The sequence below is a fragment of the Nocardia wallacei genome, from assembly GCF_014466955.1.
GTDB lineage: Bacteria > Actinomycetota > Actinomycetes > Mycobacteriales > Mycobacteriaceae > Nocardia > Nocardia wallacei.
In genome coordinates, this window is record NZ_AP023396.1 from 1301277 (window position 1) to 1528349 (window position 227073).

Consider the following 227073-nt stretch of genomic DNA (forward strand, 5'->3'; position numbering starts at 1 on the left):
CCCGCGGTGCGGTTGCGCGCCATCACCGACGCCGGGCGGCTGTCGGTGCCGTTCACCACCGGCATCCTGGTGGGCATCGGCGAGACGCTGCGCGAGCGCGCCGAGTCCATCATGGCGATTCGCAAGCAGCACAAGGCGTTCGGGCACATCCAGGAAGTGATCGTGCAGAACTTCCGGGCCAAGGACGACACCGCGATGCGCGAGGTTCCCGATGCCGACATCGAGGAGTTCCGCGCGGCGGTCGCGGTGTCGCGGCTGGTGCTGCCGCCGGACGTGGCGGTGCAGGCCCCGCCGAACCTGGTGTCGCAGCAGGAATGCCAGGCGCTGATCGACGCCGGTATCGACGACTGGGGCGGCGTGTCGCCGGTGACGCCCGACCACGTGAATCCCGAACGGCCCTGGCCGAACCTGGACACCCTGGCCGAGATCACCGAGGCGGCGGGATACCGGCTCGCCGAGCGCACCTCCGCCCATCCGCGTTATGTGCGGGCCGGAAACCCGTGGGTCGATCCGCGCATCGGCGCGCACGTCGCCGCGCTCTCCGACCCGGAGACCGGGCTGGCGAAGCCCGACGCGATCCCGCAGGGCCTGCCCTGGCAGGAGCCGGACGAGTCGTGGGAGTCCACCGGGCGCGTGGACCTGAACACCGCCATCGACACCGACGGCCGGAACACCGACGCGCGCAGTGACTCCGGGCTCGGCGACGAGGTGGTCGGCGCGTTCGGTGACTGGGAGACCATTCGCGAGCAGGTCCGGGAGCTGGCCGTGGCCGCGCCCGAGCGGTTCGACGCCGACGTACTGGCCGCGCTGCGGGCCGCCGAGCGCGATCCGGCCGGGCTGACCGACGACCAGTACCTGGCGCTGGCGACCGCCGACGGCGCCGAACTGGACGCCATCGCCGCGCTGGCCGATCAGCTGCGCCGCGACACCGTGGGCGACGACGTCACCTACATCGTCAACCGCAACATCAACTTCACCAACATCTGCTACACCGGCTGCCGCTTCTGCGCGTTCGCCCAGCGCAAGGGTGACGCCGACGCGTTCTCGCTGTCCGCGGAGGAGGTCGCCGATCGAGCCTGGGAGGCTTACGTCGAGGGCGCCACCGAGGTCTGTATGCAGGGCGGCATCGACCCGGATCTGCCGGTCACCGGGTACGCCGATCTGGTGCGGGCGGTGAAGAAGCGGGTGCCGTCGATGCATGTGCACGCGTTCAGCCCGATGGAGGTGGCCAACGGCGTCGCCCGCAGCGGGCAGAGCATCCACGACTGGCTGTCGGCGCTGAAAGAGGCTGGGCTGGACACGATTCCGGGCACCGCCGCGGAGATCCTGGACGACGAGGTGCGCTGGGTGCTCACCAAGGGCAAGCTGCCCACCTCGGCCTGGATCGAAGTCGTCACCACCGCGCACAAACTCGGCATCCGCTCCAGCTCGACCATGATGTACGGGCACGTCGACAGCCCGAAGCACTGGGTCGGGCATCTGCGGGTGCTGCGCGGGATCCAGGACGAGACAGGCGGTTTCACCGAATTCGTGCTGCTGCCCTTCGTGCACCAGAGCGCCCCGCTGTATCTGGCCGGGGCCTCCCGCCCCGGCCCGACCATCCGCGACAACCGCGCCGCCCACGCCCTGGCCCGCATCATGCTGCACGGCCGCATCGACAATATCCAGACCAGTTGGGTCAAACTGGGCACCAAGGGCACTCAGGTCATGCTCAACAGCGGCGCCAACGACCTCGGCGGCACCCTGATGGAGGAAACCATCTCGCGCATGGCCGGCTCCCAGCACGGCTCGGCGAAAACCGTCGCCGAACTCACCGACATCGCCACCGGCATCGGCCGCCCCGCCCGCGAACGCACCACCCTCTACGGCAAACCCCCGCACCGCGCCCCCGCACTCTCCCTTCCGGTGGGGTGAGGCCGACTACGATCGGGTCGTGACCGTGAGTTGGCAGAAGGCCCAACAGGAACCCGTGACATGGGAGGCGTTCCTGGACATCGACGAGGACTTCCGGCGTGAACTGGAAATCGTCGACGGGTATGTGGTGCCCCGGGAACAGCGCGGTCGCGATCACCAGAAGGTGGGCACCCGCCTCTCGCTGGCACTGGAACGCGCCGCGGTGGACGAGATGCGCGGCAGCGACGGGTCGTGCTACGAGACCAACACCGAGGTCGATGTGTTGCTGTGGGAGGTGCCGCCGACCGCCCGCAAACCCGACGCGGTGCTGCATCGATGCCTGCCCGACTACGAGCAGTTGGGCGCGGAGCACTGTCTTGTCGTCGCCGAGGTGCTGTCCACCTGGTCCGAGCGCCGAGACCGGGTACACAAGATGGGCGACTACGCGGACGCCGGTATTCCGCATTACTGGCTGGTGAGCTTCGACAAGGTCGGAGCCCTGACGATCGAACGCTATGCGCTGTCCGACCGGAAGGGGCCGTACACCCACATCGGCACCTCGCATCGAGATATGGGCCCGGTGGCGGTGTCCGTGTCGGATCCTTTTCCGCTGCAGTTGCTTTGGGCCGACCTGGAGGTCGGCCCAAAGCTGTAGGGCTCATACGAGAGCGGAGCGCCGGTCGCGGCGGAGCAGGTGGAGGGCGAGGGTTGCGCCTGCGAGGGTGAGGGCGGCGGCGAGGAGGGGGAGGGTGCGTAGGCCCGGGCCTTCGGCGATGGTCCAGCCGCCGAGGCGGCCTGCTATGGCCGCGGCTACCTGGTAGCCGGAGGCGTTGAGGGCGACGCCGAGGGTGGGGGCCGCGGCGGCGGCGCCGATGACGCGGGTCTGCATGCCGGGGATGACGGCGAAAGCCAGTGTGCCCAGGACGAATACCAGGACGGCGGCCGCCGCGGGGCTTTCGCCGGCCGCCCAGAACAGCACGAGGGCGGCGGCCAGGGCGGTGAGCAGTCCGGTCAGGGCGGGCAGCAGCGCGCGGTCGGCCAGCCAGCCGCCGAACTGGTTGCCGACGACCGCTCCCGCGCCGTAGACCAGCAGCAGTACGGGGACGGCGGCCGCGCCGAAGCCCGCGACCTCGGTGAGCAGCGGCGCGATGTAGGTGAACACCGCGACCACGCCGAGGCTGCCCAGCGCGGTCAGGGCGATGCCGAGCAGCAGCTCCCGATCGGCCAGCACCCGCAGTTCACCGAAGACCGAACCCGTTGCGGCCGGGGGCAATTCGGTGACGAACCGCAGCACCATCAGCAAACCCAGCGCGGCGCAGGTCGCGACCACGGCGAAGGTGGCCCGCCAGCCCAGGTGCTGCCCGATCAGGGTGCCGATCGGCGTGCCGAGCACCAGACCCAGGTTCATCCCGAGCGCGACCCGCGCGATCGCCGAGGCCGCCTTGCCCTCGGGCGCGTTGCGCACCGCCGTGGCGATCGCGACCGCGAAGAAGGTGGCCACGATCAATCCCGCCGCGAACCGGGTGACGACCAGCACCGGATAGTTCGGCGCCACCGCCGAACCGAGATTCGCCAGCACCGCGAAGCCCACCAGCCCCGGCACCAGGCGCCGCCGCGGGACCCACGCGGTCAGCACCGTGAGCACCGGTCCGCCCACGATCATGCCCAGCGCATAGGCCGTCACCAGCAGGCCCGCCGAGGACACGGGGACCGTGAGGTCGCCCGCCACGTCGGGCAGGATCCCGGCGATCGCGAATTCACCGGTCGTGAGGCCGAAGACGACCAGCATCAGAGACAGCAAGGGGAGTCGCATCACCACTCCAAGTAGTTACAGCTCGAATAATTCGAACTATAACTATCACAGCTCGAATGATCCTGGCTACACTCGTGTCATGACCCGGCCGGAGACCACGCCGAAACCGCCCGTGGACACCGAGATCGATCGCGACGTGTGCCGGCTGGTGCACTCGTTCACCCGGCGCCTCGATGTCCATGTCCGGCGCGTCGCCGAGCAACTCGGGCTGACCCCGTCGCAGGTCATCGCCCTGCGCGAGCTGTCGGAACCGATCACCGCCCGGGAGTTGGCCGTCCGAATGACGTGCGAGCCCTCGAATGCCACCTTCGTGCTCGATAGGCTGGAGGCGCAGGGACTCGTCGAGCGCAAACCGCACCCCAGCGACCGGCGCGCCAAGCGGATCGAGCTGACCTCCGCCGGGCACGACAGCCGCGCGGCCGTGCTCGCCAGGCTCGGGACGGGATCACCGCTGACCTCGCTCACCGAGGAGCAGCAGCGGGAATTGCGCGAACTGCTGCGGATGTTGGTATCGGCGGTGGAAACCGATCCGGCCGAACAGGATTCGTGATCGGAGCGGCAGTGCTCCCACCAGGGGCGCTCCGGGCGCCGCGGCGACGCGGTACGCCTCGAAGTTAGGCAAGGCTGACCAGTAGTAATGTAGGAGCGCCGGGATACTGTTGCGCGGGCGGAAGTATCCCCGCATGGCAAGGACCCAGACTAGGAGAGCGGCAGTGCCGTACATCATCGCTGAACCGTGCGTTGACGTGAAGGACAAGGCGTGCATCGAGGAATGCCCCGTGGACTGCATCTACGAGGGCAACCGCATGCTGTACATCCATCCCGACGAGTGCGTGGACTGTGGTGCGTGTGAGCCGGTGTGCCCGGTCGAGGCCATCTTCTACGAGGACGACACCCCGGACCAGTGGACCGGATACGTCAACGCCAACGTCGACTTCTTCGACGATCTGGGTTCACCCGGCGGCGCGACGAAGGTCGGCAAGGTCGACTACGATCCGCCGTTCATCAAGGAACTGCCGCCGATGGCGAGCGAGTAGCAGGCATTGTTCGAGCGTGGCCGGGTCAGTGCGCTGCTACCCGATTTTCCTTGGGACACCATCGCTTCCGCGAAGGCGCGGGCGGCGGCCCACCCCGACGGCATCGTCGACCTGTCGGTGGGCACGCCGGTCGATCCGGTCGATTCGCTGATCCGGGCGGCGCTGGCCGCGGTGGCGGACGTGCCCGGCTACCCGACCACACACGGCACTCCCCAATTGCGCGCCGCGGCGGTCGACGCGCTGAAGCGGCGGTTCGGTATCACCGGGGTGGCGCCGGATGCCGTGCTGCCCGCGATCGGCACCAAGGAGTTGATCGCGGGGCTGCCGCGGCTGCTCGGCTTGGGCGCCGCCGATCTGGTGGTGATTCCCGAGGTGGCGTACCCGACCTACGAGGTCGGCGCGCTGCTGGCGGGCACCCGCATCCTGCGTGCCGACGGGCTGACCCGGCTGGGTCCGGAGTCGCCGGCGCTGATCTTCCTGAATTCGCCGTCCAATCCGACCGGCCGGGTGCTGGGAGTCGAGCACCTGCGCAAGGTGGTGAATTTCGCCCGCGAGCGCGGCGCGGTCGTCGCATCCGACGAGTGCTACCTGGGCCTGGCCTGGGACGAGCGCGCGGTGTCGATCCTCGATCCCGAGGTCTGCGACGGCGACCACACCGGTCTGCTGGCGATCCACTCGCTGTCGAAGACATCGAATCTGGCCAGCTATCGGGCCGGATTCGTGACCGGCGATCCGGCGCTGGTCCGCGAGTTGCTCGAGGTACGCAAGCACGCCGGGATGATGGTGCCGTTCCCGGTGCAGTCCGCCATGACCGCCGCGCTCGGTGACGACGCGCACGAGGCCCGGCAGCGGGAGCTGTACCGCGCTCGCCGCGAGGTGTTGCGAAAAGCGTTGCAGCAGGCCGATTTCCGGATCGATCACTCACAGGCGGGCCTGTACCTGTGGTCCACCCGCGGCGAGAACTGCCGCACCACTCTGGACTGGCTGGCCGAGCGCGGCATCCTCGCGGCCCCCGGCGACTTCTACGGGCCCACCGGTACCGAACATGTCCGCATCGCCCTGACCGCCACCGACGAACGCATCGCCGCCGCCGCGCGACGCCTGACCGACTGAGGCCGTTCTCAGTCGCCCCGGACCGCGTGGACGAGGTGGACCAGCGGGTAGGGCCGACCTTCGGAGTCGGTCTCGGAGCGCCCGGTCACGACGAAGCCGTGGTGCAGATAGAAGCCGAGGGCCTGCGGGTTCTGCTCGTTGACATCGACGGTCAGGGACGGATAGCGGTCGAGGGCCGCGCGCAGCAGTGCCGACCCGACGCCGCTGCCGCGGTGTGCGTCATCGATGAACAGCATCTCGAGCTGGCCCGCTGCCAGTCCGGAGAAGCCGACGATCCCGCCGCCGCGGGTGGCGACCGTGAGTTCGACCGCGGGGAAGTAGTCGTCGGCCAGGTGCTGCTCGATGTCGGCGAAATCCTCCGGCGTCAGGAAGTCGTGGGTGGTCAGGACGGCGCTGCGCCAGACGTTCACCAACCTCGGGAACTCGGCGGGGCCCGCGCACGGTCGCAGCTCGATCTCGTCGCTCACGCAACGGATGGTAAGGGTTGCGGTCGAGCCGCCGCTCACACCAGCGGCATGCCCAGCCGGCGGCGCAGGCGCATGTCCGCGAGATAGGTGTTCAACGGGGCCGCGCGGATCACCGCGGGCAGGCGCGTCCACACCGCCGAGATCGCCTTCAGCACCAGGCGGAACCGGCGCTCGTCGCGGGCGGTCCAGGTCATGCCCATCTCGTCGCGCAGGTGCTGGGGTAGCAGGGCGGTCACGGTGAAGCGGTGGAAGCGGCCGAACACCACCGGCACCGGCCGCGGCGTCATGCGCAGATCGATCAGGTCGTCGAAGTAGCGGCGCACCGGCTCGTCGATGGTGCGCTGGGCCAGGTTCTCCTCCCAGTACCGGAAGAAGGCGGCCCGATCGGCGGGCCACATCTCCGGGCGCATCTGCAACGTGGTGCCCAGCCGGGCGCTGTAACGGTAGAACTCTTCCGCCAGTCCGGGTTCCATCGGTCCGCGCATGCGGGTGTAGAGGTCGTCGACGCCCCAGTACAGGCACGCCGCCACCCACAGCTGCAGCTTCGGGTCGAAGGCGTTGTACTTCACCGGCGCGCCCGGCTTCGAGTGCACCGGCCGGTGCGAGCCGTTGACCGCATCCCGATACGCCGCGCGGTCCGCGTCGGTGCCCATCCAGGCGACGGCGAGGTAAGTGAGGGTGGTGCGCAGCCGCTTGAGCGGGTGCAGCGTGACCTTGCCGCTGTCGACGGTGCTCTCCAGCACGCCGTAGCCCACCGGCGGGTGGCTGAGCTGCATGATCACGTTCGCGGCGCCACCGAGGAAGGCGGCGACGCCGTCGATGTGGTCGCGGACGGTTTCCGGGGTCAGGGTCGATTCCGGGCGGTCCGGCTCGTGGCCGGTGTCACGCAGGGCGGCGGTCATCGTCGACACGTCTCCTAGATCTCGCTTCGCGCCCGGTGGGCGCGAGAAATGTGAGAAACTTAGGTTCTCACCTTCTCATCGAGTTGGCGGGGTGTCAATGTGCGATGATTTCACTGTCATCGTGGCGAGCGGGAAGGGGAAGTCATGGCCAAGCTGGCCAAACTGCTGCCGCTGGTGCGTGGGGCGGGTACCGACGGCAACCAGGCCCAAGTGCTCGACGCGGCACTGCTGGCCTTTCTCGACTTCGGCATCAAGCGGACCAGCATGGTGGAGGTGGCCCGGCGCGGCGGGCTCTCGCTGGCCACACTGTATCGCCGTTTCGCGGGCAAATCCGACCTGATCCAGGCGGTCGGCCTGCGGCAGGCGCGGCAGTTCATCGACCGGGTGGACGCGGCCGTGCAGCAGCAGATCGACCGCGACGCCAGCGCCGAGGATCAGATCGTGGAGCTGTTCGTGGCCTTCCTCGACGGCCTGCGCGGCAACCGGCTGCTCGATCGGCTGCTGAAGACCGAGCCGGAGATCGTGCTGCCGTATCTGACCGTGCAGGGCGGCCCGGTGATCGAATTGGGCCGCGACTACCTGGCCGAGTTCATCGCCCGGCTGCAGGCGGAAGGCAAACTGCCGCAGTACGACCCGCAGCCGCTGGCCGAGATGATCGCGCGCACCTCACTGTCGATGGCGCTGACGCCGCAGACGGTCATTCCGCTGGACGACGACGCGGCGCTGCGCCGATTCGCCCGCGAGCACGTGGTGCCGGGCTTCCGCATCCCCTAGACCAAGGGCCGCCCGAGCCGCCGGCGGATGCGCAGGTCCAGCAGGAACGCGCTGATGGGGAACACCTTGACCGGCGTGGGCAGGCGCGCCTCCACCGCGCCGACGGTGCGCAACAGCCGGGCCAGTCGCCGCTCGTCGTGCTCGCTCCACTCCATGCCCATCTGTGCGCGCAGGTGCGGTGGCAGCAGACCGGCGACGACGAAGCGGTGAAACCGCCCGAACGCCAACTGGATCGGGCGCGGGAACATCTTCAGATCGATCAGGTCCTGGAAGTAGTCGCGCACGGGCGGGTCGATGGTCGTCCGCGCGAGATTCGCCGCCCAGTACCGGTCGAACGCGGCCCGGTCGGGCGGCCACAGCTCCGGCGGCATCTGCAAGGTCGTCCCGAGCCGGGCGGCGTGCCGGTAGAAGGCGTCCGCCTCGGCGTCGGGCGTCGGGCCGTGCATCCGTTCGTGCAGATCGCGGGCGCCCCAGTAGAGACATGCCGCCACCCACAGCTGCAGGCGCGGATCGAAGGCGTTGTACTTCACCGGACTGCTCGCGGTGGAACGCACCGGGCGGTGCGAGCGGTTGACGGCGTCGCGGTAGGCGGCGCGCTCGTCGTCGCTGCCCAGCAGGGCCACCGCCAGATAGGTGAGCGTCGTGCGGGTGCGCTTGATCGGGTGCACGAAGATCTTGCCGCTGTCGACGGTGCTCTCCATGACGCCGTACCCGACCGGCGGCGTGCTGAGCTGCATGATGACATTGGCCGCGGCGCCGAAGAAGGCTGCGGAACCGTCCAGGTGCCGGGTGATGTCGAAGCCGCGGTCCGGCGCCGGGTCGGGCGTCGTCGCGCGAAGCGGGCTGGTCATCGTCGACCCCGTTCTTCGTGAGAAGGATGTATATCAACGCTCTCACCCACTCACGGCTGTGTCAACCGTCACAGGCGAAGATCCACGCGCCGACCGGGGCGGGTGCGGCATTGGTAGGTTTGGCGCGTGTCGTATGGGTCGTTGCCGCTGTTGAGGTCGCTGGATCCGGCCGCCGTGGCCGCCGGGGCCGATATTCCCGATGCCGTCACCATCGACGGGACCACGCTGTCGCGCAGCGATCTGATCGGCGCGGCCACCTCGGTGGCGGAGCGGATCGCCGGTGTGGACCGGGTGGCGATACTGGCCCGCCCGACCGTGTCGACCGTGCTCGCGGTGGTCGGCTGCCTGATCGCCGGGGTGACCGCGGTGCCGGTGCCGCCGGACTCGGGTGCGGCCGAACTCGAGCACATCCTCACCGATTCGGGTGCGCGGGCGTGGCTGGGCGAGGCGCCGGAGGGCGCCGAGCTGCCGGTGGTTCCGGTGCGGCGGCACGCGCGGTCGTGGCACCGGTATCCCGAACCAGGCCCGGACACAACGGCTTTCGTGCTCTACACCTCCGGGACCACGGGTGCGCCCAAGGGGGTGATGCTCGGCCGGGCCGCCATCGCCGCGGGGCTGGACGCGCTGGCCGAGTCCTGGGCGTGGACCTCGAAAGACACTCTGGTGCACGGACTTCCGCTGTTCCACGTGCACGGCCTGATCCTCGGCGTACTCGGCCCGTTACGCATCGGCAGCCCGCTGGTGCACACCGGTAGGCCGACTCCGGCGGCGTACGCGGCGGCGCAGGGCAGCCTGTACTTCGGAGTGCCCACGGTGTGGTCACGCATCGTCGAAGAGCCTGCGGCCGCACGGGAATTGGCCAACGCCCGGCTGCTGGTTTCCGGTAGCGCACCGCTGCCGGTGCCGGTGTTCGAGCGGCTGCGCGAGCTGACCGGCCGGGCCCCGGTCGAGCGATACGGCATGAGCGAGACCATGATCACGCTGTCCACCCGCGCCGACGGGGAACGCCGGCCGGGATGGGTGGGCACCCCGGTGGCCGGAGTCCAGACCCGGCTGCGAGACGAGGCGGGCGCGGCCGTGCCGCACGACGGCGAGAGCATCGGCGGCCTGCAGGTGCGCGGCCCGATGCTGTTCGACGGCTACCTGAACCGGCCCGAGGCCACCGCCGCCTGCTGGACCGACGACGGCTGGTTCGTCACCGGCGACGTGGCCGCCATCGACGCCGAGGGGTTCCACCGCATCGTCGGGCGCGAGTCGGTCGACCTGATCAAGTCCGGCGGTTATCGCATCGGCGCCGGGGAGATCGAGACCTGCCTGCTCGGGCACGCCGCCGTCGCCGAGGTCGCGGTGATCGGGGTGCCGGACGCGGACCTCGGGCAGCGCATCGTCGCGTTCGTCGTCGCGCGCGACGGGGCGCGGCCCGACGAGCGGGAGCTGATCGACCATGTGGCCCAGCAGCTCTCGGCTCACAAGCGGCCGCGGGAGGTGCGGCTGGTGGCGGCACTTCCGCGCAATGCCATGGGCAAGGTGCAGAAGAAACTGCTGGGCTGACGCGGGCCCGAATACTCGATTGACCTCGACCGCGCTCGAGGTTGTACGGTCGGCGCATGATCGCAACGCTGTCGCCCGCCCAGATCGACTACCTGCGCAGCCAGCGCCTGGGGCGGCTCGCCACGATCCGCCCCGACGGGTCGCCGCAGAACAATCCGGTCGGCTTCCGCTACAACGAGGCCCTCGGCACCATCGATATCGCGGGCCGCGACATGGGCGCCTCGCAGAAGTTCCGCAACCTCGCCAAGGAGGAACGGGTGGCGTTCGTCGTCGACGACATCGCCTCGGTGCAACCCTGGGAGGTGCGGTGCCTCGAAATCCGTGGCACCGCACAGGCTCTGCGCGATGTCGACACCTACCTGGCGGGCGCGTCGCGCGAGCTGATCCGGATCACTCCCGAGCGCGTGCTGGCCTTCGGTATCGAATAGTCAGTTCGCGTGCAGCACGGCGTTGAGTTCGATGCCGGTGCCCTGGCGTGCCACCACCTCGACCGTGCCGGTCAGCGAGTTGCGGCGGAACAGCAGATTGGACTGCCCGGACAGTTCCAGCGCCTTGACCGTCCGGCCGTCGGGCAGCGCCACCTTGCTGCCGGCGGTGAGGTAGAGCCCGGCCTCCACGACGCTGTCGTCGCCGAGTGAGATGCCCAGGCCGGCATTGGCGCCGAGCAGGCAGCGCTCGCCGATCGAGATGACCTCCTTGCCGCCGCCGGACAGGGTGCCCATGATCGAGGCGCCGCCGCCGATGTCGGAGCCGTTGCCGACCACCACGCCCGCGGAGATGCGGCCCTCCACCATCGAGGCGCCCAGCGTCCCGGCGTTGAAGTTCACGAAGCCCTCGTGCATGACGGTGGTGCCCTCGGCCAGATGCGCGCCCAGGCGCACCCGGTCGGCCTCGGCGATGCGGACGCCGCTGGGCAGCACGTAGTCGACCATGCGGGGGAACTTGTCCACCCCGTACACCGTGACCGGCCCGCGGGCGCGCAGCTTGGCGCGCACCAGTTCGAACTCCTCGATCGCGCAGGGGCCGTGGTTGGTCCACACCACGTTCGCGAGCAGGCCGAACTGGCCCTCGAGGCTCAGGCCGTGCGGCCGGACCAGCCGGTGCGAGAGCAGGTGCAGCCGCAGGTACACGTCGTGGGTGTCGGCGGGGGCCGCGGCCAGGTCGGCGATGGTGGTGCGCACCGCGACCACGTCCACGCGGCGGGCCTCGTCGAACCCGACCAGTTCGGCGAACCGGGTGTATTCGGGATCGGCCGCGCTCAGCTTCGTGGTGCCCGTCTCGGCGAACTCCCCGAGTTCGGGATACGGAAACCAGGTGTCGAGAACGGTGCCGTTCACGGTCACCGTGGCGAGGCCGACTGCGGATGCTCCCTGTGTACTCACGCAGCCGAGTGTATTAGCGCGCCACTAGGGTGAGTGGAGTGACCATCGACCTGCGCGCCGACCCCATCACCCTCGCCGCGGCCCTCGTCGACATGCCGAGCGTGTCGCGCGACGAGGCCGCGATCGCCGACACCGTGACCTGGGCGCTCCGCGAGCAGACCACCGGCTTCCAGGTGCTGCGCCACGGCAACACCGTGCTGGCCCGCACCGATCGGGGGCTGCCACACCGGGTGATCCTGGCCGGGCACCTCGACACCGTCCCGATCGCCGGGAATGTGCCGGGCCGGTTCGAGGTCGAGAACGGCGAGCAGGTGCTGTACGGGTGCGGCAGCGTCGACATGAAGTCCGGCGACGCGGTGTTCCTGCACCTGGCCGCCACCGTCGCCGATCCGGTGTGCGACCTGACGCTGATCTTCTACGACTGCGAGGAGATCGCCGCCGAGTTCAACGGCCTCGGCCGCATCGAGCGCGAACTGCCGCACTGGCTGGACGGCGACCTGGCGATCCTGGGCGAGCCCTCGGCGGGCTGGATCGAGGCGGGCTGCCAGGGCACGCTGCGGGCCCGGCTCACGACGTCGGGTATCCGGGCGCATTCGGCGCGAGCCTGGCTGGGGGACAACGCGATTCACCACCTGGCGCCGATTCTCGAACGCCTGCGCGACTATCGGGCGCGCGAGGTCGACATCGACGGCTGCGTCTACCGCGAGGGCCTGTCCGCGGTCCGCGTCGACGGCGGCGTGGCGGGCAACGTGGTCCCCGACGAGGCCGAGGTGGTGGTGAATTTCCGCTTCGCGCCGGATCGTTCGCTGGACGAGGCGACCGAGCATGTGCGGCAACTGTTCTCGGGCCTGGACATCGGTTTCGAACGCACCGACGGCGCTCCCGGCGCCCTGCCCGGCCTGTCCGCTCCCGCCGCGAAGAACCTGGTGGAACGGGTGCACGCGCACGGCGGTGGCGGAGTTCGCGCCAAGTACGGCTGGACCGACGTGTCCCGCTTCGCCGCCCGCGGCATCCCCGCGGTGAATTTCGGCCCCGGCGACCCGAATCTGGCTCACAAGATCGACGAGCGCGTCCCCACCACCCAGATCACCAACGTCACCCAGATCCTGCGCACCTATCTGACGGGCAGGAGCTGACCGAGCGGTCCCGCTACCCTTGGCGGCATGTCCACCGACTCGGAGCCAGTGTCCGCCCGATCGCAGAAGTCGGCGCCGAAGTTTCGCGGGCCGATAATGTTGCGCCGCGATCGCAAAGAGGAGAGCGGGACCACCGATCAGCATTTGCTGGACGGTCGCGGCCCGACCGACTGGGTGCATACCGACCCGTGGCGGGTGCTGCGCATCCAGAGCGAGTTCGTGGAGGGTTTCGGTGCGCTCGCCGAGATCCCCAGGGCGGTAGCGGTATTCGGCTCCGCCCGCACCCAGCCGGATACGCCCGAGTACCAGGCCGCCCGCGCGATCGGCAGTGCGCTCGCCGACGCGGGCTTCGCGGTGATCACCGGCGGCGGCCCGGGCGTGATGGAGGCGGCCAACCGCGGCGCGTCGGAGGCGGGCGGGTTCTCGGTGGGGCTGGGTATCGAGCTGCCGATGGAGCAGGGCCTCAACGACTGGGTGGATCTGGGCATCAACTTCCGCTACTTCTTCGCCCGCAAGACCATGTTCGTGAAGTACTCGCAGGCGTTCATCTGCCTGCCCGGCGGCTTCGGCACCCTGGACGAATTGTTCGAGGCGCTGACGCTGGTGCAGACGCACAAGATCACCCGGTTCCCGATCGTGCTGTTCGGCACGCGCTATTGGGGTGGGCTGGTCGACTGGCTGCGCGATTCGCTGGGCGGGTCGGGCAAGATCTCGCCCGGTGATCTGGGTCTGCTGCACGTCACCGACAGTGTGGAGGAAGTAGTGGAGATCGTGCTGGCCGCGGCGCGCAGCCGCGCCGAGCAGGTGCTGGGAACGGAGGACCAGTGGTGAGCGACGGACCCTACGCGGTGTGCGTGTACTGCTCGGCCAGTGCCGCGGACCCGGCGCAGTTGCGGCTGGCCGCCCAGGTCGGCACCGAGATCGCCCGGCGCGGTTGGCAATTGGTGTCCGGCGGCGGGCACGTGTCGATGATGGGCGCGGTCGCCACCGCGGCCCGCGCCGGGGGCGCCCGCACCATCGGCGTGATCCCCAAGCAGCTGGTGCATCTCGAGGTCGCCGATGTCGACGCCGACGAACTGGTCGTCACCGACACCATGCGGGAACGCAAGCAGATCATGGAGGACCGCGCCGACGCCTTCCTGACCCTGCCCGGCGGGATCGGCACGCTGGAAGAGTTCTTCGAGGCCTGGACCGGCGGTTACCTGGGCCTGCACGACAAGCCGCTGGTGGTGCTCGACCCGCACGGCCACTACCGCGGGCTGTTCGAATGGCTCGACGGCATCCGCGACGCCGGTTTCGTCGGAAAGGCCGCCCTGGATCGGATTACCGTGTCGGCGGACCTGACGGCCGCGTTCGACGCGCTGACGACATCGCTTCCGGAGGAACAGTGACGGACACCCAGACCGACGTCACCCTGCTCGATATCGCCCGCCGCCTGCCCGGGATGGCCCTCGACGCGCTCGGCATGATCCGCGGCGCGCTCGGCATGCTGGTCCGGCCGGACGACAAGGCGTCGGTCGGGCTGCACTTCCAGCGCGCCGCGCGCCGGAATCCGTTGCGCACCTTCGTCCGTTTCGAGGGCCGCGAATATTCGTATCTCGATGCCAACGCCGAGGTCAATCGATACGCGAGCGTGCTGACCGAGCGCGGGGTGCGGCGCGGCGACGTGGTCGGGGTGCTGATGACCAACCGGCCGGAGACGCTGTTCGTGGTGCTGGCCACGGTGAAGCTGGGCGCGACGGTCGGCCTGCTGAACCACAATCAGCGCGAACAGGTGCTGGCGCACAGCTTCGGACTGCTGGACAGCGTGGTGAACGTGATCGGGGAGGAGTGCCGCGACGCGCTGGACTCGCTGCCCGAACCGCCCGGCAACCTGCTGTACACCGAGGAGCTGGCGGAACTGGCCCGTTCGGCCGACGCCACCGACCCGCCGGTGTGTGCCGATGTCCGCGCCCGCGAGAAGGCATTTCTGATCTTCACCTCCGGCACGACCGGGCTGCCCAAGGCCAGCGTCATGACGCATCTGCGGTGGACCAAGAGCATGGCCGGGCTCGGCGGCCTCGGCATCCGGCTGCGCGGTGACGACACCATGTACTGCTGCCTGCCGCTGTATCACAACAACGCGCTGACGGTGGCCCTCGGCGCGGTGCTGGGTGCGCGCGCGACCTTCGCCATCGGCCGCAAGTTCTCGGCGTCGGCGTTCTGGAACGAGGTGATCGCCAACCGGGCCACCGCGTTCATCTATATCGGCGAGCTGTGCCGCTATCTGCTCAACCAGCCCGAGCAGCCGGCCGAGCGGGAGCACGCGCTGCGGCTGGCGGTCGGCAACGGGCTGCGCCCGGAGCTGTGGGACGAGTTCCGCGACCGGTTCCGGATCAAGCGCATCGTCGAGTTCTATGCCTCGAGCGAGGGGAACACCGCCTTCATCAACGCTTTCGGCGTCGATCGCACGGCGGGCTTCGGGCCGCTGCCGTACGCGGTGGTCGAATTCGACGACGAGACCGGGAAGGCCAAGAGGTTCGAGGACGGCCGGTTGCGCCGGGTGCGGCCGGGCGGGACGGGACTGCTGCTGTCCAAGGTAACCAGCCGGTCGCCGTTCGACGGTTACACCGACGCGTCGGCCACCGAGTCGAAGCTGGTGCGCGACGCCTTCCAGCCCGGCGATGCCTGGTTCGACACCGGCGATCTGGTGCGCGATCAGCGTTGGCGCCACATCGCTTTCGCCGACCGCCTCGGCGACACGTTCCGCTGGAAGGGCGAGAACGTGGCGACAACCGAGGTGGAGGGCGCTTTCGACGGTATCGAGCAGGTCACCCAGGCCGTGGTCTACGGCGTCGACGTGCCGGGCGCCGACGGCAAGGCGGGCATGGCCGCGGTGACGCTGCGGTCCGATGCGGAACTCGACGGCCCGGCGCTGGCCGCGCACCTGTACGAGCGGCTGCCCGGCTACGCGGTGCCGCTGTTCGTACGCGTCGTGGCCGAGCTGGAGACCACCTCGACGTTCAAGAGCCGCAAGGTCGAATTGCGCAAACAGGGCTACACCCCCGACGCGGCGAGCACCCTCTACGTGCTGTCCGGCCGGGCCGAAGGCTACGTCCCCTATTACGACGGCTACGCCGACGAGGTGGCCGCGGGGCGCAAACCCGCGTAGACGCGGGAGGTTTGCGAGGTCGGTGCGACAGCGGTCGGTACAGTCGAGGGCATGAGTTCGACGCCGCCGTTGCCCACCTTGTGCGGGAAACCGGTGGCGACGGACCGGGCGCTGGTGATGGCGATCGTGAATCGCACGCCGGACTCCTTCTACGACCGCGGCGCCACCTTCACCGACGAGGCCGCCATGGCGGCGGTGGCACGCGCGGTCGACGAGGGCGCCGACCTGGTCGACATCGGCGGAGTGAAGGCCGGTCCCGGCGACGAGGTGGACGCGGCGGCCGAGGCGCGGCGGGTGGTGCCGTTCGTGGCGGCCATCCGCGATCGCTATCCCGATCTGCTGATCAGCATCGACACCTGGCGCGCCGAGGTCGCGCGGGCGGCGGTGGCCGAGGGCGCCGATCTGATCAACGACACGTGGGCGGGCGCGGACCCGGATCTGGTCACGGTGGCCGCGGAACTGGGCGCCGGGATCGTGTGCAGCCACACCGGCGGCGCGCGGCCGCGGACCCGGCCGCATCGGGTGCGCTACGCCGACGTGGTCGGCGAGGTCACCGACACGTTGGTACGGTCCGCCGAAAATGCTGCGGCGGCCGGGGTGGACCGAAGCTCGATTTTGATCGATCCGACCCATGATTTCGGCAAGAACACTTATCACGGTCTCGCACTGTTGCGGGCGTCGGACGTTCTTGTAAACACCGGATGGCCGGTCTTGATGGCGCTGAGCAACAAGGATTTCATCGGAGAGACTCTTGGTGTCGGCCTGTCCGAGCGATTGGAGGGCACATTGGCAGCGACCGCGTGGGCGGCGGCGGCCGGCGCCCGGGTCTTCCGCGTCCACGAGGTCGCCGCGACCCGGCGGGTGGTGGACATGATCGCGGCAATCCAGGGCATCCGGCCCCCGGCACGAACTCTGCGAGGTCTGGTATGACGACCAACCCCGAATTGGTTATCGAATCCGACGGCACAACGGACTGGGCACTCACCAACACGTGGGACAGCCCGGAGTGGACGGTCGACGAACTGGTCGCCGCCAAGCACGGGCGCACCGTCTCGGTGGTGTTACCCGCACTGAACGAGGAGCGCACCGTCGCCGACGTGGTCGCCAGCATCCGGCCACTGGTCGGCACGCTGGTCGACGAACTGGTGGTGCTGGACTCCGGCTCCACCGACGCCACCGCCGAGCGGGCCCGCGCCGCGGGCGCCCGCGTGGTGTCGCGCGAACAGGCGGTACCGGAACTGGATCCGGTACCCGGCAAGGGCGAGGTGCTGTGGCGTTCGCTGGCCGCCACCAGCGGCGATCTGATCGCCTTCGTCGATTCGGACCTGATCGATCCCGATCCCGCATTCGTGCCCCGGCTGCTCGGTCCGCTGCTGATGGTCGACGGCATGCATCTGGTCAAGGCCTACTATCGCCGCCCGCTGCGCCACGGCGACTCGGTCGACCACAACGGCGGCGGCCGGGTGACCGAGCTGGTGGCGCGCCCGCTGCTGTCGGCGCTGCGGCCCGATCTGTGCCAGGTGCTGCAGCCGTTGGGCGGGGAGTACGCGGGCACCCGGGAACTGCTCACCGCCGTGCCGTTCGCCCCGGGCTACGGCGTCGAAATCGGCCTGCTGCTCGACACCTACGACCTGCTGGGCCTGTCGGCCATCGGCCAGGTGAACCTCGGCGTGCGCACGCATCGCAACCGCCCGCTGTCGGATCTGGGCGTCATGAGCCGCCAGATCCTGGGAACCGTCCTGCGCCGCAGCGGTATTCGTGACTCGGGCGCCGCGCTGACCCAATTCCCGTTGGTAGGAGGCGAATTCACGGCCCTGTCCACCGAAGTATCTCTCGCCGATCGCCCCCCGATGAACACCCTCCGCCCGGCCGAGGTAGCCGCCTGAAAAATCGCAGGCGGCATGCATTTGCCCGTGCCCAGCGTCGGTCGGGCGACATGCATTCTGCCCGTGCCCGGCGTGGTGTCGGTCGGGCCGCGTGCATTCTGCCCGTGCCCGGTGTCGGTTGGGCGGCGTGCATGCTGCCTGCGCTCGGTGGGGGTTCCCGGGTAGAGGTCGGGAAGTATTGGGGGGTTTTACCTTTCGTGTCGGTAGATGGGCGTGAGCAGGTCGGCTTCGAGTGGCTCGCCGGTGTTGCGGTCGTAGCGGACGCCGACCACCGCGGAGAAGGGATGCAGTCCCGCGCGTTCGTGCAGGGTGGCCAGGCGGGTGGCGAGCAGGCGGATGGCTCCCAGCGAGCCGGGCGGGTGCAGCCCGTCGACCACCAGCACGGTGCCGCGGCCGTCGGGGCGGGGGAGGCGGGCCAGATACGCGATGTCGTAGGGTTCGGTGCCGCCCGGCCGGTACACCCGGCGGGCGGCGCGATCCTCGATGCCGCGGCGCACCCGCCCCGCCCGCGCCACCGTGCGGCGCAACCGGGGATCCGCCGCGGCCAGGTAGCGCAGGCTCGGGGACAGTTCGGGACCGCCGAGCACGATCAGTCCGTCGCGGTCGAGGTCCAGCGGGCGCCCGGGCAGGAAACGCTCCACGTTCGCGGCGAATCCCAACTCCCGCAACAACTCCACCAGGCGATGCGGGGCTGCGGCGTCGGGCGCGCCCACCAGCGGCGCGGCGCGCGTCGTGCTGCGCACGTCCGGGGTCAGGATGGTCAGCGGGCCGTGCCCGAAGAACAAGCCCTCCGGCACCGGGCCCTGCGTGCTGACCTGATGGATCCGGGCACGTGAAAGTCCCGCCGCGGCACCGATTCTGGCGAAGGTCCAGCCTTCGGCATGCAGTTCGCGGATGACGGCTCGCCGAATCCTGGTGAGCTCGTTGATGGTCTGCTGGGCCTGGGCGACCCCATCGGTGGCAGCTTTGAGGCGCTCGACCTTGTCCTCGATCGCGAACACCCGTGCCACCTCGTCGGCCGACATGTGCGCAGTCTAGATAGCTCGACAGCGGGATGTGTCTAGTCCCGTTGACGAAAACGCTCCGGCCTGCACCGGAATTGCGGGCAAAAGTTCCGATCGGGAATACCTGCTGACCAGAATCGTCCGTGGTAGCCACGGCAATTCGATTGCCTCGCTAGGTCGCATCGAAATCGATCGGCGGCTTCTCGTTGCGCGCCAGCGGTTTCGGCGGCTCGGGTGCGGAATATGTCGCGGGCGGCGAATAATCCGAGCCGTTGGGCATACTGGACGGTTTGTCGAACCTGCCGGTGAACAACGAATCATCGCCGTCCAGCAGGTGTTTGGTCACCGCCGCCCGCGGCGTCATGCCGCGGAACTGCTCCAGCGGCCGCCGGAGCTCATTGAGGTCCTGCAGCGGTTTGCGGATCTCGTCGAACTCCGGGCCCAGCTCGCTGCGCAGCTGACTGGTGGCCCCGCTGGCGTAGTCGCGCACCTGCCGCAGGCTCTGCGCGGTCCAGCGGATCGCCCCCGGCAGCCGCTCCGGCCCGAGGATCACCAAGGCGGCGACCACCAGGATCACCATCTCGGCCCATCCGATATCGAACATACGACCAGGCTACTAAGGCTGCTTGGGAGCGTTCTCGTCGGATTCCAGCGTGACCGGCACGTCGACCTGACGGCCGTCGCGGATCACCTGGAAGGTCACTGTCTCACCGATCCGGCGCGACTGCACGGCCACGGTCAGCTCCGCGGGCTCGGTCACCTCGCGGCCCGCGACCCGCACGATCACGTCACCCTCGACGATCCCGGCCTTGGCGGCGGGGCCGCCGCTCGACACGTCGGCGACCGCCGCGCCACTCATGGCGTCGTTCTCCACGGTCTTCTGCCGGGCGGTGACGCCCAGCCACGGGTGGGCCACCTTGCCGTCGCGGATGAGCGTCTGGGCGATGCGCTGCACCAGATCCACCGGGATGGCGAAGCCCAGGCCGACCGAACCGCCGCTCTCGCTGCGAATGGCGGTATTGATGCCGATCAACCGTCCCTCGCTGTCGACCAGCGCGCCACCGGAGTTGCCGTGATTGATCGCGGCGTCGGTCTGCACGGCGTCGAAGGCGCCGGCGGTGTCGTCACCGGGCTCGGTGGGTTCGGCCATCGGCCGGTTCAGAGCACTGACGATGCCGGAGGTGACCGTCTTGGTCAGGCCCAGCGGCGAACCGATCGCGAGCACGTCGTCACCCACCTGGACATCCTCGGATTTGCCCAATCGGGCCACCGTCAGATTCTTGACATCGACCTTGAGCACCGCGAGGTCGGTCTTGGGGTCGCGGCCGACGATGCGGGCCGGGGCCTTGGTGCCGTCGGAGAAGGTGACCTGGATCTTGCCGCGGCCCGACTTGTCCAGCCCGACCATCGAGACCACGTGATTGTTGGTGACGATGTAACCCGCGCCGTCGATGACCACACCCGAGCCGAGCGCGCCGTTCTCGCCCACCGTCTCGCGGATCTGCACCACCGCGGGCAGCACCGCGTCGGCCACCTTCGCGACCTGGCCGTGCGGCTTGTCCGAGGACTCCTCCTGCTGGAGGGCGATCTTGCGTGAGGTGAGCGCCGAGGCCGAATCGCCGGTGAACCGGCCGATCAGGCCGCCGACCAGGCCGATCGCCAGGGCGATGACCGCGAGGGTCGCGAGCGCGGCGGGCGCGACCTTCTTGCCGAACAGCACCTCGCGGGCGGTGAGCCGAGTGGCGGGCGGCAGCGGCGCCTCGCGCGGGGTACCGATGGCGGGCGCGCCCAGCCGGGCCGCGGCCTCGGGATCACGCCAGGGGTCGGCCGGTCCGGCGACCGGGCTCTCGTCGCGTGTCGCGTCCGGGTCGCGCTGCAGCAGTTCGTCGGACCCCTCGGGACGGCCGAACGCCTCGGCCAGTACCGCGTCGGGCGGCCGGTTCACCAGTTCGGGGCCGTCGTGGCGGGCCGCGCCGACGGCGCCGGGCTGGTGCGCGGAGAAGGAACCGGTCTGCCCGTCGGGGCGGCGGAACGCGCGCGCGGTGTGCTTATCGATGTCGGGCCGGTAGACCGGCCGCGGCCCCAGCACGGGCGCGTCCGGCGGCCTCAGGTTCCCCCGTTCGGCCGCCGAATCCGACACAGCGTCTGTCGGCGACGCGCCGGGCTGTTCGGGCTGTGATCCGGTGTTCGTCGATTCGGTGGTCACGTGTGGAACTCTACTTGCGCCACCATCCGGTCCACCGCCTGCTCTCCGAAGAGAATTCGCGATCGGTGGAGACGAAGCGGAACGAATCCGCCCGCAGCCCTAGAAAACTCGCCCCCCGGGTCATCTCGTCCATGTGGTCGGAGAGATTTGCCAGGGGAATGCGGCTCAGGGTGTCGTGCAAATTCCCCGGCGCGGCGATCTGCCGTTGCGCGGCTTGCCGCAGGGCGATGCGCGCCTGTTGCTGGGAATCGACTTCGGCCGCGCACTCGGGGCATTTGGCGAGATGCTCGGCGGCGCGCAGATATGCGTTCATCCGGAGTTCGCCGTCGACGTAGGCGGCGATGGCCTCGCTCGCCAAATGTTCGGTCGGAGCGAATCGATGCGGACGGCCGGTTGCGGCGTCCTCGCCACTCATACGTGCACTCACCCTTCCGACGGACGAACTGCTGGCGCCGGGCGCCGCTCACCGCGGCAGTGGATCACCCGACCTTCTCGTCAGCGGCGAACCGCTGCTGAGATCCATTATGCGCAAGGTACTCCCGCAGTGCCTGGCGTCCACGGTGGATCCGGCTGCGCACAGTGCCCAGTTTGACGCCGAGCGTAGCGCCGATCTCCTCGTAGGACAGTCCCTCGATATCGCACAGCACCACGGCGGCGCGGAATTCCGGAGCCAGCGAATCCAGGGCGGACTGCAGGTCGGGATCGAGGTTGGCGTCGTGGTAGACCTGCTCGGGGTCGGGGCCCTCGGAGGGCACCCGGTCGTAGTCGTCGGGCAGCGCCTCCATCCGGATCCGATTGCGGCGGCGCACCATGTCCAGGAACAGGTTGGTCGTGATGCGGTGCAGCCAGCCCTCGAAGGTGCCGGGCTGGTAGTTCGACAGCGAGCGGAAGACCCGGATGAACGTCTCCTGGGTCAGGTCCTCGGCGTCCTGCGGGTCACCGGTCAGGCGGTAGGCCAGGCGGTACACCCGGTCGGCGTGCTCGCGGACCAGTTCGTCCCAGGTGGGCATCATGGCTCGGTCGCCGGTGGCGTCGAAGGCCGCGGTGCCGGTCAGCGGATCGATGTCGGCCTCGGTGTCGGGCGTCGCGACGTCGTCGGGCAGCAGGGCGTCGGACGGCACGGGGTTGCCGCTGTCCGCCGCGGGCAGTAGGAATTCGGCCGAGTCGCCGGTGTTCGGCAGCCTCGACGGGGGGAGAGTGGCGTGCTCACGCGCCGCATCGACCATGTGGATGGGGTTACCTCCTACTCGGGACCGTGTCCGGCGCTGCGACGGCGAGGTCCCCCCACCTGTCGCGTACCGGGTATAACCGAGGACGGGTGTCAGGTTGTTCCCGGGCGCCGTCCTACGGTCGGTCGGCCTTTGCGTTGTCCTCACTCTGTCGAATCCCGATGTGCCGGTGGTGTGGGGAGGCTGAGGGACACCTGAGAAAATCGCGGGTCGCACGCCGTCCCGCCGCCTCGTAGGTCGCGACGTTCGGCGGGGTTCGCCGTTAGCCTCATACCTGTGAGCCTCATACCCGCGGCAGCGACCGCGCAGCGCAACCTCGCCTACGTGGAGGAATCCGTCGCCGAGGACGAGATTCTGCTGGCCGCGCGGGAGCGGGCTACCGAACTGGGGGCGCTGCCGGTGCCGCCCTCGGTGGGTGCGCTGCTGAGTATGTACGCCCAGATGCTGGGCGCGCGGGCGGTGGTCGAGGTGGGGACCGGCGCCGGGATCAGCGGGCTGTGGCTGCTCGACGGCATGCGCGAGGACGGCACGCTGACCACCATCGACTCCGAGCCCGAACATCAGCGGGCCGCGCGCGACGCCTTCCGCACCGCCGACATCCCGCCCGCGCGGACCCGGCTGATCAACGGCCGCGCCCTGGATGTGCTGCCACGGCTCGCCGACGGCGCTTACGACCTGGTCTTCATCGATGCCGCGCCGCTCGAGCACCCGCAGTACGTCGAGCAGGGCGTTCGATTGTTACGCGAGGGCGGGGCGATCCTGCTGCACAACGCGCTGCTCGGCGGCCGGGTGCCCGATACCGCCCAGCGCGACCCGGCGACCCAGGCGGTGCGCGCGGCCACCCGAGCCGTCGCCGAGGATCCGGAACTCACCAGCGTGCTCATTCCCGTCGGCGACGGATTGCTCTGCGCCTCACGGGGTTAGCGGCCCGGACGTGCGGGTTGATCGGATCATCCGACCATTCGTCTGCCGCCTCCGACCTGCGTCGATAACGCTCGAAAATCGTTGTGGAGCGAGGTCTTGCGTGCCGATTGAACGAGTGTTTAGTATATTGAACATGTGTTTAAGGGAGCAGCCGTACCGGAAGGATCCGCCTCGGATCTGAGCACTCGCGCCCGTATCCGGGATGCCGCCATCGCCGTCTTCGGCGAGGAGGGGTTCGGGGTCGGAGTTCGGGCGATCGCCAAGGCCGCGGGAGTGTCCCCGGGGCTCGTCAACCACCATTTCGGTTCCAAGGACGGGCTGCGGGAAGCGTGCGACGAACACGTTCGTTCGATCATTCGATCGGCGAAGACGGAGTACGTGCAGCACCCCACGCCGAACGCGACGCTGCAGGCGCTCGCGGAAATCGAGGAGTACGCGCCCTACATCGCCTACCTGATGCGGAGCTTTCAGGCCGGGGGGCCGCTGATGGCCACGATGTTCGAGCAGATGGTCGCCGATGTCGAGTCCTATCTCGTCGTCGGGATCGAGGCCGGGACCTTGCGTGCACCACTCGACCTGCGGGCGACGGCCCGCTTTCTGGCAACCCAGAACGGTGGCGGGTTCTTCTTCTTCCTGCAGCTGTACGCCGCCAGACACGACGGCAAGCTCGACTACCGAAAAGCGCTGCGCGAGTACGCCGACCAGATGATGCTGCCGGCGGTCGAAGTCAATACACATGGTCTTTTCACCGATTCGTCGCTGCTGGACACCCTGCTCGCCGATCGGTGAACCACACTCGTCTCTCGAGGAGATTCGATGTCATCGGCAATCGTCGTCCGGGATCTGCACAAGCATTTCGGACAGGTACACGCACTCGACGGGCTCGATCTGCAGGTCGCCGAGGGTGAGGTACACGGCTTCCTCGGCCCCAACGGCGCGGGCAAGTCCACCACCATCCGCATTCTGCTGGGGATCCTGGCCCGCACCTCCGGCGAGGCGCGGGTGCTGGGCCGGGACCCGTGGGCCGACGCGGTCGGCCTGCATCACGAAATCGCTTATGTGCCGGGCGATGTCACGCTCTGGCCGTCGCTGTCCGGCGGCGAGACCATAGATCTGCTGGCCCGCATGCGCGGCGGCCTCGACCCCGACCGCCGCGCCGAACTGATCGAGCGGTTCGAGCTGGACCCGCGCAAGAAGGCCCGCACCTACTCCAAGGGCAATCGGCAGAAGGTCGCCCTGGTGTCGGCGTTCTCCTCCAACGCCAACCTGTTGATGCTCGACGAGCCCACCTCGGGCCTGGATCCGTTGATGGAGCAGGTCTTCCGGGAATGCGTCCGCGAGGCCACCGAGCGCGGGGTGACCGTGCTGCTGTCCAGCCACATCCTGTCGGAGGTGGAAACGCTCTGCGAGCGGGTCACCATCATCCGCTCCGGGCGCACGGTGGAAAGCGGCACCCTGGCCGAGCTGCGGCACCTCAGCCGCACCTCGATCACCGCCGAAATGCTCGGTGATCCAGGCGATCTCGGCAACATTCCGGGCGTCGAGGACGTCAGCATCGAGGAGCACACACTGCGCTGCCAGGTCGACAGCGAGCATCTGGGCGAGCTGATCCGGGTGCTCGGCGACGCGGGCGTGCGCAGCCTGGTCAGCCAGCCGCCGACCCTGGAAGAGCTGTTCCTGCGCCACTATTCGCTCGACGGCGACGCCCCGGCCGCGTCCGGCGCGGCGGCCCACCGGTACGCGGAGGCGACGAAATGACCACCGCCACCATCTCCCGACCGCAGTACGGATTCGCCGAATCCGACCGTGGCGCTTCGGATTTCACCGGCACCATGCAGCTGTTGCGGCTGTACCTGCGGCGCGACCGGATCGTGCTGCCGCTGTGGGTGATCCTGCTGTCGCTGCCGCTGGGCAGCACGTACATCAAGAGCACCGAATCGGTGTACTCCACGCCGGAGCAGCTGGCAAATTTCGCGCGCACGGTCCTGTCCAGTCCGGCGCAGCTGGCCATGTACGGCCCGATCTACAACACCGGCTCCGCGGCGGCGGCCGGGTTGTGGAAGGCCGGAATGTTCTTCACGCTCATCGGGATCGCGACGATCCTGACGGTCATCCGGCACACCCGCGCCGAGGAGGAGACCGGACGCGGTGAGCTGCTGGCGTCCACCCAGGTCGGGCGGTACGCGAGCCTGACCGCCGCGCTGATCGTGGCCTGCGGTGGTGCGATCGCCGCCGGTCTGATCGCGGCCCTCAGCATCATGGGGGCCGGGGTGGCCGGGGCGGACGCGCTGGCGTTCGGGCTGGCGCTGGCGGGGTCGGGGCTGGTTTTCGCCGCCGTCGCCGCGGTGACCGCGCAGCTCAGTGCCAACGCCCGCACCACCCGCGGGTTCGCCTTCGTGGTACTGGCCGTGACCTATACGCTGCGGGCCATCGGTGACGCCCGCGCCGGGGACGGGCCCACCAGCCCGCTGGTCTGGCTGTCACCGCAGGGCTGGTCGATCCAGGTGCGGGCGCTCGCGGGCAACCACTGGCCGATCCTGCTGTTGCACGTGGCGGCCACGGTCGCGCTGATCGCGGTGGCGTACGTGCTGCTGCGGCGCCGCGACCTCGGCGCCGGGCTGATCGCCGAGCGGCTCGGGGCACCGGCCGCCGGGCCCGGGCTGGCCGGTCCGTTCGGTCTGGCGTGGCGGCTGCAACGCGGCACGCTGCTGGCGTGGACCATCGGTCTGGCGCTGTACGGGCTGGTCATCGGCAGTGTGGTGCACGGCATCGGGGACGAGCTGGGCACCAGCGACGCGGTCAACGACATCATCGGACGGCTCGGCGGCGGTGCCGCGCTGGAGGACGCGTTCCTCACCACGGGCTACACCATGCTCGGGATGGCGGCGTCCGCGTACGCTATCTCGGCGGCGCTGCGGCTGCACTCGGAGGAGACCGCGCAGCACACCGAGACGGTGCTCACCGGCGCCGTCGCCCGGACCCGCTGGGCCGCATCGCATGTGGTGTACGCCCTGCTCGGACCGGTTGTGGTGCTGGTGGTTTCGGGCGTGATCGGCGGTCTCACCTACGGTGCCGCGGCCGGCGACGTCGGCGAGAAGTTGCCGCGGGTGCTGGGCGCGGCGCTGGTCCAGATCCCGGCGGTGTGGGTGTTCGTGGGCGCCGCGGTCCTGTTGTTCGGGCTGCTGCCGCGCTGGGCGCCGGTGGCGTGGGGAGTGTTCACCGCCGGTGTGGCGCTGTTCTTCCTCGGCTCCATCTCCGGTATGCCGCAATGGGTTCTGGACCTCACGCCCTACAGCCATCTGCCCAAGCTGCCGGGCGGTGAGTTCGCGGCGGCCCCGGTGGTGATCCTGCTGGTGCTCGCGGCCGTGCTGCTCACGACGGGCCTCGTCGCCTTCCGGCGTCGCGACCTGCGCTGAACTACGGTCTCCCCGAACGCCTCTCGGTGCGCCGAGGGGCGTTCGGTGCGTCCGGGCCGGATTGATCCACCGCCGACCGGGTATCGCCGATATGATTGAGAGAGCAAGTGTTTCGCTACCGGTGGAGGCGTGGGTGGTTTTCCAACGCGCAGTGCTGATCGAAGTCGCGCCACGCAGCTGGCTGGTGCTGGCCGTGGTGATGCTGGGCTTCTTCGTCTTCATCGCCCTGCTTGTGCTGCTGCTGGTCACCGGGAGCGATTACAACGATCCGACCAAACAACCGCCGATCACCCACGGCCCGTGCGATCCGTTCTGCACGGCCACCCCCGCGCCCGCGGTCCCGCGCTAGACCCACACGCCCTTGCCGACGGTCACCACGCCCCCGTTGCTGACGGCGAACCGTTCCCGATCGCGTTCGAGGTCGACCCCGATGATCTCGCCCTCGCCGACCATCACGTTCTTGTCCAGGATCGCCCGCCGCACCACCGCGCCGCGGCCCACCCGCACGCCCGGCATCAGCACACTGCCCTCCACGGTCGCCCCGTCCTCGACGAACACGTTCGACGACAGCACCGAATTGCGCACCGTGGCCGCCGACAGAATGCTGCCCGCCCCGACGATCGACTCCTGCGCCAGCCCGCCCTGCGCGAATTTGGCGGGCGGCAGGTTCTCGGCGGCGCCGCGAATCGGCCAGTGCTTGTTGTAGAGATTGAAGATCGGGTGCACCGACACCAGATCCATGTGCGCGTCGTAGAACGCGTCGATGGTTCCCACGTCGCGCCAGTAGCCGCGGTCGCGATCGGTGGATCCGGGCACGTCGTTGCGCGCGAAGTCGTACACGCCCGCCTCGCCCGCGGCCACCAGCGACGGGATGATGTCGCCGCCCATGTCGTGGTCGGAATCGGCGTTGTCGGCGTCGGCGCGGATGGCGTCGACGAGCACCTTGGTGCTGAACACGTAGTTGCCCATCGAGGCGAAGGTGACGTTCGGGTCGTCGGGGGTGCCCGGCGGATGCACCGGCTTCTCCAGGAACTGGGTGATCCGGCCGGACTCGTCGGAATCGATACAGCCGAACGCCCCCGCCTCGCTGCGCGGCACCCGGATCCCGGCCACCGTCACGCCCGCGCCGGTGTCGATGTGGTGGGCCACCATCTGCTCCGGATCCATCCGGTATACGTGGTCGGCGCCGAACACCACGATGTAGTCCGGGTCCTCGTCGTAGATCAGGTTCAGCGACTGCATGATCGCATCGGCGCTGCCGGTGTACCAGCGCGGGCCCAGGCGTTGCTGGGCCGGGACCGGGGTGATGTATTCACCGCCGAACCCCGACAGCCGCCAGGTCTGCGAGATGTGCCGGTCCAGCGAGTGCGACTTGTACTGGGTGAGCACGCACAACCGCAGGAAACCGGCGTTGACCAGGTTGGACAGGACGAAGTCGATGAGCCGGTACGCGCCCCCGAACGGGACCGCGGGTTTGGCGCGGTCCTTGGTGAGCGGGAAGAGTCGCTTGCCCTCACCGCCGGCGAGCACGATTCCGAGTACGTGCGGCTGGCTCCTCACAGGGCCCAACTTACCGCCGCCGGGTCCGCGGAGTGGTCAGCACGCAGGTGAACGATTAGGTTGGACCGGTGAGTTTCGGCCCGGAGGGCGGACGCGAGCCGACCGAATCGCGCGAGCGGAATCGGTTGCAGGTCGCGATGCTGACTCGTGAATTTCCGCCGGAGGTGTACGGCGGGGCGGGGGTGCACGTCACCCACCTGGTACCGCGGTTGCGACGGTTGTGCGAGGTCACCGTGCACTGCATGGGTGTGTCGCGCGCGGACGCCGTGGTGCACCAGCCGGATCCGATGCTGTACGCGGCCAATTCGGCGCTGCAGATGATGTCGGCGCAGCTGCGCATGGCCGATGCGGTCGGCGGGGTGGACGTGGTGCATTCGCACACCTGGTACACCGGGCTGGCCGGGCATCTGGCCGCCACGCTGTACGGCATCCCGCACGTGCTGACCGCGCATTCGCTGGAACCGCGGCGGCCGTGGAAGGCCGAGCAGCTGGGCGGCGGGTACCGGTTGTCGTCGTGGTCGGAGCGCAATGCGATGGAGTACGCCGACGCGGTCATCGCGGTGAGCGCGGGCATGCGCCGCGATGTGCTGGACGCCTATCCGACCATCGATCCCGAGCGGGTTCACGTGGTGCACAACGGGATCGACGCGCAGGCGTGGTGTCCCGGTGGGCCGATCGACGGCGCCCGGGACGTGCTGGCCGAGCTCGGGGTGCGCACCGACGCGCCGATCGTCGCGTTCGTCGGCCGCATCACCCGGCAGAAGGGCGTGTCGCATCTGCTGGCCGCCGCGCGGGAATTCGATCCGGACATCCAGCTGGTGCTGTGCGCGGGAGCGCCCGACACGCCGCAACTGGAGGCCGAGGTGTCGGCGGCGGTGGCGGAGCTGTCTCGTCGCCGCGGCGGCGTGTTCTGGGTGCGGGAGATGCTGCCCACCGAACAGGTGCGCCAGATCCTGGCCGCCGCGACGGTATTCGTGTGCCCGTCGGTATACGAGCCCCTCGGCATCGTCAATCTGGAGGCCATGGCCTGCGGCACCGCCGTGGTCGCCTCGGACGTCGGCGGCATCCCGGAAGTAGTCGCCGACGGCACCACCGGTCGCCTGGTCCACTACGACGGCGAGGCCCCCGGCGATTTCGAATCCCACCTGACCCGAGCCGTCAACGCCATAGCGGGCGACCCCCTCACCGCCGCCTCCCTGGGCGCCGCCGGCCGCGCCCGAGCCATAGCCGAATTCGACTGGTCCCAGGTAGCCGAACGCACCGTCCACCTCTACGACAAAATCCGCAAGTCCTGACCCCGGCCGTACGCGCCAGGGCGCATACGGACGGGGAATGGGACGCACCGCAACTTCTTCGGCGCGCGGCCACCTGCATGGCTTCACGAGCAGCGCCGCAACTTTCTTTGGCATGTGGCCCCAACTATTCCCCGACCGTACGCGCCCTGGCGCGTACGGTCGGGGGCATGAACCGTGCTGCTGTGGAGGCTTGGGTGGAACGGTATGAGCGCGTTTGGCGGACGCCCGGGACTGCGGAACTGGGTAACCTCTTCGCCCCCGGTGCGAGATATCTGCCGTCGCCGTGGGCTACCCCCATTACCGATCCCGCTGAGCTGGCGCGATTCTGGGAGCAAGCCCGAGATAGCGCGGACGAGCCGTTCACCATGACATCGTCGGTGGTGGCCCTCGACGGTGATACCGCGGTCGTCCGCGTGGAGGTCGAGTACGCGCGGGCGGATCCGGCGCGCTGGCGGGATCTGTGGGTGCTGCGGTTCGGGCCCGACGGCCGGTGTACGTGGTTCGAGGAGTGGCCGTTCGCGCCCGAGCAGGCCGACGGGCACTAACGCGGGCGGTACGTCGACACCGTCACCGAGGCGGTTACCTCCACGATCTCCGGCAGCGCCGCGATCCGCTCGGCGCGCCGCGCGGCGGCGTGATGCGCGGAGGGGCCCATGCCCACCACGTTCGTGACATCGGCGTGGCCGAGCCGCATCGGAAACTCCACCACTCGTTCGGCCAGCCGGTCGAAGCGGCCGGACAGTGCCCCGGCCAGGCGCTCGTCCTTGGCCGCGTCCACGCCCACCATGTCCAGCGGGGCGATCAGCTCGGACAGATGCCGCGGCGTCGGCGTCACCACGACGAACATGCCGCCGGGCGCCAGCACCCGGGCCACCTCGTCCGGATTACGCGGCGCGAACACCGACAGCACCCGGCTCAGCGCGCCGTCGCGCACCGGCAGCCCACGCCAGGCGTCGGCCAGCACCGAGGCGGCACGCGGATGCGCCCGCGCCGCGCGCCGGGCCGCGAACTTGGACACGTCCATCGCGATGCCGTGTGCGCCGGGCGCGGCGTCCAGCGCCGCGGCCAGGTAGTAGCCGGTTCCCGCGCCGATCTCGAGCATCGAGCGCACCGGGGAGCCGGAGGTGAGTGCCGCCGTCGCGGCGTCGGCGATCGGAGTGAAATGCCGGGCGCGCTGGAAGGCCGCGCGCGCGTCCAGCATGTCGGCGGTATCGCCCGTCATCTTCGTCGACGCACCGGTCAGCAGGCTGACGTAGCCCTGACGGGCCAGATCGAAGGCGTGTCCGCGGGCACAGGACAGCGAGCGGTCGCGCACGGTCATGCCCGCTCCGCATTCGGGGCAGGCCAGTAACCGCGCGATCGCGGCGAGCGGCGTGTCGGTGTCCGCCCGCGCCGGAGTCACCGGCATTGATCGAACGAGCGGTTAACTGGTGACTTCGGTGAGCTCTTTGCCGAGGGCCGCGGCCTCTTCCGGCGTGAGCTCGACGACCAGACGCCCGCCACCCTCGAGTGGAACCCGCATGACGATTCCACGCCCTTCCTTGGTTGCCTCGAGGGGACCGTCCCCGGTGCGGGGCTTCATGGCCGCCATCCTCTGCTCCCTCCAGATCCGCGCGGTCTGCTGCGCACTTTCTTGGAACTCGTGTTGTCACCAACCGGTAGCCCACGCGCACGGCTACGCCGCGCCCGAGGGGCCACACCACGACTATTCTTCCTCATCACGGAAGTGGGCGGGTACCTGAGTTCGAAAACCGACCGCCGTGGCGCGTGTTCAACCGCGCACCTCGACCCAGCAATCGGCCACATGATCGTTCACCATTCCGGTCGCCTGCATCATCGCGTAAGCCGTCGTCGGACCGACGAAACGGAATCCGCGTCGCTTGAGTTCCTTTGCGAGAGCAATCGATTCGGGTGTGACGGCGGGCACGTCGGAGAGCCGCCGCGGGCGCGGCCGGGGCGCGGGCGCGAACGACCAGAGCAACTCGTCCAGCCCCGGCGAGAGATCTTCGGCAACCCTCGCGTTGGCGATGCAGGCCTCGATCTTGGCGCGATTGCGCACTATGCCGGGGTCGGACAGCAGTCGCTCGGCGTCGGCCGGAGTGAACCGGGCCACCCGGTCGATGGCGAAGTCCGCGAAGGCGGCGCGGAACGCGGGGCGCTTGCGCAGGATGGTGATCCACGACAGCCCCGACTGGAACGCCTCCAGGCACATCCGCTCGAACAGCGCGTCGTCACCGTGCAGCGGCTGTCCCCACTCCTGGTCGTGATAGTCCCGATAGAGCTGGGACGACTCCGCCCACCCGCACCGCGCCTTGCCGTCGGACACCACCTCGATCGATGCGGCGCTCACTGCGAATCCCGCCGCTCGCCCTGATCGGTGCCCTGCTGCCCCGGCGGTTGCACCTGCGGCACCGGACCACCCGGCCCGGCGTGATCATCGCCGCCACGGGCCAGTCCCGGCACCGACACCTGCCACGGCGGAGCCGCGCCCTGATCAGCGGTGGCCGGGGCGGCCCAGCCCGCGGCCGGATTCGCCGGCTCGATCCCGGAAACCACCCCGGAGGCGGCGGACGTGGCCGGTCCGCCGGGCGTTGTGCTTTCCGGGCTCGCGGGCGGGTCGTGCCGCGGGGCCGGATTCGCGGGGCCGGGCGCGGCCGTCTCGGGGCCGGGGCGGTGGGTCGGCTGGGTGGAGGATTCCCAGGCGGTGGGCGGGCTGGTGAAGGGACTGGAGTAGGCGGTGGGGTCGGTGTGGCCGTTGGGCGCAGACGCGGCGGACGAGCCGAATCCCCATGCCCGCGGCGTCCGGTCCGGATGGATGGGTTGTTCGAAGCCGGGTGGCGCGGCCGGGTACGACCCGGTGCGCGGGTGTGCGGCCGGTCGGTCGCCGCGGGCCGCGGCCAGCTGGGCCTCCAGCTCGTCGATGCGGGCGGCGAGGCGGGTGAGCGCCCAGTCCACCTCGCCGGCCTTGTAGCCGCGGAACACCTGCTGGAAGCGCAGCGCACGCACATCGCCGCCGCTGATGGCCGCGACCGGCAGCACCGTCGCCGTGGTGCCCTCGGGCAGCGGGCCCAGTTCCTCCCCGCGGCCGAACACGGCGCTCGCGACCAGGAACAGCAGCGCGGCCACCAGACCGACGATCAGCACGTACAACAGCAGCGTGAGCATACGGACGAGGATATGTGGCACCCGTGACAGGTTCGACGCCCCCGACGATGTTCGCCGCACCCGCGCGCCGGTCCGCTTCCCCTCGACCGGACCGGCGCACGCGAAACACCAACCCGCCGTTCACCTTTCCCCGGTGCGGCGGAAACAGTAGGCCGCCGCCGCGAGATACTGCCGGCAGCTGCCGCCGTGCCCGGCATGCACGGCGAGGATGAATCGGGCCCGGTCGTAGGTGAGGTCGGCCGGCTCGTGGGCGCAGTCGCGGCTGTCCATCAGCCACCGGTCCCGGACGTCCGAGGGCGGTGCGTGCATCGTGGTACCTCCAGCAGGTGTGCGGGTGCACCCGGCGCCGCGAAAACCGTGGGTCTCAGGATCGCCGCCCTCGGTTTTGTCGTCGAATTGCGAAGGATTTATCGCATCGGCACCGGGTGCGCCTTCAACTTTCGCTGTATTCGGTGCGTTACGAAATCGCGCAGCGTTGGCATTGGTGTTGGCTTACTGTTGGCACACGGGTGCGAAACAGGGAGTTAACAATGGTGTTGGGTCGTCCCTGGACCGGATTCGAGGCTGTCGCGCTGCAGGAGGCGACTCGAAAATCGGTGCGGGAGTTTGCCGCTCACCTCGGGGTGGAGATGACCACGGTGGCCAATTGGCGTTCCGGGCTGAGCGCGGTCACGCCGCGGCCGCTCACCCAGGAGCTGCTGGACACGCTGCTGGTACAGGTCGGCGCCGAGGTGCGGGAGCGGTTCGAGCAGATTCTGGCCGAAGGCGAGCAAGCCCTCGGTTCGCGCCGGATGCCCGCGCGCCGCGCCGCGGTGTCGGTGGGCGCGGTGGCCGCGGCCGGATCCGATGTGGCTCTGATGTCGCGGATCGACGACGCCCGGCTGGTGATCGACCGGACGCTGGCCGCGGGCACCGTCGGCCCGGCCATGGTGGAGCTGATGGAGGAGCGCGCCGCCGGGCGGATGCTCGCCTACACCCGCACCGCGCCGTCGGCCGTGCTGTCCACGGTGCTGCCGGATCTGCTGGAGGTGCAGTCGATTTCGGCGCAGCGCCAGCCCGCGGCCATCCAGGCGAGGCTGTCGGAGATCACCGCGGTGCTGGGCCTGCTGATCGCCGACGCGCTGATGAAGCTCGGCCAGATCGAGCGCGCCGACTACTGGTACGGCACCGCCCGCCTCGCCGCCGACGACACCGGCAACCGCAGGCTGCGGGCCAGGGTGCGCGCCCAGCACGCGATGCTGCCCTACTACTACGGCAGCCCCGAGCAGGCGGTGCTGCTGGCCCGCGCGGCCCAGGCGCAGCTCCCCGAGACCGCCGACGACGCGACCGCCCTGGCCGCGGCGGCGGAGGCCCGCGCCTTGGCCCGCCTGGGCGACGCCGACGGCGCCGAGCAGGCCCTGAACCGGGCCCGGCGGCAGATCGACGAACTCGGCGCCGCGGTGACCGACGAGGCGTTCCGGTTCAGCGAAAAGCGCTTGCTGCTCTATCAATCCGGCACGCTGACGAATCTGGGCCGCACCGCCGCGGCGCGGCGCGCGCAGGAGCGGGGCCTGCAGCTGTACCGGAACAGCCCGGGTGTGGTGGTGGATCCGGCGCTGCTCGAACTCGACGCCGCCGTCTGCCACGCCCTCGACGGTGCCGTCGACGAGGCCTGCGCACTGGCCGTCCGGGTGCTGACCACCCTCCCGCCCGAACACCGGACCACCATCGTGACGACCCGCGCGGCCGCCGTGGTGGACGCGATCCCCGAGCCGGGCCGCGGCCGCCGGGTGGTCGACGAGCTGCGCCGGTTGGTCGCGGCCGGCGCGGGAGCCGCGCCGTGACCACCGCGGCGGCGACCGGCCGCCGTCCCGCCACCGAGTTCACCGCGCAGCGCACCCGCTGGATTCTCGAAAAGGCCTGTCACGGTAGCGGTTTCGACCCGACCGCGGCCGAGCTGATGCGTCATCACACCAACGCCGTGTACCGGCTGGCGAGCGAGCCGGTGGTGGTGAAGATCGACCGGCCGTGCGGTGCGGGCGCGCCCGTCGATGTGGTGGCGCTGGTGCGCTGGCTCCGCACCCGCGACGTCCCGGCGGTGCCGTTGGCGGGGGTGGCGCAGCCGGTCGAGATCGACGGGTGCGCGGTCACGTTCTGGCGGTATCTGCCGCAGCACCGCGACATCGTCGCCGCCGATCTGGCCGGACCGCTGGCGCGGCTGCACGGCCTGCGCACCCGCCCCGCGCAGTGGCTGCCGACCCGCCACCTCACCGACACCTTCCACCGCATCGCCCGCGCCATCGACGCCAACACCATCCTGCCGCCCAGCGACCGCCGCCTGCTGCGCGCCGAACGAAACCGGCTGGCCGCCCGCCACGACAAGATCGTCTACGCGCTGGCCCAGGGCCTCATCCACGGCGACGCGCACCATCGGAACACGCTGTGGGACAACGCCTCCGAGCGCGGCGTGCTCTGCGACTGGGAGAGCGTGGCGATCGGCCAGCCCGAATGGGATCTGGTAACCATCGAGGTGCACTGCCGCCGCTTCGCCCACCACCCCGGCGAATACGACGGCTTCTGCCGCGACTACGGCTTCGACATCCGCGACTGGTCCGGGTTCAGCTGGCTGCGTGATCTCCGCGAACTCCGCATGATCACCACCAACGCCTACAAGTCCGCGCCCGGTTCCGCGAGCGCTCGGGAAGTGTTGCGCCGCATCGACGGCCTGCGCCACGGCATTCCGCTGACCTGGAACATCCTCTGAGATCCGCCGAACCGTCGCGCGGTCCGCGCGGCCGGTTCGGCCACTGCGCCCGGTCGGCGGTGCGACCGCGGGTCCCTACGCCGCAGCGGAGGACATGCCCGGACGAGAGATCCCGCTGGGCGACGCCGACAGCTGGCTCTACAGGTGGCGAGTCGTATCGATGCCCAGCGACATGCCCGCCAAGCCGCGGCGGCGGACCGCGAGTTTGTCGGCGATGTCGTTGAGCACCTGGGCCGCGGCGTCGCCGGGATCGCGCAGCACGATCGGCGTGCCCTCGTCGCCCGCCTCGCGCAGTTCCTGGGTGATCGGGATCTGGCCCAGCAGCGGCACATCGGCGCCGACCGCGCGGGAGAGCCGATCGGCGACGGACTGCCCGCCGCCCGAGCCGTACAGCTCCATCCGCGAGCCGTCGGGCAGATCCAGCCACGACATGTTCTCCACCACACCGGCGATGCGCTGCCGGGTCTGCAGGGCGATCGCGCCCGCCCGCTCGGCCACCTCGGCGGCGGCCGCCTGCGGGGTGGTGACGACCAGGATCTCGGCATTCGGAATCAGCTGGGCGATCGAGATGGCGACATCGCCGGTGCCCGGCGGCAGATCCAGCAGCAGGATGTCCAGGTCGCCCCAGAACACGTCGGCGAGGAACTGCTGCAGCGCCCGGTGCAGCATCGGGCCGCGCCACACCACGGGCGTATTGCCCTGGGTGAACATCGCGATCGAGATGACCTTCACGTCGTGCGCGACCGGCGGCATGATCATCCGCTCCACCTGGGTCGGACGCTGGTCGGTGCCGAGCATGCGCGGCACGGAGTGGCCGTAGATGTCGGCGTCGAGCACGCCCACCGACAGCCCGCGCGCGGCCATGGCCGCCGCCAGGTTCACCGTCACGCTGGACTTGCCGACGCCGCCCTTACCGGAGGCCACCGCGTACACCCGGGTCAGCGAGCCGGGCTGGGCGAACGGGATCACCGGCTCGGCCGAATCGCCGCGCAGCTTCTTGCGCAGTTCGGTGCGCTGCTCGTCGTTCATCACGTCGAGGTCGACGGAGATGCCGCCGACCCCGGGAACGTCGGCGACCGCCTTCGTCACCGACTCGGTCAGCGTGGTGCGCAGGGGGCAGGCCGCCGTCGTCAGATAGATCTCGACGTGGACGCTGCTGTCGGCGCCGACCGCGACGCTCTTCACCATGCCCAGCTCGGTGATCGGTTTGCGGATCTCCGGGTCGTTCACTTTCGCGAGGGCGCCCCGCACATCCGATTCCGTAACCACTGGCATACTGCCGAGTCTAGCGGCGGCTAGATCCGGGGCAGTTGCCCGGCGTGCGGCGCGACGCCGGTGCGGTAGGCGACCTCCCACGCCATCACGTTCGCCACGTAGGCCATCGAGTTGTTGTAGCGCATGATGGCCCGCGACTGCTGGGACAGGTCGTTCATGTCCAGCCCGCGGTCGCAGAGGTACTTGCCCGCGGTGAGCGCGGCGTCGAACAGGTCCTGCGGATCGGAGATGCCGTCGCCGTCGCCGTCGGCCGCGTACTTGCGCCAGGTTTCCGGGAGGAACTGCATCGGACCGACCGCGCGGGTGTAGGACGACATGCCGCCGTCGAGTTCGCCGTCGGTCGCGCGCACGACCTGGTTGCCGCCGAGGCTGCCGTCGAGCACCGGGCCGTAGATCGGGTCGAGCGGGTAGCCCTTGGCGTCGGCCTTGCCGTAGGCGTGGTGCGACTCCACCTGGCCGATGCCCGCGAGCAGCGACCACGGCATGTGGCAGTTCGGATTCTCCTGCGCCAGTAGGCGTTCGGCGTTCTGATACGCCGACTGCGCGATACCGGGCAGGCCCAGCGGCCCTGCCGGAAGCGCGGCCGGTACCCGGCCGTCCGGCTGCGCAACGGTTTTCACCACCGGCGGCCCCGGATGCTTGGCGGCCCGCAGCACGCCCTCGGTGTCGGGTACCACCGCCTCGGCCTCGGCGGTCTGCGCGGCGTCCGGATCCTGTTGCAGCGCGGACAAAGTCGCGTGCTCGGCGGTGTTGACCTCCGCCGCCGACGCCGCGCTCACGGCGACGACCCCTGCGGGGACGAGTCCGGTCAGTGCGATAACGGATCCGCGGCCAACATTTCTAGCCGGCTGTTTGCGGTGACGTCCCACGGTGCGGTGGCCCTCCAATGCTCGCTGTGAGCTTTTCGTGACACAACGAGATCAGGTTACCGCATCCGAGACCTTTTCGTTACTGCTTCGTGACCGTCTTTCTGTTTCGGTGGCCGAACAGGGGTTAAGGCGCCGGGGCGGGCAGCGGGATCACGATGCCGAAGGGCAGGGTGATGCCCGGCGCGGGCGGCGGCACCGGGGCCGCCTGCGGTGCCGGGGCCGCCTGCTCGGCCGGGGCGGATTCCGGTGTGAGGGCGGGGTTTTCGGCCTGCGGCTGCTCGGGTGCGGCGGCCTCCGGCGCGGGCGGCGCGGGGTGCGGCGCATTCGGCTGCCCGGGCGCCGGGGGAGTCTGCGCCGGGGGACTCTGCGGTGTCACGCATCCCGCCGGGGCGTTCGGATCAGGCGGTGTGGCGCCCGGAACCGGGGCCTGAGCCTCGGCGGGCATGCCCGGCGCCCATTGCTGCCGGGCCTGGTCGGCCGGCTGCATGGGCTCGGGCATCGGCGCCGGGATGGCCGTGGCGGGGTCGCACGGCTTGGGTGGCGGTGGCGGGCAGAAGATTCCGCACGGGATGGGTGGCAGCCCCGGGATGTTGATCATCACCTGGGTCTGCTGCGGCTGGGTCTGCGGGCGGACCTGCACCTGGCTCGGCGGCTGGACCGTGGTGGCCGCCGTCTCCGGCGGCGGCGCGGGCGTGGCGGGGAAGGTGTGGTTGACCGCGACCATGTCCGGACCGGTCGGCGCCCGCATGGCGCCGGGCGGGACGAGATCGGGGGAGATGTTCACCTGTGTCGGCGCGCCGCCGGTCTTGTAGGCGTTGGACCAGCTCAGCACGTTGGCGGCATAGGAAAGCGAGTTGTTGTAGCGCAGCACCGAGCGCAGTTCCTGCTGCGGGTCCCGCAGATCCAGCCCGCCCGAGCAGAGGTACTTGGCCGCGGCGAGCGTGGCGTCGAAGACGTTGTTCGGGTCCGCCACGCCGTCGCCGTTGCCGTCGGACGAGTAGTGGGTCCAGGTGCCGGGCAGGAACTGCATGGGGCCGACGGCCCGCACGTAGCCGCCGTCGGAGGCCTTGATGATCTCGTTACCGGGCAGCGTGCCGTCCAACGCGGGCCCGTAGATGGCCCCGACGGTGGTGCCCGCCGCGTCGGTGTGCCCGTTGCGGGCGTGCCCGGACTCGATGCGGCCGATGCCCGCCAGCAGGTGCCAGCTCAAACCGCAACCGGGCGCCGAGGACTGCATCGCCAGTTCGGCGTTGCGGTAGGCGGCGAGCACGATCTCCGGAATGCCCAGGGCCCCACCACCCGGCAGGGCGATGTCGCGCAGCGGCACGGTACCGGCGAAGGGCGCGGTGGGCGTGGTCATCGCGCGCAGCTTGCGCGGCGGCTCGGGCGCGGCGGGCACCAGCCCGGCCGTTTGATCGGCCGGGGCGCTCTGTGGATCCGTGGCCGAGGTCGCGGCCGCGAGCTGCGCGTCCGGCGACTTGGGCGCGCTGGTGCGGACCGGCGTGTACGCCGTCGATCCCGACGCCATCAAACCCGCCACCACCAGCGCCGACACGGTAATCGGACCAGATATTCGCATCGGCACACCAATCCCCTCGTAGCCATTCGGTGACCGCCCCGCTACTGTCTGGGCCAGTCACTTCCCGCAACGTGATCCAGGTTACCCGGCGGTCAGCTCGTTGTTGTCGTTATTTGCGGTCAGTTGCCGTCAATTTGTGGCGAAATAGGTACCCGGCTCCTCTTTCGATCGGTACTCTTCCGTGATTTGTCGGCCGGAACAGAATCTTCGTCGTTCCATGGTGAGTTCACCTCGAGGCGCGCCAGGGTGTCCTTGATGTCCTCGAGTTCCCGGCGCAGATAGTCCCGGGTGGCCACCTCGCCGACGGCGATTCGCAGTGCCGCCAGCTCCCGGGCCAGGAACTCGGTGTCGGCCTTGGTCTGCGCGGCGCGGGCGCGGTCCTCCTCGAGTGCGACCCGATCCCGGTTGTCCTGGCGGTTCTGCGCCAGCAGGATCAGCGGCGCGGCGTAGGCGGCCTGGGTGGAGAAGGCCAGATTCAGCAGGATGAACGGGTACGGGTCCCAGCGCAGCCGCACCGCGGACACGTTGAGGATCACCCACACGATCACGATGACGGTCTGCAGCACCAGATATCGCCCGGTGCCCAGGAAGCGGGCGATCCGCTCGCTGGTGCGGGCCATCGCCTCGGCATCGAAATCGAATCGGAACCGGTTCTCCACCGGTGTCTCCAGCCGGCCACGCGGCTTGTCGCTGCGCTCGGTCATGACCGCTCTCCTTCGATCGCCATCGTCCCCGCGGCGTGCTCCTCGTCCTGTTCGCGCCAGTCCTCGGGCAGCAGATGATCCAGGACGTCATCGACGGTGACCGCGCCCAGCAGATGGCTCTCCTCGTCCAGCACCGGTCCGCACACCAGGTTGTAGGTGGCGAAGTAGCGGGTCACCGCGTTGAGCGGGGTGTCGGAGCCCAGGCACGCCAGGTCCTTGTCCACCAGGCCGCCGACCAGGCTCGCGGGCGGCTCGCGCAGCAACTGCTGGATGTGCACGCAGCCCAGGTAGCGGCCGGTCGGGGTGGCGGTCGGCGGGCGCACCACGAACACCATCGACGCCAGCGCGGGGGTCAGATCCGGATCGCGCACGCGGGCCAGCGCTTCGGCGACGGTGGCGGCGGGCGTCAGCACCACCGGTGCGGGCGTCATCAGGCCGCCCGCGGTGTAGGGGGAGTACTCGAGCAGGCGGCGCACCGGTTCGGATTCCTGCGGATCCATCAGTGCCAGCAGGGCTTCGGCCTCTCCGGTCGGCAGCTCGCCGAGCAGGTCGGCGGCGTCGTCGGGGTCCATCGCCTCGATCACGTCGGCGGCGCGTTCCACACCGAGCTGCTTGACCACCTCGAGCTGATCGGTCTCGGGCAACTCCTGGACCACGTCGGCGAGCCGCTCGTCGTCGAGGGCCCGGGCCAGCTCGATCCGGCGCTTCTTCGGCAACTCCCGCATCATGTGCGCGACGTCGGCCGCGCGCAGGCCCTCGTACTGCTCCAGCAGCGCGGTCACGCTCTGACCCGGCATGTTCAACTCCTGCTGGGTCAGGCCGCGCACGTCGGACCAGTCGACGACGTGCACCGTGCGCCGCCGACCCAGGCGCCGATGGCCGCGCACCGCCACCCGGGACACCAGCCAGTCGCGGGTGCGGGTCTGCTCGATGCCGAGATCGACCACGAACACGTCCACGTCCCGCAGCTCCGGGCGGTCCGGGTCGTCCACGCGCACCCGCGAGTCGAGAATCTGTGCCAGCGCGAGCATTTCGCTGGGCCGTTGCTCGAACCGGCGCAGGCTCACGGTGCCGGTGTTGAGGTTCACCGAGCCCGGCTCGATCGCGGTCACCCGCAGCATCGGCACGAAAATCCGCTTCCGCGTAGGCAGTTCCACCGCCATGCCCAGTACGCGCGGCTGCTGCCGGTCGTAGCGGATGGAGATCACCACGTCGCGGACGCGGCCGATAGACTCCCCGTCCGGACCCAGCACCACCAGCCCCGCCAGCCGGGCGGCGAAAACCTTGGTAGCTGCCATAGTGCAAGGCTATGTGGTGCAGCGCCGGAAGTACGAACCGCAGGAGCCGCGCATGTCAACTCGCCGAACCGGCCTCGCCCCCGCCCGACGCTCGGTGCTCGCCGTTCCCGGCAGCAATCCGAAGATGATCGAGAAGGCCAAGGGCCTGCCGGCCGACGAGATCTTCCTCGATCTCGAGGACGCGGTGGCGCCGGCGGCCAAGGCGACGGCCCGGGCGAATATCGTCGCGGCGCTGAACGAACCCGGTTGGGGCGAGCAGATCCGGGTGGTCCGGGTCAACGACTGGACCACCCAGTGGACCTACGCCGACGTGATCTCGGTGGTCGACGGCGCGGGCGCGGAACTGGATGCGATCCTGCTGCCCAAGGTGATCGACGCGGGTCAGGTGCGGGCGCTGGATCTGTTGCTGACCCAGCTGGAGAAGTCGGGCGGACTCGAGGTCGGCCGGATCGTGATCGAGCCGCAGATCGAGAATGCCCAGGGGCTGCGCAACATCGACGAGATCGCCACCGCCAGCCCGCGGGTGCAGACGCTGGTGTTCGGCCCGGCCGACTTCATGGCCAGCATCAATATGCGCACGCTGGTGGTGGGCGAGCAGCCCGAGGGCTACGACACCGGCGACGCCTACCACCACATCCTGATGACCATCCTGCTCACCGCCCGCGCGCACGGCCTGCAGGCCATCGACGGCCCGTACCTGCAGGTCCGCGACCCGGAGGGTTTCCGCCGGGCCGCGAACCGCACGGCCGCACTGGGTTTCGACGGCAAGTGGGTACTGCATCCGAGCCAGATCGAGCCCGCCAACGAGATCTTCTCCCCGCGCCAGGCCGATTACGACCGCGCCGAGGAGATCCTGGACGCCTACGCCTTCCACACCTCGGTCGAGGGCGGCGCGCGCGGCGCGGCCATGCTGGGCGAGGAGATGATCGACGAGGCGAGCGCGAAGATGGCGCAGGTGATCGCGGGCAAGGGGCGTGCGGCGGGGATGCGGCGCACCACCCGGTTCGTGCCCCCGGCTCCGGCCGACTGATCGGCCCGGGGCACATCACGAGCCGGATCACACCCGGTAAGGCCGCCGCCCCGGCGTGACCCTCGTCGCGTCTGGTCCGGACACGCGGGCCGGAAAGTGCCTTGCGGGCGCGAGTTGTCCCCGGACCTAGCATGATGGGTGATATGACCAATCCGTTGGGGAACGCGAATCGCAACCGGCCGGGTCTGCCGACGCCGCCGTCGGGCTGGCCGGTCGGGTCGTACCCGACCTACGCCGAGGCGCAGCGGGCGGTCGACTACCTGGCCGACAACCAGTTCCCGGTGGAGAACGTGACCATCGTGGGTGTGGACCTGATGCAGGTCGAGCGGGTGCTGTACCGGCTGACCTGGGGCAAGGTCATCGGCGGCGGCATGGTCTCCGGCGCCTGGCTGGGCCTTTTCCTGGGTCTGCTGCTGAGCCTTTTCACCACCGGCGGGGCGATCGGCCCGCTGGTGGTCGGCCTGGTCGGCGGCGTCATCTTCGGTGTCATCTCGACCTCGATCCCGTACGCCGCCACCCGCGGGCAGCGCGATTTCGCCTCCACCATGCAGTTGGTGGCCGGGCGCTACGACGTGCTGTGCGAGCCCAAGGCCGCCGAGCAGGCCCGCGACATGCTGGCCAAGCTGGCCCTGTAGTCGATGGATGTTCTCGGCGAGGTCCGAGCCGCCGCGCTCGGGCATTTCGGTGTGTCCGCGGCCGATTCGGCCTCGGTGACGTTCCTCGGGCTGGAGCCGATCGAGATCCTGCGCATCCCCGACGGGGAGTTGGTGCATTACGTGACTCTCGGCGGCGCGCGTCATCCGATGACCGATCCCACTGCCACGCTGGCCGATCCGGAGCGTGGGCCGCGCGCGGAACTGGTGCTGACGCTGCGCGGCGGCGTGGGCGGTCAGGCGGGGTTGACCAGGGGCCTCGGCATTCTCGTCGCCTCGCCCGCGGTGGAGGGCGTGGTGCTGCAACCGGACGCGCTGCTGGATCTCGGCGAACCGCTCTGGCACAACGCGCCGTTCACCGCGGCGCTGCTCGACGCGGCGGACCTGCCGGAGGTGCCGCTGCCCGAACCCGCCGAGCCTGTGCGGTTCCTGTCGGTCACGCCGATCACCGCCACCGAGGCGGCCTGGGTGCGAGTACGCGGGGCGAGCGCACTGCGAGACGCCTGGGCGGAAGCGGGAATCGACGTGCACGATCCGGGCCGGGGTGCGGCAAGCCTGTAGGACAGCGCTACAGGCAGTGGTTGCGGCGCGGGAGTGCGTACAGGCAGCGGTTGCGGCGCGAGGTGTTACAACCCGTGGTTGTGGCGGGTGCGCTATAGCCGGTGGTTGTGGCGGGTGTGCTGCAAGTGGTGGTTGTGGCGGGTGCGCTGCAGGCGGTGGTTGTGGCGGGTGCGCTGCAGGCGGTGGTTGTGGCGGGTGCGCTGCAGGCGGTGGTTGTGGCGGGTGCGCTGCAGGCGGTGTTGTGGCGGGCGTGCTGTAGGTAGTGGTTGCGGTGGCGGAGTGCGCGCAGGGAGTGGTTGCGCTATAGCCAGTGGTTGCGGCGGAAGGTGTAGAAGAGGCCGCCGCAGACGCTCAGGATGATGAGCCAGACCATCGGGTAGCCCAGGATCCAGTGGAGTTCTGGCATGTGGTCGAAATTCATGCCGTAGATTCCGGCGACCATCGTCGGCACCGCCGCTATCGCGACCCAGGCGGAGATCTTGCGCATGTCGGTGTTCTGCTGCACGCTCACCTTCGCCAGCACGGCGTTGATCAGCGCGCTCAGCATCTCGTCGAAGTCGCTGATGCGTTCGGCGGCGGCGGTGTGGTGGTCGGCCACGTCGCGCAGGTAGCGCCGAATCTCCTTGGGCAGTGGCAGATCCGTGCTGCGCGAGAGCATCTGCAGCGGCAGCGCCAGCGGATTGACCGCCCGCCGCAGCTCGACCACCTCGCGCTTGAGCTGATAGACGGCCTCGGTGGTGAGCCGGCTGCGCGGCGTGAAGACCTCCTCCTCCATCTCCTCGACGTCGTCCTCGATCTCCTGGGTGACCGACAGGTAGGAGTCCACGACGTGATCGGCGATGGCGTGCAGCACGGCGCCGGGCCCGAGCGCCAGCCGCTCCGGATTGTCCTCCAGATCCTGGCGCACCCCGTGCAGTCCGGTGTGTTCGCCGTGCCGCACCGTGATGACGAATTCCTGGCCCATGAAGATCATGATCTCGCCGGTCTCGACGATCTCGCTGACCGCGTGCAGATCGTGCTCGACGTACTTCACCGTGCGCAGCACCAGGAACAGCACGTCGTCGTAGCGCTCCAGCTTGGGGCGCTGGCGGGCGTGCACGGCATCCTCGGCCGCCAGCTCGTGCAGGCCGAAAGTCTTTGCCACATCGTCCATTTGCGTCTCGTCCGGCGCGTGCAACCCGACCCAGACGAACCCGGCGCCGCGCTCGCGGACCTCCGCGAGCGCCTCGGCGTGGGTGAACCGGCCCGGCAGCCGACGACCCTCCACATAGACCGCGCAGTCGATGATCGCGCGTGCGGTGGGGACCGGAATGCGGTGCGGCGGCTCTGCGGTTCGCCCGCGCCCGCGAAACGACGGCAGCGGCGGAATCTGCGGCATTGGGTGGATGCTACGCACGCTGATGGTCGAGGCCACACCACGGTTCGGCAAGATGGACAGGGTGCGCATCGACCTGCATACCCATTCCACGGCCTCCGACGGCACGGACACCCCGGCCGAACTGGTCCGCAAGGCCGCCGCGGCGGGACTCGACGTGGTCGCCCTCACCGACCACGACACCACCTCCGGCTGGGCCACGGCCGCCGACGCGCTGCCGCCCGGCCTGACCCTGGTGCGGGGCATGGAGATGTCGTGTGTGGGGCCGGGCGAGGACGGTTGGCCGGTGCCGGTGCATCTGCTGGCCTACCTGTTCGATCCGGCCGACGCCGCGTTCGCCCGCGAACGTGAGCGGCTGCGGGGCGAGCGCGCGGAACGGGTTCGCACCATGGCCGAGCGGATGGCCGCCGACGGTCTCCCGGTCGACCCGGACGAGGTCCTCGCCGCGGCGGGCCCGTCCGCCGGTCGCCCGCACCTGGCGCGCGCCCTGGTCGCAGGCGGCGTGGTGCCGACGGTGGACGCCGCCTTCGTGGATCTGCTGGCGCCGCGTGGCCGCTACTACGTCGAGAAGGCCGACACCCCGCTGCGTCGCGCGGTCGAGATGGTCGCCGCCGCAGGCGGAGTCACCGTGGTCGCGCACGCCCGGGCCCGCACGCGCGGGCGGCTGCTGGCCCTCGACGAGATTCGTGAGCTGGCCGCGCTCGGGCTGGGCGGGCTCGAGGTCGACCATCCCGACCATCACGACGCCGACCGGGCCGTGCTGGGTGAACTGGCCGCCGAGCTGAACCTGATCACCACCGGGTCGTCGGACTACCACGGTGCCGACAAGACCATCCGGCTCGGCGAATTCACCACGGCGCCACAGCATTTCGAGACGCTGGTGGAGAAGGCGTCCGGGGTGCCGGTGATCGCGGCATGAGCGGGCTCGGCGGAGGCGGCGGCGAGGTTCGCCGATGAAGGTGCTGCGCGCGGTCAGCGGCGTCGTCGCCGGTGGCCTGGTGATGCTGACCCTGGTGCTGTTCGGCGCCGCGTTCATGGGTGACCGGCGCGGGTTCCCGGGGCCCGGCACGGAGATGCTGGCCTGGCATATCGGGCTGGCGCTGATGGCCGTGGCCGCGCAGATTTTCGCCGACCGGAGTCGCGGTTTCGTGGCCTTTTTCGGGTCGGTGGTTGTTTTTGTGGCGGCAGGTTACCTATTGGTTACACAATGGTGGAATTAGGCTGATCCCAACGGTTGCGGTCGAATGAATTGTGACCGAACATTTTTCTTTGTGACTGAAATGTCGGTCGATGTGCTGGTGCTGGGTGGTGGGCCCGCCGGAGTATGGGCCGCGCTGGCCGCCGCACAGGCCGGCGCCCGGGTGGCGGTGGTCGACAAGGGTCGTTGCGGCAGCAGCGGCCCGACCGCGAAAGGTGCTGCCGCACTGTGGTATATCCCGCCCGGCCCCGCCCGTGCGGAGGCGGTGCGACGCAGCTACCGGCACGGCGGTCGCCTGGGCGATCCGGAATGGATGGATCGGGTGCTGGCGGAGACCTACCACCGGGTCGATCAGCTGGTGCGCTGGGGATATCGATTTCCGGTCGACCGGGTGGGACGGCCTGCCCGAATCTGCCTGAACGGCGCGACATATCTCGGCCGAATGCGGCGCGGTCTGCTCGCGGCGGGAGTACGCGTTCTCGACCACCACCCCGCCCTGCAATTACTCATCGATTCCGACGGCACGGTGTCCGGTGCGTGCGGGGTGCGGCCGCACGACGAATTCGACGAGTGGACGGTCCGCGCCGGTGCGGTGGTGCTGGCGACCGGCGGCTGCGCCTTCCTGTCCGGCGGCGCGGGCAGCGACGTGGACACCGGTGACGGTCTGCTGATGGGTGCGGAGGTCGGCGCGGAACTGTCGGGCATGGAGTTCTCCAACGCCTACGCCCTCACCCCGGTGGGCGATATCCGCCCGGCCCTGCACTTCGCCACCCTGTACGACGAATCCGGCACACCGCTCGGCGGCGCCGGGCTCGGCTCGCGGGCCGCGGCGTTCGCCGCCCTCGCCGACGGCCGCCGGGTGTATGCCGCGCTGGACGAGATTCCCGGCCCGCTGCGTAAACAACTGGCTCGCACGCCGTGGTTCACCGCCCGGGGCGGCGATCCGGTGCGGGTGCCGCTGCGCGCTGTCCTGGAGGGCACGGTACGCGGCACCGGCGGCCTGCAGCTTGCCGGATTCGACTGTGCCACAACGGTTCCCGGGCTGTACGGGGCGGGTGACGTGACCACGCGCGAGCCTGTGACGGGCGCGGTCGGCGGCTTCGGCGGTCAGGGTGGGGCCTGGGCGATGTCGTCGGGGGCGTGGGCCGGCGCGGGTGCGGCGCGGTTCGCGTTCGCGCGCGGACGGCCGGGCCGCGCCCGCCCGGCGCCCGGTGCGGGCCTGAACGCCACGGCCGGTATCGATCCGCGGGCTGTCGTGGGTCTGGTGCAGGAGCACACGCTGCCGTTGCGGCGCAGTTACTGGCGCAGCGCGGGCAGCCTGCGCGACAGCATCGCCGAACTCGACGGCATGTGGCCGGTGACGGAGGTCGATCTCGGCGGCCGCGGCCCGCAGCGGCTGCGCGCCCGGCAGGCGGCGGCGTTGCTGGCGGTGGCGCGGTGGACCAAATACAGTGCGCTCGCCCGCCCCGAGTCGCGCGGAATGCACCGGCGCACCGACCACCCGGACGAGGCCGGTGACTGGCGGGTCCGGTTGCGGGCCGGCGGGGTGGCGTCGGTCTGGGTGCGGCCGGAGCAGTGCGATCCGGGGACGGCCCCGCACCGGGATCTCACTCCGGCGTAACGACCTCACACCCGGTCGGCTCCGAGTGGTGCGACAGCTCACCCGCTCCGGCCGTCGAGCTGCGAGTTTCCGCTTACCCAGGGGTAATTCGAGGCCGCTACCCTCGGTAGATGGCAGCACTCGTCGCACAGCGATTTGGCAAGTCCGGGCTCCGGCTGGCAGAATGTTGCGGATTCCCGGCCGACGCCACCGCCCGGCCCGGGACGGTTGGTGAGTTTCGGTTCGTGACGCACGGCTCCGAATCGCGGATCACCCCACTGTATTGCCCGGACCCACCCGTCCGGTTCTCGCTCGACATATCTGTGCGGCGACCAGCGGACCGAATGCCGTCATGCCCCGCGTGACTTGCCGCGTCGTAGCTACCGCGCGGTATCGAACCGACCGCCGCGAGCGGGCGCAGCGAACCCGTGAGTAACCCGAAAAACCACTGATCCCGATACCCGGCGGTAACCGTCAGCCGGGGTAGCCACCACCGAGCAGGAGTGAGATCGTGTCACCCGTGACTGACGCACCGAACGCCGCCACGGCGAGCCGTGAGAATGATGCGGCCAGCCTGTCCGCCATTACGCACGAAGAAATTTTCGCGGGCCATCTCGGGGGCAAGCTCTCGGTGGAACTGGCCGCCCCGCTGGACACCCAGCGCGATCTCTCGATCGCCTACACCCCCGGCGTCGCGCAGGTCAGCCGTGCCATCGCCAAGGACGAGCAGCTGGCCAAGCGTTACACCTGGACCGATCGGCTGGTCGTGGTCGTCTCCGACGGCACCGCCGTGCTCGGCCTGGGCGACATCGGCCCGCGCGCGTCGCTGCCGGTGATGGAGGGCAAGGCCGCGCTGTTCAAGAAGTTCGCCGGTCTGGACTCGATCCCGCTGGTGCTCGACACCAAGGACGTCGACGAGATCGTGGAGACGCTGATCCGGCTGCGTCCGAGTTTCGGCGCGGTGAACCTCGAGGACATCTCCGCGCCGCGCTGCTTCGAGATCGAGCGCCGGGTCGTCGAGGCGCTGGACTGCCCGGTGATGCACGACGACCAGCACGGCACCGCGATCGTGGTGCTGGCCGCGCTCAACGGCGCCGCCAAGGTGCTGGGCCGTGACATCTCGGGAATGAAGGTCGTGGTGTCGGGCGCCGGTGCGGCCGGTGTCGCGTGCACCAACATCCTGCTGGCGGCGGGCGTGTCCGACATCGTGGTGCTGGACTCGCGCGGCATCGTCGGCCGCGACCGCTCCGACCTGAACGCCGTGAAGGCCGAGCTGGCCGAGCGGACCAACCCGCGCGGGCTCTCCGGTGGCGCCGCCGAGGCGATGGCCGGGGCCGACGTGTTCCTGGGTCTGTCGGCGGGCACCATCGCCGAGGATCTGATCGCGTCGATGTCCCCGGAGTCGGTCGTGTTCGCGATGTCCAACCCGGACCCGGAGATCCACCCGGAGGTCGCGCACAAGTACGCCGCCGTCGTGGCCACCGGCCGCAGCGACTTCCCGAACCAGATCAACAACGTGCTCGCCTTCCCCGGTGTCTTCAAGGGCGCGCTGGACGCGGGCGCCCGGCGCATCACCGAGGGCATGAAGGTGGCCGCGGCCAACGCGATCTTCAACGTGGTGGCCGACGAGCTGGCTCCCGACAAGATCATCCCGAGCCCGCTCGACCCGCGCGTCGCCCCGGCGGTCGCCGAGGCCGTCGCCGCCACCGCACGCGCGGAGGGCGTTGCGTAACAAGCTGTTTCGCTGACGAAGGCGCCCGGCCACCGCGGCCGGGCGCCTCTCGTTTCGCGGCGATCGGCGCTGGTTTCCACCACGCTGCTGGATCGGCGAAGCTCCGACTACGATTCGACTTCGGACGGCCACCTGCCGGTCGTCCGCGGTGTCAGCCGTGTCGTTCTTATCAACTATCGGGAGTGGGTGTCGCCGGATGGTGTTGGCCGCATCGGTGCGGATGTCGGCGCGCGCGGTGGTCGCGGTCCTGGCCGCCACGCTGGTTGTCTCCTGTTCGGACGGCGATTCCGGGGCGGCGATCACGGTCGGCGCCGGGAATTCCGCCCAGTCCGAACTGATCGCCGAGATCTACGCCGGGGCGCTGGCCCGCGGTGGCACGCCGACCGCCACCCGCACCCGGCTCGGGCAGCGGGGCGACTATCTGGCCGCGCTCGACGCCGGCACGGTGCAACTGGTCGGCGACGACAGCGGGGACCTGCTGAGCGCCCTGGACGCGGGGTCGCGGGCGCGGTGGCCCGACAAGCTCGCCGCGGCCGCCGCCACCACCACGCCCGCGCCCGGCGCGAAACCCGTTCCCGACGTGTCGGACGCGGTCAGCCGCGCGCTGCCCGAGGGCCTGGCGGTGTCGGATATCGCCGACGGCACCGATCTGCGCCCGTCCTTCGTGTTCGCGCCCGCGCCCGCCCAGCAGTTCCCGGACTCGCTGGCGGACCTGGCCCCGCACTGTGGCGAGCTGACCGTCGGCATCGCCACCGGCAGCGAACTGGATCCGCTGCGCCGTTCGCCGGACCCGCGCCACGACGTCCTCGACCCGCTGCACGCCGTCTACGGCTGCGACATCACCCACCACACGGTCTATCCGAGCGACTCCGAACTCCGGAAAGCGTTGCGGGACGGACAGATTCAGGCCGGTGTGCTGACCGCCCCGGTGACCCTGCTGCCCGGCGGGGCCGGTGAGCTGGTGCCGATCGCCGATCCCGACTACGCCTTCCGCGCCCGGAGCGTCATCCCGCTGTTTCGCAAGGGCGCGCTGAGCGGGCGCCAGATCAAGCAGCTCAATCGGGTGGCGGGCGAACTCACCACCGCTGACCTGGCAACGGACAGTCTGACCGAGATGGTGCGCCGCATCCGTGACGACCATGCGGTGCCGCGCGAGCTGGCCCGCGCCTGGCTGGACGCCCACGACATCTGATCCGGGTGCGCCCGGGCCCCGGTGCCGAGGCGCCGCGGTGGGCCGGGCGTAAAGTCGGGGAGAGATCGCCGACCATCCGGGGGTCCGCATGATCTTGGTAGTTGTACTGGGAGTGCTGGCCGCGTTCCTGTTCGCGACGGCCGGGTTCCTGCAGCAGCGAGCGGCCCGCGAGGTAGTGGCGGAACAGCCGCGAGCCGCGCGGGTCCCGGGCCTGACGATGTTGATGCGCCGCCTGTTGCGGAGCCGGACCTGGCTGCGAGGCTGGCTGACGAATCTGGCCGGCTTCCTCACCCAGGCCGCGGCGCTGCAGGTGGGCTCGGTCGCCGCCGTGCAGCCCCTGATGTCGACGCAGTTGCTGTTCGCGGTGCCGCTGGAGGCGGCCGGGCGGCAGCGGCGCCCGCTGCCCCGGGACCTGCTCTACGCGCTGCTGGTGTGCGTGGGGCTGGCGGTGCTGTTCAGCGTGGAGGGCGCCGCGCCGCTGTCGGGCGATCCGGAACGGTCCCGGGTGCTGCTGGCGACGGTCTCGGCGGCCGGACTGGTCGCGCTGCTCGCCGCGGTCAGCACCCGCTGTTCGATCCGCGTCGCGGCCAACCTGGTCGCCGTCGCCGCGGGCATCTGTTTCGCGATGAGCGCGGTGTTCATGAAGCTCACGACCGACGACCTGCTGCACCGCGGAGTTCCGGCAACCGCGGTGGACTGGCCGGGATATCTGCTGGCCCTGTCCACGCTGAGTGGCCTGCTGCTGGAACAGGCCGCCTTCGCCGCGGGCCCGCTGCCCTGGGCGATCGCGGCGATGAGCGTCACCAACCCCGTGACCAGCTACATCGTCGGCATCCTGGCCTTCCGGGTGACGATCCCGCTGGAGCCGGGCGCGCTGGCCGGTATCGCGGTCGCCGGTGCGCTGATGGCATGGGGGATCGCCGGACTCGCGCATTCCCCGCTGGCGCAGGCGTTCTACGACAACACCGAGGCAGCCCCGGACGACGAATACGCGCTGCGCGCCGACGGCGGCGGCTCCCCGACCAGTGCGGAACCCGGCGACGGTGGTCGCTGAAATCGCGACGCGCCGAGACAGCGGCGGCCGAGTATTCGTGACGGGCATCGAACCGCGGTCTCGAGCCCGTGTGGGCGGCGAGCGTGGCGCGGCGGCGGAATTCGAGCGCCACTTGCCGATAATTAGCCTGCCGAAAGATCTTAACGAGCCGTGTCACCTGTGTTATTACGGTTGACGTGGGCAATCCATCGCGGCCCGTCCTGTGGCGGGACATCGCGGTCGGGCTCGCCGTGTTCGGGCTGTATCTGCTGGTCGATACGCTGCACAGCCCGCAGCGGCGAGTCGCGGCCGATCGGCACGCGCGCTCGCTGTTCGATTTCGAACGGTGGCTGCACCTGGATGTGGAACTCTCGCTGAATCGGTGGCTGGCCGCGCACGAGGGGCTCGCCACCATCGCGAACTACGAATACGCCTTCACCTACATCGTCACCGCGTTCGTATTGCTGTTCTGGATGTATTTCCGCAGACCCGCCGACTACCCCCGGGCCCGCGACTCGTTTCTGTTGTTGAATGTGCTCGCCATCGCCTGTTTCGCGGTCTATCCGGTGACGCCGCCGCGGCTGCTGCCGGACCTGGGTTTCGTGGACACCGTTGTCACGGGCGGCACCTGGGGTTCGTGGGGGACGCCGCTGGTGGACGGCAGCAATCAGCTGGCTGCGGTGCCGTCGCTGCACGTCGGGTGGGCGCTGTGGGTGAGCGTGGTGCTGGCGCGGATCGCGAGCGGGCTGGTCGTGCAGCTGCTGAGCGCGCTGCACGTGCTGATCACCGTGTACGTCATCGTCGCCACGGCGAACCATTTCGTGGTCGATGCCGTTATCGCCGCCGCGTTCGTGGCGGCGAGCATCGTGGCGGTCGATCGCTGGTATGCCCGCCCGCCGGTGGTGCCGCCCGCCGACGCCTTCTTCCTGCACATCGAGGACGCCGGGTTGCCGCAGCAGGTCGGCGGCATGGTGGTGCTGCGCCCCCGCCCGGACGGCGGACCGCGAGTCGAGGAGATCCGGGCGCTGGTCCGGGGCGAACTCGGCCAGCTGCCGCGTTTCCGACAGCGGTTGCGGCTCGCCGGTCGCTTCCGCCGCGCCCGCTGGGTGGATTCGGATATCGACTGGGACTGGCACGTCACCGAGCGGGTCATCGAGGCCGGGGTGTCGTCGACCGTCGACGGCACGCCGTGGATCGCGGATATCGCCCGGCTGGTCACCGAACTGGCGGCCGTGCCGCTGCCGCGCGATCGCCCGCTGTGGCGGCTGGTACTGGTGCGGGACCGGACGGTCGGCGTGGTGGGTGTCGTGCTGCTGCTGCATCACACCGTCGCGGACGGGGTCGGGACGGTGGTGCAGGCGCTGCATCTGCTGCGGCCCCGGGTCGATCTGACCGTCGGAGACCGGCGCGGGCCCGGCCGGGCCGCGACCGCGGTGGCGACGGCGACCGGATTCGCTCAGCTCGCGACGGACGCGCGTCCCGCCGGACGGTTGCCCGCCGGGTCCACGCACCGCACCTTCGCGGTGGTCGGGCTGGACCTGGAAACCGTTCGGGCGGTTGCGCGCTCGCGGCGGGCGCGGGTCACCGACGTGCTGCTCACCGTCATGGTCTGTGGCTTGCAGCGGATGCGGCCGGACTGGGCCGGTCCGCTGCGGGACCGGCTGCGGGTGGCGGTGCCGCTGATGGTCCGCGAGCCGTCGTCGGCGGCCGAGGGCAACCTCACCGCCGCCGTCATGACCGACGTGCCGTTCGCGCCCACCGCTCCCGCCGATCTGCTGGAGGAGATCCGGGCGCGCAGTTCCCGCCTGCACAGCGGAACCCGGGCGCTCGCTTCGCATTTCGTCATGGGCACCGGACTGCGCCTGCTGCCGGAACCGGTGGTCGGCTGGTTCGCCCGGAACGTGTACGGCGGTGGGTTCTTTCACGCCATCGTGTCGAATATGGCCGGGCCCGAGGGCGATATGACCTTCGCGGGCCTGCCGATCGCCCAGGTCTTCCCGATCCTGCCACCGGCCCCGGGCGTGCCGCTGGTGGCGGGCGTGCTGAGCTGGCACGGGGTGCTGGGAATCGGCGTGTCGGCCGATCCGGCGCTGCTGGATCCGGAGCGGTTCGCCGCCGAGTTGCCCAGGGTGCTGGCCGAATTGGACACGCCCGCCGTGGTCGCCGATCCGCGCCCGCCGGTACCTTCCGGCGAGTAGTCTGAGCCGACTGAATTCCCATTGCCGCCCTGCTGACGGCACTGTCGGCGTATCGTGCTGGGGACCGGTCCGGGTACGAGTACGAGAGCTGAACACACCGGCGACACGCGGCGGTCCGTGGCGTCGATGTGCCCAATTCTGGTGCTACCCGCGCGGCGGGCTTAATGTTGAAGTCTCGCTGTCACTTTCGGAGCCGCCATGCCACCCCTCGGTCATCCCCAGACCTCGCTGTCCCGACGCGTCCGCCGCCTTCGCGGGCCGGGCCGCATCCTGCTGCTGATCAGCGCGTTGCTGCTGGCGGCGGCCACCGTGGCGGCACCCGCCAATGCCGCCGGCCAGGTGCGGATCTATCCGGGCATGGCCATCCGGACAACGGGCCAGGTGTGCTCGGTCGGGCTGCTCGGTCATATCGGCGACACCAAGTACGCGATCACGGCGGGCCACTGCTTCGAGTCCGGGGCGCAGGTGCGCGACGAGGACGGCCGCCGCATCGGGGCCTACGAGCATGGCGTCCCCGACGGCGATGTGGACAACCTCGGCTTCGCCATGGTGCGGCTGGCCGACAATGTCGTCGTCTCGGCCAAGACCGACGAGATCGCGATCTCCGCGGTCGACAGCGATCCGGCGGTGGGCCAGCGGGTGTGCAAGGAGGGCACGCGCACCGGAACCACCTGCGGCGTCATCAGCAGTATCGCCGACACCCACATGCGCACCTCCTTCACCGTCGACCACGGCGATTCCGGCGGCATCGTCTACAGCCCGGTCAGCTACGGCATGGGCCTGTTCGTCGGCATCGTGGTCGGCACGGGCGCCGACTTCACCCTCGTGCAGCCGGCCGTGCGCCTCGGTGAGCTCATCCGGCAGCGCGGCCCGCACGGCTCGGACGACTTCCGCTGGTACGTCGCCGCCAGATGATCAGGGGCGCAACGCCTCGGTCAACAGCGGATTGAGCGCCAGCGCCGGTAGCGATTCGACCAGCATGTCGATCAGCTGGTCGCGGGTGATGGTGGCGTCGCGCAACCAGCTCAGCGTCGTCTCCTCCACGAAGGCGACCCAGCCGCGTACCGCCAGCCGCAGCCGCGGCTGATCCGGATCCTCGATCGGGATGGGCGCCTCGGCGAGGATGCGATCGACGATGGCGCCGCGCGTCTGGTCTACCAGGGCCATCAGCTCCGGGCTGGAGCTGGCCGGGCCGCGCAGCAGCGCCAGGTACGAGGTGCGGTTCTCGCTGACGTAGTCGACGTAGCGCTGCACCGCGTCGCGCAGCATGTCGAACAGCGGCAGGCCGGGATCGGGGGCGGTGCGCGACAGCAGTTCGGCGTTGGCGCGGTGCGCGATCGCGAGATGGAAGTCCTGCTTGGACGGAAAGTAGTGGAACAGCAGGCCGCGGGAGATTCCGGCCTGCTCGGCGATATCGCCGATGGCGATGTCTTCGAGAGCGCGGTCGCCGAGCATCTTCACACCCAGCGCGATCAGCTGCTCCCGGCGCTCATCCGGGCTCAGTCGTACCCGCTTGCCGTTCTCACCAGGACCTCTGTTCACGGCACCATCCTACTGAACGTGAGTCAATACTGTTGACTCCTGCTCAATAACCGCTTAGGCTCGGGTACATGAGTCGCAAGGTTACAGACAAAGGCGTCGACCGGACCGCCCGTCATGTACACGTTCTGATCGTCGGCAGCGGGTTCTCGGGTCTGGGCTTGGCGATCCGGCTCAGCCAGCAGGGTCGCGACGACTACCTGGTGATCGAGCGCGGCAGCGATGTCGGCGGCACCTGGCGTGACAACACCTATCCGGGTGCGGCCTGCGATGTGCCGTCGCAGCTGTACTCGTACTCCTTCGCGCTGAATCCGGAGTGGTCGCGCTCGTTCTCCAAGCAGCCGGAGATCCAGCGCTACATCCGCGGCGTGGCGGACCGCTACGGCGTGCGCGACAAGCACGTCTTCGACTGCGACATGACCGGCGCTCGTTGGAACGACGCCGAGGCGCACTGGGAGGTGCAGACCTCCAAGGGCGCCTTCACCGCCGACATCCTGGTCTCGGCGGTCGGTGCGCTGTGCGAGCCGAACCTGCCGGATATCAAGGGCATCAACGACTTCCAGGGCACGATCTTCCATTCCGCGCGCTGGGACCACGACGCCGACCTGACCGGCAAGCGGGTCGCGGTGATCGGCACCGGCGCCTCGGCGATCCAGATCGTGCCCGCCATCGCGCCGCAGGTCGCCCACCTCGACGTCTACCAGCGCACCGCGCCGTGGCTGCTGCCGCGCATCGACCGCCCGTACACGCTGCCCGAGCGTCTGGCGTTCAAACACATTCCGGGCGTGCAGAAGCTGTCGCGGGCGGCCATCTACGCCGCGCGCGAGACCCAGGTCGTGGGCCTGGCCAAGTTCCCGCCCGCGATGCGGGTGCTGGAGGCGATCGCGCGGGCCAAGCTGGCCTACGAGGTTCGCGACCCGGAGCTGCGCCGCAAGGTCACCCCGAACTTCCGGATCGGCTGCAAGCGCATGCTGATCTCCAACGAGTACTACCCGGCGCTGGGCCGCGACAATGTCGACCTGGTCACCGACGGCATCCAGGAGATCCGCGCGGGTTCGATCGTCACCACCGACGGCACCGAGCGCGAGATCGACGCCCTGGTCGTGGCGACCGGCTTCCACGTCACCGATTCGCCCGCCTACGAGGTCGTCGCCGGTCGCGACGGCCGCACGCTCGCCGAGGTTTTCGACACCTCCGGCCAGCAGGGGTACAAGGGCGCGGCGATCGCGAACTTCCCCAACATGTTCTTCCTGCTCGGCCCGAACGTGGGCCTGGGCCACACCTCGATGGTGTACATGATCGAGTCGCAGATCACCTACGTCGCCGACGCGATCGCCACCGTCGACCGGCTCGGCCTGCGCACCGTCGAGGTCCGAAAAGACGTGCAGGACAAGTTCAATCGGGAGCTGCAGGGCAAGCTGGTCGGCAGCGTCTGGAACACCGGCGGCTGCGCCAGCTGGTATCTGGACAAGCACGGCAACAACACCACGCTCTGGCCGGATTTCACCTTCCGCTTCCGTAAACTGCTGGAAAAGTTCGACGTGTCGGCCTACGACACGTCCAGGAATGCCGACGGGGCCGCTCGGTCCGATCTGAAAGTGGTGGCAGCACAGTGAGCAACGACGCTTACTTCCGGGGCAAGGTTTGTGTGATCACGGGCGCGGGGTCGGGCATCGGCCGCGCTCTGGCCGAGAATCTGGCCCGGCGCGGCGCGAAACTCGCGCTGTCCGATATCGATAACGACGGGCTCGCCGAAACCGTGCGGCGGTGCGAGGCTCTGGGCGCGCAGGTGAAGTCCGACCGGCTCAACGTCGCCGAGCGCGAAGCCGTGCTGCTGTACGCCGACGAGGTGAACAAGCACTTCGGCGTCGTGCATCAGGTCTACAACAACGCCGGCATCGCCTTCCACGGCGAGGTGGCCGACTCCCAGTTCAAGGACATCGAGCGCATCATGGATGTCGATTTCTGGGGAGTCGTCAACGGCACCAAGGCATTCCTGCCGCTGTTGATCGAGTCGGGCGAGGGGCACGTCGTGAACGTGTCCAGCCTGTTCGGCCTGATCGCGGTGCCGGGCCAGAGTGCTTACAACGCGGCGAAATTCGCGGTGCGCGGCTTCACCGAGTCGCTGCGGCAGGAGATGCTGGCGCGGCGCCATCCGGTCAAGGTCACCTGCGTGCACCCCGGCGGCATCAAGACCGCGGTGGCGCGCAACGCGACCTACGCCGAGGGCATCGACGCCAAGCAGTTCGCCTCGTTCTTCGACAAGAAGCTGGCGATGCACTCCCCGGAAATGGCCGCGCAGACCATCACCGAGGGAGTACGCAAGGGCCACGGCCGGGTGCTGATCGGCTGGGAGGCCAAGGCGCTGGACCTGTTCGTGCGCACCACCGGTTCGTATTACCAGCGCATCGCGAACCTGGTGAACAGCCGGTTCCTGCCCTGATCGCATGAAAGTTCCTGCCATGCCCGCTGTTTCGCTGCCGCTGCCGGTCGCCCGCGCGATGCTGCACCCGATCTTCCGGTACTCCATGCACCACCGCCTGCCCTGGCAGTTGCAGCGGGCGCTGCTGGATGCCGGGTCGGTCCTGCAGGTGCTGCCCGGCGGCACCCGCGTGCACCGGACGACTCTGGGCGGACGTCCGACCGAGCGGGTCACCGTCACGACGAACGAGACCACCGGCGGCGCGGCGCCCGCCGCCGACGCGCGTCCGGTCGCGGTGCTGTACCTGCACGGCGGCGGCTATACCGTCGGCTCACCGGCGACCCACCGTTCGCTGGTGGCGCACCTGGCGCGGGACCTGCGGTGCCCGGTCTACGTACCGGAGTACCGGCTGGCGCCCGAACATCCGTACCCGGCCGCCCTCGATGATGCCGAGGCCGCCTTCCTGGAGTTGGTGGCGTCCGGACTGCGGCCGGAAGACATTGCGGTATCCGGAGATTCGGCCGGTGGCGGACTGTCGCTGGCGCTCGCGCTGCGGCTGCGCGACGAGCACGGCATCGCCCCCGCGGCGCTCGGCCTGATCGCGCCGTGGGCCGACCCCAACCAGCTCCCCGACCGAGCGCGGGATCTGGTCATCAACAAGGCGTGGTCGCGCGCCTGCGCCGCCGCCTACCTGGGCGACGGCGACGGTCTCGATCCCGGCTACGCGCCGCTGTTCGGCGACCTGCGCGGCCTGCCGCCGACCTACATCCAGGTCGACGCGGGCGAACTGCTGCACGAGCAGTGCGTGCGGCTGGTGGCGGTGCTGGAGCGGGTGGGCGTGCCGACCCGGTTCAGCGTCACCCGCGGGCTGTGGCACGTCGCGCAGTTGCAGGCCTCGCTGGTCGGACCCGCGGCGGCGGCGACGCGCGAGTTGGCCGGTTTCCTCGGCGAATCGCTGCGAGCAGCGCAAACACGGTCCATAGGATAGAACTCGGGCGGTCTACCGGCCCGCGTGCACGCGGCTGGGAGGTGGGCGGGTGCGGCCGTCCCGAGTGGCGTAAATTACCGGTGAGTTAACCACGTGGAAGGGCACCGATGCGAGAGTTCGAGGTCCCGGCGACCTACACCATCCCCGAGGACGCCAACATGTCCGACGGCGCGTTCCGGCATGCCGAACGCACACCGGGTCTGGTGGTGTTCAACCGGCCCGACGGCCAGGGCGGGTGGACCGATGTCACCGCGGCCGAGTTCGCCGAGACCGTCACGGCGGTGGCGAAGGGCCTGGTCGCGGCCGGGGTCGAGCTGGGCGACCGTGTCGGCATCCTGGCCTCCACGCAGTACGAGTGGGTCGTGCTGGACTTCGCCATCTGGGCCGCCGGTGGCTGCACCGTCGCCATCTACGACAGCTCCTCGGCCGAGCAGGCCCGCTGGATCCTGGAGGATTCGGCGACCAAGCTGCTCGTGGTCGAGCAGGCCGCGCATCGCGCCACCATCGCCGAGATCGAGTCCGGTCTGCCGGAGCTGCGCGAGGTGCTGCAGCTCGACGAGGGCGCGATCGAGACCCTGATCGCCCGCGGCAAGGACCTCGAGGACCAGGTCGTGCACGACCGGCGCGCGCAGGTCAAGGCCGCCTCCCCGGCGACGCTGATCTACACCTCGGGCACCACCGGCCGCCCCAAGGGCGTCATGCTCTCGCACGCGAACCTCTATGCCGAGTCGGCCGCCGACCGCTCGGCGATGCGGGAATTCCTGCGGCCGGGCCACCGCTCGCTGCTGTTCCTGCCGCTGGCGCACGTGTTCGCCCGCGCGGTGGCGCTGGCCGCGTTCGACGCCGGGGTCACCGTCGCGCACACCGCCGACTGGTCGACGCTGGTCGAGCAGTTCGGCCGGTACAAGCCCGACTTCATCCTGTCGGTGCCGCGCGTGTTCGAGAAGGTGTTCAACGGCGCCAAGCAGAAGGCGCACGACGGCGGCAAGGGCAAGATCTTCGACGCCGCCGCCGAGACGGCGATCGCCTACAGCGAGGCGCAGGAGAAGGGCGGCGCGGGGCTGGGCCTCAAGCTCAAGCACGCGATCTTCGACAAGCTGGTGTACGGCAAGCTGCGCGAGGCAATGGGCGGGCGCTGCACGAACGCGGTGTCCGGCGGCGGCCCGCTGGGCGCGCGGCTCGGGCACTTCTTCCGCGGCGCGGGCGTCATCATCTACGAGGGCTACGGCCTCACCGAGAGCACCGCGGCGGTGTCGGTGAACACCCCCGGCCACATCCGCATCGGTTCGGTCGGCCGCCCGCTGCCCGGCCACGCGGCCAAGATCGCCGAGGACGGCGAGCTGCTGCTGCGCGGACCGGTCGTCTTCGGCGGCTACTGGAACAACCCGACCGCGACCGAGGACGCCTTCGCCGACGGCTGGTTCAAGACCGGTGACCTGGGCGCGCTGGACGCCGACGGCTTCATCACCATCACCGGCCGCAAGAAGGAGATCATCGTCACCGCCGGCGGCAAGAACGTCTCCCCGGCCCTGCTGGAGGATTCGCTGCGCGCGCATCCGCTGATCAGTCAGGTGATGGTGGTCGGTGACGGCAAGCCGTTCATCGCGGCGCTGGTCACCCTCGATCCCGAGGCGCTGCCGGGCTGGAAGGAGCGCAAGGGCCTGCCCGCCGATCTGCCGGTCGAGAAGCTGATCGAATTGCCGGAGCTGAAGGCCGATGTGGACGCCGCGGTCGCCGACACCAACAAGCTGGTGTCGCATGCCGAGCAGATCAAGAAGGTCCGCATCCTGCCGGTCGACTGGACGCAGGAGACCGGTGAGCTCACCCCGAAGATGTCGCTCAAGCGGGCCGTGGTCATGAAGAACTACGCGGCCGATGTGGAGGCGATCTACAACGGCTGAGCCGATGAATTCGTATGGTGGCCGTCGTCCTACCTGGGACGGCGGCCACTGCCGTCGGTCCGGCCACGTTCTCATCCGAGGAGGCATCCCGTGACGGCTGTGAATCCCTATCTGATCTTCAACGGCAACGCCGAGGAGGCGTTCACCTTCTACCAGTCCGTGCTGGGCGGTGAGCTGCAGCTCATCCGATTCAGCGAGATGGGCGACGGCGGCAATCTGCCCGACGAGGCGAAGAATCTCATCGCCCACGCCGCCCTGCCGCTGCGCGGCACCGACCACCTGCTGATGGCCTCGGATGCTCCGCCGGGAGAGACCGTCAACACCGCCAACCCGGGTTACGCGGTCTCGCTCGAGGTGGACAGCCGCGAGGAGGCCGAGCGCATCTTCCGGGAACTGTCGGCGGGCGGCGAGGTGACCATGCCGATCGGCAAGACGGAGTGGGCCGAGGTGTTCGGCATGGCGACCGACAAGTTCGCCGTGCCGTGGATGGTCGGCTACACCGGCAGCGCCCAGAGCTGAGGAAGGACCGGGTTCAGCGTCGGCCGACCGACGTCGGCAGGCGATCCAGGAACCCGGCCGTCAGCGCGGCGATCTCGGCCGCGTGGGTTTCCAGGGCGAAGTGCCCGGTGTCGAACACATGGAGTTCGGCGCCGGGCACATCGGCCAGGTAGGCGTGCGCGCCGGGTTCGGGGAAGAACGGATCGTTGGCGCCCCAGGTGATCAGGGTCGGGGGCCTGTGTTCGCGCAGCCACGCCTGCCAGCGCGGATAGCGGGCCAGATTGGATTTGTAGTCGAAGGCCAGTGCCACCTGGGCCGCCTGCCGGCCGGGCAGGTCGAGGAAATACTGGTCCAGCAGCCAGGATTCGGGGGACAGCTGGGTCGGGTCGGGGACTCCGGTCTCGTACTGGCTCCGGGTGCCGGACAGGGTGAGTAGCTCGCGGATGGTCTGCTCGGCGCCCTCCTGTTCGGGGCGCAGGGCAGTGAATTCCCTTGCGGCGTCGGATAATCCGGACTCGTAGGCGTTGCCGTTCTGCACGATCAGACCGGCGATCCACTCGGGGTGCCGCTCGGCCAGCCGGAACCCGACCGGGGCGCCGAAATCGAAGACGTACATGGCGAATCGCGTCAGCCCGAGCCGCTGCACGAAGCCCGCGGTGATATCGGCGAGACGGTCGAAGGTGTAGGTGAAATCCGCTGGGGCCGTGGTGTTTCCGAAGCCGGGGTAGTCCGGGGCGAGCAGCCGGTACCGGTCGCCGAGGGCGTCGATCAGGCGGCGGAACTGATGTGACGCGGAGGGAAAACCGTGCAGCAGCAACAGGGTGGGGGCATCGGGGCGAGTCGGCACGGACTCGCGGTAGAAGACGTCCACGCCCTCGACGTCGATGTGGCGGTGGTGGACCTGTGGCAGCCCCATGAGTGCACACCCTTTCCTTCGAAGCGGATGTGTCAGTTTTTCATCCCACGGGCCAACAGCTGCGCGCAGCTCGATTCAGCCGACCGGGCCTTGCGCCAGCTCCACCTTGGCGGTCTGACTCCCTCCGGTGGCATCGATCCAGGTGAGGTTTACGTTGTCGCCGGGGTGGTGCTTGTCCATGGTCGCGATCAGGGCATTGGCCGAGTCGATGCGGTCGCCGTCGATCGCGGTGATCACGGCGCCGGGCACCAGCCCGAGCTCGTCGGCCGGGCCGCCGCGGACGATATTGCGGACCAGGGCGCCGGTACCGTTCGCATCGCTGACCGTGAGGCCGAGGAAGGCCGTCGGGCCGATGTGGACGGTGCCGGAGGCGGTTCCGGCCCGGATCTGCTCGGCGATGGCCCGGGCCTTGTTGATCGGGATGGCGAAGCCCTGGCCGCCGCCCGCGCCGAGCCGGAAGCCCTGCGAGGCCGCGGTATTGACCCCCACGACCGCACCCGAACTGTTCACCAGGGGCCCGCCGGAATCGCCGGGCTGGATATTCGCCGCGACCTGGATCAGGCCGGTCAACTGCTCGGAGCTGCCCGAGGATTCGTCGCTGGCGGTGATGGAGCGGTTCAGCGCGGTCACCGTGCCGCCCGCCGCGGTCGGGCTGCCCGTGCCGCCGGCATTTCCGACGCCGACGATCTCGTCGCCCACCGCGACCTTGTCGGAATCGCCGAGCGGGGCCGTGGGCAAACCGGAGGCGCCGGACAGCCGCAGCACGGCCAGATCGTTCGTGCGGTCGTAGCCGACCACCGAGGCGGCGTAGGTCCGGCCGTTGGCGAGGCTGGTCACCTCGATGGCGGTCGCGCCCTCGACCACGTGGTTGTTGGTCAGCACGTCGCCGTCGGAGGTGAGCACGATCCCGGTGCCGGCACCGCCCCCGCCCTGCAGGCCGAGCTGGGTGTTCACCGTGACGATGCCCGGGACCACCCGCTGCGCGGCCTCGCCGAGATCGGCCTTGCTCTGCGCATCGAGAGCCTGCATGACCTCGCCCGACTGGACGGGCGGCACGGTCTGGGCGTGCTGGGACGTTTCGAAGCGCGCGGCGACGAGCCCGACGGCGACGGCCAGCACCAGCACGAGGGCGGCCACGACGGTGAAGTTCAGCCCGTGCCGCCGGGGCGGCCGCGGCGGTTCGTACGGACCGTAGGGCTGCTGTGGCCAATGGCCCTGGTTGGGATGCAAGGTCATCACGTCCTCGTATGGTCAATGCCTCTGTGTCCATTAAGCGCGCGATTCCTGAGAGTCCGCTGGGTTGTCGCCGTGGAACGGCCGACGTGCGCGACCTCACGCCCGGTATACCCGTTCCCGAGGTTCTGACGAATGTGTGACGTCGCGGCCCACGGCCCGCTTTCCGGGGGTTCGGCCGGGGGAGACCGCAGTACGCTCGCGCTATGACCGGATCTGGACTACGGGCGGCCGGCGGCGTGGTGGCCGCCGGGCTGGCGCTGGGCGTCGCGGAGCTGGTGTCGGCGGCGATCGATCCGGGCAGCGCGCCCCTGGCGGCGCTCGGCTCGACGGTCGTGGACCACACGCCCGATCGGGTCCGCGAATGGGCGATCGACACCTTCGGCACCAACGACAAGCTGGTGCTGTTCGTGTCGATGGGAGTGGTCGCGGCGGTGGTGGCGGCACTCGCCGGGCGGCTGGAGCGGACCGACCGTCCGATCGGCTCCGCCCTGTTCGCCCTCTTCGGGTTGGTGTCCGTGCTCGCCGCGGTCGGCCGTCCGGCTGCCACCTGGACCTGGAGTCTGCCCACGCTGGTCGGGGTGGTGCTGGGAATCATGGTGCTGCGCTGGACTATTCACCGTTGCGAGGACGCCGGGTGCGGTCGCGAGGAGTCGCCGCCCCCCGGTGACAGTGCGGGCGTGGGAGCGAGTGGGCGGACTACGGCCCGGCCGTCTGAATCGACTTCGACGGATGCGGAGGGTGCGGCGGAGTGGATCCACGTTCCTTCGCGAGGTGCGGAAAAGGCCACGGAGGCAACGCGTTTCGGTGGGGCGGGGATGGACCGCAGGCAGGTGGTGCGCGGTATCGTCGGTGCGGGGGTGCTCGCGGGGGCGGCGGGGCTGGCCGGGCGTGTGCTGGGGGCTCGGGCGCACAGTGTTTCGGGGGAGCGGGCGGCGGTGGAGTTGCCTGTGCCGCAGGTGGCCGGGCCGCCGATCGATCCGGCCGCGGATCTGCCGATTCCGGGGATCACGCCGTATCTCACCCCCAACAGCGACTTCTATCGGATCGATACCGCGCTGGTGGTACCGCAGGTCAGCACGGAGACCTGGTCGCTGCGGATTCACGGCATGGTGGAGCGCGAAATCCGGTTGAGCTACAGCGATCTCGCGCGGCGCACGCCGGTCGAACGACTGGTGACGCTGGCGTGTGTGTCGAATCCGGTGGGTGGCGACCTGATCGGCAACGCCCGCTGGCTCGGCTACCGCCTCGACGAACTACTGGCCGAGGCGCGCCCGCATCCCGACGCCGATATGGTGCTCTCCCGCAGCGTCGACGGCTTCACCGCGGGCAGCCCGCTCGCCGCGCTCACCGACGGCCGCGACGCCCTGCTCGCCGTCGGCATGAACGGCGAACCGCTGCCTGTGCGGCACGGCTACCCTGCCCGGCTGGTGGTCCCCGGCCTCTACGGCTACGTATCCGCCACCAAGTGGGTCACCGAACTGGAGATCACGAGATTCGATCGCGCCCAGGCCTATTGGACCAAACGCGGCTGGTCGGCCCAGGGCCCGATCAAGACCGGCACCCGCATCGACACACCCCGCGCGGGCGCCCGGCTCCCCGCGGGCCGAATCCCCGTAGCCGGTGTCGCCTGGGCCCAACACCGCGGCATCACCGCCGTCGAAGTCCGAATAGACGACGGCCCTTGGCAACCCGCGCGCCTCGCCGCAGAACCCTCCATCGACACCTGGCGCCAATGGACCTACGACTGGCAAGCCACCCCCGGCCCCCACACCCTCCGAGCCCGCGCCACCGACGGCACCGGCACGGTCCAAACCTCCGACATCCGCGACGTCATCCCCGACGGAGCCACCGGCCACCCAACCGTCTCGCTCCGGGTGACCTGACCTGGTCGGCCTATGCTTGTACGGACCTCCGGACCGAGCCGGAATCTGTGATGCGAGGAGCGCACATGTCCGAAGTTTTCGACTGGGCGCGGGAAGAGAACCTGCAACCAGCACCGATCACGTTGGATATCTGGCGCAAACTCCCAGAGGACTTCTGCCGTCTGGTGGAAGTTGTCAACGGCGAAGCGGTGCGTGCCGAATCGCCGAACCGGCCGCATCAGAAGGCGGCACGTCGTCTCGCCGACATGATCGAGACAGCGGCGGAGGCTCATATGGCTCGCTACAACGACGGTTGCCTGGACGTTGACACCGACTTCGATGTAGTGCTGTGGGAGTTGCCGCGGGTGACGATCCGACGGCCGGATGTCGCGTTGTTCCGATGCGCTCCTGCCGAGTTGCGGCCGCTTCCCGCGTCGATGATCGAATTGGTGATCGAGATCGTCTCGCCCGGGACCGAGCGCGTCGACATCACCGAAAAACTCGCGGAGTACGCGCAGGCGGGCATTCCGTGGTACTGGATCGTCTGGATCGCCGACAACCGTGTGGTCTCGATCGACACGCACGTCCTCGATCATGTAGTGCGGCAATACCGTCCGCACGGGAAGCTGGTGCCGGCCGAGGGCGAGACGGTGATCGACATTCCGGTCGAGATTCGAATCGAATGGAGTCGGCTCGACGGGCTCGCACGCTGAGCGTGTGGTCGCGGTCCCCGCTGTGGAGTCCGTTGGGCAACCGCGTCGACCCGATGCGAGCGCACCGGGCCGACGCGGCGAATTTCAGTGGCCGATGTCGGCGGGAACCTTGGGGTCCTCCGGGGTGTTCTGGTTCGACTTGGCGCCGATGAACAGGGCGGAGGCGGCTACGCCGATGAGGAGGATGCAGGCGGGGAGGATCATGGACTGGCCCAGGGCGGTGCTGAACTTGTCGAGGATGAACTCCGGGAGTTTGCCCATGGCGGAACCGGCGCCCTCGGCGGCGGGGGCGTCGCCGAGGCCCTGGGCGGTCATGCGGGCCGAGACCAGGGCGCTGATCGCGGCGCTGCCGAGCACCGAACCCACCTGGCGGGTGGTGTTGTAGACGCCCGCGCCCGCCCCGGCCTGATGGACCGGCAGGTTGCGGGTGGCGGTGGAGGCCAGCGGCGCCCAGATGCACGAGTTGGACAGGCCGGCGACCGCGGCGACCACCAGGAACAGCGGGATGGAGCTGTCGGGCTTCATCAGTGCGGCGAAACCGAACACCGAGGCGGCGAACAGGGCGAAGCCGATGGTCGGCAGAATGCGCGGCGGCATCCGGTCGGACACCTTGCCGATGAACGGCGCGGTGAACCCGGTGACGATCGCCATCGGCGCGAACACCAGCGCCGAGCGGGTCGGCGAGAATTCCCGCACCGCCTCCAGATAGAAGTACGACGGCACCATCAGAGCGGTGACCGCGGCGCCCATGGCCGCGATGGCCACGCTGGACAGCGCGAAATTGCGGTCGCGGAACAGGCTCATCGGCACCAGCGGCTCGCCCTTGTTGCGCGCCTGGTTGACCACGAACAGCCCCAGCACCACCAGCCCGGCGACGATCATCGTCCAGATCCAGGCGTTCCAGTCGTGCGCGTTGCCCTCCTGAATGCCGAAGACCAGCAAGAACATTCCGGCTCCGCTGAGCACCACGCCCACCAGGTCGAACTTGTGCTCGTGCGTATCCAGCGACGGCACCAGCCAGACGGCCAGGGCGAAGGCGATGATGCCGATCGGTACGTTGATGTAGAAGATCCAGTTCCAGCCCTGCCAGTCGACGAGCACGCCGCCCAGGATCGGTCCCACGAGCGTGGCCAGCCCGGCGACGCCGCCCCACAGGCCCATGGCCGCGCCGCGCTTGTCCGGCGGGAAGGTGCGGGTGATGACGGCCATGGTCTGCGGCGTCATCAATGCCGCGCCCAGGCCCTGCACCGCCCGCGCCGCGATGAGCATCTCGACGCTGGTGGACACGGCACACCACAGCGAGGCGGCGGTGAATACGGCCAGGCCGATCAGGTAGATGTTCTTGGGGCCGTAGCGGTCGCCGAGGCGGCCCGTCACCAGCAGCGGCACCGCGTAGGTGAGCAGGTAGGCGCTGGTCACCCAGATGACCTTGGTGATGTCGGTGTGCAGGTCGATCATGATCGCCGGATTGGCCACCGCGACGATGGTCATATCCAGCAGGATCATGAAGAAGCCGACCACCAGCGCGTACAGCGCCGGCCACGGATTGCGTTGAGTGGTCATGATTTCGGTCCTGTTCCAGGAAGTCGAAGAGGGTGATTCTCGCGTCAGGCGGGGGTGCCGCCACCGCGCAACTCGGCCAGCACGTCGTCGGTGACGGCGGCGCCCCAGCCGTGGCCGAGGTGGCCCGTGTCGGTGGGTGCGGCCACCCGCACGCCGTCGGCGGTGAATTCGTCCCAGGTCAGCGCGCCCGACTCGAGGTCGATCGCGAAGCGGCGCAGCCACGCCAGTTCGGCGTCGAGCTGCCCGCGTAGGTATTCGATCACCATCCAGTAGCGCCGGGGCACCTGGTGGATGGTGAGCCAGTCGTGCAGGGCGTCGATCTCGGTGAGGTCGTTGTCGAGCCAGCCGATGCGTTCGCGCACCAGCGCGAGCACCTGGTCCTTGGGAAGGTTGTGCGCCTCGGACATGGCCAGCGGAAAGATCGGGTACTCGCGGATGGGCCGGCGGATGAGGTCGGCGATCCGGGTACGCAGCGCGGCGGTGCCGGACTCGGAGATCCGGTACGTGGTGCGTTCGGGCCGGTTGCCCGCCCGATCCGTGCCCTCGGCGTGCACGAGTCCTTGCTCGGCCAGCCGCGCCACCGTGTGATACAGGGAGCCGGGGCGGATCTTGAGCAGATAGTCCTCCCGGCGCTGCAGCAGCAGTTGATACATCTCGTACGGGTGCATCGGCCGTTCCTCCAGCAGCGCGAGCACCGCCATCGCCAACGGCGTCAGCGCCGCACCCGGCTGCTTCGTCATCGTGGAACTCCCTCCGTGCCAAATATTCCACGCCGAATATACGGTGCGGAACTCGAGCTGAACAAGAGTCCATGATCACGGTCACAGCGACCGGAGGTCGTATATGACGAACGCCGGGCCGAAACCGCTTCGGTAGGAAGCGAATTCGACCCGGCGTACGGTGCGGATGAACTTACGCGGTCGGCGTGAACGCCTCGGCGATGATCTCGGCCTGCTCGACGGCGTGCACCTTGCTCGAACCCGAGGACGGGGCCGACATGGCGCGGCGCGAGATCCGGCGCAAGCGGCCGAACCGCTCGGGCAGGAACTCCGGCAGGTTCAGGCCGAAGAACGGCCAGGCGCCCTGGTTGGCCGGCTCCTCCTGGACCCACGCCAGGTCGGTGGCGTTCGGGTAGGTCGCCAGCTTCTCGTTGAGCCGATAGGACGGGATCGGGTACAGCTGCTCGATCCGGACGATCGCCACATCGTCGCGGTTCTTCTTGGCCTTCTCCGCGACCAGCTCGTAGTAGAGCTTGCCGGAGGTCAGCAGGATCCGCTTGACCTTGGCGCGGTCGCCGTCGCCGCTCTCATAGGTCGGCTCCTCGAGCACCGAGCGGAACTTGGCGTCGGTGAAGTCCTCGATATTGGAGACCACGGCCTTGTTGCGCAGCATCGACTTCGGGGTGAAGACGATCAGCGGCCGCCGGATGCCGTCGAGCACGTGCCGGCGCAGCAGGTGGAAGTAGTTCGACGGCGTGGACGGCACCGCCACCGTCATCGAACCCTCCGCGCACAGCTGCAGGAACCGCTCGATGCGGCCCGAGGTGTGGTCGGGACCCTGGCCCTCGTGACCGTGCGGCAGCAGCAGCACGACCTCCGAGAGCTGACCCCACTTGGCCTCACCGGAGGAGATGAACTCGTCGATGATCGACTGCGCGCCGTTGACGAAGTCACCGAACTGCGCCTCCCAGAGCACCAGCGCGTCCGGGTTGCCCAGCGAATAGCCGTATTCGAAACCGACAGCGGCGAATTCGCTCAGCGCCGAGTCGTGCACCGCGAACCAGCCGGGGTTGGTGCTGCCGATGTTGTGCAGCGGCGTGTACTCCGCGCCGGTCTTGCGGTCGATGACCACCGAATGCCGCTGGGTGAACGTGCCGCGGCGGGAGTCCTGACCGGTCAGGCGCACCGCGCGGCCCTCGTCGATCAGCGTGCCGAAGGCCAGCAGCTCGGCGAAGGCCCAGTCCACCTTGCCCTCGTAGGCCATCTCGCGGCGGCGGTCCAGCACCGGCTTGACGCGCGGGTGCACGCTGAAGCCCTCGGGCACATTGATGAAGGCGTCGCCGATGCGCTGCAGCACCGACTTGTCCACAGCCGTGACGACGGTGCCGGGAACGGTCTGCTCCTCCTCGACCGACTCGCTCGGTTCCGGCGTGTACTTCTCCAGCTCCCGGACCTCGTTGAAGACCCGCTCCAACTGACCCTGGTAATCGCGCAGGGCGTCTTCGGCTTCCTTCATCGAGATGTCACCGCGGCCGATCAGCGACTCGGTGTAGGACTTGCGGACGCTGCGCTTGGTGTCGATGACGTCGTACATGTACGGCTGGGTCATCGACGGGTCGTCGCCCTCGTTGTGACCGCGACGCCGGTAGCAGATCAGGTCGATCACGACGTCCTTGTGGAACCGCTCGCGGAAGTCGGTGGCCAGCCGCGCGACCCAGGTGCATGCCTCCGGGTCGTCGCCGTTCACGTGGAACACCGGCGCGCCGATGAATTTCGCGATGTCGGTGGAGTATTCGGTGGAGCGGCTGTTCTCCGGCGCGGTGGTGAAACCGATCTGGTTGTTCACCACGATGTGCACGGTGCCGCCGACGCGGTAGCCGCGCAGGCCCGACAGGTTCAGCGTCTCGGCGACCACACCCTGCCCGGCGAAGGCCGCGTCACCGTGCAGCATCAGCGGCACGACGGAGAAGGTGCGTGCCTCCTCGCCCTTGGTGACCAGGTCCTCCTTGGTGAGCAGGTCCTGCTTGGCGCGGACCAGGCCCTCCAGCACCGGGTCGACGGCCTCGAGGTGCGACGGGTTGGCGGTCAGCGACACCTCGATGTCGTTGTCGCCGAACATCTGGATGTAGGTGCCGTGCGCGCCGAGGTGGTACTTCACGTCGCCCGAGCCGTGCGTGGCGGCCGGGTTCATGTTGCCCTCGAACTCGGTGAAGATCTGCGAGTACGGCTTGCCGACGATGTTGGCCAGCACGTTCAGCCGGCCGCGGTGCGGCATGCCGATGACGACCTCGTCGAGCCCGTGCTCGGCGCACTGGTCGATGACGGCGTCCATCATCGGAATGACCGACTCGGCGCCCTCCAGCGAGAAGCGCTTCTGGCCGACGTACTTGGTCTGCAGGAAGGTCTCGAATGCCTCCGCGGCGTTCAACCGGCTCAGAATGTACTTCTGTTGCGCGACAGTCGGTTTCGCGTGCTTCTGTTCGACCCGCTCCTGCAGCCACTGCAGCTGCTCGGGATCGAGGATGTGGGTGTACTCCACGCCGACGTGGCGGCAGTACGCGTCGCGCAGCAGCGACAGCACGTCGCGCAGCTTCATCCGCTCCTTGCCGTGGAAGCCCGCGACGTTGAATTCGCGATCGAGGTCCCACAGGGTCAGGCCGTGCTGGGTGACGTCGAGGTCGGGATGGCTGCGGAACTTGTCCTTGACCAGGCGCAGCGGGTCGGTGTCGGCCATCAGGTGGCCGCGGTTGCGGTAGGCGGCGATGAGCTCCTGGACGCGGACGCTCTTGTCGACGCCGCGCTCCTTGATGTCCTTGCGCCAGCGCACCGGCTCGTAGGGCACGCCCATGCCGTGGAAGATCTCGTCGTAGAACTCGTCGGAGATCAGCAGCTGGTGGATGGTGCGCAGGAAGTCGCCGGACTCCGCGCCCTGGATGATGCGGTGGTCGTAGGTGGAGGTCAGCGTCATCAGCTTGCCGATGCCGATCTCGGCCAGCTGCTGGTCGCTCATGCCCTGGAACTCGGCCGGGTACTCCATCGCGCCCGCGCCGATGATCGCGCCCTGGCCCGGCATCAGCCGCGGCACCGAGTGATTGGTGCCGATGGTGCCCGGGTTGGTCAGCGAGATGGTGACGCCGGAGAAGTCCTCGGCGGTCAGCTTGCCGTCGCGCGCGCGCCGGACGATGTCCTCGTAGGCGGTGTGGAACTGCGCGAAGGTCATGCTCTCGCAGTTCTTGATGGCCGCGACGACCAGCGTCCGGTTGCCGTTCTTGCCGGGCAGGTCGATGGCCAGGCCCAGATTGGTATGCGCGGGGGTGACCGCGTTCGGCTTCCCGTCGATCTCGGCGAAGTGCCGGTTCATGTTCGGGAAGGCCTTGACCGCCTGCACGATGGCGTAGCCGAGCAGGTGGGTGAAGGAGATCTTGCCGCCGCGGGTGCGGGCCAGGTGATTGTTGATCACCAGGCGGTTGTCGATCATCAGCTTCGCGGGGATGGCGCGGACGCTGGTCGCGGTCGGGATGGTCAGCGACGACGACATGTTCTTGACGATGGCCGCGGCCGGGCCGCGCAGCACCTTCGACTCGTCGCTGGACTCGGTGGCCTTCGGGGCGCCGGTGGTCGGCGCGGCGTTGGAGGCCGGCGCCGGGGTGGTCTGGGGGGCCCGCGCCTGCGGCGGGGCCGCGGCCGAGGAGGACGCCGCGTTCACCTTCGGAGCGGGCGAGGCGGCGGCGGGTGCGGCGGGGGCCGCGGGTGCGGCAGCCGGAGCCGTGACGGGTGCGGCGGCGGGCGCGGGTGCGGCGTTGTTGGTCGGGGCGGCGGGCGTGGGAGCAACGTCAACACCCACCCGACCCGAGCTGTTGGTGTCACCCGTCGACTCCGGTGTGTAGTCGGCCAGGAACTCGTGCCAGCTCTCGTCGACCGACGACGGGTCTTGCTTGTACTTCTGGTACATCTCGTCGACTAGCCACTGGTTCTGTCCGAACTGGGATGTTGAGCTGCTCACAGCAGGTGTTCGCCTCATTTCGTTCTTCGCGCTGCGACGTTTGTGACGTGCTCGGCACGGGTAATCGGCGTGCTACGCGCCGATGCGCCCTTTCTGAGGATAGGCCCAGCCCGGGCGGCGCGCCCCAGGGTGGTCTCCGCGGTTCCTTCGAGTTGTGCAAATCTTTCGCTTGCGTTCCCGATCCGCGTGCCGCGAGGCGTCATCCGACTGCCGGACAGAACCAGCCTCATATGTGTGACGACTCGTCCACGGGTGAGAATATTCCTTCCTCGGTCCGTGCCGCCGACCACAGCCGGGAATAGATTCCGCCGGCCGCGACGAGTTCGGCGTGCGTGCCGATCTCGGCGATCCGGCCGCGGTCCACGACGGCGATGCGGTCGGCCCGCGCGGCGGTGGCCAGGCGGTGTGCGACGATCACCGCGGTGCGGCTGTGCGCGGTGCCGGCGCGGGCCAGCGAACGGCCGGCAGCCAGCACCTTCTCCTCGCTGTCCGGGTCGAGCACGGCGGTGGCCTCGTCCAGCAGCAGCAGGTCCGGGTCGACCAGCTCGGCCCGGGCCAGCGCGATCAGCTGGCGCTGCCCGGCCGACAAGCCGCGGCCGCCCTCGCCGACCGGTTGCCGCATGCCCGCCGGAAGGGTGGCGATCATGTCCAGCGCGCCGACGGCCGCGGCGGCGCGTTCGATCTGCGCGGGGGTGGCGGAGGGTTGCCCGAACGCAATGTTGCCGGCAACGTCGCCGGTGAACAGGTGAGCCTCCTGCGGCACCGTGCCGAGCCGGGACCGGTAGTCGGCGAGGCGGTAGTCGCGGATGTCCGTGCCGTCGACGAGGATGTGTCCGGCGGGCTCGGGTGCGGCGGGCTCGCGCGGTAGATCATAAAGGCGCGCAAGGAGTTTCACGATGGTGGACTTTCCTGCGCCGGTCTCGCCGACCAGGGCGAGGGTGGTGCCCGCCGGGATGCGGATCGAAACACCGTCCAGCGCGGGCGTTTTGGCGTCCGGGTAGCGGAAGTGGACGTCGGCGAAGCGGACCTCGCCGCGCAACCGGCCCGGGACCGCGACGGCGCCGGGCGCGTCGGGGGCGATCGAGGACGGCGTGCGCAGCAGCGCCTCGATCCGGCGCAGCCCGACCCGCGCCTGCTGGTAGCCGTCGAACACCTGCGACAGCTGCATGACCGGGCTGAACAACAGGCTCAGATACAGCACGAAGGCGACCAGGGTGCCCGCGGTGGTGGTGCCGTGCGCGACCTCGCGCGCCCCGGCGTAGACCACCGCCGCCTGCGCCAGATCGGCCCACGCGATCACGAAGCCGAAGTACAGCGCGATCGCTCGCTGGGCCCGCATCCGGGCGCGGCGGTAGGCGTCGGAGTAGTCGGTGAACCGCCGGGCCGCATGGGGTTCGTGCCGGTAGGCCTGGATGGCCCGCAGTCCGGCGACGTTCTCCTGGAAGTCGGCGTTGACCGTGGCCACCCGCTCGCGTGCGGCCGAGTAGGCGGCCGCCGACACCCGGCGGAACACCAGCGTCGCGCCGATCAGCGGGGGCAGTGTGGCGAAGACGACGACGGCCAGCCCGGTATCGATGAGCAGCAGCGCGAGCGCGATGCCACCGGCGGTGCCGATGCTGATCAGCGCGGTGCCCAGCCCGGTCTGCAGGAACGTCGACAGCGCGTCGATGTCGGTGGTCATCCGGGTCATGATGCGGCCGGACAGCTCGCGCTCGTAGTAGTCGAGTCCCAGCCGTTGCAGGTGCGCGTAACTGCGCACCCGCAACCCGTAGAGCACCCGCTCCCCGCCGCGCGCCGACAGCAGCGTCCCGGCCGCCTCGTCCAGCCAGCTCAGCAGCACCAGCACCGCCCCGGCCACCGCCGCGATCGCCAGCACCCGCCCACTCCCCGCGGCCACACCGTCATCGAGCGCATAGCGCGTCAGTGCCGGAAACGCCACGCCCACAGCGGCATCCGCACCCAGCAGCACCACCACCGCCAGCAGCAGCCACCGCACCGGCCGCAACAGCCGCGCCAGGCGGAACTCCGGGTCCGGCCGCTCCAGGGTCCGCTCGTCCATATCGGGCGCCTCGCTCGCGGCAGGCAGCCGCGCGAGGTCGGCTCGAATCTCCGGCGGGATATCCGCGTCCGGCGTGGTGACCACCGCACTCGGGTCCGTACGCGCAGCGGGCATTCGAGTGCCGGACGCGGACGTTGCGGCGATCCGGTCCTCCCGGTGCGGCGATCGCTCGGTCGGCGTATCGGCACCGACCGGGTGTGTCGGCGTGGCCGGGGATGCGAGTTCGGCCGCTGTGGTCCTGGTCGCGGCGGGTGCCGGGGTGGGCGTATCGCGCTCACCGGCAGCGGAAAGTGTTGGAAGGGAAGGGTTTTCGTGGTGGCCCTCGGGGGTGGGCCAGAGGTCTGCGGTGGGCTGGTCGGGGGTGGGGAGGCGGATTATGCGGTCGGCGTGGGCGAGGGTGGATTCGCGGTGGGCCAGGATGATGGTGGTGCGGGTGTGGTCGCGGGGGAGGCTCGCGTAGATGGCGGCCTCGGTGACGGCGTCGACGGCGGAGGTGGCGTCGTCGAGGACGAGGATGCGCGGCTCGGTGAGCAGGACGCGGGCCAGGGCCAGCCGCTGGCGCTGGCCGCCCGACAGGGTCAGGCCGCGCTCACCGACCAGGGTGTCGTAACCGTCGGGCAGTTCGCCGATGAACTTGTCGGCGGCGGCCAGTTCCGCGGCGCGGCGGATTTCCTCCCGCGTGGCGTCGGGGCGGCCCAGGGCGATATTGGCGGCCACGGTGTCGGAGAACAGGAACGGCTCGTCGAACACGACGCCCACCGCCGCCCGCAGGTCTTCCGCCCGCAGCTCGGCGATGTCGACCACCGCCGCGGCGCCGTTCCCGGCTGGGACGGCTCCTGCTCCTCCGGTCTCGTCGCCGGTGGCCGTGCGCGGCGCCTCGCTCGCGGTGCCGGGCGCGCCGGTATCGTCCGTCGGCCCCGCGCTGCGCAGCAGGATGCGACCGGAATCGGGGGTGAACAGGCGGGGGAGCAGCAGGGCCAGCGTGGACTTGCCGGAGCCGGCGGGGCCGATGACGGCCACCGTCTCGCCCGGGCGCACCGACAGGTCGAACTCGCGCAGCACCGGCCGGTCGGGCTCGAATCCGAAAGTGACCGAACGCATCTCGACGCCGAGCGGCCCCGAGGGCAGCGGCTTCGGATCGGGCGGATCGATCTCGGCGGGGGCGGCGTCGATGACCTGGTAGACCCGTTCGGCCGCGGCGCGGGTCAGCTGCGCCATGACGATCACGTTCGACACGATGCGGGTGCTGGAGGCGAGCATGGTCACGTAGGCGGCGAAGGCGAGGAACGTGCCGACCCCGATATCGCCGCGCAGCGCCAGCGTCCCGCCCAGCGCGATCACCACGACCATGCCGATCTGTGGAATCGCGGCGACGGTCGGGGCGAAGCGGGAGTCGATGCGGGCCGCCCGCATGCGTTCGGCGTACAACCGCCGGCCGTGGCCCTCGAGCAGGCGCACCATCCGCGACTCCTGCCCGAAACCCTTCACCACGCGCACCCCGGTGACGGTCTCCTCGACGTGCTGGGCGAGATCGGCGGCGCGCTGCTGCGCCGACCACGTCGCCGCGTGCAGCAGCGGCCGCGTCCGGTACACCACCAGGCCGAGCGCCGGCACCGTCAGCAACGCGACCACCGCCAGCAGCGGCGACAGCACCAGCATGACCGTGGCGGCCAGTACGAAGATGAGCAGCGAGGCCGCCGACAGCGGAGCCATCGCCAGCAAGCCCTGTACCAGTTGCAGATCGGTGATCGACCGCGACACCACCTGTCCGGTGCGCAGCCGGTCCTGGCCGGGCCCGTCGTAGCGGTGCAGGGCCGTGAGCAACCGCACCCGCAGGGCGTGCTGCACGTTCAACGCGAGCTGCCCGGCCAGCCAGCGCCGCCCGTACGCCGTGGCGAACCGGGCCAGCGCCAGCCCCACCAGCACCATCGCGATCGCGCCGATCGCGTCCAGGTCGCCCTCCCGGGCCCGATCCAGCGCCTGCTTGGCGACCAGCGGCGCCGCCGTCTCCGCCACCGCCCCGGCCACGATCGCGGCGATCACCCCCGACAGCAGCCGCGGATACGCGCGACACGCGGCCCACAACCGGCGGATCCAGCCGGGTCGGCCTCGCGTCGTCGTTTCGGCGTCGGTCATGTCGAGTCGACGTTACCGACGCCGACCGACAACCGCCCCGGCCCGGAGCACGCCGGGATGGCGAGCAGCGGCGCGGCCGAGGTCACCACGGCCGGAGCGCCGCTCACGACCGCGCGGGCGGTGGCGCGGGCGAGTACCCGAAAGGTGCCGCGGTCACCATGGCCGGGGTGCCGTCCACGACCACGCGGGCGGTGGCGCGGGCGAGTACCCGAAAGGTGCCGCGGTGACCATGGCCGGGGCGCCGCTCACGACCACGGGGGCGGTGGCGCGGACGGGCATCCGACAGGCGGGGTAGTCGAGGCACGGGCGGGCGGGATCAGATTTCGCGGGTGCGCAGGTACCACCAGGCGGAGCTGCTCGCGGCGGCTGCCCAGAGGACCAGGATCACCAGGCCCGCGGCGCTAGGGGGGAGGAAGGGACTCGTGGGAAAGGAGCCGACCGCCACCGTGCTGATGGTCGCGGAGCCGGGAAGCAGCACCGCGACGCCCGGGATGCCGATGCCTTGCAGCACCAGCCACAACAGCGGCTCGACGATGAGGAGCCACCCGGCGAGCACGGCCACCGCCGGAACCACCGCACGCAACAGCAGCCCGAGGCCCGCGCCGATCACCCCCCAGCAGACGGCCGCGAGCAGGCCGCCGCCGAACACCTCCGCCAGCCGCGACCCGAACTCGGCCTCGTCGCGTCCGAACGCCAGCAGGCCGAGCGCCGCGCCGACCTCCGCGGCCAGCGCCAGCAGCAGCGAATAACCCGCTGTCACAGCCATTTTCGCGCCGAACAGCAGATCGCGGTCGGGGGTGAACAGCGCGGTCAGCGACATGCCGCTGTGCCGATATTCACCGCCGGCCGCGATCGCGGCGGACACCGCCGCCGCACCGAGCGCGACGACCGAGCCCAGGTAGACACCGATGGTCGCGGTCCCCGTCGCCAACTCCTGCTTCTCCTGCGGGCCGCTGCCCATGATCGCCGTGACGGCGGTGGCGACGAAACCGACCGCGCCGCACAGCGCGAGCAGCGTCCAGTGCGCCCGCAAGGTGCTGATCTTGCGGATCTCGGCGGTGGCGGCCCGGCTCACTTCCGGGGGCACGGTCAGGATCATCGTGGCATCCCGTAGGGCATCGCAGGGACGGGTGGAATCGGAGCGGAGCTGCGGGTGAGCGCGGCGAGCACCCGATCCGGGTGCACGGGTTCGGCGATCAGCTCGGTCAACTGCACCCGGGCGCTCGTCGCGGCGGCCTCGATCTCGGTCCGGGACGCCTCCGCGACCGCCAACCGGCCGTCCGAACGCATCACCGTATCGGTGAAACCGTGCGCGGCCAGCGTCGTGGCCAGCGCGATCGGACTCGACGCGCCCACCACCAGCCGATCGGGATGACTGCGCCGCAACCGGCGCGGACTGCCCTGATACACCACCGCACCACCGCCGAGCACGATCAACTGGTCGGCCACCGGCAGCACGGCGGCCAGGCTCTGCGCGGTCAGCAGCGTGGCGCCACCGCGGCGGGCGTGTCCGCGCAGATAGTCCGACAGCCAGCCGCGTTCGCCCGCGTCGAGACCGGCGAACGGATCGTCGAGCACCAGCAGCGCCGGGTCGCCCAGCAGCGCGATCGCCAGCGCCAGCCGGGTTTGCACCCCCACCGGCAGCGCCCGCACCCGCTGCTCGGCGACCGACTCCAGAGCGGTCAGCGCCAGCAGCGCGTCGACCTGCTCGTCGGAAACACCCGCGGCAGCGGCGAACACCCGCAGCTGGCCGCGCACCGACCGGGCCGGATGCAGCCCGCGCGGCTGCAGCATCGCCCCGACCGCGCGCGTCCGCGCACTCTGCCCCGGCCCGCCGATCGCGGCGGTACCCGAGGTCGGCGGCAGCAGCCCCAGCAGCATGCGCACGATCGTGGACTTACCCGCACCCGGCGGGCCCACCAGCGCCGCCGTGCTCCCCGACGGCACGGTGAAACTCACCTCCCGCACCGCGTTCACGCCCTCGAACCGCCTGCTCAGCCCCGTCGCCGCGAAGGCAAACGGTCGCGCCGCGCTCATTGCTGCCCGGTGGTGTCGTTGCCCAGCGCGGGCAGCGGATCGGCGTCGATGACCACCGGTCCGGGCCAGCTCCGCGGCGCGGGACCGAAAGCCTTGCGGGCGTTGGCGATCATGCTCTTGCCGAGTGCGCGGTTACCGAAACCGCCCACGGCTGCGCCGATTCCGGCGGGCAGCACCTTGCCGAACATGAGCGCGCTGCGCTTGGCGATGAACTGCACCACGAACCGCTTCATCAGCGAATCGTTCATATTGCGGACACCCGGAATCTGGTTGGCCAGCAACGACCCCCAGTTCTTCGCCGAGCGGCCGACGCTCTTCTCGACGATCTCCATGCCGCTCTCGCCGAGCACCACCGCCAGTACCAGCGCACGGCGGCGCTCCTTGTCCTCGGGCGCGATGCCGTGCACCGCCGCCACCGCGAGGGTGAACACCGCCGACGCCTCCAGGAAGAACGTCGTCTCCGCGCTCATGGCCGCCAGCGAGGCGATCGTACCGACGCCCGGCACGGCGGCCGTGGCGCCGACCGCGGTGCCGCTGCCCGTCACCGTCGTCAGATAGATCCGCTCCAGCCGCTGGATGATCTGCTCGGGGCTCTCATCCGGATGCGAGCGCCGGAACCGGTCGACGTACTTGGCGACCGCGGGAGCCTGCAATTGCGCCCCGTTGTCGAGCAGTGCCTTCACCGCCTTCTCCGCACCGCCCTTGAACATCTCTACGCTCCTGTTGTCTCTGGCGCCGCCTTCGGCGTCGCCGGGTTTTCGGCTGTGTTCGTTGGCCGCGGCTTCGCCACGGCGGGTTTTCGGCGCCCTGTGGCTCGGTTTTCGGGTGCCGCTGCTTGCTCCTTCGTCGCTTGCGCAGCGGCACCCGAAAACCGAGCCGCGCCGAAAACCGTGGTGGTCGGGTTTTCTTGTTGGTACGGCGCCGGAAACCTTGGTGGGTTGTTCTCTTGTGGTGTACCCCATTGATAGTGCATCAACGGGGGGTTTGCGACGTGGTCGGTGTTGTGGGCGGGGAAACGAAATCGCGGGTGGCGGGTTGCGGGGAGGGGCTTAGGGTGGGGGTGTGAGTGGTGTCTCCGAGGGTGCCGGGGGGCTGCCGGATCCGCGGCTGCGGGCATTCGTTCGCGGGTACGAGGGGTATCTGCTGCGTGGGTTCGAGGCGGGGACGCATGTGGGGATGCCCGGTACCGATCTCACCGTCATCATCACCATCGACGAGCCGATCGACATCTCCGTCTCGCCGGAGCCGGGGCAGGGGCCGGGGAGCTGGGAGGCCATCGCCAGCGGTCTGACCGTGCGGCCCTGCACCATCGCGCACAACGGGTTTCAGCACGGCATCCAGTTGTCGGTGACGCCGCTGGGGGCTCGGGCGCTGCTGGGTGCGCCGGTCGCCGAGCTCGGGTCCTGGGTGATCGATCTGGGTGATCTGCTCGGTGCGGACGCGCGGGAGTTGCGGGAGCGGGTGTCGGCTACTCCGGACTGGGGCGAGCGGTTCGCGATTCTGGACGAGGTGCTGCTGCGGCGGGCCGCGGACACCGCCATCGACGCGCATCTCGGGCGTGCCTGGCAATTGCTCACGGCTCGCGGCGGCCGGGCTCGGGTTGCCGACGTGGCCGGCGAGATCGGCTGGAGCCGAAGGTATCTGGCGAATCGGTTCGCCGCCGAATTCGGGATCACACCGAAGGACGCCGCGCGTCTGGCCCGGTTCCAGGCCTCGCACCGGCTGCTGCGATCGCTCGCCCACGACTCGGCCGCGCCGTCGGCGTATCGGCTGCACCGCTCGATCGGTGAGGTCGCCGCGACGGTCGGCTACTACGACCAGGCGCACATGGCGCGGGAGTGGCGCGAACTGGCGGGCATGCCGCCGTCGGCCTGGCTGGCCGCCGAGCAGTTCCCATTCGTCCAAGACTCCGACACCGGGGCGCTGCAAGACTCGCAGACATGAGCGAGACGACAGCAAACGGAACCAGCACACGCACGGCGCTGTGGCCGTGCCTGACCTACCGCGACGCCCCCGCGGCGATGGACTTCCTGCAGCAGGCCTTCGGCTTCGAGGAAACGGCCCGCTACGGCGACGGCGACGTGGTCGAACACGCCGAGATGCGACTGCCCGGTGGCGGCGGCATCATGCTCGGCAGCGCACGGCCCGACTCGGCGCTGGAGCAGCTCCCGCCCGGCACCGGCGCGGTCTACGTGGTCATCGACAACCCGGACGAGTTGTTCGCGCGGGCCACCGCCGCCGGCGCCACCGTCACCCAGGAACTGCGCGACGAGGACTACGGATCCCGCGGCTTCACCTGCCGCGACCCCGAGGGCGTGTTCTGGAGCTTCGGCACCTACGCCGGAACTCAGGCAGGCGTGTGATCGGCCGGAACACGTTCGGCCGCCCGCGGTGGCGGAGGCGGAGTGCCGTCGCCGAACGGGCGGCCCCCCAGCTCCTCCCGGCCGTGCGGGGTGAGCCAGTTCGACAGATCCGGGCCCTTCGGGACGATCCGGGTCGGATTGATGTCGGCGTGCACGATGTAATAGTGCTGCTTGATCTGGGTGAAGTCGACGGTGTCACCGAACCCGGGGGTCTGGAACAGGTCGCGGGCGTACGCCCACAGCACCGGTAGCTCGGTCAATTTGTTGCGGTTGCACTTGAAGTGCCCGTGATAGACGGCATCGAAGCGCACCAGCGTCGTGAACAGCCGCACGTCGGCCTCGGTGATGGTGTCGCTCACCAGGTAGCGCTGGGTCGCCAGGCGCTCGGACAGCCAGTCCAGCGCGGTGAAAAGCCGGTCGTAGGCGGCGTCGTAGGCGTCCTGCGCCCCGGCGAAACCGCAGCGGTAGACGCCGTTGTTGACCTCGGTGTACACCCGCCGGTTGACGGTGTCGATCTCCTCGCGCAGCGCCTCGGGGTACAGCTGCGGCGCGCCCGGCCGGTGGTACCGCGTCCACTCGGTGGAGAAGTCGAGCGTCAGCTGCGCGTAGTCGTTGGTGACGACCTGGCCGGTCGGGACGTCGACCAGTGCCGGGACGGTGATCCCGCGCGGGTAGTCGGGCACCCGCGCGAAGTACGCGTCCTGCAGGAAATGGATGCCCAGCACCGGATCCACGCCGCCCGGATCGAGGTCGAAGGTCCAGCTGCGCTTGTCGTGCGTCGGTCCGCACAATCCCAGGGAGAGCACGTCTTCCAGCCCGAGTAACCGGCGCACGATGATCGTCCGGTTGGCCCACGGGCAGGCCCGCGCGGCGATCAGACGGTACCGGCCGGGCTCGACCGGGTACCCGTCGCGGCCGTCGGCGGTGACGCGGGTGGTGATGTAGTTCGTGTCCCGCTTGAACTCGCCGGGCTCGATGTAGGTGGCATTCTCCGAGGGCGTGGCACTCACCCGACCAGTCTCGCAGATTGATCTCGGGCCCGGCGTCGCCGCGCGGCGCCCACGGCTGTTCCACTCGGCGGCACGGCCCGGATAGATTCGGCCGATGAGCGATTCGAAACCCACCCGCCTGGACCTCGTCGAGACCGACAAGGGCGCGCAGCTGGCCGTACTGACCATCGACAGCCCGCCGCTGAACCTCTTCGACCGGGCGATGCTGGATTCGCTGGCCGCCGACCTCGCCGAGCTGAGTGCCCGGCCGCCGCGCGCGGTGCTGCTGCGCGCGGAGGGCAAGGTGGTCTCGGGCGGAGTGGACGTCAAGGTCTTCGACGGGCTCTCGGTGGAGGCGGGCGCCGAGCTGTGGCGGTCGCTGTTCGAGCGGATCATCCATCCGCTGGAGGCGCTGCCGTGCCCGGTCGTGTTCGCCGCGCACGGACTGACCCTGACCGCCGCCTTCGAGATCGCCCTGGCGTGCGACATCATCCTGGCCGGGTCGAAGGCCAAGTTCGGTCTGGTGGAAACCGTGGTCGGACTGACGCCCTCGATGGGCGGCCCGCAGCGGCTGGCCGAGCGGGCCGGTTCGGGCCGCGCGCGGGAACTGGTCATGACCGGCGACCTGTACGGCGCGGGCGAACTGGCCGAGTGGGGCGTGGTCAACGCCGTGCACGAGGACGTCGACACCGCGGCCCGCGCCCTGGCGGCCCGGCTCGCCGACGGCCCCACCCGCGCGCACGCGGCGACCAAGCGGATCGTGGCGGCGTGGCGTTCCGGCGGTGTGGCGCACGCGGATTCGGTGACGCCGGAGGTGTCGGGCGACTTGTTCGCCACCGCGGATCTGCGTGGCGCGGTACGCAGCTTCCTGGAGGTCGGGCCGGGCAAGGCGACCTACACCGGACAGTGATCCGGGAACCGACTGGGACACGTTTGCCGACTATCCGCCCGAGTTTGTGATCTGAGTCATATAGTCACAGATGCCAGCCGGATCGAGGCGTCGGAGGGACCCATGGCGCAGTTGTTGGTCGAATACCCGCAGTCGCGAAACACGGGGTTCGACAACCCCCTTGCGCGCGGCGCCGACGGCGTGCTGCGCTACGGAAACCTGAACCCCGCGCTCACCGAGCTGCTGGATGTGCAGGTGCACGCCTTCTCCGGGCGGGAGGCGGTCGTCGAGATCGGCGGCCCGCGGCTGACCTATCGGCAGCTGTGGCACTCCGCGTCACGGATCGCGGGGGGTTTGCAGGAGCACGGAATCGGCTACGGCGACCGGGTAGCGGTGCGGATGCCGGTGGGGGCGCGCTGGGTTCAGGCATTCCTCGGCGCGCTGCTGTCCGGGGCGGTGCCGGTGCTGGTGCACGACGGCCTGTCCGAGGACGCCGCCGCCCGCGTCCTGTCCGACAGCCGAGCGGATTTCGTGCTGGGCGGCGGCACGGGCGCGGAACTGCCCGACGGCGCGGCGTTCATCGACGACGGCGCCTCGCTGAGCGAGCTGGCGCTGCTGTGCTACACCAGCGGCGCGGTCGCGCACGAGGATCCGGCCCTGCCCCGCGGGGTGGAGCTGACCAACGAGAACCTGCTGTCGGCGGTCCGGTCGATGGTGGGCGCGCTGGATCTGCCCACCGACGGCCTGCGCAATCTGGTGCTGCTGCCGCTCGCACACGCCAGCGGCTGCGTCGATCAGCTGCTGCCGACGTTCGCCGTCGGCGGCACGGTGGTGCTCGTCCCGGACCCGGCGCTGGTCGCGGAAACCATTGTGGCCGAACGCATCGACACGGTGGCGGCGACGCCGCGCATCTTCGCCGGGCTGCTGCCCGAGCTGGCCGGATTGCGGGCCGAGGGGGTGCGGCAGGTGTGCAATGCCGGGCATCGCACCGAACTGGCGGCGACCGATCCAGGCACCTCGGAGGTGGTGGCCGCCGCGCTGCGCGAGGTCTTCCCGCTCGCCCGGCAGTGGTCGGTGTGGGGCGCGACCGAAACCAGCGGCATCGGCTTGGCTTTCGCCGACGAGGGCGCGGCGCTCCCGGCCGACCTGCTCGGATTCGCCTTCGGCGGTACGGAATTGGCGCTGTGGGGGCCGCATGCGGCGGCCGGTCACGGCGAATTGCTCTGTCGTGGCCCGAATGTCACCCCTCGCTACTGGGACGACCCGGAGACCACCGAATCCCGTTTCACCGGTTCGTGGTTCCACACCGGCAACGAAGTGGATATCGACGAGCGCGGTCTGGTGCACCGCGCGGGATAGCCGCCTATTCGAGCAGGCGGTCGCGCAGGCGGTTGCGGAGGTCGGCGGTGAACCCGATCGCGGTCAGATAGCCCTCGAGGTCGCCGTACAGCCGGTGCATCGAATCCGTGCCCTCCGCGAGGTATTCGGGGGAGACGCCGAGCACGTCGAGCGGAAGTGTCACGCGCCCACCCGAATTCAGTTCGACATCGGCGCGCAGCGCGTCCACGGCGTCGTTGCTCAGCAGGTAGTCGTCGAGCAGATCGGTCTCGGCGACGCCGACCGCGCGCAACAGCGTCGCGATGGCCCAGCCGGTGCGGTCCTTGCCCGCCGCGCAGTGCACCAGCACCGCGCCGTCGTCGCGGACCAGTGAGCGCGCGATCGAGACGATGGCCACCCCCGCCTCCGGCATCGCCGGGAAGGACCGGTAGACCTGCAGCATCTCCTGCCAGGGCTCGTCGTGCACCACCTCGTGCGGCGGCTGCTCGCCGATGCGGGAATCGAACGGCGTGTGCTCGAGGCGCACTCCAGCGGGCAGCAGGTCGGCGCCCAGGTGGCCGATCTCCTCGGGCCCGCGCAGGTCGTGGACGGTGGACACGCCGAGTTCGAGCAGCGTGGCGTGCCCGTCGGCGTCGACCCGGCTCAGCTGCGCCGACCGCAGCAGCGCGCCGGAGCGGACGCGTGCGCCGCTGTCGGTGCGAAGCCCGCCGACGTCGCGGTAGTTGAAGGTGCCGGAGACGAGGAAATGATCGGGGCGCGCGATGGTCACATGTCCAGGCTATCGGCGGACCGGTAGCGCGCGGGTGTCGTTCACCGATCGAAACGGCGAACCCGGTACCGGCGGACCGCACTGTGTGATCTGCCACAGCCGAGCGGCACTGCGGGTCGCGAACGCGTAGAGTCTTGTCGGTTACGGGTAGTGATCCCGGCGGATATCGATATCCACTGGATCGCGCCGCGATCCCGGATGGGTAACAAAACATTCTTTCAGTCTGGAAACACCCAACGAACCTGGTCTTCGTCCCCGAAAACCCTCTACCATTGATGAATGTTGATACGGGTCGACCGGGCTGGTATCCGGTGCGATCAATGCGGATCCGCAGCCCGTTGTGAGCGAGCCGCGCAGGCGAGGTGCGCGCGTTCTTTCGCCCGAGGGAGTCGTTGTTGAACGCTAGTGGAGAAATTATCGAGGTGCGGCCACATCCGACCGTCGAGGAGGCGGTCGACAAGGCCGCCGACGCCATCGATTGCACCGGCACGCGGGCATTGCGAGTCCTGCTGCATGCCGGGGTCAGCGTGCTGTGGCCGGCCATCAAGGCCGCGCCGCACAAGCAGATCCGCACCTACGAGTCGACCATCGCGGCACTGCGCCGCCGCTGGGCCAACCGCAACGAGCCCGTGGCGGACCCCGCGGTCGCGGCACTGTTCCGGGATCTCGACGCCGAGGTCGGGGCCTTCCTGCGGCTGTGCGCCGAGCGGTCGAACACCGAATGGCTGGAGCCGGTCGAGGCGATCGCGGCTTACTCGGTGGCCGTGATGCAGGGCACGGTGCTGCGCTGGCTGGCCGACTGCGACGACGAGACGACGTTGGTCGTGCTGGACGACCTGGTCTCGAGCCTGTCCACCAAGGCCGTCGACCGCTGATCGGCGCCCGCCGGAACGTCGTGACATCCAACAAGTTGGACAGTTGACCAGTAACGCGGTTACGTGATTGAGTGTGAGGGGTGACAGCCTCGTCGCCGATCCCCGGCCTGCAGTCCGCCACCGCGGACCTGGACCCGCCGCTGGCCGCCCTCGATCTGGCCACCCTGCGCGCCAATGCCGCGGACCTCGCCCGCCGCGCTCGCGGCGTACCCATCCGGGTGGCGAGCAAGTCGGTGCGCTGCCGCGCGGTGCTGGAAGAGGTGCTGGGCCCGGAGCTGACCGCGGCCGGTGGATTCGTGGGCATCATGGCCTACTCGCTGCGCGAGGCCGTCTGGCTGGCGCGCCGGGGCGCTCGCGACATCCTGCTCGGCTATCCGAGCGTGGACCGTGCCGCATTGGCCGAACTGGGCGACGACGAGACGCTGCGCGAGGCGATCACGCTGATGGTCGACGATCCGGCCCAGCTCGAGCTGATCGCGGCGGCCGTGGGCAGTGCGCGGGTGTCGCCGCGGGTGTGCCTCGACGTGGACGCGTCGCTGCGCATCGGCCCGGTGCATCTGGGTGTGCGCCGCTCGCCGATCCGCACGCCCGAGCAGGCTGCGCAGCTGGCCCGCAGCGCGACCGAGCGCGGCTTCCGCGTGGTCGGCGTGATGACCTACGAGGCGCAGATCGCGGGACTGCCCGACACCAACCCGGCCGTGCGGCTGGTGAAGCGCGCCTCGGCCGCCGAGATCGGCAAGCGCCGCCGGCGGGTGCTCGACGCGGTGCGGTCGGTGGTGGGCGAGCTGGAGATCGTCAACAGCGGCGGCAGCGGGTCGATCGAGGTGAGTGTCGCCGATTCCGAGATCACGGAGGTGACCGCGGGCTCCGGGCTGTACGTTCCGACGCTGTTCGACGGCTACCGTGCCTTCACGCCGCGCCCGGCGCTGTACTTCGCGCTGCCGGTGCTGCGTCATCCGGCCCCGGGCCTCGCGACCGTCTTCGCCGGTGGCTACATCGCCTCCGGCCCGGCGGGGAGATCGCGGGTGCCGAAACCGGTGTGGCCCAGCGGATTGCGGCTCGTCGGGACCGAAGGCGCCGGTGAGGTGCAGACGCCGCTGACCGGCGCGCGGGGGTTGGCGATCGGGGACCGGGTCTGGTTCCGGCACGCCAAGGCGGGCGAGTTGTGCGAGCGTTTCGACAGCATCCAGATCGTCGACAGCGACGGCGCCCGGACCACCGTACCGACCTATCGCGGCGAGGGCAGGAACTTCGGATAACGCGGCGACGCGGGCATTCCGGCGCGGCTAGGGCGACACCAGCTCCAGGAAGGCCGCGAGGTCGGTGAGCTGTTCCCGGGTCTCGGGAAGGTATTCGGTCAGCAACGGCGAGTGCACGACGAGCGCGCTCCACAGCGCCCGCGACACCACCGTGGTGAGCCAGTGCCGCGACAGCAGGGTCTCGATCCCGTGCGGGGCCTCGGCGGGGGAGGAACTGGTCATCGACACCAGCACCACCGCCGCCTCCCGGCCCGCGAACCGTTCCGCGGTGCCGACCAGCACATCCTCGATTCGGGCGCGCGAGAGCAGGGTTCGGATGCGTGCGGCCTGCGCGTGGTACGGCGTGACGACCAGGATGTCGTGCGGATGCAGCCGTCGTGTCACCGCGCCCTGCCGCCACGGCAGCCCGAGCAGACCGCGCACCCGCCGCACGATCTCGCGCGCCTCCTCCGCGGATTCGGTGCCGTTGCCGTGATGTTCGACCGGGATCGACCGCACACCCGGCGGCACACCGTCCAGATCCCGTGCCAGCGTGACGGTTTCGGTGGAACGCAGGCGGCCGCCGTAGCGCAGCCGGGACACCGGCTCGCACAGTCGCGGATGCATCCGCCAGGTGCGGTCCAGGAAGTAGCCGAATTCCGGTGGCAGCGTGGGGCCCTCGCCGACCAGCCGGCCCAGCGCCGACTCGTGCACCGGTTCGGGGTGGGCGCCGTGCGTCGGCAGCGGCGCGGGATCGCCGAGCAGCAGCAGATTTCGGGCCGACGCGGCCGCAGCGACCGCGTCGGCCAGCGGGAGGTGACCCGCGTCGGCCACCACCAGCAGGTCGAGACCTCCGGGGGCGACTCGGTCGGCGTCGGCGAAATCGCTGGGCAGCCCGCCGATCACGCAGCCGTTGACGGCGTTGTCGAGGAAGCGCGGGTAGCGGTCCGGGGCGATGGACAGCCATTCCGGGGCCACCGCGCGCGCGTCGGACTTGGCCACCAGCTCGGGGAGCACGCCGACCCGGACCAGCCCGTCGAGCACCTCCTCGACCGCCCAATGCGATTGCGCGACAACGCCGACCCGCCATTTGTAACGGGTGACGAGGCGCTCGATCACCCGGGCCGCGGTATCGGTCTTGCCGGTGCCCGAGGGGCCCTGCACGGCCACGTAGGAGTCGTCGAGGTCGAGGACGGCGGCGGTGACGGCGGCGGCGTGGTCGCCGAACACCTCGGGCAGGGCGGCGGCGGTGCGCAGCCGCGGCGGCCGGCGCAGCAGCAGGTCGAACGCGGCCGTCGCGGGAATCTCCGGAAGCGTCATCAACAGGTGGTGGGCGGCGAATTCCAGTGCCGCCTCGATGTTCTCGTCGCGGCCGGGCAGACCGGGGACGATCGCGACCGGCAGGTCGTCGTACGGAGCGCAGCCCTCGGGCAGCAGTTCCTCGACGCGCACGGTGTCGTCGAAATTGTCGTCCAGTGCGCAACCGAGCACGGTGGCCGCGGCGGTGGCCCGCCGTCCCGGCACGGCGCGCATACCCGGCACAGGGTGGTCGTAGAGGGTGCGCACGGCCGTCCCGGGCGGTGGCGCGCTGCCGGTGCCCAGGCGGCCGGTGAGCTTCAGGTAGCGCCGCATGGGACCGTGACCGGTGCTGTGCCACTTGGTGTCGACCGAACCCCAGTCGGCGACGAGAACGCCCGGGGTGTCGGCCCATTCGGCGATCGGGCGATGCAACCGGTCGGTGTGCGCCCAGTGCAGCGGCTGCCGTTCGCGGCGGCGGTAGCCCAGTGCGGCGGCCATCAGCCCGGCGGCTTGCTGTGCGGGCGTGCGGCTTCCCGCCGGGTCGGGCGCGCCGTCGGACGCCGCCGTCTCGGCGCGGCCCGCTCCGGCCATGCCCTCGAACGCGAATTCGCGCAGCGCCGCCTCCACCGCTGCGGGCGCCTCGGCCGGTGTCTCGCGCGGGGCGGGTGCGGGGCGAATGTCGTTCTCGGCGGCCATCTCCCGTAGGCGGTCGCGCAGCCGGGCGATGCGGGCACACTCCGATTCCGGGTCGCCGCAGGCGGATTCGCTGCCCAGCAGGCCGCCCAGATTCGCCAGATCGTAGGACCGCTCGCCGACGACCAGCGCCGACCGCACGATCGGATACAGGTCGACCAGCGCGCCGAGCAGATCGTCGGATATCTCCTCGTCGGCCCCGCAGCGCGCGCACAGCTCCGCCAGCAGCGGGCGGGCCGGTGAGCGGTAGTGGTAGATGCGCAGTTCGGGATGGCGCTGCTGGCGGTCGGCCAGGAATTCCAGCAGGGCGGCCGGATCGTCGTGCAGGCCGAAGGCGTGGAACAGGATCGCCGCGGCCTCCTCGCTCTCCTCGGGCGGACGCGCGGGCAGCACTCCGACGCCCACGACGGTGGCCGGAGTGCCCGCCAGCGAGAGGAAGACATCGCCCGGCGAGGGCACCGGCAGTGCGGCGAGCGCGGCCGCGTTCGTCAGGACGTGGACCGGGTTTCCGGTGCGCTCACTGCGCACCTGCGTCTCGGCCTGGCGGCGCAGCGCCGCGAACGTCTGGGTGGCGACCCTGGTCACGGCGGCGTCGGACTGCACCAGCCGGTCCACCGTCGTGATACCGGCGTCGCGCAGCTGGGCCCGCACGGTCGGCCGCATCCCGGCCACCAGCAGCAGGTCGCGGCCGGTGACCAGCTCCGTGGTGCACGCGGTGCAGCGTCCGCACGCCAGGTACCGGCGGTCGCCCCACTGCACCGGCAGCAGTTCGTTCTGCTTGGCGTCGAGCACGGCCGCGAGGCGTCGCCGCCGCGCGGTGTACACCCGGGCCGCGTCGGCCAGCGGGTACTGCGCCACCGAGCCGTCCGGGTGCCGCACGCGCAGTGCGGGGTCGACCCGGAAGCCCATGTGGCCCAGCATTTCCGCGCACGCGGCCAGCTCGAGCAGGGTCGCGATCGGAGCCTCGGCGCGCGCGGAGCCGTGGAGGGTGTAGCGGGCCGGTGCGAGCGGGAGCTCGGGATCGGGTTCCGGTGCAGCGTGGTGATCGGCGGGGAATTCGGCTGAGTCGTCGTCCGAACGGATCAGCGCGTCACCGTCGATGAACTGGTCCGGGTCGTCGTCGGACCACTCCGCGGGTAGTTCCGGCATCCGCCGCACCACGCTCGCGCGGTTCTCCTCGTCGGTATCGCCGCGCAGCAGAGTCGCGCAGCGGGCGGCGAACGTGCCGTCGAAGAACACGCCCCCGGCGATCGCGTCCGCTCCGTCGCGCAGGGCGGCGGCCGTCCGCTCGTGCGCCCGGCGCAGCGCCGCGACGGTCTCGGCCGCGGTGCCCGCCTCGGGCGCATCGACACCGGCCATGGCGAGTCCGGGCAGGTCGACGACCTCCACCGGTGCCACCAGACCCAGTTCGGCATCGAGCGCGCGCAGCAGCGCGAACTCGCAGTGCGCCGCCGCCACCAGGTCACCGGTGCTGCACACGACACGATCACCGACCAGAATCAATCGCGGCCCTCCTGCGCCTCGGACACCCGCACCCGGCCGTCGCGTTCTTGTGTGCCGAGTCGCGACTCAGCGTAATCAGTCGAGGTAGAACGGCGTGGCGTGAGGGGGGCGTGTCGTCGTATGGTCTGGGCGGGGGCGCGGGAGGAAGGACATCGGAGTGCAGACCGGCCAGCCGAGCCGAACCGCGTTGAGCGCCGCGTGGTATCGCGCCGAACACCAAGAACTCGACGGCGGACGTATCTTCCGCGATCCACTGGCGCGTGCGATGGTGGGCGACGGCGCGGGTCCGGTCGCGGAATACCTGCCCACGGACACACACGAGCGTATGCGCGGCTTCCTCGCGGCCCGTTCGCGTTTCGCCGAGGACGCCCTGGCGGAGGCGGTCGCGGCCGGAACCGGTCAGGTGGTGATCCTCGGCGCCGGTCTGGACACCTTCGCCTACCGCAACCCCTTTCCCGCCGTGCGGGTGTTCGAGGTCGATCATCCCGATACGCAGGCATGGAAACGAGAACGGCTGGCGCGCGCCGATATCCGGATCCCCGCCTCGGTCACCTACGTTCCGGTCGACTTCGAACACGACCGCTCGGACACCGCGCTGTACGCGGCCGGTCTGGACCCGGCACGGCGGGTTTTCGTGATCTGGCTGGGCGTGACGGTCTATCTGACGCTGGCCGCGATCGAACAGACCCTCGCGCAGCTCGCCCGCATGGCCCCGGGCAGCCGGGTCGTCTTCGACTACGGCGCGCCGATGTCCGCGCCGAGTCCGGAGGTGCGGGCGTTGGTCGAGGAGCGCATGCGCAGGCTCGCGGCCATCGGGGAGAGCTGGATCAGCTTCTTCACACCGGGAGAGATCGAGCGGCTGCTCGCCGATCACGGACTGGAGGTGGAGGAGGACGTGCTCGCCGCCGACCTCTCGCTGCGCTACCTGGGCCTGGAGGCGACCAGCGGAGCGGGGCCGCATCTGGTCCGTGCGCGGGTGCCGGGCTGACGCGGAAGGGATTGCGGGATGCCCTTTTTCGACGGAGCCCGGGGCCGTCTGCACTATCGGCGCTGGGTGGTGGAGCGGCCGCGGGCGGTGCTCGCGCTGCTGCCGGGCACCGGTCAGCACAGCGGTCACTACCACCGCTTCGCCCGGGGTCTGGCCGCCGCATCGATCGAGGCGTGGGCGCTCGATGTGCCGGGCCAGGGTCTGAGCGAGGGTGATCCGCGCGCGCCCGGCACCCCCGCCGAACTGGCCCCCGACGCGCACGCGTTCGTCACGCTGGTGCGCTCCGGCCGTCCCGGGACCCCGCTGATCCTGGCCGGTCACTCGCTCGGCGCGGCCACCGCGCTGACCGCGCTGCCGGACTGCGCCGGTCTCGTCCTCAGCGGGACCCCGCGCCGGGCGATCGAATCCGGCCCGGTGTTGCCGCCGAGTTTGCCGGTCCTGTTGCTGCACGGCGCGGACGATCGCCGTGCCCCTATCGATCCGATTCGGGACTGGACGAGGCGGGCGCAATCGGTAGGGTTGCGGTTGCGCGAGTATGCCGATGCCGGGCACGATCTGCTGCACGAACCGGTGCAGACACGAGTCACCGCCGACATCGTGGAGTGGATCCAGGGCGTCGTCGCGGAACCGGTGCGCCCGTGATGTGAGCACGAGAAAGGGGGACCGGTGCGATCGCAAGAACCGGGGGACCTGCGTAGTGATGTCGCGGCCCTGACCCAGGCGGTCGACGACGGTCGACTGTGGATCGACGGCGTGCTCGTCGCCGAGGGCGTGCACGAGCGCTGCGCCCGACGTTACGAACAACTCGCCGACCAGGTGGAGCAACAGATCCGGACGCTGCGCGCGGCCGCGTCGCTGCCCGGATTCGGCGGCTTCGAATCGGGCAACGCGCTGCGCCGCGGCTTCGAGGACAAGGCGGCGCAGGGCGCGGAAAAGCTCCAGGAGTACGCCGACGCCGCCCGGCAGCTGGCGCAGGCGCTGCGCGCGGCCGCCGCTGCCTATACCGACGGCGACGCGGAGATGTCCGCGGTCATCGGTCGCGTCGGCGCGGAGACGGTGGGGGTGGGCCATGCGTAGTCTCAGCGGAAATCAGGCCGCCGCACCGGATCCCGACTACTCGCCGACGGTCGAGGTCTTCGACCAGATGCGCTACGACGAGATCTATCGCGGTGTGCTGCAGATGAATCCGGAGGTGCTGACCGCCGGTCGGCAGGCCTGGCAGAACGCGGCCGCCGGGGTCGGTGACGCGGTCGCGCAGGCGCACGCGGAGATTCGCGGCGCCATCGCCGACGGCTGGCGCGGCAGCGCCGCCCAGCAGGCCGCCGCCGCGATGCAGGCGTTCGAGCAGCTCGGGCAGCACGTGGCCGATGTGATGTCGGCGGTCGCGCAACGGCTCGGGCAGGCCAACGACGCCGCCGAGACGCTGCGCGGTGCGGTGTCGCGGCCGGTGGACGTGGGCGCGGATCTGGAAGCGGCACTGCTGGATCCGAAGCGCGCCACGCTCAACGTCGCCGCCCAGAAGCAGGCCGAGGGCGTGCGCCAGGACGTGGTCCGGGTGATGGACACGGTGTACGCGGGCGCGTTCGTGCCGACCGGCAACGGCGTGCCGGGGTTCCCGCAGGGCGGCATGTACCCCGCGCCCGAAGCGCCCGCGCCCGGTCCCGGCGTCGAGAGCGGTCCGGATGCGACCGATTCGCTCGGCGGTCCGGACGCGGTTGCCACCGGTGGCCCGAATGCGACTGCGCCACAGGCGGCCGACGGCGAGCAGCCGACCGAATCCGAACCAGGCTCCGGTGCGCCGGCCGAGCCGGGTGACCACGCCGTGACTCCGGCCGCGGCCGCGCCCCTCGCACCCGCCGCGGCGACGGCGCCCGCCGCCGCGGCCGCCACCGAGCCCGCGGTGGCACCGGCGTCCGACCGTCCGGCGACGGCTCCGGCGAGCGTCGCGAACACCGTTGCGCCGCAACAGGTCTCGGCCCCGTCCGCCGCGGCTGCGCTCGCGCCGGGCCAGGTTCCGGTGGCGCCGCGCCGGGCCGCCGGGGCGGCGACCAGGGCGCAGAACTCCGACGATCAGCGCAAGCGCGAGGAGCAGGAGCAGCGCCACGAACCGACCTCCGACGCCGTGGGTGGAATGGGCGCCGGTGTGGTCGGCGGTCTCGCGGGCAGCGCGCTGGCCGCCGGTGACGCCGTCCGCTCCGGAACGGGTGTCCCGGTGCCCCCCAAGCGTTCCCAGTACGACGAGGACGACGACGAGGAGTACTACGATTTCGACGAACCGACCTACCTGGAGCCGGCCGAGCCCGGCACCGAGCTGGTAGGTCAGCTCGATCCGACCACGCCGCCGGTGGTCGGCGAATGGGCCGAGGACTACTGACGCCCGGATGAACGAGATCTCGACGACCGCGGCGGGCCGCCGCCGGTGAGATGGACCCTCACCCCGGACCAGTTCGCGCTGGCCTGGGAGCGGACCGACGGCGACCGGATCCCGTATCCGCTGGCGGTGCGGCTGTCCGCCCGTGACAGTGCCGAACGCGCCGCCCAGTTGCCCGCCCTGCGCGAGTGGTGCGACAACACGCTGGACCCGGATCTGGCGGCGGCCCTGCGGGTGCTGTCGCACCCGGCGATCCAGGTGGAGGTGCTCGGCGAGCACGGCCCGCCCGGACAGGTGCAGCCGGTGCGCGTGCTCGGCGCGGTCGCCGGGCAGGTCACGGTGGTCGCCGCGCAGCGCGCCGGAGCCACCCCCGACCGCGGCGGCGACGTCCGGCTGTTCGTCGGAACCCCGAAAGTCCTTGCGGCGCGCGTGGTCTCGGTGCTGCCGGAGAATTCCCCCGGTACCGGGCCGCGGCATACCGCACCCCTGGACCGGGTGCGGGAGGACAGCCGGGATCTCGTGACGGTGCCGGTCGCGGGGCCCACGATCTCGGCGCGGATGCGGCGGCTGCTCCGGCAACCCCGCGACGGTATCGGCCAGATCGTCGTCTCGGCCCGCCGCGCCGACGAGACCATGCGCCCCCTCGGCGTACTCTGCTGGATCGATGTCGCCGGCGACGGCCGCTACACGGTGCGCACCCGCGCCGAGGTCGATATCGTCCCGGTGAACGCCGAGGCATTCGCGGCTCAGCTCCGCCCCTTGATCGCCGCGGCGGAACGATTGGTCGCCGAGCCCGTCGACTGGTGAGCGGTCAGGGAACGCCCGACCGGATGATGTCGATCACCTCGTCGTCGCTGAGTTGATGGAAATCCTCGTAGGCGCCACCGACGCCGCCGAGCACACGGGGCACCAGGGGACAGACGGTGTCGTCGGCGAGCTTGCCGACTCGGTGCAGGGCCTCGGGCGAGGAGACGGGTACCGCCACCGTGATCCGGCGGGGCTCGAGCAGGCGGATGATGCGGCACGCCACCGCGACGGTGGCGCCGGTGGCCATGCCGTCGTCGACGATCACCACCGTACGGTCGCGCGGTGCGACCGGCGGTGCGTGTGCGCGCAGAATCCGTTGGCGCCGTTGCAGTTCCGCGCGCTCCAGGTCCTCGGTCTCGGCCAGCTGGGCCGGTGTCACCTCGGTGTGATCGACCACGTCCTGGTTCAGGACCCGCAGCCCGCCCTCGCCGATCGCGCCCATCGCCAGCTCGGGCTGCCACGGCACGCCCAGTTTGCGCACCAGCAGAATGTCGAGATCGCCGCCGATCACCGCGCGCACCGCGGCCGCGACCGGCACCCCGCCGCGCGGCAGTCCGAGCACCAGCGGGTCCGACGCCCGCAGGTGCAGTAGCGACTCACCCAGCGCGCGACCGGCGGTGGCGCGATCCGGATAGATCATGGCGCACCCAGTCTAGCCGTTCGCCCTGGTCGCTACCCGGGCTCGACGGTGAACCGGCGCAGCGACAGGCTCGGATTCGTGGCTCGGACCTGCTCGAGGTGCGCGAGATCGACTCGGGCGGTGGCGATTCCGGATGTCTCGCCGAGTTCGGCCAGCAACGTGCCCGCCGGGTCCACGATCATCGACGCACCCGCACCGCGCGGCCCGGCCTGATCGGCGGCGGCGACGTAGACGGTGTTCTCGATCGCGCGGGCGCGCAGCAGCGTCGTCCACTGGTCGACCTTGGCCGGGCCCGGAATCCATTGCGCCGCAAGCAGCAACACGTGCGCCCCGGCCGCGGCGACGCGTCGGCAGCCCTCGGGGAAACGCAGGTCGAAACAGGTCTGCAGCCCGAACACCACGCCGTCGACGGTGAAGACCGCCGGATCGGTGATCTCGCCCGGCAGCACCACCTCCGACTCCCGGAAGCCGAAGGCGTCGTACAGATGCACCTTGCGGTACACAGCCGCGAACTCCGCGTCCGGGCCCGCCGCGACGAGCGTGTTGTAGATGTGCTCGGCCGCCCCGCCGCCTGGCGCCTCCGCCACCCCCGCCACCAGGTGCACGCCGAATTCCGCGGCCAGCCCGCGCAAGCTGTCGACCCACGGCCCGGTGATCGGTTCCGCGGCGTCGATCACCCGCCGGTCCAGCCGGGTCACCGCGAACATCGAGTACTCCGGCGCGACCACGACCCGCGCGCCGTGCTCGGCCGCCGCGCGCACCTGCTCGCGCAGCATCGCCAGGTTCGCGTCCTTGTCGGTGTAGGGGGCGAACTGCACCACCGCGACATCGACGGACCGGGCCGGTTCGGCAGCCTCGGCGGGCGCGGTGCCACCGCCGGGTTCCGGCCCGGCGGCGGTCGACGGCCGGGGTGCGCCCATGGCCGTCGCGCCCGAGTAGCTGACGACCACCGATGTCGCGTCACCGGCGGAGTGCGCGGGTGTGCCGGTGATGCCGGGCACGGTCGGCTCGTGCGGTTGCATAGGTCTCACCGTATTGGCCCGAGGGTCGGGGCGGCCACCGCCACGAAGTAAAGTACTGGTCAATGAGCACCTCACCGGTCGACAGTGGTTCCTTCGCCGACGACGAGAGGGACGTAGCCGACCCGTCCTTCGCCGATCTCGGTATCGATGATCGCATTCTGACAGCGATCGCCGACGTCGGCTACGAGTCACCGTCGCCGATCCAGGCGGCGACCATTCCGCCCCTGCTCACCGGCGCCGATGTGGTCGGCCTGGCGCAGACCGGTACCGGCAAGACCGCGGCGTTCGCCATCCCGATCCTGATGGGCCTGGAGAACCGCGGCAAGGCGCCGCAGGCGCTGGTGCTGGCACCCACCCGCGAGCTGGCGATCCAGGTGGCGGAGGCATTCGGCCGCTACTCCGCGCACCTGCCGGGCGTGCACGTGCTGCCGATCTACGGCGGCCAGAACTACGCCGTGCAGCTGTCCGGGCTGCGCCGCGGCGCCCAGGTGGTGGTCGGCACCCCCGGGCGCGTCATCGACCATCTCGAGCGCGGCACGCTGGACCTGTCCCAGCTGCGGTACCTGGTGCTGGACGAGGCCGACGAGATGCTCAAGATGGGTTTCCAGGAGGACGTCGAGCGGATCCTCGCCGACACTCCCGCCGACAAGCAGGTGGCGCTGTTCTCGGCCACCATGCCGGGTGCGATCCGCAAGATCTCCAAGCAGTATCTGAAGGATCCGGTCGAGATCACGGTCAAGGCCAAGACCGCCACCGCGACCAACATCACCCAGCGCTGGGTGCACGTCTCGCACCATCGCAAGCTCGACGCCCTCACGCGCATCCTCGAGGTCGAGCCGTTCGAGGCGATGATCATCTTCGTGCGCACCAAGCAGGCGACCGAGGAACTGGCCGAGAAGCTGCGCGCGCGCGGCTATTCGGCGGCCGCCATCAACGGCGACATCGCGCAGAACCAGCGCGAGCGCACCATCGGGCAGCTCAAGTCGGGCACGCTGGACATCCTGGTCGCCACCGACGTGGCCGCCCGCGGCCTGGACGTCGATCGCATCTCGCACGTGGTCAACTACGACATCCCGCACGACACCGAGTCCTACGTGCACCGCATCGGCCGCACCGGTCGGGCCGGGCGCAGCGGCGCGGCGCTGCTGTTCGTCGCGCCGCGCGAGCGCCGCCTACTGGACGCGATCGAGCGAGCCACCCGCCAGCCGCTGACCGAGATGCGGCTGCCGAGCGTGGAGGACGTCAACGCGCAGCGGGTGGTGAAGTTCCACGACGCCATCACCGAGAATTTGGCCTCGCCGAATCTGGCGCTGTTCCGCAAGCTGATCGAGGACTATGAGGCCGAGCACAACATCCCGCTGGCCGACATCGCCGCGGCGCTCGCGGTCGGTGGTCACGACGGTGAGAACTTCTTCATGGAGCCCGAACCGGAGCCGGAGCGGCGCGAGCGGACCCCGCGCAAGTTCGACGAGCGCGAACGCCGTCGCGAGCCCGGCGCGACCAGCCACCACCGTGCCACCGGCGCCGAGATGGCGACCTACCGGATCGCCGTCGGCAAGCGCCACCGCGTGGTGCCGGGCGCCATCGTCGGGGCGATCGCCAACGAAGGCGGCCTGCGGCGCAGCGACTTCGGCCACATCAGCATCCGGCCCGACCACAGCCTGGTCGAACTGCCCGCCGACCTGCCGCCGGAAACCCTGGACGCCTTGCGCCGCACCAGAATCAGCGGCGTCCTCATCCAGCTGCAGCCCGACCAGGGCCCGCCCGGCCAGCGCACCCTCGGCCGCGGCCCCCGCCGCCCCGACCGCCGCCCGGACCGCCGCAAGCCCCGCTCCTGACCGTCGCAGTGCCCCTGCGATCCGGGTCATCGCCAGCGGTCCTTCGCTCTCGGGCGACGTGAGCGATGCGCGAGCCCAGTCATTCGACATCGTCATGCGCAGACGTCGGTGCGGGCGAACGGCCGAAGAAGCTGTCCCGCATCTCCGCGGGGCTCATCGCATAGTGCTGTTGGAACGCTGCTCGAAATCCGCTGAGGGATCCGAATCCTGATGCGAACGCGATGTCGCTGATCGGGCGGTGTGGATCGCGCAGGCGCAACAGGGCCTGATCGAGGCGGCGGATACGCAGGAGTTTCCCGGGTGTCGTGCGGCTCGTCTCTCTCAACGCCGAGGTGAGAGTGGTGAGTGAGCACCCCAGGTGCTCAGCGACTGCCGCCGGGGTGAGGTGGGGATCGTCCGAATGCGTGTGGATGTGGATGCGGGCGCGCTCGGCGAGGGCGGCCCGGCCGTGCAGTTGGTGTGCACGGTTCTGGTCCAGTGCGGATTCGAGCAGGTTGAGCGAGTGACGGGCGCCTTGGATGAATTCGCTCGCGGTCATCCCGCCGGCGAATTCGGCGAGGGTACGGAGCTGGGCGGCCAGCATCGCGACCAGGGGCCGGTCCGGTGTCAGGGTAACCGGCGCGCGGCCGCTCAGCTTCCCGATGACCGGACCGTCGGGGATGGTGAGGATGAGCGCACGGGCGTGATCGGTGTGAGAGAGCGCCATCGGTGCGTCCATGCGGACCAGTCCGATCTCTCCGGTGCCGACCGCGGAGATTTCATCGGCTTGTGACAAACCCATACGGCCATCTGTCGGAAGGATGAGCCTTCCGCTGCGGTCACCGTCGCCACGGGCATGCCGGGCGGTGCGGCGATACCGGATCGTGTCCGAAGCGAATGTGACGAGTTGCTGGTCGGCGCAGCGCTGTACCGTGGTCGATCCGGAAAAGTCCTGTACGGACGCGAAATCGAATGTCATGCGACCGTGGTTGCGTTGCACGTGAGCTTCCCAGCATGCCGTGCGTTCGGCCGGAGGGACATCACGCGTGTCCAGTCCGATCGCCAGATATTCCGTCTCCACTCGAACTCCTGCGAAAATCTGTCGCCCGTTCCGTCGAAATCTGTTCGTACCAAGAGTTTTCGCATCCTAGCCTCTGTCATTGTGCACTGATTCGACGGAAATCGCATTACTCGGCGAGGAGGCTCGAGCGATCATGAAAAAAGTTGATATCGGCGGTATCGACGTGGCTTACCGGGACGAGGGACGAGTGGACGGGACACCGATAGTCCTGTCGCACAGCTTGTTCTTCGACTCCTCGATGTTCGAAGAACTCGCCGCCCGCTATGTGGCGCGGGGCTTTCGGGTGGTTGCCTACGACCACCCGGGACAGGGGCGCAGCGGAGATGCGACGACCGACCAGTTGGCCGTCGATGCGCTGACCTCGGTGGCGGCGGGCCTGATCAACCGCCTCGACCTCGGGCCGGTCCATTTCGTCGGTAACAGCCTCGGCGGAATGGTGGCCGTGCGTCTGGTCGCGCGACGCCCGGAATTACTGCGAAGCGCCGTGGCGCTGGGATCATCGGCGCGATCGGAGCAGAAAGTCGTCGAATATGCCCCGCTCGCTACACATTTGACCGCGCATGGCGCGAGCGAACGCGCCGATATCATCTCGACCATCATGTTCGGGGATGACACCCTCGCCGAGAACGGCGAAATCGTCCGGCGATGGCGCGACCATATCACCGCACTGCCGCCGCGGATCGGGCCTGCTGTGAAGGGCGTGATCTACCGAGGCGACATGGACAACGAACTTCGCCTGGAACGCGCGGCCGGTAGTCGTGTCGTTCCGGTGCTGGCTATCGCGGGCGAGCAGGACCACGCATATGAACCGGCCATCGCCGCCGATCACATGGCCGCTGCTACCGCCGGCCGCTCGGTTGTCCTCCCCGGTTGCGGCCACTCGGTCGCCTTGGAGAAACCGAACGAGGTATTCGAGGAAACCATCGAATTCTTCGCGGAAACCACCGAGCCGGGTGCCGTCTAGCGATCCGATTACCGGCGGTCCCGCCGCAGACGATTACGGGCGTCGGGTGGCGGGCGTCAGTTGTGCGGGGTGCTCGCCTGGGCCTCGGCGGACGCGGGCCCGGGCGCGGAGGGGGTGGACCGGCCCGGGCGGGTGGGCTCGGGCTTGGGGGCGTACGGGTCGGTCAACGGGTTGGGGTAGACCGTGACGACGCCGATGGTGGGGGCCATGACGCAGGTGGCGCCGGGGTAGCCGATCGTGCCCCACATGCTGGCCACGATGGTGCCGGGGCCGCTGTCGACGGTCTTGGTCAGGCTGGGGGTGCCCGTATCGGTGCGCTCGTCGAGCGTCGCCACTCCGCTGCGCCCGTTGCCGGTGTTGAGCCAGGCCACGGTCAGGCCGGAGGAGGTGGGATAGCCCCACATGTTCGGGGTGGCCTGGAAGCGCACGGTGGCGTACTCACCGGCGATGCCGCGGTCCGGCCCGGGTACACCGGCCGCGCCCGCGACCGCGGTCAGCGAGACCGGGAAGTTGGTGCCGCAGCCGAACGTCGGCGCCTGGTACCAGAACGGGGTGAAACCACCCGCGATGTGGTCCAACCCGGCGGCCGCGATCAGCTGCGCCGAATTCGCCAGCGCGCCGACACCGGCCCGAGCGGCCGGATCCGGGCCGACGGCCGCGCCGAGCTGCTCGACGGCGGAATCGATCGGCGACGCGGCGGGGTGGGCGTCGGCACCGCCCAGCCCGGCGGTCAGGCTCATGCCGCAGGCGGCCGCGACCGCGGCCAGGCGTGCGAAGGTCTTTCCGTTCACTGGTCGTGCTCCCTCATCGTGAACTTCTACCCGCAGCAACGTACCAGCTCGGAGGCGGTGCGGCGGTCGCACCCGCCGGTCGCGGGCGAATTCGGCGGGAACCGCGTTGTGATCCAGCGAACACGCTTAGATTACCGAAGGGTAGGTTTGATGCCGGACATCCGAACACGGTGGGAGACGCCCATGAAACTTGCCCTGTCACCCGACGAGGTGGCCTTCCGGGACGACCTGCGCCGGCTCTATCGCAGCGCGATCCCGGCCGAGATCCGCGAGAAGGTGCAATACGGGCGCGAGCTGACCCGCGAGGACATCGTCACCTCGCACAAGACCCTGCACGAGCACGGCCTGGCCGTGCCGAACTGGCCGGTCGAGTGGGGCGGCAAGGACTGGACCCCGATCCAGCGCCACATCTGGGAAGACGAGATGCAGCTCGCGTGCGTGCCCGAGCCGTTGACGTTCAACGCCAACATGATCGGCCCCGTGATAGCCCAATTCGGTTCGCAGGAACTGAAACAGCGGTTCCTCCCGCCCACCGCGGCCCTCGACATCTGGTGGTGCCAGGGTTTCTCCGAGCCGGACGCCGGTTCGGATCTGGCGTCGCTGCGCACCACCGCGGTGCGCGACGGCGACTCCTACATCGTCAACGGCCAGAAGATCTGGACCACGCTGGCGCAGTACGCGGACTGGATCTTCTGCCTGGTGCGCACCGACCCGAACGCGCCGAAGAAGCAGGCCGGCATCTCGCTGCTGCTGTTCGACGTCAACACCCCCGGCGTGACGATCCGGCCGATCAAGCTGATCGACGGCCACCACGAGGTCAACGAGGTCTTCTTCGAGAACGTCCGGGTCCCCGCCGACCAGCTCGTCGGCGAGGAGAACATGGGCTGGACCTATGCGAAGTTCCTGCTCGGCAACGAGCGCACCGGCATCACCGGCGTCGGCCGCACCAAGGTCCGGCTCGCGGTGGCGAAGAAGTACGCGGCGCAGACCAAGGTGGCGGGCGGCACGCTGCTGGCCGACCCGGTGTTCGCCGCGCGGGTGGCGGAGCTGGAGAACGAACTGCTGGCGCTCGAGCTGACGCTGCTGCGGGTGGTGGCCAATTCCAGTGAGGGCAGGCCGAATCCGGCCTCGTCGGTGCTGAAACTGCGCGGCACCGAACTCCAGCAGGCCGCGACCGAACTGCTGCTGGACGTGGCGGGCCCGGACGCCCTGCCGGTCGGCGCCGCGGACATCGGCTCGCCGGACTGGGCACAGCGCACCGGCCCCGGCTACCTGAACTACCGCAAGACCACCATCTACGGAGGTTCGAGCGAGGTGCAGCGCACCATCATCGCCTCCACCATCCTCGGATTGTGAGGCGCCGCCATGGATTTCGAACTCACCGATGAGCAGGTCCTGCTCCGCGACACCGTGCGCGACCTGCTGGCGCGGGCCTATGACCCGGAGACCCGATTGAAGGTGCTCGAGACCGAACTCGGCTGGAGCCGCGAGGTGTGGTCGCAGCTGGCCGAATTGGGCGTGCTGGGGCTGAGTTTCGGCGAAGAGGACGGCGGCATGGGCGCCGGACCCGTGGAGACCATGGTCGTCATGGAGGAGATCGGGCGGCGGCTGGCGCCGGAGCCGCTGCTGGACGCGGTGCTGCTGCCGGGCGGGCTGATCGCCCGGGCGGGCAGCGCCGAGCAGCGGCGGCGGGAACTGCCGGAGGTGGCGGCGGGCAACGTCCTGCTGGCCTTCGCGCACGAGGAGCCCGGTTCGCGCTGGCCGGCCACCGAGGTGGCGACGCGGGCCGTGGCCGACGGCGCCGGCTATCGCCTGACCGGCGTGAAAAACCCCGTGCCGCACGGTGATTGCGCCGATCGGCTGGTGGTCAGCGCGACCCTGCCGGACGGCGCGCTGGCGCTGTTCCTGGTCGCCGCGGACGACGCGGGCGTGGTGCGCAAGCCCTACCGGACCTTCGACGAACGCCGCGGCGCGCAGGTGGAATTCAGCTCGGCCGCGGCCGAACTGCTCGGCGATGCGACGGACAGCACCGGGACCATCGCGGCGGCGATCGGCACCGCACAGGCGAGCCTGTGCGCGGAGGCGGTCGGCGCGATGTCGGAGGCGCTGCGGCTGACCACCGAATATCTCAAGACCCGCAAGCAATTCGGCGTCCCGCTGGCCAAATTCCAGACCCTGACCCAGCGCGCGGCGAACATGTACGTGTCGCTGGAGCTGGCCCGCAGCATGAGCCTGTACCTGACCGCGGCCCTGGCCGACGGCGATGTCGACGCGGCGGTGGCCTCGCGGGCCCGGTTGCAGGTCGGCCGCGCGGCCCGGCACATCGGGCAGGAGGCCGTGCAGATGCACGGCGGTATCGGCATCACCACCGAATATCCGGTCAGCCACTACACCGCGCGGTTGACGGCGGTCGAGCGGACTTTCGGCGGCGGGCTGGAACACCTGCGCGTGCTCGCCGACCGGGTCGGCGACTACGGGCTCGTCGAGCTCTGACCGGTCAGTAGCCCGAGCCGTCCGACGACGGCTCCTGCTCCGACGGCGACTCGCGCCGGGTCGTCGGCGCGGGGCGGGTCGTCGTCGGGCGGGTGGTGGTCGACCGTGTGGTCGTGGTGACGGGTGCGGTGTCGTCGATCGCCTCGGTGCCGCGCGCGGGCTCACCCGCCACGGGCGGAACGGGTTCCGCGCCGGGCGACGTGCTCGGCACACCGGACAGCGTGCGACGCGGTGCCGGGGGATTGACGGCGACCCGCCAGCTGGGCGAGGGCGGGATGAGCACCGCCGGGCCCGTCGTGCCGGGCGCTTTGGTGGCGACGCCGCCGGGCGGAGCCGACTGCAGGCCGGCGTTCAGCGGCGGCGGCGTGACGTAGACATCGCGCTGCCCGAGCCCGCACGATCCGACGAGCACCAGCCCGAGTGACACCGCGCCCGCGGCGAGTGCCGGGCCGGCGACCCTGGCATTCAGGCGGGGTGTCGATTCCTCGTCCACCCCGCGTCCCCCCGAACCCGCCCTGTTCTCCATGGGTGCGCCGCTCCTCGTACGTTTCCGGGTGGCCTCACCTTAAACGACGGCGAGGCGGTCGGGCCAGACGAGTCCGGTCGCTCCGCAAGATACCCGAAAGACATCTCAAACCACGGCGATTCACATATCGAATCGGTCACATACCCGCGTTTTGCGGCCGTGTCGTGTGACGTTTCGGCAACGGGCAACTAGCGTGTGAGTAAAGTTACACGTGAGACGCCTGAAGTTTGCTGATGACACTTGCTGAATCCGCAGATCGGCGGGCGTCATCGAGGAGTGGTGATGGGAGCGTACTCGACATCCCCGCTGCGCGCGGTAGGGCAGAACGATTCGGACACATCCGAATCCGGCCGTGCCGTCGGAGCGGTCGTCGCCCGGGTGGTGGCCTGGCTGATCTTCATCGGTGGGCTGACCGGCACGGTCCTGGGCATCGCCGGGCTCCGCGTGGAAGTCGCCGTCGCGGGTCTGATCCTGGCCTGCACCGCGGGGCTGGTCCTGCTCAAGCTGCGCGCGGACGGTTCCGAATCTGTGTGATCACACAGCGAAACCCGGTGGGCGACAGCGGATGCGGCGCCTACCGTAGGTAGGCATGAGGATCGAACTGACCGATGACGCGGTGGCCTTCCAGCGCCGTGCGGCGGAGTTCCTGGGGCGGGATCCACTACGCAATACGGTCGTCGCGACCGTCGTGGACAGTTTCGTCACCGGATTGTCCGCCGGCCCGGCCGTCTTCGCGGCGGTGTACGTCGACGGTGCGGTGGTAGGTACCGGCATGTGCACCTCCGGGCACGCCGTCTATCTCGGTGACGTTCCCGACCCGGCGGTGCCGGATCTGGTGCGCGCCTTCGCGGAACGGGTTCCCGCCGCGCCCGGTGTGGAGGGCCCACCCGGCATCGCGCTGGTGTTCGCCGAGCAGTGGACCGCACTGCGCGGCAGCAAATTTCGCCTCGACGTCGCCAGCCGCCTCTATCGGCTGGGTGTGCTGGCCGTGCCGACCGTTCCCGGGAACGCCCGGCGCGCGGGGGAATCCGATATCGCCCTGTGCGCGCACTGGTCGGAGCAGATGCGCCGCGAGGAGGGCATCGGCATGAGCGCCGACGCCATCCGCGCGCGCATCGCGCTGGGCCGGTGGTGGCTGTGGGAGAACGGCGGCACGCCGGTCGCGATGGCCGCCTGTCAGAGCCGGGCCTACGGCTGGACCCGCATCGGACCGGTCTACACCCCGCCCGAGCAGCGCGGTCGCGGCTATGCCAGCGCTGTCACCGCGCACGTGTCGAAACTGCTGCGGGCCAACGGCTCCGAGGTCTGCCTGTTCACCGATATCGCCAATCCGACCTCGAACAAGATCTACCGGGCGATCGGTTTCGAGCCGGTGCGCAATTTCGTGCACTACGAGTTCGTCTAGCGCACGACGGTTTTCAGGCGCACAGAACGCGGTCGAGGGCCGACCGCAATGCTGCGGCCGGGTCCGGCGGCAGCCCGGGGGAGCGCCAGGCCACGATCTGATCGGGCCGCACCAACAGCGCGCCCGAATCGGTGATTCCGGCCACGGCGCACCATGCTCGGTCCAGCTCGTACACCTCGACCGGCGCGGACGGCGCTCGCCACGGCTGCCCCGCGGGGCCGGTCAGCAAGGCGAAACCGGTGCTCGGCACATCGAGGGTGGAGCGGCCGTCGGGCAGGAATCGGTGCGGCACACGGGTTCCCGGCTGGCCGCCGACATCGAGGCGGTCCATCGTGTGCGCGCTCGCGTCACCGATCAGCGCGCCCGCCGGATAGCGGGTGCCGAGGACGAGTGCGATCGGGTCGGCCAGCGGTGTCCCGTCGGTGGAGCGGATGTTCATGGCACGCAGATCGGCGATGCGCACGCTGGATTGGTCGGCGACGTACCACCCGATCGGATGTCGTTCGGCGTGATAGCTGTCCAGCAGGGCGGGACCGGCGACGCCCCGGAGCACGTGGGCGAGTTTCCAGGCCAGATTGTGCACGTCCTGAATACCGGTATTCGCACCGGCCGCCGCGTACGGCGGCATGACATGGGCGGCATCCCCGGCCAGGAACACTCGTCCGCAGCGGTAGCGGTCGGCGACGAACATGCCCGGCTCCCAGGGCAGTACGCTCAGCACCTCCAGCGGCAGGTCGGGTACGCCGATCGCGGTTCGCAGCGCTTGCGGCCAGCGGTCGAGCGGCCGGTCCACGCCCGCGGACGTGCTGAAGATCCAGCGGAAGGCGCCGTCGACGGACGCGAAGGCGCCCGGGACGGCCTCGTTGTCGACCTGGCAGAGGTTGAATTCCCGGCCACGCACCAACTCCCGCAGATCGGCGCGGAAATAGACGTTGACCGCGCGGCCCAGACTGCCGCGACCGGAGCGCGCGATGCCGAGCCGCTCCCGGATCGGGCTCGCCGCACCGTCCGCGGCGATGAGGTAGTCCACCCGGATCCGCTCCACGCCACCGTCGGCGGCCCGCAGCGTCGCCTCGATTCCCGTTGCGTCCTCGGCGAATTCGGTGCATTCGACGCCGAAGCGCACGTCACAGCCGCGCTCGCGCGCCACCCGGCGCAGGGTCGGCTCCAGCTCGTCCTGGGCGCACAGGCAGGCCGTGGCCGGGGTGATGGTGTCCCACTCCGGCACCCCGCCCGGCAGGGTGAACGGCAGCCGCCGCGCCTGTGCCAGCGTCGGCCCGGCGGCCATCGCCTGGTATCCGGACAGGTTCGCGGCGGCGGCCAGCACCGTGTCGGTCAGCTCCAGCTGCCGGAACAACTCCATGGTGCGGAGGTTGATGCGCCGCGCTTTCGGCTGTGGCGAGGTGGTCGGGCGCCGCTCGACCAGCACCGCGGCGACGCCTTGGTGCCGCAGGAACAGCGCCGCCGACAGTCCCACCAGGCCGCCGCCGACAATCAGAACCCGAGGTTCGTGTACTTCGTACATCATGTGTACGTTGTACACGGATGATTGAATGCGGGCAAGGAGGTGCGATGATCGAGGAGGCTCCCGGCCCGCTGATCTGGTCGCTGCCCGAACCGCCGGGCCGGCCCACGACCAGCCTGAGCCGGGCCGACATCCTGCGTGCCGGATTGGCCATCGCGGATGCCGAAGGCGCGCGGGCGCTCACCATGCGGCGGGTGGCGACGGCGGTCGGCGCGTCCACGCCGATGTCGCTGTACCGCTATGTCGGCAGCAAGGACGGTCTGGTCGACCTGATGATCGACGCCGTCTACGGCGAAATCCCGCTGCCCGCAACGGATTCGGCGGACGCGGCGCACTGGCGGGACGGGTTCGAGCGACTGGCCCTGCGGACCTGGGAGGTGATCCGCCGGCACCTGTGGTTCGGCGAACTCTGGCACACCCGCCCGCCGCTGGGCCCGAACGCGCTGCGCTACTTCGACTATCGGTTCGCCCTGCTGGAACCGCTGGGCCGCGGCGCCGACGATCTGACGCTGCTCACCGGCGCCGTCGACGGTCACCTCATCGGCGCCGCGCTGCAGGCGGCCGAGGAGCAGCGCATGCGGACCCGCAGCGGCCTGCACACCGACGAGCAGTTGGCCGCGGCCGCACGGCCCTTCGTCGAGCCGCTGCTCGCCGACGGCCGCTATCCGGCGTTCGCACGCTGGTTCCACGGCCGCACCGGCGCCGGGCCCGGCGATCCGGTCGCATGGACGCTCGGCTGCCTGCTCGACGGCCTGACCGAGCGGCTGGGACTGCCACGCCCGGCCTAGGCGCCGGTCAGCCGGTGCGCTGGAGGCACCGGTCAGTGGGCGCGGTGCGGGTCAGTTGGTGCGCTGGAGGTGGTGGGTGTGGTGCGGGTCGGTTGGTGTGCTGGAGGTGGCGGGGTGGTGGGCGTGGTGCGGGTCAGCTGGTGTGCTGGAGGTGCGGGCAGTGGGCGTGGTGAGGTCGGTTGGTGTGCTGGAGGTGGTGGGTGTGGTGCGGGTCGGTCGGTGTGCTGGAGGTGGTGGGCGGTGGGTGTTGTGCGGGTCGGTTGGTGTGCTGGAGGTGGAGGGTGGTGGGTGTGGAGAGGGTCGGCTGGTGTGCCGGAGGTGGCGGGTGGTGGACGTGGTGGGGGTCAGCTGGTGTGCTGGAGGTGGTGGGTGTGGTGGGGGTCGGTTGGTGTGCTGGAGGTGGCGGGTGGTGGGTGTGGTGGGGGTCAGCTGGTGTGTTCGAGGTGGCGGGCGGGGGGTGCGGCGGGCCGGGATTCGCGGCGCAGCAACTCACGGGCCTCGTCGTCGCCGAGCGGCGCGTAGTTCTCGTAGAAGCCGCTCGTATCGGTGATCCGGTCCCGGCTGTGCGGGCAGACGACCTTGTCGGCGTCACCGGCCAGGCCGGCGACGGCGGTCGCCGCGCCCACCGGCGCCGCCACCACGACCCTGATCGCGCCGAGCGCGTAGGCCGCTCGGCAGGCGGCGCGGGCGGGCGCGGCCACCGGCAGCGCCTCGTCCACGATCACGATCGTCCGCCCGGCCAACTCGGGGCGCTGGCCGGGTGTGCGCAGGCGTTCGGCCCTGCGGCGCAACGCATCTCGCTCCAGCCGCTCGATCCGGGTGAGTTCGGCCGCGCTGGTGCGCAGCGCGCGGGCCCGGTCCCCGTCGACCACCCGCACGCCGCGCTCGGCGATCGCGCCGAAGGCGGGCTCCGGCTGCTCCGGTGTGCGCAGTTGATGGACCACCATCACATCGAGTGCCACGCGCAGCTCGGCGGCGACCGCGCACGCCACGGCGACGCCCCCGCCGGCCAGGCCCACCACCACGATGTCGGGGCCACGGAAGGCCCGCAGATGACCGGCCAGTCGGCGGCCGGCGTCGCGACGATCGAGGAACAGCATGACGCCTCCTGAGGGATCGTGGAAACGAAATCACCTGCACGTGGTGTGTTGCGTGCCGAGGCCCTGTGCGGTGCGAAAGGCTTTGTGCCATAACAGATTCCGGCTTCGGGCAGGGCTGTCCAGGATCCATTTCTCCTCCAGAGTCGCCTATCGCCGGGGCGCGAGCCACGCTGCTGGACATCGCCGGGGCGCGAGCCACGCTGCTGGACTCGGGAAGACAACGCCGCAATTCTACGGTGCCGCCGGTGCCATCGAGTGTGAAACACACATGAACGACAGTGCGAGAGTTTACGTCCGGCGTGTGAAAAACGTTGTGCTGGGGGGAATTACGATATAGATGGTTTGTAGAACGAACGTTGCCCGGGGCGCCGGTCGGTAACCGTGCGGCGAAAACTGTTGCGCGTCAACCGGAGGTCCGGGCGACCCACTCGAATGCCGTCGCCTTCGACCGGGCGCCCTCGGCGGCGCGCGAGCGGTTCGGCTCGCCGAGTTCGGCCAGCAACCGCTCGGTCGTGTCGACCAGCGCGGCCAGCGTCGCCGGGGCGAACCAGTCCGGCCGGGTCGCGAAGAGCAGATCCTCGCTCGAGGTATTGCCACTGGCGCCGGGCGCGAAGGGGCAGCCCCCGAGCCCGCCCAGCGAGCCGTCCACCACCGCGGCGCCGGCGGCCAGCGCGGCCAGCGAGTTCGCCACCCCCATGCCCCAGGTGTCGTGACCGTGGAACACGATGCGCCGCCGCGGCGTCCGGGTGCGCACCGCCTCGACGAGCGCGGCCACCTGGGCGGGGTGCGCCTGCCCGAGGGTGTCGGCGAGCACGATGTCGGCGGCGCCCTCGGTGCGCGGATCCGACGCGATGGCCAGCACCCGGTCCGGATCCACCGGCCCGTCGAACGGGCAGGTGAACGCCGTCGCCAGGCAGAGCTGGATGGACCCGCCGGCCTGCCGCGCCAGCTCGATCGCGTCCGGCATGGCGGCCACGCTGTCCTCGGCGGTGCGGCCGATATTGGCCTTGTTGTGCGCGTCGGAGACCGACAGGCAGTACTGGAAATTGCGCACGCCCGCCGCGGCCGCCCGGGCGACCTGCCGCGGCGTCGCCACCCAGACCCAGCAGCGTTGCAGCTCTTCGGGTTCCAGCGCGGCCACCAATTCCAGGGTGTTGGCCATCGGCGGCACCAGGTCCGGACGCGCCATCGACCCGATCTCCAGTTCCGGCACGCCCAGCCGGAGCAGGGTGCGGGTGATCTCGACCTTGCGTTCGGTCGCCAGGACCTTGCCGGTCAGTTGCAGGCCGTCGCGCAGCGTCACATCGCGCAGCATCAGTTGTCCTCCAGCGCTTCGATGTCCGCGTCCGACATGCCCAGCAGACCGGACAGCACCTCGTGGGTGTGCTCGCCGAGGTCCGGACCCACCGTGCGGATGGGTAGCGACTGCCCGCCGATCACCGGCACGATACCCGGGAAGCCGACCTCTTTGGGCTCGGCTTCACCGACGTCGACCCGGAACCGCTGAATCATGTTGCGCGCCCGATACTGCGGATCGGCGGCGATATCGGCGGCGGTGTAGATCGGGCCGCTGGGGATGGCCGCCGCCTCGAGCAGTTTCAGCGCCTCGTCGCGGGAGTGTCGGCGGGTCCAGTCCGCGATGGCGGCGTCGAGGCGGTCGCGGTGGCGCCAGCGGCCCGCGTTGTCGGCCAGTTCCGGATCGTCGGCCAGGTCGGCCCGGCCGATCACCCGCATGTAGCGCTGGAAGATGGCGTCGCCGTTGCCGCCGATGATGATGCTGGTGCCGTCGGCGCACGGGTAGGCGTTGCTGGGCGCGATGCCCTCCATGCGGCCGCCCACCCGCTCGCGGGTGATGCCGTAGGCGTAGTAGTCGGGCACCAGCGACTCCATCACCGAGAGAATCGCTTCGTTGAGGGCCACGTCGATGACGCGCTGCGGCAGCGGCAGGGGTGCGCCGGTGCGGTCCCGCTGGAACAGCGCCATCACCGTGCCGAACGCGGCGTAGATGCCCGCGATGGAATCGCCGATCGAGACGCCGACCCGCACCGGCGGCCGATCCGGATCCCCCACCAGTTCGCGCAGGCCGCCGACCGCCTCGGCGACCGCGGCGAAGCCGGGCCGGTCGGCCAGCGGGCCGGTCTGGCCGTAGGCGGAGATGCGGGTGATGACGAGGTCCGGCTTGGCGGCGCTGAGTACCTCCGGTCCCAGCCCCCACTTCTCCAGCATCCCCGGGCGGAAGTTCTCCAGCAGCACATCGCACTGCCGGATCAGATCCAGGACGACCGCGCGCCCGGCCGCGGTGCGCAGGTCGAGCGTGATCGACTTCTTGTTGCGGTTGACGGTGCGGTACAGCATCGAGGTGTCGCCGCCGTAGAGACGCCAATTCCGCAGTTCGTCACCGGTTTTCGGGCGTTCGACCTTGATCACCTCGGCGCCGAAGTCGCCCAGGATGCGGCCGGCGGTGGGCGCCGCGATGTAGTTGCCGAGCTCCAGTACCCGCACCCCGTCCAGCGGCCGAATCTCCATGGGGACAGTATCCACGGCCGGGTCGGCGGACGGCCGGGGTGCGGGCGGACCGGATCGGGACGCGCTCGGCTATGCCGCGGTCGGCCGGATCTCGTCGATGACCGAGTAGTGGTCGGCGTTGCCCGAGATCACCTCGCTGGCGCGGCCGTCGACGCCGACCGGGATGTCGCCCGCGAGGGTGATACGGGTCAGCTTGCGGTGCTCGGTGCCGTCGTAGTCGTCGATGGCGTAGTGCTGGGTGGCGCGGTTGTCCCAGATGGCGACGTCGCCGAGCGACCAGTTCCAGCGGGTGGTGTGCTCGAGCCGGGTCACCCGGTCCTGGAAGAGCCGGAACAGGGCGTGCGACTCGTTACTCGGCAGGCCGACGATCCGCTGCACGAAATGGCCGAGCAGCAGGGCCCGCTCACCGGTCTCCGGGTGCACGCGCACCACCGGGTGCTCGGTCTCGTAGAAGGTGGACTGGAATTCGGCGCGGTATGCCTTGGCCTGCTCGTTCGGCGAATCCTCTTGCGCGGCGGCGTAGTCGTACTGGTTGGTGTGCCGGGCGCGCAGGCTCTCGGCCAGCCGCTGGAGCGGTTCGGGCAGGGAGTTGTAGGCGGCGACGGTGGAGGCCCAGGTGGTCGAGCCGCCGTAGCTGGGCAGCGTGACCGCGCGCAGGATCGACGCCTTCGGCACCCGGTCGACGAAGGTGACGTCGGTGTGCCAGCTGTTGGCGCGGCCGCGGTGCGAGTCGATGGCCAGGCTCTTCACGCCCGCCGAGGTGACGGTCGGGTGCGGGGTGGTGGGACTGCCGAGCAGTTCCGCGAATTCGTACTGGCCGTCCTCGGTCAGGTGGTGCTGGTCGCGGAAGAAGATCACCTTGTGCTCGTTGAGCGCCGCGCGGAGGGTGGCGACGGTGTCCGCGTCCAGGTCACCGCCGAGCCGGACGCCCTCGATCCGCGCGCCGATGTGGGTGCCGAGCTTGACGACGGTCACGGTGCCTGCTGCCTGAGCGACTGACATACCAGGGGCCTTTCTCGAAGACGAACAACGCTTCGAGGACACCACCGAGCCCCGGCGTGAAACAGGGTTGCGGTCAACCGGATCGAAACCAGAATCCGCCATGCCGCGCCGGGGCGCCGTCAGTCCAGGTGTTCGCGCAGGTAGGCCAGATCGTCCGCGATGCCCTCGGCCGGGGTTTCCAGGACGACCGGCGCGTCGGCGGTGCGGCACACCTCGGCGAGCAGTTGCGGGTCGATGGTGCCGTCGGCGAAATTGGCGTGCCGGTCGGCGCCGGAGTTGAACTCGTCGCGCGAGGAGTTCAGGTGCACCAGGTCGATGCGGCCGGTGATGGCCCGGATCCGGTCCACCACGCCGATCAGCTCCTCGCCACCGGCCCAGGCGTGGCAGGTGTCGAGGCAGAAGCCCGCGCCGAACTCGCCGACCTGGTCCCACAGCCGGGCGATGGAGTCGAAATGCCGTGCCATGGCGTGGTTTCCGCCGGCGGTGTTCTCGATCAGGATCGGGACGGCGAAACCGCCCTTGTCCTGCTGGCGCTCGAACAGCTTGCGCCAGTTGACGATTCCCGCCTCGATCTCGGCGTCGGAACGGACGTGGCCGCCGTGCACGACCAGGCCGAAGGCGCCCAGCTCAGCCGCGGCCTGTGCCTGCTGTGCGACAGCGTTGCGCGAGGGCATGCGCAGCCGGTTGTTGGTGCTGGCCACGTTGATCTGATAGGTGGAGTGCACCACCACGTCGATCGGGCTGGCCTTGATCCGCTCCGCCTGCGGGTGCGGTTGCGGTTTGTCCCAGCTCTGCGGGTCCACCACGAACATCTGGATGACCTCGGCGCCCAACCGCTCGCCGAAGCCGATCGGATCACTGTCTTGGCGGACGTGTGCTCCAATGCGCATGGGTGGAGCGTATCGGTAGGCACCGACACCGCGGTGGCCCGGACTGCTATGGTTTCGGTGTTTTCCGTGGTCGGCCGAGGGCGGCGACGGGGGTTCATCTGCGGTACGGCCGTGCGCCGGCGGACCCGGTGCGCGACACGGGAAGTGGGAGCGGACATGCTGGGCAACGGTGACGTCTTCGCCGGGTATGTCATCGAGCGGCAACTGGGCCGCGGTGGCATGGGATCGGTATACCTCGCCAAACATCCTCGATTGCCGCGCATGACGGCGTTGAAGCTGCTCAACCGGGAGATGGTGGCGGACGCCGAGATTCGGGCCCGGTTCGAGCGCGAGGCCGACCTGGTCGCCCAGCTCGACCATCCCAAGATCGTCACCGTCTACGATCGCGGCCTCGAGGACGGCCAGCTGTGGATCTCCATGCAGTTCGTCGACGGCATCGACGCCGCGGGGCTGGACCCGAGCCGATTGCCGCCGGAGCGGGCGGTGCAGGTCGTGCAGGAGGTGGCCGAGGCGCTGGACTACGCGCACGACAACGGCGTGCTGCACCGGGACGTGAAGCCGGGCAACATGCTGCTGGCCCGTGCGACCGGCGGCAAGGGGGAGCGCGTCTACCTCACCGACTTCGGCATCGCCCGCCTGCGTGACGACGGCGGCCACCTGACCCAGACCGGCACGTTCACCGCGACGCTGGCCTACGCCTCGCCCGAACAGCTCACCGGTGCCTCGCTGGACGGCCGTTCCGATCAGTATTCGCTGGCGTGCAGCCTGTTCTGGCTGCTCACCGGGCGCGGACCGTTCACCGCGCCCAATCCGGCGGCCGTGATCCGCGGTCACCTGCAGGGCCCGCCGCCGGCATTGAGCAGTGTGCGCCAGGGCTTGCCGGGTGCGCTGGACGGCGTGCTGCTGAAGGCGATGGCCAAGCGTCCCGAGGACAGGTTCCCGACCTGTGCCGACTTCGCGGCCGCGGCCCGGCGCGCGTTCGCCGCGCCCAGCGCACCGGCGATGCCGGTCGCGGGGCGGCCCTACACCGGCCCGGCGATGCCGACGGCGGGGCGGCCGGGCACGGGCCCGAGCAATCCCGTCGCGCATCCGCCGACCGGGCACGGCACGCCGATGGCACAGCGGCCGCCGAGCGGCCCGGGCATGCCGATCGCGCCGCGCCCGCCGACGGGTCCGGGCATGCCGACGACCGGTCCGGGGCCGCAGCCGACGGCGGCTTCGCTGCGTGCGGCGACGCCACCGCCGCAGCCGGTGTACCGGCCCAATCCGCAGTACCCGCAGCCGGGGGCCTACGGCTATCCGCCGCAGCCGCCGAAGTCGAACAACGGTGCGGTCATCGGCATCATCATCGGCGTGGTGGTGCTGTTGCTGGTGGTGCTGGTGCTCATCGCCGCGCTGTCGGGCTGAGGCCGGTCGCGGGTTCGGTGTCGGTGGGTTCGGTGTCGGCGGTCCCGGCCCCGGTGCGGGCGGTGTAGCGGCGCAGCAGCGTCACGCCCGCGAGCGTCCACAGGGTCCCGAGCGCCCAGCCCGCGAGGACATCGGTGGGCCAGTGCACGCCGAGGTACACCCGCGACATCCCGACCGCGAGCGTGAACAGCACCGCGACCGCGGCTACGGCGGCGCGCGGTACCCGCTGCCGCAACGACAGCACCGTGACGGCGGCGACCACGCCCACCACGGCCGTGGTACCGAGGGTGTGGCCGGAGGGATACGAGTGACTCGTCTCGGTCACCAGGTGATCCACGCCCGGACGGCGGCGACCGACCAGGGCCTTCATCACCAGCACGGTCAGCCCGGCGCCCGCGCCCACCACCGCGGTCAGTACGAACTCCGGCCACCGCTGCCGCCGCGCCAGCCAGGCGCACGTCAGCACCGCCAGGATCGTCATGGCGAGGGTGCCGCCGAAATCGGTGACGGTCCGCGCGATCGGGGTGAGGCCGGGGGTGCGTTGCGAGACAACCCAATCCATCGTGGGCGCATCGATGCGGGCGACGCCGCCCCGGGTGACGACGCCGACGGTCAGCGCGGCGACCGCCGCGACCAGAAACATCAGCGCAACCCAGACCATCGTCCCCAGAGGATATGCGTTGTCGCCCGCACGTGGTCCGCGGGCTTTCCGCCCTCGGGAGGAGGCGATCTACGACCGACGCAGTAGGGGCGCTGCCGCGACGGCGGAAACATTGCCCCGAGGTATTGGGGGTATCCCCCGATGGCGCGTGCGTTCCGGTCCCGGAACACTGGGAGGCATGACTGCCGATGCCCTGAGCACCGAACCCGACGCCGGACCCACGGCGTCCGCGGCTCGCGCGACCGACCTGGTGAAACTGTACGGATCGGGGGATACCCAGGTACGGGCGCTGGACGGGGTGTCGGCCACCTTCGCGCGGCGGGAATTCACCGCGATCATGGGCCCCTCCGGATCCGGGAAATCGACGCTCATGCACTGCCTGGCCGGGCTCGACAGCGCTACCACCGGGACGGTGCACATCGGCGACACCGACCTGACCGAACTGTCGGACAAGCAGATGACCCAGCTGCGGCGCGACCGCATCGGCTTCGTCTTCCAGGCTTTCAATCTGGTCCCGACCCTGACGGCGCTCGAGAACATCACGCTGCCGTTGGACATCGCGGGCCGCCGTCCCGACGACGAATGGCTGCAGACGGTGATCAAACGCCTCGGCCTGGGCGACCGGCTCGATCACCGGCCCAGCGAGCTGTCCGGCGGCCAGCAGCAGCGGGTGGCGTGCGCGCGGGCGCTGGCGGGCAAGCCCGACATCATCTTCGGCGACGAACCGACCGGCAACCTGGATTCGCGCTCGTCCGGTGAAGTGCTGTCGATTCTGCGGGCCGCGGTGGACGAGTTCGGCCAGACGGTGGTGATCGTGACCCACGAGCCGCACGCCGCCGCCTACGCCGACCGCGTGATCTTCCTCGCCGACGGGCGCATCGTCGACGAATTACGCGGCCCCACAGCGGAATCGGTGCTGGACAGGATGAAGTCGCTGGAGGCGCGGTGAGCAACAATCGCGCAGCGGCTCGTCGCGCCGACCGGGTGCGGGTGTCCCGCAAGACCGACCGGGTGCGGGTGTCCCGCAAGACCGACCGGGTGCGGGTGTCCCGCAAGACGCAGGAGAACCTGTGATGGCCGCGAACCCGATGCGCAAGGTGGCCTTGCGCAATCTGTCCGCGCACAAGGTGCGCCTGGCGCTCACGGTGCTGTCGGTGATCCTCGGCACCGCGTTCATCGCCGGATCGTTCGTGTTCACCGATACCTTGCAGCGCACGTTCGACGGCATCTTCGCCGGGCAGGCCAGAGGCGTCGACGTGCGGGTGGAGCCGAAGGAGCGGCAATCCCTCGGCCTGCCGAACGACATCGTGGACAAGGTCGCCGCGACCGACGGTGTCCGCGCGGTCGCGCCCGCCGTACAGGGCCCGGTGGTGCTGCTGAAGGACGGGCACGCCGTGCAGACCGGCGGCGCACCCAGCTGGGGCAAGTCGTACCTGCCGCCGGACCGGGCGATCGCGGAGCCGGCGGAGTTCCGCGAGGGCGTCGCGCCGAGCCGCGCGGGTGAGATCGCGATCAACGCCGGTGGTGCCGAGCGCGCGGGGCTGGGCGTCGGCGACCGTGCCAAGATCCTGATCCCCGCGCACGGCAACCTCGACGTCACCATCACCGGCGTCTACGACGTCCCCTCCGACACCGGCGGTTTCATCGGCGTGCTGTTCGAGGACGCCCAGGCACGGCAACTGTTCACCGACGGGCAGCACGTGGCCTACCTCGATGTCGCCGCGGCCCCCGGCGTCTCGGATCAAGCGCTGCGCGACCGCATCGCCCAGGCCCTGCCGCAGTACAAGGTGATGGACGGCGACCAGGTGCGCGAGGATATGAAGGCGCAGGTCGGCAACGCCCTGAAATTCGTGAACTACTTCCTGCTGGCGTTCGGCGCGATCGCGCTGCTGGTGGGCACGTTCATCATCTACAACACCTTCTCGATGATCGTGGCGCAGCGGCTGCGCGAGCTGGCGCTGCTGCGCGCGGTCGGCGCGAGCCGCCGCCAGGTCGGCTGGTCGGTGGTGTCGGAGGCGGCCGTCATCGGTTTGGTCGGCAGCGCCATCGGTCTCGCCGGGGGCGTGGGGTTGGCGTTCGGGTTGTCGGCGTTGCTGAACGCCTTCGATCTCGGGCTGCCCACCGGGACCATGCAGGTCCTGCCCCGCACCGTGCTGGCGGCGCTCGGTGTCGGGCTGGTGGTGACGGTGGCCTCGGCCTACGCACCGGCGCGGCGGGCGGCGAAGATCCCGCCGGTGGAGGCCATGCGCGAGGAGTTCGCGCCGGTCGGGGAGTCGCTGCGGGTGCGCACGCTCGCCGGTGCGGTGCTGGCCGTGGCCGGTGTCGTGCTGGTGGTGCTCGGCTCGCGCAACACCGGCGGCAATGCCGCCCTCACCGTCGGAATCGGCGCCGCCGCACTGATTTTCGCGGTACTGTTCGCCTCGCCCGCGCTGTCGCGGCCGGTGCTGAACGGTCTCGCGGTGCTGATCCGGCCGTTCGGCCCGATCGGGCGGATGGCTCGCAACAACGCGGTCCGCAATCCGCGCCGCACCGCCGCCACCGCGTTCGCGCTCACGCTGGGGCTGATGCTGGTCTCGCTGATCGGCATGCTGGGCACCTCGGCCAAGGCCAGCGTCGGGGAACTCGTGGACAAGGGCGTGAATGCCGACTACGTGCTGGCCGGTCCGCAGATGATCGGGGTGCCGCTCGGGGCCGGGCAGGCGGCCAAAGATGTGGCGGGAGTGCGGGAAGTGGTCGCGGTGCGCGGCGTGGTGATGAAGATCGGCGACGACCAGCTGTTCGGCACCTCGCCCAGCGGACCGCTGGACCACGTGCTGAACTACGACGTGCGTTCCGGCCCCGGGACGCTCGGCGACGAGGACATTCTGGTCTCGGAAACCGAAGCGGGCGAACGGGATTGGCACGCGGGTCAGCGGGTGGAGGTGACCAGTGTGGACAACAGGAAGTTCACCGTCACCGTCTCCGGCATCTACAAGGACACCCAGTTGCTCGGCCCGCTGGTGGTGTCGCCAGCGCTGTACAACCAGGTGATGCCGGTGGCGCTGCGCACCGACGTGCTGGTGCTGATCCAGGCCGAGCCCGGCGCGGATCTGTCCGCCATGCGCGACGGCCTGGAGCAGGCCACCGCGCCCTACGTCGTGGTGCAGGTGCAGGACCGGGAGGAATTCAAGGGCGCGCAGGGCCAGCAGATCAACACCATGCTGGCGATCCTCTACGGGCTGCTGGCGCTGGCGGTGGTGATCGCCGTGCTCGGCATCGTCAACACGCTGGCGCTGTCGGTGGTCGAACGACGGCGCGAGATAGGCATGTTGCGCGCGGTCGGCATGCAGCGGCGCCAGGTGCGGCGGACGATCTACCTGGAGTCGATGCTGATCGCCGTGTTCGGTGCGGTCGTCGGGGTGGTGCTCGGGCTCGGGCTCGGGGTCGGATTCCTGCGTACCCTGCGCGACCTGGGCCTGAGCACCATCGCCGTGCCCTGGGATCAGATCGTGCTGATGCTCGTCGGCTCGGCGATCGTCGGTGTGCTCGCCGCGCTCTGGCCGGGAGTACGGGCCGCGCGCACACCACCGCTGGCGGCCATCGCCGATCTGTGAGCGCCCTCGACCGCGCGAGATTTCCGCGGGGACACGGCCGCGTGCTGAGCGAGCGGCCGGGTCTGCGCGGCTACGCTGGACCGGCTCGTTGTCCCAGCTAGCTCGGTTCGGACGAAGGGGTACCAGATGGAATTTCTGCCGGTGATCGGTTTGACGATGGCAGTGATCATGATGGGTCTCAAGCTGTTCGGCAGTTAGCTCTGTCCGGCGTGGGCGTGTGCCCAGGCGTGCACGTCGCCGCGGTCGAGGGCCACGGCCAGCAGGTCCGGAAAGCTGTCGGGGGTGCAGGCGAAGGCGGGGACGCCGAGTCCCGCGAGCGCGGCGGCGTTGTCGTGGTCGTAGGCCGGCGCCCCGTCGTCGGACAGGGCCAGCAACACCAGCACTTGCACGCCCGCCTCCGTCATGGCGGCGATGCGACGCAGCATCTCGTCACGGAGGCCGCCCTCGTACAGATCGGAGATCAGGACGAACAGGGTGTCCGCCGGACGGGTGATCAGCTGACCGCAGTAGGCGATCGCGCGATTGATGTCGGTGCCGCCGCCGAGTTGGGTGCCGAAGAGCACGTCGACCGGGTCGGCGAGTTGTTCGGTGAGGTCGACGACGGCGGTGTCGAACACCACCAGCGAGGTCCGCAACGAGCGCATCGAGGCGAGCACTGCCGCGAACACCGAGGCGTACACCACGCTCGAGGCCATCGAGCCGGACTGGTCGACGGCCAGCACCACGTCGCGGCGCACCGCTCGAGCCCTGCGTCCGTAGCCGATCAGCCGCTCCGGGACCACGGTGCGGTGCTCGGGCAGGTAGTGCGCGAGGTTGCGGCGGATGGTGCGGTCCCAGTCGATATCGCGCAACCGCGGGCGCGACACCCGCGCGGCCCGGTTCAGCGCTCCCGACACGGCGGCTACGGTGCGGTCGGCGATGCGGCGCTCGATCTCGCGGACCACCTTCTCCACCACCATGCGCGCGGTGGACCGGGTCGATTCCGGCATGACCCGGTTCAGGCTCAGCAGCGTGCCCACCAGGTGCACGTCCGGCTCGACCGCCTCCAGCAACTCCGGTTCCAGGAGCAGCCGGGTGAGGTTCAGGCGCTGCACGGCGTCGCGCTGCAGCACCTCCACCACGGTCGACGGGAAATAGGTGCGGATGTCGCCGAGCCACCGGGCGACCTTCGGGGCCGAGCCGCCGAGTCCGGCCGAGCGCTTCTCGGCCGTCGACTGCTCGTCGGCGTTGTACAGCGCGGACAGTGCGCGATCCATCGCGGCGTCGGCCGCCGACTCCAGCCCGCCCAGCCCTTCCTCAGCCGGTGCGCCGAGCACCAAACGCCAACGGCGGGCGGGTGATTCGCCCGAGATCGGCAGGTCGGGTGTGTGGTCCGGGTTCATCCGGCTACCTCCAGGATCTCGGTGATCGCCGAGAGGGCGAGCGTGCCCCGGTACCGGTCGATGGCCGCGGCGCCGGGTCCGGCGGCGGACCGGGCGCCGTCGCGTACGGCGTGCGCGATCGCTTGCCGCTCACCGGTTTCGAAGGCGCCGAAGGTGCGGCGCAGCAGCGGCAGGGTGGTGACGAACTGCTCCTCGCCGAGCCCGCGCAGCCAGGTGTCGATCAGGCGCAGCAGCTCGCGGTCGTGCACGAGCAGCAGGCCGCGGCCGCCGAGGAAGCCGTCGATCCAGGCTGCCTTCTCACCCGGGGTGTGCCCGACCGAGAGCGCGGCGGACAGCCGGTCGGAAGCCACGGCGTCGTCGAAAACGCCCGCGTCGCAGAGCAACCGGACGACGCGGCCGACGAGTGTGCCGTGGACGTCGTCGCGGTCGGCCAGCACGCGCAGCGCGGCGAGCCATTCGCTGGTCGCCCGGGGGTCGTCTCGGGTGGCGATCGCGAGGTGGACGGCCTCGAGCAGGGTTCGCACCCGGTCGGCCGCGTCGGTATCGAGACCGGTGACCGCGCTCGGCAGCCCGGCACAGATGCGCACGAGCAGGCCGTCGGCGACGCGGGCCAGCGCCGCGGTGTCGGTGCCGCGCACATTGCCGTAGCGCAGCGTGCGGATCAGGCCGGGGAGGGCGGCCAACAGATGGGTGACGTCATGATCCAGTGCCGCCACCGATTCCAGCCGCGCCACCAGGCCGTCGACGGCACCGCCGAGATCCGCCAGCAGCGCTCGCTCCAGCGCCGTGCTCAGCTCGGCGACGGTGACCTCGGCGGCGGAGGCGGTGTCGAGGACGCGTGCCTCGGCGGCCGTGCGGATGGTGGTGCCCCAGCGGGAGGCCTCGACGACGGCGACGGACAGTTCCGGCTCCCAGCGCAGCCTCCAGCTCTCCCGGAAGGTACCGATGTTGCGCACCTCGCCCGTTATCGGTGTGCCCCAATCGATTCCGAGTAGGCGCAGCCGGTGCAGCAGATGGGAGCGTTCGACGTCGAGGTCGCGGCGCAGGTCGAGGTCGAGTTGCTTGTCGCCGGCCTGCGGTTTCAGCCGCAGCGATCGGGTTCGCGCGCGCAGGTCGGCGTCGAGCGGCACCGCGGGCGTGTCGTCGGGCACCGAGCCGAGCGCCTCGCCCACCACCAGTTCGGCGACGACCAGCCGGAGCATGGTCTCGTCGCCCTCGCACAGCACGGCACGGGTGGCGTCGGTGACCTCCGACAAGCCCGGCAGCGGTCGGCGGCGCAATGCGGCGAGGGTGTCGGCCAGCCGGACGGCTTCGATGATGTGGGCGCTCGACACCGGCAGGTCGTGTGCGCGCAGCGTGGCGGCCACCTTGGTCAGCCAGCGGGCGATCGGCTGTTCGGTCTCGGTGAACAGGTGGTGATACCAGCCCGGCGAGGTGATGCCCGCGCCGTAGCCGGACGATCCCGCCAGCCGCGAGTGCGTCCACGGGACCCAGGTCAGGGTGGTCTTGGTCTTCGCCATGCCTTTGAGCAGCCGGGCGTCCGGGGCCGCGGGACCGAGCCGCCCCGTCAGGGCGGGCGCGTGCCAGGCGCCGCACACCACGGCCAGCCGTTTCGCCCCGCCCTTCAACGTCTTTCGCATCACCTGCCGCATGTAGGCCTCGCGGCGCAGGGTGTGCGTGTCGACGGGTGCGATCCGGTCCGGCGTCGCTCCCGGATTATCGGGTGCGGCGGCGGGGATCGCCGCCCCGTCGCCGTCCGCCGAGGGCCGGTCGATTCCGGGTGCGTCCGAAGGCGTCTCGGCGAGACCGGCGGACTCGCGCAGGGCCGCCATGGCCTCGGTGACGGCCTCGAAAGTGTCCGCGTCCGCGCCGGATTCGATGACGGCGTCCCACCAGCGTTCCGGATCGTCGTACCCGGCCGCCGCGGCCAGCTCGGCGAGCGGGTCGGAGCGGTCGCCCGCCGCGGTGTCGTGGGCGAGCACGTGCGTGGCCGGAAGATCGCAAAACCCCACGGACACACCGTGTTCCACCGCATAACGCAACGCCTGCCACTCGGGCGAGAACGTGGCGAACGGCCAGAACGCCGCGCGGGACGGGGCATCGGGCACGTAGGCCAGCAGCGCGACGGGCGGGTGCATCTGCTCCGACGACACATACGCCACCAGCGGATCGGCGTCGGCCGGCCCCTCGATGAGGATCGCGTCGGGCGCGAAGCGCTCCAGCGCACACCGCAGCGAACGCGCCGACCCCGGCCCGTGATGCCTGATCCCGAAAACTCGCGTCTCGGAAGCGATTTCCGCCGCCGGGCGATCGGAGCGGGAGTCGAATGCGCCGTCGCTCTTGGCCGCGCAGCCGTTGACGTGAGCGCCGGAGGTGCCGCCGCCTGTCGTCGCGGGGCGCGCGGGACTCCGGCTCATCCGTGGACCTCGCGGCAGGCGCGGTAGAAGTCGGCCCAGTCCGGGCGCTCGCGTACGACGGCCTCCAGGTATTCCGTCCACACCACCGCGTCGGCCACCGGATCCTTGACCACGGCGCCGAGCACGGCGCCCGCCACGTCGGCCGCGCGGAGCACGCCGTCACCGAAGTGCGCGGACAGGGCGAGGCCGTTGGTGATCACCGAGATGGCCTCCGCGGTGGACAGGGTGCCCGAGGGTGACTTCAGTTTGGTCCGGCCGTCGGCGGTGCGGCCGGAGCGCAGTTCGCGGAACACTCGCACCACCCGGCGCACCTCCTCGGCGGCGGCGGGCACGGCGGGCAATTCCAGTGCGGCGCCGAGCTGTTCGACGCGGCGGACGACGATGGCGACCTCTTCGTCCTCGTCGGTCGGCAGCGGCAGCACGACCGTGTTGAAGCGGCGGCGTAGTGCGGAGGACAGCTCGTTGACACCGCGGTCGCGGTCGTTGGCGGTCGCGATCACATTGAAGCCCTTGGCCGCCTGGACCTCGGTGCCCAGCTCGGGGACCGGCAGCGTCTTCTCCGACAGCACCGTGATCAGCGCGTCCTGCACGTCGGAGGGGATGCGGGTGAGTTCCTCGATCCGGGCGATCGCGCCGACGCGCATGGCCGTCATGACGGGGGAGGACACCAGCGCGCCTTCGCTCGGCCCCTCCGCCAGGAGCCGCGCGTAGTTCCAGCCGTAGCGGATGGCCTCCTCCGCGGTGCCGGAGGTGCCCTGTACCAGCAGTGTGGACGTGCCACAGACGGCCGCCGACAGATGTTCCGCGACCCAGGTTTTCGCGGTGCCCGGCACGCCGAGCAGCAACAGTGCGCGGTCGGTGGCGAGAGTGGCCACCGCCACCTCCATCAACCGGCGCGGCCCGACGTACTTGGGGCTGATCACCGCGCCGTCGGGCAGGGTGCCGCCGAGCAGATACGTCACCACCGCCCAGGGCGACAACCGCCACGACGGGGGACGGGGCCGGTCGTCGGCGGCGGCGAGGAGGCGCAACTCCTCGGCGAAGGCCTGTTCGGCGTGCGGGCGCAGCAGGTCGGCGCGCGGGGATTCGGTCGTGGTCACTGCAGCTCCTCGAGCATCGTCGTGCGTTCGGTCAGATCGTTAGCGAGTTGTTCGAAACTGCGCTCCCACAGGGCGTCACCGCAGCGCCGTGCGGCGGCTGTGACGATGGCCCCCGCCTCGACGGGGAAGTGCACGGCCGCGGTCCGGAACAGGCTGCGGTACGAGGCGGGAGAGAGGCCGGGCGCGCCCGGCCGGGCCGCCGCCAGATGCGCGCGCTCGAGCAGCAGCCGGACCAGGTGTTCGGCCAGCCGCATCGGCCACGGCCGCGGCACGGCCCGCAGCAGCAGTTCGACCTCCGCCAGCCAACTGCTGTCCAGCTGCCGCAGATACCGGACCCGTTCGTCCAGCGGCAGCAGCGCGAACAGCTCGCGGCGCAGGTCGAGGTCGGCGCCGAGGGTCGGGGTCGCGGTCAGGATCTCGAACAGCGTTGCCGCCCAGCGAATGTCGCGCTGCGCCAGGGCCGCCTCGGCCCAGCCGGTGAACATCGGGCCGAGCATCTCCTCGGCCATGCGCACCGCCACGGCCCGGTCGGGCGCGGCGAACAGCGTCTCCCAGTGCCGCAGCGGGGTGGCGGCCACGGTGCGGCGCAGCCATTCGGCGGCCACGTCGGGTGCGCCGTCGACCCGGTACGCGGTGGTGCCGGGCCGGTCGGCGATGCCGTCGCGGCGGTCGGCGTCGTCGAGCACGCGGGGGAGACGAGCGACGAGGCGGTCCTGCTCCAGGGTGAGCCAGCGCGCCGCGCGCCGCTGCATGCGCCGGGCGAACGCCGAATCCGGAAGGTGGGCAAGCAGATCCGCGGCGAGGCGGCGCACCTCGGCGCGTGCGTCGTCGAGCGCCGACTCCAGCAGGGGCTCGTCGGCGAGATGGAGACCGTCGGCCAGGACACCGAGCAGTTCGGCCCGCGCCGGTGCGGGCTCGGTAGGCCAGCCCTCGGCCAGGGTCCGCCGGGCCGCCTCGGGATCCGTCGCGCGCACCGCGGCCAGCCAGGCCCGGCGTTCCGCGGGACGGCCGTGCGTCCACACGTCGGCCGATTCCAGTCCCGGGCTCGCCAGCTTCCGCCACTGCGGATTGTGCCGCGCGAGCCAGCTGCCGCGCACCCCGGCCAGGCGCAGCAGCGGCTCCCGCAGCGCGGTTTGCGTTCTGGCCTGTTCGAGCAGCAGCGCGCACAGTGCGTCCGGCGCGCGGTAATCGCGGGGCGCGGCGGCCTCGAACCATTCGCCGAGGAACGGCGAGCGCTCGGTCACCATTCGCGCGAGTCGCGTCGCCGCGGGTGGCGGCAATGTCGGCCGATCGTCATCGGCAGCGGGATCGGGCAACTCCGCGGTGCCGGGAACCACCCCGCCCCGCTCGAAAAGGTCCTGCAGGACGGCTGTTTCGAGCAGCACGGCGGCCGGGTCGCCGCTCAGCCGCGCGGCCGCGCCAGCGATGGCGGCGGGCAGCCGGGCCGGAGCCAGCGCCCGGCGCGCGGTGCCCAGCAGCGCCGCCGACGTCAACTCGCCGGTCGGCGCGCGGACGGCCGAGCCCACGGCCTCGCCGCCCACATCGGTGATATCGCCCGCCGCGAATGCCGACAGCGGTACCAGGCCATCGGCGGTCCACTCACCGACCACCGCGACCGGATGCCCACCGGACAGCCCCAGCAACCGCCACGGTTGCTCCGCGAGCAGAGCCATCGGCAACGCGGTCCCGTCGACTTCGGCCAGCCACCAACCATTCTCGCCGGGCACCGGCACCACCTCCGCCAACACCACCGGCCACGACCGCAACCACGGATCGGCCCCCAGCGCCCGCGCATGGTCCTCCAACGCCGCCGCGATACTTCCGGGCCGCGCCGCGTCCGTCCCACTCCGACCACCGGCGTCCCCGCGAGCACCCGGAGTGGAGTCGGAGTCGACCCTGTCGGCCGGTCCGGAGTCACCGCGACGCAGCGGGCGCGAGTTGTCACCGTGGTTTCGGGGGTGGTCGGCCGGGCTCCGGGGGATGGTGGTGAACGGTGTGGGGGTGCCGTAGCGGGCGCCCCAGACTGCACGCAGGGGGGCGGCAGCCGGGTAGAAGTGCAGGTCGGCGTCTATAAGGGTGCCGGGGGTGGGCATGTCCGCGGGGAAGGTGGGGCTGCCGTAGTTGTGGTCGACGATCAGGGCCCAGCGGGCGGTGTGGCGGCCGCGCAGCCAGACTCGGCGGGTGTACAGCCGCTCCTCCTCGGTGAGGCGGCGGGCGAGCACCATCCAGTGGTCGCGAATCGGGGGCTCGCCGCGGACCGTTTCGGCGGGCATGGGGTATCCGAGATGGGCTCGGGTGGCGGCGGCCAAGGCGGGTGGTAGCTCGTCCGCGCGGCGGTGCGCGGCGGCCAGGAGATGAAGGCGGCCGTATTCGCGCAGCAGCACCGTCGGCCAATCCTCGCGCAGGACGACATTGCGAGGAAGTTGCCGTAGGGCCGAGGCTGCTCCGGGTGCTTGGGCGTCCACCATACGGGCGGCGACCGACTCGAACGTTTCGAACGAGCGATCGGCCTGCGCCAGCCCGGTCCGTATCTGATCGCACAGCCAGATATCCAGCTCCGCCAGTCCCGCGGCCACCCGGGCCCGGCGCTGCTGCACCGTCGCGGCGCGGGCCGTCTTCTTCGCCGCGGCGGCGGGGGCGGCGGCCGCGCGCGCCCCGATCCACTCCGCCGCGTCGTCGGCTGGTTCGCCGGCCTCGTCGACCGCTCCCTCGGCCCAGGTCAGCAGTAGCGACAGCGCGTGCTTGCAGGGGAATTTGCGGCTCGGGCACGAACACTTGTAGGCGGGACCGGACAGGTCCACGATCGTCCGGTACGGCGTGGCCCCGCTGCCCTGACACCGCCCCCACAGCGCTGCCCCGTGCCACCCCGTGTCTCGCCATTTGCGCCGCAGTGTGCGAGCGGCGGTGAGCGCGGCGGCGTCGGGCGCCAGCGCTGCCACCTGCTCGTCGGTCCACCGCGCGGGCTGCGCCCCCACCTGCGTTGTCGTCCTCATCGGCCCTCCCCCGTTCGCTCGCCTGCCCGGATTTGTACTCCATCCCACCGACAAGAAATTCCCGATCGCCGCGAGGCGAGTTGTGCGATCATCGCCCGATGTCCGTCTCCCGCTGTGACCTGCTGCGCTGGCAATTCGATATGACCTGGGCGCTGCTCGACCTGCACCTGCAAGCACTCGTCGCCGAGGACTACCTCTGGGAACCGGCGCCACTGGTCTGGACGGTACGCCCCGGTCCGGACGGCGCGTGGCTGCCGGACTGGTCCGACACCGAACCCGACCCCATCCCGGTGCCCACGATCGCCTGGCTCACCTGGCATATCGGCTGGTGGTGGTCGGTCACGCTGGACCACGCCGAGGGCCGCCCGGCCCGCGACCGCGTCGACATCCACTGGCCCGGCGCGGACCAGGTCGTCGCGTGGCTGTCGGATCTGCGCGACCGCTGGCGGCGCGTGCTGGACGCCTACACCGACGCCGACCTCGACAGGCCCGCCGCCTTCCCCTGGGGAGACACCCCCGACCGGACCGTCGCGCACACGGCGGGCTGGGTGAACGCCGAGCTGATGAAGAACGCCGCCGAAATCGGCCAGCTGCGGCTCCTCCGCGCCGCCGGTAGGTTCGCTGATCGGTAGCGCACTCAATTACGGTGCCGCAGAGCGCGATTCCGGCGACAGCAGAGCTTGCACGGATCGTGCGATTCTGGCATTCTGATCTGTTCGGTCGATCCGAGCCACCCGAGTAATCGGGTGAAACCCGTGGAACTGCCCGGCCGGGACGGCCGAGGGGTGGACATCGGCCGGATCAGCCGTTTCGATGACCATTGCGTCCCGCCGGGACGGTTCGCCCGGATGTACTGTCGCGGCGGCGGATTCGTCGGCCATCCGGTAGCGTTCGGCACGACTGTGGGTTCTCGCCGGGCCCACGGAGCAGGTGCTCGAACGTCGAGGGAGTGGCTTTGGGGGAAGGACCGCAGGATGTCGCGCCGCGCTTGAACGAGTTGGTGTCGCGCCGTCTGGATTCCGACCCGGCCATCACTCCCGAAGTCGCCCGCACGGTACTGGACGCGCTCGGCGCCGAGCCGGACCGCACTCCCTTCGAGCCCGGGCCCAGCGGAATCTTCCTGCGCACCATCCGCGTTCGCGGCTTCCGCGGCATCGGGCCGGAGGCGGCGCTGGAACTGCGGCCCGGACCCGGCCTCACCTTGGTGGTGGGCCGTAACGGATCCGGCAAATCGAGCTTCGCCGAGGCCGCCGAACTGGCTCTCACGGGGGTCAATCGCCGTTGGGAGGGGCGCTCCGCGGTGTGGCGGGAGGGCTGGCGGAACCTGCACGAGGGCGTCGTCTGCCGAGTGGACCTGGAACTGACCACGGCCGGGCCCGACGGCGAACTCACCATCACCCGGGAGTGGCCGGAGGACGCCGACCTCGCCGGTGGCAGCTGGACTCAGCAGCGAAAAGGCCAGACCCCCACGGAATTTCATCCGGAGGACTGGGCCCGCGCGCTGGAGCTGTACCGGCCGTTCCTGTCCTACAGCGAACTCGGCGCCTTGGTCGACGGCCGCCCCAGCGACCTGTTCGATGCCCTGCACCAGCTCCTCGGCCTGGACGATCTCACCGCCGCGCAGGAGCGCACCCGCGTTCGCAGGCTCGAATTGGAACGGGCCGCACGGCAATCCCGCGACGAGCGCAACGCCCTGCTGGTGGCGTTGTCCACCGTCGCCGACGAGCGCGCCGGTCGAGTTGCCGAGCTGTTGCGCGGCACCCCACCGGATCTGGCGGGCATCGGCCGCGAGCTGGCGGGCGCGCGGCACGACCCGACCGGCGCCGCGGCCCTGCAGGCCATCCTGCGGCTGCGACTGCCGGAACCGGCCGAGGTCGACGCCGCCGCCGTCGAGGTGGACCGGTGCGCCGCCGAACTCGCCGCCCGCTCCACCGGTGACACCGAAGCGGAACTGCGCGTGCTGGATCTGCTGCGCCGCGCCCGCACCCACAGCGACGCGGCGGGGGACTGCGCATGCCCGGTCTGCGGTCGCGGCACGCTCGACCAGGCCTGGCAGCGCGAGACCGATGCGCAGATCGCCCGCCTGACCGACCGCGCCGCCGCGCTCACCGCCGCTCGCGTCGGCCTGGACCGGGCCGTGCAGCAGGCCCGGCAGCTGGTGAAACCTGTTCCGGCGGAACTGGATCCGCCCCAGCCGGACGCCCCGAACGTCGACACCGGCCCAGCCCGCCGCACCTGGACAGCGTGGGCCGCGCTCGCCGACGCGGACGACGCGGAGCTGGCCGATCGGCTGCGGGTCGCGCACACCGACGCGATGCGCGGCCTGGAGACCCTGCGCCGCTCGGCCCGCAAGGAGCTGGACCGGCTCGACGCGGTCTGGACGCCGCTGGTGCCCCGCATCGCCGCCTGGTTGCAGGAGGCGAAGCTGGTCGCCGCCGCCGAACCCGAACTGCGGACCGTGCGCCGGGCCGAGGACTGGCTGAAATCGGCCGCCGCCGGGCTGCGCGACGAGCGGATGGGGCCGCTGGCCGACCACGCCCGCCGGATCTGGCGCGGCCTGCGCCAGCAGAGCAACGTGGATCTCGGGGCGATTCGCCTGCAGGGCAACGCGGGCGCCACCCGCAAGGTGCTGCTGGACGTCACCGTGGACGACACCGGCGGCACCGCGCTGGGCGTGATGAGCCAGGGCGAACTGCACGCGCTGGGCCTGGCGCTGTTCCTGCCGCGCGCCACTGTGCCGGAGAGCCCGTTCGGATTCGTCGTGATCGACGATCCGGTGCAGGCGATGGATCCGGCCAAGGTGGACGGGCTGGCCCGGGTGCTGTCGGCCGCGGCCCGCAGCGGCCGGCAGGTCGTGGTGTTCACCCACGACGAACGCTTGGCCGAGGCGGTGCGGCGGCTGCGCCTGGACGCCACCGTGCTGGACGTGCAGCGCCGGGAGCGGTCGACGGTCGAGCTGCGGGTCGCCGAGGATCCGGTGCGCCGCTACCTCAGCGACGCCAACGCCCTGCTGCGCACCAAACAGCTGCCCCGCGCCATCGCCGCCGAACTGGTCATCACGTGCTGCCGCTCGGCGATCGAGGCGGCGGCTCTGGCCCGCGCGCGGCGCACCCTGCTCGGCGCGGGCGTCGACCACCGGGAGGTGCAGCGGCGCGTGGACGCCGCCCGGACCACCTGGGAGAAGGTGTCGCTGGCGGTGTTCGGCGACCCGGATCGGGTGGACGACCTGAACGCCCAGCTGGATCGCGAGGCGCCCTGGGCGCGTTCGGTATTGCGCGACGCGGCCGCGGGCGCGCACGTCCGCATCGGCCGCAACGGCAAAGAGTTGATTTCCGGCACAAGGAAAGTCGTCAAGTGGCTGAATCCGTGAGGCCGACCGTGGCGCAGCGGTTGGCCGCGGCCGACGAGCTGCTGCGCGGTTCGGTGACCGACGCCGGCGGACTGTGGTCGCGGGCCACGGTGTGGATTCTGCGGATCGTGCTGGAGCAGTCCATAGATCAACTGTGGTCGCGGGTGGCGCCGCCGGTGGCGCGGTGCAGCATGCGCGCCCAGCTGCTGGCGCTGGGACCGTACACCGGCGCCGATACCGCCGCCCGGATCGCCACGCTGTGGGCGGCGTTGTCGCGGGCGGGCCACCATCAGGACTACGAATTGGCGCCGACGGTGGACGAGCTGCGCGGCTGGTACGACGAAACCACCCGTCTCGCAGACGAATTGGCCATGCTCGGCGAGGGGGCGGAGACGCCGGGCGCCCACCGCGGATAATCGTCGAATGCCCGACAGCCCGACCGATTCCGCGCCGTGCCCCTGCCGCAGCGGTGAGACGTTCGCCGACTGCTGTGGCCCGCGGCTGGACCGAACCCGCCCGGCGCCCACGGCGGAGGCGCTGATGCGGTCGCGCTACACCGCATTCGCCGTCGGCGACGTGGACTATCTACTGCGGTCGTGGCATCCGCGGACGCGGCCGCCGCGGCTGACGCTGGATCCGGACCAGCGCTGGCTGTTTCTGGAGATCGAGCGGACCGAGCGTGGTGGTCCCTTCGACGACAGCGGGGTGGTCGAGTTCCGCGCGCATTACCGCTCGGAGGGCGAACGCGCGGTCCTGCACGAGGTCAGCCGGTTCGCGCGGGTCGCGGGCGCGTGGGTCTACGTGGACGGGGACATCGCGACCTGATGTCCTACTGTGTCCCGGTATGCCACACATCGCGATCGAGTACTGCACCCAATGTCGCTGGCTGTTGCGGGCGGGCTGGATGGCGCAGGAGTTGCTGAGTACCTTCGGCACCGAATTGACACAGGTCGCGCTGGTTCCGGGCGCGGGTGGCGTGTTCCGGATCACCCTCGACGGTGAGCAGATCTGGGAACGCAAGGCCGACGGCGGCTTTCCCGAGATCGCGCTACTCAAGCAGCGGGTGCGCGACCGCATCGATCCCGGCCGCGACCTGGGCCACATCGACCGAGCCTGACGGCGGCGGGTCGATCGCACCGGAAGAAATGATCTCCGACGTACTCTCGATATCAGGGAAGTACGAGGAGGTGCGAGATGAGCACGCAATTCTTCGAGCCGGCCCCGAGTGTGGCCGAGCCGAGCCCGGCCCCCGTCGCCCGGACGACCGCGGGCGACGTGCGGGGTGTGCGGGAGGGTCGCGTCCACGTCTGGCGCAGCATTCCGTATGCCGCCGCGCCCGCGGGCCCGAAGCGTTTCCGCCGGCCCGAGCCGCCGCAGCCGTGGGAGGGTGTGCGCGACTGCACCGTCTTCGGTGAGATCGCCCCGCAGTCCATGGGCGCCATGGTGCCGGTGGATTCCGGGCTGCGCATGGGCGAGGACTGCCTGTGGGTGAACATCTGGGCGCCCGCGGCGACCTCCGACGCGCCCCGCCCGGTAATGGTGTGGCTGCACGGCGGCGCCTACTGCCTGGGCACGGCGGCGCAGGGCATCTACGACGGCCGCAAGCTCGTGGAGGCCGGTGACGTCGTGGTGGTGGGGGTGAACTACCGGCTCGGCGCGCTCGGTTTCCTCGACTTGTCCTCGCTCGGTGACGATTTCGTGCCCAACCTCGGTCTGCACGATCAGATCGCCGCACTGCACTGGGTGCGTGAGAACATCGCCGCCTTCGGTGGCGACCCCGACAATGTCACCGTCTTCGGGGAGTCGTCGGGCGCGGGCTGTGTGACCGCGCTGCTCACCTCGCCAGCCGCGGCCGGATTGTTCCATCGCGCTATCGCGCAGAGCCCGCCCGCCACCACGGTCTTCGGGCCGGAGCGGGCCGCGGGCGTGGCGCGACGGTTCCTCGAACTGCTGGAGCTGCCGCACGATCGGGTGGGCGAACTGCTGGAATGCCCGATCGAGCGGATCACCGACGCCGCCGGCATCCTGCTCGACGAGGTGCCGCTGCAATCGCCGGGGCGGCTCGCGGCCGCGCCGGTGGTCGACGGCGATCTGCTACCGGGCTACCCGACCGATCGCTTCCAGGAGGGCCGCTCGCATCGGGTGCCGCTGATCATCGGCACCAACAAGGAGGAGTCCTCGCTGTTCCGGTTGTTCCGTTCGCCGATCATGCCGGTCACGCCGGACGCGGTGAACGCCATGCTGAACGCCGTCGCCGCCGACCATCCGGAGTTACCGGCCGAGCGGATCGCCGAGATCACCTCCGCCTACCCGGATCTGGCCAAGACCCGCGGCGCGCTGGCGATGTCCACCGACGCCGCGTTCCGGATGCCGGCGCACTGGGTCGCCGACGCGCACTCCCGGCACACCCGCACCTGGATGTACCGCTTCGACCAGGCCACGCCGATGCTCAAGGCCGCCCGGGTCGGCGCGGGCCACGCCACCGAATTGCCTTATGTCTTCGGCAATTTCGGCACCTTGAACCACGACCCGACGTTCTGGCTCGGTGGTCGCAAGGTGGCGACGGAGGTGTCGGGCCGGATGATGCGCCGCTGGCTGGCCTTCGCCGAGCACGGCGTGCCCGCGGCGCTCGACGGGTCCAAGCATTGGCCGCCCTACCACGAGTCCACCCGCACCACCCTCGTCATCGATGCCGCCGACCGTGTGATCGACGACCCCGATCACGATCTGCACACCGCCTGGGGCGATCGGGTGGTCGGCTTCAGCTGACGGCCGCCGGTTGCCCGGCGCGATGGCCGAGCAGCACCGGCAGATGGCTGTAGCCGTGCAGGGTGAACAGCGGCCGGTGCCGTGGTTCACCCGCCAGCTGCAGATCCGGGAAGCTCTCGAACAGTGCTCGCAGTGCGTAGGCGCCTTCCATGCGGGCGAGGCTGGCACCGAGACAGACATGGATGCCCGACGAGAACGTCAGGTGGTCTTTGGCATTGGGCCGGGTGATGTCGAAGGTGTCCGGATTCTCGAAGACCGCCGGGTCGCGGTTGGCGCCCGCGAGCAGCAGGACGACGGTGTTGCCCGCGCGCACCGGGGCGCCGCCGAATTCGGCGTCACGACCGGCGATGCGGGCGGTGCTCTGGACCGGAGCGTCGAAGCGGAGGATCTCCTCGACGGCGTTCGGCCACAGCTCCGGGTCCTCCCGCAGCCGGGCCAGCTGCTCGGGGTGGCGCAGCAACTGGACGACGCCGTTGCCGATCAGGTTCACCGTGGTCTCGAAGCCGGCGCCCATCAGCAGCGTGGCCGACGCCTTCAGCTCGCGGTCGTCCAGGTCGCCCGCGGCCACCAGGCCGGAGAGGATGTCCTCGCCGGGCTCGCGGCGTAGCCGGGCGATGTGCTCGTCGAGGTAGCCGTCCATCTGCAGCAGGGCGGCCGAGGCGGTCCGGGTGGTGCGCCAGCTGGTACCCACATCGAGCAGCGGTGAGGCGGCGTCACCCCAGGCCAGGAACCGCTCGCGCTCGGAATCGGGGAAGCCGAGCATTTCGGAGATGATGGCGATCGGTACCTGGGAGGCGTAGGCGGCGATCAGATCGGCGGAGCCGCCGGAAGGCAGCGCGTCGAGCAGTTCCGCGGTCACCGATTCGACGCGGTCGCGCAGGCGGGTGATCGCGCGCGGGGTGAACGCCGACGCCACCGGCTTGCGCATCCGGGTGTGCTCCGGCGGGTCGATCACCAGCATGGACGGCGGGCTGACCGGGTTCGGCGGCAGCTCGGCGAATTCCATCAGCCGCCGCAGCGGCCGGGGCACGAAGCCCTCGGCGGCCGCGACGCCGAAGGTGTTGTCGCGCAGGATGGTCCGGCACAGTTCGTGGTCGGTGGTCGCCCAGCCCAGCGGGGTGCGCACCATCCGGCCCTGGGCCCGCAGCGACGCCAGCAGCGGTATCGGATCGCCCGCCGCGTCGGGCGCGGACATCAACTGGGCGAGTGTGTCGCCGCGGCGGGAGTAGGTCTGCAAAACCAGGCGCGGCGCGCCCTGCACCACCAGCCACCGAAACCAGTACCTAGGCTTCATCGCCATCCCCGTTCGTAGTCAGGTCCTGCCCCAACCGTACGGAAACACACTCCCCGGTGAAACGTCCCCCAGTCGGACCACCATGCCCTACCAAGGTAGGAGCACCATCCCGCCTGACAAATCGGGCGGACGAACCACTCCCGTGCATGTTGGGCGGTCTGGCGGGTGGGCGCCCCAATCCCGTGCACCCCGCGTGGTCTGGCGGGTGGTTGCGCCGCTGTCGTGCATGCTGCGTGACATGTCGGGTGGGCGCACCAATTCCGTGCATGCTGCGTGGTCTGTCGGGCGGGTGAACCTCCCGCGTGCGAGGTGCTTGATTTGCGGGGCGGCGGGGTCGGCGTGGTGGGGGCTCAGGGCCGGGTGGTGGTGACTCGTTCGGATCGGATGCGGTCGGCGCGCTTGGCGGGGTCGGGGTTGACGACCTGGACCAGCGACGCTCCCGCGGCGTAGACGGCGAGCAGGCCGTCGACGAGGTCGGCCGGGGTGTGCCAGGCGGATTCCGACAGCACTCGATCCTCGGCCGAGAAGCCCTGTGCCGCAGCGGATTTGCGGGCGTCGGCCAGTACCTCGGCGACCGGCTTGCCGTCCAGCGCGACCCCCACGCCGCCGGGCAGGAACTGGTCGCCGTGGACCCGCACCGAGGTCGCGAAGTCGGTGACGCCGACCGGCAGGTCGCGCACCGGGGCGCCCAGGGCGTCGAGCGAGAGCGCGGCCACCTCGGCCACGTTCTCCACCTCGGCCAGGCGGTCGGCGGTCACCAGCGCCAGTTCCGCGTCGTCGTCGGGGTGCAGCACCACCTCCGCGCCCGCCCACCAGCAGCCCAGCAGCACCGCGGCGGTTTGCCAGTGCGCCGGCAGCAGCACCGCCACCCGGCCGCCGGGCGTGATGCCGAACTCGTCGCGAATCAGGTTGGCGGTCTTGGCCGCCCAGTTCGCCAGCGTCAGCGCGGACAGTTCGATGCGGGCGCCGGTGGCGTCGTCGTAGTAGGTGATCCGGGGACCGGCGGGGTCGCGGGCGAGGATGGGGTCGAGCAGCGCCTCGGTGACGGTCTGGTTCAGTTCACGCATTTCGGTCCGTTCTGGCCTGCGGTGATGGGTGGCGCGGGCGGCACCGGGGTCGCCGTCTCCGAGGAGGACCCGGACAGATCGAACAGGCTGCCCGCCGCCGAACCCGGACCAGAGTAGTCACCGGCCAGCACCACGCGCACCGCCCCCTCCGGCAGTCCGGGCTCGGCCACCACCGGCAGTCCGCCCAACGCCCGGGCGACCGCTTCGGCCTTCGCGTCGGAGGTGTCACCGGCCAGCACGCGGCTGCCAGGTACCCGCCCGCCGATCCAGTTGTCGACCGTGCCGGTGCGGAAACCCTTGCCCACCAACGCCTGTGCCACCTGGCCCGCCAGCCCCGGCGTGCCGCTGGCGTTGTAGACATCGGCGGTGATCGACGACGGCTGGGCCGTGCCGGACGCCTTGTCCTCGGATTCGTCGCCGACCATACCGGCGACGTACGACTTCACCGCCGAGGTGTCCACCTCGACCACCGATTCGCCGTCGGCGGTGCTGCCGTTGAGATTCTTGACCGGAATCGTCTCGAACCGCACCTGGCCGCCGGACAGATCCTTCAGCTGCTGCAGGAACTGCACCACGTCCCAGTCCTCGTCGAGCACGATGGTGCGCCCGACCGCGTCGGTCAACTGCTGCAACTTGCCCGGATTGGCAAGCATTTTCGCGCTCAGTGTCTGCTGCACCAGGCCCGCCATGAACACCTGCTGGCGCACGATCCGATCCAGGTCCCCGCGTTGCAGGTCGTGGCGCTGGCGCACGAAACTCAATGCCTGCGGCCCGCTGAGACGCTGTTCCCCGGCGGGAAACTCGGCGCCGGACAGTGGCTCGTCGACCGCGTTGTTCAGGCAGACGTCCACCCCGCCGACCGCGTCGGTGAGCAGCACGAAACCGAGCAGGCTCACCTCGGCGTAATGGTCGACGGAGATGCCGGTGAGATTGGCGACCGACTTGATCAGCGCCTGCCGCCCGGCCTGAGTGGACTGCTTCTCGGCGTCGGCGTCGGATTTGCCCTGGGCGAGCAGCTTTTCGCGCGCGGCCTCCTTGCTGGTGCCGTACGCGGAATTGATCTTGCCCATGCCGATGCCGGGAATGTCGACGTAGGAGTCGCGGGGGATGGACACCGCGGTGGCGGAGCGGCCGTCGTTGGGCACCCGGACCAGCACGATGGTGTCGGTGTTGGTGCCGACCTCGTCCCCGGCGTGCAGCATCGCGCGCTCGTCGGCCGACAGCGGGTTGCCGCGGGCGTCGGTGCGGCTGTCGATGCCGACCATGAGGATGTCGGTGGCGCCGTCGCGGGCGCCGCCCAGACCGAGGTTGCCGATCCGCTGGATGCCCGAGATCAGGCTGTCGACGCTGTGCCAGCCGAAGGCGGTGACGAGGAACACGAGCGCGGCGGCCGCCGCGGCCAGCATCCGGCCCGAGCGATTCGGGGGTGGCCCGGCAGGCTGCCGGGTGCCGCGCAGCGGTGGCAAACCGGCGCTGCGCGGCCGCGACAGCTCCGATGCACTTCTGCTTCGCGACACCTGTATTCCTTTCGACGATGCCCCCAACCCCCGGCTCGACGGCCTCGTCCCGCACGTCCGCCCTGGGATGAGGCTAGCGAAGGGTACGGCGCCGACGGTTCAACCGCTGCTGGCGTGGCGTGCCAGACTGGCCCGCGTGACTGCTGTGTCCCCTTTCGAGCCCGGCGACCGCCCGCGACTGGTCGTCACCGGAGCGAGCGGGCAGCTGGGCCGTGCCGTGCTCGCCCGCGAACCCGCCGCCCTCGCGCTGAGCCGCCGGGATCTGGACATCACCGACGCCGCCGCGGTGCGCACGGTGCTGCGGCCGGGCGACATACTGCTCAACTGCGCCGCGTACACCGCCGTGGACGCCGCGGAATCCGAGCCCGCGGCCGCGTTCGCGGGCAATGCCACCGGACCGGCCGTGCTGGCGCAGGCGTGCCGGGCGGCCGGTGCCGGACTGGTGCACATCTCCACCGACTACGTCTTCGACGGCACCGCGGATCGGCCGTACGAGCCAGCCGATCCGACCGGGCCGACCAGCGTGTACGGGCGGTCCAAGCTGGCCGGTGAGCAGGAGGTGCTGCGGCTGGCGCCCGCCGCGCACATCGTGCGCACCGCCTGGGTGTACACCGGCGACTACGGTGATTTCGTCGCCACCATGCGGCGGCTGGAACGCGAGCGCGACACCGTCTCGGTCGTCGACGACCAGATGGGTTCGCCGACGTTCGCGCCGGATCTGGCCGCCGGGCTACTGGAACTGGTCGCCCGGTTGTCGGCCGGCGCCACGCTGCCGCCGATCCTGCACGCCACCAACGCGGGCCGAGCGACCTGGTTCGAGGTCGCCCGCGCGGTTTTCGCGGGTATCGGGGCTGATCCGGACCGCGTGCGGCCGTGCACCAGCGCCGAATTCCCCAGTCCAGTACGGCGACCGGCATATTCGGTGCTGTCGAATCGAGCCTGGCTCGAATCGGGCCTCACACCACTGCGGAACTGGCGAGACGCACTGGGGGACGCGCTGGATCGCGTCGGCGACTAGGCTGCATCGTCGTGAACGCCTCGGATTCAGTCGCACGGCCGGACCTGGCCGTTGTCACGGTGACCTACTCGCCCGGTGAGCACCTCGAGCACTTCATCAGTACGCTGGCCACCGCCACCAGCGAGAAGCCGCAGGTCATCCTCGCCGACAACGGCTCCACCGACGGCACGCCGGAATTGGCGGCCGAGGCGAACGAGCACGTTCGCCTGCTGCGCACCGGGGGCAACATCGGCTACGGCGGCGCCATCAATCGTGCTGTCGCCGAACTGGATCCGGCGATCGAGTACATCGTGATCGCCAATCCGGACATCCGCTGGAGCACCGACGCCATCGACAAACTGCTCGCCGCCGCGGAGCGCTGGCCGCGGGCGGGTGCGCTGGGCCCGCTGGTGCGTGAGCCCGACGGCAGCCTCTACCCGTCGGCGCGCTCGGTGCCGACCCTGCTGGACGGCGCCGGGCACGCGGTGCTCGGCACGATCTGGCCAGGCAACCCCTGGACCCGCCGCTACCGTCAGGAGAACGAGGAGATCTCCGAGCGCACCGTCGGCTGGCTGTCCGGTTCCTGCCTCCTGGTGCGCCGCGCCGCCTTCGATGCCATCGACGGGTTCGACTCCCGCTACTTCATGTACATGGAGGACGTGGACTTCGGCGACCGGATGGGACGGGCCGGCTGGCACAATGTGTATGTGCCGTCGGCGGAGGTCACGCACGCCAAGGGGCATGCGGCCGGGCGCAATCCGGAGGCCATGCTGCCCGCCCATCACGCCTCGGCGTACCGTTTCCAGGCCGATCGGCATCCGCACTGGTGGCAGGCGCCGCTGCGGCTGGCGTTGCGCGCCGGACTTGCGATCCGCTGCAAGCTTGCGGTTCGATCCGCTCTGCGCGAGCGCGATCGCTCGGCGCAGCAATAGAGCGCGACGATCGTCGAACCACGTCTCGCGTGGACCGAACCTGAACAGGGGAGACATATGCCGGACACCGATGCCGTGATCCTGGTCGGCGGCCAGGGGACGCGGTTGCGCCCGCTGACGCTGTCGGCGCCCAAGCCGATGCTGCCGGTGGCCGGCCTGCCGTTCCTGCACCACCTGCTCGCCCGCATCGCCGACGCCGGGATCACCCACGTCGTGCTGGGCACCTCGTTCAAGGCCGAGGTGTTCGAGGAGCACTTCGGCGACGGTGCCGAGTTGGGCCTGGAGCTCGAATACGTCACCGAGACCGAGCCGCTGGGCACCGGCGGCGGCATCCGCAACGTGCTGCCCAAGCTGCGCGCCGACAACGTGCTGGTCTTCAACGGCGACGTGCTCGGCGGCGCGGATCTGGGCGCGGTGCTCGATACGCACGTCTCCACCAGCGCCGACGTGACGCTGCATCTGGTGCGGGTCAGCGACCCCCGCGCGTTCGGCTGCGTGCCGACCGACGAGAACGGCCGGGTGACGGCGTTTCTGGAGAAGACCCAGGATCCGCCGACCGACCAGATCAACGCCGGGTGCTATGTGTTCCGCCGCGAGTACATCGAGAAGATCCCGTCCGGGCGGCCGGTGTCGGTGGAGCGCGAGGTGTTTCCCTCGCTGCTCGCCGAGGGCGCGCACATCCAGGGGCACGTCGACGTCTCGTACTGGCGCGACATGGGCACCCCGGAGGACTTCGTGCGCGGCTCGGCGGATCTGGTGCGGGGTATCGCGCCCTCGCCCGCGCTGCCGGGGCAGCGCGGTGAGTCGCTGGTGCACACGGGCGCCGGAGTCGCGCCGGGCGCGCTGCTGATCGGCGGCACGGTGGTCGGCCGCGGCGCCGAGGTCGGTGCGGGCGCCCGCCTGGACGGCGCGGTGCTGTTCGACGGCGCTCGCGTGGAAGCCGGTGCGACCGTGGAGCGTTCGATCATCGGTTTCGGCGCCCGCATCGGCCCGCGCGCCCTGGTCCGCGACGCGGTGATCGGCGACGGCGCCAGCGTCGGCGCCCGCTGCGAGCTGCTGCGCGGCGCCCGCATCTGGCCGGGCGTGGAACTTCCCGACGGCGGCATCCGCTTCTCCACCGACGTCTGAGCTCGTCCGGCGCACCTCTGCTGTTTGCGCGGCTACCTTGTCTAGCGGTGCTAGAATTCGGTCGATGGGCACCCAGACACGAAAAGAGCGCCAGCGGGCCGAGCGACACCGGCTGATCATCGACACCGCTCGCGAGATAGCCGAGACGCAGGGCTGGGACGCGGTGACGGTGCGGCGGCTGGCCGACGCCATCGAATACAGCCAGCCGGTGCTCTACAGCCACTTCGCCGGCAAGGACGCGATCGTGGCCGCGGTCGCCGAGCAGGGCATCGCCGAACTGGCGGTGGAGTTCCGGCGGTGGCGCACGGCCGCCGCGTCGCCGGAGCAGGCGCTGACCGCGGTGGCCCGGGGCTATCTGGATTTCGCTCGGCAGCGGCCCGCGCTGTATCTCGCGATGTTCGGGCTCGAGGTGGATCTGAAGTTCGGCGCGGACGCCCCGCAGGCGCTGCGCGACGCCTTCGGCGAACTCGCCGCCGTCTTCGGCCCCTTCGCGGGTGACGACGACGTGGAGACCTTCACCGAGGTGGCCTGGAGCGCGCTGCACGGCCTGGCGACCCTGGAACGGGACGGCCGGCTGCGGCCCGGCTTTCGTGACCAGCGCCTGGCCATTCTCGTGCGGCACTGGACCCGCGGCTGACCCCGCCGGTGCTCGCCGTGGCACGTCGTAGCCTCCGCCTACAGTGGAGATCATGGCGGATGCGGTCGTGGTCGGGTCGGGGCCCAACGGGCTTGCTGCTGCGGTGCTTCTGGCGCGAGCCGGGCTCGAGGTGGAGGTCCACGAGGCGGCCGACACCGTGGGCGGCGGCTGCCGGACGGCCGAACTCACCCGGCCCGGTTACCGGCACGACGTCTGCGCGGGCGCGCACCCGCTGGCCTGGGCGTCGCCGTTCCTGCGCGCCTTCGATCTCGCCGCGCACGGGGTGGAACTGCTGACTCCCGAGGCGTCCTACGCGCACCCGCTGGACGGCGGCGTCGCGGGTGTGGCGTGGCGCGACCTGGACCGCACGGTCGAGAGTCTCGGGCGCGACGGCGCGGCGTGGCGGCGGTTGTTCGGCCCGCTGGTACGGGATTGGGCGAGCCTGGTCGATCTGGCGATGTCGGATCTGCGGCACCCGCCGCTGGATGTGGCCACGGGGGTGCGGTTCGCGCGTCGCCTGCTCGAACAGGCGACGCCGCTGTGGAATCTGCGCTTTCACGACGATGCCGCCCCGGCCATGTTCACCGGCGTGAGCGCGCACGCCATCATTCCGCCGCGGGCTTTCTCGGCCACGGGCGTGGCGTTGCTGTTGGCGAGCCTGGCCCACGCCGGCAGCGGGTGGCCGGTGCCGCGCGGCGGCAGTCAGGCCATCGTCGACGCGCTGGCGGCCGATGTCGAGCGGCACGGCGGGCGCATCGTCACCGGGCATCGGGTCGACTCGCTGGCCGAATTCGGCGGTGCGCGAGCGGTTCTGCTCGACACCGCACCCACCGAACTACTGCGCCTGGCCGACGACCGGCTGCCGCCCCGATACGCGCGGCGGCTGCGGAAATTCCGCTACGGCGGTGCGGCCTGCAAGGTCGACTTCGCGCTGTCGGGCCCGGTGCCGTGGCAGGCCGAGGGCTGCGACCGCGCGGGCACGCTGCACCTGGCCGGCACCCGCGCCGAATCCGTCGCGGCCGAAAAGGCCGTCGCCGCGGGCGAATACGCCGAGCGCCCGTTCGTGCTGGCGATCCAGCCCGGCGTGGTGGACGATTCGCGCGCCCCGGCGGGCGGCCACACGCTCTACGCCTATGCGCACGTGCCCAACGGCTCCACCCGCGACGTGAGCGCCGAGATCATCGCCCAGATCGAGCGCTTCGCACCGGGTTTCCGCGACCTGATCCTGGACCGGCACGTGCGCACCGCCGCGGCCATGCCCGCCTACAACGCCAATTACGTCGGCGGGGACATCGCCGCGGGCGCCATGAATCTGCGCCAGACCGTGCTGCGCCCCACCCCGCGCTGGAATCCGTACGGCACCCCCCTGCCCGGCGTCTACTTCTGCTCCTCGGCCACCCCACCCGGCCCCGGCGTACACGGCATGTGCGGCCTGCACGCCGTAGGCCACGCCCTGCGCGACCGATTCGGCATCACCACCGACCCACTCACGCTGCTGCGCAACGAATCACCGCACACCCACTGACCCACTCTCGATCGCCCTGCCCCGCCCGCCGAGGCACAGGCTCGGCTACCCGCCGTCCCTCCGCTGACCTGCTGGCTCGGCTGGTCTGTCGCGCGCTCGCCGAGCTGGCGGCTCGGGTCGCCTGCCGGGCGGTCAGGCGGGCTGGGTGCGGTAGAGGTCCGGCTCGATGTACATGACGCGGGCGAGGGGGACGGCCGCGCGGACCCGGGACTCCGCGTCGTCGATCGCCTGGGCTATGTCGGTGATCTCGAGACCCGGCACGATGGAAACCTTTGCGGCCACCAGCATCTCGTCGGGGCCCAGGTACTCGGTGCGCAGGTGGATGACGCGGTCGATGCGGGTGCCGTCGACCAGGTTCGCGCGGATCTCGCGGTCCTGGTCCGGGGTCGCGCCCTCACCGATGAGCAGGCTCTTCATCTCCACGATCAGCACGATCGCGATGACACCGAGCAGCACGCCGATGCCGAGGGTGCCGATGCCGTCCCAGATCGGCTCGCCGGTCACCATCGTCAGCAGCACGGCAACCAGCGCGAAGGCCAGACCGACCAGCGCGCCGGTGTCCTCGAGCAGCACCACCGGCAACTCCGGGCTCCGCGAATTGCGGATGAACCGCCACCAGCTCGCTCCGGCGCGCAGCGGCGCCGATTCCCGCATGGCGGTGATGAAGCTGTAGGTCTCCAGCCCGATCGCGATGACCAGAATGGTGACCGCGACGAGCGGCGAGGTCAGCTCCTCGGGATGCTGCACCTTGTGGATGCCCTCGTAGATGGAGAACATCGAGCCGAGCGAGAACAGCACCAGTGCCACGACGAACGAGTAGAAGTAGCGGTTGCGCCCGTAACCGAACGGATGCAGCGCATCGGCCTCCTGCTCGGCGCGCTTCTGCCCCAGGAGCAGCAGTCCCTGGTTGCCGGTGTCGGCCACCGAGTGCACCCCTTCGGCCAGCATCGACGCCGAGCCCGTGATCGCCGCACCGACGAACTTCGCGATCGCGATACCGAGATTCGCGGTCAGCGCCGCGAGGATCGCCTTCTTACCACCACCGGCAGACATGGTGCAGCTCGGTCCTTTCGTCGTTGCGTCACGCCCGCGTCGGGCGGTCATCCCGGGACACTGGGCGTGCCCGATTCGTCGGAAACAACTTACCCGTCCGGCACCGGCATGCCCGCCGTGCCGACGATACGGTCACTCGCCGCCGACACACGCGCAGAACAGCTGTGCCGCACCGTCGATCGCCTGCGCGCGGACCTCCGCGTCGGCCGCCGAGATCCAGGCCGCGCCGCCGGGGGTGATCCGCAATTCGTCCGCGCCCTGCAGCAGCCGGACGGTCCCGGCCGTGCACAACATGATGCCCGGTCCGGTGCGCGGCACCGGCGTCGGCTCGGCGTCGGCCGCCAACTCGAAACGGCGCAGCGCGAATTCCGGTGCGGGCGTGCGATACCGGAACGAGACGGACTCGCCGAGCGGATCGCCCACCGGCTCGGGTTCCACGATCGGCAACTCCAGCGGCTCGAAGTCGAGCACCCGCAGCAGCTCCGGGACATCGACGTGCTTGGGCGTGAACCCGCCGCGCAGCACATTGTCTGAACTGGCCATGATCTCGACCCCGACGCCGCGCAGATAGGCGTGCAGATTACCGGCCGCCATGAACAATCCCTGGCCGGGTTCGAGGGTGATGCGGTTCAGCAGCAGCGCCGCCAGCACCCCGGCGTCACCCGGGTATGCCTCCGCCAGCTCCAGCGTGGTGCGGGCCTCGGCCACGAACTCCTTGCCGGGAGACGTCTCGCCGTTGTCGGTGGAGTTCTTGTCGGACAGGTAGCGCACGCAGCCGTCGAGCACCTGTGGCAGCAGACGTTCGAGCAACGCCTGCGGCAGCGTGATCCAAGTGGTGAACAGCGTCCGCAGCCCGGCCGAATCCGGTTGCGCGGCCAGCAGTTCGGCGTAGTTGACCAGCTCGGGCACCGCCAGCGCCCGCAGCAGTGCCACGGTGCGGCGCGGATCGCGGAAACCGGCCAGCGCCTCGAACCGTTCCAGCGCCACCACCAGCTCGGGCTTGTGGCTGTCGTCGCGGTAGTTGCGCATCGGCGAATCCAGCGGCACCCGGGTGCGGTTCTCCCGCTCGAAACCGGCGCGGGCCTGATCGGCGCTCGGGTGGGCCTGCAGCGACAGCGGCTCCTCGGCGGCGAGTATCTTCACCAGGAAGGGCAGCCGTCCGTCGAATGCCGGTGCGGCCGCGCCCAATTCGCGACGGGGATCGGCGCTCACCACGTCCAGCAGCGATCTGGTGCGTCCGTCGACCGACAACTGGGCGGGGTTGGCGGGGTGGGCCCCGAACCAGAGTTCGGCCTCCGGATGCGCGGACGGGACCGGTCGGCCGCACAGTTGAGCGAGTGCGGTGCGCGAACCCCAGGCGTAGGAACGCAACGCACCAACGAGTTCGTGCACTAGTAGTGGCCCCCGTCGTACCGCGTGGGGTGGTCGACGGCGGGCGGGGAGCCGAGCAGGCGCAGATATGCGGCCGCCATCTCCAGCCGAAGTACCAGCACCGCAAGCCTTTCCAGTTGGCTGCCGCCGACCGCGGGCGGGCGCTCGGCCTCGCGCGGCGCGCCTGTCTCGGCGCTCAGTGGCTCGGAATCGGCGTTCACGAGATCGGCGTCGACGAGCCCGGAACTCGCGCCGAACACCGCCAGCCGCCGCCGCGCCGCCACCTGATCGACCTCGGAACTCACCACGAACACCCGCACCCGCTCCACCGGGGCGGGGCCGTCGAGCTGCTCGTCGTGGAACAGCGGATCGAAACCCGGTGCGGCCGCACCGGCGGACTCGACCATGCGGGTATTGGCGGCCACGGCGTCGGCCAGGTCGGTGGCCGCGGCGATCCGGCCCGCCGCCGGCAGCAGTATCTCGGCGGTGTGCGCGGCCACCTGGGTCGCGGCGGGGGAGTCACCGGCCAGCACGATCCGGCGCTCGACCATGCGGGCGGCGAGGGCCTTGGCGGGATTGTGGAAGACCTCGTTCTGCGGGCCGTCGCGCAGCGCCTCGGCGTCGAGCGCGTCGGCGAGCTGGTTCAGGTCCGGTGTCAGCGGCCCGATCCGCACGGGGTCGACGGCCCGCAGTACCGCGGCGCCGACGGCCAGGTAGCGCAGCAGCCGGTTGTGGTCGAGCACGCGCACCCGGGGCGGCAGCAGCGCGGCGCGACCGGCGGCCGCGGCCCGCATCGGGCCCTCGTCGGGTGCGGCCACCACCACTTCGGCGCCGCGGCGCAGCGCGCGGTCCACGGCCTCGATCAGCCGTGGGTCGCCCGCGTCGTCCCCGGCCACCAGGACCGCGTCCAGCGGACCCACCCACTGCGGGATGGCCGTGGCGGGCACGATCGGCACGCCGGCCCGGTCACCGAGCGCGGCGACCAGCAGCATGGCCGCGCGGTCGGCCCGCCCGGCGCCGGAGACCAGTACCACGCTACGGGGACTCATGCCGCTCAGCCGGGCGAGCACGTTCTCGTCGACGGCGGCCGCGGTGGCGCGCACCTGCGCGCCGGCCGACGCCGCCGAACGCAATGTTCCTCCGGAGTCGGCGGCCTCCAGCGAGGCGACGTCATCGAGGTCGAGTACCGGTGTCCCTGCGATCATCGGGCGTTGCCACCTCCCCTCAATCGGGTCACCAGGCCGGGTGAGCGCCCGGGTGAAGCTTCCACTGCGAACGAATTCGCGCCTTGTGATTCCACTATTCCAGTCAGCCGCGGACGATGCTCAGGATCTCGGTCACGAGTGCGTCTACTTCCTCCTGAGATCGGGCCTCGACGTTGAGCCGCAACAGCGGTTCGGTGTTGGAGGCGCGCAGGTTGAACCAGGCGTCCTCGGGCAGCGTCACGGTGACGCCGTCCATCCGGTCGACCGATCGGGCCCTTCCCTCGAACGCCGCGAGTACCGCGCGGGTGCGGTCCTGCGCGTCGTCCACGGTGGAGTTGATCTCGCCGGAGGCGGCATAGGTCGCGTACGACGAGGCCAGCTCCGACATCGTCGCCGCGCCGCCCGACCCGTCCTTCTCGCCGAGAGCCGCCAGCACGTGCAGCGCCGCCAGCATGCCCGAGTCGGCACCCCAGAAGTCCCGGAAGTAGTAGTGCGCGGAGTGCTCACCGCCGAAAATGGCGCCCGTGGCGGCCATCTGCTGCTTGATGAACGAGTGCCCGACGCGGGTGCGCACGGGAGTGCCGCCCAGCTCGGTCACCAGTTCGGGCACGGTCCGCGAGGTGATGAGGTTGTGGATGATGGTGGCGCCGGGCTCCTTGGCCAGTTCGCGCTCGGCCACCAGCGCGGTCACCGCCGAGGGGGAGACCGGCTCGCCGCGCTCGTCCACCACGAAGCAGCGGTCGGCGTCGCCGTCGAAAGCCAGCCCGATGTCGGCGCCGGTCTCGCGCACGAAGCGCTGAAGGTCGACCAGGTTCTTCGGATCCAGCGGGTTGGCCTCGTGATTGGGGAAGGTGCCGTCCAGCTCGAAGTACAGCGGCGCGACGGTCAGCTGCGAGACAGGGCCGAGCACTGCGGGAACGGTGTAGCCGCCCATCCCGTTGCCCGCGTCGACCGCGACCTTCAGCGGCCGGATGCCGCTCAGATCGACCAGCCCGCGCAGGAATTCGGCGTAGCCGTCGAGCAGATTCTGTTCGGTCGCGGCACCGGGGGCGCCGTCGTAGCCGGGCACGCCGTCGGTCAGTTCCGCGGCGATGGTGGCCAGGCCGGTGTCCTGGCCGACGGGGAGTGCGTTGGCCCGGCACAGCTTGATGCCGTTGTAGCGGGCGGGGTTGTGGCTGGCGGTGAACATGGCGCCCGGACAGCCCAGATGGCCGGAGGCGAAGTACAACTCGTCGGTGGAGGCGAGACCGATGTGCACGATGTCGAGGCCCTGCGCCAGCACCCCGTCGGCGAAGGCCGCGGCCAGCCCCGGCGACGACTCGCGCATGTCGTGCCCCACGACGACCCGCGTCGCGTTCTCGCCGCGCATCAGCCGGGCGAAGGAGGCGCCCACGTCCCGGACGAAGTCCGCGTCGATCTGCTCTCCGACCACACCGCGCACGTCGTAGGCCTTGACAACTGCTTTCACGGACTCGGCAGACCGGGCGACTGTCATGGGGAACACCCTAGTAGGCCGACGGTGTGGAACGTATTCGGTACGCCTGTGGGTGTTCCGAGAACACCCCTACTTCGCCGTAGGCGAACAGACAGACGGCCCTCGGAACCCGCCTCACACGAACGATGCGGGGGCACGACGGTCGCTAAGGGTCGCCGTGCACGACGGTCCCGCGGCGCGGGTGGCGGCTCAGCTGGGCGGGTCGGGCAGGACGCGCAGATGCCCGCGACGGCCTGTGCGCGCCGGGCGCCCGGGGCGGGTGGGCCGCGGGGGAGCGGGGGGATTGTCGGCGTAGCCGCGGTTGTCCGGCTCCGGGGCCCTGCGGCGCATTCCGGCTTCCCGGACGGCCTCGGCCAGGGCGGTCAGGTCGTCCTCGTCCGGGGCGGAGAAGCCGCCCTCGTGGCGGACCATGTCCCAGCCCTTGGGGGCGGTGATCCGCGAGGCGTGGGTGTCGCAGAGATCCCAGGAGTGCGGTTCGGCGACGGTGGCCAGGGGTCCGACGACGGCCGTCGAGTCCGAGTACACATAGGTGAGCGTCGCGACGGCCGGGTTCTTGCAGCCGGGTCGGCAGCAACGACGCATGGGAATCACGCCAAGGAGAGTAACTCTCCGCGCGCCGTCGTGCGGCGAGACACGCGAGGATGCGGCCGGGTTCACTGGGTTTCGGGCCCGAATCCCCGGAGTACTAGATTCGACGCATGACCCGTTCACGCAAGCGGCCGCCCACGGCGCGGTCGGTGATCCGTCGTGGGCGTGGGGTGCGGGGGCCCATGCTGCCACCGACCGTGCCCGCGTGGCGCACCCGGGGGCAGCAGTTCGACCGGCTGGTGCTGGAGGCGTTCGCGCCGCTGGACAGCCGGTGGCACGACCGGCTCACCAAGCTGGACATCGCGGTCGACGACGTGCCGAAGATCCGCCCGCTGCACCCGGACTCGGTGACCTGGCCGGACGAGGTGGTGGCCGACGGCCCGGTGCCGCTGTCGCGCCTGATCCCGGCCGGTGTGGACCGGCACGGCGCCGCGACCCGGGCCCGCGTCGTCCTGTTCCGCAAGCCACTGGAGTTGCGCGCGGGCGACCCCGACGACCTGGTGGATCTCCTCCGTGAGGTCCTCGTCCAGCAGATCGCGACGTATCTGGGTGTCGACCCGGACGTCATCGATCCGGAGGAGGACTGACCTTCAGGGAAGTGAAAAAACTTGGGGGCCAAGGCGTTTCCCTGACCCCCGAGTTCAGCTGATGCCGCGCTTGAGGCGACGGCGCTCCCGCTCGGAGAGACCGCCCCAGATGCCGAAGCGCTCGTCGTGCGCGAGTGCGTACTCCAGGCACTCGTCGCGGACCTCGCAGCCCATGCAGATCCGCTTCGCCTCCCGCGTCGAGCCGCCCTTCTCGGGGAAGAACGCCTCCGGATCCGTCTGGGCGCACAGGGCCCGCTCTTGCCACTGCTCCTCGATGCTGTCGAACATCGCATCGAAGTCGGTGACGATGAGGCTCAGTTTCGGTGGTTCGGGCGCTTGCTGCGTCCGTGCCCACTGGCCTCCCTGCTGCGCTCGGATTTCCGAGCCCTCCCCGGCAGTCACCGTGGCTCCCCCCTCTCGTTCGTCGTTCCGGCTTGCAGTGCAGGCGCCAGGTGCTGCGCCTGCTGTGGAATCGGTTTGCGATACACCGCCCGGATTGCCCGACGGGGCCACGTCCTCGGCCATCGCTCCGCCTCCTCACTGTGTGTTAGCGCAGAATGATTATCCGTCGGAACCGATCTGCCCACCGACGGCCCAACACCGCGACGTTGTCCCGCGGACATCCCCGAGCGCGTCATCCCGGTGCGAACGGGTGTTCGAAAAACGGTCAGCGCCTTGAACTCTCGCGCCGACCCGGAATGACATGTCTGTGATTAGACACGCCGGACGCGGCGATGGTCAAGCTGCCGACACAATTCCGTTACTATCCGCCACCGCCTTCGGCGCACTCCGGTGACCGCCGAGTAGCAAATGACCAGCAAATGTGCTCGGAAGCATGCCGTTCCGGGCACCGCATAGGCTGTGCGGATGTGACTGGAGAACAAGCGGACATCGCGCCCGGAACCGGACCGCGCATTGCCGTGCTGGTCGGCGGAGTCGGTGGCGCGCGCTTCCTGCTGGGCGTGCGCGAACTGCTGCCGGAGGCCGATGTTTCGGCCATCGTCAATGTCGGCGACGACGTCTGGATGCACGGGCTGCGGATCTGTCCCGACCTGGACACCTGCATGTATACCCTCGGTGACGGCATAGATCCCGAGCGTGGCTGGGGCCGGCGCGGGGAAACCTGGCACGCGAAGGAGGAGCTGGCGAAATACCGGGCCCAGCCGGATTGGTTCGGGCTCGGCGATCGGGATATCGCCACACATCTGGTTCGCAGTGAAATGTTGCGTGCCGGGTACCCGCTCTCGGCGGTCACCGAAGCGCTCTGCAATCGGTGGCAGCCCGGTGTGAAACTCGTGCCGGCAACCGACGACAGGTGTGAAACGCATGTTGTCATCAGCGATGCGGAGAAGCCTGGCGAACGTCGCGCGATTCATTTCCAGGAGTGGTGGGTACGCTATCGCGCGAGCGTCGAGACCCATGGATTCGTCACAATCGGGGCGGATCAGGCCAAGCCGGCCCCTAATGTGACGGAAATCATAGCCGCCGCCGACGTGGTGCTGCTGGCCCCCTCGAACCCCGTGGTGAGCATCGGTGCCATCCTCGCGGTGCCCGGCATTCGCGGCGCGCTGCGCACCACGCGCGCGCGGGTCATCGGGTTGTCGCCGGTGATCGATGGAAAACCGTTGCGCGGCATGGCCGACGAGTGCCTGTCCGTGATCGGCGTGGAGACCTCGGCCGAGGCGGTCGGCCGGCACTACGGGGCCCGGTCCGACACCGGCATTCTCGACGGCTGGCTGGTGCATTCGAGCGATACCGCCGAGGTCCCGGGCGTGGAGGTGCGCAGCGTGCCACTGTTGATGACCGATCCCGCCGCCACCGCCGAAATGGTGCGTGCGGCATTGGATATCGCGGGGGTGAAGCCGTGAACGCCTCGCGGGTGACCGATCACGCGCCCGGCGGCGAGCTGCGGATCATTCCGGTGACCGGCCTGCCGGAGTTCCGCCCCGGCGACGATCTCGCCGAACACCTTGCGGCGCAGGCGCCCTGGCTGCGCGACGGTGACGTGCTGGTGGTCACCAGCAAGATCGTCGCCAAGGTGGAGGGCCGGGTGGTGGCCGCGCCGCTGGACCCGGAGGAGCGGGACACGCTGCGGCGCAAGCTGGTCCGCGAGGAGGCGGTGCGCGTGCTGGCGCAGAAGGGCCGCACGCTGATCACCGAGAACAAGCTCGGCATCGTGCAGGCCGCCTCCGGCATCGACGGGTCCAACGTCGAACAGGGCGAATTGGTGCTGCTGCCCACCGATCCCGACGGCAGCGCCAAGGCGCTGCGGGCCGCGCTGGCCGCCCGCCTCGGCGTGGACGTCGCGGTGGTGATCACCGACACCATGGGCCGCGCGTGGCGGATCGGGCAGACCGATGCCGCGATCGGCGCGGCCGGGTTGCGGGTGGTGCACGACTACGCCGGCGCGATCGACGGACAGGGCAACGAACTCCACGTCACCCAGGTCGCGGTCGCCGACGAGCTGGCCGCGGCCGCCGATCTGGTGAAGGGGAAGCTGGGCGGCGTCCCGGTCGCGGTGGTGCGTGGGTGGACCACCTCCGACGACGGCTCCACCGCGGCGGCGCTGGTGCGACGCGGGGACGAGGACCTGTTCTGGCTGGGCAGCGCCGAGGCGCTCGAGCGCGGTCGCGCGGAAGCGGTGCTATTGCGGCGCTCGGTGCGGCAGTTCTCCGACACCCCGGTCGATCCCGAGCTGATCCGGTCCGCGGTAGGTGTGGCGCTCACGGCGCCCGCACCGCACCACACCCGGCCCGTCCGGTTCGTGTGGCTGCGCCGGGACGGCGTACGCGAACGGCTGCTCACGGCGATGGCCGACAAGTGGCGGGCCGACCTGACCGCGGACGGGCTGCCACCGGACCGAGTGGAGCGCCGGATCGCCCGCGGCCGCATCCTGTTCGACGCGCCCGAGGTGATCATCCCGTTCTGCGTGCCCGACGGCGCGCACGACTATCCGGACGAGCGCCGCAGCGCGGCCGAGTCCACCATGTTCACCGTGGCGGTCGGCGCGGCCGTGCAGGGCCTGCTGGTCGCCCTGGCGACCGCGGGCGTCGGCAGTTGCTGGATCGGGTCCACTATCTTCGCGCCCGAGATCACCCGCGAGGTGCTGGGGCTGGAACCGGACTGGAAGCCGTTGGGCGGCATCGCGATCGGATATCCGACCGAGGAGCTGACCCCGCGCGCGCCCCGCGAGCCGGGGACGGGATTGATCGAACTGTGAACTCCGGAAGGAATCGATGAGCGCGGAATCGCTGCACGAGTCGGCCACCGACCTGCTCGAAACCTGGTCTCCGCCAACCGGAGTCGAGCAGTCGCTGCGCCAGGCGATGCTGGCGTTCCTGGGCGCGTCGCCGCGTGGCTGCCTGCGCGAGCACGCGCCGGGGCATATCACCGCCTCGGCCATGGTGTTCTCGCACGACGAGCGGGAGGTGCTGCTGACCCTGCATCCGCGGGTGGGGTTGTGGATCCAACTCGGCGGGCACTGCGAGGAATTCGACGCCACCGTGCCCGCCGCGGCCCTGCGCGAGGCCACCGAGGAATCGGGCATCGCCGACCTGTCGCTCGAGCCCGGGCTCTACGGCGTCCAGGCCCACCCGATCACCTGCTCGCTGGGCGTGCCCACCCGCCACCTCGACCTGGTGTTCAAGATCAAGGCGCCGAAAGGCGCTGTGCCGGTGAAGAGTTCGGAGTCCACCGACCTGCGCTGGTGGCCGGTCGGCGCCCTCCCGTCGGACACGGATCTGATCCTGCGCTGACTGGGGCTTCGGGGATGGGGTGGCGGTGTGGAAGCGCCGGCGCACTCGCACCAGGGGAAGTGGAGTACGCCGGCGCGCTGGTCCCGGCCCGGGAACTAGGCGGGTTAGGCCGGGACCAGGTCTCTGGTTTCTCGAGGGGTGTCCACGGGGTGGTCGTCGACCATGCTGGTCTCGTCGAACGGCACTTCCCGGTTCAGCACCGAGCGCATCCGTTCGGCGTCGACGGTCTTGGTCCAGGTGCCGATCAGTACGGTCGCGACGGCGTTGCCGGAGAAGTTGGTGACCGCCCGCGCCTCCGACATGAATCGGTCGATGCCGACGATCAATCCGACGCCGTCCAGCAGTTCGGGCCGGTGACTCTGTAGTCCACCGGCCAGGGTCGCCAGGCCCGCGCCGGTCACGCCGGCCGCGCCCTTGGACGCCACGATCATGAACACCAGCAGGCCCAGTTGCTCGGCCCACGACAGTGGCTTGCCCATCGCGTCGGCGATGAACAGCGTCGCCATCGTCAGGTAGATCGCGGTGCCGTCGAGGTTGAACGAGTATCCGGTCGGCACCACGATGCCGACGGTGGTCCGTTCCACCCCCATGTGCTCCATCTTCGCGATCAGCCGCGGCAGCGCCGATTCCGACGACGAGGTGGACACGATGAGCAGATACTCCCGCGCCAGATACCGGACCAGCTTGAAGATCGACACGCCGGACGTGGCCCTCATCAACACGCCCAGCACGCCGAATACGAACACCACACAGGTCAGGTAGAACGCGACCATCAGCAGCGCCAGCTGCTGCACCGCCGCCAGCCCCGTCGAGGCCACCACATTGGCGATCGCGCCGAACGCGCCGATCGGCGCCAGCCACAGGATCATCGTCAGGATCCGGAACACCAACCGCTGAATCAGCCCGACCGCGTGCAGGATCGGCTCGCCGGTGCGGCCCATGGCCTGGATGCCGAAGCCGACCAGCAGCGCCACGAACAGCGTCTGCAGCACGCTGCCCGCGGTCAGCGCCGACAGCAGCGAGGTCGGGATGATGCTTTCCAGGAACTGCCACGTACCGCCCGCACCCTCGGCCTGCTTCGCGTACTTGGCGGCATCCGTCGCGTGACTCGCGATATTCAGCCCGCTGCCGGGTTCCAGCAGATTGCCGACCACCAGCCCGATCGCCAGCGCGATGGTCGACATCACCAGGAAGTACCCGATCGCGAGGCCGCCGACCTTGCCCACCCGCGACGCCGCGCGCACCGAGCCGATGCCCAGCACGATGGTGCAGAAGATGACCGGCGAGATCATCATCTTGATCAAGTTGACGAACATGGTGCCCAGCTCGCCCACCGACTTACCGAACCCGGGCGCCAGCCAGCCGACGAATACGCCGGCCACCACCGCCACGATGACGGCGAGATAGAGCCAGTGGGTGCGGTCGCGTCGCTGCGGCCGCGTCGTCTGTTCCGACATGGGTTGTGTTTCCTCCGGTACTGCGGTGTCCCTCGATCGCCCGCGCGGGATCGCCGCTCCCGGGCCGGACGCGGGCGGTGCGGTGCGCCGGGCTCCGCGTCCTGCCGACCATCGTGGCGGCTACCGTGATCGAGGTCACTATTTCGTACATTTCGTTCACCGGGAGGTGCTGGTGAAACGTCGCGACCCGCGCGGGATGACGCTGGCGGGCCAGGTCTTCCTCGTACAGCTGGTCGTCCTGGTGGCCGTCGTCGCGGTCGGGGTGGCGCTGACGGTGTGGGAGTTGCGGCGCGATCAGGACGAGGCGACCGCGCGGCGGGTCACCGGCATCGCGGTCGCGCTCGCGCGGGCGCCCTCGACCGCGGCCGCGCTGGAAGCCCCGGATCCGACCGCGCGGCTGCAACCGGTGACCGAGCGGATCCGGCTCGAGACCGGCGTGGATTTCATCGTCGTGATGGCGCCCGACCGCACCCGCTACACCCACACCGAACCGGATCGGATCGGAAAGCCGTTCAGCGGCAACATCGATCGGGCGCTCGCGGGACAGACGTTCACCGAGACCTATACCGGTACCCTGGGCCCCTCCATTCGCGCGGTGACTCCGGTACACGCCGACGGCCGTATCGTCGCGCTGGTCGCCGCGGGCGTGACGCGGGCGCGCATCGGCGACCAGGTCCGGCAGCAGTTGCCGCTGATCGTCGGGGCCGCGGGCGCGGGCCTGCTGCTGGCGGTGCTGGGCTCGCTGCTGCTGCGGCGTCGATTGCTGCGCCAGACCCACGGTCTGGCGCCGGCCGAGTTGCGCAGCCTCTACGAGCATCACGACGCCGTGCTGCATTCGATCCACGAGGGACTGGTGGTGTTCGATCGGGATGCGGAGACGGCCGCGGTCGTCAACGATCAGGCGCGGTTGCTGCTGGAGCTGCCAGACGGGCCGGTCCGCCGCGCCGATCTGCCGATCTCGTTGCGCCGCATGGATCTTCAGGTGGTGCGCGACGAGATGCACGTGACCGCCGAGCGTGTCCTGGTGGTGAACCAGGACGTCGTGCGCTGGTCGGGCCGGCCGCTGGGCACGGTGCTCACCGTGCGTGACCACACCGAGCTGCGCGACATGATGGGGGAGCTGAATTCCGTTCGGGGGCTGGCTGATTCGCTGCGTTCGCAGGCGCACGAGGCCGCCAACCGGTTGCACACCGTCGTCACCATGGTCGAGCTGGGCCGCTACCGGGAGGCCGTCGAGTTCGCCACGGCCGAGCTGCGGTTGTCGCAGGCCCTGATCGACCGGTTGACCGGCGCGGTGGGCGAACCCGCCCTGGTGGCGCTGCTGCTCGGCAAGGTCGACCAGGCCCTCGAGCGCGGTGTGGAGCTGACCGTCGCACAGGATACGGTGCTCGATACCGCGGCCCCGCTGACCGCGCAGGAAATGGTGACCCTGGTGGGCAATCTGATCGACAATGCCCTCGACGCGGTCGCCCAGACCCCCGACGCCTGGGTGGAGGTGACCGTGCGGCACGAGGAGGACGGGCTCTACCTGCGCATCGCGGACAGCGGGCCCGGCATGTCCGAGGAGGTGTTCGCCCGAGCCATGGAACGCGGCTACTCGACCAAGACCGACCACCAGGGCCTCGGCCTGGCGTTGGTGCGGCGGCTGGTGGCGCGGCACGGCGGCACCCTGCGCGCCGAGCGGGCCGCGGAGTCGGCGGTCGTGGTGCGGATTCCGCGATGACCGTCCGGGTCCTGATCGTCGAGGACGAGCCGCAGATCGCCGCCGCCCATCGTGCTTATCTGGAGCGACTGGCGGGTTTCACGGTCGCGGGCGTCGCCGGAACCGGCCGGGAGGCGCTGCGCGCGGCGTCCCGGGCGGCCGGATCGGGTGCGCCGATCGACCTGGTGCTGCTGGACATCGGCCTGCCCGACATCGGCGGCCTGGAGGTGGCCGCGGCGCTGGCCCGGCTGCGCCCGCGGCCCGACGTCATCGCGATCACCTCGGCCCGCGATCTCGAGGTGGTTCGTGCCGCCGTCGCGCACGGCGTCGCGCTGTATCTGCTGAAGCCGTTCACGTTCGCGGCGTTCCGGGAGAAGCTGGATCGCTATCTGGAGTATCGCGCCGCGCTGGCGGCCGGGGCGGCCACCGTCACCCAGCACGACATCGACCGGGCGTTCAGCGCCCTGCGCACCGCCTACCCGAAGACCACGGCGCCCAAGGGCGTCGCGCCGCACACCCTGGCGGAGGTGTCGCGTGCGGTCCGCGCGGCGAGCGACGGCCTGTCGGCCACGGAAACGGGCCGCGCGGTAGGGGTCTCGCGGGTGACGGCCTGGCGCTATCTGGAGCGGCTGGCCGAGGACGGGGTGGTGGACCGGCGCAGCGACTACGGCCGGGCGGGGCGCCCGCAGGTGCGCTATGTGTGGCGGCGCTGACTCGGTCCGCTGGGCTTGAAACGTGTTGTGTTGTATAACAATTACCGCAAACCCCTATTGTGGATTCTCGCCGTCGGCTGGCAGGGTTTCCGGCTGTCGCGAGCAGTCGGCGACGCGCGGGTCGCCGCGGGGGTGTGCGAACACTCCTGGCGTTTGCCTGCGATGTGCGGTGACGGACATCACCTGAGAGAAGACTTAAGAAAGTGCTGCGAGGTATGTAACAGTGGCCACTCTTCCCGGCCTTGGTGAGGTGTAACAGTAGTGATCGGCGTACGTATTTACAAGCAACAGTTCCAGGGTCTTCTTTAGCGGGGCGAAAGTGCAAACGGTCGGCAAACGCTCGGGTTCGCCTGATCCGAAACGGTACCTGTGGGTGCTCGGATTGGTGGCTCCCAGCTGTGCGTTATTGCCCTCACAACTGGTGTTGCACACCGGGTCTCCCGTGTTCTGGTGGCTGGGTCCGATCATCGTGCTGATCGTCATCCCGGTGCTGGACTGGGTCGTGGGCGAGGACGGGAACAATCCCCACGACGAGGACTACGAACGGCTGTCCAACGATCGGTACTACCGGTGGTGCACCTATCTGTTCCTGCCCATCCAGCTGATCGGCCTGTTCGTGGCCGCCTACATGTGGGCCAACGACGAGCTGCGGGTCGTCGACAAGCTCGGCCTGGCCGCGACGCTGGGTTTCATGAGCGGCATCGGCATCAACGCCGCGCACGAACTCGGGCATCGGGTCGAGCGCCTGGAGCGGTGGCTGGCGAAGATCGCGCTGGCGCAGTCCGGATACGGGCACTTCTACGTCGAGCACAACAAGGGCCACCACGCCCGGGTCGCGACGCCGGAGGATCCGGCCAGCGGCCGCCTGGGCGAGTCGCTGTGGGAGTTCTTGCCGCGCAGCGTGATCGGTGGTTTCCGCTCCGGAATCCGGCTCGAGCGCGACCGGCTGCGGCGCCGGAACCTGGGCTGGTGGAGCGTGCACAACAACATCCTGCAGGCGTGGTCGATGACGGTGGTGCTCTACGGCGCGCTGCTGCTCGCCTTCGGCCCGAAGATGCTGCCGTACCTGCTGCTGCAGGCGGTGCTGGCGGCCGGACTGCTGGAGACGGTGAACTATGTCGAGCACTACGGGCTGATGCGCGCCAAGCGGCCCAACGGCATGTGGGCGCGCTGCTCGCCCGCCGACAGCTGGAACTCCGACCGCCTGGTGACCAACATCTTCCTGTTCCACCTGCAGCGGCACAGCGACCACCACGCCAACCCCGGCCGCCGTTACCAGACCCTGCGCAGTTCGCGAGAGGCGCCGCAACTTCCGGCGGGCTACGCCTCGATGATCCTGCTCGCGGCGATCCCTCCGTTGTGGCGCCACGTGATGGACCCGCGCGTGCTCGCCCACTACGACGGCGACATCAGCCGCGCCAATATCGCCCCGCGCAAACGCGGCCGCATCCTGGCCGCCCACGGCGGGCCCGCCCCCGCGTAGTCGCGGGCCGTTCGATACGACGAGACAGCGCCGCCGGGCGTGCGAATCGCGCGTCCGGCAAGCTGTCTCGCCCGGCCGCGACCACCTCGGACCTCCCTTGCGTATCGCGTACGCATGGAAGCGGCTAGCCTTTCCTGAGTACACGCCGACCAGGAGAGGCAGATGACGACCGCAGTGAGCAGCAAGATGACTGCCGACCACCGCAACGGGATCGATTACAAGGTGGCGGACCTGTCCTTGGCCGAGTTCGGCCGCAAGGAAATTCGGCTGGCGGAACACGAGATGCCGGGCCTGATGGCGTTGCGGCGCGAGTACGCGGAGGTACAGCCGCTGAAGGGGGCGCGGATTTCGGGATCGCTGCACATGACCGTGCAGACGGCGGTGCTGATCGAGACGCTGGTCGACCTGGGCGCGCAGGTGCGCTGGGCGTCCTGCAACATCTTCTCCACCCAGGACCACGCCGCCGCGGCCGTGGTGGTCGGCCCGCACGGGACCGTCGACGAGCCCAAGGGCACACCGGTCTTCGCGTGGAAGGGTGAGAGCCTGGAGGAGTACTGGTGGGCCGCCGAGCAGATGCTGACCTGGCCGGGTGAGCCCGCCAACATGATCCTCGACGACGGCGGCGACGCCACCATGCTGGTGCTGCGCGGCGCCCAGTACGAGAAGGCCGGTGTGGTGCCGCCGCCGGACGAGGACCACTCCGCCGAGTTCACGGTCTTCCTGAATCTGCTGCGCGAGCGGTTCGAGACCGACAAGGGCAAGTGGACCGCGATCGCCGAGAGCGTCCGGGGCGTCACCGAGGAGACCACCACGGGCGTACTGCGGCTCTACCAGTTCGCGGCCGCCGGTGAACTGTCGTTCCCGGCGATCAACGTCAACGACTCGGTCACCAAGTCCAAGTTCGACAACAAGTACGGCACCCGGCACTCGCTCATCGACGGCATCAACCGCGGCACCGATGTGCTGATCGGTGGCAAGAAGGTGCTGATCTGCGGCTACGGCGACGTCGGCAAGGGCTGCGCGGAGTCGCTGGCGGGCCAGGGCGCGCGCGTGCAGGTCACCGAGATCGACCCGATCAACGCGCTGCAGGCGCTGATGGACGGCTACGACGTCGTCACCGTCGAGCAGGCCATCGCCTCGGCCGACATCGTGGTCACCTCCACCGGCAACAAGGACATCATCACCCTCGACCACATGAAGGCGATGAAGGACCAGGCCATCCTGGGCAATATCGGCCACTTCGACAACGAGATCGACATGGCCGCGCTGGAGCGTTCCGGCGCCGAGCGGCTCACCATCAAGCCGCAGGTCGATCTGTGGACCTTCAAGGAAACCGGCAAGTCCATCATCGTGCTGTCCGAGGGTCGCCTGCTGAACCTGGGCAACGCCACCGGCCACCCGTCGTTCGTGATGTCCAACAGCTTCTCCAACCAGGTCATCGCCCAGATCGAGCTGTGGACCAAGCCGGAGGAGTACGACAACGAGGTGTACCGGCTGCCCAAGCACCTGGACGAGAAGGTGGCCCGCATCCACGTCGAGGCACTCGGCGGGACGCTCACCAAGCTGACCAAGGATCAGGCCGAGTACATCGGCGTGGACGTGGAGGGACCCTACAAGCCCGACCACTACCGCTACTGAAATCGTGAGGGTCTAACCTGCATCCCATGGGTGCGTTGGTTGCGGTGGAAGGTCTGGACGGGGCCGGCAAGCGCACGTTGATCGGGGCGGTCGCCGAGGGGCTGCGGGAGCGCGGGGTGCGGGTGGGCGCCCTGGCGTTCCCGCGCTACGGGCGGTCGGTGCATGCCGACCTCGCGGCCGAGGCGCTGCGTGGGCGGCACGGCGACGTGGCCGCCTCGGTCAACGCGATGGCCCTGCTGTTCGCACTCGATCGCGCCGACGCCCGCGACGAACTGTCGAAGTCGCTGGCCGACAACGACATCGTGCTGCTCGATCGCTACGTCGCGTCGAATGCCGCCTACAACGCCGCGCGGACCGGCCAGTCCGCGGACGGCGAAATCGCTTCCTGGGTAGCGGAATTGGAATTCGGCCGGTTCGAATTGCCGGTGCCCGATGTGCAGATACTGCTGGACGTGCCGATCGAGGTGGCCGCCGAACGTGCCCGCCGCCGTGGCGAACTCGACCACACCCGCGACCTGGATGCCTACGAACGCGACAAAGGACTGCAGGAACGCACGGCGGCGGTTTATCGTGTGCTGGCCGAATCGCAGTGGCACGGACCCTGGTGGGTCCATGCGCCCCATGACGATCCGGCAACACTCGCCGCGCGCCTCTCGGAAATGGTTGCCCGATAGGGTTGGATGTGCGTCGGTAATGTACCAGTGTTGGCGTGGTTGCCCGTTCCGAGCCGGAGAGATGACAACATAGTAGTTATGAAGCCGAAGATTCTGGTCGTCGACGACGATATGGCGCTCGCGGAGATGCTCACGATCGTCTTGCGCGGCGAGGGTTTCGACCCTCACGTCGTCGGCGACGGCACGCAGGCGCTCACCGCGGTCAGGGAGCTACGCCCCGACCTGGTGCTGCTCGATCTGATGCTGCCCGGCATGAACGGCATCGACGTGTGCCGCGTGCTGCGCGCCGATTCCGGCGTGCCGATCGTGATGCTGACGGCGAAGACCGACACGGTCGACGTCGTGCTGGGCCTGGAATCGGGGGCCGACGATTACATCGTCAAGCCGTTCAAGCCGAAGGAACTCGTCGCCCGGGTGCGGGCTCGCCTGCGCCGCACCGAGGAGGAACCGGCGGAGCTGCTGTCGATCGCGGACATCGTCATCGACGTTCCGGCCCACAAGGTCACGCGCGCCGGTCAGCAGATCTCGCTGACCCCGCTGGAATTCGATCTGCTGGTGGCCCTGGCTCGCAAACCACGCCAGGTCTTCACCCGTGAGGTGCTGCTCGAACAGGTCTGGGGTTACCGGCACGCCGCCGACACCCGCCTGGTCAACGTGCACGTGCAGCGGCTGCGCGCCAAGGTCGAGAAGGACCCGGAGAATCCCGAGATCGTGCTGACCGTGCGGGGTGTCGGCTACAAGGCCGGACCACCGTGATCGATGGCTCCAGAGACCGCGTTCAGCGGTTGCTGGCAGCTCTGGTGGACCGATCCAAATCCGTCGGAGAAGCACTGGGCCATGTGTGGCGGCGCTCGCTGCAGTTGCGCGTCGTCGTGTCCACGCTCACCCTGTCGCTGATCGTGATCACGATCCTCGGTGTCGTACTGACCAGCCAGATCACCGACCGGTTGCTGCAGGCCAAGCAGAACGCGGGGCTCGAGGAGATGGGCCGGGCCCGCAATACCGTCGAGGCCCAGCTGACCGTCGCGAACGATTCGAGCAGTCAGGCGATTCGGCTGCAGGACGCGCTGCGCGTGCTGACCTCGGGGAGCAGTTCGCAATCGGTCGGCGCGGCGGGCGGTTACGAGGCGGCGCTGGTGATGGTCGGCGACGGCCAGCAGGAGATTCCGGCGGGCCCGATCCAGGACGTGCCGGCCGAACTGCGCCGGTTCGTCCAGCAGAACCAGGTCAGCTACCAGTTCACGACGGTGTCGGATTCCGAGCGCTATCGCGGCCCGGCGCTCATCATCGGCAGCCCCAGTCTCGAGGTACCCACACTCGAGATCTACCTGATCTTCCCGCTCACCAACGAGCACCGCAGCCGAGACCTGATGACCGGCACCATGCTGATCGGCGGCCTCGTGCTCCTGGTCCTGCTGGCCGCGATCACGGCCCTGGTGACCAGGCAGGTGGTGCTGCCGATCCGTTCGGCCGCGCGCATCGCCAGCCGCTTCGCCGACGGTCGGCTCAAGGAGCGGATGCTGGTCCGGGGCGAGGACGACATGGCCCGGCTGGCCATGTCGTTCAACGAGATGGCCGAGAGCCTGTCCAACCAGATCACCCAGCTCGAGGAGTTCGGTAATCTGCAACGCCGGTTCACCTCCGACGTCAGCCACGAACTGCGCACCCCGCTGACCACCGTGCGCATGGCCGCCGATCTGATCCACGGTTCCAGCGACGAACTGGATCCCGCGCTGGCCCGCAGCGCCGAACTGCTGGTCACCGAGCTGGACCGGTTCGAGGGCCTGCTCAACGACCTGCTGGAGATCAGCCGCCACGACGCGGGCGTCGCCGAGCTGCAGGTGGAGTCGCTGGACGTGCGGATGTGCGCGCGGGCGGCCATCTCCACCGTGCGGCATCTGGCCAAGGAGACCGGCGTGGAGCTGGTGGTCGATCTGCCGGAGGACCCGCTGGTGGCCGAGGTGGATCCGCGACGCGTCGAGCGCGTGTTGCGCAACCTGCTCGCCAACGCCATCGATCACAGCGAGGGCAAGCCGGTGCTGATCCGGATGCGCGGCGACGTCGAGGCCAACTCGGTCGGTATCGTGGTCCGCGACCAGGGCGTGGGCCTGCGGCCGGGCGAGGAGAAGCTGGTGTTCAACCGGTTCTGGCGCTCGGACCCCTCGCGCATGCGCCGCTCCGGCGGCACCGGGCTGGGCCTGTCGATCAGCGTGGAGGACGCCAATCTGCACGACGGCCGGCTGGAGGCATGGGGCGAGCCGGGGCAGGGCGCCAGCTTCCGGCTCACGCTGCCACTGGTACGCGGGCGCAAACTGGGCAACAGCCCGCTGTCGCTGGAACCGCCCAAGCGCAGGCTGGTGGAATTGCCTGCGTCGCAAGAAGATTCGAGTGCGGCGGAGTCGCCGGGCGGTGCGGCGCCGGGCAGCGCCGCCGAGGACGACCGACCCGCATCGGACGGCAGCGCGGAATCGGCAGGCAGCGCGGAGTCGGAAGGCAGGGCGGAATCGGAAGGCAGGGCGGAGTCGGAAGGCAGGGCGGAATCGGAAGAAACTGTGCCCCAGGACGATCCGGCGGTAGCGGAGAACACGGGCCCCTCGGTCGGCTCCGGGAACGGTGCCGGATCGTCCGCCGACCCTGTATTCGACGACACCGGAGACCCGAAACGATGAGCGACCGGTTCGCCCCGCCACGAAGGCCCGCACCGCGGCGGCCCTCCGATCACCCCGGTCGCTGGGTCCGCGCGGTGCTCGCCGTCGCGCTGGCAGGCGTGCTGGCATCGTCGGGGTGCGCGAATCTGCCGGACAACTCGGCCCCGCAGGCGCTGGGCACCTTGGATCGCCAAACTCCGTCGCAGACCTCGTTGTCCCCGGCCGCCGGTCGCGATCCGGACCTGTTGGTGCGCGATTTCCTGCAGGCTACAGCGGATCCGGCCAACCACCACCAGACCGCCCGGCAGTATCTGACGCCGCAGGCCGCCCAGGGCTGGGACGACGCCGCCCGAACGGTGATCGTCGAGAAACCCGACACGCTGCGGCTGTCGAGGACCGCCGACGCCGCGACCTATCAGATTCGGGCGCACAAGATCGGTGAGCTGGACGCCGACGGGTCCTATCACGCCTCCGACATGACTTTCGAGACTCCGATCGAAATGACCCGGGTCGATGGTGAGTGGCGGATCAGCGAGCTGTCGTCCGACCTGGGCGTGGTGATCGACAGCAACGCGTTCGACAAGATGTACGAGCGGTATTCGCTCTACTTCTCCAATGCGGCCGGGACCTCGATGGTGCCCGATCTGCGCTGGAACGCGATCCGCAAGGATCAGCTCACGCAGTGGCTGCTGAAGCTGTTGGCCGAGGGGCCGCGAGCGGCATTGGCGCCGGCGGTGCGCAATGTGCTGTCCGGGCCGGTGTCCGTGCACGGGCCGCCCGTCAAGCCCAACGGGGACACCGAGGGCGTGGGTATCGGCCTGGGCGGTGTCCAGATCGACTTCACCGGTGCGTCCGGCCTGGATCAGCACAACAGGGAATTGCTGGCCGCGCAGGTGGTTTCGACATTGTCCGGCGCCGGCGTTCTCGGGCCGTATTTCCTGCTGGGTGACGGCAAACCCCTCGACGAGCGATTCGCCGTCACCGGTTGGCAGGTCGCGGATGTCAGTGCCTACAGTCCGAACGCCAACGCGCACAACAAGATCGGCTTACACGCGGTCCGCGACGGTTCCTTGGTCAAGGTACTCGACAACGGGTTCGAGCCGACGCCGGGCTACTTCGGTGAGGCACGTAATCTGCAGTCGGTCGGGTTGTCGCAGGACGGGCAATTCGTCGCGGCCGTGGCGGATACCGGCCGACCCGCCCCCCAGCCCGCCAAGACGCTGGTGATCGGCAACTATGACGGCAATGTCTTCCCGGTCGCGGAGGGCAATTCCTTCACCCGCCCGTCCTGGACGGTCGACGGAAGTTCGGCGTGGGCCGTCCAGGACGGCGAACGCGTGATCCGCGCTGTGCACGACCGCAGTACCGGCACCGTATCGGTACAGGACGTCGACACGTCCGCTTTGTTCGCGCCGCCGCCTTCCCTGTCCGATCCTCCGCTGCGGCTGCCGATCACCGAATTGCGAATCTCCCGGACCGGTGCCAGGGCGGCGCTCATCGCCGGTGGCCGGGTATTCGTGGCCGTGGTGGTGCCGCAGCCCGGCGGCAAGTACTCCCTGGCCTCGCCGTCGCCGGTCGCCGTCAGCCTCGGCACGTCCGCGGTCTCGCTGGACTGGCTCGGCGGTGACAACCTCCTGATCGGGCGAGACAGCACCACCGAGCCGGTCGAGACCGCGTTCATCGATGGCTCGCAACCGACTCCGCTGACGAGCCAGAACCTGACCTATCCGATTCGGGTGGTGAGCGCGTCGCCCGAAATCCAGTACGTGGTCGACCAGCGTGCGGTGATGCAACTACAGTCCGAGGGACCCCGCGCGGAGCGCTTCTGGCGCGAGGTCCAAGGGCTCGGCGCCAGCGCCGTTCCCGTCCTGCCCGGTTAGGCTTTGCCGGATTGTCGCAGGATGTCGAAAGCAACCGTGTGACAACAAGTTCCGCATAGAAGTTTGTCGGTGGGCGCGGGCACACTGGGCCGATGCCGTTGGACCTGATTCTGCCGCGCGCGTGCGGCGGATGTGCGAAGCTCGGGACGCTCTGGTGCGACGACTGCGCCGCGAGCCTGGCCGGGCCGCCGGTCCGGGTGCGGCCGCGTACCGACCCCGGGGTGCCGTGCTGGGCGCTCGGCCCGTATACCGGGCCGGCGCGGCGCGCGGTGCTGGCGGCCAAGGAGTACGGCCGCCGCGACTTGGCCGCGCCGTTGGGGCTGGCCGTGGCGCGGGGGCTGGACGGGTTGCGCGCCCGCGACCGGCCGCTGGTGCTCGTGCCCGCGCCGAGCCGGCGGGCGGCCGCGCGGCGGCGCGGTGGCGATCCGGTGGCCCGGACCGTCCGGGTGGCCGCGAGTTGGCTGCCGGATTGCCGATGCGCGCCCGTGCTCGCTACACGGCGCGGCGTGCGTGATTCGGTCGGCCTGAGCCGCGAGGACCGGCGACACAATCTGCGCGACCGTGTCACCGCCGTCGGCCGGGCGTTGCCCGCCGCCCTGCGCGTGCTGAATGCCGAGGTGGTGCTCGTGGACGACGTCTTGACGACCGGTGCCACGGCCGCCGAGGCGGTCCGGACACTCGCCCGGATCGGCGTGGCGGTACGTGGCGTGTTGGTGACATGTGCTGCTTGAAGCTTTGAAATTCGTGTGAACACTGGCGGTCGGAACGCTGTCGTAATAGCGTTGCTGACAGAGCGATCTGACACCCGAACCAGAGAGTTTGGAGGTGGCACCTCGGACGACTTTCGTGCCGAGTTCCCCGGCATCGGCCTCGGCTCGGCGCGGTTGAATCCCGCCGCACATGCATCGGTTGTGCGGCCAGATCCGGGAGGTACGCGTGACGACTTCACGACCTTCAGTGAAAGCAGCAGATCCCTCGGTCCGTGACGGCTCTGCGTTCGAGTTCGAACGCAACGGCGCCGAGCAGCCTGCAGCGGACCGGCCCAGGACGCCTCGAGCGGACGTCGTGGTGAAGGGCCGCAACGTCGAGGTTCCCGATCATTTCCGAATCCACGTGGAGGAGAAGCTCTCCCGGCTCGAGCGCTTCGATCCATCGATCTATCTGTTCGACGTCGAGCTGTTCCACGAACGCAATCGCCGCCAGCGCAAGAGTTGCCAGCGCCTGGAGATCACCGTGCGCGGCAAGGGACCGGTGGCCCGGTCCGAGGCCTGCGCGGACAGCTTCTACGCCGCCCTCGAGTCGGCCGTGGAGAAGCTGGAGAGCCGCCTGCGCCGCAGCAAGGACCGGCGGCGCGTGCACTACGGGGAGAAGACCCCCCTCTCGGTGGCCGAGGCCACGGCCACGCTGGTCGATGAGGCGGCACCGGTTCCGGTCAACGGGACCGCCACCCACGAACATCGTTCCGAGGAAACGGAATCCGGCGAGTACGCCGGTCCGGGCCACATCGTCCGGACGAAGGTGCATCCGGCGAATCCCATGTCGGTCGACGATGCGCTCTACCAGATGGAGCTCGTCGGCCACGATTTCTTCCTCTTCCACGATCGTGAGACCGACCGACCGTCGGTGGTCTATCGCCGCCACGCCTTCGACTACGGCCTGATCCGGCTCGCGTAGCGGCATCTCCCGTTCGCGCACGGGGCCGTTGGTTTCCACCTTCGGCCCTGTGGCCGGGGAATCCGATCGGCGCACCCGTCGGGGCCGTTTCCGATCCGTCACGGGGAATCGAGGACACCGACTACGCCGCCCGAGGGTCATTTGTCTGTGACACCGTGTCTCGATTTTTTTCTTACCTCGGAGTAAGTTTGGTGGCCAGGTGGTTCTCTCGAAAGGATTCCCATGGCAACCCAGGGCGCTCGCCGTGCCGTCATCGTCTCCGGGGTCCGCACGCCGTTCGTGCGGGCGTTCACCGACTACACCCGGATGGACTCCATCGACCTGGCCGACGTGGCGGTCGCGGGGCTACTGGAACGGACCGCGTTGCCCAAAGAGCAGGTGCAGGCGATCGTGTGGGGCGGGGTCATCCTGCCCAGCGCGGCCCCGAACATCGCGCGGGAGATCGCCCTGGACCTGAAGCTGGACCCGGGCTGTGAGGGCCACACCGTGACCCGGGCCTGCGCGTCCGGGTTACAGGCGGTCACCACGGCGGCGGCCGCCATCGAGCGCGGCGAGTACGACATCATGATCGCCGGCGGCAGCGACTCGACCAGCAACGCCGAGGTCAAGTTGCCGCAGAAGATGGTGCACGCGGCGGCGCCGCTGGCCCTGGGCAAGCCGAAGGCCAAGGACTACCTGTCGGCGGTCGCGCAACTGGCGCCGTTCACCGATCTCCTGCCGCGCCGGCCGAAGATCGAGGAGCGCACCACCGGCGAGGTGATGGGGGAGTCGGCGGAGAAGATGGCCGGCATCCACGGTGTCACCCGCGCCGCGCAGGACGAGTTCGCCGCCCGCTCACACCACCGGGCCGCGGCGGCCATCGAGTCCGGCCGCTTCGACCGCGAGGTGCTGGAAGTCGTGACGCCGGAAGGGAAGTCGATCACTCGCGACGGCCTGGTGCGGGCCAACACCAGCGTCGAGAAGCTCGCGACCCTCGCGCCGGTGTTCGCCGAGAACGGCACCGTCACCGCCGGCAATGCCAGCCCGCTCACGGACGGGGCCGCCGCGGTGCTGCTGATGAGCGAGGAGAAGGCCCGCGAGCTGGGCCTGCAGCCGCTGGCCGCGTTCCGCTCCTGGAGCTACGTCAGCGTCGACCCGCGCGACCAGGTGCTGATCGGGCCTGCCATCTCCATGCCGCGCGCCCTCGACAAGGCCGGAATGTCGCTCGCCGACGTCGATTTCGTCGACATCCACGAGGCCTTCGCCGCCCAGACCCTGTCCGTGCTGGCCGCCCTGAGCAGTGACGAGTGGGCCAAGACCCGCCTCGACCGCGATACCGCTGTCGGTGAGATCGACCCGGCGATCCTGAACGTGCACGGCGGCTCGGTTTCCCTCGGGCACCCCTTCGGTGCCACGGGCGCCCGCATGGTCACCACCATGGCCAACGAACTCGCCCTCTCCGGGAAGAGCGCCGCCCTGCTCGGCATTTGCGCGGCAGGCGGCATCGGTGCGTCGGCGGTGCTGGAACGCGTCTGAGTGACGACGCGGGAAAGTCGTTGGCGCGCAGCGGCACTCAGCGCCGGAAGCGTTCCCAGTGGACCGCCTCCGCGAGTGGGCGGCGCGCGCGCCAACCGAAGCGCTCCAGGTCCGGTGTCTGCTGGAACTCGTGCACCGGGCCGACACACAGCCACGCGACCGGCCGGATGCCCGGCGGCAACTCGATCAGGTCGGTGAGAAACGGGCCGTCGTAGAAGCTCACCCAGCCGACGCCGACGCCCTCGGCGGTGGCGGCCAGCCACAGGTTCTGGATGGCGAGAATCGTGGAGTAGAGCCCGGTTTCGGGGACGGTGGCCCGCCCGAGGACCTGCGGCCCGCCGCGGCCGTCGTCGTGGGTGACGACGACGCCGGTGCCGCTCTCGATGATGCCCTCGATCTTGATCGGATCGAAGACGCGGGCCCGCTCGGGCGGCAGCGCGTCTCGGAACTTGGTGCGCTTCCGCGCGACGTGCGTGGCGAAGCGCGCCAGCCGTCCGCGGTCCCGCACGACGACGAAATCCCACGGCTGCGAATTGCCGACGCTCGGTGCGCGGTGCGCGGCGTCGAGGATCCGCAGCAGCGTCTGGTCGTCGACCAGTTCCCCGGTGAATTCCGCGCGCACGTCGCGCCGTTGTCGAATTACGTCGTAGATACCGGGTTGAGCCAACACGGGCCTCAGTCAATCAGGCGGGCGGGCGGACCGGTCCGTCGGCATCCTGAAATCCCCGCACAAAGGCGCACCCCGTATCGGAGAGGGGAACCGATACGGGGTGCGTGAATACGGGAAGCTCAGGCGACGGCCGCCGCGGCCCGGCGCGCGATCCGGCGACGGCCCTCCTGCAGGGCCGTGCGCAGCCCGCGTCGGCGACCGGTGGCCGGGTCGATCGTGGCCGCACCGCCGAAGACGCGCTCGGACCTGGTCTCCGGGGCGTCGTCGGCGCTGCGGCGCAGGTACTTGTTCGGCAGCGACAGCTTGATGATGGTGCGCCACGACTTGGCGTACTGCACCGGCAGCGACCCGGTGGTGTAGGGCAGGTCGTACTTGTCGCACAGCTCGCGCACCCGCACCGCGATCGCCGCGAGCCGGTTGCTCGGCAGATCCGGGAACAGGTGATGCTCGATCTGGTGCGAGAGGTTGCCGGTCATGAAGTGCAGCAGCGGGCCACCGGAGATATTGGCGCTGCCCAGCATCTGCCGCAGGTACCACTGGCCCTGGGTTTCACCGTCGATGTCGGCCTTGGTGAACTTCTCGGCGCCGTCGGGGAAGTGGCCGCAGAAGATGACCGCGTTGGTCCACACATTGCGCACCACATTGGCGGTGATGTTGGCCGTCAGCGTGGAGAAGAACGCCGGGCCGGTCAGCAGCGGGAAGATCAGGTAGTCCTTGGCGACCTGCTTGCCGACCTTCTTCAGCACCAGGCGGCGGTCCGCCTCGAACTGTTTGCGCTCCGGGCTGTCGGCGGGCCACTTCTTCTTGGCGACCTTGCCCAGCTCCAGATGCTGGATCGCGACGCCGTATTCGAAGAACATCTGCAGCAGCAGGTTGTACACCGGCTGGCCGAGATAGAACGGCGACCAGCGCTGGTCGCGGGTGACGCGCAGCAGGCCGTAGCCGATGTCGTCGTCCATGCCCAGCACGTTGGTGTACTTGTGGTGCAGGAAGTTGTGCGTGATCTTCCAGTGCTCCGACGGGCCGACGTTGTCCCATTCCCACGTCGAGGAGTGGACCTCGGGATCGTTCATCCAATCCCACTGGCCGTGCATGACGTTGTGGCCGATCTCCATGTTCTCGATGATCTTGGCGGTGCTCAGCAGCGCCGTACCGGCCAGCCAGGCCGGCGGCAGGAAGCTGGCGAACAGCACCACGCGGCCGGAGATCTCGAGCGCGCGCTGTAGCCGGATCACATTGCGGATGTACTTGGCGTCGCGCTCGCCACGGGACGCCTCGATCTCGCGCCGGATCGAATCCAGCTCGGCACCGATGGCCTCCACATCCTCGGGGGTGAGGTGGGCGTATTCCTTGACATCCGAGATCGCCATGCCGGTTACACTACCGTAGGTTACGGCTCCGTAGGTTGTTGCTCGATCGATTCACAACTGTGGCGTACGCCGCATTGTGATCGTGGCCAACATGTGCTTAATTGGACCGCTGACGTCGGCGTACCCGCCGGATCGCGCGCTCGCGCAAGGCCCGTTGCCGCAGCACCTTCTTCTCCTGCCGGGCCTTGTCCTGCAGGGCCAGTTTCGCCTCGTGCAGCGACTCCTTCTCCTTCCGCGCCTTCTCCTTCAGCGCCACCTTCGCCTCGGCCAGCGCCGAGCGCAGCCCGCGCCGCTGCCCGGTCACCGGATCCACGGGCCAGTGGGACTCGGCCCACTGCTCGGTGCTCGGCAGCGCGGGCAGGGTGATCCCGGCGAACTTGCGCTCCGAGGAGGTCTCGGGGGCGTCGTCGGCGGTGCGCCGCAGGAACCGGTCCGGCAGCGCCAGCTTGTGGATGGTGCGGAAGGCGAGCAGATACTGCTTGCCCAGCGAGCCCGTGGTGTAGGGCAGGTCGTACTTGTCGCACAGCTCCCGGACTCGGCGCGCGACTTCCGGATAGCGGTTGCTGGGCAGATCCGGGAACAGGTGATGCTCGATCTGATAGCAGAGATTTCCGCTCATGAAGGCCATCACCGGGCCCGCGGAGAAGTTCGCGCTGCCGAGCATCTGCCGCAGATACCACTCGCCGCGGGTCTCGCCCTCCAGTTGCTCGATGGTGAACTTCTCGGCGCCGTCGGGGAAGTGGCCGCAGAAGATGACCGCGTAAGCCCACAGGTTGCGAACCAGGTTGGCGGCGGCGTTGGCCTTCAGCGTCGCCTTCCATCCCGGGCCGGTCAGTGCCGGGTAGATGACGAAATCCTTGCCGACCTGCCGGGCGATCTTGCGTCCGAACACGCGGTTCGGCTCCGACATCACCTGCCAGCGCGGCGTGCCGGACAGCTCCCTGTCGATGCTCCAGTCGTGCAGCGCGATACCCCACTCGAAGGTCGCGGCCAGCAGCAGGTTCGCCGCCGGCTGTGCCAGGTGCAGCGGCTTCCACTCCTCGTCCCGGGTCATCCGCAGGATCCCGAAGCCGAGGTCCTCGTCCTTGCCGAGCACGTTGGTGTAGGTGTGGTGGGAGTAGTTGTGCGCGCGCCGCCACTGCGCCGACGGCCCGGTCATATCCCACTCCCAGGTGGTGGAGTGGATCTCCGGGTCGTTCATCCAGTCCCACTGCCCGTGGCTGATGTTGTGCCCCAGCTCCATGTTCTCGATGATCTTGGCGACCGAGAGCATCGCGGTACCGGCCACCCAGGCCCACCGGTTGCGTCCCGCGAACAACGTCGCGCGGGCGGCCGCCTCCAGCATGCGCTGGGCGCGGATGGTGCGGCGGATGTAGGTCGCGTCGCGTTCGCCGAGCGATAGCTCGACATCCCGGCGAATCGCGTCGAGTTCCTGCCCCAGGGTCTCGATATCGGCCGCCGTCAGATGGGCGAATGCCTTGATATCGGTGATGGCCACCGCGTCTCCCTGCTCCCTGTGTTTCTCGGGCCGTGCCTTCGGTACGGCGTGTTCGCGGCCCGGAGGCTCGACTACCTTCGAGGGTATCGGGTTCCGGTGAACCCGAGTGGTGCCCGCGGCTACACGTCGAGGGTGCAGTCCCCGGCGGCGGCCGAGACGCAGGTCTGAATCTTCTCCCCGGCTTGATGTTCCGCGCCGTTGCGCAGATCGCGCACGTGGCCGTCGGTGAGAGACACGACACAGGTCTGGCAGATGCCCATGCGGCAACCGAACGGCATCTGCACACCGGCGTCCTCACCGGCCTGCATCAGCGTGGTGGCGCCGTCGACGGTCGCTGTGCGCCCGCTGCGGCCGAAGGTGACGGTGCCGCCCTGCCCGACCGCGGAGCGTTCCACCTCGAACCGCTCGATGTGCAGCTTGTCGCTGAGACCTGCTGCGGCCCAGTGCTTTTCGATGTCGTCGAGCATGCCCAGCGGGCCGCAGGCCCAGGTCTCGCGCTCGCGCCAGTCCGGGAACAGCTCATCGAGCCGGTCCAGGCCGAACTTGCCGTGCTCGGCGGTCAGATGCCGGTGCGAGGTGAAGCTCGGATGCTTGTCGTGCAGTTCGCTCAGCTCGGCGCCGAACAGCACGTCGTCGGCGGTGCGGGCGGAGTGCACGTGCACCACGTCGGGCCAGCTGCCGCGCCGGTCCATGGTGCGCAGCATGGCCATCACGGGTGTGATGCCGCTGCCCGCGGTCAAGAACAGCACCTTCGCGGGCGGCGGCTCCGGCAGCACGAAACCGCCCTGCGGTGCGGCCAGCCGCACGACGGTCCCCTCGGGGACCCCGTTGACAAGGTGGCTGGACAGGAAACCTTCCGGCATCGCCTTGACCGCGATGGAGATCAGCCGCTTGGACCGGCTGTCGGGATCGGTCCAGTCCGGCGGGCAGGTCAGCGAGTAGGAGCGCCAGTGCCAGCGGCCCCCGACCAGCACGCCGATGCCGATGTACTGACCGGGCGTGAACTTGAAATCGAACCCCCAGCCCGGCTTGATGACCAGCGTGACCGCGTCGGTGGTCTCCTTGCGCACCGACACGATGCGCCCGCGCAGCTCGCGCGCCGACCACAGCGGGTTGATCAGGTGCAGATAGTCGTCCGGCAGCAGCGGGGTGGTGACCCGGGCGGCCGCGCCGCGCAGCGCGTTCAGCCGCGTCCGGCCGGACATCTTCGCCTCGGCGACCGGTGCCTCCAACCATTCCCGGACGCCTTGTACGGATTTCAGGACCATCGTGCGGATGCTCATTTCACTGTGTTGAACGATGCCGGCGCGCTCGATTGCGCGCTCTCCCGGTGCCAGGTTACGGCATCGTAGGTTACCGCGGCACGCTCACATCAGTTCCAGCAGGAACGGCAGCTCCTGAGTGGCGTACCAGGCCAGTTGATGGTCCTCGGCGTCGCCGAGCACGAACTCGGCGTCCTCGTCGCCCAGATCCGCGGCGTCCACGACGTCCACGGCCTTGGCCACGGCCGGTTCGGCCTCGGCGAGGTCGACGTGCACGGAGGCGATCCGGTTGTAGGCGATCGGGCCGGACAGCCGGACTACGGCGTCGTCCAGGTCGGGGCGCAGCGCGGCGCCGGTGACGTCGGCGGCGATCACCGCGCGGCGGTAGACCGGCCCGGAATAGGGGCCGTCGTCACCCGCGGGCGCGCTGGCCGCCTCGCGCTCCTCGGCGAGCAGGCGCAGCGCCGCCCGGGCGGCCTCGCCCATCGCGACCTCGGCCAGTTCCTCGTCGTCGCCGGAGGCGTAGGCCTCGCGCAGCGCCGGGGTCACCGCGAACGCCGTGTCGTTGATCGCGCGGAGCTCCCGGTCGGCCACCAGCTCGCGCAGCATCGGGACGGTCGCCGGAACGTAGACGCGTAGCTTCCGGTCACCCGCGGGCTTGCCGGACTCACTGGACGCAGGCACCGAGCATCTCCTCCATGGATTCGTGCACCGCCGCGGACAGTACTCCGATATCGGCCATCGCATCGCGGTCGGCGTTCAGACCGTAGAACACGCGGCCGTCGTAGGACGTGATGCCGATGCTCGAGGCCTGGTTGCGCAGCAGCGGCGACACCGGGTACATCTCCAGCATCCGCGCGCCGCCGATGTACATCGGCCGCTGCGGACCCGGCGCGTTGGTGATCACCAGATCGAACGTGTGCTCTGCGAACGTACTCGCCGCCCGCACGCTCATGGCGTGCAGGCTCGCCGGGGCGAAACCAGCCATGTGCACCAGGGTGCGGGCCCGCACGCCGCGCCGATTCCGGGCGTGCGCCTCGATCGAGTGCGAGATGTGCGAGAGCCGCATCACCGGATTCGCCTCGCCCACCGGCAGATCGATCACGAACGACGACACCTCGCCGGCCGGTTTCAGCCGATCACCGTGCGGTCCCTCGAGGTACACCGACATCGGGACCACCGTCCGCAGCACCGCGGATTCGGTGAGCACCTCGTCGCGCGACTGCAGGAAGATGCGCAGCGCGCCGGTCACCACGGCCAGGATCACGTCGTTGACGGAGCAGTCGAAGTGCCGCCGGATCTCGCGGTAGTCCTCCAGATCGGTCCGGACCACGTCGAAGCGGCGGTTGCGGGAGGTGTGGGTGTGGAACGGGCCGTCGCGGCCCGACGCGGTGCCGCGCAGCAGCGAGACGGCCTTCTCCAGCGCGCGGCCGCCGACGAGCCCGAGCGCGTCGCCGCCGACCTGCCGCAGCACCTCGAACGCCTCGCGCGGCCGCCCGGCCAGCTCGATCAACGTCAGGGCCAGCAGTTCTACCTCGCCGGGCTCGCGCACCGCGATCCAGGCGTCGTCGGCGACCTCGCGCGGCGACGGTCCGGCGTCGAGGATGACGTGCCCGATCTCCAGTGCGGTGCCGCCGTCGACCAGCGCCGAATGCGTCTTGGTGAACACCGCCCGGCGGCCGCCCGACAGGCCCTCGATCAGGTACATCTCCCACAGCGGCCGGGTCGGGTCCAGGGGCCGCGACGCCAGCCGGGCCACCAGATCGTGCAGCTGCGCGTCGGTGCCCGGACCGGGCAGCGCCGCGCGGCGCACGTGATAGGTGATGTCGAACCGGCCGTCGTCCACCCACACCGGGCGGCCCAGGCCGAACGGGATCTCGCGCACCTTGCGCCGGTAGCGCGGGACCAGGGCCAGCCGGTTCTCCACCAGATCGACGAGTCCGTCGTAGTCCAGCGGCGCCCGGCCGGAGTCGTCGGCGGGCGCGGGATCACGCACGATCGCGAGGGAGCCGATGTGCATCGGATTGCTGCTCGACTCGAGCCGATGGAACGACGCGTCCTGCGGCGTCAGTCTCGTGATCACGCTGCCGGATGCTCCTTCCGATACCCGCTCCATTGTGATGTCACCGAAACCGCCCCGGCCCGGCGTGTGGGACATGTCGCGATACCGAGGAAAAGCCTTTGCGCCCGGCGGTCCCCATGGCATGCTGGTCCGATTCGTGTCAGGGGGAGACGACTACGAAGGGGGAATTCATGAGCAGCCGACGCCGGTCTCTGTCACGCGCGCCGAATTTCGAGCCACCGCTGGACGACGCCGGTGATTCCGGCCATCCGGTGCGGCACGGTGGTCCGGCGAGCCGAGCCACGCTGCCCTGCCATCATGCGTCCGCGCGCGGGCTCGTGTCCGGCGCCCCGGGCCGGGCGCCGCGCCGTTCGCCGCACGACGGACGCTCTACATCGTACCCCGCCGAGGGCGAAATAGATTCCGGGACAAAGCGATTCGCCGAACGATCGCTACGCCTGGTGCTGGAGGTGGTGGACGGCCGCCGGCCGGTCGCACAGCTGCGACCAGTCGCCGAGCCGACGGTGCTCGCGGCGGTCCGGACGCTCGTCCGCACCGGCGCGGCCGAGCGGCGGCTGGGCCCGGCGGTGCTGGCATCGGTCCGGACGACGATCGTGGCGCCCGGCACCGCCGAGGTCTGCGGCGGTTACGATCGCGGCAACCGGCGCTTCGCTGTCGCGGCCCGCATCGTCGTGCGCCGCGGTGAGTGGCGGTTGGCCGCACTGCGGCTCAGGTGAGAGCGGCGCCTACCATGGAGGCCGCATTACCATGGGCGTTGCCGCGGCATCCGCGTAACCGGACCCCGCCCGCGGGGACCCGGGGATGAAGCGCCGCAAACCACGACACCGACCAGAGGACTGACGAGACCCGTGCCTGCGCTGACACTGACGAGGTTGCTACGGATTGGTGAGGGCCGCGTCGTCAAGCGGCTCGCGCGGCTGGCCGACGAAGTGCTCGCCCTGGAGGACGAGTACGCCGACCTCACCGACGCGCAGCTGCGGGCCAAGACCGACGAGTTCCGGCAGCGCTACGCCGACGGCGAATCCCTGGACGAGATCCTGCTCGAGGCATTCGCCGTCGCCCGCGAGGCGTCCTGGCGCGTGCTGAACCAGAAGCACTACAAGGTGCAGGTGATGGGTGGCGCCGCGCTGCACATCGGCAATATCGCCGAGATGAAGACCGGTGAGGGCAAGACCCTGACCTCGGTGCTGCCCGCCTACCTCAACGCGCTCAGCGGCGACGGCGTCCACATCGTCACCACCAACGACTATCTGGCCAAGCGCGACTCGGAGTGGATGGGCCGCGTGCACCGCTTCCTCGGTCTCGAGGTCGGTTCGATCCTGTCCGGCATGACCCCGGCCGAGCGGCGCGTCGCCTACAACGCCGACATCACCTACGGCACCAACAACGAGTTCGGCTTCGACTACCTGCGCGACAACATGACCCACTCGCTGGAGGATCTGGTCCAGCGCGGGCACAACTTCGCCGTGGTCGACGAGGTCGACTCGATCCTGATCGACGAGGCCCGCACCCCGCTGATCATCTCCGGCCCCGCCGACGCCTCCTCGAAGTGGTACGCCGAATTCGCGCGCATCGCGCCGCTGCTGAAGAAGGACGTGCACTACGAGGTCGACATCAAGAAGCGCACCATCGGCGTGCACGAGCAGGGCGTGGAGTTCGTCGAGGACCAGCTGGGCATCGACAATCTGTACGAGGCCGCCAACTCGCCGCTGGTCAGCTACCTGAACAACGCGATCAAGGCCAAGGAGCTGTACGTCCGCGACAAGGACTACATCGTCCGCAACGGCGAAGTGATCATCGTCGACGAGTTCACCGGCCGCATCCTGGTGGGCCGCCGCTACAACGAGGGTATGCACCAGGCCATCGAGGCCAAGGAGAAGGTGGAGATCCAGCCCGAGAACCAGACGCTGGCCACCATCACGCTGCAGAACTACTTCCGCCTCTACGACAAGCTGTCCGGTATGACCGGTACCGCCGAAACCGAAGCGGCCGAGCTGCATTCGATCTACAACCTCGGCGTGGTGCCGATCCCGACCAACAAGCCGATGATCCGCGTCGACGAGTCGGATCTGATCTACAAGACCGAGGAAGCGAAGTTCGCGGCCGTCGCCGACGACATCGTCGAGCGGCACGAGCGCAACCAGCCGGTGCTGATCGGTACCACCTCGGTGGAGCGCTCGGAGTATCTGTCGAAGCTGCTCACCAAGCGCGGCATCCCGCACAACGTCCTCAACGCCAAGTTCCACGAGCAGGAAGCCCAGATCATCGCTGAGGCGGGTCGTCCGGGCGCGGTCACCGTGGCGACCAACATGGCCGGTCGCGGTACCGACATCGTGCTGGGCGGCAACCCCGACATCATCGCCGACACGCTGCTGCGCCGCCAAGGTCTGGACCCGGTCGAGACGCCGGAGGAGTACGAGCGGCACTGGCTGCCCACCCTGGAACGGGTGAAGCAGCAGGTCGAGGAGGATGCCGAGACGGTGCGTGAGGCCGGTGGCCTGTACGTGCTGGGCACCGAGCGGCACGAGTCGCGGCGCATCGACAACCAGCTGCGCGGCCGCTCCGGCCGCCAGGGCGACCCGGGCGAATCCCGCTTCTACCTGTCGCTGGGTGACGAGCTGATGCGGCGCTTCAACGGCGCGGCGCTGGAGTCGATCATGACCCGGCTCAACCTGCCCGACGACGTGCCGATCGAGGCGAAGATGGTCTCCCGCGCCATCAAGAGCGCCCAGACCCAGGTCGAGCAGCAGAACTTCGAGATCCGCAAGAACGTCCTGAAGTACGACGAGGTGATGAACCAGCAGCGCACGGTCATCTACGCCGAGCGCCAGCGCATCCTGTCCGGTGAGGACATGGAGGGCCAGGTCGAGAACATGATCACCGACGTGATCACGGCCTACGTCAACGGCGCCACCGCCGACGGCTACGTCGAGGACTGGGACCTGGAGAAGCTGTGGACGGCGCTGAAGACGCTGTACCCGATCGGCCTCGACTACCGCGACCTGACCGGTGAGAACTCCGACGGCGAGATCGGTGAGCTGTCCCGCGAGGAACTGCTCGACGCCCTCCTCGACGATGCCCACAACGCCTATCAGCGCCGCGAGAAGGAGATCGACGACCTGGCCGGTCCGGGCAGCATGCGCAATCTGGAACGCCAGGTGCTGCTGTCGGTGCTGGACCGCAAGTGGCGCGAGCACCTCTACGAGATGGATTACCTCAAGGAGGGCATCGGCCTGCGCGCCATGGCCCAGCGCGACCCGTTGGTCGAATACCAGCGCGAGGGCTTCGACATGTTCGCCGCCATGCTCGAGGGGCTGAAGGAGGAGTCGGTCGGCTTCCTGTTCAACCTGCAGGTAGAAGTCCAGCAGCCCCAGCCGCAGACCTCCGCGGTGGCCCCCGGCCTGCGTTCCCCGGTCGGCGCCGGCGCCCCCGTCGAGGAGCCGGTCAACGGCGCCCCGGCTGCCTTGCGCGCCAAGGGAATCGACCAGCGCGACGTCAGCGGCCTGACCTACTCCGGCCCGGACGAGGGCGGCCACGCGGCCCGCCACAGCGCCCGCGAGGAATACGGTGCCGACCCCGCCGACGACGGCATGACCCGCCGCGAGCGCCGCGAGGCCGCCCGCGCCGACTCCCGCCACGGCGCCAAGCCCCCGAAGTCCAAGCGCCGCAGGTAATCTCGGCAGCAAGCGCGCCCACCCCGCACAACGGGGTGGGCGCTCCTGTCCGGTCAGGTGACGAGGGTTCTTGTCACCGTGGCCGAATTGGCGTCGCGTCCTCGATGCCTGGCACGACGTACAGCGCGTCGATCGCCGCGCGCAGTCTCGGATAGCGGTCGATCATTTCCGCGAGCTCGACTCCGTGCGCGGGCAGGTTCGCGGCGTTCAGGGCGGCGGTGACGATCACCTCGGGCCGGTCGTTCCCTGTCATGCGCGCGCCTCGCTGCTCGTGGGGAAGGGGGAGCCGACGGCTCGGGGCCGATGCCACTCGGTGTGATCCTGGAAGGCCGCCGCCACTCGCAGCGCGGTGGCGTCCGCGAAACACGGCGCCGCGATCTGCATGGCGAGTGGCAGGCCTGCGGCGTTGTGGCCCATCGGCATCGACAGCACCGGATTGGCCACGCAGTTCCAGTACGGGGTGAACGCAGCGCCGTACGCCGCGTCATTGTCCTGATGCCCGGATTCGTCGGTCAGCGCGGCCAGGAGGGGCGCCGCGGCGGCAGCGGTCGGGGAAACGACGACGTCGACGGTGGTGAACAGCTCGGTCACCGCATCGTGCACTCGGGAGCGCACCCGCTGTGCCTGGACGTAGTCGGCGCCACCGATCATGGCCCCGTTCGCGAGCAGACTACGCGCCGCCGAGGTGTAATCCTCCCAGTGGCCGGCCAGATCGATGCGGTGCTGGGCGAGCCCTTCGACGCTCGCGACGACCATCGTCGCCGTGACGGCTTCGATCCAGAACGGCAACACGACCTCGGTGACCGCAGCTCCCAGCTCTGCCAGCACCGCGACCGCGCGCTCGAAGACCGCGGGCAATGCCGGGTCGGCCGTGGACGGCAGATGGTGTTCGCGGACAACGCCGATCCGCAGCCCGGCCAGTCCCGTATCGGGGTCCGGCGGCCGGAAGGTGTCGGGGTCCACACCTGCCAGCACGTCGAGTACGGCGGCGCAGTCGCGGGCCCCGTGGGCGAGCGGACCCACCCGGTCCAGGCTGTACCCCAGCGGCACACAGCCGTTCGTGGGCACCAGGCCGAAAGTCGGTGCCAGCCCGGTCACTCCGCAGAACGCCGCCGGCACCCGAATGCTGCCCGCGGTGTCGGTGCCCAGACCCGCGGAGAAGACACCCGCGGCCACCCCGGCGGCCGATCCCGAACTGGACCCGCCCGCCCACCGCCGCGGATCCCACGGATTACGCGGCACCGGAAAGGGTTTCGCCGGGTCCGGCAGGCCGCAGCCGAACTCCGTCGTCGTGGTCTTGCCGGTGATCACCGCGCCCGCGGCGAGCAGGCGCTCGACCACTTCGGCATGGCGTTCGGGTGCCCGCTCCCGCTGCCGGACGAGACTCTGCGCGGTTGTCGGCACCCCTGCGACGGCGATCAAATCCTTGACCCCGAACGGAATTCCGTGCAGCGGTCCGCGATCGTGCCCGGCGGCCAGCTCGCGATCGGCTCGTTCGGCGGCGGCCAGCGCGAGGTCATCGGTGCGGGTGACGTAGATCCCGAGCGGATCGTCCCACCGGTCGGCCGCGGCGAGCGCGTCCTCGACCAGTTCCGTACTGCAGACAGCGCCCGACCGTATCGCCGCGGCGGCCTCGCACAGCGTGAAGTGTTTCCGACTCAACCGAACTCCCAGGTCGTAGAGAAAGTTAGGATTACCTTGCTTCCTCAACCCGGGTTGAGTTCAAATGATCGGATGAACAAGTCGCCGGAGTCCTTCGGCATCGCCACGGTCGCCGCGCGCTTCGGCCTGCCGATCTCCACGCTGCACTACTGGGAGCGCCAAGGACTCCTGGTTCCGGACCGCCGGGCGGGCCGTCGCCACTACCCCCGCGATCAGGTGGACCGGATCGCGTTGATCAAGCTCTGGCGAGCGACGGGCCGCCTCGCCCTCGCCGATATCGCGGCCCTCCTGGACGGCGGCACCGGCCCGGACTGGCGCGCGACCGTGGCCGCCCGAATGTCCGCCATCCGCGCCGAAATGGACACCCTCGCCACCGCCCACGACTACCTGAGCGGCCTACTGGAATGCCGCCACCCCGGCAACCCGGCCGACTGCCCCGCCTTCCGCGCGGCAAGCACCGGCTGCGGGGGTACTGCTTCGACTCCGCCGACGACTGAGAAGCGTTGATGCGCAACGCTTACAGCGAGGTGTATTCGCAGAGTCGTGTTCGTACACATAGACGACGGCTCTGTTGTCCACGTTCTCGACTCGCCAGAAGTGTGGTATTCCGGCGTCGATGTTCCGAGTCACCAGTATGTACCGCAACGGGCGGCCCGACGACCGTCGGAATGCACGTAAGGCGACGATGTGAGTCGTCAGCGAGGCCGCAGTCCTTCCAGTTCGGTGACGGTGCCGGACATGATCACCCGGATGTGCTCGGTGATGTGCTCCACCGGCCAGTCCCACCAGCCCACCTCCAGCAGCCGCGCGATATCGCGCTCGTCGTACCGGGTGCGGATGAGCCGGGCCGGATTGCCGCCGACGATGCCGTAGTCGGGGACGTCGGCGGTGACGACGGCCCGCGCGCCGATGATCGCGCCGTGCCCGATCCGCACCCCGGGCAGTACCGTCGCGCCGTAACCGAACCAGACGTCGTTGCCGACGATCGTGTGTCCGCGATTCGGCAGCTCGGCCAGCAGGTCGGAGTGCTCCGACCACGCGGCGCTCATCATCGGGAAGGGGAACGTCGAAGGCCCGTCCATGCGGTGATTGGCGCCGTTCATGATGAAGCGGACCCCGGTGCCGAGCGCGCAGAACTTCCCGATGATCAGCTTCTCGGGTCCGTAGTGATACAGCACGTTGCGGGTCTCGAAGGCGGTCGCATCGTCGGGGTCGTCGTAGTAGGAGAATTCCCCGACCTCGATCAGCGGCGAGGTGACCAGCGGCCGCAACATCACGACACGCGGCTGGCCGGGCATGGGGTGCAGGACGGTCGGGTCCGCGGGAACCGCAGGCATAGCGAATCTCCTTCTGTGAGAACGTAAGTGGTGTGCTCGGCGGTGCCGGGCGTCAGGTACCGGCGGCGGCCGGTGTCCGAAGATCCAGCCGGGCGCCCTGCCACCGCGCCCGCAACCGCCGATCGTGACTGACGATCACGAGCGCGCCCCGATAGGCGGCCAGGGCAGCCTCCACATCCTCGACCAGGCCGGGGGACAGGTGGTTGGTCGGCTCGTCCAGCAGCAACACATCCGACGGCTCGGTGACCAACCGCGCCAGCGCGAGCCGCTGCCGCTGCCCGGTGGACAGCTGCTCTACCGGTGTCGCGAGCCGACCCCGGTCGAACAGGCCCAGCGACAGCAGCCGCTCGGCATGCTCGGCGAGATCCCCGGTGCGACCGCGGGCGAAGGCGGCCAGCAGCGTCTCGCCGGGTGCGGCGGGGCGCGGCTGCTGCTCGAGGAATCCGATGCTGCCGCCGCGGGTGACGGTGCCGCCGTCCGGAGCGAGTTCCCCGGCGAGTACCCGTAGCAGGGTGGTCTTGCCCGCGCCGTTCGGTCCGGTGATCAGCAGACGGTCACCGGCCCGGACCGTGACGCTGGTCCGGTCCAGCCGCCCCGCGACGGTGACGTCGGTGGCGTCCAGTACGGTGCCGCGCGCCCGGCCCGTTCGCACGGCGGCGGTGAAACGCAGCGGCTGCGGGGGCGGCGGAACCGGCTCGGCGAGCAGGCGGCGCAGGCGCTCCTCGGCGTTGCGGACGCGGGCGGCCAGCGACTGCTGCACTCGCCCACCGGCCCGGTCGTAGGCCATCTTGTTGTTGTCCCGCATCGCGCGCCCGGGGGCGACGCGGCGTGCCGTGGTCGCGGCGGCCTCGCGCAGCCGCTCGACATCGGCCTGCCACTGCGCGTGCTCCTGCGCCCATCGCGCCCGCGCCGCCGCCTTCCCCGCGAGGAATCCGGCATAGCCGTTGCCGTAGCGCACCACCCCCCGGGTGTCCCCGTCGACTTCCAGCAGGCTGGTGGCGACCCGCTCGAGGAATACCCGATCGTGTGATGCCACCACGGTGGTGCCACGCCGGGTACGCAGGTGTTCCTCGAGCCAGCTCAGGGCGGCGTCGTCGAGGTGATTGGTCGGCTCGTCGAGCAGCAGCACCTCGGCGCCCGCGGCCAGCACGGCGGCCAGGCGCAACCGCACCTGCTCGCCGCCGGACAGCCCGCCCACGGTGCGGTGCCGATCCACCAACCCCAGGCCCAGGCCGTGCAGCGCCCGTTCCACCCGGGCGTCGGCGTCGTAACCGCCGCGCAGCTCGAAAACCGTTGCCACTTCGCCGTATTCGGCCATCGCGGACTCGTCGCCCGCGGTCATGGCGACCTCGAGACGGCGCATCCGCCGCTCGATCGCGCGCAGCTCGCCCAGCGACCGATCGATGACCTGCTGGACGGTCAGTTCCGGCGACAGCCGCTCGTCCTGCGCGAGATATCCCACCCCGCCGTGGGCTTGGACGACGATCTCACCCTGATCGGGCCGCTCCCGCCCGGCGAACAGGCGCAGCAGGGTGGTCTTGCCGGATCCGTTCTCGCCGACTATGCCGGTGCGCTCACCTGCGGCGAGCGCACACGTCACCGCGTCGAGGACGGATCGGCCGTCGAAGGATTTGCTGACCGCGAGCGCGGTGATCTGGGTTGGCATGCGTGCACTCCGAAGCGTTCGAGGACTGCGCGGCCATGGGGGACCGCAGGGCCGGGTGAACACTCCGGAAGAACATCGGCAACCTCACTAGTGCGACAACTGTTGCATTAAGATAGCGCCGTAACCCTGCCCCGTCAAGCAAACGGATCCCGACGATGAATCCCGCACCCCCTGCCGGCAGCTCCCGGCCGACCGGCGGCTCCGGTCCGGCCGCCCATGCCCGCCCGGGCGGCCGGACCGCCCGCATCCGCGCCCAGGTGCTCGAAGCCGTGCAGGCGGAACTGGCCGAGCACGGCTACGACGCGCTGACCATCGACACCGTGGCCGCCCGCGCCGGAGTCCACCGCGCGACGATCTACCGGCGCTGGCACGACGTCGGCGGGTTGATCGCCGATATCTTCACCGCCGCGGCCGATCTCGACTGGCAGCCGGCCGACACCGGCTCACTGCGCGGAGATCTGGCGGCGCTCAACACCGAAATTCAGGATTCGCTACTCGAGCAGCCGTCGATCGCCGCCGCCCTGATCGCGGTGTCGTTCCGGTCGGAGGAGGCCGCCCGCGCGCTGCGACGCCTGTGGGAGGACCGGTACGCGCAGTGCGAGATCGTCGTGGAGCGGGCGATCCGGCGTCGAGAACTTTCCCCCGATGTCGATGCGCGTGCGCTGCTGGTCGCCTCGACCGCGCCGCTCTACCACCAATTGGTGCTGCTGCGCACGCCGCCCGATCCCGGTCTTCCCGACCGTGCGGCCGACGCCGCCGCGCTCGCCGCTTCCGCCGGCGCATTTCCGTTGCGTGCCGAGCGGCGATAAGGCAATGGGCACCCGCTCCGTAGTGGAGCGGGTGCCCATCGTGTGTGTGTTCGCGAACCTCAGCGTTCCGCGGCCGACCCCGCGAACAGCGGGACCTCGGTCCGGGCGGTGCTCGGCGCGAACGGCAGGCGCACGATCATCCCGTCCAGGCGGCGAGCCTCGGCGTGTGGCCGCTCGTCGGGCTGCGGCGCGGGGACGGCGGCCCGGCGCTCGTCGGATGCATTGAACGCCTTGGCCGTATACGTGATCTCGGGCGCCGGGGTCGGCTGGGCCGGGGCGTCCGGACCGGGACCGGCGGGCAGTTCGGTCGCGGTCTGGCCGTGGCTGCGGATCGGCATGATGGAGGTCAGCACGATCAGTACGGAGCCGAGCGCGGTGATGCCGCCGAGCATGGCCGCCGCGCCGAGGCTGACGCTGGCGACCTCGCGGATATTGGAGGTGCCGTTGCCCGACAGCAGGTCTCGCAGCCCGCCGGTGCCGGAAGTCTCGACCAGGGTCTTGAACGGCTGGCTCTTGCCGTTGAGGTACAGCAGGGTGCAGAACACCGAAAGTGCTTGCCCCGCACTGGATCCCAGGACCAGCAGGGCCAGTGAGGCGCTACCGTCGCGCAGGTACAGGCCGACCGCGAAGATCGTCGTGATGGCCGCCGCGGCGGTGAGAATGCCCCAGCCGCCGCTGATGTGGGCCGGGTACGCGCCCTCGCCCCAGGTATCGGCGGTGTTCGAATCGGTGGTGCCCTGCGTCCGGCCGAAGGCGTCGGCCAGGATGCGGCCGTTCGGCCCCTGCGCGGTGAGCCAGGGCTGGAAGAGCAGGACGGTGGTGGCGAGGCTCAACGCTGCCGCACATAGGAAACCCCAGTACACACGTACGTCGCGAGCGGTCGTCGCGAGATCGCGTGCCTGCCGCCCGTTCTCGGGTCGACGAAGCTGAACTTCATTGCTGTGCCGTGGGTTTGGCTGAACCATTCTTCTGAGCCTGAGGCTTTCTTTATATCGTTGGACCGGTGAGGTGAACGGGGATCGCCCATTTTCTCCGGTCGAATATTTAGTTTGAATCGGCGACGGGCTGCTTCGACCGTCGGAATTACCGTAGAACCGAGTACTGACGAGGTCAACCGCAACAACGGTACCACCCGGAGAGCTGGGTCACATCGAAGTTTGCGAAATGTCTACGACTCAGAAATTGGAGGCGAGTCGTTGGACAGTGTCCGAATCGCCGTCTTCCGTGGGGTTTGCCCTCCGGGTGCCGGGACGGTCGCGCGGGTACGGCGGCGAGCCGCGGGCATGCCTGCCGGTCGGATCCTGTGACACGATTAACATGCCTGGTCTGAGACCTGGATCACGCCTGTTCCAGGCGGTGGCAGGGGTGCTGCTGGCCAGGCTGCCGACGGCCCGGCCGGGTCCGGCGGGATCGGGTCGCAGTATGTGTTTCCGGCAAGTTACTGATAGCGAGCGGCGGTGGTGGCCGTCCGCTGTCCTCGCTGCGCCACCGGCGCTTGTCGGACATTGCGGGCGGCAATTATTTTCATCGGCCGAGTAACGGTATTCCGATAACGGCCCGCTGCGGTATGTTTCTGTTCGGTATTGATTCCGTTGCACGTTTCTCCGCGTGGCCTCCGTGGTTTTGTCCCGGGAGAAATGATCATGATTGCGGTGGCGGGAACGGCCCGAATGCGAGAGACTGTTCGGGCTCGGCGCAACTATCCATTGTTGCCAATGATGGGAAGGCGTTGTTGTTGTGAGTGGCGACGCCGCGGTGGCATCGTCGTCGTGGTGTGAGACCTCTTGTGGGACAGGAGGGAAGGAGAGCGGTGGGTGCGGATATCGGCCGGTCCAACCGGCCCGCTGATACCGGGCCCGGACCGGAGCAACTGCCGGGGTTCGGTCCGCCTCTGGGGCCTCCCGACTGGCTGATGCAGGACATCCCCGCGCAGCAGCCGGGGCTGACGTGGCAACCCGGTGACGCCCCGGCGAGCACACCGGCCGCCGCGCCGCCGATTCCGACGCCGGAGTGGGCGCTCGACCCTGATGTCGTACAGCGCACGCTGGCCCCGCCCGCTCGCAAATCACGCCGGGTGCCGGGGCGGCTGCGGGTCGTACTCGCCGTCGCGCTGGTGGCTTCCGCCGTCGCCGTGGGCGCGATTGTGGCACTGGCGGCGGGCGGCCAGCGCGACGAGTCCGGTGCCCCCGTGGCGGCGCCGCCCCCGCCGAAACCGGCCTGCGCGCCGGAACAGACGGGCAACCTGACCATCGGCAACGGCCCCGGCGACACCGCCAGCGGCGCGGGCGCGATCCTCGGCTTCGAGCACGCGTACTACGCCGAGCGCAGCGGCCGCAACGCGCAGGCCTTCGTCGCGCCCGACACGGTCAACGTCTCCAAGGCCGAGGACATGCAGCGCGGGATCGACGCCGAGATCCCGATCGGCACCACGCACTGCGTCCGCGTCGTCGAACGGGCATGGGACTCCTTCGACGTGGACATCGAGGAACGCCGCCCGAACGGCACGGTGATCGTCTACAAGCAGCACATGCGCACCGTCGTCCGCGACGGCCGCAACGTGGTCTACGAGATCTCCGACCGCTAGTCGCTAGCCGTTCCCGACCATCCACGGATCGTTGGAATTGAGGGCGACGAGCAGGCGGCGGATGGCCTCGACCCGGCGCTGCTTGCCGGGAAGTTCGTCCAGCGCGCATTCCGGGTCGGCGGGCGGACCGAGGTGGGTGCAGCCGCGCGGGCAGTCCTCGATGGCCTCGGCCAGGTCGGCGAAGGCCTGGATGACGTCGTCGGGGGTGATGTGCGCCAGGCCGAAGGAGCGAATGCCGGGAGTATCGATGACCCAGCCCCCGTCGGGCAGCGCCAGCGCCACCGACTGGGTGGAGGTGTGCCGTCCCTTGCCCACCCCGGACACCACGCCCACGGCCCGATCCGCTTCCGGCACAAGGCGATTCACGAGTGTGGACTTGCCGACGCCGGAGTGGCCGAGCAGGCAGCTGAGCTTGTCCCGCAGCAGCGCGTCGATGTCGTCGAGCGGGTCGTCGCGGCCGCCGAAGACGATGGTGAGATCGAGATCCCGGAATTCCGTGGCGAATTCGGATTCGGCCGCCAGATCGTGTTTGGTCAGGCACAGAATCGGTTCCAGCCCACCGGCATACGCGGCGGCCATGGCGCGCTCCACGAATCCGGTGCGCGGCGGCGGGTCGGCCAGCGCCACCACGATGAACAGCTGCTCCGCGTTGGCCACCACCACCCGTTCGAACGGATCGGTGTCGTCGGCGGTGCGGCGCAGCACCGTGCGGCGGTCGGCCACCCGCACGATGCGGGCGAGTGTGTCGGGGCGGCCGGACAGATCGCCCACCACGTCGACCTGATCGCCGACCACGATCGGGGTGCGGCCCAGCTCCCGGGCCCGCATCGCCACGATCGGCCGCTGCGGGTCGCCGCCCAGCACGCAGCTCCACCGGCCCCGGTCCACCGCGGTGACCATGGCCTGCTCGGCGTCGCGGTGTTCGGGCCGGGTCTTCGTGCGAGGACGCGAGCCCCTGCCCGGGCGCACCCGGACATCGGACTCGTCGTACTCGCGGCGTCTCAGCGCACCGCTCCCGCCGGGCCGGCGTCGACCTGGCCGTCGGACAGCATGGCGTCCCAGAGTTCGACGAAGTTCGGCAGCGTCTTGGCGGTGGTGCCGATGTCCTCGATCGTCACGCCCGGCACCCGCAGGCCCAGAATGGCGCCGGCGGTGGCCATGCGATGGTCGGCGTAGGAGTGCCAGCGGCCGCCGCGCAGCGCGGTGGGTTCGATGTGCAGGCCGTCCTCGGTCTCGGTGACCTTGCCGCCGAGGCGATTGATCTCGGTGGACAGGGCGGCCAGCCGGTCGGTCTCGTGCCCGCGCAGGTGCGCGATGCCGCGCAGCCGAGAGGGGGAATCGGCCAGCGCCGCCAGCGCCGCGACGGTCGGGGTGAGCTCGCCGACGTCGTGCAGGTCGATATCGATACCGGCGAGCCGGTCCGGGCCGCGCACCACCAGCTTGCCGTCGGAGCGGCGGGCCTCGGCGCCCATGCGCACCAGGATCTCCCGGATCACGTCGCCGCCCTGAGTGGTCAGCGACGGCCAGTGCGGGACGGTCACCTCGCCGCCGGTCACCGCCGCGGCGGCCAGAAACGGGGTGGCGTTGGACAGATCGGGCTCGACGTCCCAGTCCACGGCGTGGATCGGGCCGGGCGCCACCGACCAGACCTGTTCGGCGCGTGGGCCACTCGGCGCCTGCACCTCGACGCCCGCTTCCCGCAGCATCTGCACGGTCATCGCGATGTGCGGCAGCGACGGCAGCGGCGCGCCGTCGTGCCGCACGGTCACGCCCTGCTCGAAGCGCGCCGCCGACAGCAGTAGTCCGGACACGAACTGCGAGGAACCGGACGCGTCGATGGTCACCTCCCCGCCGCGCAGCGTGCCGGAGCCGTGCACCACGAAGGGCAGCGAATCGCCGTCGATCTCCACGCCGAGCCGCCGCACCGCGTCCAAAATCGGACCGAGCGGACGCAGCCGGGCCTGTTCGTCGCCGAAGAACGCCACGTCGCCGTGGGCGAGCGCGGCCACCGGCGGCAGGAAGCGCATCACCGTGCCGGCCAGCCCGCAATCGACGGTCGCGTTGTGCAGCGCCTCCGCCGGGGTGACGGTGAGAGTGTCACCCTCCCCGTCGATTTCGGTGCCCATCGCCCGCAGCGCGGCGCTCATCAGATCGGTGTCACGGCTGCGCAGCGCACCGGTGATCGTCGAGGGACGGTCGGCCAGCGCGGCCAGAATCAATGCCCGGTTCGTGATCGATTTCGACCCGGGCAGGGTCACGGTCGCGTGCACGGATCGGTCGGTATGGGGCGCGGGCCAGAAACTCACCCCCCTATCTTCTCCTACGACCGGTCGGAGACACCGCCCGGTCACGAACTCGTGACCCGGCGAGTTCAGAACTCCAGCTCGGACCAGGGGATATGGATCGGGAAGGGGTGGTCGATGGCGATGCCGTCCACGTCGTCAGCCGTCCACTCGCCGACCGCCAGGTAATTGGCGGGACGCAGCGGTCGGACTCCCTCGGGCAGCAGTCCCGGCCTCGTTTCGAGAGCGAAGGCGTGAACAGCGTCGATGGCGCTGTCGTCAGTGCACCTGCCAGTACCAAGGAATTCCGGCACCGGCGTAGCGGGCTTTTTTCCCTCGATGTCGACCTGCGAGTTCGACGGTGAGAGAACCTCTCCCGCCAGCAGCACATCGCTCGCGCGGATGGCCTGGTACGGCGCACCGAGACAACGGTGGATCATGAAGTCGGGCGTCATGAAATCGGACTTGCCGGACGAACCGAAGAAGATGTTGGTTTCGAAGTCGGCGACCCAGCAGCGTTCGGTGTTCGCCGCCATGTCCTTTCGAGTCCATAGCTCGAGTGCGTTGGTCAAGCGGCGGATGAACATTTGATGCTCGCCGGATCCGCGACGCACCCAGACCACGCGCCCGTTCCACAGCTCGATCTGCCCGGCAAGGTCATCGGGGAGTTTTCCAACTCTTCCCACGTCATGTATTCGGGAAGATCAGGCCGCTCGACTCGAGTGAGTGACATGCGCCAATGATAATCGGAGGCCAGTGCGGGTCGACGGTGTTCGAACCGACCGCACCGGCGCTCGCGAAAACCTACTTGTGGCGGCCGTGGAGGAGGGGCACGATGCGCCGGAGCAGTTTCATGGTGCTCTCGGTGCGGTTGTAGCTCAGCAGGGCCATGCCGGGAATCGTGAAGCGCTGCACCGCGATCGAGTGCGGGGCGGTGAATTCCAGCATGCCGGGGGCGCCGTGGATGCGGCCGATGCCCGAGTCGCGGCCGCCGCCGAAGGGCAGGGCGGAGATCGCGGCGAAACCCAGCACCGAGTTGACCGAGGTGGCACCCGCCTTGATGCGGCGGGCGATCTCGAGGCCGTGCTTGCGCGAGAAGACCGCCGAACCGAGCGAATAGGTGGAGTTGTTGGCCAGCTCCACCGCCTCGTTGACGCTGTCGACGGTGCGGATGGTGACCGTCGGGCCGAAGGTCTCCTCGCGGACGGCCGCGGCACTCTCGTCCACGTCGACCAGCACCACCGGCTCGATGTAGGCGCCCCGCACCGAGTCGGGGCCGCCGAGCACCGCAGTGCCGCCGTTCTTCAGCGCGTCCTCGATGTGGCGGCGCACGATGTCGATCTGGCTCGGCATGGTCATCGGGCCGTAGGAGGCCTTCTCGTCGGAGCCGGGATGCACATCGGACAGAATCTTCTTCACCTCGGCGACGAACTGGTCGCTGATCGAGGCGTCCACGTACACGCGCTCGACACCGGCGCAGGTCTGGCCGCTGTTCATGGTCGCGCCGTAGGCGACCGCGTCGGCGGCGGCCTTGATATCGGCGTCCGGCGCGACGATGACGGCGTCCTTGCCGCCGCACTCGAGCAGCACCGGCGTGAGCCGGTCGGCGGCGGCCGCCATGATCTTCTTGCCGGTGGCCGCGGAACCGGTGAACGCCACCTTGTCGATGTCGGCGCGCACCAGCGCGGCGCCGGTCTCGCCGTAGCCGTTGACGGTGACGAAGACGCCCTCGGGCAGTTCCGGGTTGGCCTCGGCGAACGCCTTCGCGACGAAATTGCCGATGCTGGTGGAGTATTCGCTCGGCTTGTACACCACGGTGTTGCCGGCGGCCAGCGCGTAGGCGATCGACCCGTTCGGGGTGTAGACGGGGTAGTTCCACGGCCCGATCACACCGATCACACCCAGCGGGCGCTGTTCGATGTAGGCGCCGAAGTTGGACATCAGCGCGCCGGGGGAGACCTTCTTGGGCTTCAGCACCTTCTCGGCGTTCTTGGCGGCCCAGGAGATGTGCTCGAGGGCGAGCATCAGTTCGAGGAACGCGTCGTCGCGCGGCTTGCCGTTCTCGGCGTGGATCAGGTCGCACAGCTCGTCGGACTTGGTGACCAGCCGGCTGGCCCAGCGCAGCAGATACCGCTTGCGTTCGGCGTAGGACAGCGCGCCCCAGACGGCGGCGGCTCCACGCGCTTTCTCGACGGCCGCGCCGACCGCCTGCGCGTCGGCGATCGGATGGGTGGCGATGACCTCGCCGGTGGCCGGATTGACCGAAGTCAGAGTGGTGTCACCGGCGACGGCGGTGGACTCGGTGGTGGACATGGTTCGGCGGCCCCTAATGAGAGAGTTACGGCACGAAGTTCTCATACCCTAGATGTGAAGTCAACCGCCTTCAGTTGCATTTCCGGCCATCTTTCGCGCCGTCCGGTCACGCGGGGTGCGGCGGCTGCCCGACTCGACCGGAATTCGTCGGTGGGCGGTGGCAGCATGGGGGCATGTGCGGCAGATATGCGACGACGGCCAACCCCGCCAGGCTGGCGGCCGAGCTCGACGCGATCGACGAGACCGGTGACCCGCCCGACCTGGACCGCGCGAACTACAACGTGGCCCCCACCAATCAGGTGCTCACCGTGGTCGAGCGGCACGACCACGACCATCCGGAAGACGATCCGGCGCTGCGGATCCGGCGCATGCGGTGGGGCCTGATCCCGGTCTGGACCAAGGCGTCCGAGCCGGGCGTCCCGGCCAAGGGCAAGCCGCTGTTCAACGCCCGCGCCGATCGTGCGGCGTCAGCCCCCTCGTTCCGCGACGCGACGAAGAAGCGCCGCTGCCTGGTGCCCATGGACGGCTGGTACGAGTGGCTCGTCGAGCCCGCGCCCACCGGTAAGGGAAAAGCTGTCAAGCAGCCTTTCTACATGTCGAACGCCGACGGCTCCCGGTTGTACATGGCGGGTCTGTGGTCCACCTGGCGCGATCGCTCGGTCGAGGGCATGGCCCCGATCCTGTCGTGCACGATCCTGACCACCGACGCCGTCGGCGACCTGACCAGGATCCACGACCGGATGCCGCTGGTGATGCCGCGCGAACACTGGGACGCCTGGCTCGACCCCGACCATCCCGCACCGGAGGAACTGCTGGAAACGCCTGGGCCGGAACGGGTTTCGGGCATCGTCGCCCGCCCGGTCGCCCCGCTGGTGAACAGCGTCCGCAACAACGGCCCCGAACTGCTCGCGCCCGCGCCGGGAGCGCCCGCTCCCGAGGGCGAACAGGCCGGGCAGATCAGCCTGATCTGAACCCGGCCCGCACGGCGAGGGGGAGCCTCACAAGTAGCAGTGCACCGCCGGGGTCGCGACGTTGAGCCCGCACTTGATGAGTTCGGTCCCCAGTTCCAGGAGCTTGCTGGTGGTGGAGCCACCCAGCTTCTCCACCCGCTCCGGCGCCCGCTGGAAACGCTTGTCGGGCTCCTGCTGACTCGGCACGCCAGGGCTGTTGCCGAGCGGGAAATTCGGGTCACCGCCGGGTGCCGCGCCCGCGGGGGCGACGGCGAGCGCGCCGGACCCCACTACGAGGATCGCGCCGCAGGTGACGACCATGGTGCGCACACGCTGTCGGTAGGACATTTTCGCATCACATCCTCACGGTCGAACGAATTCTGGCCGCTCAAGTAATGCACAGATGCTGGTGTTGTTGATGTGATTTATGTGATTTACACCTGTGAGCGCGGCGTGTCTCCGGAGGTCAGCAGCCCTGGGCGGGCGGTCTCGTAGTCGTCGACGAACCGGCGCAGCAGCGTGGCCAGTTGCTCGCGGTCGGCGCGATCCCAGTCCGCGACGATGTGCTCGAGCATCTCGACGCGTCGCTTGCGCAACTGTTCGGCCAGCTCCCGCCCGGCGTCGGTGACGGTGAGCACGCTGGCCCGCCCGTCGTCCGGGTCGGCGCGGCGCTCGATCAGCCCGCGCTTGACCAGTCCGGCGACCTGACGGCTGATGGTGGACGCATCGGAGAACATCGCCTCGGCCAGCGTGCCCGACCGCATCGGGCCGTCGGCGAGCAGCCGGAAGATGATGCTGTAGGCGGAGATCTCGATCTCGCCCCCCGACGCCGCGGCGATCTGGGCGTTGGTGCGTTCGCGAATACGACCGAGCCGGATCAGCTGCTGGCCGATCGTGTCGATCACCTCGTTATCGTCCACGCACGGTCACCTCCTCGCACTCGCACCATTGTCCAGCAGACCGGTCAGCCGGTTACCGCGGCGGTCACCGCGCCGGTGAGCCGGATCAGGTCCGCCGGCGCCAGCTCGATCTCCAGCCCGCGCTTGCCGGCGCTGCACAGCACCCGGTCCCAGCGCAGCGCCGAATCGTCGAGCACCGTGGGCAGCGCCCGTTTCTGACCCAGCGGCGAGATGCCGCCCAGCACATAGCCGGTGGTGCGCTCGGCCTTCGCCCGATCGGCCAGGACCGCCTTCGGCGCGCCCAGCGCGGCCGCGGCCGCCTTCAAGGCCAGCGTGCGGGGCACCGGCAGCACGGCCACCGCCAGACCGCCCGTCGACAACTCGAGCACCAGCGTCTTGAAGATCTGCGCAGCCGCCACGCCCACCCTGTCCGCCAGCGCGGCGACCGCTTCGGCGCCGTAGGAATCGCTGCGCGGGTCGTGCGCGTAGGCGTGCACCCGGTGCGTCACCCGCGCCCGGGTCAGCGCGCGGATCGCGGGAGTGGAAGCGCCTGCCATGCCGGTCAACCTTAGAGCCGCCGCGGCGCGGCCGGGAACACAGCGGCCCGCGGCCATGTTGCACGCGGTACGCCGCACGTCCGCCCGGGGCCCGGACGCAGGCAGAGGAAATTCCATCGGAACGAAGGAGATGCCGGTGACCGTGCTGGTCGACGAACGCCCGGTGGCAGTCGCTTGGCCGCCCGACACCGGATTCCCGGTGTCCACCCCGCTCGCGGTAGATTCGAAAGCTACGGCGATCGAAGGGATGGGCGTGACGAGCGACGATACCGCGGGCAACGCTGAGCACAAGGATGCCGAGCGCACGGACGTGAGCGCCGCAGAGGATCCGGCGATCGACGATCCCGCCGAGGACATCCAGGGCGCCGAGGGCGAGCCGGGCGTGGCCCGCAGCACCGCCACCGACGCGGAATTGGCCCAGCGTTTCGAGCGCGATGCCCTGCCGTTGCTGGATCAGCTCTACGGCGCCGCCCTGCGCATGACACGCAACCCGGCCGACGCCGAGGACCTGGTGCAGGAGACCTTCGCCAAGGCGTATCAGGGTTTCCGGTCGTTCCGCGAGGGCACCAATCTGCGGGCCTGGCTGTACCGCATCCTGACCAACACCTACATCAACTCCTACCGTAAGAAGCAGCGCCAGCCCGCGCAGTACCCGACCGAGGAGATCACCGACTGGCAGCTGGCCTCCACGGCCGAGCACACGTCGACCGGTCTGCGCTCGGCGGAGATGGAGGCGCTGGAGGCGCTTCCCGACGACGACATCAAGGCGGCGCTACAGTCGTTGCCCGAGGAATTCCGGATGGCGGTGTACTACGCCGACGTGGAGGGCTTCCCCTACAAGGAGATCGCCGACATCATGGGGACCCCGATCGGTACCGTCATGTCTCGCCTGCACCGCGGTCGCAAGCAGCTCAAGGGCCTGCTGGCCGACGTGGCGCACGAGCGGGGCTTCGATCGGAACCGAACGGGAAGTGCGCGTCAGGAGGTTACTCGATGAGCGACGACATGGAACTGGATTGCACGGCGGTCCTCGCCGATGTCTGGCTCATGCTCGACGGTGAATGCGACGACGCCACCCGGGAGCGGCTCCAGCACCACATGGACCACTGTTCGCCGTGCATCGAGGCGTACGGGCTGGAGGAGAAGCTCAAGCGGCTGCTCAGCACCAAGTGCGGCGGCGATCGCGCCCCCGAGTCGCTGCGCGAGCGGCTGACCCTCGAGATCCGCAAGTCGGTCGTCATCACCGATTCCCGTATCGAGAACCCCTAGCCGCGTCCACACGACACAGCAGAGCGGCACGTCATCGTCGAGATGACGTGCCGCTCAGTGCTTTACGGCGCTGTGCGCCGGGCGACTCAGGCGTTGGGGCGCTTGCCGTGGTTGGCCGCGTTGCCCTTGCGTGAGCGCTTCTTACGTCCTCGCTTACCCATCGGTATCCTCCTTCTGATCGAGCGCCATTGTTTCACGTGTGATTGGCTGTACCTCCAGCGGATGGGGGCGTCAACCGTGTCGACCGATCGAGAGGGTGTCATGGCCGAGGAAGTGCTCGCCGAAATGGTGTCGACCGTCTACGAGATCGTGGCGCAGGAGGGGGCGACCGTGCGCGAAGGGGACACCCTCGTCATGTTGGAGTCGATGAAGATGGAGATCCCGGTGGTCGCCGAGGGCGACGGCACCGTCACGTCGATCAATGTCACGCCCGGGCAGGTCCTGCAGAAGGGTGACCTGATCGCGGTCATCTCCTGACCGGGAGGGCTGCCCGCGTACCGCACCCGGCGGTTGGGGGACAATCGCGTCGGGTGAAGGAGCGTGGTGCATGTCGACACTGAGTGACCTGCTGGCCGAGCACACCGATCTACCGGGTGCGGCCGTGGACCATCTGCAGCGGGTGGTGGGTGACTGGCAGTTGCTGTCGGACCTGTCGTTCGCGGATCTGCAGCTGTGGGTGGGCGCGGGTCCGGTCGCCGAGGGCGCCGACGTGGTGTGCGTGGCGCAGGCCCGCCCGACCACCGCGGCCACCGTGCACCCACAGGACGTGGTGGGTTCCCTCGCCTCCAAGGAGGATCACCCGCAGGTGTTCGAGGCCCTGCTGACCGGTGAGATCGTGCGGGTCGATTCCGACGGCGAGTCCACGGGCGTCTACCACCCGATCCCGGCGCACGCCATCCGCGAGGCAATCCCGGTGCGCGTGGGCACCGACGTGATCGCCGTGCTGGGACGCGACACCGACGTGCAGCGCACGAAGACCCGCGGCAGCCTCGAAGAGGCCTATATGACCTGCGCGGACGAACTGTGCCAGATGATCTCCGACGGCACCTTCCCGACTCTGGAGGACCGCACCGGTTCACATTCCAGTCCCCGTGCCGGTGACGGTTTCATCCGCATCGACACCGAGGGCACCGTCGCCTATGCCAGTCCGAACGCGTTGTCGGCGTATCACCGCATGGGGTTTCAGAGCGATCTGGCGGGCCAGGATCTGGCGCACACCACCCGCTCGCTGATCACCGATCCGTTCGACGCGCAGGAGGTGGTCAACGACATCCAGGCCGCGCTGGCCGGTAAGTCGGGCCGCCGCATGGAGGTGGAGGCGCGGGGGGCCACCGTGCTGTTGCGCACCCTGGTGCTGCGCCCGCACGGCGTGCTCGCCGGGGCCGCGGTGCTGGTGCGCGACGTCACCGAGGTCAAGCGCCGCGACCGCGCGCTGCTGTCCAAGGACGCCACCATCCGCGAGATCCACCACCGCGTGAAGAACAACCTGCAGACGGTCGCCGCCCTGCTGCGTTTACAGGCGCGCCGTACCGAGAACGAGGAGGCGCGCCTCGCGCTGACCGAGTCGGTGCGTCGCGTCACCTCGATCGCCTCGGTGCACGAGATGTTGTCGATGTCGGTGGACGAGGAGGTCGACCTCGACGAGGTGGTGGACCGGCTGTTGCCGATCATGGCCGACGTGGCGACCGTGCACACCGCCCGGATCAAGGTGCGGCGGGCCGGTTCGCTGGGCGTATTCTCCGCCGAACGCGCGACGCCGCTGGTCATGGTGCTCACCGAACTGGTGCAGAACGCCATCGAGCACGCCTTCGACGCGGGCGAGAACGGCACGGTCACCATCCGTTCCGAGCGTTCGGCGCGCTGGCTGGACGTCATCATCAGCGACGACGGCCGCGGCCTGCCGGACGGCTTCAGCCTGGAAGGCTCGGACCGCCTGGGCCTGCAGATCGTGCGCACCCTGGTCACCGCGGAGCTGGGCGGCTCGATCGGCCTGCACCCGGGAGCCGACATCGGCACCGACGCCGTCCTCCGAGTTCCCTTGGGCCGCCGCTCTTCTCGCTGATCGAGAAGCATCCCGGCGAAAAGGCGCGCCGGGCGGGAAAGCCCGGCGCTGCGGAAACAATGAAGCCCGGCACCTTACGGTGCCGGGCTGGCATGCGTTACGGGCCGAGGGCTGTGCGGGTGGCCGTAACGCCCAGTGTCGTCAGACGACGCTGCGGGTGCGGGTGCGCGCGTTGCGACGCTTCAGCGCCCGACGCTCGTCTTCGCTCATACCGCCCCATACACCGGCATCCTGCCCGGACTTCAGGGCCCAGGACAGGCATTCGGCGGTCACGGGGCAGCGGGCGCAGACCAGCTTGGCATCGGCAATCTGCGCGAGTGCGGGACCACTGTTACCGACCGGGAAGAACAGCTCGGGGTCCTCATCGCGACAGATGGCCTTGTGGCGCCAGTCCATTCTCTCTGCTCCTTTGCTGGGCGCACCAGGGCGCCTCGGGTTTGTGGTCCGTTCACTTGTGCGACTCGAATGTTTCCGCACGGTTGCTTGTGAATGCTTTCACGAACACCGTAGATGTCAATAGCTTTGTGGTGCACCGTGGGGAAGCTCACGCTGTAAGACCCCTACAACGGGGGCCTGCCGAGTCCTTTGTACTCGCTCGGATCGGTTTCCGCAGCACAACTGCGATGTTTTCTCAGTTGTGTCGGCCCGCTCCGGGCCGTGGTGCGATCACCTCGAGCACCTCGGGGACCGAGGTGAAATCCACCACGTTGCGGCGGCCGATGAAGTCGCCATCGATTTGCAGGCCGATCGGCTCGTCGGCAGAGACACGTACCGACGGAACGTCGTCGTCGCGAAACAAATTGCGAGACTTGGGATTTCCGTCGGTGGCCAACAGCTGCCGGGCGACCCACAGTGTGGGCAGTACCCGCATGGTCCGCATGGCAAACACCCCGAGACCCGTTTCGAATCGAGTTTCGGGGTTCGTGACCACCGGAGTGGCGTCGAGATAGGTCCACGGACTGGTGTTGGTCACAAATGCGTAATGCACGTCCGTGACCGGTTCGTGATGGGGAATCCGCAGGGTGACCGCGGGCTCCTTGCGCCTGGCGCGGAAGAACTGCCGGATGGTGGTGCGCAGGTAACGGGCCGGTGTCGCGGCGTGGCCGTCGGCGCGGCTGTTGTCGATGGCCTCGCACACATCGGCGTCCAATCCGACACCGGCGGAGAAGGTGAACCAGCGGTCGTCGGCGATGGCCAGGCCGATGCGGCGGTCCTTTTCCACCGACAGCAGATCGATGAGCTGATTGGTGGCGGCCACCGGATCCGGCTTGATGCCCAGCGAGCGGGCGAACACATTGGCCGAGCCGCCCGGAATGACGCCGAGCCGCGGAATCCACGCCTGCCCGTCGTCGACCTGCGGCAGCGGCAGGAAGCCGTTGATGGTCTCGTTGACCGTGCCGTCCCCGCCGTGCACCACGATCAGATCCATCTCGTTGGTGGCCGCCCACTGCGCCAGTTCGGCGGCGTGCCCGCGGTGCTGGGTATGGGCGACGATCAGCTGGGTCCGGCTCTCCAGCGCGTGGGCGAGCAGATCGCGGGTGGCCGGTGTGGTCGAGGTGGCATTCGGATTCACGATCAGCAACGTCCGCACGCATGCAGCGTACTGAGACAGGGGCCGCGACACCGCGACGGGGACAAGAGAATCGACGGCTCTAGGCTGGCGGGGTGGCGAAGCGGAACGCGGACGAAGGCACGGCGGGCGAGAGTGCGGCACCGGAGCGGGCACCCGCCACGGTGCGCGTGGCCGGCGGGCTGGCGGCGTTGCAGGGCGGCATCGGGGTGATCGTCGCGATCGTGCTGGTGGTGCGCGGTCTCACGGGCATCGACCAGAGCTTGACCAGCGCGTACGGTACGGCCGCCTGGTTCGTCATCCTCGGCGGTGCGGTGCTGGCGGCCGGAATCGGGCTGCTGCGCGGGCGGCGGTGGGGCCGGGCCATCGTGGTGATCGCGCAGATTCTGCTGCTGCCGGTGTCGTGGTACATGATCGGCGGACAGCCGCAGTTCGGGATCCCGCTGGGCCTGGTGGCGCTGGTGGCGCTGGGCCTGCTGTTCTCGCCGCCGTCGACGCGCTGGGCGGCGCAGGTCTACGACATCGCCGACGAGGACTGAATCCGCGGGCTCAGCGCGGCTGCCGCCACATCGGCCACACCGGCGGGCCGCCGGCGGTCACGTCGAGTTCGCCGGTGACCTCGAATCCGTAGCGCTCGTAATACGGAATGTTCTCGCGCTTGCTGGACTCCAGATATGCGGGCGCGCCGGTGCTGTCGCAATGCGCGACCCGCGGCTCGAGCAGGGCATGCGCCACGCCGCGCCCCCGCACCCGCGGCAGTGTGCCCACGAAGGCGAGATACCAGTGCGGTTCGCGCGGGTGCTCGGCCTGCATGCGCTGGGCGAGCTGTCCGGCCGCGGGCAACCGGGTACGGAACGCCCGCGCCAGCCCCGGCAGCGTACGCAGTTCGGTCAGAGTGGAGGGCCGCCGATCGCCGGGTGGGGCCCACACTGCCGCGCCGACCATGCCGCCCGTGTCGTCGAAGGCCACATCCACGCCGCCGAGATCGATGAACTGATGCCGGACGAGGGCGGCGAACATATGGGCGGCCCGCCGGGCCCGCACCCGATCGTCGCGAATCAGCCAGCCGATGACCGGGTCGTCGGCGAACGCCGCACCGAGCACCCCCGCCAGATCGCGCACATCCGACAACCCCGCCGCCCGGACCGTGATATCCATCGCCCCACCCTACGGCCGTCCCGCCAGCAGTTCTCGTCCGCCCGCTCGGTGCGACCGCGCCGCGGCTCGGGCGATCAGGACTCGGCCAGGCGGGCGAGGGCGGCGCCGGTGAGGCGGTAGCCGGTCCACTCGTCCTGGGGTTCGGCGCCGAGTGAGTCGTAGAACTCGATGGACGGGGTGTTCCAGTCCAGCACCGACCACGCCACCCGGTGGTAGCCCCGCGCGACCGCCACCCGGGCGAGTTCGGCGAGCAGCGCCTTGCCCAGGCCGATGCCGCGGGCCTCCGGCTTGACGTAGAGGTCCTCGAGGTAGATGCCGTGCGTGCCGGTCCAGGTCGAGTAGTTCAGGAACCAGATCGCGCAGCCGAGTATCTCCCCGCCCGAATCCTGTTGTGCCACATGGGCGAACAGTGCCGGATTCGGAGCGAACAGTGCCGCGTGCAGCTGTTCGGCGGTGAGCCGGCACTCGTGCCGGGCCTTCTCGTACTCGGCCAGGTCGTAGACCAGCTCCACCAGGGCGGGCACGTCGGCGGGCGTGGCGGGGCGGATCATCGGGCTGCCTCGTCGAGCGTAGGGACCAGGTTGTGGGCGAGCACGCTGCGGGCCTTGTGATCGTGGCCCAGCACGGTGACCCCCGCGGTGGACATGAAGAAGCGGCGGCCCTCGCGGACATCGAATCCGGCCCACCGGGCGATCAGGGCGCGGGAGAAGTGGCCGTGACCCACCAGGATCACGTCGCGCTCACGCAGCGCCGGTTCGACCGAGGCCAGCACCCGGTCGGCGCGCGCCTGCACCTGGGCGCGGGATTCACCGCCGGGCACCTCGCCGGTGAAGATGGTCCAGCCCGGGGCGGTCTGCTGGATCTCCGGCGTGGTGATGCCCTCGTAGTCGCCGTAGTCCCACTCGACCAGATCGTCGTCGACCTGGGCGGCGGTGAGCCCGGCCAGTTCGGCGGTGTGCACCGCGCGCCGCTTCGGGCTGGTCAGCGTCAGCGGATCGTGCAGGTCCAGGGTGCTCAGCAGATGTGCGGCCGCGCGGGCCTGCTCCTCACCGAGCGGCGTCAGCGGCACATCGGTACGCCCTGTGTGCCTGCGCGCCCGCGACCATTCGGTCTCGCCGTGGCGCAGGAGTACCAGCCGGAAATCGGTGTCGCCCATGCCGTCGATCATGCCGGATCCGGTGCAGCGTCCGGATGGGCGCTCGGGATCAGCCCAGGGCGTAGAGATCGTTGCCGCGGCGTTCCAGCACGGTATTGCCGATCACCGCGAGCGAGATCGGCTCGCCGTGGTAGTCGGTGCGCGGGACCGGGATGCGGGTGGTCTGCGCGCCGGTGGCCGGATCGATGACGGCCAGGCCGTCGGCGACCGGCATGAGCAGTTGCCCGGCCAGCAGTGCCGGGGTGCCGAGCGCGTCGGGTGCCGTCCAGACCGGGTCGAAAGTGGTGGTGTTCAGCGCGATCACGCTGTTACCGGTGAAGACCAGGAAGGCCGAGCCGACGCGGGTGGTCCTGATGTCGTCGGCCAGGGGAGCGGTGAGCCGGTGTGCGGCAACGGAATTGGCGGCCTGGTCGTAGATCGCGAATTGTGGTGCCTCGGCGCCGATCCCGGGCAGATACAGCGCGATCCGGTTGTCCGACACCGCGATTACGCGCGCCTTGTCCGACACCGCGCCGGGCTCGGTGAGCACGTGTGAGCCGTACTCCTCGGGCACGCTGTTGTCCTTGGGCGCGGGGTTCAGCACGGTCAGGCGGTCGGCGTTCTCGCCGGGGCAGCGTTCCAGCACGGCGAGCCGGGTGGTGCTGGAGGCGCCCGACAACAGCGTGCAGTTCTTGCGCGGCTGGGTGCGGACGTTGACCGGCGCGTCCACGTAGCCGTACTCCAGCGTGCGCACCAGGTCCGAACGCCACATCTCGAGCCGGTCGGGGCCCAGCGCCAGCGTGTAGGTGCCGTCCACCGACAATTTCACCCGATCGTCCATGTAGCTGCTGCGGGCGGTGCGCCGCGCGCCCGTGTCGGCGGCGAGCAGCGTGGTCTGGCTGCAACCGCGCCGGTCGCGATAGGTGGCGACGACAGTGCCGAACTGGCTCTCCACCCCGCACAGCGCAAGGTCGCGCTGATACTTCCATAGTTGCTCGCCGGTGCGCGGGTCGCGGCCGGTGACCGTGCCGCCGGAGCCGGTGATGGCGACGCCACCGGACACGAGCGCCCGGGTGGTCGCCTCGTCGGGCCGATGCCACAGCTCGTGCAGCTGCTGCGGCAGGGCGGTGGCCGTGACCGGCGCCGTGGCCGCCTGCGCGGCTGGCTCGGACACGGTACGGCGCGCGTCGCTGTTCACCCAGACGAGCACGATCGCGATCACCAGGACGACGGCGATCGCGACCGCGGCTTGGATATCGGCGCGCGTCCGCCGCTCGGGTGCGAGCACGTCAGCGAGGGTAACCGATCACCGTGCCCACCCGCCCCCGGCGGGTCCGGCCGCACACCCACCCGGCCTGGCCGACCAGCCCACGGCGGCCGACCAGCCCACGGTGGCCGACCAGCCCACGGTGGCCGACCAGCCCACGGTGGCCGGGCAGCCCGGAGTGGCCGGGCAGCTCGGGGTGGCTGGGCGACCCGGGGTGGCCGGGCAGCTCGGGGTGGCTGGGCAACCCGGGGTGGCTGGGCAACCCGGAGTGGCCGGGTAGCCCAGGGTGGCCGGGTAGCCCGGAGTGGCCGGGTAGCCAGGGTGGCCGGGCAGCCCGGAGTGGCTGGCGACCCGGGGGTAGCTGGGCAGCCCGGAGTGGCCTGGCGGCCCGGAGCGGCCGGGCGACCCAGAGCAGCCGGGCGACCCAGAGTGGCCTGGCAGCCCAGAGCAGCCAGGCGGCAAGAGCGGCCTGGCAGCGCAGAGCGCCGGGCGACCCAGAGTGGCCTGGCAGCGCGGAGCGGCCGGGTAGCCCCGGGTGGCCCGGCGACCCAGGGTGGCTGGGCAGCCCAGGGTGGCCGGGCAGCCCGGAGCGGCCGGGTAGCCCAAGGTGGCCCGGCGATCCAGAGCGGCCGGGTGACCCAGCGGCCGGGCGGCCCAGAGCGGCGGGCGGCTCAGGGTGGCTGGGCCGCTCGGGGTGGCTGGGTAGACCGGGTGGCTGGGTAGACCGGGGCAGGGACGGCCGGGCAGGCGGAGTGGTTAGGCGGAGGTGCGGACGGTGGTGTCGGTGGGTTGCGCGGTGTTGCCGCGCGACTCCGACGCGGTGCTGCCCTCGTTGCCTTCCGCGGTGCCGCTGTCGCGGGCTTCCGCAGTGGTGCCGTTGTGGTCTTCCGCTGCCGCACCGTTGTGGCCTTGCGCCGCACCGTTGTTCGAGTCGGCCCCGGCGGGCTTGCGGCGGCGACGGCGGCGGCGTGCGGGCTTGTCGGCGGTGTCGCCGCCGTCGGCATCCGTGTCGCCTTGCGTGCGCTCGACGGTGGCCTCTGTCTCGATGGCGGCCTCTGTATCGGCCGCCGATCCCGTGCTCTCGGTTGTCGCGCCCTCGCCGCTCCCGGCGGGCTTGCGGCGGCGACGGCGGCGACGCGCGGGCTTGTCGCCCTCGTCCGATTCCGAATCACCCTGCGGTGGCGCGGTTTCCGTGGCCGTGGCGGTGAGATCGGCAGTGTCCTCGGTGCTTTCGCCCTCGACCCGGTCGATCGGCCTGCCGCGCACGGTCCGCTTACGGTTGCGCTTGCGCGGAGCGCGCTGCTCGCGCTCGACCACGACGGCGTCCTCGTCGCGAGCGGGCTTGCGCCGCAGCGTGCCGGTCGCGTTCTCGGGAATGCCGAGTTCCTCGAACAGGTGCGGGGAACGCGAATACGTCTCGACCGGTTCGGGGATGCCGAGATCCAGCGCCGAGTTGATCGAGGCCCAGCGGTTCAACTCGTCCCAGTCGACCAGGGTGACGGCGACGCCCGTGCGGCCCGCGCGACCGGTGCGGCCGATGCGGTGCACGTAGGTCTTCTCGTCCTCCGGGCACTGGTAGTTCACCACGTGGGTGACATCGTCGATGTCGATGCCACGCGCGGCGACGTCGGTGGCGACCAGCACGTCGATCTTGCCCTTGCGGAACTTGTCGAGCGCCTTCTCGCGCGCGATCTGACCCAGGTCGCCGTGCACGGCGCCGACGGCGAACCCGCGATCGGCGAGATCGTCGGCGACCTTCTGCGCGGTGCGCTTGGTGCGGGTGAAAACCATGGTGGCGCCGCGACTCTCGGCCTGCAGGATCCGCGCCACCAGCTCGCTCTTGTCCAGCGCGTGCGCGCGATAGACGAACTGCGCGGTGCGGTCGTGCACCGCCGAGTCGTGCGGTTCCTCGGCGCGGATGTGCGTCGGCTTGTGCAGGAAGGTGCGGGCCAGCGTGATGATGGGGCCGGGCATGGTGGCCGAGAACAGCATCGTCTGCCGCTGCTCGGGGACCATGGTCAGGATGCGCTCGATATCGGGCAGGAAGCCCAGGTCGAGCATTTCGTCGGCCTCGTCGAGCACCAGCACCCCCACCTTGCCGAGGATCAGATGCTGCTGCTCGGCCAGATCCAGCAGGCGGCCGGGCGTGCCGACGACCACGTCGACACCCGAGCGCAACGCCGCGATCTGGGACTCGTAGGGACGACCGCCGTAGATCGAGGCCACCCGCAGCGGGCCCTGGTGATTGGTCAGGTATTTGCTCGCGTTCTCCAGATCCGAGGTCACCTGCACGCACAGTTCGCGCGTCGGGACGATGATCAGCGCTCGCGGCGTACCGTCCAGCGCGGTGGTGCCGGACTCGGCGGTGGAAATGCGGTGCAGCAGCGGGACGCCGAATCCGAACGTCTTACCCATGCCGGTGCGGGCCTGGCCGATGAGATCCTCGCCGGCCAGCGCCAGCGGCAGGGTGAGTTCCTGGATGGCGAAAGTGCGTTCGATTCCGATCTCGGCGAGCGCGCGGACGATTTCCGGGCGCACTCCCAATTCGGCGAACGAGGGTGCGGTGTGCGTGGGGTCGAGTTCGGCCGTCAGCAGCGTCTCCGACAGCCCCGGCTCCTGTTCGACAGTGATCTTGCTCAGGTTCGTGCCTTTCCTCGTGTCAATCGCGGCTCGCGCGCACGAGGCGTGGGGCGGACCCTTGCGGTCCGCGACGACCACCTGTCCGGCGTTTCCCACCCGGCCCCTCCGGGACACCGAATCGGCATCGACCTGGCGGCGCAATGGTGGTGCGGAACTGGTGCGCGCACAATTTTCCGGGCGACGAATTTCCGTTACCCATGCAGATTGTAGCGTGATACTTTCCTTAACTCGATTTCCGGCTCCGGTTCCGCCCCGGAGGTATTTCCCGGACACTTCGCCGTACCCGCGCGAACCCGCGCGTCGTCGCCTGCGGCACAGCACAATTCACGTGGCGCGGGAAAATTGCCCGGGCGCGGCGCGCCGGTCGCGCGGTGGCCGATCCCACATATGTGTGACGCGGCGTCACGGTATAGGTTGGTGCCGTGAGTCTGGCAGACACCGTGACCGTCGCGGCCCGCAACGCCTGGGCACTGACCTTCGGCGACGGCATCGAGCACCCTGCGCCCACCCCCGCCACGGTGCTGTGGGACGAACCGCATCGGCGGCTGCTGCGGTTCGAGGGATCCACGGCGGCGGCGTCCGCCGACGACGCCGCGGTCCTGCTGGTCCCGCCGCTGGCGGCCCCGGCCGTGTGCTTCGACCTGCGCCCCGACCAGAGCTTGGCCCGCTTCCTGCTCGACGCGGGCCGCCACCCCTACGTCATCGACTACGGCGAGATCACCTTCGCCGACCGGCGGCTCGGTTTCGAGGACTGGATCGACGACATCCTGCCCACCGCGATCGGCCGGGTCTCCGCCGATCGCGTCGGCGCGCCCGTGGACCTGGTCGGATGGTCCCTGGGCGGCGTTCTCGCACTGCTCACCGCCGCTGCCGACGCCGCGCTGCCGATCCGCTCGATCACCGCGATCGGCTCGCCCCTGGACTACGACAAGGTCACCGGCGTGCCGCAGGTGCGGGCGCTGGCCCGGTTCACTCGCGGCCTGGCCACCTCCAGCCTGATCCGGGCGGCGGGCGGGGTGCCCGCGCCGCTGACCCGGCTCGCCTACCGGGCCACCTCGTGGGAGCGGGAGTTGCGGCGGCCGCTGTTCATCGCGACCAATCTCACCGATCGCGCCACGCTGAGCCGGATGGAGACCATCGACCGCTTCCAGGCGCAGATGCCCGGCTACCCGGGACGGCTGTACAACCAGCTGTGGAGCCGGTTCATCCTGGCCAACGACATCGGCCGGGGCGTGGTGCGGCTCAACGACGAGCGGATCGCGCTCGCCGACGTCACCGCGCCGGTGCTGCTGGTGGGCGGCCCCGACGACGTGATCACCCCGGCCGCGGCCGTCGAGCACGGCGTCACCACCCTCACCGGCGCCGACGTGCGCTACGAGACCGCCCCGGGCAGCCATCTCGGCATCCTCGCCGGACCGGGCGCGCGCGACACCACCTGGACCTACCTCGAGAAGTTTCTGCGAGATCGGGCGTGACCGGTGCCGTCGCCACCGCGACCCCTACTAGGCTGGAGCGCATGGGAGTAAACCCGTCTGCCGCGCTGGGTGTTTCGACCGGATCCGACGCCCGCATCCCCGCCGACCATCCCGGCGTCCTCGACCTGTTCGCGGTGCTCGCCTACGGCGAGATCTCGGCGTTCTATCGGCTGGCGGAGGAGGCGAAACTGTCGCCGTCGCTGCGCGGCCGGGTGGCCGTGGCGAAGATGGCGGCCGCGGAGATGTCCCACTTCGACACCCTGGAGGCCGCGCTCGCCGAGCGCGGGGTCGACGTCTTCGACGCGATGGCGCCGTACGTGCGCGCGCTGGACGCCTACCACGACTCGACCGACCCCTCGACCTGGCTCGAGTCGATGGTGAAGTTCTACGTCGGCGACGGGATCGCCGCCGACTTCTACACCGTGCTGGCCGACGCGCTGGCGCCCGAGGTGGCCGGTGTCGTGCACGATGTGCTCGCCGAGACCAGCCATTCCGAATTCGTCGTCGACGAGGTACGCCGCGCGGTGACCGAGAGCCGCTCCGAACGCGACCGGCTCACCCTGTGGGGACGCCGGCTGCTCGGGGAGGCGATCACGCAGGCGCAGTTCGTGATGGCCCAGCGCGACGAGCTGACCGAGCTGGTCCTCATCGCCACCGGTGACCTGAACGGCATCGCCGCGCTGTTCGACCGGATGCAGACCAGGCACGCCGAGCGCATGCGCGTGCTGGGCCTGGCCTAGTCGCCCGCGGCCGCGGGCCGCGTCCTCGTTCGCTGACAGCGTTAACTTCGCCCATCCGCCCTGCACTAGCCTGAGCAGGACAGCATCAGGACTCTAGGAGGTTGACCGTGGAGGTCAAGATCGGTATTTCGGACAGCCCGCGCGAGCTCGTGATCACCAGCTCGCAGACCCCGGAAGAGGTCGAGGCGCTGGTGTCCGGTGCGCTGGACGGCAAGGGCGGCGTGCTGGCGCTGACCGACGAGAAGGGCCGCAAATACCTGATCCAGGCCGCCAAGGTCGCTTACGTGGAGATCGGCACGTCGACCAGCGGCCGCGTGGGTTTCGCGGCGGTGTAAGGGTTCTCGACAGCGAAACGCGGCGAGGCGGGTACTCCGCCTCGCCGCGTTCGTCGTTTCCGTCCGGGTTCGCGCAGGCCGTGCTCAGTGGTGCAGCGGCACCCGCGACAGACCACCCCAGCAGAGGGCGACGGTGGTGTCCACGGCCTCCTCCTTCGGAATGGGCCGATCGGCCTCGAGCCAGTAGCGAGCGGTGATCTGACTGGCGCCCACCAGGCCGACCGCGAGGATGCGGGCCCGGTAGGGGTCCAGTCCCGAGTCGTGGGCGACCAGGTCGAACACCGCGTCGACGCACGCCTCGGTGGCCTGCTCCACCCGGCGCTGCACCTGCGGCTCACTGGTCAGGTCGGATTCGAAGACCAGCCGGAAGCCCTGGGTCTCGTGATCGACGAAATCGAAGTACGCCTGCACGGCGGCCCGCACGCGCTGGCGGTTGTCGGTGGTCGAGCGCAGCGCCTGGCGCACGCTCGAGACCAGCGCGTCGATGTAGTTCTGCAGAACCGCCAGATACAGCTCGAGTTTGCTCGAGAAGTGCTGGTACAGCACGGGTTTGGACACTCCGGCGCACTGCGAGATCTCGTCCATGCCCGATGCGTGATATCCGCGTAGCACGAAGACCTCACTGGCCGCGGCAAGCAGTTGGGCACGGCGCGCATCGCGGGGCAGGCGGGTTCCGCGCTTGCTCGGCATGGCCTCGGACGACAGTCGGGGCGACGTCATCCGGTCCACGAGGTCTGTCATTTCGGCTCTCCCAATCGATTCCCGGCGAAAAATGTATGTGCACGGGTATCCCACGAACGATACCCGCACCTGGCTCACCTCGCTGATGCTCGGTGCACCATACGCGAAGCGCGCCCTATCGATGGGCGCTTCGTACACGGCGCCCCCCGGCACCTATTGGCAACCTGCCAGTAAATGGTGGTCCAGAGCAATCTCGCACAGTCGTGAGAAATATCGCAACCCCGGTCGGCCGAAACTCGGTTGGTCCGTGCGGCCGCAGCGGTTGTGAGACTCTGGTGCGGTGACCGACGAACGGGGCAGACCGACCGGTGGGCGGGATCCGAGCCCCCTCGTGTCCGCCCCCGCTTCGCGTAACGGCGGGTATGCCGCGGGCCGCGGAGCCGAGCCGGAAACCGGCGCCTACAACCTACTCGGCCGCTACACCAGCGCCGACGGCACGCGCGAGGACGGCGGCGACCATCTCCCGGAGCGCTTCTCGCCCGACGGCGATCGGTTCGATCAGCCGCTGCGAGCCACCTGGAATCCGTCCGTCGAGGGCCTGCGCGATCGCCGCGGCACCGGGAAGCGCGGCGCGTTTCGCCGGTTCGCCTCCGCCTACGGCTGGCGCGCCTACGCGCTTCCGGTGCTGGTCGTGATCACCGTGCTGGTGCTCGTGGACGCGGTCAAGGGGGCTGGAGATCCGGCGAGTGGCGGCGTCCCCGGGCTGGGCCGGTTGAGCCAGCACAGCGAGAAGGCCGGGATCATCGGCGCACCGCCTCGCGGCGACGGCAAGTTCTCCGCCGAACTGCCGTCGGGCGCACTGCCCGACGGCGGCTCGTTCGCCGAGACCGGCACGGGCGGCTGGCATCTCGTGCGCGGCACCTCGGCGCAGGTCGGGGCGGCGCAGGGGCACCTGTTCAGCTACACCGTCGAGATCGAGGACGGCGTGGACACCGCCGCGCTGGGCGGCGACGAGGCGGTCGCGAAAATGATCGAGGCGACGCTCGCCAACCCCAAGAGCTGGACCCACGATCCCACGTTCGGCTTCCGCCGCGTCGACTCCGGCAACCCCGACTTCCGGATCTCGCTCACCTCCCGCCAGACCACGAAGACCATGTGCGGCTTCGAGATTCCCATCGACTCCTCCTGCTACAACGCCGATGTCGGCCGCGTGGTGCTCTCGGAAGTGCGCTGGGTGCGGGGGGCGCCGGCCTTCGAGGGCGATATCGGCTCGTACCGGCAATACCAGATCAATCACGAGGTCGGCCACGCCATCGGCTACCACGAGCATCAGCCGTGCGAGACCGACGGCGGGCTGGCGCCGGTGATGATGCAGCAGACCTTCGGCACCCGCAACAACGACATCGCCGCGCTCGATCCGCAGGGTGTGGTGCCGATGGACGGCAAGAAATGCCGGTTCAACCCCTGGCCGTACCCGCGCGGCTGAGGACGTGGCCGGTACGGCACGATGGACGGGGAAGAACGGCCCGATTCGCGGTGTTGCACGGGTGTAATCGGCGAATTCGATTCGAGGAGTCCAGGACGTGTCATCACCACAATCCCTGCCGCCGTTGGTCGAGCCGGCCGCGGAGCTGACCAAGGATGAGGTCGCCCGCTACAGCCGTCACCTGATCATTCCGGATCTGGGCGTGGATGGTCAGAAACGACTGAAGAACGCCAAGGTGCTCGTGATCGGCGCGGGCGGCCTGGGTTCGCCCGCGCTGCTGTATCTGGCCGCGGCCGGCGTGGGCACGCTGGGCATCGTGGAGTTCGACGAGGTGGACGCGTCGAATCTGCAGCGGCAGATCATTCACGGCGAATCCGACATCGGCCGCAGCAAGGCCGACAGCGCACGGGATTCGATTCTGGAGATCAATTCCGGAATCGACGTGCGGCTGCACAAGATTCGGCTGGAGCCGGAGAACGCGGTGGAGCTGTTCTCCGAATACGACCTCATCGTCGACGGCACCGACAACTTCGCGACCCGCTATCTGGTCAACGACGCGGCGGTGCTGGCGGGCAAGCCGTACGTGTGGGGTTCGATCTACCGGTTCGAGGGCCAGGTGTCGGTGTTCTGGGAGGACGCCCCGGACGGCCCGGACGGTGAGAAGCGCGGCATCAACTACCGCGACCTGTACCCGGAGGCGCCGCCGCCGGGCATGGTTCCCTCCTGCGCCGAGGGCGGCGTGCTGGGCGTGCTGTGCGCGTCGATCGGTTCGATCATGGTCACCGAGGCGATCAAACTGATCACCGGGATCGGCGAGACGCTGCTGGGCCGCCTGATGGTCTACGACGCACTCGACATGAACTACCGCACGATCAAGCTGCGCCGCGACCCGCAACGGCAGCCCATCACCGAGCTGATCGACTACGACGCCTTCTGCGGCGTCGTGTCGGAGGAGGGCCAGGCCGCCGCAGCGGGGTCGACCGTCACCGCACGCGAGCTGAAGGACATGCTCGACACGGGCAAGGACGTCGCGATCGTGGACGTCCGGGAGCCGGTGGAGTGGGACATCGTGCGCATCGATGGCGCGACGCTGATTCCCAAGGACCGCATCCTGTCCGGCGAGGCGCTGGCCGAGCTGCCGCAGAACCGCCCGATCGTGCTGCATTGCAAGACGGGCATCCGTTCGGCGGAGGCGCTGGCGGCGCTGAAGAACGCGGGCTTCTCCGACGCGGTGCACCTGCAGGGCGGCATCATCGCCTGGGCCAACCAGGTCGATCCCTCGCTGCCCGTCTACTGACCGGGCTATCCGCACCTTGTGCCCGGACGGGGCGCGAGGTGCGCTCGGCCCCGTTTCCCGCGCTCGGGAACCGGCCGGTACGGAAGGTCGATATCGCGTATATTTGCCCTGCTACCAACGGAATTCGGATGTGGACGGCAACTCGCCGGTGCGGCCGAGCGGTAACCGGGCAATTGCGCAGGACCTATTACGAAGTCCCGCGGCACCTGTCCGTGCGGCCTGACACGCGAAGAGGCGGGTTGGCAACGCGGAGAGGCAGGTTAGCTCGTGCTGATCGCTACCTCGGCGCGGCTTCCTGGGTGGACATTGGTCCGGGAGTACGGTACGGCCGTGACTTCTGTGGAACCTCCCGAGCATGTTCGGGCCACGTTCGGTCTTCGCGAGGTGACGCCGGTCGCGCTCGGCGACTGGGACGGCGGATGGCGCTGCGGCGACGTGGTGCTGTCCCCGGTGGCGGATCATGCCCGGGCCGCCTGGTCGGCCAAGGTCCGTGAGACGCTGCAGGTCGACGGCCTGCGCGTGGCGCGGCCGGTGCGCGGCACCGATGGCCGCTACGTCGTGGCGGGCTGGCGCGCGGACACGTTCCTGGAGGGCACCCCCGAGCCACGGCACGACGAGGTGGTCTCGGTGTCGCTGCGGTTGCACCAGGCCACGGCGAAGCTGGAGCGGCCGCGGTTCCTGATCCAGCAGCCCATCGCGCCGTGGGTCGATGTCGACGTGTTCGTCGCCGCCGACCGCGCCGCCTGGGAACCGGTGCCGCTGCGGAGCCTGAAGGTGGGCGGCATGCTGCCGTCCACCTCGCCCGACGGCCGGCGGAGTCTGGAGCTGCTGACCCAGCTGGCCACCCTGCGCAAGCCCGTGCACACCCCGGCCCAGCTGGTGCACGGCGATCTGTTCGGAACCGTGCTGTTCGCCGGGACCTTCACGCCGGGTCTCACCGATCTCACCCCCTACTGGCGGCCCGCACCGTGGGCGGCGGGAGTGATCGTGGTGGACGCGCTGTCTTGGGGCGGGGCCGACGACGGACTGATGGAACGCTGGTCGGATCTGCCCGAGTGGCCGCAAATGGTGTTGCGCGCGGTCATGTTCCGGCTCGCGGTCCATGCGCTACATCCGCGCTCCACTCCGGAAGCCTTCCCCGGACTCGCCCGCACGGCCGATATGACGCGCATGCTGCTCTGAGCGGAAACCCTTGGCGCACAGCGCGAGACATAGCCGGAACGAGACGACTCGGCCGCGGGCCGCCTCGCTTGTCGCGCGAGCGGGCGGGCACGGACGCCGACGGCAGGGGGGACGACGGCGACCGTGCCCTGGAGATCCGGCTTGGTCAGGACCGGATCGGTCGGTGGCACAGAGCGATACCCGCGCATTTGATCATCTGTCCTGGCCCCCGAAGTGTTACACCCGGGCGTAGGCCAGTGACGGTGCCCGGCGCAGCGCGAACGACGACCGGAGATAGCACCACCAGGTCAGCCCGGCCATCGCGAGGAAGGCCACCGCGTAGGCCCAGAAGGCCGGCGACATGCTGCCGAAGTGGTTGTTGGACAAGCGCAGTGCCTGCTGCAGCAACCAGCCGCCGGAGGCGCCCACCGCGCCGATCACGCCGATCGCCGCGCCCGCCTGCCGCTTCGCCGAGATCAGCGCCGTCGCGGTGTCCTCGCCCGCCTCGCTGGCGCGCCGCTTGGATTCGGCGATGAAGATCGACGGAATCATCCGGTAGGTGGACCCGTTGCCGATCCCGCTGAGCACGAACAGCAGCAGGAACGAGATCAGGTACAGCGGAAAGCTTTTCGCCGACAGCGCGGCCATGATCAAGACCGTCGACACCGCCATTCCGGCGAACACGTACAGCGTGATCCGGCCCCCGGTCAGCTTGTCGGAGATCCAGCCGCCGAAGGGCCGGCTCATCGAACCGACCAGCGCCCCGAGGAAGGCCAGGTTGCCGATCGTGCTCATCCAGCCGATCTTGGCCAGGTCGGGGAAGTTGGCCTTGAGCAGCGTCGGGAACGCGAAGGAGAAGCCGATGAACGAGCCGAAGGTGCCGATGTAGAGCACCGCCATCACCCAGGTGTGCGGGTTGGTCAGGGCCAGCCGGTACGACCGGCCGTCGGCCTTGGCCCCGGTGATGGAGTCCATGTGGCGCAGCGCCCCGGCCATCGCGACCAGGATGAACGGAATCCACATCAGGGTGGCGAGGGTGATGCCGAAGCGGTAACCGCCCGCGTCCTCGGCCATCAGGTGGGTGCCGAAGGTGATGATCAGCGGCACGAACAGCTGAGTCTGCGCGACGCCGAGATTGCCGCCCGCGGCGTTGATGCCCAGGGCCGCGCCCTTCTTGCCCTCCGGGAAGAAGAAGTTGATATTGGCCATCGACGACGAGAAGTTGCCGCCGCCCACTCCGGCGAGCGCGGCCAGCAGCATGAACACCCAGAACGGCGTGCCCGGCTGATTGACGAACCACGCCAGGCCCAGCGTCGGCAGCAGCAGCATCCCGGCGCTGAACACGGTGAACGCGCGGCCGCCGAAGCGCGGGATGGCGAAGGTGTAGGGAATCCGCAGCGCGGCGCCGACCAGCGTGGGGGTGGAGGTCAGCAGGAGCGAATTGCCCACCGCGACCGGATCGCCCTTGCCGAGCCCGGCCAGGAAGTCGAAGCCGGCCGGTCCCATCGCGGTGACCACGCTCGCCCACAGCACCCAGATGCTGAAGCCGAGGTTCTCGGCGAAGACCGAGAAGAGCAGATTCTTGCGCGCGGTCCGCTTTCCGCCGCTCTCCCAGAAGCTTTCGTTGTCCGGTTCCCAGTGGTCCAGCCACCGCCCGCGGGTCTGATGCTGGAAGGTGGCGGGGTCCGGACCGGTGCGTACCGCGGCGTCGGTGGTGGTCATCGGCGCTTCCTCTCACGAAGGGGATGACCGCCGCCCTCATCACGGTGTCACCGATACACGTCCGCGCCCGGTGCTCTCGGCGGTCGCGTCCACCGTACGAATGTGGCGTTACACACACGTCGCGCGAGATGACGGGCCGGGCAATTCACGCTCACCCGGGCGCGGGCCGCGCGGTGACGACTCGTTTACTTGTCCGGATACTCGGCGATCAGCGAGCCGAGGAAGCAGTTGGCCGCCCGCGCCGCCCGCTCGGGATCGCCGTCGATCACGGCGTGCACCAGATCGGCGTGCTCGGTGTGGAACGAGTCGCCGGATTTGGCTGTGCGACTGCGGATCCCGTCCTCGATCACCGGGAGCAGGGAATCGTAGAACTCCAGATACACCGCGTTGTGGCTGGCCACCACGATGGCCCGGTGCAGTTCCACGTCGGCCTCGATGGCGGCCGGATTCTGTTCGTCCCACGCCTGTCGGCGCTCTTCCAGCAATCGCAGCAGAGTGGCGATGTCGGTGTCGTCGCGGCGCTGCGCCGCCAGCCGGGCGGCCTGGGTGTCGAGGGCCTGGCGGAGTTCCAGGACGTCGCGCTCGACGGCGTCGGCGAAGTACTTGCCAAGGGCGCCACCGAGATCGGACGTGGCGATCACGTAGGTGCCGGACCCTTGACGGCGCTCCAGCATGCCGGCGTGCACGAGGGCCTGCACGGCCTCCCGAACGGTGTTGCGCCCGGTGCCGGTGAGTTCGGTCAGCTCCGGCTCGGTGGGAATGCGGGAGCCGACGGGCCAACGGCCGGAACGGATTTCGGCACGCAGCTGCTCGGTGACCTGAGCGATGAGACTGGTGCGTCGGACGGGCTGCACGCTGAACAGAGTACCCCTGCTCACAATCTTTGCGTCCGATCATCCAATCATCCTATGATTTTTCCGTGACGGTAACCGTTGAGCACACCACCACCGAGGTCCGCCGCCGCTCGCTGATCGAGGGGCGGCTGCTCGTGCTCGCCGCCATCCTCATGTCGGCGTTCACACTGCGCCTCGCGGTCACCGCCTTCACCCCGCTGGCCGAGCGCATCGGCGACGACATCGGCTACTCGACGGCCGTCGTCGGCGTATTCGGCATGATCCCCACCGCCATGTTCGCCTTCGCCGGGGTGCTGACGCCGGTCTTCGTGCGCCGCCTCGGCCTCGAGCGCACCGCGCTCGTGGCGATGCTGATGGCCGGTGCCGGCCAGCTGACCCGCGCGATCGTGCCCGACACCTGGGAGCTGCTGGCGCTCTCGGCGCTGGCGCTGGCCGGGATGGGCATCGGCAACGTGGTGATTCCGCCGCTGGTCAAGCGGTATTTCGCCGACCATCTGGCGGTGTTGAGTTCGCTGTACATCACCATGGTGCAGCTGGGCACGGTGGTGCCCGCGCTGATCGCGGTGCCGGTGGCCGACGCCGCGGGCTGGCGGGCGTCGCTGGGACTGTGGTCGCTGCTGGGATTCGCGGCCGCGCTGCCGTGGCTGGGAGTGCTGCGCGGGCGGCGCGGGCACGATCGGGCCGATCGCACGGCGCTTCCGGGTGGCGCCCAACGCGCTCCCGGCAAGGTGTGGCGTTCGCCGGTGGCGTGGGGGATGGCCGGGATGTTCGGCATGACCTCGCTGAGCACCTATGCCATGTTCACCTGGCTGCCCAAGATCTTCTCCGACGCCGGTGCGTCCGCGGCCTTCGGCGGCACCATGGTCGGCGTCTTCTCGATGATGGGCCTGGTCGCCGCGCTCACCGCGCCGAGTGTGACCGCGCGCGTGCGCAACCCGTTCCCGATCGTGATCGGTTGTGCCGTTTGCTTTTTCGTGGCGTTCGGCGGGCTGCTGACGGCGCCGATGGCGGCGCCCTGGCTGTGGGTGGTGCTGCTGGGGCTGGGCCCGAGCACCTTCCCCATGGCGCTGACCCTGATCAACCTGCGCACCCGCACCCAGGCCGGTTCGGCCGCGCTGTCGGGGTTCACCCAGGGCGTCGGTTACACGGTGGCGTGCGTGGGTCCGTTGCTGTTCGGCGTGCTGCACGACCTGACCGGCGGCTGGGGCGCGCCGTTCGCGCTGCTGTCGGTGGCGGTGCTGGTGCTGCTCGCCGGGGCGTGGCAGGCGTGCAAGCCGCGGATGCTGGAAGACACCTGGTGACGAATTCACCGTAGGACTTGCCGACCGGTGAGGTGTGGGCCAAGATGTTGGCCATCGGCAAGCGGGTGTGGCCCAAAACACTTGCCGCCGTTGATCTCACCGACCGGTCTTCGTCCGGTGGGCGCTTCTTGACGCGCTGAAACCGTTGTGTCACACGGACGAAACATAAGGCGGGTTCTCACGGGCGCCGCCCGATAATCGTGAGCAACCGTTGATTTGGCGGTCATTTCGCGCAGCATCGGCGCAATACCCGTTTCCTACCTTGGGGCCATCCCGGAATTCAGGAGGCCTTGGTGAGCACGCTGACGCGCAGTCACGATATCGAGCATTGGGATGCCGAGGATGTCGACGCTTGGGAGGCGGGCGGCAAGAACGTCGCCCGCCGCAACCTGATCTGGTCGGTCTTCGCCGAGCACATCGGGTTCTCGGTGTGGTCGATCTGGTCGGTGATGGTGCTGTTCATGCCCGCCGACGTCTTCCACATCGACACCGCGGGCAAATTCTTCCTCGGCGCGGTCCCGACGCTGGTCGGCGGCGTGCTGCGGATTCCCTACACGGTGGCCACGGCCAAGTTCGGCGGCCGGAACTGGACCATCTTCTCCGCGCTGGCCCTGCTGGTGCCGGTGCTGCTGACGCTGTACTTCGTCAACCAGCCGGGCACCTCGTACACGACGTTCCTGATCGTGGCGGCGTTCGCGGGTCTGGGCGGCGGCAACTTCGCCTCCTCGATGGCCAACATCAACGTCTTCTACCCGCAGCGGCTCAAGGGCTGGGCGCTGGGCCTCAACGCGGGCGGCGGCAATGTCGGCGTCCCGGTGATCCAGCTGATCGGCCTGGCCGTCATCGCCACCCTGGGCAGCGCCTACGGGCACGCCTCGATCGTGTGCCTGGTGTATCTGGTGCTGGTCGTGACCGCGGCCACCGGCGCGGCGCTCTACATGGACAACGTGCGCAACCAGAAGGCCGACTACTCCTACATGATCACGGCCCTGAAGGTGCCGCAGTCGTGGGCGATCGCGTTCCTCTACATCGGCACGTTCGGCTCGTTCATCGGATACAGCTTCGCGTTCGGGCAGGTGCTGCAGGTCAGCTTCGTCGCCGGGGGCGGCAAGCCCGCCGAGGCGGCGCTGCACGCCGCGCAGATCGCGTTCATCGGCCCGCTGCTCGGCTCAATCGCCCGGCCCTACGGCGGCAAGTGGGCCGACCGGTTCGGCGGCAGCCGGGTCACGCTGTACAGCTTCGGCGCCATGACGCTCGCGACCATCGCGGTCGCCGTGGCCAGCGCGGTCGCCGACGGCAACAACCACGTGCCCACCGGCGCGGTGATGGCCGCGATGGTGATCGGCTTCATCGCCCTGTTCGTGGTGTCGGGCATCGGCAACGGCGCGGTCACCAAGATCATCCCGTCGGTGTTCGACGCCAAATCCCGTAGCCTGCGGGTGGATTCGGCCACCCGGGCGGCCTGGTCGCAGAACACCTCGGGGGCGCTGATCGGTTTCGTCGGCGCGATCGGCGCGATCGGCGGCGTCGGCATCAACCTGGTGCTGCGCTCCTCCTACGCCTCCACCAAGTCCGCCACCACCGCGTTCTGGGTGTTCATGGCGTTCTACCTGGTGTGCGCCGCGGTGTGCTGGGCGGTGTTCCTGCGCCGCCCGAGCGCGCGGCGGCGGCCCGAGCCCGATGTCGTGGTGGAGGCCGAGGCGTTCGTCCTCGAGGCCGAACTCGATTCCCCGTCCGCCAACCGTCGGCCCAGAGCCTGACCAGAACCATTCGGAGGACAGAGATGAACCCCACTGTGGAACCCGCGCAGCGCAAGACCGTGGTGGTCGTCGGTCACGGCATGGTCGGCCACCGCTTCGTCGAGGCCCTGCGCTCGCGCGACACCGACGGCCGCTGGCAGGTCGTGATCCTCAGCGAGGAACCGCGCCCGGCGTACGACCGCGTCGGCCTGTCGTCCTATGTCGGCGCCTGGGACGCGGACGCGCTGGCGCTGCCCGGCAACGAGTACGCCGGTGACGCGCTGGTGGATCTGCGGCTCGGTGTCGCCGCGGAGAACGTGGACCGCGGCGCCCGCAAGGTCACCACGTCCACCGGTGACGTGATCGGTTACGACGCACTGGTTCTCGCGACCGGCTCGTACGCGTTCGTGCCGCCGGTGCCCGGCCACGACCGGCCGGAGTGCTTCGTCTACCGCACTATCGAGGACCTCGACGGCATCCGGGCGGCGGCCGACGCGGCGGGGCCGGGCGCGGTCGGCGTGGTGGTCGGCGGCGGCCTGCTCGGACTGGAGGCCGCGAACGCGTTGCGGCTCATGGGCATTACTCCGCACGTGGTCGAGTTCGCGCCGCGGCTGATGCCGGTGCAGGTCGACGAGGGCGGCGGCGCGATCCTGGAGCGACTGGTCACCGATCTGGGCCTGCACGTGCACACCGGCGTCGGCACCTCGGCCATCGAGCCCGCGGAAGACGGTGCGGGACTGCGGGTCACGCTGTCGGACGAGTCCACCATCGACGCGTCGCTGGTGGTGTTCTCCGCCGGTGTGCGCCCGCGCGACCAGATCGCCCGCGACGCCGGACTGGAGGTCGGGCCGCGCGGTGGTGTGGTCACCGACCTCGGGCTGCGCAGTTCCGACCCCAACATCTACGCCGTCGGTGAGGTGGCGGCCGTGGAGGGCACCTGCTACGGCCTGGTCGCTCCCGGCTACACCACCGCGGAGATCGTGGCGGACCGGTTGCTCGGCGGCGCAGGGGAATTCCCCGGCGCGGATCTGTCCACCAAGCTGAAGCTGCTGGGTGTGGACGTGGCCAGCTTCGGCGACGCGCACGGCGTCACCGAAGGGGCGCTGTCGGTCGTGCTGCACGACGCGGCCAAGGGCACCTACGCCAAACTCGTTCTCTCCGACGACGCCAAGACCCTGCTCGGCGGCATCCTGGTCGGTGACGCGTCGCAGTACGCGGCGCTGCGCCCGCTGGTCGGCAGCGAACTGCCCGCCGAGCCCGCGGCCCTGATCTCGCCCGCCGGTGCCGAACTGGGCGCCGACGCGCTGCCCGACGAGGCGCAGATCTGCTCCTGCAACAACGTGTCCAAGGGCGCCATCTGCGGCGCCATCGCGGACGGGGCCTGCGACATCCCCGGCATCAAGAGCTGCACCTCGGCCGGAACCTCCTGCGGCGGTTGCGTTCCCATGCTCAAGAAGCTGCTGGAGCAGTCGGGCGTGGAGATGTCCAAGGCGCTGTGCGAGCACTTCGAGCAGTCGCGCGCGGAGCTGTTCCAGATCGTCCAGGTCACCGGCATCCGTACCTTCTCCGAGCTGATCACCAAGCACGGCAGGGGAACCGGCTGCGACATCTGCAAGCCGACCGTCGCCTCGATCCTCGCCTCCACCTCGAGCGACCACATCCTCGAGGGCGAACAGGCCGCGCTGCAGGACACCAACGACCACTTCCTGGCGAATCTGCAGAAGAACGGCACCTATTCGGTGGTGCCGCGGATGCCCGGCGGCGAGTGCACGCCCGAGCAGCTGATCGAAATCGGGCAGATCGCAAAGGATTTCGGCCTCTACGTGAAGGTCACCGGCGGCCAGCGCATCGACCTGTTCGGCGCGCGGGTCGAGCAGCTGCCGAAGATCTGGCAGCGCCTGGTCGATGTCGGCATGGAATCCGGGCACGCCTACGGCAAGTCGCTGCGCACCGTGAAGAGCTGCGTCGGGTCCACCTGGTGCCGCTACGGGCAGCAGGACTCGGTCGGCATGGCGGTGCTGCTGGAGAAGCGGTACCGCGGGCTGCGGTCGCCGCACAAGCTGAAGCTGGCCGTGTCCGGGTGTGCCCGCGAATGCGCCGAGGCGCGCGGCAAGGACGTCGGCGTCATCGCCACCGAGAACGGGTGGAACCTGTACGTCGGCGGCAACGGCGGGCTCACGCCCAAGCACGCGGTGCTGCTGGCCGGCGACCTCGACGACGAGACGCTGATCAAATACATCGACCGCTACCTGATGTTCTACATCCGCACCGCCGACCGGCTGCAGCGCACCGCGCCCTGGCAGGAGTCGCTGGAGGGTGGCATCGAGCACGTCAAGCAGGTCGTGTGCGAGGACTCGCTCGGCATCGCCGACGAATTGGAGGCCGCCATGGCCCAGCACGTCGCCGGGTACAAGGACGAGTGGTCGGCGGTGCTGGAGGACCCGGAGAAGCTGTCGCGGTTCGTGTCCTTCGTCAACGCGCCGGATCAGAGCGACCCGACCATCGGCTTCGACGACAGCGGTGAGCGCAAGGTGCCGGTTCTGCTGGGTATGCCCGAGGTGCCGGTCGGCCGCCCCGCCGCGAGCGCCACGCACGGGAAATAGGCGCGTAATCGCCTGGAAACAGGATGCCGGTACCAATAGGTAGGGCGTTCGGAGGAGAGTTACCGATGACCGTGATCGACACACCCGGTATTGCTCAGGTGACCACCGCAGGGTGGACCTCGGCCTGCCGCCTCGACTATTTGATTCCCGGCCGCGGCGTGGCGGTGTTGCTGAGAGGCGGCCGGCAGGCCGCGCTGTTCCTGCTGCCCGACGGCAGCCTGTACGCCGTCGGCAATATCGACCCGTTCGGCCGCGCCGCGGTGATGTCGCGCGGCATAGTCGGTGATCGAGGCGGTGTGCCCGTGGTGGCGTCGCCGCTGCTCAAGCAGGCGTTCTCGCTGCTCGACGGGCACTGCCTGGACGACGACTCGACGGGCCTGCCGGTGTATGCCGTGCGCGTGGTCGACGGTGTCGTGGAGGTTTCCGACGAGCCGGTGGACTGTACCGGGGACACGCCATGAGCGTCGCGGTTCCGAATTCGAACGCCGCCTGCCTGGACGGCTTCACCATCGGCGTCACCGCCGCGCGGCGCGCCGACGAACTGGCCACCCTGCTGACTCGGCGCGGGGCGAACATCATGGCCGCCCCCGCGATCCGGATCATTCCGCTGGCCGACGACAACGAGCTGGAACGGGTGACCAGGCAGCTGGTCGAGGATCCGCCGCAGGTCACCGTCGCCACCACCGGTATCGGGTTCCGCGGCTGGATGGAGGCCGCGGAAGGGTGGGGCCTGGCCGAAGATCTGCGCACGACGCTGGGCTCCACCCGCCTGCTGGCTCGCGGCCCGAAGGCCAAGGGCGCCATCCGGGCCGCCGAACTGCGCGAGGAGTGGTCGCCGGCCTCGGAGTCGTCGGCGGAGGTGCTCGACCACCTGCTCGCCGAGGGCGTGGAGGGCACGCGGATCGCGGTGCAGTTGCACGGTGCGACCACCGAGTGGGAGCCGGTCCCCGACTTCTGCGAGGTATTGCGTTGCGCCGGAGCCGATGTGGTGCCGGTGCCGGTGTATCGCTGGATTCCGCCGGAGGATCCGACGCCGCTGGACCGGATGATCGAGGCCATCGTCACCTCGGCGCTGGACTGCGTCACCTTCACCAGCGCCCCGGCGGTGGCCTCGACGCTCATGCGCGCCAAGGAAACCGGGCTGCTGGAGGCCGTGCTGCACGCCTTCCGCGCCCGGGTGCTGCCCGCATGCGTCGGGCCGATCACCGCGGCTCCGCTGGAGGAGCTGGGCGTGCCCACCACCATGCCCGGCCGGGCGCGACTGGGTGCGCTGGCCCGGCACGTCGCGGAGGAACTGCCGCGGCGCGCCAACCGGATTCACGCCGCGGGACACATCCTGAGCGTGCGCGGCGGCTGCGTGGTGGTCGACGGCCAGGTGCGGCAGCTGGCCCCCGCGCCCATGGCGCTCATGCGGGCGCTGGCGCGACAGCCCGGACGGGTGGTCTCCCGCGAGGACCTGCTGGCAGCGCTGCCCGGCGGTGGCGACGACACGCACGCGGTGGAGACGGGCATCGCCCGGCTGCGTGCCGGTCTGGGCACGCCGAAGGCCATCCAGACCGTGGTGAAGCGTGGCTACCGGCTCGCGCTGGACCCCGCCGAATGCATCGACAACAACCCGCGCCCGCCGGTCGGCTACGGCCCGTCGCTGCGCCCGCAGGGCCCGGCGCCCATGGCGGGGGTCTGGTGAGCGGTCCGGCCCTGGTGCTCGTCGCGCACGGCACCAGGAGTTCGCGCGGCGTGGAGATGATCGCCGATCTGGCCGCGGCGGTGTCGCGGGAGCTGGGTGCGGGCATCGAGTCGCCACCCGTGGTGCGCACGGCCTTCGTGGACGTGCTCGGCCCCTCACCCGCCGAGGTGCTGCGTGACCTGAATTCCGTTCCCGCCGTGCTGGTTCCGGCCTTCCTCGCCTCCGGGTATCACGTGTACCAGGACGTGCCGCGCGAGGTCGCCGAGAGCGGGCACCCGTCCGTCGCGGTAACCCCCGCGATGGGCCCGGACCCCGCCCTCGCCCGCATCATGCGGGTGCGGCTGCGCGCCGCCGGCCGGCGCCCCGGTGACGCCGTGGTGTTCGCCGCCGCCGGTTCGTCCGACGCCCGAGCCCGCCACGACGTCCGCCGTGCCGCCCGCCTGCTGGCCGACGACCTCGACGCCCCCGTGCGAGTCGCCCACATCGCCACCGGCGAGCCCCGAGTCCCCGAAGTCGTTGCCTCCCTGCGCGACTCCGGCTCCCGCCGAGTCTTCATCGCTTCCTACCTACTCGCCCACGGCCTGTTCCACCAGCGCCTGCACGACTGCGGAGCAGACGGCGTAGCCGCCCCCATCGGAGTCCACCCCGCCGTAGTCCGCCTCCTGGCCGACCGCTACCGCACCGCCGCAACCGAACTCACCCGCACCGCGGCTTGACCCTCGCAGAGGCTCGTCCGCGGCATCCGTCATCTCGCCGTCAGTGGAGCTGTCGTCGGTTTCGCGGCAGCGGGGAGGTACGCCCACGCAGCCGGGATGAGTGCGTGGGCATACCGCTCAGCGGCGGGGCTCGATGGTGAGACCGCCCGTGGTGACGGTGCGGGTCATGTCGCGGGCCAGCATGTCGTGGGGGAAGCCGAGGGTGATGGCGCTGGCCGCTTCCAGGCGGGTCAGGTGGGTGGGATCGAATTCGATGTCGAGGGCGCCCAGGTTGTCCTCGAGTTGGGCGGCGGTGCGGGCGCCGATGATGGGGGCGGTCACGGCCGGGTTCTGCAGGGTCCAGGCCAGGGCGACCTGGGCGGGGGTGCGGCCGAGTTCGGTCGCGACCTGCCGCACCACCTCGGCGATCGCGAGGCCGCGTTCGGTGAGCTGGTTCTGGGCGAGGGCCACGTTCTTGCGGGTGCCTTCGGGGGAGCCCACGCCCTCGGCGTCGAGGTCGGCCCGGCTGTACTTGCCGGTGAGCACACCGCTCGCCAGCGGCGACCACGGGATCACGCCCAGTCCCATCTCCCGGGCCATCGGGATCAGATCGCGTTCCGCGGTGCGCTCGATCAGGTTGTACTCCACCTGCAGCGCCACCAGCGGCGACCAGCCGCGCAGCTCGGCGATGGCCTGCATCCGCGACACCTGCCACGCGGGCGCGTCGGAGATCGCGACGTAGAGCACCTTGCCCTGGCGGACCAGATCGTCCAGCCCGCGCAGGATTTCGTCTACCGGAGTGTGGAAATCCCAGGCGTGCAGGTACAGCAGATCGATGTAGTCGGTGTTCAGCTGCCGCAGGCTGGCTTCCACCGAGCCGAACATGCTCTTGCGGTGATTACCACCGGCATTCGGGTCGCCCGGGCGCCGCTGCATGGTGTATTTGGTTGCCAGCACCAGGCTTTCGCGGTTGTCGCGGGTGAACTCGCCCAGCAGCCGCTCGGAGCTGCCGTTGGTGTACATGCTGGCGGTGTCGACGAAATTGCCGCCGCGCTCGAGATAGAGATCGAACACCTTGCGCGAGTCGTCGCGGTCGGCGCCCCAGCCCCAGTCCGCGCCGAAGGTCATCGTGCCCAGCGCCAGCGGGGAGACCCGCAGCCCGGACCGTCCCAGCAGCCGGTAGGTATCGAGGGTGAGGGACATGCTGTCCTCCTGTGTCAGTAGCGATGCTCGGCCTCGAGTCTGCGACGGCCGCGGCCGGGCAGTAAGGGAAAGCTTTTCCTGGGATCGCCGGAACCAGGCTGGCCGTAGGATCGATCCCGATGACTGGCACGGTGGATGCGACACAGGAGCTGGGCGCGTTTCTGCGGGCCCGGCGGGAACGGCTGGACCCGCGGGATGTGGGGCTGCCCGCGCGGCGGGCCCGGCGGACGCCCGGGTTGCGGCGGGAGGATGTCGCGGAGTTGGCGGGGGTCAGCACCGACTACATCGTGCGGCTGGAACAGGGGCGAGGGCTGCGGCCCTCGGCGGAGGTGCTGGAGGCGCTGGCCCGCGCGCTGCGGCTGGGCGCCGACGAGCGCGCCTACCTGTTCGACCTGGCCCGGCAGCGTCAGCCCGACGACGGCAAACCGGCCACCACCGCCGCCCCGGGGCTGAAACTGCTGGTGACCGACCTGTCTCCGCTGCCCGCGATGGTGGTGAACCACCGCTACGACATTCTGACGTGGAATCGTGAGATGAGCCGTCTGCTCCTGGATTTCGACACACTGCCGCCCTCGCAGCGCAACTCGATGTGGATGTGCCTGCTGCATCCGGGGATGCGCGAGTTCTTCGCCGACCGCGAACGCACGGTACGCGAGGGCATCGCGGACCTGCGGGCGGCCTGGGCAGCGCATCCGGACGACCAGGTACTCGCCGACCTCATCCGGGAATTCCGTTCCCGCAGCGCGGAATTCGAATCGCTGTGGGCCAAGCAGGACGTCCGGGTGAACGGGCGCGGCCAGAAGACGCTGGTACATCCCGACGTCGGCCGGGTCACGGTCGCGTACGAGGCGCTGATGCCGCTGCAGGACCCGGATCAGCGGCTGATCATCTACCGCGCCGCCGACGAGGCGAGCCAGGCGGCGCTGGACCGCTTGGCCGAGGAGTGACCCGGCGGCGAGCCGAAAAAATTCTCCGGGAAACTTCGCGAAGGTATGTCGAAACGGGGCGGGCGGCTCCGACCGAAGGGTGACAGCACGTCGGAACAACCCACAGGAGCACCTCATGACCAGCGTCACCACCTTCTTCTGGTTCGAACGCGACGCCGAGCGGGCGGCCGAGTTCTACACCGCGACCGTGCCGGATTCCCGCATCACCGACATCACCCGCAACCCCGACGGATCGGCGTTCATCGTCGCCCTCGAACTGGCCGGACACGCCGTCACGTTGATGAACGGCGGACCGGACCACCCGCTGTCGGACGCGGCGTCCATCCAGGTCGTCGTCGACACCCAGGACGAGGTCGACCGGCTGTGGTCCGCGCTGACCGAGGGCGGGGCGCCCGGCCCGTGCGGCTGGCTGACCGACCGCTACGGCCTGTCCTGGCAGGTGGTGCCCGCGGCGCTGCCGACATTGCTGAACAGTGAGCGCGGCGCGGCCGTGGGCGCCGCCCTGCGCACCATGTCGAAGATCGACGTGGCGGTGTTGCAGGAGGCGCACGACCGCGGATGAGCGACAGGGCCGCGCTGGTCGATTGCCCAGTCGGCGGACACGCGCCCCGGCCTCGGCGAGTTTCCCTGTGCCACGGTGCGATACTGCATCAATGTCCCGGCTCATGCGCTGCCTGACGGTCCTGTTCGCGATGTTTGCCATGGTTGTGCCGGTCTCGGCCGTCGCCGCTCCCGGCGACGGCCCGGCCATCCTCGAGGTGCGCCCGCTCGGCGGCCGCCAGTTCGAGGTGGTGGCGTACTCGGCCGCGATGCACCGGCCGATCACGGTGTGGGTGTCGCATCCCGGCGCCCCGGCCCCGGCGCTGTACCTGCTCAACGCCGTCGACGGCGGCGAGGACGGCGGTCCGTGGACTGCCCGCACCGACGTCGCGCAGTTCTTCGCCGACAAGCCGGTGAATGTGGTCGTGCCGATGGGCGGGCGCGCCAGCTACTACACCGACTGGGTCTCCGACGACCCGGTGCTGGGCCGCAACCAGTGGTCCACCTTCCTGGTGCACGAGCTGCCGCCCCTGCTGGAACAGCACTTCGAGATGACCGGCCGCAATGCCGTTGCGGGAACGTCGATGTCGGCGACCTCGGCCCTGGATCTGGCGATCGAGGCGCCGGGGAAGTATCAGGCGGTCGGCTCCTACAGCGGCTGCCCGCGCACCAGCGATCCGGTGGCGCGCGCCTACGTACATTCGCAGCTGGGCATCTTCGGCGCGAACGCCGCGAACATGTGGGGCGCGCCGGACAATCCGGCCTGGTCGGCCCACGACCCGGTGCTCAACGCCGACCGCCTGCGCGGCACGGCCCTCTACATCTCGGCCGGGAACGGCGGTGCGGGCGTGCACGACAATCTCGCCGACCCGTCGATCGCCGGTAACGCGGGCAAGCTCGCCGACCGGCTCGCGGTGGGCGGGGTGATGGAGTCGGTGGTCAACGGCTGCACCCGGGTCCTGGCCGATCGCCTTGCGGCCCTGGGCATCCCGGCCGACGTGGTCTTCCGCCCCGGTACCCACGCCTGGCCCTACTGGCAGGACGACGTGCACGACTCCTGGCCGACGTTCGCCGCCGCCCTGGGGGTCTGACGCCTACCTTCAGGCACGCACCTGCCGCCGGTATGTGACCTTGTCGAACTCACGCCCGTACTCGTCGACCGCGACCACGTCCATCTCACTGGCGAAGAAGCCCGGCCGCACGTCGACCCGGATGAACGAGTAGTTGCGGAATCGCACCCGGGACCAGGGTGCGGCCTCGTGCTGCTTGTCGCCGCCGACGGTCCAGACGTAGCTGTTGGGGACGGTGGTGTCGGCTACCTCATGCCCTCGGTAGGTCTCCTGCGAACCCGGCTGGAAGCCGTAGCGGGGACGTCCGCCGCCACCCACCGTGTAGTACACGGTGCCGTCCGTTTCCGGGTACACGATCGAATTGTCACCCGCGACCTTGCCGGGACGTCCGGCGCGGATCGGGTCGGTGCGCTCGAAGATGTGGTTGTGGCCCTGCAGCACCAGGTCGACCCGGTAGCGGTCGAACAGGTCGCACCAGGCCGCGCGCAGACCACCGTCACTGGCATGCGAATCGGTGGTCGAGTAGGCACAGTGGTGGAAGAAGCAGACAAGGAAATCGATATTCGGATCGGCCCGGTAGGCGGCGAGAGTCCGCTCCACCCAACCGGTTTGGGCTCCGCCGGAGTATCCGGTGTTGGCCCGGATCTCGGCGGAGACGTCGTTGGCGTCCAGTGACAGCACCGCCACATTGCCGTAGGTGAACGAGTACGCCGAGGGACAGCCCGACGGCCCGTTGCCCGGAAAGTCCAGCCGCGCGAGGTGACCGCCGTACCCGTGGGTGTCGTAGGCGGCCTCCATGTCGTGGTTGCCGGTGGCGAACATCCACGGCGTGGTCGACGCGCTGGGCTCGATCGCGCCGAAATACACGTCCCACACATAGGGATTGAATTTGTCGAAGCCGCTCGGCGCGACGCCGCCCGCGGGGACGAACTGCGCGTTCTTGCCCGCGCCGGAGGGATCGGCGTAGGCGATGTCTCCGGCGAGGATGTGGAAATCCGGTCGGGCGGCGACGATCTGGCGCATGACGTTGTCGGCATGGCGCACGGTCGGGTCGTTGTCCGCCTTGTAGTACATGTCGTCGTAGTCGCCGGGGGCCACCCCGCCGGGCTGGGTGGGCGTTTCGTCGGTCCCCTGGTCGCCCATCATGGTGAAACGGAAGGGCAGCACCGCGTTTCGCGCGGTGGGCATGGCGGTCGACGCCGCGCTGACCTCGCTGGTGAAGCCGTCGGAGGTGCGCCACCGATAGAAGTGCGGCATCCGGCCCGGCAGCCCGTCGACGGGCACATGTACGTAGAACTGTTCGGCGGCGAGCACGCCGCCGTCGCTGCTGGGGATCTGGGTGACCAGATCGCGGACCTCCGCCTCGACGCTCGCACCCAGCGCGGGCGTCGGGCCGTGTTCGAGAATTACCCTCGCGCCGTGCGGGTTTCGCGACAACTGTGCCGAGAACCGGAGCTGGCCGGCGGCATCGGCGCCGAAACCGACGCGCCGCCCGCCCACGATCAGCCGCGCGTCCTCGGCGTACGCGCGGCCCG

208 protein-coding genes and 1 pseudogene (2 of these 209 running past the window's edge) are annotated in these 227073 nt (G+C 70.0%); 116 read left to right on the top strand and 93 right to left on the bottom strand.

Features of this window, described 5'->3' with window-relative positions:
• Positions 1-1914, top strand: partial view of a bifunctional FO biosynthesis protein CofGH gene (locus NWFMUON74_RS05995; protein WP_187686980.1) — the 3' portion only. Its footprint begins 687 nt before the window's first position; only the last 1914 of its 2601 coding nucleotides appear in the window; the start codon falls outside the window, past its left edge; its stop codon occupies positions 1912-1914.
• Positions 1915-1933: 19 nt separating this feature from the next.
• Entirely contained in the window at positions 1934-2548 is a 615-nt protein-coding gene (locus tag NWFMUON74_RS06000; RefSeq protein WP_187686981.1) for a Uma2 family endonuclease, read from the top strand.
• A gap of 3 nt (positions 2549-2551) precedes the next feature.
• Here NWFMUON74_RS06000 and NWFMUON74_RS06005 read toward each other — a convergent pair whose 3' ends face one another.
• Complete coding sequence (locus NWFMUON74_RS06005; protein WP_187686982.1) at positions 2552-3706, bottom strand: MFS transporter; 1155 nt, start codon at positions 3704-3706, stop codon at positions 2552-2554.
• A gap of 79 nt (positions 3707-3785) precedes the next feature.
• Here NWFMUON74_RS06005 and NWFMUON74_RS06010 point away from each other — a divergent pair, with 79 nt between their 5' ends.
• The 3 genes from NWFMUON74_RS06010 to dapC all read left to right on the top strand — a co-directional run bounded on the left by NWFMUON74_RS06010 (position 3786) and on the right by dapC (position 5856).
• Complete coding sequence (locus tag NWFMUON74_RS06010; RefSeq protein ID WP_187686983.1) at positions 3786-4256, top strand: MarR family winged helix-turn-helix transcriptional regulator; 471 nt, start codon at positions 3786-3788, stop codon at positions 4254-4256.
• Between the two features lie 163 nt (positions 4257-4419).
• A complete protein-coding gene (fdxA, locus tag NWFMUON74_RS06015; RefSeq protein ID WP_187686984.1) occupies positions 4420-4743 on the top strand; it encodes a ferredoxin in 324 nt (107 codons plus the stop codon).
• A 6-nt stretch (positions 4744-4749) separates the two neighbouring features.
• Entirely contained in the window at positions 4750-5856 is a 1107-nt protein-coding gene (gene dapC, locus NWFMUON74_RS06020; RefSeq protein ID WP_187686985.1) for a succinyldiaminopimelate transaminase, read from the top strand.
• Positions 5857-5864: 8 nt separating this feature from the next.
• Here the strand turns inward: dapC and NWFMUON74_RS06025 are convergent, their stop codons facing one another.
• Positions 5865-6323, bottom strand: coding sequence for an acetyltransferase (locus NWFMUON74_RS06025; protein WP_187686986.1), 459 nt, complete (start codon positions 6321-6323; stop codon positions 5865-5867).
• A 35-nt stretch (positions 6324-6358) separates the two neighbouring features.
• Entirely contained in the window at positions 6359-7225 is an 867-nt protein-coding gene (locus tag NWFMUON74_RS06030) for an oxygenase MpaB family protein (RefSeq protein WP_187688958.1), read from the bottom strand.
• A 144-nt stretch (positions 7226-7369) separates the two neighbouring features.
• Between NWFMUON74_RS06030 and NWFMUON74_RS06035 the strand changes: the two genes are divergently transcribed.
• The gene (locus NWFMUON74_RS06035) at positions 7370-7999 is read left to right on the top strand and encodes a TetR/AcrR family transcriptional regulator (protein ID WP_187686987.1); all 630 of its coding nucleotides are present in this window, start codon (positions 7370-7372) and stop codon (positions 7997-7999) included.
• On the opposite strand, the gene NWFMUON74_RS06040 is transcribed toward NWFMUON74_RS06035, so the two are convergent.
• On the bottom strand, positions 7996-8850 hold the full coding sequence (locus NWFMUON74_RS06040; RefSeq protein ID WP_187686988.1) for an oxygenase MpaB family protein: 855 nt from the start codon (positions 8848-8850) through the stop codon (positions 7996-7998). The genes NWFMUON74_RS06035 and NWFMUON74_RS06040 overlap by 4 nt on opposite strands.
• 126 nt (positions 8851-8976) lie before the next feature.
• Here NWFMUON74_RS06040 and NWFMUON74_RS06045 point away from each other — a divergent pair, with 126 nt between their 5' ends.
• The gene (locus tag NWFMUON74_RS06045) at positions 8977-10401 is read left to right on the top strand and encodes an acyl-CoA synthetase (RefSeq protein WP_187686989.1); all 1425 of its coding nucleotides are present in this window, start codon (positions 8977-8979) and stop codon (positions 10399-10401) included.
• Between the two features lie 56 nt (positions 10402-10457).
• Complete coding sequence (locus NWFMUON74_RS06050; protein WP_187686990.1) at positions 10458-10829, top strand: PPOX class F420-dependent oxidoreductase; 372 nt, start codon at positions 10458-10460, stop codon at positions 10827-10829.
• Here the strand turns inward: NWFMUON74_RS06050 and dapD are convergent, their stop codons facing one another.
• Positions 10830-11783: a 2,3,4,5-tetrahydropyridine-2,6-dicarboxylate N-succinyltransferase gene (gene dapD / locus NWFMUON74_RS06055; protein ID WP_187686991.1), complete on the bottom strand. Its 954-nt coding sequence runs from the start codon at positions 11781-11783 to the stop codon at positions 10830-10832.
• 38 nt (positions 11784-11821) lie between these two features.
• Here dapD and dapE point away from each other — a divergent pair, with 38 nt between their 5' ends.
• From dapE to NWFMUON74_RS06085, 6 genes are read left to right on the top strand one after another with little or no spacing between them, the layout of a single operon-like run.
• Entirely contained in the window at positions 11822-12919 is a 1098-nt protein-coding gene (gene dapE, locus NWFMUON74_RS06060; protein WP_187686992.1) for a succinyl-diaminopimelate desuccinylase, read from the top strand.
• A 27-nt stretch (positions 12920-12946) separates the two neighbouring features.
• Positions 12947-13750 (top strand): LOG family protein, encoded by an 804-nt coding sequence (locus NWFMUON74_RS06065; protein WP_187686993.1) that lies wholly within the window; start codon positions 12947-12949, stop codon positions 13748-13750.
• Entirely contained in the window at positions 13744-14310 is a 567-nt protein-coding gene (locus NWFMUON74_RS06070; protein ID WP_197986974.1) for an LOG family protein, read from the top strand. Before NWFMUON74_RS06065 ends, NWFMUON74_RS06070 begins: the two co-directional genes overlap by 7 nt.
• Positions 14307-16070, top strand: coding sequence for a long-chain-acyl-CoA synthetase (locus NWFMUON74_RS06075; RefSeq protein WP_187689627.1), 1764 nt, complete (start codon positions 14307-14309; stop codon positions 16068-16070). Before NWFMUON74_RS06070 ends, NWFMUON74_RS06075 begins: the two co-directional genes overlap by 4 nt.
• Before the next feature lie 51 nt (positions 16071-16121).
• Positions 16122-17000, top strand: coding sequence for a dihydropteroate synthase (folP, locus tag NWFMUON74_RS06080; protein ID WP_187686995.1), 879 nt, complete (start codon positions 16122-16124; stop codon positions 16998-17000).
• A complete protein-coding gene (locus NWFMUON74_RS06085) occupies positions 16997-17956 on the top strand; it encodes a glucosyl-3-phosphoglycerate synthase (protein WP_187686996.1) in 960 nt (319 codons plus the stop codon). The genes folP and NWFMUON74_RS06085 overlap by 4 nt, the downstream gene beginning before the upstream one ends.
• A 188-nt stretch (positions 17957-18144) precedes the next feature.
• Here NWFMUON74_RS06085 and NWFMUON74_RS06090 read toward each other — a convergent pair whose 3' ends face one another.
• The 5 genes from NWFMUON74_RS06090 to sigE all read right to left on the bottom strand — a co-directional run bounded on the left by NWFMUON74_RS06090 (position 18145) and on the right by sigE (position 22392).
• Entirely contained in the window at positions 18145-18981 is an 837-nt protein-coding gene (locus NWFMUON74_RS06090) for a hypothetical protein (RefSeq protein WP_187686997.1), read from the bottom strand.
• 151 nt (positions 18982-19132) lie between these two features.
• Positions 19133-19564 carry a Sec-independent protein translocase protein TatB gene (gene tatB, locus NWFMUON74_RS06095; protein ID WP_187686998.1) on the bottom strand — a complete coding sequence of 144 codons (432 nt, stop codon included), beginning with the start codon at positions 19562-19564 and terminating at the stop codon, positions 19133-19135.
• A 12-nt stretch (positions 19565-19576) separates the two neighbouring features.
• Positions 19577-21166, bottom strand: a complete 1590-nt coding sequence (locus NWFMUON74_RS06100; RefSeq protein WP_187686999.1) for a S1C family serine protease — start codon at positions 21164-21166, stop codon at positions 19577-19579.
• A gap of 10 nt (positions 21167-21176) precedes the next feature.
• A complete protein-coding gene (locus NWFMUON74_RS06105; RefSeq protein WP_187687000.1) occupies positions 21177-21581 on the bottom strand; it encodes a zf-HC2 domain-containing protein in 405 nt (134 codons plus the stop codon).
• Positions 21582-21645: 64 nt separating this feature from the next.
• Entirely contained in the window at positions 21646-22392 is a 747-nt protein-coding gene (gene sigE / locus NWFMUON74_RS06110) for an RNA polymerase sigma factor SigE (RefSeq protein WP_232110872.1), read from the bottom strand.
• Between the two features lie 288 nt (positions 22393-22680).
• Between sigE and NWFMUON74_RS06115 the strand changes: the two genes are divergently transcribed.
• The 5 genes from NWFMUON74_RS06115 to NWFMUON74_RS06135 all read left to right on the top strand — a co-directional run bounded on the left by NWFMUON74_RS06115 (position 22681) and on the right by NWFMUON74_RS06135 (position 27084).
• On the top strand, positions 22681-23319 hold the full coding sequence (locus tag NWFMUON74_RS06115) for an O-methyltransferase (RefSeq protein WP_269475343.1): 639 nt from the start codon (positions 22681-22683) through the stop codon (positions 23317-23319).
• Positions 23320-23454: 135 nt separating this feature from the next.
• Positions 23455-24108, top strand: a complete 654-nt coding sequence (locus tag NWFMUON74_RS06120) for a TetR/AcrR family transcriptional regulator (protein ID WP_187687002.1) — start codon at positions 23455-23457, stop codon at positions 24106-24108.
• A 27-nt stretch (positions 24109-24135) separates the two neighbouring features.
• Positions 24136-25077, top strand: a complete 942-nt coding sequence (locus tag NWFMUON74_RS06125) for an ABC transporter ATP-binding protein (protein ID WP_187687003.1) — start codon at positions 24136-24138, stop codon at positions 25075-25077.
• Positions 25074-26735, top strand: coding sequence for an ABC transporter permease (locus NWFMUON74_RS06130; protein ID WP_187687004.1), 1662 nt, complete (start codon positions 25074-25076; stop codon positions 26733-26735). The genes NWFMUON74_RS06125 and NWFMUON74_RS06130 overlap by 4 nt, the downstream gene beginning before the upstream one ends.
• 133 nt (positions 26736-26868) lie before the next feature.
• The gene (locus tag NWFMUON74_RS06135) at positions 26869-27084 is read left to right on the top strand and encodes a hypothetical protein (protein ID WP_187687005.1); all 216 of its coding nucleotides are present in this window, start codon (positions 26869-26871) and stop codon (positions 27082-27084) included.
• Here NWFMUON74_RS06135 and glgC read toward each other — a convergent pair.
• Positions 27081-28295 (bottom strand): glucose-1-phosphate adenylyltransferase, encoded by a 1215-nt coding sequence (gene glgC, locus NWFMUON74_RS06140; protein ID WP_187687006.1) that lies wholly within the window; start codon positions 28293-28295, stop codon positions 27081-27083. The genes NWFMUON74_RS06135 and glgC overlap by 4 nt on opposite strands.
• A 125-nt stretch (positions 28296-28420) precedes the next feature.
• On the opposite strand from glgC, the gene glgA reads away from it, so the two are divergent.
• Entirely contained in the window at positions 28421-29590 is a 1170-nt protein-coding gene (gene glgA / locus NWFMUON74_RS06145; RefSeq protein ID WP_187688960.1) for a glycogen synthase, read from the top strand.
• Between the two features lie 167 nt (positions 29591-29757).
• Positions 29758-30135 carry a YybH family protein gene (locus tag NWFMUON74_RS35880; protein WP_187687007.1) on the top strand — a complete coding sequence of 126 codons (378 nt, stop codon included), beginning with the start codon at positions 29758-29760 and terminating at the stop codon, positions 30133-30135.
• Here the strand turns inward: NWFMUON74_RS35880 and NWFMUON74_RS06155 are convergent.
• From NWFMUON74_RS06155 to NWFMUON74_RS06175, 5 genes are all read right to left on the bottom strand, one after another.
• A complete protein-coding gene (locus NWFMUON74_RS06155) occupies positions 30132-30998 on the bottom strand; it encodes a putative RNA methyltransferase (protein ID WP_187687008.1) in 867 nt (288 codons plus the stop codon). The two genes, NWFMUON74_RS35880 and NWFMUON74_RS06155, sit on opposite strands and share 4 nt — an antisense overlap.
• Before the next feature lie 15 nt (positions 30999-31013).
• Complete coding sequence (locus NWFMUON74_RS06160) at positions 31014-31181, bottom strand: DUF3117 domain-containing protein (RefSeq protein ID WP_019929283.1); 168 nt, start codon at positions 31179-31181, stop codon at positions 31014-31016.
• A 180-nt stretch (positions 31182-31361) separates the two neighbouring features.
• On the bottom strand, positions 31362-31940 hold the full coding sequence (locus tag NWFMUON74_RS06165) for a DNA-3-methyladenine glycosylase I (RefSeq protein ID WP_425300925.1): 579 nt from the start codon (positions 31938-31940) through the stop codon (positions 31362-31364).
• The gene (locus tag NWFMUON74_RS36825; protein WP_425300526.1) at positions 31937-32755 is read right to left on the bottom strand and encodes a DivIVA domain-containing protein; all 819 of its coding nucleotides are present in this window, start codon (positions 32753-32755) and stop codon (positions 31937-31939) included. The genes NWFMUON74_RS06165 and NWFMUON74_RS36825 overlap by 4 nt, the downstream gene beginning before the upstream one ends.
• Before the next feature lie 120 nt (positions 32756-32875).
• Positions 32876-33064: a hypothetical protein gene (locus NWFMUON74_RS06175; RefSeq protein ID WP_187689628.1), complete on the bottom strand. Its 189-nt coding sequence runs from the start codon at positions 33062-33064 to the stop codon at positions 32876-32878.
• A 221-nt stretch (positions 33065-33285) separates the two neighbouring features.
• On the opposite strand from NWFMUON74_RS06175, the gene NWFMUON74_RS06180 reads away from it, so the two are divergent.
• Both NWFMUON74_RS06180 and NWFMUON74_RS06185 read left to right on the top strand, forming a co-directional pair.
• Complete coding sequence (locus tag NWFMUON74_RS06180; protein ID WP_187687009.1) at positions 33286-34578, top strand: NsdA family TPR-like regulatory protein; 1293 nt, start codon at positions 33286-33288, stop codon at positions 34576-34578.
• On the top strand, positions 34575-35498 hold the full coding sequence (locus NWFMUON74_RS06185) for an aminoglycoside phosphotransferase family protein (protein WP_197986975.1): 924 nt from the start codon (positions 34575-34577) through the stop codon (positions 35496-35498). Before NWFMUON74_RS06180 ends, NWFMUON74_RS06185 begins: the two co-directional genes overlap by 4 nt.
• Before the next feature lie 138 nt (positions 35499-35636).
• Here NWFMUON74_RS06185 and NWFMUON74_RS06190 read toward each other — a convergent pair whose 3' ends face one another.
• The 5 genes from NWFMUON74_RS06190 to NWFMUON74_RS06210 all read right to left on the bottom strand — a co-directional run bounded on the left by NWFMUON74_RS06190 (position 35637) and on the right by NWFMUON74_RS06210 (position 41223).
• A complete protein-coding gene (locus tag NWFMUON74_RS06190; protein ID WP_187687010.1) occupies positions 35637-36773 on the bottom strand; it encodes an Mrp/NBP35 family ATP-binding protein in 1137 nt (378 codons plus the stop codon).
• Between the two features lie 20 nt (positions 36774-36793).
• Positions 36794-37642 (bottom strand): lytic transglycosylase domain-containing protein, encoded by an 849-nt coding sequence (locus NWFMUON74_RS06195; RefSeq protein ID WP_187687011.1) that lies wholly within the window; start codon positions 37640-37642, stop codon positions 36794-36796.
• A gap of 124 nt (positions 37643-37766) precedes the next feature.
• Positions 37767-39221: a lytic transglycosylase domain-containing protein gene (locus NWFMUON74_RS06200; RefSeq protein ID WP_187687012.1), complete on the bottom strand. Its 1455-nt coding sequence runs from the start codon at positions 39219-39221 to the stop codon at positions 37767-37769.
• Between the two features lie 119 nt (positions 39222-39340).
• Positions 39341-39925, bottom strand: a complete 585-nt coding sequence (locus tag NWFMUON74_RS06205) for a DUF1003 domain-containing protein (RefSeq protein WP_187687013.1) — start codon at positions 39923-39925, stop codon at positions 39341-39343.
• Positions 39922-41223, bottom strand: coding sequence for a magnesium transporter (locus NWFMUON74_RS06210; protein ID WP_187687014.1), 1302 nt, complete (start codon positions 41221-41223; stop codon positions 39922-39924). The genes NWFMUON74_RS06205 and NWFMUON74_RS06210 overlap by 4 nt, the downstream gene beginning before the upstream one ends.
• A gap of 52 nt (positions 41224-41275) precedes the next feature.
• Between NWFMUON74_RS06210 and NWFMUON74_RS06215 the strand changes: the two genes are divergently transcribed.
• The 4 genes from NWFMUON74_RS06215 to NWFMUON74_RS06230 all read left to right on the top strand — a co-directional run bounded on the left by NWFMUON74_RS06215 (position 41276) and on the right by NWFMUON74_RS06230 (position 43730).
• Positions 41276-42253 carry an HpcH/HpaI aldolase/citrate lyase family protein gene (locus NWFMUON74_RS06215; RefSeq protein ID WP_187687015.1) on the top strand — a complete coding sequence of 326 codons (978 nt, stop codon included), beginning with the start codon at positions 41276-41278 and terminating at the stop codon, positions 42251-42253.
• Positions 42254-42396: 143 nt separating this feature from the next.
• Positions 42397-42888 carry a YflT domain-containing protein gene (locus tag NWFMUON74_RS06220; protein WP_187687016.1) on the top strand — a complete coding sequence of 164 codons (492 nt, stop codon included), beginning with the start codon at positions 42397-42399 and terminating at the stop codon, positions 42886-42888.
• A 3-nt stretch (positions 42889-42891) separates the two neighbouring features.
• Positions 42892-43467, top strand: coding sequence for a suppressor of fused domain protein (locus NWFMUON74_RS06225; protein ID WP_187687017.1), 576 nt, complete (start codon positions 42892-42894; stop codon positions 43465-43467).
• Between the two features lie 101 nt (positions 43468-43568).
• Entirely contained in the window at positions 43569-43730 is a 162-nt protein-coding gene (locus NWFMUON74_RS06230; protein ID WP_187687018.1) for a hypothetical protein, read from the top strand.
• A gap of 38 nt (positions 43731-43768) precedes the next feature.
• Here the strand turns inward: NWFMUON74_RS06230 and NWFMUON74_RS06235 are convergent, their stop codons facing one another.
• Positions 43769-44845: a magnesium and cobalt transport protein CorA gene (locus NWFMUON74_RS06235; RefSeq protein ID WP_187687019.1), complete on the bottom strand. Its 1077-nt coding sequence runs from the start codon at positions 44843-44845 to the stop codon at positions 43769-43771.
• Positions 44846-44906: 61 nt separating this feature from the next.
• On the opposite strand from NWFMUON74_RS06235, the gene NWFMUON74_RS06240 reads away from it, so the two are divergent.
• The 8 genes from NWFMUON74_RS06240 to NWFMUON74_RS06275 all read left to right on the top strand — a co-directional run bounded on the left by NWFMUON74_RS06240 (position 44907) and on the right by NWFMUON74_RS06275 (position 54710).
• Complete coding sequence (locus NWFMUON74_RS06240; RefSeq protein ID WP_187688963.1) at positions 44907-45761, top strand: PHP domain-containing protein; 855 nt, start codon at positions 44907-44909, stop codon at positions 45759-45761.
• 34 nt (positions 45762-45795) lie between these two features.
• Positions 45796-46062 (top strand): hypothetical protein, encoded by a 267-nt coding sequence (locus NWFMUON74_RS06245; protein WP_187687020.1) that lies wholly within the window; start codon positions 45796-45798, stop codon positions 46060-46062.
• Between the two features lie 60 nt (positions 46063-46122).
• Complete coding sequence (locus NWFMUON74_RS06250; RefSeq protein WP_232111114.1) at positions 46123-47661, top strand: FAD-dependent oxidoreductase; 1539 nt, start codon at positions 46123-46125, stop codon at positions 47659-47661.
• Between the two features lie 553 nt (positions 47662-48214).
• Positions 48215-49372: an NAD(P)-dependent malic enzyme gene (locus tag NWFMUON74_RS06255; RefSeq protein WP_187688964.1), complete on the top strand. Its 1158-nt coding sequence runs from the start codon at positions 48215-48217 to the stop codon at positions 49370-49372.
• Between the two features lie 196 nt (positions 49373-49568).
• The gene (locus tag NWFMUON74_RS06260; RefSeq protein ID WP_187687022.1) at positions 49569-50564 is read left to right on the top strand and encodes a glycine betaine ABC transporter substrate-binding protein; all 996 of its coding nucleotides are present in this window, start codon (positions 49569-49571) and stop codon (positions 50562-50564) included.
• Positions 50565-50652: 88 nt separating this feature from the next.
• Positions 50653-51618 carry a DMT family transporter gene (locus NWFMUON74_RS06265; protein ID WP_187687023.1) on the top strand — a complete coding sequence of 322 codons (966 nt, stop codon included), beginning with the start codon at positions 50653-50655 and terminating at the stop codon, positions 51616-51618.
• Between the two features lie 176 nt (positions 51619-51794).
• Entirely contained in the window at positions 51795-53795 is a 2001-nt protein-coding gene (locus NWFMUON74_RS06270; RefSeq protein WP_187687024.1) for a bifunctional phosphatase PAP2/O-acyltransferase family protein, read from the top strand.
• Positions 53796-53993: 198 nt separating this feature from the next.
• Positions 53994-54710, top strand: a complete 717-nt coding sequence (locus NWFMUON74_RS06275; RefSeq protein WP_187687025.1) for a chymotrypsin family serine protease — start codon at positions 53994-53996, stop codon at positions 54708-54710.
• Here the strand turns inward: NWFMUON74_RS06275 and NWFMUON74_RS06280 are convergent, their stop codons facing one another.
• Positions 54711-55337 carry a TetR/AcrR family transcriptional regulator gene (locus tag NWFMUON74_RS06280; RefSeq protein ID WP_187687026.1) on the bottom strand — a complete coding sequence of 209 codons (627 nt, stop codon included), beginning with the start codon at positions 55335-55337 and terminating at the stop codon, positions 54711-54713.
• Between the two features lie 68 nt (positions 55338-55405).
• On the opposite strand from NWFMUON74_RS06280, the gene NWFMUON74_RS06285 reads away from it, so the two are divergent.
• The 5 genes from NWFMUON74_RS06285 to NWFMUON74_RS06305 all read left to right on the top strand — a co-directional run bounded on the left by NWFMUON74_RS06285 (position 55406) and on the right by NWFMUON74_RS06305 (position 61164).
• Positions 55406-56950, top strand: a complete 1545-nt coding sequence (locus tag NWFMUON74_RS06285; protein WP_187687027.1) for a flavin-containing monooxygenase — start codon at positions 55406-55408, stop codon at positions 56948-56950.
• On the top strand, positions 56947-57777 hold the full coding sequence (locus NWFMUON74_RS06290) for an SDR family NAD(P)-dependent oxidoreductase (protein ID WP_187687028.1): 831 nt from the start codon (positions 56947-56949) through the stop codon (positions 57775-57777). The genes NWFMUON74_RS06285 and NWFMUON74_RS06290 overlap by 4 nt, the downstream gene beginning before the upstream one ends.
• Positions 57778-57796: 19 nt before the next feature.
• Positions 57797-58744 (top strand): alpha/beta hydrolase, encoded by a 948-nt coding sequence (locus tag NWFMUON74_RS06295; RefSeq protein ID WP_187687029.1) that lies wholly within the window; start codon positions 57797-57799, stop codon positions 58742-58744.
• A gap of 107 nt (positions 58745-58851) precedes the next feature.
• Positions 58852-60645: an AMP-dependent synthetase/ligase gene (locus NWFMUON74_RS06300; RefSeq protein ID WP_187687030.1), complete on the top strand. Its 1794-nt coding sequence runs from the start codon at positions 58852-58854 to the stop codon at positions 60643-60645.
• A gap of 90 nt (positions 60646-60735) precedes the next feature.
• Positions 60736-61164 carry a VOC family protein gene (locus NWFMUON74_RS06305; protein ID WP_187687031.1) on the top strand — a complete coding sequence of 143 codons (429 nt, stop codon included), beginning with the start codon at positions 60736-60738 and terminating at the stop codon, positions 61162-61164.
• Between the two features lie 13 nt (positions 61165-61177).
• Here the strand turns inward: NWFMUON74_RS06305 and NWFMUON74_RS06310 are convergent, their stop codons facing one another.
• Positions 61178-62059: an alpha/beta fold hydrolase gene (locus NWFMUON74_RS06310; protein ID WP_187687032.1), complete on the bottom strand. Its 882-nt coding sequence runs from the start codon at positions 62057-62059 to the stop codon at positions 61178-61180.
• Positions 62060-62134: 75 nt separating this feature from the next.
• A complete protein-coding gene (locus NWFMUON74_RS06315) occupies positions 62135-63295 on the bottom strand; it encodes a S1C family serine protease (protein WP_187687033.1) in 1161 nt (386 codons plus the stop codon).
• A gap of 203 nt (positions 63296-63498) precedes the next feature.
• Between NWFMUON74_RS06315 and NWFMUON74_RS06320 the strand changes: the two genes are divergently transcribed.
• Entirely contained in the window at positions 63499-65178 is a 1680-nt protein-coding gene (locus tag NWFMUON74_RS06320; protein WP_187687034.1) for a molybdopterin-dependent oxidoreductase, read from the top strand.
• Positions 65179-65243: 65 nt separating this feature from the next.
• Positions 65244-65870, top strand: coding sequence for a Uma2 family endonuclease (locus NWFMUON74_RS06325; RefSeq protein ID WP_187687035.1), 627 nt, complete (start codon positions 65244-65246; stop codon positions 65868-65870).
• Between the two features lie 84 nt (positions 65871-65954).
• On the opposite strand, the gene NWFMUON74_RS06330 is transcribed toward NWFMUON74_RS06325, so the two are convergent.
• The 7 genes from NWFMUON74_RS06330 to NWFMUON74_RS06360 all read right to left on the bottom strand — a co-directional run bounded on the left by NWFMUON74_RS06330 (position 65955) and on the right by NWFMUON74_RS06360 (position 79097).
• The gene (locus tag NWFMUON74_RS06330; protein ID WP_187687036.1) at positions 65955-67433 is read right to left on the bottom strand and encodes a DHA2 family efflux MFS transporter permease subunit; all 1479 of its coding nucleotides are present in this window, start codon (positions 67431-67433) and stop codon (positions 65955-65957) included.
• A gap of 44 nt (positions 67434-67477) precedes the next feature.
• Positions 67478-68173, bottom strand: coding sequence for a PadR family transcriptional regulator (locus NWFMUON74_RS06335; RefSeq protein ID WP_187687037.1), 696 nt, complete (start codon positions 68171-68173; stop codon positions 67478-67480).
• Positions 68174-68345: 172 nt separating this feature from the next.
• Entirely contained in the window at positions 68346-72104 is a 3759-nt protein-coding gene (locus tag NWFMUON74_RS06340; RefSeq protein ID WP_425300721.1) for a multifunctional oxoglutarate decarboxylase/oxoglutarate dehydrogenase thiamine pyrophosphate-binding subunit/dihydrolipoyllysine-residue succinyltransferase subunit, read from the bottom strand.
• A 277-nt stretch (positions 72105-72381) separates the two neighbouring features.
• Positions 72382-76350, bottom strand: coding sequence for an ABC transporter ATP-binding protein (locus NWFMUON74_RS06345; protein ID WP_187687039.1), 3969 nt, complete (start codon positions 76348-76350; stop codon positions 72382-72384).
• Positions 76351-76666: 316 nt separating this feature from the next.
• The gene (locus NWFMUON74_RS06350; RefSeq protein WP_187687040.1) at positions 76667-77449 is read right to left on the bottom strand and encodes an ABC transporter permease; all 783 of its coding nucleotides are present in this window, start codon (positions 77447-77449) and stop codon (positions 76667-76669) included.
• On the bottom strand, positions 77446-78387 hold the full coding sequence (locus tag NWFMUON74_RS06355) for an ABC transporter ATP-binding protein (protein WP_187687041.1): 942 nt from the start codon (positions 78385-78387) through the stop codon (positions 77446-77448). Before NWFMUON74_RS06355 ends, NWFMUON74_RS06350 begins: the two co-directional genes overlap by 4 nt.
• Positions 78384-79097, bottom strand: coding sequence for a hypothetical protein (locus NWFMUON74_RS06360; RefSeq protein ID WP_187687042.1), 714 nt, complete (start codon positions 79095-79097; stop codon positions 78384-78386). The genes NWFMUON74_RS06355 and NWFMUON74_RS06360 overlap by 4 nt, the downstream gene beginning before the upstream one ends.
• 352 nt (positions 79098-79449) lie before the next feature.
• Between NWFMUON74_RS06360 and NWFMUON74_RS06365 the strand changes: the two genes are divergently transcribed.
• Both NWFMUON74_RS06365 and NWFMUON74_RS06370 read left to right on the top strand, forming a co-directional pair.
• Positions 79450-80331: a helix-turn-helix domain-containing protein gene (locus NWFMUON74_RS06365; RefSeq protein ID WP_187687043.1), complete on the top strand. Its 882-nt coding sequence runs from the start codon at positions 79450-79452 to the stop codon at positions 80329-80331.
• Positions 80328-80750: a VOC family protein gene (locus NWFMUON74_RS06370; RefSeq protein WP_187687044.1), complete on the top strand. Its 423-nt coding sequence runs from the start codon at positions 80328-80330 to the stop codon at positions 80748-80750. The genes NWFMUON74_RS06365 and NWFMUON74_RS06370 overlap by 4 nt, the downstream gene beginning before the upstream one ends.
• Here the strand turns inward: NWFMUON74_RS06370 and NWFMUON74_RS06375 are convergent.
• On the bottom strand, positions 80735-81760 hold the full coding sequence (locus NWFMUON74_RS06375) for a glutathione S-transferase family protein (RefSeq protein ID WP_187687045.1): 1026 nt from the start codon (positions 81758-81760) through the stop codon (positions 80735-80737). The genes NWFMUON74_RS06370 and NWFMUON74_RS06375 overlap by 16 nt on opposite strands.
• Before the next feature lie 94 nt (positions 81761-81854).
• Here NWFMUON74_RS06375 and NWFMUON74_RS06380 point away from each other — a divergent pair, with 94 nt between their 5' ends.
• A complete protein-coding gene (locus NWFMUON74_RS06380) occupies positions 81855-82649 on the top strand; it encodes an enoyl-CoA hydratase/isomerase family protein (RefSeq protein WP_187687046.1) in 795 nt (264 codons plus the stop codon).
• 102 nt (positions 82650-82751) lie between these two features.
• Complete coding sequence (locus NWFMUON74_RS06385) at positions 82752-83987, top strand: class I adenylate-forming enzyme family protein (protein WP_187687047.1); 1236 nt, start codon at positions 82752-82754, stop codon at positions 83985-83987.
• Between the two features lie 4 nt (positions 83988-83991).
• Here NWFMUON74_RS06385 and NWFMUON74_RS06390 read toward each other — a convergent pair whose 3' ends face one another.
• The gene (locus NWFMUON74_RS06390) at positions 83992-84735 is read right to left on the bottom strand and encodes a tyrosine-protein phosphatase (protein WP_187687048.1); all 744 of its coding nucleotides are present in this window, start codon (positions 84733-84735) and stop codon (positions 83992-83994) included.
• A 395-nt stretch (positions 84736-85130) separates the two neighbouring features.
• Here NWFMUON74_RS06390 and NWFMUON74_RS06395 point away from each other — a divergent pair, with 395 nt between their 5' ends.
• Positions 85131-85610 (top strand): TetR family transcriptional regulator, encoded by a 480-nt coding sequence (locus NWFMUON74_RS06395; protein ID WP_232110873.1) that lies wholly within the window; start codon positions 85131-85133, stop codon positions 85608-85610.
• An 80-nt stretch (positions 85611-85690) separates the two neighbouring features.
• A complete protein-coding gene (locus tag NWFMUON74_RS06400) occupies positions 85691-86869 on the top strand; it encodes an amino acid deaminase/aldolase (RefSeq protein WP_187687049.1) in 1179 nt (392 codons plus the stop codon).
• A 27-nt stretch (positions 86870-86896) separates the two neighbouring features.
• On the opposite strand, the gene NWFMUON74_RS06405 is transcribed toward NWFMUON74_RS06400, so the two are convergent.
• Positions 86897-90319: a bifunctional RecB family nuclease/DEAD/DEAH box helicase gene (locus NWFMUON74_RS06405; protein ID WP_232110874.1), complete on the bottom strand. Its 3423-nt coding sequence runs from the start codon at positions 90317-90319 to the stop codon at positions 86897-86899.
• Between the two features lie 181 nt (positions 90320-90500).
• Between NWFMUON74_RS06405 and NWFMUON74_RS06410 the strand changes: the two genes are divergently transcribed.
• From NWFMUON74_RS06410 to NWFMUON74_RS06430, 5 genes are read left to right on the top strand one after another with little or no spacing between them, the layout of a single operon-like run.
• Positions 90501-91331 (top strand): class I SAM-dependent methyltransferase, encoded by an 831-nt coding sequence (locus NWFMUON74_RS06410; protein ID WP_187687051.1) that lies wholly within the window; start codon positions 90501-90503, stop codon positions 91329-91331.
• Between the two features lie 18 nt (positions 91332-91349).
• On the top strand, positions 91350-91973 hold the full coding sequence (locus NWFMUON74_RS06415) for an alpha/beta hydrolase (RefSeq protein WP_187687052.1): 624 nt from the start codon (positions 91350-91352) through the stop codon (positions 91971-91973).
• A gap of 24 nt (positions 91974-91997) precedes the next feature.
• Positions 91998-92408, top strand: a complete 411-nt coding sequence (locus NWFMUON74_RS06420; RefSeq protein ID WP_187687053.1) for a hypothetical protein — start codon at positions 91998-92000, stop codon at positions 92406-92408.
• Positions 92401-93705, top strand: a complete 1305-nt coding sequence (locus NWFMUON74_RS06425) for a PPE domain-containing protein (protein WP_187687054.1) — start codon at positions 92401-92403, stop codon at positions 93703-93705. The genes NWFMUON74_RS06420 and NWFMUON74_RS06425 overlap by 8 nt, the downstream gene beginning before the upstream one ends.
• A 45-nt stretch (positions 93706-93750) precedes the next feature.
• Complete coding sequence (locus NWFMUON74_RS06430; protein ID WP_187687055.1) at positions 93751-94509, top strand: ESX secretion-associated protein EspG; 759 nt, start codon at positions 93751-93753, stop codon at positions 94507-94509.
• 4 nt (positions 94510-94513) lie between these two features.
• Here NWFMUON74_RS06430 and NWFMUON74_RS06435 read toward each other — a convergent pair whose 3' ends face one another.
• Positions 94514-95149 carry a phosphoribosyltransferase gene (locus NWFMUON74_RS06435; RefSeq protein ID WP_187687056.1) on the bottom strand — a complete coding sequence of 212 codons (636 nt, stop codon included), beginning with the start codon at positions 95147-95149 and terminating at the stop codon, positions 94514-94516.
• A 32-nt stretch (positions 95150-95181) separates the two neighbouring features.
• Positions 95182-96171, bottom strand: a complete 990-nt coding sequence (locus tag NWFMUON74_RS06440) for a carbon-nitrogen hydrolase family protein (protein ID WP_269475321.1) — start codon at positions 96169-96171, stop codon at positions 95182-95184.
• 62 nt (positions 96172-96233) lie between these two features.
• On the opposite strand from NWFMUON74_RS06440, the gene NWFMUON74_RS06445 reads away from it, so the two are divergent.
• Positions 96234-98009 (top strand): DEAD/DEAH box helicase, encoded by a 1776-nt coding sequence (locus tag NWFMUON74_RS06445; RefSeq protein ID WP_187687057.1) that lies wholly within the window; start codon positions 96234-96236, stop codon positions 98007-98009.
• A gap of 79 nt (positions 98010-98088) precedes the next feature.
• On the opposite strand, the gene NWFMUON74_RS06450 is transcribed toward NWFMUON74_RS06445, so the two are convergent.
• Positions 98089-99069 (bottom strand): AraC family transcriptional regulator, encoded by a 981-nt coding sequence (locus NWFMUON74_RS06450; protein ID WP_187687058.1) that lies wholly within the window; start codon positions 99067-99069, stop codon positions 98089-98091.
• Positions 99070-99148: 79 nt separating this feature from the next.
• On the opposite strand from NWFMUON74_RS06450, the gene NWFMUON74_RS06455 reads away from it, so the two are divergent.
• A complete protein-coding gene (locus NWFMUON74_RS06455) occupies positions 99149-100033 on the top strand; it encodes an alpha/beta fold hydrolase (RefSeq protein ID WP_232110875.1) in 885 nt (294 codons plus the stop codon).
• Positions 100034-100089: 56 nt separating this feature from the next.
• Here NWFMUON74_RS06455 and NWFMUON74_RS06460 read toward each other — a convergent pair whose 3' ends face one another.
• Positions 100090-100824 (bottom strand): hypothetical protein, encoded by a 735-nt coding sequence (locus NWFMUON74_RS06460; RefSeq protein WP_187687059.1) that lies wholly within the window; start codon positions 100822-100824, stop codon positions 100090-100092.
• A gap of 183 nt (positions 100825-101007) precedes the next feature.
• Between NWFMUON74_RS06460 and NWFMUON74_RS06465 the strand changes: the two genes are divergently transcribed.
• Positions 101008-102180: an acyl-CoA dehydrogenase family protein gene (locus tag NWFMUON74_RS06465; protein WP_187687060.1), complete on the top strand. Its 1173-nt coding sequence runs from the start codon at positions 101008-101010 to the stop codon at positions 102178-102180.
• A gap of 9 nt (positions 102181-102189) precedes the next feature.
• The gene (locus NWFMUON74_RS06470) at positions 102190-103317 is read left to right on the top strand and encodes an acyl-CoA dehydrogenase family protein (RefSeq protein ID WP_187687061.1); all 1128 of its coding nucleotides are present in this window, start codon (positions 102190-102192) and stop codon (positions 103315-103317) included.
• 4 nt (positions 103318-103321) lie between these two features.
• Here the strand turns inward: NWFMUON74_RS06470 and NWFMUON74_RS06475 are convergent, their stop codons facing one another.
• Positions 103322-103843: a hypothetical protein gene (locus NWFMUON74_RS06475; protein WP_187687062.1), complete on the bottom strand. Its 522-nt coding sequence runs from the start codon at positions 103841-103843 to the stop codon at positions 103322-103324.
• A 282-nt stretch (positions 103844-104125) separates the two neighbouring features.
• Between NWFMUON74_RS06475 and NWFMUON74_RS06480 the strand changes: the two genes are divergently transcribed.
• Positions 104126-104377, top strand: a complete 252-nt coding sequence (locus NWFMUON74_RS06480) for a hypothetical protein (RefSeq protein WP_232110876.1) — start codon at positions 104126-104128, stop codon at positions 104375-104377.
• Between the two features lie 55 nt (positions 104378-104432).
• On the top strand, positions 104433-105248 hold the full coding sequence (locus tag NWFMUON74_RS06485) for a GNAT family N-acetyltransferase (RefSeq protein ID WP_187687063.1): 816 nt from the start codon (positions 104433-104435) through the stop codon (positions 105246-105248).
• 13 nt (positions 105249-105261) lie between these two features.
• Here the strand turns inward: NWFMUON74_RS06485 and NWFMUON74_RS06490 are convergent, their stop codons facing one another.
• Entirely contained in the window at positions 105262-106776 is a 1515-nt protein-coding gene (locus tag NWFMUON74_RS06490; protein ID WP_232110877.1) for an FAD-dependent monooxygenase, read from the bottom strand.
• Positions 106777-106820: 44 nt separating this feature from the next.
• Here NWFMUON74_RS06490 and NWFMUON74_RS06495 point away from each other — a divergent pair, with 44 nt between their 5' ends.
• The gene (locus NWFMUON74_RS06495; RefSeq protein ID WP_187687064.1) at positions 106821-107561 is read left to right on the top strand and encodes a TetR/AcrR family transcriptional regulator; all 741 of its coding nucleotides are present in this window, start codon (positions 106821-106823) and stop codon (positions 107559-107561) included.
• Positions 107562-107986: 425 nt separating this feature from the next.
• On the opposite strand, the gene NWFMUON74_RS06500 is transcribed toward NWFMUON74_RS06495, so the two are convergent.
• The 5 genes from NWFMUON74_RS06500 to NWFMUON74_RS06520 form a co-directional block, all read right to left on the bottom strand.
• Positions 107987-108661: a phosphoribosyltransferase family protein gene (locus tag NWFMUON74_RS06500; RefSeq protein ID WP_187687065.1), complete on the bottom strand. Its 675-nt coding sequence runs from the start codon at positions 108659-108661 to the stop codon at positions 107987-107989.
• Between the two features lie 403 nt (positions 108662-109064).
• Positions 109065-109976, bottom strand: a complete 912-nt coding sequence (locus tag NWFMUON74_RS06505) for a beta/alpha barrel domain-containing protein (RefSeq protein ID WP_187687066.1) — start codon at positions 109974-109976, stop codon at positions 109065-109067.
• Positions 109976-111187: a CaiB/BaiF CoA transferase family protein gene (locus NWFMUON74_RS06510; RefSeq protein ID WP_187687067.1), complete on the bottom strand. Its 1212-nt coding sequence runs from the start codon at positions 111185-111187 to the stop codon at positions 109976-109978. The genes NWFMUON74_RS06505 and NWFMUON74_RS06510 overlap by 1 nt, the downstream gene beginning before the upstream one ends.
• A 69-nt stretch (positions 111188-111256) precedes the next feature.
• Complete coding sequence (locus NWFMUON74_RS06515; protein ID WP_187687068.1) at positions 111257-112189, bottom strand: TauD/TfdA dioxygenase family protein; 933 nt, start codon at positions 112187-112189, stop codon at positions 111257-111259.
• Positions 112190-112308: 119 nt separating this feature from the next.
• The gene (locus tag NWFMUON74_RS06520) at positions 112309-113079 is read right to left on the bottom strand and encodes a deoxyribonuclease IV (RefSeq protein WP_187687069.1); all 771 of its coding nucleotides are present in this window, start codon (positions 113077-113079) and stop codon (positions 112309-112311) included.
• A gap of 156 nt (positions 113080-113235) precedes the next feature.
• On the opposite strand from NWFMUON74_RS06520, the gene NWFMUON74_RS06525 reads away from it, so the two are divergent.
• Entirely contained in the window at positions 113236-114486 is a 1251-nt protein-coding gene (locus tag NWFMUON74_RS06525) for a serine/threonine-protein kinase (protein WP_187687070.1), read from the top strand.
• Here the strand turns inward: NWFMUON74_RS06525 and NWFMUON74_RS35890 are convergent.
• Positions 114464-115147, bottom strand: coding sequence for a phosphatase PAP2 family protein (locus tag NWFMUON74_RS35890; protein ID WP_187687071.1), 684 nt, complete (start codon positions 115145-115147; stop codon positions 114464-114466). The two genes, NWFMUON74_RS06525 and NWFMUON74_RS35890, sit on opposite strands and share 23 nt — an antisense overlap.
• A 178-nt stretch (positions 115148-115325) precedes the next feature.
• Here NWFMUON74_RS35890 and NWFMUON74_RS06535 point away from each other — a divergent pair, with 178 nt between their 5' ends.
• Genes NWFMUON74_RS06535 through NWFMUON74_RS06540 form a run of 3 tightly spaced genes read left to right on the top strand, consistent with a single transcriptional unit; the run spans position 115326 to position 118740 of the window.
• A complete protein-coding gene (locus NWFMUON74_RS06535) occupies positions 115326-116096 on the top strand; it encodes an ABC transporter ATP-binding protein (RefSeq protein ID WP_187687072.1) in 771 nt (256 codons plus the stop codon).
• Entirely contained in the window at positions 116093-116221 is a 129-nt protein-coding gene (locus NWFMUON74_RS36515; RefSeq protein WP_269475322.1) for a hypothetical protein, read from the top strand. The genes NWFMUON74_RS06535 and NWFMUON74_RS36515 overlap by 4 nt, the downstream gene beginning before the upstream one ends.
• Positions 116221-118740, top strand: coding sequence for an ABC transporter permease (locus NWFMUON74_RS06540; protein WP_187687073.1), 2520 nt, complete (start codon positions 116221-116223; stop codon positions 118738-118740). The genes NWFMUON74_RS36515 and NWFMUON74_RS06540 overlap by 1 nt, the downstream gene beginning before the upstream one ends.
• Before the next feature lie 194 nt (positions 118741-118934).
• On the opposite strand, the gene NWFMUON74_RS06545 is transcribed toward NWFMUON74_RS06540, so the two are convergent.
• The 4 genes from NWFMUON74_RS06545 to NWFMUON74_RS06560 all read right to left on the bottom strand — a co-directional run bounded on the left by NWFMUON74_RS06545 (position 118935) and on the right by NWFMUON74_RS06560 (position 126632).
• Positions 118935-120122 carry a VWA domain-containing protein gene (locus NWFMUON74_RS06545; RefSeq protein ID WP_187687074.1) on the bottom strand — a complete coding sequence of 396 codons (1188 nt, stop codon included), beginning with the start codon at positions 120120-120122 and terminating at the stop codon, positions 118935-118937.
• Positions 120119-122416 (bottom strand): DUF5682 family protein, encoded by a 2298-nt coding sequence (locus NWFMUON74_RS06550; RefSeq protein WP_187688970.1) that lies wholly within the window; start codon positions 122414-122416, stop codon positions 120119-120121. The genes NWFMUON74_RS06545 and NWFMUON74_RS06550 overlap by 4 nt, the downstream gene beginning before the upstream one ends.
• Before the next feature lie 119 nt (positions 122417-122535).
• A complete protein-coding gene (locus NWFMUON74_RS06555) occupies positions 122536-123639 on the bottom strand; it encodes an ATP-binding protein (RefSeq protein ID WP_187687075.1) in 1104 nt (367 codons plus the stop codon).
• On the bottom strand, positions 123636-126632 hold the full coding sequence (locus NWFMUON74_RS06560; protein ID WP_187687076.1) for an SWIM zinc finger family protein: 2997 nt from the start codon (positions 126630-126632) through the stop codon (positions 123636-123638). The genes NWFMUON74_RS06555 and NWFMUON74_RS06560 overlap by 4 nt, the downstream gene beginning before the upstream one ends.
• Positions 126633-126730: 98 nt before the next feature.
• Here NWFMUON74_RS06560 and NWFMUON74_RS06565 point away from each other — a divergent pair, with 98 nt between their 5' ends.
• From NWFMUON74_RS06565 to NWFMUON74_RS06590, 6 genes are all read left to right on the top strand, one after another.
• On the top strand, positions 126731-127264 hold the full coding sequence (locus NWFMUON74_RS06565) for a DinB family protein (RefSeq protein WP_187687077.1): 534 nt from the start codon (positions 126731-126733) through the stop codon (positions 127262-127264).
• A gap of 317 nt (positions 127265-127581) precedes the next feature.
• The gene (locus tag NWFMUON74_RS06570) at positions 127582-130002 is read left to right on the top strand and encodes an AAA family ATPase (RefSeq protein WP_425300514.1); all 2421 of its coding nucleotides are present in this window, start codon (positions 127582-127584) and stop codon (positions 130000-130002) included.
• Positions 129987-130397 carry a hypothetical protein gene (locus tag NWFMUON74_RS06575; RefSeq protein ID WP_187687078.1) on the top strand — a complete coding sequence of 137 codons (411 nt, stop codon included), beginning with the start codon at positions 129987-129989 and terminating at the stop codon, positions 130395-130397. Before NWFMUON74_RS06570 ends, NWFMUON74_RS06575 begins: the two co-directional genes overlap by 16 nt.
• Positions 130398-130404: 7 nt before the next feature.
• A complete protein-coding gene (locus NWFMUON74_RS06580) occupies positions 130405-130806 on the top strand; it encodes a YchJ family protein (protein ID WP_187687079.1) in 402 nt (133 codons plus the stop codon).
• 19 nt (positions 130807-130825) lie between these two features.
• The gene (locus tag NWFMUON74_RS06585; RefSeq protein ID WP_187687080.1) at positions 130826-131098 is read left to right on the top strand and encodes an Rdx family protein; all 273 of its coding nucleotides are present in this window, start codon (positions 130826-130828) and stop codon (positions 131096-131098) included.
• Between the two features lie 77 nt (positions 131099-131175).
• Complete coding sequence (locus NWFMUON74_RS06590; RefSeq protein ID WP_187687081.1) at positions 131176-132750, top strand: carboxylesterase/lipase family protein; 1575 nt, start codon at positions 131176-131178, stop codon at positions 132748-132750.
• Here the strand turns inward: NWFMUON74_RS06590 and NWFMUON74_RS06595 are convergent.
• The 3 genes from NWFMUON74_RS06595 to NWFMUON74_RS06605 all read right to left on the bottom strand — a co-directional run bounded on the left by NWFMUON74_RS06595 (position 132743) and on the right by NWFMUON74_RS06605 (position 136517).
• Complete coding sequence (locus NWFMUON74_RS06595) at positions 132743-134044, bottom strand: cytochrome P450 (protein WP_187688972.1); 1302 nt, start codon at positions 134042-134044, stop codon at positions 132743-132745. The two genes, NWFMUON74_RS06590 and NWFMUON74_RS06595, sit on opposite strands and share 8 nt — an antisense overlap.
• 350 nt (positions 134045-134394) lie before the next feature.
• Positions 134395-135111, bottom strand: a complete 717-nt coding sequence (locus NWFMUON74_RS06600) for a TIGR03089 family protein (RefSeq protein WP_187687082.1) — start codon at positions 135109-135111, stop codon at positions 134395-134397.
• On the bottom strand, positions 135099-136517 hold the full coding sequence (locus NWFMUON74_RS06605) for an LCP family protein (RefSeq protein WP_187688973.1): 1419 nt from the start codon (positions 136515-136517) through the stop codon (positions 135099-135101). The genes NWFMUON74_RS06600 and NWFMUON74_RS06605 overlap by 13 nt, the downstream gene beginning before the upstream one ends.
• A 247-nt stretch (positions 136518-136764) precedes the next feature.
• On the opposite strand from NWFMUON74_RS06605, the gene rfbD reads away from it, so the two are divergent.
• The 5 genes from rfbD to NWFMUON74_RS06630 all read left to right on the top strand — a co-directional run bounded on the left by rfbD (position 136765) and on the right by NWFMUON74_RS06630 (position 141847).
• Positions 136765-137646, top strand: coding sequence for a dTDP-4-dehydrorhamnose reductase (rfbD, locus tag NWFMUON74_RS06610; RefSeq protein WP_232110880.1), 882 nt, complete (start codon positions 136765-136767; stop codon positions 137644-137646).
• An 11-nt stretch (positions 137647-137657) separates the two neighbouring features.
• Entirely contained in the window at positions 137658-138557 is a 900-nt protein-coding gene (locus NWFMUON74_RS06615) for a glycosyltransferase family 2 protein (protein ID WP_187687084.1), read from the top strand.
• A 57-nt stretch (positions 138558-138614) separates the two neighbouring features.
• On the top strand, positions 138615-139685 hold the full coding sequence (gene manB, locus NWFMUON74_RS06620) for a mannose-1-phosphate guanylyltransferase (protein WP_187687085.1): 1071 nt from the start codon (positions 138615-138617) through the stop codon (positions 139683-139685).
• Positions 139686-139749: 64 nt separating this feature from the next.
• Entirely contained in the window at positions 139750-140322 is a 573-nt protein-coding gene (locus NWFMUON74_RS06625; protein ID WP_187687086.1) for a TetR/AcrR family transcriptional regulator, read from the top strand.
• Positions 140323-140374: 52 nt separating this feature from the next.
• Positions 140375-141847, top strand: coding sequence for a phytoene desaturase family protein (locus tag NWFMUON74_RS06630; protein ID WP_187687087.1), 1473 nt, complete (start codon positions 140375-140377; stop codon positions 141845-141847).
• A 132-nt stretch (positions 141848-141979) separates the two neighbouring features.
• On the opposite strand, the gene NWFMUON74_RS06635 is transcribed toward NWFMUON74_RS06630, so the two are convergent.
• From NWFMUON74_RS06635 to NWFMUON74_RS06655, 5 genes are all read right to left on the bottom strand, one after another.
• Positions 141980-142900: a cation diffusion facilitator family transporter gene (locus NWFMUON74_RS06635; protein WP_187687088.1), complete on the bottom strand. Its 921-nt coding sequence runs from the start codon at positions 142898-142900 to the stop codon at positions 141980-141982.
• 132 nt (positions 142901-143032) lie between these two features.
• On the bottom strand, positions 143033-144292 hold the full coding sequence (gene manA / locus NWFMUON74_RS06640; protein WP_187687089.1) for a mannose-6-phosphate isomerase, class I: 1260 nt from the start codon (positions 144290-144292) through the stop codon (positions 143033-143035).
• The gene (locus NWFMUON74_RS06645; protein ID WP_187687090.1) at positions 144292-145476 is read right to left on the bottom strand and encodes a tobH protein; all 1185 of its coding nucleotides are present in this window, start codon (positions 145474-145476) and stop codon (positions 144292-144294) included. Before NWFMUON74_RS06645 ends, manA begins: the two co-directional genes overlap by 1 nt.
• Positions 145477-145579: 103 nt before the next feature.
• Positions 145580-146971 (bottom strand): phosphomannomutase/phosphoglucomutase, encoded by a 1392-nt coding sequence (locus NWFMUON74_RS06650; RefSeq protein WP_187687091.1) that lies wholly within the window; start codon positions 146969-146971, stop codon positions 145580-145582.
• Positions 146972-147160: 189 nt separating this feature from the next.
• The gene (locus NWFMUON74_RS06655) at positions 147161-147553 is read right to left on the bottom strand and encodes a DUF3499 domain-containing protein (RefSeq protein WP_425300491.1); all 393 of its coding nucleotides are present in this window, start codon (positions 147551-147553) and stop codon (positions 147161-147163) included.
• Between the two features lie 116 nt (positions 147554-147669).
• On the opposite strand from NWFMUON74_RS06655, the gene NWFMUON74_RS06660 reads away from it, so the two are divergent.
• Positions 147670-148146 carry a metallopeptidase family protein gene (locus NWFMUON74_RS06660; protein WP_197986976.1) on the top strand — a complete coding sequence of 159 codons (477 nt, stop codon included), beginning with the start codon at positions 147670-147672 and terminating at the stop codon, positions 148144-148146.
• 54 nt (positions 148147-148200) lie between these two features.
• On the opposite strand, the gene NWFMUON74_RS06665 is transcribed toward NWFMUON74_RS06660, so the two are convergent.
• Entirely contained in the window at positions 148201-148434 is a 234-nt protein-coding gene (locus NWFMUON74_RS06665; protein ID WP_024799873.1) for a WhiB family transcriptional regulator, read from the bottom strand.
• Positions 148435-148880: 446 nt separating this feature from the next.
• On the opposite strand from NWFMUON74_RS06665, the gene cofD reads away from it, so the two are divergent.
• Genes cofD through NWFMUON74_RS06680 form a run of 3 tightly spaced genes read left to right on the top strand, consistent with a single transcriptional unit; the run spans position 148881 to position 151901 of the window.
• On the top strand, positions 148881-150014 hold the full coding sequence (gene cofD / locus NWFMUON74_RS06670; protein WP_232110881.1) for a 2-phospho-L-lactate transferase: 1134 nt from the start codon (positions 148881-148883) through the stop codon (positions 150012-150014).
• Positions 150011-151366 (top strand): coenzyme F420-0:L-glutamate ligase, encoded by a 1356-nt coding sequence (locus tag NWFMUON74_RS06675; protein WP_187687093.1) that lies wholly within the window; start codon positions 150011-150013, stop codon positions 151364-151366. Before cofD ends, NWFMUON74_RS06675 begins: the two co-directional genes overlap by 4 nt.
• A 16-nt stretch (positions 151367-151382) precedes the next feature.
• The gene (locus NWFMUON74_RS06680; protein ID WP_187687094.1) at positions 151383-151901 is read left to right on the top strand and encodes an NUDIX hydrolase; all 519 of its coding nucleotides are present in this window, start codon (positions 151383-151385) and stop codon (positions 151899-151901) included.
• A 104-nt stretch (positions 151902-152005) separates the two neighbouring features.
• Here NWFMUON74_RS06680 and NWFMUON74_RS06685 read toward each other — a convergent pair whose 3' ends face one another.
• A complete protein-coding gene (locus NWFMUON74_RS06685; RefSeq protein ID WP_187687095.1) occupies positions 152006-153358 on the bottom strand; it encodes a cation:dicarboxylate symporter family transporter in 1353 nt (450 codons plus the stop codon).
• A gap of 196 nt (positions 153359-153554) precedes the next feature.
• Between NWFMUON74_RS06685 and NWFMUON74_RS06690 the strand changes: the two genes are divergently transcribed.
• From NWFMUON74_RS06690 to NWFMUON74_RS06740, 11 genes are all read left to right on the top strand, one after another.
• Positions 153555-155081, top strand: coding sequence for a sensor histidine kinase (locus NWFMUON74_RS06690; protein WP_187688977.1), 1527 nt, complete (start codon positions 153555-153557; stop codon positions 155079-155081).
• On the top strand, positions 155078-155773 hold the full coding sequence (locus tag NWFMUON74_RS06695; protein WP_187687096.1) for a response regulator: 696 nt from the start codon (positions 155078-155080) through the stop codon (positions 155771-155773). The genes NWFMUON74_RS06690 and NWFMUON74_RS06695 overlap by 4 nt, the downstream gene beginning before the upstream one ends.
• 373 nt (positions 155774-156146) lie before the next feature.
• Positions 156147-157256 (top strand): alkane 1-monooxygenase, encoded by a 1110-nt coding sequence (locus tag NWFMUON74_RS06700; RefSeq protein WP_232110882.1) that lies wholly within the window; start codon positions 156147-156149, stop codon positions 157254-157256.
• 162 nt (positions 157257-157418) lie between these two features.
• Positions 157419-158894, top strand: coding sequence for an adenosylhomocysteinase (gene ahcY, locus NWFMUON74_RS06705; RefSeq protein ID WP_187687098.1), 1476 nt, complete (start codon positions 157419-157421; stop codon positions 158892-158894).
• Between the two features lie 26 nt (positions 158895-158920).
• Positions 158921-159568: a dTMP kinase gene (locus tag NWFMUON74_RS06710; RefSeq protein WP_187687099.1), complete on the top strand. Its 648-nt coding sequence runs from the start codon at positions 158921-158923 to the stop codon at positions 159566-159568.
• Between the two features lie 78 nt (positions 159569-159646).
• Positions 159647-160324, top strand: a complete 678-nt coding sequence (mtrA, locus tag NWFMUON74_RS06715) for an MtrAB system response regulator MtrA (protein WP_036566684.1) — start codon at positions 159647-159649, stop codon at positions 160322-160324.
• 44 nt (positions 160325-160368) lie between these two features.
• Positions 160369-162237, top strand: a complete 1869-nt coding sequence (gene mtrB, locus NWFMUON74_RS06720; protein ID WP_232110883.1) for an MtrAB system histidine kinase MtrB — start codon at positions 160369-160371, stop codon at positions 162235-162237.
• Positions 162234-164096 carry an MtrAB system accessory lipoprotein LpqB gene (lpqB, locus tag NWFMUON74_RS06725; RefSeq protein WP_187687101.1) on the top strand — a complete coding sequence of 621 codons (1863 nt, stop codon included), beginning with the start codon at positions 162234-162236 and terminating at the stop codon, positions 164094-164096. Before mtrB ends, lpqB begins: the two co-directional genes overlap by 4 nt.
• A 92-nt stretch (positions 164097-164188) precedes the next feature.
• Complete coding sequence (locus NWFMUON74_RS06730) at positions 164189-164827, top strand: ComF family protein (protein ID WP_187687102.1); 639 nt, start codon at positions 164189-164191, stop codon at positions 164825-164827.
• Between the two features lie 334 nt (positions 164828-165161).
• Positions 165162-165770, top strand: a complete 609-nt coding sequence (gene hpf / locus NWFMUON74_RS06735; protein WP_425300438.1) for a ribosome hibernation-promoting factor, HPF/YfiA family — start codon at positions 165162-165164, stop codon at positions 165768-165770.
• A 222-nt stretch (positions 165771-165992) separates the two neighbouring features.
• Positions 165993-167285, top strand: coding sequence for an acetyl-CoA C-acyltransferase (locus NWFMUON74_RS06740; protein ID WP_187687104.1), 1293 nt, complete (start codon positions 165993-165995; stop codon positions 167283-167285).
• Between the two features lie 37 nt (positions 167286-167322).
• Here NWFMUON74_RS06740 and bluB read toward each other — a convergent pair whose 3' ends face one another.
• The 6 genes from bluB to NWFMUON74_RS06770 form a co-directional block, all read right to left on the bottom strand.
• On the bottom strand, positions 167323-167952 hold the full coding sequence (bluB, locus tag NWFMUON74_RS06745) for a 5,6-dimethylbenzimidazole synthase (RefSeq protein WP_232111117.1): 630 nt from the start codon (positions 167950-167952) through the stop codon (positions 167323-167325).
• A 122-nt stretch (positions 167953-168074) separates the two neighbouring features.
• Positions 168075-169325, bottom strand: coding sequence for a fatty acid desaturase family protein (locus NWFMUON74_RS06750; protein WP_187687105.1), 1251 nt, complete (start codon positions 169323-169325; stop codon positions 168075-168077).
• A 97-nt stretch (positions 169326-169422) separates the two neighbouring features.
• Complete coding sequence (locus NWFMUON74_RS06755; RefSeq protein ID WP_187687106.1) at positions 169423-170823, bottom strand: fatty acid desaturase family protein; 1401 nt, start codon at positions 170821-170823, stop codon at positions 169423-169425.
• A gap of 119 nt (positions 170824-170942) precedes the next feature.
• A complete protein-coding gene (locus NWFMUON74_RS06760) occupies positions 170943-172106 on the bottom strand; it encodes a ferredoxin reductase (RefSeq protein ID WP_425300848.1) in 1164 nt (387 codons plus the stop codon).
• A gap of 84 nt (positions 172107-172190) precedes the next feature.
• On the bottom strand, positions 172191-172769 hold the full coding sequence (locus tag NWFMUON74_RS06765; RefSeq protein ID WP_425300847.1) for a DUF6912 family protein: 579 nt from the start codon (positions 172767-172769) through the stop codon (positions 172191-172193).
• Entirely contained in the window at positions 172753-174168 is a 1416-nt protein-coding gene (locus tag NWFMUON74_RS06770) for a WS/DGAT/MGAT family O-acyltransferase (protein WP_187687107.1), read from the bottom strand. The genes NWFMUON74_RS06765 and NWFMUON74_RS06770 overlap by 17 nt, the downstream gene beginning before the upstream one ends.
• Positions 174169-174338: 170 nt before the next feature.
• Between NWFMUON74_RS06770 and NWFMUON74_RS06775 the strand changes: the two genes are divergently transcribed.
• Entirely contained in the window at positions 174339-174884 is a 546-nt protein-coding gene (locus NWFMUON74_RS06775; protein WP_187687108.1) for an Rv3235 family protein, read from the top strand.
• Positions 174885-175016: 132 nt separating this feature from the next.
• The gene (gene secA / locus NWFMUON74_RS06780) at positions 175017-177842 is read left to right on the top strand and encodes a preprotein translocase subunit SecA (protein WP_187687109.1); all 2826 of its coding nucleotides are present in this window, start codon (positions 175017-175019) and stop codon (positions 177840-177842) included.
• 73 nt (positions 177843-177915) lie between these two features.
• Here the strand turns inward: secA and NWFMUON74_RS06785 are convergent, their stop codons facing one another.
• Both NWFMUON74_RS06785 and NWFMUON74_RS06790 read right to left on the bottom strand, forming a co-directional pair.
• Positions 177916-178095, bottom strand: a complete 180-nt coding sequence (locus tag NWFMUON74_RS06785) for a hypothetical protein (protein ID WP_187687110.1) — start codon at positions 178093-178095, stop codon at positions 177916-177918.
• Positions 178092-179504, bottom strand: coding sequence for an amidase (locus NWFMUON74_RS06790; protein WP_197986977.1), 1413 nt, complete (start codon positions 179502-179504; stop codon positions 178092-178094). Before NWFMUON74_RS06790 ends, NWFMUON74_RS06785 begins: the two co-directional genes overlap by 4 nt.
• 72 nt (positions 179505-179576) lie before the next feature.
• Here NWFMUON74_RS06790 and NWFMUON74_RS06795 point away from each other — a divergent pair, with 72 nt between their 5' ends.
• A complete protein-coding gene (locus tag NWFMUON74_RS06795) occupies positions 179577-180011 on the top strand; it encodes a MerR family transcriptional regulator (protein WP_187687111.1) in 435 nt (144 codons plus the stop codon).
• A 188-nt stretch (positions 180012-180199) separates the two neighbouring features.
• On the opposite strand, the gene NWFMUON74_RS06800 is transcribed toward NWFMUON74_RS06795, so the two are convergent.
• Positions 180200-180841 (bottom strand): CatB-related O-acetyltransferase, encoded by a 642-nt coding sequence (locus tag NWFMUON74_RS06800; protein WP_187687112.1) that lies wholly within the window; start codon positions 180839-180841, stop codon positions 180200-180202.
• Positions 180842-180893: 52 nt separating this feature from the next.
• A complete protein-coding gene (gene abc-f, locus NWFMUON74_RS06805; RefSeq protein WP_187687113.1) occupies positions 180894-182507 on the bottom strand; it encodes a ribosomal protection-like ABC-F family protein in 1614 nt (537 codons plus the stop codon).
• Between the two features lie 155 nt (positions 182508-182662).
• On the opposite strand from abc-f, the gene NWFMUON74_RS06810 reads away from it, so the two are divergent.
• Complete coding sequence (locus NWFMUON74_RS06810) at positions 182663-183316, top strand: TetR/AcrR family transcriptional regulator (RefSeq protein WP_187687114.1); 654 nt, start codon at positions 182663-182665, stop codon at positions 183314-183316.
• Positions 183317-183375: 59 nt separating this feature from the next.
• Here the strand turns inward: NWFMUON74_RS06810 and NWFMUON74_RS06815 are convergent, their stop codons facing one another.
• Positions 183376-184149: a hypothetical protein gene (locus NWFMUON74_RS06815; protein ID WP_187687115.1), complete on the bottom strand. Its 774-nt coding sequence runs from the start codon at positions 184147-184149 to the stop codon at positions 183376-183378.
• 977 nt (positions 184150-185126) lie between these two features.
• Here NWFMUON74_RS06815 and NWFMUON74_RS06820 point away from each other — a divergent pair.
• On the top strand, positions 185127-185900 hold the full coding sequence (locus NWFMUON74_RS06820) for a DUF8176 domain-containing protein (RefSeq protein WP_187687116.1): 774 nt from the start codon (positions 185127-185129) through the stop codon (positions 185898-185900).
• Positions 185901-185903: 3 nt separating this feature from the next.
• Here NWFMUON74_RS06820 and rsgA read toward each other — a convergent pair whose 3' ends face one another.
• The 4 genes from rsgA to NWFMUON74_RS06840 form a co-directional block, all read right to left on the bottom strand.
• Positions 185904-186905, bottom strand: a complete 1002-nt coding sequence (gene rsgA, locus NWFMUON74_RS06825; RefSeq protein WP_187688982.1) for a ribosome small subunit-dependent GTPase A — start codon at positions 186903-186905, stop codon at positions 185904-185906.
• Positions 186902-188206 carry a 3-phosphoshikimate 1-carboxyvinyltransferase gene (aroA, locus tag NWFMUON74_RS06830; protein WP_187687117.1) on the bottom strand — a complete coding sequence of 435 codons (1305 nt, stop codon included), beginning with the start codon at positions 188204-188206 and terminating at the stop codon, positions 186902-186904. The genes rsgA and aroA overlap by 4 nt, the downstream gene beginning before the upstream one ends.
• Before the next feature lie 65 nt (positions 188207-188271).
• Positions 188272-188868: a Uma2 family endonuclease gene (locus tag NWFMUON74_RS06835; RefSeq protein WP_342213625.1), complete on the bottom strand. Its 597-nt coding sequence runs from the start codon at positions 188866-188868 to the stop codon at positions 188272-188274.
• 118 nt (positions 188869-188986) lie between these two features.
• Entirely contained in the window at positions 188987-190495 is a 1509-nt protein-coding gene (locus NWFMUON74_RS06840) for an aldehyde dehydrogenase family protein (protein ID WP_187687118.1), read from the bottom strand.
• A 173-nt stretch (positions 190496-190668) separates the two neighbouring features.
• Between NWFMUON74_RS06840 and NWFMUON74_RS06845 the strand changes: the two genes are divergently transcribed.
• On the top strand, positions 190669-191466 hold the full coding sequence (locus tag NWFMUON74_RS06845) for an SOS response-associated peptidase (protein ID WP_187687119.1): 798 nt from the start codon (positions 190669-190671) through the stop codon (positions 191464-191466).
• 27 nt (positions 191467-191493) lie between these two features.
• Here the strand turns inward: NWFMUON74_RS06845 and NWFMUON74_RS06850 are convergent, their stop codons facing one another.
• The 3 genes from NWFMUON74_RS06850 to ybaK form a co-directional block, all read right to left on the bottom strand.
• Positions 191494-191793, bottom strand: coding sequence for a hypothetical protein (locus tag NWFMUON74_RS06850; RefSeq protein ID WP_187687120.1), 300 nt, complete (start codon positions 191791-191793; stop codon positions 191494-191496).
• A gap of 86 nt (positions 191794-191879) precedes the next feature.
• Positions 191880-192365, bottom strand: a complete 486-nt coding sequence (locus tag NWFMUON74_RS06855) for a MarR family winged helix-turn-helix transcriptional regulator (protein ID WP_187687121.1) — start codon at positions 192363-192365, stop codon at positions 191880-191882.
• 44 nt (positions 192366-192409) lie between these two features.
• Entirely contained in the window at positions 192410-192901 is a 492-nt protein-coding gene (gene ybaK / locus NWFMUON74_RS06860) for a Cys-tRNA(Pro) deacylase (RefSeq protein WP_187687122.1), read from the bottom strand.
• Positions 192902-193031: 130 nt separating this feature from the next.
• On the opposite strand from ybaK, the gene NWFMUON74_RS06865 reads away from it, so the two are divergent.
• Entirely contained in the window at positions 193032-193898 is an 867-nt protein-coding gene (locus tag NWFMUON74_RS06865; protein ID WP_425300509.1) for a sigma-70 family RNA polymerase sigma factor, read from the top strand.
• The gene (gene rsrA, locus NWFMUON74_RS06870) at positions 193895-194170 is read left to right on the top strand and encodes a mycothiol system anti-sigma-R factor (protein WP_187687123.1); all 276 of its coding nucleotides are present in this window, start codon (positions 193895-193897) and stop codon (positions 194168-194170) included. The genes NWFMUON74_RS06865 and rsrA overlap by 4 nt, the downstream gene beginning before the upstream one ends.
• An 86-nt stretch (positions 194171-194256) precedes the next feature.
• Here rsrA and NWFMUON74_RS36830 read toward each other — a convergent pair whose 3' ends face one another.
• Positions 194257-194331 carry a 50S ribosomal protein bL37 gene (locus tag NWFMUON74_RS36830; protein ID WP_022597109.1) on the bottom strand — a complete coding sequence of 25 codons (75 nt, stop codon included), beginning with the start codon at positions 194329-194331 and terminating at the stop codon, positions 194257-194259.
• Between the two features lie 100 nt (positions 194332-194431).
• On the opposite strand from NWFMUON74_RS36830, the gene NWFMUON74_RS06875 reads away from it, so the two are divergent.
• Both NWFMUON74_RS06875 and NWFMUON74_RS06880 read left to right on the top strand, forming a co-directional pair.
• On the top strand, positions 194432-194647 hold the full coding sequence (locus tag NWFMUON74_RS06875; protein ID WP_187688984.1) for a biotin/lipoyl-binding carrier protein: 216 nt from the start codon (positions 194432-194434) through the stop codon (positions 194645-194647).
• 70 nt (positions 194648-194717) lie between these two features.
• Positions 194718-196232 (top strand): sensor histidine kinase, encoded by a 1515-nt coding sequence (locus tag NWFMUON74_RS06880; RefSeq protein ID WP_187687124.1) that lies wholly within the window; start codon positions 194718-194720, stop codon positions 196230-196232.
• A gap of 141 nt (positions 196233-196373) precedes the next feature.
• Here the strand turns inward: NWFMUON74_RS06880 and NWFMUON74_RS06885 are convergent, their stop codons facing one another.
• Both NWFMUON74_RS06885 and NWFMUON74_RS06890 read right to left on the bottom strand, forming a co-directional pair.
• Positions 196374-196628, bottom strand: a complete 255-nt coding sequence (locus NWFMUON74_RS06885; RefSeq protein WP_062507827.1) for a WhiB family transcriptional regulator — start codon at positions 196626-196628, stop codon at positions 196374-196376.
• A 235-nt stretch (positions 196629-196863) separates the two neighbouring features.
• Positions 196864-197823: a diacylglycerol/lipid kinase family protein gene (locus NWFMUON74_RS06890; RefSeq protein WP_187687125.1), complete on the bottom strand. Its 960-nt coding sequence runs from the start codon at positions 197821-197823 to the stop codon at positions 196864-196866.
• A gap of 74 nt (positions 197824-197897) precedes the next feature.
• On the opposite strand from NWFMUON74_RS06890, the gene NWFMUON74_RS06895 reads away from it, so the two are divergent.
• Positions 197898-198341: a hypothetical protein gene (locus tag NWFMUON74_RS06895; RefSeq protein ID WP_187687126.1), complete on the top strand. Its 444-nt coding sequence runs from the start codon at positions 197898-197900 to the stop codon at positions 198339-198341.
• A 10-nt stretch (positions 198342-198351) separates the two neighbouring features.
• Here the strand turns inward: NWFMUON74_RS06895 and NWFMUON74_RS06900 are convergent, their stop codons facing one another.
• The 6 genes and pseudogenes from NWFMUON74_RS06900 to NWFMUON74_RS06925 form a co-directional block, all read right to left on the bottom strand.
• The gene (locus tag NWFMUON74_RS06900) at positions 198352-198960 is read right to left on the bottom strand and encodes a GNAT family N-acetyltransferase (protein WP_187687127.1); all 609 of its coding nucleotides are present in this window, start codon (positions 198958-198960) and stop codon (positions 198352-198354) included.
• A gap of 74 nt (positions 198961-199034) precedes the next feature.
• Positions 199035-199511 carry a GNAT family N-acetyltransferase gene (locus NWFMUON74_RS06905; RefSeq protein WP_187687128.1) on the bottom strand — a complete coding sequence of 159 codons (477 nt, stop codon included), beginning with the start codon at positions 199509-199511 and terminating at the stop codon, positions 199035-199037.
• On the bottom strand, positions 199508-200116 hold the full coding sequence (locus NWFMUON74_RS06910; RefSeq protein ID WP_232110885.1) for an acid phosphatase: 609 nt from the start codon (positions 200114-200116) through the stop codon (positions 199508-199510). Before NWFMUON74_RS06910 ends, NWFMUON74_RS06905 begins: the two co-directional genes overlap by 4 nt.
• A 49-nt stretch (positions 200117-200165) precedes the next feature.
• Positions 200166-201383: an Rv3212 family protein gene (locus tag NWFMUON74_RS06915; RefSeq protein ID WP_187687130.1), complete on the bottom strand. Its 1218-nt coding sequence runs from the start codon at positions 201381-201383 to the stop codon at positions 200166-200168.
• Between the two features lies 1 nt (position 201384).
• Positions 201385-201606 carry a hypothetical protein gene (locus tag NWFMUON74_RS35610; protein ID WP_197986978.1) on the bottom strand — a complete coding sequence of 74 codons (222 nt, stop codon included), beginning with the start codon at positions 201604-201606 and terminating at the stop codon, positions 201385-201387.
• Positions 201607-202463: 857 nt separating this feature from the next.
• Positions 202464-204026 (bottom strand): annotated as a pseudogene (locus NWFMUON74_RS06925) (DEAD/DEAH box helicase); the annotation flags it as partial.
• 398 nt (positions 204027-204424) lie between these two features.
• On the opposite strand from NWFMUON74_RS06925, the gene NWFMUON74_RS06930 reads away from it, so the two are divergent.
• The 3 genes from NWFMUON74_RS06930 (at position 204425) to NWFMUON74_RS06940 (ending at position 206552) form a co-directional block, all read left to right on the top strand.
• A complete protein-coding gene (locus NWFMUON74_RS06930) occupies positions 204425-205477 on the top strand; it encodes an alpha/beta fold hydrolase (protein WP_187687131.1) in 1053 nt (350 codons plus the stop codon).
• A 41-nt stretch (positions 205478-205518) separates the two neighbouring features.
• Positions 205519-206217, top strand: coding sequence for a ferritin-like fold-containing protein (locus tag NWFMUON74_RS06935; RefSeq protein ID WP_187688987.1), 699 nt, complete (start codon positions 205519-205521; stop codon positions 206215-206217).
• A 107-nt stretch (positions 206218-206324) separates the two neighbouring features.
• Positions 206325-206552, top strand: a complete 228-nt coding sequence (locus NWFMUON74_RS06940; RefSeq protein ID WP_187687132.1) for a DUF3107 domain-containing protein — start codon at positions 206325-206327, stop codon at positions 206550-206552.
• A gap of 84 nt (positions 206553-206636) precedes the next feature.
• Here the strand turns inward: NWFMUON74_RS06940 and fasR are convergent, their stop codons facing one another.
• Complete coding sequence (gene fasR / locus NWFMUON74_RS06945) at positions 206637-207293, bottom strand: HTH-type transcriptional activator FasR (RefSeq protein WP_187687133.1); 657 nt, start codon at positions 207291-207293, stop codon at positions 206637-206639.
• Between the two features lie 280 nt (positions 207294-207573).
• Here fasR and NWFMUON74_RS06950 point away from each other — a divergent pair, with 280 nt between their 5' ends.
• The 3 genes from NWFMUON74_RS06950 (at position 207574) to NWFMUON74_RS06960 (ending at position 211198) form a co-directional block, all read left to right on the top strand.
• On the top strand, positions 207574-208719 hold the full coding sequence (locus NWFMUON74_RS06950) for a DUF3152 domain-containing protein (protein ID WP_232110886.1): 1146 nt from the start codon (positions 207574-207576) through the stop codon (positions 208717-208719).
• Positions 208720-208816: 97 nt separating this feature from the next.
• Entirely contained in the window at positions 208817-210016 is a 1200-nt protein-coding gene (gene moeZ, locus NWFMUON74_RS06955) for an adenylyltransferase/sulfurtransferase MoeZ (RefSeq protein ID WP_187687134.1), read from the top strand.
• Positions 210017-210346: 330 nt separating this feature from the next.
• Positions 210347-211198, top strand: coding sequence for a TIGR02569 family protein (locus NWFMUON74_RS06960; RefSeq protein WP_187687135.1), 852 nt, complete (start codon positions 210347-210349; stop codon positions 211196-211198).
• A 216-nt stretch (positions 211199-211414) separates the two neighbouring features.
• Here NWFMUON74_RS06960 and NWFMUON74_RS06965 read toward each other — a convergent pair whose 3' ends face one another.
• Together NWFMUON74_RS06965 and NWFMUON74_RS06970 are read right to left on the bottom strand one after the other, a co-directional pair.
• Entirely contained in the window at positions 211415-212899 is a 1485-nt protein-coding gene (locus tag NWFMUON74_RS06965; RefSeq protein ID WP_187687136.1) for an MFS transporter, read from the bottom strand.
• A gap of 185 nt (positions 212900-213084) precedes the next feature.
• Positions 213085-213753 carry a FadR/GntR family transcriptional regulator gene (locus NWFMUON74_RS06970; protein WP_187687137.1) on the bottom strand — a complete coding sequence of 223 codons (669 nt, stop codon included), beginning with the start codon at positions 213751-213753 and terminating at the stop codon, positions 213085-213087.
• A 65-nt stretch (positions 213754-213818) separates the two neighbouring features.
• Here NWFMUON74_RS06970 and NWFMUON74_RS06975 point away from each other — a divergent pair, with 65 nt between their 5' ends.
• From NWFMUON74_RS06975 to NWFMUON74_RS07000, 6 genes are all read left to right on the top strand, one after another.
• Positions 213819-215054 carry a CynX/NimT family MFS transporter gene (locus tag NWFMUON74_RS06975; protein WP_280393292.1) on the top strand — a complete coding sequence of 412 codons (1236 nt, stop codon included), beginning with the start codon at positions 213819-213821 and terminating at the stop codon, positions 215052-215054.
• A 293-nt stretch (positions 215055-215347) separates the two neighbouring features.
• The gene (locus tag NWFMUON74_RS06980) at positions 215348-216814 is read left to right on the top strand and encodes an MFS transporter (protein WP_187687138.1); all 1467 of its coding nucleotides are present in this window, start codon (positions 215348-215350) and stop codon (positions 216812-216814) included.
• Positions 216815-216837: 23 nt separating this feature from the next.
• Positions 216838-219396: a nitrite reductase large subunit NirB gene (gene nirB, locus NWFMUON74_RS06985; protein WP_187687139.1), complete on the top strand. Its 2559-nt coding sequence runs from the start codon at positions 216838-216840 to the stop codon at positions 219394-219396.
• Positions 219397-219461: 65 nt separating this feature from the next.
• Entirely contained in the window at positions 219462-219857 is a 396-nt protein-coding gene (gene nirD / locus NWFMUON74_RS06990; RefSeq protein ID WP_187687140.1) for a nitrite reductase small subunit NirD, read from the top strand.
• On the top strand, positions 219854-221083 hold the full coding sequence (locus NWFMUON74_RS06995) for a uroporphyrinogen-III synthase (RefSeq protein ID WP_187687141.1): 1230 nt from the start codon (positions 219854-219856) through the stop codon (positions 221081-221083). The genes nirD and NWFMUON74_RS06995 overlap by 4 nt, the downstream gene beginning before the upstream one ends.
• Positions 221080-221799: a sirohydrochlorin chelatase gene (locus tag NWFMUON74_RS07000; RefSeq protein WP_187687142.1), complete on the top strand. Its 720-nt coding sequence runs from the start codon at positions 221080-221082 to the stop codon at positions 221797-221799. Before NWFMUON74_RS06995 ends, NWFMUON74_RS07000 begins: the two co-directional genes overlap by 4 nt.
• A 117-nt stretch (positions 221800-221916) precedes the next feature.
• Here the strand turns inward: NWFMUON74_RS07000 and NWFMUON74_RS07005 are convergent, their stop codons facing one another.
• The gene (locus NWFMUON74_RS07005; RefSeq protein WP_187687143.1) at positions 221917-222981 is read right to left on the bottom strand and encodes an aldo/keto reductase; all 1065 of its coding nucleotides are present in this window, start codon (positions 222979-222981) and stop codon (positions 221917-221919) included.
• Positions 222982-223100: 119 nt separating this feature from the next.
• On the opposite strand from NWFMUON74_RS07005, the gene NWFMUON74_RS07010 reads away from it, so the two are divergent.
• The 3 genes from NWFMUON74_RS07010 (at position 223101) to NWFMUON74_RS07020 (ending at position 225559) form a co-directional block, all read left to right on the top strand.
• Positions 223101-223928, top strand: coding sequence for a helix-turn-helix transcriptional regulator (locus NWFMUON74_RS07010; protein WP_187687144.1), 828 nt, complete (start codon positions 223101-223103; stop codon positions 223926-223928).
• A 115-nt stretch (positions 223929-224043) separates the two neighbouring features.
• A complete protein-coding gene (locus NWFMUON74_RS07015) occupies positions 224044-224490 on the top strand; it encodes a VOC family protein (protein ID WP_187687145.1) in 447 nt (148 codons plus the stop codon).
• Positions 224491-224581: 91 nt separating this feature from the next.
• Complete coding sequence (locus tag NWFMUON74_RS07020; protein ID WP_187687146.1) at positions 224582-225559, top strand: alpha/beta hydrolase; 978 nt, start codon at positions 224582-224584, stop codon at positions 225557-225559.
• Positions 225560-225568: 9 nt separating this feature from the next.
• On the opposite strand, the gene NWFMUON74_RS07025 is transcribed toward NWFMUON74_RS07020, so the two are convergent.
• Positions 225569-227073 carry the 3' portion of a metallophosphoesterase gene (locus NWFMUON74_RS07025; protein ID WP_187687147.1) on the bottom strand. It continues 199 nt past the right edge of the window, so the window shows 1505 of its 1704 coding nt (coding positions 200-1704); its start codon lies beyond the right edge, outside the window — the gene reads right to left on this strand; the stop codon is at positions 225569-225571.

What these genes read in the sequence shown, in the direction of transcription:
- NWFMUON74_RS06005 (WP_187686982.1), bottom strand. Translation starts at nt 3,706, where the DNA reads ATGCGACTCCCCTTGCTGTCTCTGATGCTGGTCGTCTTCGGCCTCACG.
- NWFMUON74_RS06010 (WP_187686983.1), top strand. Translation starts at nt 3,786, where the DNA reads ATGACCCGGCCGGAGACCACGCCGAAACCGCCCGTGGACACCGAGATC.
- NWFMUON74_RS06030 (WP_187688958.1), bottom strand. Translation starts at nt 7,225, where the DNA reads ATGACCGCCGCCCTGCGTGACACCGGCCACGAGCCGGACCGCCCGGAA.
- NWFMUON74_RS06035 (WP_187686987.1), top strand. Translation starts at nt 7,370, where the DNA reads ATGGCCAAGCTGGCCAAACTGCTGCCGCTGGTGCGTGGGGCGGGTACC.
- NWFMUON74_RS06040 (WP_187686988.1), bottom strand. Translation starts at nt 8,850, where the DNA reads ATGACCAGCCCGCTTCGCGCGACGACGCCCGACCCGGCGCCGGACCGC.
- NWFMUON74_RS06050 (WP_187686990.1), top strand. Translation starts at nt 10,458, where the DNA reads ATGATCGCAACGCTGTCGCCCGCCCAGATCGACTACCTGCGCAGCCAG.
- NWFMUON74_RS06065 (WP_187686993.1), top strand. Translation starts at nt 12,947, where the DNA reads ATGTCCACCGACTCGGAGCCAGTGTCCGCCCGATCGCAGAAGTCGGCG.
- folP (WP_187686995.1), top strand. Translation starts at nt 16,122, where the DNA reads ATGAGTTCGACGCCGCCGTTGCCCACCTTGTGCGGGAAACCGGTGGCG.
- NWFMUON74_RS06085 (WP_187686996.1), top strand. Translation starts at nt 16,997, where the DNA reads ATGACGACCAACCCCGAATTGGTTATCGAATCCGACGGCACAACGGAC.
- NWFMUON74_RS06090 (WP_187686997.1), bottom strand. Translation starts at nt 18,981, where the DNA reads ATGTCGGCCGACGAGGTGGCACGGGTGTTCGCGATCGAGGACAAGGTC.
- tatB (WP_187686998.1), bottom strand. Translation starts at nt 19,564, where the DNA reads ATGTTCGATATCGGATGGGCCGAGATGGTGATCCTGGTGGTCGCCGCC.
- NWFMUON74_RS06105 (WP_187687000.1), bottom strand. Translation starts at nt 21,581, where the DNA reads ATGAGTGGCGAGGACGCCGCAACCGGCCGTCCGCATCGATTCGCTCCG.
- sigE (WP_232110872.1), bottom strand. Translation starts at nt 22,392, where the DNA reads ATGGTCGATGCGGCGCGTGAGCACGCCACTCTCCCCCCGTCGAGGCTG.
- NWFMUON74_RS06125 (WP_187687003.1), top strand. Translation starts at nt 24,136, where the DNA reads ATGTCATCGGCAATCGTCGTCCGGGATCTGCACAAGCATTTCGGACAG.
- NWFMUON74_RS06130 (WP_187687004.1), top strand. Translation starts at nt 25,074, where the DNA reads ATGACCACCGCCACCATCTCCCGACCGCAGTACGGATTCGCCGAATCC.
- NWFMUON74_RS35880 (WP_187687007.1), top strand. Translation starts at nt 29,758, where the DNA reads ATGAACCGTGCTGCTGTGGAGGCTTGGGTGGAACGGTATGAGCGCGTT.
- NWFMUON74_RS06155 (WP_187687008.1), bottom strand. Translation starts at nt 30,998, where the DNA reads ATGCCGGTGACTCCGGCGCGGGCGGACACCGACACGCCGCTCGCCGCG.
- NWFMUON74_RS06160 (WP_019929283.1), bottom strand. Translation starts at nt 31,181, where the DNA reads ATGGCGGCCATGAAGCCCCGCACCGGGGACGGTCCCCTCGAGGCAACC.
- NWFMUON74_RS36825 (WP_425300526.1), bottom strand. Translation starts at nt 32,755, where the DNA reads ATGCTCACGCTGCTGTTGTACGTGCTGATCGTCGGTCTGGTGGCCGCG.
- NWFMUON74_RS06175 (WP_187689628.1), bottom strand. Translation starts at nt 33,064, where the DNA reads ATGCACGCACCGCCCTCGGACGTCCGGGACCGGTGGCTGATGGACAGC.
- NWFMUON74_RS06180 (WP_187687009.1), top strand. Translation starts at nt 33,286, where the DNA reads ATGGTGTTGGGTCGTCCCTGGACCGGATTCGAGGCTGTCGCGCTGCAG.
- NWFMUON74_RS06190 (WP_187687010.1), bottom strand. Translation starts at nt 36,773, where the DNA reads ATGCCAGTGGTTACGGAATCGGATGTGCGGGGCGCCCTCGCGAAAGTG.
- NWFMUON74_RS06200 (WP_187687012.1), bottom strand. Translation starts at nt 39,221, where the DNA reads ATGCGAATATCTGGTCCGATTACCGTGTCGGCGCTGGTGGTGGCGGGT.
- NWFMUON74_RS06205 (WP_187687013.1), bottom strand. Translation starts at nt 39,925, where the DNA reads ATGACCGAGCGCAGCGACAAGCCGCGTGGCCGGCTGGAGACACCGGTG.
- NWFMUON74_RS06210 (WP_187687014.1), bottom strand. Translation starts at nt 41,223, where the DNA reads ATGGCAGCTACCAAGGTTTTCGCCGCCCGGCTGGCGGGGCTGGTGGTG.
- NWFMUON74_RS06215 (WP_187687015.1), top strand. Translation starts at nt 41,276, where the DNA reads ATGTCAACTCGCCGAACCGGCCTCGCCCCCGCCCGACGCTCGGTGCTC.
- NWFMUON74_RS06220 (WP_187687016.1), top strand. Translation starts at nt 42,397, where the DNA reads ATGACCAATCCGTTGGGGAACGCGAATCGCAACCGGCCGGGTCTGCCG.
- NWFMUON74_RS06225 (WP_187687017.1), top strand. Translation starts at nt 42,892, where the DNA reads ATGGATGTTCTCGGCGAGGTCCGAGCCGCCGCGCTCGGGCATTTCGGT.
- NWFMUON74_RS06235 (WP_187687019.1), bottom strand. Translation starts at nt 44,845, where the DNA reads ATGCCGCAGATTCCGCCGCTGCCGTCGTTTCGCGGGCGCGGGCGAACC.
- NWFMUON74_RS06245 (WP_187687020.1), top strand. Translation starts at nt 45,796, where the DNA reads ATGAAGGTGCTGCGCGCGGTCAGCGGCGTCGTCGCCGGTGGCCTGGTG.
- NWFMUON74_RS06250 (WP_232111114.1), top strand. Translation starts at nt 46,123, where the DNA reads ATGTCGGTCGATGTGCTGGTGCTGGGTGGTGGGCCCGCCGGAGTATGG.
- NWFMUON74_RS06260 (WP_187687022.1), top strand. Translation starts at nt 49,569, where the DNA reads ATGGTGTTGGCCGCATCGGTGCGGATGTCGGCGCGCGCGGTGGTCGCG.
- NWFMUON74_RS06265 (WP_187687023.1), top strand. Translation starts at nt 50,653, where the DNA reads ATGATCTTGGTAGTTGTACTGGGAGTGCTGGCCGCGTTCCTGTTCGCG.
- NWFMUON74_RS06275 (WP_187687025.1), top strand. Translation starts at nt 53,994, where the DNA reads ATGCCACCCCTCGGTCATCCCCAGACCTCGCTGTCCCGACGCGTCCGC.
- NWFMUON74_RS06285 (WP_187687027.1), top strand. Translation starts at nt 55,406, where the DNA reads ATGAGTCGCAAGGTTACAGACAAAGGCGTCGACCGGACCGCCCGTCAT.
- NWFMUON74_RS06295 (WP_187687029.1), top strand. Translation starts at nt 57,797, where the DNA reads ATGCCCGCTGTTTCGCTGCCGCTGCCGGTCGCCCGCGCGATGCTGCAC.
- NWFMUON74_RS06300 (WP_187687030.1), top strand. Translation starts at nt 58,852, where the DNA reads ATGCGAGAGTTCGAGGTCCCGGCGACCTACACCATCCCCGAGGACGCC.
- NWFMUON74_RS06310 (WP_187687032.1), bottom strand. Translation starts at nt 62,059, where the DNA reads ATGGGGCTGCCACAGGTCCACCACCGCCACATCGACGTCGAGGGCGTG.
- NWFMUON74_RS06315 (WP_187687033.1), bottom strand. Translation starts at nt 63,295, where the DNA reads ATGACCTTGCATCCCAACCAGGGCCATTGGCCACAGCAGCCCTACGGT.
- NWFMUON74_RS06320 (WP_187687034.1), top strand. Translation starts at nt 63,499, where the DNA reads ATGACCGGATCTGGACTACGGGCGGCCGGCGGCGTGGTGGCCGCCGGG.
- NWFMUON74_RS06325 (WP_187687035.1), top strand. Translation starts at nt 65,244, where the DNA reads ATGTCCGAAGTTTTCGACTGGGCGCGGGAAGAGAACCTGCAACCAGCA.
- NWFMUON74_RS06330 (WP_187687036.1), bottom strand. Translation starts at nt 67,433, where the DNA reads ATGACCACTCAACGCAATCCGTGGCCGGCGCTGTACGCGCTGGTGGTC.
- NWFMUON74_RS06335 (WP_187687037.1), bottom strand. Translation starts at nt 68,173, where the DNA reads ATGACGAAGCAGCCGGGTGCGGCGCTGACGCCGTTGGCGATGGCGGTG.
- NWFMUON74_RS06340 (WP_425300721.1), bottom strand. Translation starts at nt 72,104, where the DNA reads ATGTACCAGAAGTACAAGCAAGACCCGTCGTCGGTCGACGAGAGCTGG.
- NWFMUON74_RS06345 (WP_187687039.1), bottom strand. Translation starts at nt 76,350, where the DNA reads ATGACCGACGCCGAAACGACGACGCGAGGCCGACCCGGCTGGATCCGC.
- NWFMUON74_RS06350 (WP_187687040.1), bottom strand. Translation starts at nt 77,449, where the DNA reads ATGATCCTGACCGTGCCCCCGGAAGTGAGCCGGGCCGCCACCGCCGAG.
- NWFMUON74_RS06355 (WP_187687041.1), bottom strand. Translation starts at nt 78,387, where the DNA reads ATGAGCGCGGCGCGACCGTTTGCCTTCGCGGCGACGGGGCTGAGCAGG.
- NWFMUON74_RS06360 (WP_187687042.1), bottom strand. Translation starts at nt 79,097, where the DNA reads ATGTTCAAGGGCGGTGCGGAGAAGGCGGTGAAGGCACTGCTCGACAAC.
- NWFMUON74_RS06370 (WP_187687044.1), top strand. Translation starts at nt 80,328, where the DNA reads ATGAGCGAGACGACAGCAAACGGAACCAGCACACGCACGGCGCTGTGG.
- NWFMUON74_RS06380 (WP_187687046.1), top strand. Translation starts at nt 81,855, where the DNA reads ATGAGCGATTCGAAACCCACCCGCCTGGACCTCGTCGAGACCGACAAG.
- NWFMUON74_RS06385 (WP_187687047.1), top strand. Translation starts at nt 82,752, where the DNA reads ATGGCGCAGTTGTTGGTCGAATACCCGCAGTCGCGAAACACGGGGTTC.
- NWFMUON74_RS06415 (WP_187687052.1), top strand. Translation starts at nt 91,350, where the DNA reads ATGCCCTTTTTCGACGGAGCCCGGGGCCGTCTGCACTATCGGCGCTGG.
- NWFMUON74_RS06425 (WP_187687054.1), top strand. Translation starts at nt 92,401, where the DNA reads ATGCGTAGTCTCAGCGGAAATCAGGCCGCCGCACCGGATCCCGACTAC.
- NWFMUON74_RS06435 (WP_187687056.1), bottom strand. Translation starts at nt 95,149, where the DNA reads ATGATCTATCCGGATCGCGCCACCGCCGGTCGCGCGCTGGGTGAGTCG.
- NWFMUON74_RS06440 (WP_269475321.1), bottom strand. Translation starts at nt 96,171, where the DNA reads ATGCAACCGCACGAGCCGACCGTGCCCGGCATCACCGGCACACCCGCG.
- NWFMUON74_RS06445 (WP_187687057.1), top strand. Translation starts at nt 96,234, where the DNA reads ATGAGCACCTCACCGGTCGACAGTGGTTCCTTCGCCGACGACGAGAGG.
- NWFMUON74_RS06465 (WP_187687060.1), top strand. Translation starts at nt 101,008, where the DNA reads ATGAAACTTGCCCTGTCACCCGACGAGGTGGCCTTCCGGGACGACCTG.
- NWFMUON74_RS06470 (WP_187687061.1), top strand. Translation starts at nt 102,190, where the DNA reads ATGGATTTCGAACTCACCGATGAGCAGGTCCTGCTCCGCGACACCGTG.
- NWFMUON74_RS06475 (WP_187687062.1), bottom strand. Translation starts at nt 103,843, where the DNA reads ATGGAGAACAGGGCGGGTTCGGGGGGACGCGGGGTGGACGAGGAATCG.
- NWFMUON74_RS06480 (WP_232110876.1), top strand. Translation starts at nt 104,126, where the DNA reads ATGGGAGCGTACTCGACATCCCCGCTGCGCGCGGTAGGGCAGAACGAT.
- NWFMUON74_RS06485 (WP_187687063.1), top strand. Translation starts at nt 104,433, where the DNA reads ATGAGGATCGAACTGACCGATGACGCGGTGGCCTTCCAGCGCCGTGCG.
- NWFMUON74_RS06490 (WP_232110877.1), bottom strand. Translation starts at nt 106,776, where the DNA reads ATGATGTACGAAGTACACGAACCTCGGGTTCTGATTGTCGGCGGCGGC.
- NWFMUON74_RS06495 (WP_187687064.1), top strand. Translation starts at nt 106,821, where the DNA reads ATGATCGAGGAGGCTCCCGGCCCGCTGATCTGGTCGCTGCCCGAACCG.
- NWFMUON74_RS06500 (WP_187687065.1), bottom strand. Translation starts at nt 108,661, where the DNA reads ATGCTGTTCCTCGATCGTCGCGACGCCGGCCGCCGACTGGCCGGTCAT.
- NWFMUON74_RS06505 (WP_187687066.1), bottom strand. Translation starts at nt 109,976, where the DNA reads ATGCTGCGCGATGTGACGCTGCGCGACGGCCTGCAACTGACCGGCAAG.
- NWFMUON74_RS06510 (WP_187687067.1), bottom strand. Translation starts at nt 111,187, where the DNA reads ATGGAGATTCGGCCGCTGGACGGGGTGCGGGTACTGGAGCTCGGCAAC.
- NWFMUON74_RS06515 (WP_187687068.1), bottom strand. Translation starts at nt 112,189, where the DNA reads ATGTCAGTCGCTCAGGCAGCAGGCACCGTGACCGTCGTCAAGCTCGGC.
- NWFMUON74_RS06520 (WP_187687069.1), bottom strand. Translation starts at nt 113,079, where the DNA reads ATGCGCATTGGAGCACACGTCCGCCAAGACAGTGATCCGATCGGCTTC.
- NWFMUON74_RS06525 (WP_187687070.1), top strand. Translation starts at nt 113,236, where the DNA reads ATGCTGGGCAACGGTGACGTCTTCGCCGGGTATGTCATCGAGCGGCAA.
- NWFMUON74_RS35890 (WP_187687071.1), bottom strand. Translation starts at nt 115,147, where the DNA reads ATGGTCTGGGTTGCGCTGATGTTTCTGGTCGCGGCGGTCGCCGCGCTG.
- NWFMUON74_RS06535 (WP_187687072.1), top strand. Translation starts at nt 115,326, where the DNA reads ATGACTGCCGATGCCCTGAGCACCGAACCCGACGCCGGACCCACGGCG.
- NWFMUON74_RS06540 (WP_187687073.1), top strand. Translation starts at nt 116,221, where the DNA reads ATGGCCGCGAACCCGATGCGCAAGGTGGCCTTGCGCAATCTGTCCGCG.
- NWFMUON74_RS06545 (WP_187687074.1), bottom strand. Translation starts at nt 120,122, where the DNA reads ATGAACCCGGACCACACACCCGACCTGCCGATCTCGGGCGAATCACCC.
- NWFMUON74_RS06560 (WP_187687076.1), bottom strand. Translation starts at nt 126,632, where the DNA reads ATGAGGACGACAACGCAGGTGGGGGCGCAGCCCGCGCGGTGGACCGAC.
- NWFMUON74_RS06565 (WP_187687077.1), top strand. Translation starts at nt 126,731, where the DNA reads ATGTCCGTCTCCCGCTGTGACCTGCTGCGCTGGCAATTCGATATGACC.
- NWFMUON74_RS06580 (WP_187687079.1), top strand. Translation starts at nt 130,405, where the DNA reads ATGCCCGACAGCCCGACCGATTCCGCGCCGTGCCCCTGCCGCAGCGGT.
- NWFMUON74_RS06585 (WP_187687080.1), top strand. Translation starts at nt 130,826, where the DNA reads ATGCCACACATCGCGATCGAGTACTGCACCCAATGTCGCTGGCTGTTG.
- NWFMUON74_RS06590 (WP_187687081.1), top strand. Translation starts at nt 131,176, where the DNA reads ATGAGCACGCAATTCTTCGAGCCGGCCCCGAGTGTGGCCGAGCCGAGC.
- NWFMUON74_RS06595 (WP_187688972.1), bottom strand. Translation starts at nt 134,044, where the DNA reads ATGAAGCCTAGGTACTGGTTTCGGTGGCTGGTGGTGCAGGGCGCGCCG.
- NWFMUON74_RS06600 (WP_187687082.1), bottom strand. Translation starts at nt 135,111, where the DNA reads ATGCGTGAACTGAACCAGACCGTCACCGAGGCGCTGCTCGACCCCATC.
- NWFMUON74_RS06605 (WP_187688973.1), bottom strand. Translation starts at nt 136,517, where the DNA reads ATGCTGGCCGCGGCGGCCGCCGCGCTCGTGTTCCTCGTCACCGCCTTC.
- manB (WP_187687085.1), top strand. Translation starts at nt 138,615, where the DNA reads ATGCCGGACACCGATGCCGTGATCCTGGTCGGCGGCCAGGGGACGCGG.
- NWFMUON74_RS06625 (WP_187687086.1), top strand. Translation starts at nt 139,750, where the DNA reads ATGGGCACCCAGACACGAAAAGAGCGCCAGCGGGCCGAGCGACACCGG.
- NWFMUON74_RS06630 (WP_187687087.1), top strand. Translation starts at nt 140,375, where the DNA reads ATGGCGGATGCGGTCGTGGTCGGGTCGGGGCCCAACGGGCTTGCTGCT.
- NWFMUON74_RS06635 (WP_187687088.1), bottom strand. Translation starts at nt 142,900, where the DNA reads ATGTCTGCCGGTGGTGGTAAGAAGGCGATCCTCGCGGCGCTGACCGCG.
- NWFMUON74_RS06645 (WP_187687090.1), bottom strand. Translation starts at nt 145,476, where the DNA reads ATGATCGCAGGGACACCGGTACTCGACCTCGATGACGTCGCCTCGCTG.
- NWFMUON74_RS06650 (WP_187687091.1), bottom strand. Translation starts at nt 146,971, where the DNA reads ATGACAGTCGCCCGGTCTGCCGAGTCCGTGAAAGCAGTTGTCAAGGCC.
- NWFMUON74_RS06655 (WP_425300491.1), bottom strand. Translation starts at nt 147,553, where the DNA reads ATGCGTCGTTGCTGCCGACCCGGCTGCAAGAACCCGGCCGTCGCGACG.
- NWFMUON74_RS06660 (WP_197986976.1), top strand. Translation starts at nt 147,670, where the DNA reads ATGACCCGTTCACGCAAGCGGCCGCCCACGGCGCGGTCGGTGATCCGT.
- NWFMUON74_RS06665 (WP_024799873.1), bottom strand. Translation starts at nt 148,434, where the DNA reads ATGTTCGACAGCATCGAGGAGCAGTGGCAAGAGCGGGCCCTGTGCGCC.
- cofD (WP_232110881.1), top strand. Translation starts at nt 148,881, where the DNA reads ATGGTCAAGCTGCCGACACAATTCCGTTACTATCCGCCACCGCCTTCG.
- NWFMUON74_RS06680 (WP_187687094.1), top strand. Translation starts at nt 151,383, where the DNA reads ATGAGCGCGGAATCGCTGCACGAGTCGGCCACCGACCTGCTCGAAACC.
- NWFMUON74_RS06685 (WP_187687095.1), bottom strand. Translation starts at nt 153,358, where the DNA reads ATGTCGGAACAGACGACGCGGCCGCAGCGACGCGACCGCACCCACTGG.
- NWFMUON74_RS06690 (WP_187688977.1), top strand. Translation starts at nt 153,555, where the DNA reads ATGACGCTGGCGGGCCAGGTCTTCCTCGTACAGCTGGTCGTCCTGGTG.
- NWFMUON74_RS06695 (WP_187687096.1), top strand. Translation starts at nt 155,078, where the DNA reads ATGACCGTCCGGGTCCTGATCGTCGAGGACGAGCCGCAGATCGCCGCC.
- ahcY (WP_187687098.1), top strand. Translation starts at nt 157,419, where the DNA reads ATGACGACCGCAGTGAGCAGCAAGATGACTGCCGACCACCGCAACGGG.
- NWFMUON74_RS06710 (WP_187687099.1), top strand. Translation starts at nt 158,921, where the DNA reads ATGGGTGCGTTGGTTGCGGTGGAAGGTCTGGACGGGGCCGGCAAGCGC.
- mtrA (WP_036566684.1), top strand. Translation starts at nt 159,647, where the DNA reads ATGAAGCCGAAGATTCTGGTCGTCGACGACGATATGGCGCTCGCGGAG.
- lpqB (WP_187687101.1), top strand. Translation starts at nt 162,234, where the DNA reads ATGAGCGACCGGTTCGCCCCGCCACGAAGGCCCGCACCGCGGCGGCCC.
- NWFMUON74_RS06730 (WP_187687102.1), top strand. Translation starts at nt 164,189, where the DNA reads ATGCCGTTGGACCTGATTCTGCCGCGCGCGTGCGGCGGATGTGCGAAG.
- NWFMUON74_RS06740 (WP_187687104.1), top strand. Translation starts at nt 165,993, where the DNA reads ATGGCAACCCAGGGCGCTCGCCGTGCCGTCATCGTCTCCGGGGTCCGC.
- NWFMUON74_RS06750 (WP_187687105.1), bottom strand. Translation starts at nt 169,325, where the DNA reads ATGGCGATCTCGGATGTCAAGGAATACGCCCACCTCACCCCCGAGGAT.
- NWFMUON74_RS06760 (WP_425300848.1), bottom strand. Translation starts at nt 172,106, where the DNA reads ATGAGCATCCGCACGATGGTCCTGAAATCCGTACAAGGCGTCCGGGAA.
- NWFMUON74_RS06775 (WP_187687108.1), top strand. Translation starts at nt 174,339, where the DNA reads ATGAGCAGCCGACGCCGGTCTCTGTCACGCGCGCCGAATTTCGAGCCA.
- NWFMUON74_RS06785 (WP_187687110.1), bottom strand. Translation starts at nt 178,095, where the DNA reads ATGACAGGGAACGACCGGCCCGAGGTGATCGTCACCGCCGCCCTGAAC.
- NWFMUON74_RS06795 (WP_187687111.1), top strand. Translation starts at nt 179,577, where the DNA reads ATGAACAAGTCGCCGGAGTCCTTCGGCATCGCCACGGTCGCCGCGCGC.
- NWFMUON74_RS06800 (WP_187687112.1), bottom strand. Translation starts at nt 180,841, where the DNA reads ATGCCTGCGGTTCCCGCGGACCCGACCGTCCTGCACCCCATGCCCGGC.
- abc-f (WP_187687113.1), bottom strand. Translation starts at nt 182,507, where the DNA reads ATGCCAACCCAGATCACCGCGCTCGCGGTCAGCAAATCCTTCGACGGC.
- NWFMUON74_RS06810 (WP_187687114.1), top strand. Translation starts at nt 182,663, where the DNA reads ATGAATCCCGCACCCCCTGCCGGCAGCTCCCGGCCGACCGGCGGCTCC.
- NWFMUON74_RS06840 (WP_187687118.1), bottom strand. Translation starts at nt 190,495, where the DNA reads ATGTCCACCACCGAGTCCACCGCCGTCGCCGGTGACACCACTCTGACT.
- NWFMUON74_RS06845 (WP_187687119.1), top strand. Translation starts at nt 190,669, where the DNA reads ATGTGCGGCAGATATGCGACGACGGCCAACCCCGCCAGGCTGGCGGCC.
- NWFMUON74_RS06850 (WP_187687120.1), bottom strand. Translation starts at nt 191,793, where the DNA reads ATGTCCTACCGACAGCGTGTGCGCACCATGGTCGTCACCTGCGGCGCG.
- ybaK (WP_187687122.1), bottom strand. Translation starts at nt 192,901, where the DNA reads ATGGCAGGCGCTTCCACTCCCGCGATCCGCGCGCTGACCCGGGCGCGG.
- NWFMUON74_RS06865 (WP_425300509.1), top strand. Translation starts at nt 193,032, where the DNA reads ATGCCGGTGACCGTGCTGGTCGACGAACGCCCGGTGGCAGTCGCTTGG.
- rsrA (WP_187687123.1), top strand. Translation starts at nt 193,895, where the DNA reads ATGAGCGACGACATGGAACTGGATTGCACGGCGGTCCTCGCCGATGTC.
- NWFMUON74_RS06875 (WP_187688984.1), top strand. Translation starts at nt 194,432, where the DNA reads ATGGCCGAGGAAGTGCTCGCCGAAATGGTGTCGACCGTCTACGAGATC.
- NWFMUON74_RS06880 (WP_187687124.1), top strand. Translation starts at nt 194,718, where the DNA reads ATGTCGACACTGAGTGACCTGCTGGCCGAGCACACCGATCTACCGGGT.
- NWFMUON74_RS06885 (WP_062507827.1), bottom strand. Translation starts at nt 196,628, where the DNA reads ATGGACTGGCGCCACAAGGCCATCTGTCGCGATGAGGACCCCGAGCTG.
- NWFMUON74_RS06900 (WP_187687127.1), bottom strand. Translation starts at nt 198,960, where the DNA reads ATGGATATCACGGTCCGGGCGGCGGGGTTGTCGGATGTGCGCGATCTG.
- NWFMUON74_RS06905 (WP_187687128.1), bottom strand. Translation starts at nt 199,511, where the DNA reads ATGATCCGCCCCGCCACGCCCGCCGACGTGCCCGCCCTGGTGGAGCTG.
- NWFMUON74_RS06910 (WP_232110885.1), bottom strand. Translation starts at nt 200,116, where the DNA reads ATGGGCGACACCGATTTCCGGCTGGTACTCCTGCGCCACGGCGAGACC.
- NWFMUON74_RS06935 (WP_187688987.1), top strand. Translation starts at nt 205,519, where the DNA reads ATGGGAGTAAACCCGTCTGCCGCGCTGGGTGTTTCGACCGGATCCGAC.
- fasR (WP_187687133.1), bottom strand. Translation starts at nt 207,293, where the DNA reads ATGACAGACCTCGTGGACCGGATGACGTCGCCCCGACTGTCGTCCGAG.
- NWFMUON74_RS06965 (WP_187687136.1), bottom strand. Translation starts at nt 212,899, where the DNA reads ATGACCACCACCGACGCCGCGGTACGCACCGGTCCGGACCCCGCCACC.
- nirB (WP_187687139.1), top strand. Translation starts at nt 216,838, where the DNA reads ATGAACCCCACTGTGGAACCCGCGCAGCGCAAGACCGTGGTGGTCGTC.
- nirD (WP_187687140.1), top strand. Translation starts at nt 219,462, where the DNA reads ATGACCGTGATCGACACACCCGGTATTGCTCAGGTGACCACCGCAGGG.
- NWFMUON74_RS06995 (WP_187687141.1), top strand. Translation starts at nt 219,854, where the DNA reads ATGAGCGTCGCGGTTCCGAATTCGAACGCCGCCTGCCTGGACGGCTTC.
- NWFMUON74_RS07005 (WP_187687143.1), bottom strand. Translation starts at nt 222,981, where the DNA reads ATGTCCCTCACCCTCGATACCTACCGGCTGCTGGGACGGTCCGGGCTG.
- NWFMUON74_RS07010 (WP_187687144.1), top strand. Translation starts at nt 223,101, where the DNA reads ATGACTGGCACGGTGGATGCGACACAGGAGCTGGGCGCGTTTCTGCGG.
- NWFMUON74_RS07015 (WP_187687145.1), top strand. Translation starts at nt 224,044, where the DNA reads ATGACCAGCGTCACCACCTTCTTCTGGTTCGAACGCGACGCCGAGCGG.
- NWFMUON74_RS07020 (WP_187687146.1), top strand. Translation starts at nt 224,582, where the DNA reads ATGTCCCGGCTCATGCGCTGCCTGACGGTCCTGTTCGCGATGTTTGCC.